Genomic DNA, 228,597 nt, shown 5'->3' with positions numbered 1-228,597 from the left:
CCCCCGAAGCGAGCGGGCTCTCGGCTTCGGCCGCCCGGTCCCCGTCGTGGCGGTGCGGCGACCGTGCGGCGTCACCGGCGCCGCCGCCCGCCCCGCCGACCCACGACAGGGCGTGCACGGCAGCGGACAGAGCGCGGCACCAGACCGACGGGCGGCCCTGTCGGCGAGGACCGGCTCGAAGCGGCGGCCCCCGGAGTCGGTCGGGAACCGGCTCAGCCGTGCCAGGACCGCCACAGTGCCGCGTACGCCCCTTCCGCCGCGACGAGCTGGTCATGGCTGCCCAGCTCGCTGATGCGGCCGTTCTCGACGACGGCGATGACGTCGGCGTCGTGGGCGGTGTGCAGACGGTGGGCGATGGCGACGACGGTACGGCCGTCGAGGACACGGGCGAGGGAGCGTTCCAGATGCCGGGCCGCACGCGGGTCGAGGAGCGAGGTCGCCTCGTCCAGGACCAGGGTGTGCGGGTCGGCGAGGACCAGCCGGGCCAGCGCGATCTGCTGGGCCTGCGCCGGGGTGAGCGTGAGCCCTCCCGAGCCGACCTCGGTGTCCAGGCCGTCGTCGAGCGCCCGGGCCCAGGAATCGGCGTCGACCGCGCCGAGCGCCGCCCACAGCTCGGCGTCCTCGGCGCGGGTGCGGGCGAGCCGCAGGTTGTCGCGCAGGGAGCCGACGAAGACGTGGTGCTCCTGGTTGACGAGGGCCACATGGGAGCGGACGTCCTCGGCGGGCATCCGGGACAGCTCGGCACCGCCGAGGGTGATCCGGCCGTCGCGGGGCGTGTAGATGCCGGCCAGGAGCCTGCCCAAGGTGGACTTGCCCGCCCCGGACGGGCCGACGAGGGCCAGCCGGGTGCCGGGCGCGACCTCCAGGGACACCTTGCGCAGCACGTCGACGCCCTCGCGGTACCCGAAGCGCACCTGTTCGGCGTGGACATGGCGTCCGTCGGGGGCCACGTCCGGGTCGCCCGCGCCCGGTTCGATGTCCCGGACGCCGACCAGCCGGGCCAGCGACACCTCGGCGATCTGCAGCTCGTCGTACCAGCGCAGGATGAGGTTCACCGGCTCGACGAGCATCTGGGCGATCAGGGCACCCGTCGTCAGCTGGCCCAGCCCGATCCAGCCCTGGAGGACGAACACACCGCCGACGATCAGGACCGCGCCGAGGACCGTGGTGTGGGTCAAGTTGATGACCGGGAAGAGAACCGAGCGCAGCCACAGGGTGTACCGCTCCCAGGCGGTCCACTCGCGGATGCGCTGGTGGGAGAGCTCGATGCGGCGCGCGCCGAGGCGGTGGGCCTCGACGGTGCGCCCGGCGTCGACGGTCTCCGCGAGGGCGGCGGCGACGGCCGCGTACCCGGCGGACTCGGAGCGGTAGGCGGAGGGCGCCCGTTTGAAGTACCAGCGGCAGCCCGCCACCAGCAGGGGCAGGGCCAGCAGGACGGCGAGCGCCAGCGGCGGAGCCGTCACGGCGAGCCCGCCGAGGAGGAGGGCCACCCAGACCACGCCGATCGCCAGCTGCGGCACAGCCTCGCGCATCGCGTTGCCGAGGCGGTCGATGTCGGTGGTGATCCGGGACAGCAGGTCACCCGTTCCGGCCCGCTCCAGGACACCCGGCGGCAGGCCGACCGATCGGACGAGGAAGTCCTCGCGCAGATCGGCCAGCATCCGCTCGCCCAGCATGGCTCCGCGCAGCCGCACCTCCCGTACGAACACCGCCTGGACGACGAGGGCGACGACGAACACCCCGGCGGTCAGCTCCAGATGCAGGTCGCGAGCCCCGTCGGAGACCCGTTCGACGAGCTCGCCCAGCAGGTAGGGGCCCGCCATCGAGGCCACGACGGCGATGGTGTTGACGGTGATGAGCAGGGCGAAGGCCCGGCGGTGGCGGCGGAACAGTTCGGCCACGTAGGCGCGGACGGTCGCGGGGGCGCCGACGGGCAGGGTGTTCGCCGTCGTCGGGGCGGCCGGGTCGTACGCCGGTGGCGCCACGCCGATCATGCGGTCTCCTCGATTTCTTCCAGTTCGTCCAGCACATCGCTGAGCGCGGTCCTGCGGTCCTGCGGCACGGTGTCCTCGCGCGGCGCGACACCGTCCTTCCTCAGCGCGCGCCCGGCGGTCTCCTCGTCCGTCTCGCGGGTGACGACGGCCCGGTATCGCGGCTCCTTGCGCACGAGTTCGCGATGCACGCCCACCGCGGCGACCTCGCCCTCGTGCACCAGGACCACGCGTTCGGCGAGGTCGAGGAGGAGTGGGGAGGAGGTGAGGACGACCGTCGTGCGGCCGGCGCGGAGGGACCGGATGCCGTCCGCGATCCTCGCCTCGGTGTGGGAGTCGACGGCGGAGGTCGGCTCGTCCAGGACCAGGACCTCCGGGTCGGTGATCAGGGAGCGGGCCAGGGCCAGCCGTTGGCGCTGGCCACCGGACAGCGACCGGCCGCGTTCGGTGATGCGTGCGTCCAGTGGGTCCTCGGCGTCCAACGAGCCCTGCGCCAAGGCCTCCAGCACGTCACCGCACTGGGCGGCGGCCAGCGCCTCCTCGGCGGTGACGTCGCCGGAGGCGGGTACGTCGAGCAGCTCGCGGAGGGTGCCGGAGAGCAGCACCGGGTCCTTGTCCTGGACGAGGACGGCCGTGCGGGCGGAGTCGAGCGGCAGTTCGTCGAGGGGGACACCGGCCAGGAGTACCGACGTGCCCTCCTCCGGGGCGTGCCCGCCGAGCCGTTCCGCGAGCCGCCCGGCGGCGTCCGGGTCGCCGCACACCACGGCGGTGAGACATCCGGCGGGGGCGAGCAGTCCGGTCGCCGGGTCGTACAGGTCCCCGGACGGCGCGGCGGCCTCACGTGACCCCTCGGTGGCGGTGGCCCGCTCCAGGGACAGCACCCTGGCGGCCCGCTTGGCGGAAGGGCGGGAGAAGGAGTACGCCATCGCGATCTCCTCGAAGTGCCTGAGGGGGTATCCCAGCAGCATCACCGCGCTGTACACGGTGACGAGTTGGCCGACGGTGATCCGGCCGTCGCGGGCGAGACCGACGCCGTACCAGACGACCGCGATCATCAGCAGCCCCGGCAGCAGGACCTGGATGGCGGAGATCAGGGCCCACATACGCGCGCTGCGGACGGCGGCGTGGCGGACTTCCTGGGAGGCGCGGCGGTAGCGGTCGAGGAAGAGGTCCTCGCCGCCGATGCCGCGCAGCACGCGCAGGCCCGCGACGGTGTCCGAGGCCAGTTCGGTGGCGCGTCCGGCCTTCTCGCGCTGTTCGTCGGCGCGTCGGGTCGCGCGGGGCAGCAGCGGCAGCACGGCGAGGGCGAGCACGGGCACGCCGATGGCGACGACGATGCCGAGCGCGGGCTGGTAGACCACCAGGGCGACACAGACCAGCACCACGGTGAGCGCCGCCGCGGTGAAGCGGGAGACGGCCTCGACGAACCAGCCGATCTTCTCGACGTCGCCGGTGGAGACGGCGACGACCTCGCCGGCCGCCACCCGGCGGGTCAGCGCCGAGCCGAGCTGCGCCGTCTTGCGGGCGAGGAGTTGCTGGACGCGGGCTGCGGCGGTGATCCAGTTGGTGACCGCCGTGCGGTGCAGGAAGGTGTCGCCGAGCGCGATGGTGAAGCCGCACAGCGCCAGCAGCGCGCCCGACAGGGCGAGTCGCGTGCCGGAGCGGGCGACCACGGCCTCGATGGCGACACCGACACAGAACGGCAGTCCGGCCACGGAGGTGAAGTGCAGCAGTCCCCACGCCAGCGCCTTGAGCTGTCCGCCGAGCTGGTTGCGGCCCAGCCACCACAGGAATCGGGGACCCGAGCGTGCGTCCGGCACGCCGGGGTCTTGGAACGGAAGGTCTTGAATCTGCATGACGTCCCTGTGGGTCGTGTCAGAGGAGGGGGGACAGGGGTGCAAAAGGGGCGATGGGGCCCGGCGACCGGCCGTGAAAGGTTCGCGTCACCGCATGGTCGGAGGCAAACGGTTTTCCGTCGCCGGGCAAAGTTTCGGCCTGCATCGTCCTTGTGACGCCCGGCGCGCGGGGGCGGTGGACGCGGAGAGCAGGCGCGCGGTGCGACGATGGAGCGCATGCGAATAGGCGGTACGAGGCGTGGGGCGGTCGGCGGTGCGAGCGGGGTCGAGGGCGTGAGGCGAGCCGGGGCGGCGATGGTGGTCTGCGGGGCGCTGGTGGTGTCGCTGGCGGCGTGCGGCGGTTCGGCCGAGACGGGCAGGGCCGGCAAGGGCGCCACGGACTCGGGTGACAGGGCGGGGCGTTCCGAGGCGCGCAAGGTCGATCCGACCCGTATCCCCGACGTGGGTGACCGCCTTCAGAAGCGGATCCCCGCCGACTCCCGTCAGGTCGTGGCCGTCTACGGAGAGGGCGTGAACGACGCCGACTCCAAGATCGTCCTGTATACCAAGAGCGGTTCCGCCTGGAAGGAGACCAGGACCTGGCTGGGCCACAACGGCAAGAAGGGTTGGACGGCCGACCATCACGAGGGTGACAAGCGCAGCCCCGTGGGGGTGTTCACGCTCAGCGACGCGGGCGGCGTCCTCGCCGATCCGGGGGCGAAGCTGCCGTACAGTCAGTCGCCGTCGTTCCAGGCGCCGCACTACTGGGCGAAGTCGCACTGGAACGACTTCGACTACGTCATCGCCATCGACTACAACCGTGTCAAGGGCACCTCGCCGATCGACCCGACGCGGCCCGAGGGTCAGTCGAAGGGCGGCAGCATCTGGCTGCACATGGACCACGGCAGCGGAACGTCGGCCTGCGTCAGCCTGTCCAAGTCGGGGATGGAGTACCTGCTGCGCACCCTCGATCCGGCCGCGCACCCGGTGATCGTGATGGGGGACAAGGCGGCGCTGAAGGCCTGAGATCCAGGAGGTCTCGGGTCCGGGATCCCAGAGGTGTCTCCGGCCACTCATGTGGCCGGGGGTGTCATTGTGCGCGGCGTCGACTGCCCGTAGAACTCCGCCCATGAGAAACCGGATCATCATGTCCATGCTCACCGGGGCGACCGTCCTGGTGAGCACTCTCCTGGGGGCCGCCCCGGCCCGATCGGCCACTGCGGGGGCCGATGCCGCGGTGGCTGCGAGGGCCGCCACCGCCGACGCCGCGGTCGACGTCCCGGCCGAGTTCGGCAGCGACTGGCACGACCCCGTCACCGCCGCCCCGCCCGTCACCAGGCCCGAGCAGACGAAGTCCTGCGCAGTGACGGTCGCCGAGGCGCAGTTCAGGGACTTCACGCCCTTCAAGGGCACCTACGCGCCCCCGGCCGAGTGCGGGAAGCGGTGGAGCAAGGTCGTCCTGCGCCTCGACGGCAAGGTCAAGGGCCGCCAGTACGACCGCCTCGGCCACCTCCACATCGGCGGCGTCGAGGTCTTCCGTACCTCCACCCCGCAGCCCTCGCCCGACGGCATCGCGTGGTCCGTCGAGAAGGACGTCACCCGCTACAGCGACACCCTGCGGGCGGCGCAGCCCGTGGAGATGCTCATCGGCAACGTCGTCGACGACACCTACACCGGCGTCCTCGACGTCAAGGTGACGCTCACGTTCTATACGGGCAGGCCCACGGAGAAGGCCGCCGCGGGAGTCCCCGACCGTGTCCTCACCCTCCAGGAGGGCAACTCCCTCACCACCCCCCGCAACAGCGAACGCGTCGTCGCCGAGGTGTACGCCACCGGCTCCGGCGGCGGCTGCGAGGAGTACTGGTATCTGACGGGGCCCGAGACGGCGCCGTACTCCTGCAAGGCGCACGACGGGCCGTACCGCGAGGTGCAGATCAAGGTCGACGGGCGACTGGCTGGGATCGCCGCGCCGTTCCCGACGGTGTGGACCGGCGGCTGGTCCAACCCCTTCCTCTGGTACGTGGTCCCCGGCCCCCGGGCCTTCGACATCCAGCCCATCCGCTACGACCTCACCCCCTTCGCCGGCCTCCTCAACGACGGGCGCCCGCACCGGGTCGAGGTCTCCGTCCTCGGCGTGCCCGAGGGGCAGAGCGGCTGGAGCACCCCCGTCAACGTGCTCGTCTGGCAGGACGAGAAGAGCACACATGTCACCGGTGCCCTGACGAAGGTGCGGGCGGGCGCCCTCGCCAACTCGTCCACGTACACACCCGGTACGGAGCACCGGCTCGACACCGAGGGGAGCCACCGGCTGACGGTCACCGGACATGTCGACACCTCGCACGGCAGGGTGACGACCACCGTGCGCCGGAGCCTCGCCAACACCTCCGTGCACACCTGGTCGGACGGCGAGAACCCCGACGCCCTCGACGCGCGGTGGAGCGACGACGAGACGGTCAGCGTCGACGGGCGCGGCCCGGCCCGAACCACCCGCACCCAGCGGTCGTACACGATGGACGGGACGACGACACTCGGCGCGGGCGACCGGCTGCGGACGGTGCTCACGCTCGGCGACCGGGCGACGGTCACCGAGACCTACGGCGGTCGGCGCACCGCGTGGTCCCGGCTCGACGACACCTACACGGGCGACGCCACGTACACGGCGTTCGTACCGCGTGACCAGCGGCATGCCGTCGGCACGACCAGGGAGCGATACCGGCTGTACGGAACGGGCGGCTGCCACGACCGTTCGCTGGTCGCGGTACAGGGAGTGCTGACGGAGGACCGAATGGCCTGCTGACACCAAATGCGTGTGATGTGACGTCTGTTCGATGATTTACCTCGCGGAAACACCACGGTCTTCCCCGTGAGCGGCGGCTCCTCGATAGTGAATCCGCGGAAATACTTTTCCGCATATCAGAAAGCCCCCTCGGAGGAGTGCCCGTGCCGCAGTCCGTACCGTCCCTGCCGCGACGCGTCGCACGCATGCTGCGTACCTCACTGTTCGCCCAAGTCGGTGTCGCGCTGGTGCTCGGCATCGTTGTCGGGAGGTTGTGGCCGGACACGGCCACGACCTTCCAGCCGCTCGGCGACGGTTTCATCCGGCTCATCAAGACCGTCATCTCGCCGCTGGTGTTCTGTGTGGTCGTCGTCGGCATCGCCAAGGCCGGCAATCTCAGGGCCTTCGGGCGGATCGGGCTCAAGGCGCTGATCTGGTTCGAGGTCGCGTCCACGGCCGCGCTGCTCATCGGTCTGATCGCCGCCAACGTCTTCGGCCCCGGCGTGGGCATGAACGTCGACCCCTCGAAGCTCGACACATCGGCGGTGGACGCCAAGACGGCGGGCGGCGAACTGCCGACGACCGCCGAGTTCATCCTGAACGCGCTGCCGCAGAGCGCGATCGGCGCGTTCGCCGAGAACGCGCTGCTCCAGGTGCTGGTGCTCGCCTGCCTCACCGGCGCGGCGCTGCTGCACCTCGGCCACACCAAGGTGCCGAAGATCCTGCCCGCCATCGAGCAGGCCCAGGAGGTCATCTTCGCGATCGTCGGCTTCGTCATGAGGCTGGCCCCGCTCGCCGTGTTCGGCGCGATGGTCCACCTCGTGGGCGAGTACGGCCTCGGTGTGATGAAGACCTACGCCAAGCTGATCATCCTCTGCTACGCCGTCGCCGCCGTCTTCCTCGTGCTGCTCGGTGTCGCGCTGAAGCTGACGACCGGGCTGAGCCTGTGGAAGTTCGTCCGCTACACCCGTGCCGAGATGCTGCTCGCGCTGGGCACGGCCTCCAGCGAGAGCGTCATGCCGCGCATGATGCAGAAGCTGCGGCAGGCGGGCGCGCGGGACGACGCGGTGGGGCTGGTGCTGCCCACCGGATACTCGTTCAACCTCGACGGCGCGTCCATCTACCTCTCCGTCGGCACGCTGTTCATCGCGCAGGCCGTGGGGGTGGACCTCAGTCTCGGCCAGCAGGTCACCGTAGTCCTCGTCCTCATGTTGACCAGCAAGGGCATGGCCGGCATCCCCGGTTCGGCCTTCCTCGCCCTGTCGGCCACCGCGGCGTCGCTCGGGGCGATCCCCGCCGGTGCCGTCGCCCTGCTCCTGGGTGTCGACCGGATCATGGACTCGATGCGCGTCGCCACCAATCTGCTCGGCAACTGCGTCGCCGTCTTCGCCGTCTCCAAGTGGGAGGGCGCGCTGGACACCGTACGGGCGAAGAAGATGCTGGACGGGGAGATCGAGTTCGTGGAGGAGGAGGCCGCGGACGAGGAGAAGGCGAGTGCGGCGTCTGCCGCTTCGGCCGTCGCCGGCACCTCAGCCTCGGTCGCCGCCGGCGCCCCGGCCGCCAAACCCGCCGCTTCCGTCGGCACCGTCGAGGCGGTCCCCGCGCAGCCGAGTGGCGAGGTCAAGGAACCCGCCTCCGGGGCCAGTTGATCGTCGTCATCGACGGCAGGGGCCCGGCGCCGCACCTCGGCGCCGGGCCCTTCCATGTGCGGCGGCCCGTCCCGACAGGGACCGTAGAGCGCAGCTCCGCGTCACCGCGCCCGTACGCCGGGGTTCAACACGCCCGCTCCGCCCCCGGCGCCCCGTCCACCAGCGTGTCGAGGAGACCGCCCAGTACCTCCCGCTGGCCGTCCGACAGTGGCGAGAGGATCTCCTCCGCGGCGGACCGGCGGGCGCGGTGCAGCTCTTCCAGGACCTTGCGGCCCTCGTCCGTGACCTCGATGCGGATGACCCGCCGGTTGGTGGGGTCGGGCGCCCGGCGGACCCGGCCGCTCGCCTCCAGCCCGTCGACCAGGGTCGTCACGGCGCGCGGCACCACTTCCAGGCGCTGGGCGAGGTCGGCCATGCGCGGGGGCGCGTCGTAGTGCGCGAGGGTCCGCAGCAGCCGGGACTGGGCAGGGGTGATGTCCAGCCCGCTCTGAAGAAGATGGTGCTTCTGGATGCGGTGCACGCGGCGGGTCAGCCGCAGCAGCTGCTCGGCGAGCAGCCCGTCGGCATCGGGGGCGGTCATGCGGGAACAATATCAGGATGATGTTCATTGTGAGCATAGGTAACAATGAGCTAGGCTCCGAAATCGTCTCCGTGTGATCCGGAGCCACCTCGCCGCACCGCACCGAATCGATGACCGGTTGAATCCATTACCGCACGTGCTTCCGAAGCCAAGAGCTGACAAGAGCCGTGCCGGTCCATGACTCACCCCGTAGGAGCCCATGCATCCCGACGACCAACCCGCCTGGACCCCCGCCCGCACCGCGCCCACAGGTGCCGGGGGAGCCGCCGACGCTCCGGCGCCGCGGCAGGTCCGCCGCATCCTGAAGCTCTTCCGCCCCTACCGCGGCCGGCTCGCCGTGGTCGGCCTCCTGGTCGGCGCCGCGTCGCTCGCCGCCGTGGCGACGCCCTTCCTGCTCAAGGAGATCCTCGACACCGCGATCCCCGAGGGTCGTCTCGGCCTGCTGAGCCTGCTCGCGCTCGGGATGATCGTCAGCGCGGTGCTCACCAGCATCTTCGGCGTGCTGCAGACGCTGATCTCCACGACCGTCGGCCAGCGTGTGATGCACGACCTGCGGACCGCCGTCTACGGCCGTCTGCAGCGCATGTCGCTCGCCTTCTTCACCCGCACCCGCACCGGCGAGGTGCAGTCCCGCATCGCCAACGACATCGGCGGCATGCAGGCGACCGTCACCTCCACGGCCACCTCCCTGGTCTCCAACCTCACCAGCGTGGTCGCCACGATCGTCGCCATGGTCGCCCTGGACTGGCGGCTCACCGTGGTCACCCTGCTCCTGCTGCCGCTGTTCGTGTGGATAAGCCGCCGGGTCGGCGACGAACGCAAGAAGATCACCACCCAGCGGCAGAAGCAGATGGCCGCGATGGCGGCGACCGTCACCGAGTCGCTCTCCGTCAGCGGCATCCTGCTCGGCCGCACGATGGGCCGTTCCGACTCGCTCACCCGGTCGTTCGCCGAGGAGTCCGAGGGGCTCGTCGACCTGGAGGTCAGGTCGAACATGGCCGGGCGCTGGCGCATGGCGATCATCACGATCGTCATGTCCGCGATGCCCGCCGTCATCTACTGGACGGCCGGCCTCGCCTTCCAGTTCGGCGGCCCGTCCGTCTCCGTCGGCACGCTGGTCGCCTTCGTCTCGCTCCAGCAGAACCTGTTCCGGCCGACCGTGAGCCTGCTGTCCACCGGCGTCCAGATCCAGGCCTCGCTCGCCCTGTTCCAGCGCATCTTCGAGTACCTCGACCTGCCCATCGACATCACCGAACCCGACGAACCGGTCCGCCTCGACCAGGTGAAGGGCGAGGTCCGCTTCGACGGCGTCGAGTTCCGCTACGACGACGGCAAGGGCGCCTCCGCCGCGATACTCACCGGCATCGACCTCATCGTCCCGGCGGGCGGCAGCCTCGCGGTCGTCGGACCCACCGGCGCGGGCAAGTCGACGCTCGGCTGCCTGGTGCCGAGGCTGTACGACGTGACCGGCGGCGCCGTCCTGATCGACGGGGTCGACGTCCGTGACCTGAGCTTCGACACCTTGGCTCGCGCCGTCGGCGTCGTCTCCCAGGAGACGTACCTCTTCCACGCCACCGTCGCGGACAATCTGCGCTTCGCCAAGCCGGACGCCACCGACGAGGAACTCCACGCGGCGGCGCGGGCGGCACAGATCCACGACCACATCACCTCCCTGCCCGACGGCTACGACACGGTCGTCGGTGAGCGCGGCCACCGGTTCTCCGGCGGGGAGAAGCAGCGCCTCGCCATCGCCCGCACCATCCTGCGCGACCCGCCCGTCCTCATCCTCGACGAGGCGACCAGCGCCCTGGACACCCGCACCGAGCACGCCGTGCAGGAGGCCATCGACGCGCTCTCCGCGAACCGCACCACCATCACCATCGCGCACCGGCTCTCCACCGTCCGAGGCGCCGACCAGATCGTGGTCCTCGACGGCGGGCACGCGGTCGAACGGGGCACTCACGACGAGCTGCTGGAGCAGAACGGGCGCTATGCCGCCCTCGTGCGCCGTGACGCCCAGCTGGAGCCCGCTCGTGCCCCGCAGGCGGAGCCGGCATCGGTCGCCGACGCCGATCCCCTCGACGCTCCGGGCCAAAAGGCTTCGCCGCTACGGCCGATGGAGTCGACAAGATGAAGATATGTCGGGTTTGAGGTGATATGCGGGATACCGTGCCCGCATGCAGATGAACACTCCGCCACCGAGCACGATTCGACTGACACGCCGGGGCCGGGCCGCCCTCATCGCGACCGGAGCGGTCGTGGCGGCCGCCGCCGTGGCGGTGCCGCTGCTGAGCGTGGGCAGCGGTGACGGCGGGGCCGAGCGGCCCACGTCCCTGGTGGTCCCGGAGGGCCGGCGAGCCGTACAGGTCTACGAGGCCGTCGACAAGGCGCTCGGTCTGCCCGTCGGATCCACGAAGAAGTCCCTGGCCAAGGCCCGGCTGTCGCTCCCCGCGGAAGCCCAGGGCAACCCGGAGGGCTACCTCTTCCCGGCGACGTACCCCTTGGCGAAGGAGACGACGCCGGAGTCGCTGCTGACGTTCATGGTCGAGACCGCGCACAAGAAGTTCAACGGCGGCCAGGTCACGGCCGGGGCGCAGCGCAACGCGATGAACGTCTACCAGGCGGTCACGATCGCCAGCATCGTGCAGGCCGAGGCCGCGACCAAGGCGGACATGGGCAAGGTGGCCCGCGTGGTGTTCAACCGGCTGGAACGCGGGATGCCGTTGCAGATGGACTCCACCCTCAACTACGCCCTGAACCGCTCCACGTTGGACACGAGCGTCGCCGACACGAAGATGGACAGCCCCTACAACTCGTACCGGCGCATGGGGCTGCCGCCCACGCCGATCGCCAACCCGGGCGAGGACGCGATGCGCGCGGCGACCAACCCGCCGCCGGGCAACTGGCTGTACTTCGTCACGGTCAAGCCGGGCGACACCCGCTTCACTGCGAGCTACGAGGAACACCTGCGCAATGTCGCCGAGTTCAACGAGCGCCGCGGCAGGCAGCCATCGTCGGCGTCCACGGGTTCGGCCGTCGGAAGCCCCTCCCCGACGTCCGGCTGAGTGGAGTGCCGGTACGGGCGGGAGGGCGCGCGCGAGAGCGCGCCGGACTCAGGCGGCGGCGGTCGGAGCGACGCTCGCCGCGGTGACCGGTGAGGTTCGGGCGGCGAGGTCCGCGGTTCCGGTGAGCGGCGCGGTGCGGGTGGCGGCCGGCGCGTCCTTCAAGAGTCGTCGGATGTCCCGGACCGCGGCGCGGCCCGCCCGGTTGGCGCCGATCGTGCTGGCCGAGGGGCCGTAGCCCACCAGGTGGACGCGGGGGTCGACGGCCGCCCGGGTGCCGTCCACGCGGATGCCGCCGCCCGGTTCACGCAGCCGCAGCGGGGCGAGGTGGTCGATGGCGGCGCGGAAGCCGGTCGCCCAGAGGATGACGTCCGCCTCGACGCGGCGCCCGTCCTCCCACTCCACGCCGTCCGGTGTGATCCGGTCGAACATCGGCAGCCGGTCCAGGACGCCGTCCGCGATGCCCTGTCGGGTCGCGTCGTTCAGCGGCAGACCCGTCACCGACACGACGCTCTTCGGCGGCAGGCCCTGCCGGACCCGCTCCTCCACCAGTGCGACGGCGGCGCGCCCGGCGCCCTCGTCGAAGGGGCCTTCGCGGAAGACGGGCGGACGCCGGGTCACCCACGTGGTCGCCGCGGCGTAGGGGGCGAGCTCCAGCAGATGCTGCGTCCCGGACGCGCCCCCGCCCACCACGATCACCCGCTGCCCCGCGAACTCCTCGGGGCCGGGGTATTGCGCGGTGTGCAGCTGACGGCCCCGGAACGCCTCCTGGCCGGGATAGCGCGGCCAGAACGGCCGGTCCCAGGTGCCGGTGGCGTTGATCAGCGCCCGCGTCGACCATGTGCCGTCCGAGGTCTCCACGAGCAGCCGGCCGCCCTCGCCCTCACGCACCGCGCGCACGTCCACGGGACGCCGTACCCGCAGGTCGAAGGTGCGCTCATAGGTCGCGAAGTACTCCCTGATCACCTCGGAGGACGGTCGCCCGGGATCGGCGCCGGTCAGCTCCATGCCCGGCAGGGCGTGCATCCCGTGGACCTTGCCGTAGGTGAGCGAGGGCCAGCGGAACTGCCAGGCGCCGCCGGGCCCGGGGGAGTGGTCCAGCACCACGAAGTCGCGCTCCGGCTCGAAACCGGTGCGCCGCAGGTGATAGGCGCCGGCCAGTCCGGCCTGACCCGCGCCTATGACGACCACCTCGACCTCGCGCATATCGTTCACGCTTCTACCAACCAGGGGTGGGCCCCGGATCTTCCCCGGCCGGTCAGGATCCCTGCGAGGGGCGGGGCGCGGTGGTCGACGGCGGGAGGCCGCCGTTGAACCGCCGGTCGGTGAAGGCGCCGAAGTCGACCTCGCGGGGGATGAGCTTCAGCCGGGTGAAGGCGTCGGCGATCGCCTGCTCGGAGGCGATGAGCGGCTCGTCCACGGCGACCGCCACCCGCGTGGCGTACGTCCGCTTCACCGCCGCCAGCGCCACGTCCTGCGGGAGGCCCGTGTCCTTCGCCCAGACCTTCGCCCACTCCTCCTCGTGCGAGTACACCCACCGGTACGCGCGCCGCAGCCGCTCCAGGTAGTCCCTGATCGCGGCGGACTTCCGCCTGTCCTTCAACGCGTCCGGCGCCGCCACCTGGAAGGTCAGCCCGTTGGTGACGCCGTCCCCGGTGGTCAGCACCCGCCCCTGCTTCGCCTTGAGCACCTGGGAGGTGTACGGGTCCCACACCGCCCACGCGTCGACCTTGCCCGAGGTGAACGCGGCGAGCGCGTCGGCCGGCTGGAGGTACTTGACGTGGACGTCGCCGAGCGACAGGCCGGCCTCCTTCAGGGAGGCGACGAGCTGATAGTGCGCCGACGACCCCTGGGCCACGGCCACGGACCTGCCCTTCAGCTGCTCGGTGTCCGTCAGCTTCGAGTCGTTCGGCACCAGAATGGCGTCGCCCCTGGAGGTGCCGTGCCATGCGGCCACGACCGTGATCTTCGAGTCGGCGCCCGCCGCGAAGACGGGCGGGGTGTTGCCGACGCCGCCGATGTCGACGGCCTTGGCGTTGACGGCCTCCAGGAGTGGCGGCCCCGAGGTGAACGTGGACCACTTGATCCTGTAGTCGAGGTCGTCGAGTTCCCCGGCGGCCCGCAGGATGGCCTCCGAACCGCCCTTCTGGTCACCGACGTTCAGCGTGAGCGAGCCCTTGCCGTCGGTACCGTCGCCGGTCGAGGTGCTGGCGGCGGAGTTCCCGCCGCAGGCCGAGAGGAGCAGGGCCAGGGGGAGGAGCAGGGCGGGGACGAGACGTCGTCGCATGGGGGATTCCGTTCGGTTGGTTCACGGGATGGGGATGTGGCGGCCCGGCGCGAGCGGGTCGGGTGCCGGGGAGGGGACCGGGGCGTGGGCGCGGTACGGGGAGTCAGGCCGCCTCGGCCGCCGTGTAGACGCCCAGGCGTTCGAGGAGTCGGGCGCGCAGCTCGGCGAAGCCAGGGTCGGTGATGTCGCGGGGCCGCTCCAGGTCGATCCGCGTCTCGTACGCGATGACGCCCTCGTCCATCACGAGGACGCGGTCGGCGAGCAGGACCGCCTCCTCGACATCGTGCGTGACGAGCAGCACGGCGCAGCCCCGCCGCTGCCACAACTCGCCCACCAGCCGCTGCGCCTTGATCCGGGTGAGCGCGTCGAGGGCACCGAACGGCTCGTCGAGCAGCAGCAGATCGGGCTCGCGGACCAACGCCCGTGCCAGGGAGGCGCGCTGCGCCTCGCCGCCGGAGAGCGTCTTGGGCCAGGCGCCGCTGCGATGGTCGAGGCCCACCTCCTTGAGCGCCCGCTCGGCGAGGGCCCGTTCGGGCTTGCCGGGCAGCCCGAGGAGGACATTGCGCCACACCCTCTTCCACGGCATCAGCCGCGGCGCCTGGAACGCGACGGCCTTGCGGCGCGGCACCAGGACGGTGCCCTCGATGTCACGGTCGAGCCCGGCGAGGATGCGCAGCAGGGTCGACTTGCCGCAGCCGCTGCGACCGAGGAGTGCGACGAACTCGCCCGGCCGGACGTCGAGTCGGAGGTTGTCGATGACGGGACGGCCGTCGAAGGAACGCGTCAGCCCTTCGACGTGCACGGCGTGCGGCGCGGGGGCGGGAGCGGTGGCGGGCGCGTGGGTGTGGGGTACGGAGGCAGGCGTGGGCGCTGGGCGGACGGGGGCGGGGTACGCGGGAGAGCCGGGGGCCGGGTCGGCCGTCTTCGGGGTCACCGGCCGGTGAACGTCGGTCGCCATTGCAGCAGCAGCCTTTCGAGGGAGCGGACGATGAAGTCGGCGAGCAGACCGAGGAAGGTGTAGACGATCAGGCAGACCACGATCACGTCGGTGCGCAGGAAGTCCCGCGCCTGCACCATGAGGAAGCCGATACCGGCGTCCGCGTTGATCTGCTCGGCGAAGACGAGGGCGAGCCAGGCGATGCCGAGGGAGTAGCGGAGCCCGGTCATGGCTCCGGGCAGCGCGCCCGGCAGGACGACGTGCCGCACGAGCCCCCAGCGCGACAGCCCCAGGGACTCACCGGCCTCGATCAGCTGGGAGTCGACGCCGCGGATACCGGCGTACACGTTCAGATAGAGCGGGAACGACACACCGAGGGTGATGATCGCCACCTTCGGGGCCTCGCCGATGCCGAACCAGATGATGAACAGCGGGATCAGACCCACGAACGGCACCGTTCGCAGCATCTGAACACTCGCGTCCACGAGGTCCTCGCCGACCCGGAACAGCCCCGAGAGCAGGGCGAGTCCGGTGCCGACGACGGCGCCGAGCACCAGCCCGGCCGCGACCCGGCGCAACGACGTACCCATGGCCGAGGGCAGCGACCCGTCGGCGATCAGATCACCCGCGACCCGCGCGATCCGCCCCGGCGAGGCGAGCACATCGGGCGTGAGCGCCCCCGTGGCGCTGAGGATCTGCCAGAGCAGAAGCAGGAGCACCGGCCCTGACGTGCGGCGCAGCCATCGGGGTACACGGGTGCGACGGGAGGAACCCGGCCGGATGGGTTCGAGGGCGAGGTCGACGTCGGGGGCGTGGACCGGGGCGGCGGGGCTGTTGCGGCCCTTGGTAAAAGCGGAGGTATCCGGAATGTCCGGCGGAGATGATCCGGGCGGGGCGTGGCTGATGCTCATGAGGGCTCCACGGGGAGGGGGGAGCGGCCGGCGGACGTGTGGCGGAAGCGGGATGCCGCCGAGTCAGGCATCGGTCGGCGCGCCCCAGAGTGGGGACGCGAGCCGGATGTCAGACGTGCGGGCGGCGAGCGACGCACGGACCGGGGAGGAAGAAAAGAGATGAGAAGGCGTCAGCAGCCGCGACAACAGGCGGCGGAGGCCACCCGCAGCAGGTCGATGTGACCGCGCGAAGTGAGCAGGGCTGAACGCGACATGCCGTCGAACGTAGCCAGCCCGTCCGCGTACGGTCAATGGCCGTCTCGCCAAGTGGACTTACCGTCTCACGGGCGGCCGGTGTCGGGAGACGGTGAGGCCGGGGAGGCGAGAGGGTGAGGCCGGTGACGGGGAGACGGTGAGGCCGGTGGAGGGGAAGCGGTGCCGTTCGGCGGGTGGTCGCTCCCGTGTCTCCGCCTCGGGGTGCGCGAGGATGGAACCATGTCCGATGCCTTCACCACCCGAGTCCTGAACGTCGCCTCCGGCTCCCGTGAGCGGGTCGTCGATCTCACCCGCGACTGCGAGGCGTTCCTCCGCGAGGCGGCCGCCGGCCGGGACGGTCTCCTCAATGTCTTCGTCCCGCACGCCACCGCCGGTATCGCCATCATCGAGACGGGCGCCGGCAGCGACGACGACCTCCTCGCCGCCCTCCACACCCTGCTGCCCGCCGACGACCGCTGGCAGCACCGCCATGGCAGCCCCGGCCACGGCCGCGACCACGTCCTCCCGGCGTTCGTCCCCCCGCACGCCACACTGCCCGTGGTCGACGGCAGCCTCCAACTGGGGACCTGGCAGTCGGTGTGCCTCGTCGATACGAACAAGGACAACCCCGACCGCCAGGTCCGGCTGAGCTTCCTCGGCTAGTGCCCCCTCACCTGGCTCGCCATGGCGGCCGGTCCTCCTATCGGCCGGAGGCCCGGTCGCAGGTGACGTCGGTGGCCGGCAGGTGGCCGGTGGCCAGATAGGTGTTGACCGTCGTGTCGACGCAGGCGCTGCCGAAGACTCCGTACACGGCGTGCTGGTCCGCGTCGCGGAGGGCGACCAGACGGGAGGACGGCCACATGCGGCGGACCGTCAGCGCGTTGGCGTGGACGGTGCGCGGGTCACCGGTCGCGTTGACCAGCAGGGCCGGCAGGTCGTCCCGGACCTTCGTCGGGCGCTCGCGCGGCGGGTCCCAGAACGCGCACGGCCCGATGTTCTGGGTGACGGGTGCGAACAACGGGTCCTGCGCGCGGGCGCGTTCGACGTCACGCCAGTACACCTCGGGGGAGCGCGGCGCGGACGCGTCCCCGCACAGGATCGCCGTCTGGGCGCTGCCGTAGGCGGACGCCGATCCGTCCAGCAGGAAGGCGAGCGTGGCCGCGAACCCCGGTGAGGGGGTGACCGGGTGGCCGTCGGCAGCGCGCCGCATGTCCCGTACGGCCTGTGCGAGATCGGCGTAGGCGGCGTCGTTGTCCTGGGAGAGGCCGCTGAAGACGACGACCGGCAGCACATGCTCGTCCACACGGTGGTCGCCGATCAGCAGCGGGGTGCGTCCGGCCGCCGCCTGGACACCGTCGACCACCGCCAGGACCTCGGCCCGGGTCCGGCCCAGCCCGTGGTCCGCGTCGCGTGCCGCCGCCCAGTCGGCCCAGCCCTCCAGGGCGCGCCTGTTGGCCCGCTCTGTGCCGCGCAGCAGCCGCGGGTTGTAGCGGTCGGGAGCGACGAGGCCGTCCAGGACGACGCGGTCGGTGCGGCCGGGGAACATCGTGGCGTACACCTGGCCCAGGTAGGTGCCGTACGAGTAGCCCAGGTACGAGATCTTGCGTTCGCCGAGCGCGGCGCGGACGACGTCCATGTCGCGGGCGGTGTTCCGGGTGGTGGCGTACGGCAGGACGTCGCCCTGGGTGGTCCGGCAGCGTTCGGCGAGGTCCTTCGCCTGGGTCACCATGCGGTCGAACCCCGAACGGTCCGTCCCCGCGCCGCGTATGAAGGAGCCGGTGGGCCAATGGCAGTCCAGTGGCGTGCTGCGGCCGACGAAGCGGGGGTCGACGCCCACCACGTCGTAGCGTTCGCCGACCTGTTTCATCGACGTGCGCACCCACGGCGGGTCGCCGATCGTCTGCCCGCCGGGTCCGCCGCCGTTGAGGAGCAGCGCGCCCACCCGACGGTCCGTGTCGGTGGCCCGGATCCGTGAAATGGCGACGGTGATCGTACGGCCGTCCGGCTCGGCGTAGTTCAGCGGGACGGTGACGTCGGCGCACCGGGCGCCGGCCTTCTGGAGTTCCTCGCCGGTCTCGTCGTCGGGCCCGAGCACACAGCTCTTCCAGTCGAGGTGCTGGCGGTGGTAGCGGGCGAGCGGGTCGGTGGGCGCACCCTCGGGTTCCGCCGCGGCGGGCGACACGGAGACGGTGAGTGCCCCGACCAGGAGGAGGGCGGCCCCCGCCGCGGCGCGCGACACGAGCCGGCGCGGAGCGCCGGTCGCCGGGGAGGAGGGGGAGGGGGAGTCGGTCATGCGGAGGTCCTTTCGGAGGGACTCTCGGAGGTCTTTTCGGAGGTCTTCTGGGAGGGACTGCCCTCGCAGAGGGACTGGTCGACGAGGTTCAGGAAGTCGGACTCGGCGCGGAGCGAGGCGGGCACCTGGTTCAGGGCGACGGCCACACTCCGGCCGCCGGGCCCGACGGCGACCAGCGCCCGATGGCCGCCGGGCACCGTCCCCGCGTGCCCCCACCACAGGCCGCCGCAGGTCAGCGGTGTCGAGATCAGCCCCAGTCCGTAGCGGGCGCCCGGCCAGAGCCGGTCGGTGTCGACCTCCACCGTCCGCCGCATCTCCGCGAGTTGGGGCGCGGGCAGCAGACGGCCGCCGAACAGGGCGGTGGCGAACCGTGTCAGGTCGCCCGGCGAGGAGACGAGGGCGCCACCGACTCCGCCGAAGGACATGTTCCAGTCGGTGCCGTCGACGCGCCGGCCGTCGCCGTCGGTGAAGTAGCTGCGGGAGTGCGGTCCTCGGAGGCGGACGTCGTCCCCCGGCCAGTGGGTGTCGCGCAGCCCGAGGGGCTCGATGACGCGTCGGGTGATCTCCGCCTCGGCGGACCGGCCGGTGACCTCACGGACGATCATTCCGAGGACGAGGTAGTTGGTGGTGGCGTAGTGCCACGTGCTCTCGGGGCGCGGCAGTTCGAGAGCACGGGCGACGAGGGCACGCGGCTCGAAGTGGCGGTAACGCAGCCGTTCGAAATGCGCCCATTCGGGGGCGTCGAGATAGTCGGGCAACCCGCTGGTGTGCCGCAGGAGTTGCCGTACGGTGATCGGGCGGCCGTCGCGCCCGTCCGCCGGGAGCACGCCGGGCAGGTAGCGCTCGGCGGGGGCGTCCAGGGAGAGGCGGCGTTCGGCGGCGAGTTGCAGGACGACCGCCGCGGTGAACGTCTTCGTCACGCTGCCGGCCCGCAGCCGGTCGGTGGCGTTCATCGGGCGTCCGGTGCGCAGGTCCGCCGTTCCGGCGGTCTCCGTCCAGCGCGCGCAGTGCTTGTCGGCGGTGGGGTCGGTCACCAGGACGGCGGCCCCGGCTATGCCGTCGTGGTCGGTGAGGTCGCGCAGCGCCTGACGGGTTCGGTCGTGTGTGCCGCAGTCGACGGCCACGCGTGGGTCAGGCGCCTGCGCGGTCGCCGTCGGGCCGGCGGCCAGGACGACGGCCGACACCAGGGCCGCGAGTCCGGCGCGCCGGACGCTCGCCGTTGGGGATAAGAAGGTTGGCATGCCACAGCACGGTAGGCACGGACCGATCCATGATCACTCCGGCAGGCATGTGTGTGCGCGTGACGCCAGCCGGAGCGGCGGTCCTGGAGCGGGCCCCCTGGACGGGGTGGCCAACTGCTGCTAAGAGCGGGCGCGTTCGCCGACACCGGGGGCACGCCCCATGTCCGCCACTCAACTCTCCGTCAAGCAGCACTCGGCCACTCAGCACTCGGCCCACTCGGCACTCCGCCGCGCCGCGCCGCGCCGCACCGCGCCGCGCTGGGCGCGGGCCGCACTGGCCGACCTCGCGGTCGGCCCCGGCCCTCGCGGCAGGCGCTCAGCGTGACCGGGTGAGCTGCTCGACCCGGTCGTGGAGGCGCTCGACGTGCTGCTCCGACTCCGGCTTCATCAGGACGCTGCGCAGGATGCGGGCCCCATCCGCATCCGCGGCGACGCCGGGGTGGCGGGCGGCGAAGGCCGCGCGGTCGGCCTTGAGGGTGCTCAGGAACACCGGATCGGGATGGTCCATGCCGTCCGCCAGGACGCGCGCGGACGCGGCGTCGACGGCGGTCAGCGTCGCCGGTTCCACGGCGGGGAAGTAGCCGACGATGTCCAGTTCGGGCCGCTGGTACAGCTCCAGGACGTCGGACGCGTCGATCAGGTCGGCCCAGCGGAGCGCGGCTCGGCGGCCGGCCGCGAGGACCTTGCCGAGACCTGTCGGCGTGGGCGGCAGGAGCTGGAAGGTCAGCCACAGGGCGGCGGCGGAGGCACCCGCGCGCGAGCACTCCAGGCTGATCTCGCCGAGATGCAGTTCGTCGGAGGTGAAGTACGTGTAGGGCGAGTCGTGCAGATAGAACCGCCCCACCTCGGGGTCGCGGAAGATGACGGCACCGCACCCGTACGGCTGGAGCCCGTGCTTGTGCGGGTCGACGACCACCGAGTCGCACTGGGCGATCGCCCGCCAGGGCTCGACCGGGAGCCCTTCGGGGCCGTCGGCTCCGGCGAGCAGGGTGAAGAAGCCGCCGTACGCGGCGTCGACATGGATGCGGACGCCGTAGCGGTCCCGCAGGGCGAGCGCGGTGTGGATCGGATCGACGGTGCCGAGGCCGGTGGTGCCCGCGGTGAGTACGACCGTTCCCACGTCCCCCGCGCGCAGCACGTCCTCCAGGGCGTCGAGATCGATCCGGCCCTGCCCGTCGGCGGGCACCGGGTGCCCCTCGATGCCGAGCACGTGGCACATGCGGCCGTGTGTGTAGTGGGCCTCGGAGCTGTAGGCGACGCCCCGGCCGGGGTGGAGTTCCCGGGCGACGAACAGGGCCTCCAGGTTGGCGATGGTGCCGCTGGTGGTGAGATGGCCGAGGTGGGTCTCGAAGCCGAACATCCCGGCGAGGCGGGCGACGGCCTCCCGCTCCATCGCGGCGGTGGCGGGGCCGCCGTCCAGGGCGTGGTTGTTCGGGTTGATCAGCATGGCGGTGAGATGGCCGACCACCGCGGCCGGGTGCGGAGGCTTGAGCATCTGCCCCGCGTAGCTCGGGTGGAAGAACGGATAGTTGTCCCTCAGCCGCACGGTGAACTCGTCGAAGACGGCGCCGAAGGTGTCGTCGTCCACGTGCAGGGACGGGTGGGGCTCGTAGGGGCCGAAGGTGCCGGCCCACTTCTGGATCGCGTCGTCGGCTCGGCCCAGCCAGTGCTTCAGGTCCACGGACGTCCCCTTTCTCGGACTCTCCCGGGCGGTGCGCCCACCCTACGATTTCATTGACTACTCAGCAATTGACTGCTCAGCAATTGAGATGTCGGTAGGTGACCCAGCAGTAAAGTTCGGGGTGGGGAAGCCCGGAGCAAGGCCAGGAGAGGACGCGCACCCATGGATGCCGAGACCCAGCGGGCGGACGAGACGGCCCGCGCCGCCAACAGCCGGCTCGTCCAGGACTTCGGGCTGCTGATCAAGGCCGCGACCCGTATGGAACAGCGGATCGACAGCGTCCTGAGGAGGGAGTGCGGCATCAGCCACACCATGTTCGAGGTCCTCATCAGGCTCTGCCGGCAGCCGGGCGAGGAGGTCTCGCAGCGGGCGCTCGCCGACGACCTCACCCTGACCAGCAGCGGCATCACCCGGCTCGTCGACCGCATGGAGACGGCGGACCTGGTCCGCCGGGTGCCGTCGCCCGAGGACCGCCGAAGCGTGCTGGTCGAGGCGACCGCGCACGGCCGCACCGTCTTCCTCCGGGCCGCCGAGGCGCACGGGCAGGTCGTCGAGCGGTACCTCGTGGCGCCGCTGGCCCCCGCCGACTACCGGCGACTGACCACCTCCCTGAACGAGATCCACACGGCACTGCGCGACGACTGACCCCGCGACGTCGGGTGGGCTCCGCCCACCTCCGCCCGGGTGACCGCGCCGGGCGGCAGACCGCACGCGGGCCCGTGCGTCGGCCGCGGGGGGGGAGAGAGACCCGGGCCCTCCTCCCGGTGCGCACGCCCTGGTGCGCGTGGGACGGCGGCCACGGAGGCGCGGGGCGCCGGGTGCGGCGGGCTCGGGCGCGCGGAGCCGACGCTCGACGGCATCGGTCGCGGGCCGGTCTACTTCCAGTCGTACGCGTAGGCCGCCACCCAGGTGATGTCGAGCTGGGCGCTGCTGCCGGGGGCGGCGCCGGGGCCCCGCAGGGCGCTCTCGTTCTGGAGCACCCACGACAGGGGCCGGTCCGGCACCTGCCGCGTGTCGTGCCCGACCAGCCTGCCGTCGACGAAGAACCGCACCTGACCGGGCGTCCACTCCGTGGAGACGGTGTGCCACTCCGTCCAGTCGTCGGCCCCCGGGAAGTAGCCCTGCTCGCCACCCCCGCACGGATGGTGGAAGGCGGTGAGGTCGTCCGTCCACTCACCCTCGGGATGGTCCATCTCGCAGCCGCCCCCGTAGTGGAGCCAGGCGGACTTGTAGCCCGGAGCGAGTGCGGTGACCTTGATGCGGGCGCTGTACTTGCCGTACTTCATCTGCATGACGGCACGCGGCACCACCGCGGCGGCGTGCACGGGACCCCCGTCGGTGGGCCGCCACATCCGGATGAACATCCGTCCGTCGCCGTTGTCCGCAGGGCCCACGCTCAGGGTGTCCTCCGGGTGGTAGACGCCGACGACCTCCCGGCCCCGTTCGCCGGCCGTGTCGGGCCAGCCCGTCGGATAGGCCCACCAGTTGTCGCGGTACGCGCCGCTCAGGCCCCCGCAGTACGCGGCGGACGTGTCGACCTCGTGCGCGCAGTCGTCGAACGACCCCAGCGGCACCCGGTCACCGTTGAAGTCCTCCGCGAGGACCTGCCAGAAGGGCCCGCAGTCGCCGCGCGGCAACGAGGTGCCCGTGGTGCGGCAGGCGTCCGCCGACACGGGCGCCCCCTCGGCCCGGGGGACGCCGAGGAGGGCGGCCAGGAGCAGGAGAACCGTCGGCGCCCACAGCGCGCGTCCACCACGACCCGGTGCCGCATGAGCCCCCATCGGGCCCCCTTCCCGTCCGGGCGGGTGTCCACCGCCGCGACGCACGGCAGGATGTGTCGCGCGAGGGGGCATCCTCGCCGGGGGACCGGTGGGACGCCACCCCCGGGACCGGACGCCTTCCGGACCGTCGTGCTCCGCGGTCGCGCGCCGTGGGGAGTGCCCGGCGCACAATGAACCCGGGAAGCAGTGCGAGCAGTCGATCTCACGGAGCCGCCCACGGCGGCTCCGGTCGTCGAGAGGTCGTGGAGAGAAGGAGCGATGGGCGAGCACGGTGTCGCCTCGGCCGCGGTGGACGCCCGGGGGGTGATCGTCGCGTGGAGCACCGGCGCCCGTGACCTGCTCGGCTACGGGCCCGAGGACGTCCTCGGCCGACCCGCCGCCGAACTGCTGACCGGCCCCCTTCCCGCCCCGGCCCGGCGCCGTCTCACCCGGCAGGCCGAATGGCGCGGCCCCCTCGACGCCCGGCACCGGGACGGACACCGCGTGGAACTGGAACTCGTCGCCCACCCCCTGACGGACGCGGCGGGGGAGGCCCGGTGGTTCGTGACGGCCACCGTGCCGGAACCCGTGGCCCGGCTGCGGGGCTGGGCGCTGGACCAGCTGCCCGTACCGATCGCCCTGTTCGACCAGGACGGGCTCGCCGTGGCCACGAACTCCGCCATGGAGGGCGTGATGGGCAGGCCGGAGAAGGACCTCCTGGGCCGCAGGGTGGGGGAGTCCGTCGACGGCAGGCGCAAGCTCCCCGGCTTCGAAGGACTCGACGCCGCCGTGCGCCGCGTCCTGCACACGGGGGAGCCGTTGCCGTACGAGGCATGGCTGCACGCGCCCGGCGAGGCCCGCGAGCATGCCTGGCTGGTGTCGCTCAGCCCCCTGAAGGACGACGCCGGCGCGGTGCGCGGCATGTGCCTGGTGGCGCTGGACAGCACCGAGCAGTTCCTGGCCCGCCGCCGCCTCACCATGGTCAACGAGTCCGGCGGCCGCATCGGCTCCACTCTGGACGTGGCGCGCACCGCGGAGGAACTCGCGGAGGTGTGCACCGACTACTTCGCCGACTTCGTCATGGTGGACCTGCTCGACTCGGTGCTGGCCGGCGAGGAGGCGCCCCTCCTGCCGGGCGCCGGCCCCCTGATCTTCCGCCGTACCGCCCAGCGGTCCGTGCTGGAGGGCTGCCCCGAGGCCGCCATCCCCGTCGGCAGCCGCCACACCTACGACGAGGACTCACCGCCGGGGCGCGCCCTGACCAGCGGCCGCGCCCTGCTGTACGAGGTCGACGACACCGTCCGGCGACTTTGGGCCGCGGAATCGCCCACGCGGGACCGCAGCATCGACACCTACGGCATCCATTCGCTGATGGCGGTGCCGCTGAGAGCCCGCGGCGTCACGCTCGGTCTGTCGCTCCTCGCCCGCCACCGCAACCCGGAGCCCTTCACCGAGGACGACCTGATGCTCGCCGAGGAGCTGGCCGCCCGCGCCGCCGTGTGCGTCGACAACGCCCGCCGCTACACCCGTGAGCACGCCATCGCCCTCGGCCTCCAGCGCAGCCTGTTGCGCCACCACGCGCCCGGTCAGGCGGCCGTGGAGATCGCCTCCCGCTACCAGCCGGCCAGCTCCCGCGCCGGGATCGGCGGCGACTGGTTCGACGTGATCCCGCTGTCCGGGGCACGTGTGGCGCTCGTCGTCGGCGACGTCGTGGGCCACGGGGTGCAGGCCTCCGCGACCATGGGCCGGCTGCGGACCGCCGTCCGCACCCTGGCCGACGTGGACCTCGCGCCGGACGAGCTGCTCACCCAGCTCGACGACATCGTCCTGCGCCTCGACACCGAGACGGCGGCGGACGGCGACGACGCCGACAGCCCCGGCGAGATCGGCGCGACCTGCCTGTACGCCGTCTACGACCCGACCACGCGGCAGTGCACCATGGCCCGGGCCGGTCACCCGCCGCCCGCCCTGGTCGCCCCGGACGGCGAGGTGGAGTTCCTCGACCTGCCGACCGGGCCGCCGCTGGGCGTGGGCGGGCTGCCGTTCGAGACGGCGGAGTTCGACCTCGTCGAGGGCAGCGTGCTCGCCCTGTACACGGACGGCCTCGTCCAGACCGCCGGCCACGACATGGACGACGGGCTCACCCTGCTGCGGGAGGCGCTCCGCGGCAAGAACCGGCCGCTGGAGGAGACCTGCGACGGCGTCCTGCGCGGCCTGCTGACGGACCGGCCCGCGGACGACGTCGCCCTGCTCCTGGCCCGCACCCACGGCCTGGCCGCCGACCAGGTCGCCGTCTGGGACGTCCCCGCGGACCCCACGTTCGTCGCCCAGGCCCGCAAGCTGGCGTGCGACCAGCTCGCCGCCTGGCACCTGCACGACCTCTCCTTCGTCACCGAACTGATCGTCAGCGAACTGGTCACCAACGCCATCCGCTACGGCGATGCTCCCGTGCAGCTGCGGCTGATCCGCGAGGCCACCCTCATCTGCGAGGTGTCCGACTCCAGCAGCACCGCCCCGCACATGCGCCGGGCCCGCGCCTTCGACGAGGGCGGCCGCGGCCTCCTCCTCGTCGCCCAGCTCAGCCGGCGCTGGGGCAGCCGCCACACCCGCACCGGCAAGACCATCTGGGCGGAACAGGCACTGCCGGACGGGACGACCGTCCCGTAGCCCGCGTCCGGTCTCACCGGTGGCCGCCCGGTGGGACGCCGTCCGGTTTCACCCGTGGCCACCCGGTGGGACGGTGGGACGACGAGGAGTTCTCCGGAGCGTTCGGCGAAGCCGGTACGACAGCCAGCGAAGGAGCCGCCGCCATGGCCGCCGTCGACATCAGCCCTGCAGCGGCTCTGCACCGCAGAGCGAAGTACCCCACCCCGACCGCCCTCCACTACGAGGGCCAGGAGTTCTCCGCCGCCCGGCTCAGCCGGACGGCGGTCGAGCTGGCCGCGGGACTCGCCGAGCAGGGGCTGCGGCGCGGCGACCGGATCGTCTACCTGGGCCTGAACAGCGCCGCCTTCTTCCACACCCTCTTCGCCGCCGCACACCTCGGCGCGGTCTTCATCCCCGTCAACTTCCGACTTGTCGACGAGGAGGTCCGCGACATCCTCGTCGACAGCGGGGCCCACACCCTGGTCGTCGAGGAGGGGCACCGCACGCTCGTCGAGTCGATCGCCGACGACATCCCGGCCCGCCGTCGCGTCCTGGTCGACACCGACCCCGCCTGCCCGGCCCCGGGGACGCCTCCAGCCGGTTGGACACCGCTGTCGCTGCTGCTCGGCCCCGGCCGCGCCGAACGGCCATCGGTGCCCCTGCACGAGGACGACCTCGGTGTGCTGATGTACACCTCGGGCACCACCGGCCGCCCCAAAGGCGTCATGCTCACCCACGGCAACATCTGGTGGAACGCGGTGAACGTCGACAGCATGGTCGACACCCGCTCCGACGACGTGAACCTGGCCGTCGCCCCCCTCTTCCACATCGGCGGACTCAACGCCCTCACCCTGCGGACCCTGCTGCGCGGCGGCACCGTCGTCGTACGCCGCGCGTTCGACCCCGCCCAGTGCCTGGAGGACCTCGTACGCCACCGGGTCACCGGTCTCTTCGCGGTGCCCGCCATGTACGCCGCCCTCTCCCGTGTGCCGGGCTTCGCCGAGGCCGATCTGAGCGCGCTGCGGTGCCCGATCGTCGCGGGCGCCCCCGTGCCGCCGCGGCTCATCCACGACTGGGCCGAGCGCGGTGTCCTCCTCCAGCAGGCGTGGGGGCTCACCGAGACGGCCCCCTTCGCCACGTATCTGCCCGCCGCACTGACCCGTGAGAAGACCGGCTCCGCCGGCGCTCCCATGCCGTACACCGAGATCCGCGTCGTCGACCCGGCCACCGGGGACGACATCGACGAGGCCGACACCCGCGGTGAGATCTGCGTGCGTGGTCCCAACGTCACGCCGGGCTACTGGAACGATCCCGAGGCGAGCGCCGCCGCCTTCGACGACGCCGGCTGGTTCCACTCCGGGGACATCGCCCACCGCGACAAGGACGGCTTCTACTACATCGTCGACCGCCTCAAGGACATGATCATCAGCGGTGGCGAGAACATCTACCCGGCCGAGGTGGAACGCGTCCTGACCGCCTGCCCCGGCGTCCTGGAGGCGGCCGCCCTCGGTGTGCCCGACCCCACCTGGGGCGAGACCGTCCTCGCCGTTCTCACCTGCGCGCCCGGCGAGCAGCCCACGCTGGAGGAGGTCCGGGCGTTCGCCGGCCGTCACCTCGCCGACTACAAGCTCCCCACCCGGCTCCTGCTCCTCGACCGACTGCCGCGCAACGCCAGCGGCAAGCTCGCCAAGGCCGAACTGCGCCGCCTGGTCGCGTCCCGGACCGCGGCGGACACCCTCTGACCTCCGTAGGGCGGGCGCCGCCGTGTCCGACCGAGAAGCCGGACACCCGGAGCTCGACATTTCTTCCCAAACCAGCGCATAGGTGACCGGAGCGCGGATACGCGTGCGGCATGGTGCGGACACTGAAACGGCTCAGAAGGCATGGCGAACACCACGCGGACCACCGCGAGGCCGATGCCATGGAGGAACGGGTGGACCGGCGGGCGCCGGACGAACGGCCGCTCGGTCCGGAGGACCGGACGGAGCGAGCGCCCGAGGAGCGGTCCGCCGGACCGGAGGAGGGCGAGCGGTCCATCGGGCCCGACGAGGACGTGGAGCGGCGGGCGCCGGACCAGCCGACGCAGGTGCTCAGGCGTTCCTGGTCGGCGGTGCTGAAGGGGACCCTGAAGGAGTTCAAGGACGACGAACTGACCGACCGGGCCGCCGCCCTGACGTACTACGGCATCCTCTCGCTCTTCCCCGCGCTGCTGGTGCTCGTCTCCCTCCTGGGCATCACCGGGCGCTCGGTGAGCCAGCAGGTGCTGGACAACATCCAGAGCCTCGCCCCGGGTGCGGCGCGGGAGATCCTCCAGGACGCGGTGCGACAGCTCCAGGGCAACGCCGGGATCGGCTCCGTCATGGCGATCGTCGGTCTGCTGCTGGCGGTGTGGTCGACCTCCGGCTACGTCGCCGCGTTCATCCGCAGCGCCAACGCCGTCTACGACATCCCCGAGGGCCGCCCCGTCTGGAAAGTGCTGCCCATCCGGGTCGCCGTGACGGTCGTCCTGCTGGTCCTCGCGGTGATCAGCGCGCTGATCGTCGTGTTCACCGGGGCGCTGGCCCGTGAGGCGGGCTCGGCGCTGGGCATGGGCGACACGGCCCTGACGGTGTGGTCGATCGCGAAGTGGCCGGTGCTCGTGGCCCTGGTCACCGTCATGATCGCGCTGCTCTACTGGGCGACCCCCAACGCCAGGGTGCGCGGTTTCCGTTGGGTGACTCCCGGCAGCTTCCTGGCGCTGCTGATCTGGATGCTCGCCTCGGCCGGGTTCGCGCTGTACGTGGCCAACTTCGGCTCGTACAACAAGACGTACGGCACCCTCGCCGGTGTGATCATCTTCCTGGTGTGGCTGTGGATCACGAATCTCGCGATCCTTCTCGGCCTGGAGTTCGACGCGGAGCTGACCCGTCAGCGGGCCGTCGCGGGAGGCCATCCGGTCGAGGAGGAGCCGTACGTCCAGCCGCGCGACACACGGAAGTGGACCGACGAGGACCGACGACGGCTCGGCACCTGACGACCTGCGGGGCGCGGTGCCGGTGGCCGCCGAACGCGTGCGCAGCGGCGCGCACCACGCCTCCGACGTGGCGGCCGGCGCCGCGCTAGTCCCGGGCTCGGCGGCCCTCCTCCGGGCGCTGCTGTGGCGCCGGGTGCTCTGACCTGTGCACGGTGGACCGGTGGAGAGTGCTCGTGAGCGCGACCCCGGTCAGGCGACCCAAGCCGAGGAGCCCGACCCCGACGGTGTCGCCGCCCCCAACGGCCCCGTCGTCTCCCGGCAGGAGTTCGACCGGATCTTCGAGGCCGTCCGTACCTGGGGGCGCTGGGACCCCGCCGACCGGGGTGCGTGGAACCGGGTGACCGAGGAGCATGTGCGGCGGGCCGCCGGGCACGTGCGGTCCGGGCTGGTCGTCCCGATGGCGTTGCCCTGGAACACCCGGCCGGGACCCGACAACCGCAAACCCGCCCTGCACCACATGACCGACCTCGGGGACGTGGAGAGCCCGGAGCCCACGACCCACAAGGACTTCCTCGCCGCCGACTACCATGGCAAGGGCGTGACCCATCTGGACGCGCTGTCCCACATCGCCTACCGGGGGCGGCTCTACGACGGCAGGGCGGCCCATGAGTCCGTCGACGCGGCCGGCGCCCGCTTCGGCACGGTGGCCGCGCTCGGCCCCCTCGTCACCACGGGTGTGCTGCTCGACCTCCCCGCCGTCCTCGGCATCCGCTGGCTGGAGCCGGGCCGAGCCGTACGCGCGAAGGACGTCCTCGCGGCGGAGAAGGCGCTCGGGGTGACGATCGGCGAGGGCGACGCGGTGCTGCTGCGTTCCGGCCAGGTACGCCGCCGCGCGGAACTCGGCGCCTGGGATCCCGACACCGCGAGCGCCGGGTTCCATGTGGACGCCGTGCCCCTGCTGGCCGAACGCGGTGTCTGTCTGCTCGGCGGTGACGGCGACAGCGACGTACGGCCCTCGCCCGTCCCCGGGGTGCACTCGCCGGTCCACGCCCTGGCCGTGACCGCGATGGGCGTGCCCCTGCTGGACAACCTCGATCTGGAGGCGCTCGCCGCCGCCGCCGCGGAGGCGGGGCGGTACACGTTCCTGCTCGTCGTGGCCCCGCTGAACGTCCCCGGTGGCACCGGCTCACCCGTCAACCCGGTCGCAGTCCTGTGATCGGCCCGGCCTTGCGGCGCCCGCGGCCTCTCCGGCCCGTCCGGCTCCGTGCGCACCTCCGGGGCCGACCGTGACTCGGGTAGCGGATGCCCGTATCCTCGTCAATGCCGGATACTTCCGAAAAGCGGGTTATCGAAGGCGCGTGTGAGGCGAGCGTGGTCAGGTCCGACGGCGAGCCGATTCTCACGGGCCGTGCGACACAAGGCACGGGACCCGCTCGTTTCCGTGAGCGTTTTCTCCAGGGCGAACCGGTCGAGACAGGGGTGCGGACCTCGATCCTGCACTCCTGGCGGCGCTCCCGGTCCCTGGGGCTGTCGCCGAACCAGTCCGAGCTGCCCTTCAACGACGACTTCGACCCCGACGGCCGTATCGTCCGCGCGGCGACGCCGGTGCTCGACCGGCTCCAGGCCCGGTTCGCCAGCAGCGCCATGAACATCTCCCTGGCCGACGGGAACGGGACGGTGCTGATGCGCCGGTTCGGCCGGGCGTCGATGGCCCGGAGCCTCCCGGCGATCCAGACCGTCCCGGGGTTCGTCTTCGCCGAGCGGTTCGCCGGCACCAACGGCATCGGCCTCGCCCTGGCGGAGCGGCGGCTCATCGGCGTCTACGGCGCCGAGCACTTCGCCGAACGCTCCCAGGGCAGCGCCTGCCGCGCCCTCCCCGTCCGGGACCCGCTGAGCGGCCGTATCGAGGGCGTCCTGTGCTTCGGCTATCCCCGCAGCGCGGAGGACCCGGCGCTGACCCCCGTGATCCGCAAGGCCGCCGCGGCCATCGAACGGCGGCTGCTGGCGCAGAGTTCCGCCCGTGAGCGTTCGCTGCTCCAGGCGTACTCGGCGGCCGAGGCCAAGGCCGACGGGGGCCTGCACCACAGCGTCCGGATGGAGGCCCTGGCCCTCGAACTCGGCCCCGGCGACCGCGCGATCCTCATGGAGAAAGCCGCCGAGCTGATCTCCCGCGCCCAGCGGGCGGCCGTCGACGTGGCCCTGCCCGACGGCCGGCGGATCACCCTCGTGAGCCGTCCCGTGACCAGCGCCTCCGGGGTCGAGGGCATGGCCATCGAGGCCGTCCTGCCCGGCCCCTCCCTGGCGCTCCCGGACATCCCGCGCCAGTTCGAGCAACTCCTCGGGCCCCTCGCCGCGCCCGCCGGCCCCCCGCCGCTGGACGGCATCCCCCTGGTCACGGCCCCCGCCGGACCCGCCGGCGACGGGACCCTCGCCCCGTCCGGTCCCGCCCCCGGCTCCCCGGAAGCCCCCGCCGTCGTGCCCCTCGACGTCGACAGCGGCCGGCACGCCCCTCCGCGCCCCGCACCCCCCGCGCGCGGGCTGCTGATGGTGGGGGAGCCGCACGTCGGGACGTACGCCCTGGCCGCGCGCCGCCGCCTGGAGCTGCTGTCGGAGGTCGGCGCCCGCATCGGCACCACACTCGATGTGCGCCGTACCGCCCAGGAACTCGCCGAGACGATCGTCCCGCGGCTGGCCGACCACGTCATCGTCGACCTGGCCGAACCGGTCCTGCGGGGCGAGGAGGCCACGGACCCCCGCGCCGACCTGCGGCGCACGGTGGTCCACGGCGTCAGCGACGAGCCGCCCTTCAAGCCCGTGGGGAAACAGGCCGAATACGGTCCGACCGCACCCCAGCTGTGCTGTCTGGACTCCGGGGAAGCGATTCTGGAGCCCGATCTGACGACCGCCGCCGACTGGCTCGCCCAGGACCCCGAGCACACCGACCGGCTGCTGCGCCACGTCCGCTCCCTCATCGCGGTGCCCCTGGTGGCACGCGGGGTCGCCCTCGGCGTCGCCACCTTCTACCGGACCCACGACTCCGTGCCCTTCGACGACGACGACCGGCGGCTGGCCCAGGAACTCGCCCACCGGGCCGCCCTGTCCCTCGACAACGCCCGGCGCTACACCCGCGAACGCACCATGGTCCTGGCTCTCCAGCGCAGCCTCCTCCCGCACGGCGTGCCCGACCAGGACGCCGTCGAGGTCGCCCACCGCTATCTGCCCGCCGAATCCGACGTCGGCGGCGACTGGTACGACGTCATCCCGCTCTCCGGCGCCCGCATCGGCCTCCTGGTCGGCGACGTCGTCGGCCACGGCATGTTCTCCGCCGCCACCATGGGCCGACTGCGCACGGCCGCCCGCAGCTTCGCCGAACTCGACTTCCCGCCGGACGAGGTCCTCACCCACCTCGACAACCTCGTGAACCGGCTGGACCGCGAGGACCCCACCTCCCACGGTGCGGGCATCATCGGCGCGACCTGCCTCTACGCCGTCTACGACCCGACCACGCAGCAGTGCAGCATGTCCCGCGCCGGCCACCCGCCGCCCGCGCTGGTCCGGCCCGACGGCACGGTCTCGTTCCCCGACCTGCCCGCCGGGCCGCCGCTCGGCCTGGGCGGCCTGCCCTTCGAGGCCGTCGAGGTCCACCTGCCCGAGGGCAGTGAACTGGTCCTCTACACCGACGGGCTCATCGAGGACCGCACCCGCGACGTCGACGTGGTCCTCGACCAGCTGAGCACCGCCCTCGCACAGGCCGAGCGCACCCCGGAGGAGACCTGCCGGGCGGTCCTCGACACCGTGGCACCGGCCCATCCGGCCGACGACATCGCCGTGGTCGTGGCCCGCACCCACGCCTTCGACCCCGGCCGCATCGCCACCTGGGAGCTGCCCGCCGATCCGGCCCGCGTCAGCGAGGTCCGTGCCTCGGCCATGCGCACGCTGGCCGAGTGGGGCCTCGACGAGGCCGCTTTCGCCGCGGAGCTGATGCTCAGCGAGCTGGTCACCAACGCCATCATCCACGGCAGCGGCCCCGTCCGGGTCCGGCTGCTGCGCGACCGCTGCCTGATCTGCGAGGTGTCCGACACCAGCAACACCGCCCCGCACCTGCGCCGGGCGGCCAGCACCGACGAGGGCGGCCGGGGTCTGTTCCTCGTCGCCCAGCTGGCGCAGAGCTGGGGCACGCGCTACACGCCGGAGGGCAAGGTCATCTGGGCCGCCTGCGACCTCGACGGCGTCTGAGTCATCGGCACCGACGGCCTCGACCGTGACCAAATGCCAGGATTAGTGTGATACGTACGGTTACTATCGCTGGCGCGAGTCATGAAGAGCTCGCCAGGCCGACCCCCGGAGCTGTCCGTGCACGACGTTCACGACACCTCTGCGCAGGAGGTCCCCGCCGACGGGACGGAACCGCTGGTCCGCATCCGCGGGCTCACCAAACGGTTCGGCGGGACCCTCGCGCTGGCCGGGGTCGACCTCGACGTCCACGCCGGAAGCGTCCTCGCCCTCCTCGGACCCAACGGAGCCGGGAAGTCCACCCTCATCAAGATCCTCGCCGGCGTCCACCAGGCCGACACCGGACGGATCACCGTCGACGGACACCCCCTCGGCGGCCACGCCGCCGCCCACCGCATGTCCTTCATCCACCAGGACCTCGGCCTGGTGGAGTGGATGACGGTCGCCGAGAACATCGCCCTGAGCACCGGGTACGCCCGCCGCGCCGGGCTGATCTCCTGGCGCCGGACCCGGGAGCGCTGCACGGAGGCCCTGCGAAGCGTCGCCGGCCATCTCGACCCCGACACCACCGTCTCCCGGCTCGCCCCCGCCGAACGCTCCCTCGTCGCCGTCGCCCGCGCCCTCGCGGCACGGGCGAGGCTCATCGTGCTCGACGAGCCGACCGCCCGTCTCCCCGCCGCCGACTGCGCCCGGCTCTTCCGCGTCCTGCACACCCTGCGCGACCGCGGCCACGGCATCCTCTACGTCAGCCACCGCCTTGACGAGGTGTACGACGTCGCCGACACCTTCGCCGTCCTGCGCGACGGCCGCCTCGTCCGCCACGGCCCCCTGGCGGGCCACGCCCCCGGCAGCCTCGTCCGCGACATCACCGGCGAGGAACCCGCCGGCCACCGCCCGGCCCCGGCTCGCGCCGACGGCCCGCCCGTCCTGCTGCTCGACGGCGTACGGACCTCCGGAGCCGGACCGGTCGACCTGGACGTGAGGGCGGGGGAGGCCGTGGGCCTGGTCGGGCTCTCCGGCGCCGGACACATGGACCTCGGCCGGGCCCTCGCGGGCGCCCGCCCCCTCCTCGGCGGACGGGCCCTGCTGGCGGGCCGCCCCTACCGCCCCCGTACGGTTCCGGAGGCGGTCGCCCTCGGGGTCGCCTTCGTGCCCGGCGACCGGCAGCGGGAGGGCTGCCTCAGCGAGCTGACCGTGCGGGAGAACCTGCTGGCCAACCCGGGCGCGGCGGGCGCGACGGCGCCCCGCTGGATCCGGCCCCGCCGGGAACGCGCCGACGCCGTCGCCCTGATCGACCGGTTCGCCGTCCGGCCCCGCGACAGCGAGTCCGGCATCGCCACCCTCTCCGGCGGCAACCAGCAGAAGGTCATGCTCGGCCGCTCGCTCCGCACGGCGCCCGGTCTGCTGATCCTGGAGGAGCCCACGGCGAGTGTCGACGTCGGCGCCAAGGCCGCCATCCACCGGCTCCTCGACGACGCGCTCACCCGGGGCCTCGCCGTCCTGCTGCTCTCCACCGACTTCGAGGAGGTCGCGGGTGTCTGCGGACGCGCCCTGGTCTTCGTCCGCGGGACCGTGACGACCGAGCTGAGCGGCCCCGCCCTCACCGTCGACGCCCTCACCCGGGCGGCCTCGGCCCTGCCCCCCTCCCGAACCGCCGCGACCCCATGACGGCCCGGCCCTCCCCGCGCCCTCCGGGCCGCCGGAACCCGCTGAGCCGACCGGGCCGCTCCCGCCGCTCGGCCCGCCGCGCCGGACACCTCGCCGGCGCGTACGGACTCCTGGTCCTGACCGGCCTGCTCTACCTGGTCTTCTCTCTCGCCCTGCCCCGCACCTTCCCCACGCTGGACACCCTCGACTCGATCCTGTCCACGCAGTCGATCCCGGCCGTCCTCGCCCTGGCCGCGATGGTCCCCATCGTCACCGGGGCGTTCGACCTCTCCATCGGCTACGGCCTCGGGCTGGCGCACGTCATGGTGCTGTACCTCATCGTCGACGCGGGCTGGCCCTGGCCGCTCGCCTGCCTCGTCGTGGTCGCAGGGGGGACGGCCGTGGGCGTCCTCAACGGCGTCATCGTCGAGTTCGGCAGGATCGACTCCTTCATCGCGACGCTGGGCACCGGCAGCATGATGTACGCCGTCACCGGCTGGCTCACCGACGGCGGCCGGATCGTCCCCGGCCCGGAAGGACTGCCGGCCGCCTTCACCGACCTCTACGACTCCACCTTCCTCGGCCTCCCGGTCCCGGCCTTCTACGTCCTCGCCCTCACGGTCGCCCTCTGGGTGGTGCTGGAGCGGCTGCCGCTCGGCCGGTACCTGTACGTCGTGGGCTCCAACCCGCGCGCCGCCGACCTCGTCGGCATCCCGGTCCGCAAGTACACCGTCTGCGCCTTCGCCACCTCGGGGCTGATCGTCGGCTGCGCGGGCGTCCTGCTCGCGGCCCAGCAGCAGCTCGGCAACCCGAGCGTCGGCCTCGACTATCTGCTGCCCGCCTTCGTCGGCGCCCTCCTCGGCGCCACCGCCATCCGGCCCGGCCGCCCCAACCCCCTGGGCACCCTGGTCGCGGTCGCCGTCCTCGCCGTCGGCCTCACCGGCATCGCCCAGTTGGGCGCCGAGTTCTGGACGGTCCCGCTCTTCCACGGCGGCACCCTGCTGCTCGCCGTCGGCCTGGCGGGCTACTCCGCGCGCCGCCGACTGCGCACCGGGGCCGCCACCACCCCCGACGCCGCGGCCGTGACGCCCGAGGACGGTGGCCCATGAACCGGACCGCCCGCAGCGGCACCGAGCCCCGCACCCCTGCGCGAGGAGCCCCCGTGCACCACCACCGCACCCCCACCCCCGGCACCCGCACGGCCCGGTCCGCCGCCGCCCTCCTGCTGGCCGTGGCCGCCGCCCTGACCGGCTGCGAACGCGGCTCGTCGAGCGACTCGGGGGACTCACCCGCCACCACGGACGGCTGTCCGGCGGTCCGCGCCAGGGCCGAGGACGCCGTCGGCAGGGCGGAGCGGACCGACGTCCCCTGGCACGGGCCGACGACCGGCCCGAGAGCGGTGACGGGCAGGACCCTCGTCTTCGTCGCGCAGACCATGACGAACCCGGGCGTCGCCGGGGCCGCCGACGGTGTACGGGAGGCCGCGCGGGTGATCGGCTGGAACGTCCGGGTGATCGACGGCGGCGGCACCCCGGCGGGCATCCAGGCGGCGATGAGCGAGGCCCTCGCCCTCAGGCCGTCCGGCATCGTCATCGGCGGCTTCGACCCCAACTCGACGTCGCAGCAGGTCGCCCGCGCGAACGCGGCGGACATCCCGCTCGTCGGCTGGCACGCGGTCGCCTCCCCCGGCCCCAGCAGGCAGCCCCCGCTCTTCACCAACGTGACCACCCGCGTCGAGGCGGTGGCCAGGATCAGCGCCCAGTGGGTCATCGCGGACTCCGACGGCAAAGCCGGGGTCGTGGTGTTCACCGACGCCTCGATCCCCTTCGCCAAGCACAAGTCCGACCTGATCAGAGACGAGCTGGCCACCTGCCGGGGCGTACGGCTGCTGTCCTACGAGAACATCCCGATCCCGGACGCGAGCAGCCGCACGCCCCGAGAGGTGTCCTCGCTGCTCTCCCGCTTCCAGGACCGCTGGACCCACTCCGTGGCCATCAACGACCTGTACTTCGCCGACGCCGCCCCGGCGTTCCGTGCCGCCGGGCGGAAGGGCTCGGGGCCGCCCCTCAACATCGGTGCGGGGGACGGCGATCCGTCCGCGTTCCAGCGCATCGACAGCCGCCGGTACCAGGCGGCCACCGTGCCCGAGCCGCTGTCCCTCCAGGGCTGGCAGATCGTCGACGAGTTCAACCGCGCCTTCTCCGGCAACCCCGCCAGCGGATATGTGGCCCCCGTGCACATCGCCACCGCCGACAACAGCGAGGGCGCCACCACCTGGAACCCGTCCGGCTACCAGGAGGCGTACCGGCAGATCTGGGGCAGGTGACAGCCCCGTCGCACGGACGCGACGTCAGTCCTCGACACGGAGGTCGAAGTGGACGCGGTCGCCGTCCAGGGTGATGTAGCCCTCGCCTCGGCGTCCCTGTAGACGCCGGTTCCGGGGGGCGTGGCCGGCGGGGCGGGTGAGCCGAGTTGGGCGTCCTTCCGTATCTCTCCAGGGATAGAGTCCTCGGGTTCGGTGATCACAAGTGCCGGGCGTGGAGAGTCAGTCGACCGGCCGGATGCGGCCGAGGCGGGGGGAACGCCGGTGGGTGGTACGGGAAGGCGGCGTGCCGGGATCGGGAGCGGGGGAACGCGGCTCACGCGGCGGGGCAGGATCGTCAGCTGGGTCGCGGGCGTGTCCGCGGTGGTCGTGCTCGGTGTCGCGGGGGTCGGCGCCTGGGTGTACAAGGACCTCGACAACAACATCACGGCCGCAGACGTCGACAACAAGCTCGGCGGGAACCGTCCGGTGAACCTCAGCCCCGGGTCGAAGAACATCATGGTCGTCGGCTCGGACAGCCGTGAGGGGAAGAACGCCAAGTACGGCCGGGACCTGACCACCATGCAGTCGGACACCCTGATGGTGCTGCACCTCCCCGCGAACCGGAAGTGGGCGACCGTGGTGTCGTTCCCCCGTGACTCGTGGGTCGAGATATCGGCGTGCGAGAAGGGCGGCGGCGGCACCTCGGGCCCGCACCGGGCCAAGATAAACGAGGCGTTCGCGATCGGCGGCTCCACCGGCGAGGTCGCCGGGGCCGCCGCCTGCTCGATCCGGACGGTCGAGGCCAACACCGGGCTGCGCATCGACCACTTCATGTCCGTCGACTTCTCGGGCTTCAAGGGGATGGTCGACGCCCTGGAGGGCATAGAGGTCTGCCCCGAGCAGGCCATCCACGACGAGAACGCCCTCCTCGACATGGAACCCGGCTGCCAGACCGTCAAGGGCGAGACCGCCCTCGGTTACGTCCGCACCCGCTACGCCGTCGGCGACGGCTCGGACATCGGGCGCATCGGGCGCCAGCAGGAGTTCATGGAGGCCCTCGCCGCCAAGGCGAAGTCCAAACTGACCAGCCCCGGCGCGCTGTACGACTTCATGCAGTCCGCCACCAAGTCCCTCACCACGGACAAGGACCTCGCGGGCATCGACCCGCTCTACGACCTGGCCTCCGAACTGAAGGGCATCCCCAGCGACCGGCTGACCTTCCTGACGGTCCCCAACTACCCGCGTGAGGCGGACGTTCCGAGCGACCGCGCCAACGTGGTCTGGCAGTACCCGTACGCGGCCGATCTGTTCACCTCCCTCGCCAAGGACCGCGAGGTCGAGAAGAAGCAGTTCCAGACCAGGGCCAAGGAGGGCCTCGTCTACGCCTCGAACGTACGGGTGCAGGTCCTCAACGGCACCGGGGTCACGGGGCGCGCCGCCGCCGTCGCCGAGAAGCTGCGCGCGGCCGGGATCACCGTCGTCGGTACGGGCAACGCCCCCGAGACCACCGCGAGGACGACGGTCGCCTACCCGCCGGATCTGGCGAAGCAGGCGAAGGTCCTCACCTCGCGCCTGCCCGACGCCCGGGCCGCCGAGGACGCGGGCGCCGCGCAGGGCGTGGTCACCCTCGTCGTCGGAACGGACCTCGACCCCGCCGCCCTGCGGTGACCCGGACGGGAAGGGGTCAGCTGCCGGTGAGGCTGATCGCCAGATCGGTGATGTTCAGCGGGAACTGACGGATCGGCGTCGCCTGGCCGGTGAGGAGTTCGACGGTGTAGAGCGTCGGGTTGCCCGCACCCGACGGGGTGAGGGAGGCGAAGGCGGCGTTGTCGACCGTCCGGCCGCCGCTCAGCGTGCTGTAGATGTCCATGCCGGCCTTCAGCTGGGCGTCGATGCCGAGGCTGCCGGTTGGGGCGAGCGTGCCGTTGTTGGCGGGGGACTGGATCACGACCTGGTCGGTGTTCGTGTTGACGTCGAACAGAGTGGTAGCGGTCGCCGCGTTGAGGTCGTTGTTCGTGTAGGCGGCGGCGGTGACACCCTTGGTCGTGCCCTCGATGGGCGGGGTGGTGAGGTTCAGGTCCTGGATGGTCGAGTGGTCGTTCAGGTTGTGCCGCAGGTTCTGGCCGTTGTCGCTGATCACCCGCAGCCGGTCGGCCGCCGGGTTGAAGTCGACGCCGAACGTGCTGCCGTTCAGCGCGTACTGGAGCTGGGACACCTTGGTGACCATGACGTCCTGGCCGGTCGTCGGGATCTTGATCGTGTAGATGCCGCCCTTGTTGCCGACGCCGTACAGCAGTCCGTCCTGCACCCGGAAGTCGATGCCGACCAGGGCCGTGTCGCCGCTGAGCCCGACGACGGCCCTGACCCAGTTGAGGATGTCGGGGCGGTCGGTCGTGAACGTGGCCATCACCGTGCCGTCGCCGGTGATCCCGAACGCCCGCAGGCTGGGCACGGCGGCGGGGGCGGCCGAGGCGGAGCCCGGAGCGCTCAGCAGAAGCGCCGTCGACGTGGCCATGACCGCTGCCGCCGCCGCGATTCTCTTTCGGATACTCGCTTTCACGGTGTGTCCCTCCCGTTTCGGTGGTGCGCCGGTGCCCGGCGCGCAGGCTGAGAGATTTCCGGACCGAATCCCGTTTTGATTCCCCCGGTGATTGCGGGACGCGGGCCGGAATCGGTCCCCATTAAGCCGACTTCACAGGGCCTCCACAAGTGGAGTCGATGGGCGAGAACGCCCTGATCCGGGAATTTTGCGCACTGTGACAAAAGCGCCGCAGGTATCCCGGCATGGGCTTTGCGCACAGTGATGAAGGGGTCCGGAACCCGTCTGTCGGCCGGTTCCTGCGGAATGGGATGCTCCTGCCATGGGGAGCCTCTTCGCCGAACTGGCCCGGCAGGCGTCGACCAACGCCCGCCGGGAGGTCGAGACGTACGCGCGTGAGATTCCGGAGTTCGCGATCCTGGACACGAACCGGCGAGCCAGGGCCGAGACGCTGGACTACGCGGTGTGGCTCCGTCGACGTACCGTCGAACTCTCCCCGGACAACGACCAGTTGAGCGACACCGACCTCGACTCCATCTCTTTCATGGGCGAGGTGCGGGCCGATGCGGGAATGTCACCCTCTTCGCGACAGCAAGTACTGCGCCTGCACACCGCGCTCATGCTGCGCGAGATCAACGAGGCGATCGAGGCGCAGCGCGGCGGCGGAGTGGAAGAACTCATGCGGATGATGAGCTGGTTCGCCCCGCAGGGGGAGCGGGGAATAAGCGCCTACCAGCAGGGTTTCGTGACGGTGATGAGACGCCGTTTGCCGTACGTCGAGCAAATCGACCTGCTGGCCCGGTCACTGCTCACCGGTGATCCCATGGCGGCCGAACTCGCCGCCGTCACGGGCACGGAACTGCCCGAATTCTGCGCGGTGACGGTGATCCGGGCCCCCGACCGCCCCGCCGACGACAGCGCCCTGGACGCCGACGTCGAGATACTGGTGAAAACCCACCACGTACTGGTCACCCGCTCCACGGAGAACGGTGAAAAGGACGGTGAACTGATCGTCCTGGTGCCGTTGTCCCGGGACCTCGCCGAGACCACTCCGGCGCACTCCGTGCCCGACCTCGTCGCCACCCCCGTACGGGATCTAGCCCGGGCCGTCGGCCGGCCCTGTGCCGTCGGCACCGCCGCCGCGCCGGTCGCCGAGCTGGCCGGTGCCCTCGACCGGGCCCGGCGGGTCAGCCGGGCGGCCCCGCTGCGCCCGGTGTCCGAGCGGCTGCGGCCCTACACCGTGGCCGACGTGTTCACCGAGGTCGCCGTCGCGGACGTGCCCTTCGTCGACGAATGGCTCCGCGCCTTGGTCGACCGGCTGGAGCCGGGCCCCGACCTCCTCGTCACCCTCGACGCGTACTACCGCCACGACATGCACCGCGGTGCCACGGCCGCCGCCCTCAACGTGCACACGCGCACCCTGGACTACCGCCTGCGCCGGGTACGGGAACTCACCGGCATCGACCCCGGCTCCACCCGGGGGGTCCGCGTCCTCAGCTCGGTCGTCACCCGGCGGCTGTCCGGGGCGTGGGACTGAGCCGCACACCCTCCGGGCAGGGAGGTCGCGGTCCGTGGGCGCCCCCGATGAGGCAGTCTGGGGCGGTGAGCAACTCCAGTGACTCCCTTTTCATCAAGATCTGCGGGCTGCGGACCGAGGAGGACGTCGACGCGGCCGTCGAGGCGGGCGCCGACGCCATCGGATTCGTCCTCACCGCCAGCCCGCGCCGCGTCGACGCGGCCACCGCCGCCCGGCTGTCCCGCCGGATCCCCGAGCACGTCCTCACCGTCGGAGTCTTCCGCGGGGAGAGCCTGGACGAGGTACGGTCCCTGGCCGCCGAGTCGGGCATCCGCGCCGTACAACTGCACGGATCGGAGGACCGCGGCTACTACGACGCGCTGGCGGCGGACAACCGCACGCTGATCCGCGCCGCCGCGTTCGGCGACTCCGTGCCGCGCTGCGGCGAGATGGGCGAGGACATGCTGCTGCTCGACGCGCCCGTACCGGGCTCCGGCATGGCCTGGGACTGGTCCCGGATGCCGGTCGCCGACCCCGGTGACAAGTGGCTCCTCGCCGGGGGCCTGACCCCCGACAACGTACGGAACGCCGTCGACACCGCCCGGCCCTGGGGCGTCGACGTGTCCAGCGGCGTCGAGCGGAGCCGAGGCGTCAAGGACCCCGCCCTGATCACCGCCTTCGTGAAGGCCGCCCGCGGCGGGCGGTGACCCTCCGGCCCCGGCTGCGGGGGCGGGCCGCCCGGCGATGCGGTGATCGGCACGTTTCGCGGGCCCCCCACGTGCAACCCGGTGGGTGTACGTGCGCAGGGCCGCGCGGTGCCGAGGCGCGCCGCGCGGACGGGACCCATCTGGAGGAGCCATGGACCACTCGCGGGTACCCGTGCTGGAGGCGCTGCAGGAGTTCCGGCGACGCGGCGACACGGTGTTCGGGCCGCCGGGACACCGGCAGGGCCGCGGTGTGGACCCGCGGGTCGCGGAGATCGTCGGCCTCGACGTCTTCCGCTCCGACGTCCTCTCCCTCAACGGGCTGGACGACCGCCGTCAGTCGCAGGGCGTCATCAGCCAGGCACAGGAACTGATGGCCGACGCCGTCGGCGCCGAGCACGCCTTCTTCTCCACCTGCGGCAGCTCCCTGTCGGTGAAGACCGCCATGCTCTCCGTGGCCGGCCCCGGCGAGAAGATGCTGCTCTCCCGCAACGCCCACAAGTCCGTCATCGCGGCCGTCGTCGTCAACGGGGTCGAACCGATCTGGGTCCACCCCAAGTTCGACACCGAACGGCACATCGCCCACCCCCCGGAGCCGGACGACGTACGCCGCCGTCTGGAGCAACACCCGGACGCCAAGGGCATGCTGCTGATCACCCCCACCGACTGGGGAACCTGCGCCGACATCCGGGGCGTGGCCCGGGTGTGCCACGAGTACGACGTCCCGCTCATCGTCGACGAGGCTTGGGGCGCCCACCTGCCGTTCCACCCCGCGCTGCCCGCCTGGGGCATGGACGCCGAGGCCGACCTGGTGGTCACCAGCGTCCACAAGATGGGCGGCGCCGTGGAGCAGAGCTCCGTGTTCCACCTCCAGTACGACCGGGTCTCGCCGGAGGCCCTCAAACAGCGCGAGGACCTGCTCGGCACCACCAGCGCCTCGTCGCTGGTGTTCGCGACGCTCGACGGCTGGCGCCGCCAGATGGTCCAGCACGGGCACGACCTCCTGGAGGCGGCGGTGCGCCGCGCCGAAAGGATCCGGGCCACCGCCGGTGAACTGCCCGGCCTGCGACCGATGGGCCAGGAGATCGTCGACGAGGGCCTCGCCGCCGAGTTCGACCCGCTGAAGCTGGTCATCGACGTACGGGAACTGGGCATCAGCGGGATGCAGGCCGCCGAGTGGCTGCGGACCCACCGCCATGTGGACGTCGGCGGGTCCGACACCTGCCGGATCAGCGCCTCCATCAACCACGCCGACGACGACGAGACCGAGAAGATCCTGCTGGACTCCCTGCGCGCCCTCGTCGAGAGCGCCGACACCATCGAACGGCAGCCACCGGTCCATCTGCCCGAGGCGTCGGCACTGGAGCTGGAGCAGGCGATGCTGCCGCGGGACGCGTTCTTCGCCGAGGTCGACCATGTGCCCGCCGAGCGGGCGGCGGGCCGCATCGCCGCCGAGATGATCAGCCCGTACCCGCCGGGCGTCCCCGTGATCGCCCCCGGCGAGGTGATCACCGACGAGGTCCTCGACTACCTGCGCAGCGGCGTCGAGCACGGCGTCCTCATCCCGGACGCGGCCGACCAGACGGTCAGGACCCTGCGGGTGGTGGCACGGCACTGACGGCCTCGCACGGGGAGACCGGACGCACGTCGGCACCGGGGCGCCGCGACCTTTGGCGGCGCGTGACCCCTTTGTCGTGTCCTTGTCTGTGAATCCGGCTACCCGTCGTTCTCCGACGGGTTGGCCTGGGGTAAGGTCCCCACCGGTTCCGGCTACCGACTGAAGGTGCGCCGGTACGGGGAGTGTCGGAGGGGCGGCATGGCGGTGGAATCCCAGACGGGTGAGGGCGGGTCCGTGGACGCGGACGACCGGCGGTTGGAGGCGTTGGATCCCCAACCGCTGCTGACCCGGGACTACGAGATGCGCCCCTCCCTCGTGTACGAGCGGCTGCGGCAACGGCACGGCGCGGTCGCGCCGGTCGATCTGCTGGGCGTCCCCGCCTGGCTGGTCCTCGGCTACAAGGAGTCCCTGGAGGTCCTCCAGGACGACGACGGCTGGCCCAAGGGACTGGAGAACTGGCGGGCCCGCTCGGAGGGCCGGGTGCCCGCCGACTGGCCGCTCGGCCCCTCCCTGGAGGTCAACCACGTACTGATCCAGGGCGGCGCCGGGTACAAGCCGCTGCGGACCGCGTGGGACACCGCGCTCCGGCCGTTCCAGGACCCGCGCCACGCCCAGGCCAAGCGGCTCAAGACGGCCGTCACCGCCTGCGCCGACGACCTGATCACCCTGGTGGGCCAGGCCGGCGGTACGGGCCTGGCGGACCTGTCCGCCCAGTTCTCCCGGCCGCTGCCGCTGATGGCGGCCAGCCACCTCCTCGGCTTCCCCGGCTCCCAGGGCGACGACGCGCTCATGGACATGTGGCGGGTGCTGGACGCCGGCCCGGACGCCGAGCCCGCCCTGGAACGCCTCCTGGCGGCCCTCGCCGACCTGGCGGCGCAGAAGCTCAAGACCCCCGGGGACGACTTCCCCTCCTACCTCCTCGCCGCGCACCCCGGCCTCACGCTCGACGAACTGGCCCGCGAGCTGTTCATGCTGCTGGGCATGACCTCCGACCACGTCGGCATCCTCATCTCCAACACCGTCGTCGAGGTCCTCTCGGGCGAGGGCAGCATCCGCGCCAGCCTGTCCGCCGGCATGGTCCGGGAGACCATGAACCGCGTGGTCATGCGCAAGCCGCCGCTGGTGAACTTCGTCCCGCGCTTCGCGGCCAAGGACACCCCGCTCGGCAACTACACCATCCGCGCGGGCGACCCGGTCTGGGTCTCCTCCGCCGCCGCGCACGCCGACCCCGTCTTCGCCGGCCACGCGGCGACGAACACCACGGTCAGCACCCGTGCGCACCTCTCCTGGGGCGCCGGCCGCCGCCAGTGCCCCGCCCGCGAGCTGGCCTCCACCGTCGCGGCGGTCGGCGTAGGCCGCCTGTTCGAGCGGTTCACCGATCTGGAGCTGGCGCTGCCCGTCGACCAACTCCCCTGGCGTTCCTCGCCGTTCATGCGCGGCCTGCGCTCACTGCCCGTCCGTTACACCCTGGCCCCGACCCCCGAGCCGTCCACGGCCGAACCCGGGGAGACGGACCTCGCGGGGGAGGCGGTGACGGACCCGGGGGCGGCCGGGTCGGTGGCACGGGACCGTTCCGCCCGGCAGCGTTCGTCGCTGTGGCGCTATCTGACGGGCCTGATCCGCACCGGTCGTTGACCGCGGTTCAGTCCTCGCCCGTGAGCAGCCGCCGCGGATTGGCGATACGGAAGGCGTACGCCGCCGCTCCCCCCAGGCCGAAGCCGGGGTGGAGCGGCGGCTCCGCGTAGGGCCGGTCGGAGCCCTGGACCACCGCGTCCACCCCGAGGGCCCGCACGACCGAGTCCACGGCGGTGGGGCCGTACGACGACGTCTCCACGAACACCCGCGCGTCCGTCCCCGCGAGCCCCGCGTCACCACGGGCGGCGAAGCGCTCCCCGTGCAACGGCGCCAGCCCGGCCAGCAGGGCGAAGCACACCCGCAGCCGGGGATGGCGGGGCCGGCCGAAGGCACGGAAGGCGAACCACGCGGCGTGCATCTGCTGCACGTACGGCACCATCGCCGGCCACCACCCCGGCCCCTCGGCGCCCGCCTTCCCCGCCGGGCCGGGATGCACGAACAGCGGGAGGTCGCGGTCCTCCAGCAGGTCGAGCAGCGGGGCGCAGCGGGCGTAACCGGCCGCGTCGGCGAGGGCGTCGGCCGGCAGCTGCAGACCGGCGAACCCACCCCGGTCGAGGTCCTCGGCGGCCCCGACCGCGTCGACGTCCCGTACACAGGCGGCGGCCCACGCCCCGAACGGCTCGGGGAGAGCGGCGGCGCCCTCGTGGTAGGCGTCGAGCAGGGGACGCGCCTGCTCCGCGGGCAGCCACTCGACGCCGAGCGGGGAGGACAGCGAGACGAGGGCCCGGCCGAGGCCGTCTGCGGCGGCGAGCTCCGCACGCCGGGCGACGTCATGGGCGGCGGGCGCCACCTCGTAAGGTGGCTCCCCGTCCAGGAACAGGGTCCAGCCGTCCATGAACGGCGGCTCCCGGCGGGACCGCAGGGCCGCCACCAGCGAGGGGGTCCACAGATGCTGGTGCACGTCGACGTTGGTCATGATGACTCCAGGAAAGCACGGCCGCCCCGTCGGCGGCCGTGGCATACGAAGGGGAATATAAGTCGACGAATCCTCATGTTCCGGACGTCCCCCGGACCGGCATCGTGTGAACGTAACGTGCCGTTCATGAAAGTCCATTGACTGTCATTCAGTCACGGACAACTGTGCATGAGCATATGCAGTCGGGTGAGGGGCACTCTTGATCAGATTCGACGCGGTGAGCAAGAAATATCCGAACGGTACGACAGCCGTCGACGAGGTCACGGTGGAGCTCGCCGAGGGCGCCATCACGATCCTCGTCGGACCCTCCGGCTGCGGCAAGACGACCACCCTCAGGATGATCAACCGCATGGTGGAACCCACGGCCGGCACCGTCAGTCTGCGCGGCCGTGACATCCGCGAGGTCGACGCGCCCGAGCTGCGCCGCGGCATCGGCTACGTGATCCAGCACGCGGGACTCTTCCCGCACCGCACGGTCCTCGACAACATCGCGACCGTGCCGCTGCTCCTCGGCTGGGGCAGGAAGAAGGCTCGGGCCCGGGCGGCCGAGCTGCTCGAACTGGTGGGGCTGCCCGCCGAGATGGCGAAGCGCTATCCCAACCAGCTCTCCGGCGGGCAGCAGCAGCGCGTCGGCGTGGCCAGGGCACTGGGCGCCGACCCGCCGGTGCTGCTCATGGACGAGCCGTTCAGCGCGGTCGACCCCATCGTGCGGGGCGAACTCCAGGCCGAGTTCGCCCGGCTGCAGAAGGAGCTCCACAAGACGATCGTGTTCGTCACCCATGACATCGACGAGGCGATCAGACTCGGCGACCGCATAGCCGTGTTCCGGGAAGGCGGCAGGCTCGCCCAGTTCGACACCCCGGAGCGGCTGCTCGCCGACCCCGCGGACGACTTCGTCGCCGGATTCGTCGGTCAGGACCGGGGCATCCGCCGGCTGTCCTTCGTCCAGGCCGGCGGACTACCGCTGCGCGACGGCCCGGTTCTGCCGGTCACCTCGCCCGTGACCGAGGCCCGCGCCCTGGACGAGCCCTGGGTGCTCGTCGTCGACGCCGCGCGCAGGCCCCTCGGCTGGACCCCGGTCGCCGACCTGCCGAGAAGCGGCACCCTCGCGGACGCCGCCCTGGTGCCGCTCGGCCACACCTTCAGCCTGGTCGGGGACTCGGCGCGGGCCGCCCTCGACTCGGCCCTGCTGTCGCCCGCACGACTCGCGGTGGGCGTGGACGCCGACGGCGCGGTCGTCGGCGTGGCCGACGCCCATGAGCTGACCGCCGGGGCGGCTCCCGCGAGCCGTACGGACGCGGCCGGGAGCCCGGTGGCCGCCAAGAGCACGGGCGGTGACCGATGAGCGACGGGGAACCGCTGGTCCGGTGGCAGTGGATAGCCGACCACGCCGCCGAACTGGCCGACTACACCGCCCTCCACCTGAGACTCGGTCTGCTGCCGGTGGTGTTCGGGCTGCTCGTCTCGGTGCCGCTGGGCATCCTCTGCCACCGCAGTCGCCGGCTCTACCCGCCGGTCCTGACCGTGGCGAACATCCTGTACTCGATTCCGTCGCTGGCCCTGTTCATGGTCTTCGTCCGCTACACGGGGTTGACCGAACAGACGGTGATGATCCCGCTGACGCTGTACACGCTGTCGGTGCTCGTGCCCAACGTCGTCGACGGCCTCGCCTCGGTCCCCGAACCGGTCCGGCTCGCCGCGACCGCCATGGGCTTCGGCACCGTCCGCCGTGTCCTCCAGGTCGAACTGCCCATCGCCGTACCCGTCGTCATCGCCGGCGTGCGCGTCGCCGCGGTCTCCTCCATCAGCCTCGTCGCCGTCGGCCAGCTCATCGGCCAGGGCGGCCTCGGCTACTACATCACCCGCGGCCTCCAGCTCGACTTCCCGACGCCGATCGTCACCGCCATCGTGCTGATCATGCTGCTGGCGCTCGCCACCGACGCGCTGCTGGTCCTCGCGCAGCGACTGCTCACCCCCTGGTCCCGGAGCAGGGTGACGACGGCATGAACGACTTCCTCAACCAGATCCGGCTCGTGGCGGACTGGCTGACCTCGTCGGCGCAGTGGCACGGCGACGAGGGCATCCCCGCACGACTCCTGGAACACCTCACCTACAGCGGTCTGTCGCTGCTGTGCGCCGCCCTGATCGGGCTGTCGGCCGGGCTGCTCGTCGGGCACACCGGGCGCGGGGCGTTCGCCGTGGCGAGTGTCGCGAACCTCGCCCGCGCGATCCCCACCTTCGGACTTGTCGTCCTCGTCGTGACGCTCGCCGGGCTCAGCACCGCGCCGGTGCTTGTCGCCCTGGTCGCGCTCGCGGTGCCGCCGATCCTCATCAACACCTTCGAGGGTGTCCGGGGCGTGGACCCGGCCACCCGGGACGCCGCGCGCGGTGTCGGCATGACCGAGTGGGAGGTCCTGGTGAAGGTGGAGGTGCCGATGGCGCTGCCGCTGATCCTGCTGGGCCTGCGGGTGGCCGCGATCCAGGTCGTGGCCACCGCGACCGTCGCCGCCTACCCGGGGCTCGGCGGCCTCGGCCGCTTCATCGTCGACGGGCTCTCCCGCAACGACTACGAGCTGGTCATCGGGGGCTCCGCGGTCGTGGTCGCCCTGGCGCTCGTCGTGCAGGCCGCGTTCACCGCGCTGGGGCGGGCAGTCGTCTCACCGGGGCTGAGGGTCTCGGCGCCGAAATCCTGAACTCCGTCGGTCTCCCGCACTCCGGCGTTCTCTCGACTCCCGCGTTCTTCCGCGCCCTTCGGGCCATGAGAAAGGAAACATCCATGCGAGGCATGTACCGAGGCGTCGCCTTCGGCCTGATCACCGCCCTGTCCCTCACCGCCTGCGGCGGCGGGGGCGGCAGCGACGACAATCCGCTGACGGGCGACAGCGGTGGCGGCGGCTCCTCCCTGGTCGTCGGCTCGGCCAACTTCCCCGAGAACCAGCTGCTCGCCGAGATCTACGCGCAGGCCCTGGAGGGCAAGGACCTCAAGGTGACCCGCAAGTTCGACATCGGGGCCCGCGAGGTCTACTACGACCAGATCGTCAAGGGCGGTATCGACGTCTTCCCGGAGTACAACGGCGCCCTGCTGTCGGTGGCCGTCGACAAGAACAGCACCGCGACCGGCACCGAGGAGATCAACGCCGAACTGAAGGCCAAACTCCCGAAGTCGGTGGAGATACTCGACTCCGCCGCGGCCGAGGACAAGGACTCGGTCACGGTGACCGCGAGCACGGCGAAGAAGTACGACCTGAAGACCCTCGCCGACCTCAAGCCCGTCGCGGGCGACCTGACCCTCGGGGCCGGTTCGGAGTTCAAGACCCGCACCCAGGGAGGAGTCGGTCTGAAGAAGGTCTACGGCGTGGAGTTCGGCAAGTTCCAGCCGCTCGACGCGGGCGCCCAGACCACCCTCGTGAAGCTCCTCAAGGACGACAAGGTGCAGGCCGCCAACCTGTACACCACCGACCCCGCCATCGTCCAGGACGAACTGGTCGTCCTGGAAGACCCGAAGAACCTCTTCTCCTCGCAGAACGTGACGCCCCTCGTCTACAAGAAGGCCGTCGACGCCAAGGCCAGGGAGGCGCTCAACGCGGTTTCCGCGAAGCTCACCACCGAGGACCTGCTGGAGATGATGAAGAAGCTCGTCAACGACAAGGAGGACGCGAGCGTCGTCGCCGAGGAGTGGCTGAAGAAGTCCGGCCTCACCGGCTGACCGCCCGGCACCCCCGCACCCTCACTCAGGGGGTGCGGGGGGTGCGGGACCCTCACTCCGGGCTGCGCAGCGCGGACCAGGTCCTGCGGTTGACGACACCGTTCGCTTTCAGTCCCACGGCGTTCTGGAACTCCTCGACGGCTGCCTCCGTCCCGCTGTCGAACTCGCCGTCCACGCCGACGCCGTACCCGCGCTTGCTCAGGATGCACTCCACCTGGAAGACCCGCTTGCCGCTGTCGCCGAGACGGGTGCGGCCGTTGCCCGAGTAGTACGTGCAGTCCGTGAGCCAGGCCGGATCACCGGAGTCGGCCGGCGGGTCGCTGGGGGTCGGTCCGGGGTCGTCCGGGGCGTCGGAGCCGTCGTCGACCGGGGTGTCCGGATCGGTGCCGGCGGCCCGGTCGTCCTCGGCGGGCGCGGAGGCGTCGGGGCGTGCCGACGTACCGTCGATGGCCGCACTGTCGTCCTTGTCCTTGCCCTTCTCCTTGCCGGACACCTCCGAGAGCGAGGAGCCGTGGCCGTCCGGAACGGGGGCGCCCTTCGACTTCGCGGACGTCGACGGGGAGACCGCGTCGTCGGGTGCGCTCTTCCCGGTCGACCAGGTGCCCGCCTCCGGGGTGGCGGCACCGGAGGAGTCCGGGCGGGTGAGGACGAAGACGCCCGCGGCCACCGCGCAGAGCGCGACACCGGCGCCGCCGACCGCCAGCGCCCGTTTGCGGCGCGTCCGGGTGGGCGCCGCCGGGTCTAACGCAGCCCGGCCGCCCGCGGGGGCGGCGGCCGCCTCCTGCGAGGGTCGGGCGGAGTCGGCCGCGGCGGGCCGGGGATCGTCGGCGGCGGGCCCGGTTGCCTCGGCGGCGGGCGCCGCTGCCTGCTCCGCCGCGTCGTCGGCGGCCGGGAAGGCGGGCGCCTGGACGAGGGGCAGCCGGCACAGCGCCTCGTACGCCTGCTGCCGGACGAGCACCATGCCGCCCAGCGGCTCGGGCCAGTCGAAGGTGCCGGACGGGCCGGTACGGGGCCCCGCCGTCCGGACCAGGTCCTGCGGTGTGGGCCGGCGACCCGGCTCCTTGGCGAGACAGGACCACAACAGCGTGGCGAGGGCCTCGTCGGACTCGGCGAGCTCCCGGATCACCTTCGCGTTGGGCTCCTCGAAGGCGACCCGGTGCATCACGTCGACCCCGGTGCCGTCGCCGAACGGGGCGGTTCCCGTCGCCGCGTAGACCAGGGTGCAGGCAAGCGAGAACACGTCGGAGGGCGTTTCGCACTCACCGGTGCGCAGGTACTCCGGTGACATGTAGGCCGGCGTGCCCACCCGGTTGCCCGTCCCGGTGATCGCGCTCGCGTCGGCGGCCTTCGCGATGCCGAAGTCGATGACGTGGGCGCGCCGGGCGGAGACCAGGACGTTGGAGGGCTTCAGGTCCCGGTGCACGATCCCCGCGTCCGAGAGGTCGGCGAGTGCCTGCCCCAGCTCCGCCAGGAGCCGCCAGACGGCGGCGGTCCGCAGCGGCCCCTCCTCGTTCACGGCGTCCGCGAGATCGACGCCGGGAAGGTACTCGGTGGCCATCCACAGCAGTTCGTCCTCGAACCCCGTGCCGCACAGTTTCGGCATGTGCGCGGTGCGGACCCGGCCGTGCACGGCCGCCTCGCGCTCGAAGCGGCGCCGGAACCGGACGTCCTCCGCGTACTCGGGCCTGATCACCTTGACGGCGACGAGCTCGGTCCCGCCGTCCGCGGGGCGCCCCAGATAGACGCGCCCCATCCCCCCGCTGCCGAGCAGCCCCAGCGACACATACGGGCCGATACGGCCCGGATCGCCGGGGCGCAGAGGAAGGGCGCCCGTCTTCCGCAGCGCCGGAGCCTCGTCTGCCGTCGAGCGCGGTGGCACCGGCCGCTGGTCTGACACAACACCCCCGAAGTCACGTTCCGCGTACGTCAGTTCGCTTACGGAAGTCGAGGCTAGCTCAGCCGGGCGTCATGTACGCGGTTTCTGTCACTTCCGTATCACTGTCGTACCCGAACCGACAGGTCCGATCCGACGTACGGTGCCCGTCAGGTCGGTGAACGGCTCGACCGCATCCGGCCGGGCCCACCGGGGGCGTCCCCGTCACCCGGTACGCGGCCGGGTCGGCGTCCCCGATGATCTCCAGGCGATAATCGCCGGGCCCCGCTCGACGGAACCACCGGAGGTCCTCTTGTCCCCGCTCCACGACTTCACCACGTGGGAACCGCTGTTGAGGGTGGTGCGGGACGGCAACGAGCGGGCGGCGGCCGGCCACCAGGTGGCCGGGCAGATCGGCCGGGGCGCCTGGAGCGTGCCCGTGCGGCGGCGCTCCCCGAAGCCGGGGCGGGCGTCCCAGATCGAGGACATGCGGGACGAGTTCGACGCGGTACGGCGGGTCCAGGACGCGCTCGCCGCCACCGGCATCGACGGGGTCTCGTTCACCGCGGCGATCGCGCCCACCGGCACCGCCGTGCTCCGGCTCCTCGGGCCGAGCCCCGCCGTGGAGTCCGGCGTCGGCAGCCCGCACCCCGGCTCGCTGCTCCTGGTCGAGGGCGCCCTCCCGGAGCCCTGGCGCCGCCTGCCCGACCCCGTCCCCGGCGCCGCCCCGGCCCCTACCGCGGACCTGGAGCCGCTGGAGCGGGAACTGCGCGAGCGGATGCCCGGGGCCATCGGTGCCACGGACGAGGAGATCGCCGCCGCCGAGAAGCGCCTCGGCGTCACCCTGCCCGACGAACTCAAGGTGCTGTACCGGGTGACGCGGGCCCGCTGGCAGGACCACGCCGAGGACGACGCGGCGGCCGAGCGGGAGTACGAGGCGGTCGGCTGCGAACTGTTCTCCCTGGACGACCTGTATGTGGCCGACGTGGCCTCCCGGCCCTCCCTGTGGCGGTTCGCCGCGAAGGAGGCGGTCGTCACCCCGCCCGGCGCCGCGGTGCAGGGACTCGTCGGCTCGCCCGGCTGGATCGCCTTCGGTGACAACGGCGGCGGCGACCGCCTCGCGGTCGACCTGACCCCCGGACCGGGCGGACACGTCGGGCAGATCGTCATCCTGAGCCATGAGGAGAACATCGGCGCCGGCCTGGTAGCCGACTCCCTCACCGACCTGGTGCTGCGCGGGCCCCGTCAGGACCGCCGCCGTCGCGCCGACGACGGGCCGCCCGTGGTGGCCCACGTCAACTTCCGCGGTGTGCCGGGCGTCGAGGCCGCCGCCCACCCCGGACTGGAGGTCCTCAGCATCGGCGTCTGGGAGGACGAGCCGCTCAGTCTCGCCCCCGTCGTCGGACTGCCCCGCCTGCGCACCCTCGCCGCCTACCCCGGCACCCTCGCCGACCCGCTGGAGATCAGCCGGCTCACCGGGCTGGAGTACCTCCAACTCTGCCCCGAGGACTGGCGCGTGCTCCTCGACGCCGGAGCGGTCCCGCGCACCCTGCTCGCCGCCTCCGTCGAGCCCCGCCACGACGCCGACCCGCTGCCCGTCGTCGACCTCGCCAACGAGATCCTCGCCCTCTGGAACCGCCCGCCGATCATCCGGACCCGCGTGGAGGGCGACCTCGGACCGATCGACCGGGACGCGATCTGAACTCCGCCGACGCCCAGTCCGCCTGCGCGTGGTGCTGTTCGCGCAGTTCCCCGCGCCCCTGAGAAGCGGCCGGGGCCGCGCCCCGTGCTTTTCAAAGCCACGCGCACCGCATACGAAACCGGCCATCCGCTCGGCGTTCGATGGCACTGTGGGACAGGGATCGGCCGTGTCCTTCGCCGAGGATTCGATCCCTTCCTCCATATCAGTCCGAAAAATACTGGCACTCAGTGACACGACTCTCATGGCACGTGGGCTACATTGCCGCGACCATGGTGTTCCTCATCGCAGGCCGAAGGGATCAGGGATGCTCCGCAAGGTACTGGTCGCCAACCGTGGCGAGATCGCGATCCGCGCGTTCCGCGCCGGGTACGAAGTGGGCGCGCGGACGGTCGCCGTCTTCCCCCACGAGGACCGCAACTCGCTGCACCGGCTCAAGGCCGACGAGGCCTACGAGATCGGTGAGCCGGGCCATCCCGTACGGGCGTATCTCTCCGTCGACGAGATCATGCGCGCGGCCCGCCGGGCCGGCGCCGACGCCGTCTACCCGGGCTACGGCTTCCTGTCCGAGAACCCGGAACTCGCGCGGGCGTGCGAGGAGGCGGGCATCACGTTCGTCGGACCGAGCGCCCACATCCTGGAGCTGACGGGCAACAAGGCCCGCGCCGTCGCCGCCGCCCGCGCGGCCGGCGTACCGGTGCTCGGGTCCTCCGAGCCCTCCACCGACGTGGACGAACTGGTGCGCGCCGCCGACGAGATCGGCTTCCCGGTGTTCGTGAAGGCGGTCGCCGGCGGCGGCGGGCGCGGCATGCGCCGCGTCGAGGAGCCCGCGGCGCTGCGCGAGGCCATCGAGGCGGCGTCCCGCGAGGCCGCGTCCGCCTTCGGCGACCCCACCGTCTTCCTGGAGAAGGCCGTCGTCGAGCCCCGTCACATCGAGGTGCAGATCCTCGCCGACGGCCACGGCAACGTCATGCACCTGTTCGAGCGAGACTGTTCGGTGCAGCGCCGCCACCAGAAGGTCATCGAGCTGGCGCCCGCCCCGAACCTCGACCCGGAGCTGCGGGAACGCATCTGCGCCGACGCCGTACGGTTCGCCCGGGAGATCGGCTACCGCAACGCGGGCACCGTCGAGTTCCTCCTCGACCGCGACGGCAACCACGTCTTCATCGAGATGAACCCCCGCATCCAGGTCGAGCACACGGTGACCGAGGAGGTCACCGACGTCGACCTCGTGCAGTCGCAGCTGCGCATCGCCGCCGGCGCGACCCTCGCCGACCTCGGGCTCTCCCAGGAGACGGTCACCCTGCGCGGCGCCGCCCTCCAGTGCCGTATCACCACCGAGGACCCCGCGAACGGCTTCCGCCCCGACACCGGCCGCATCAGCGCCTACCGCTCGCCCGGCGGCTCCGGCATCCGCCTCGACGGCGGTACGACCCACGCCGGCACGGAGATCAGCGCCCACTTCGACTCGATGCTGGTCAAGCTCACCTGCCGGGGCCGGGACTTCACCACCGCCGTCAACCGGGCGCGGCGCGCCGTCGCCGAGTTCCGCATCCGCGGCGTCGCCACGAACATCCCGTTCCTCCAGGCCGTCCTCGACGACCCGGACTTCCAGGAGGGTCGGGTCACCACGTCGTTCATCGAGCAGCGCCCGCACCTGCTCACCTCCCGTCACTCCGCCGACCGCGGCACGAAGCTCCTCACCTATCTGGCCGACGTGACGGTCAACAAGCCGCACGGCGAACGGCCCGCCCTCATCGACCCGGCCGGCAAGATCCCGGCCGTGCCCGCCACGGAACCGCCCGCCGGTTCGAAGCAGAAGCTCGTCGAACTGGGTCCGGAGGGCTTCGCCCGCTGGCTGCGCCAGTCGCCGACCATCGGCGTCACCGACACCACGTTCCGCGACGCCCACCAGTCGCTGCTGGCGACCCGCGTCCGCACCAAGGACATGCTCGCCGTCGCGCCCGCCGTGGCGCGGACCCTGCCTCAGCTGCTCTCCCTGGAGTGCTGGGGCGGCGCCACCTACGACGTCGCCCTCAGGTTCCTCGCGGAGGACCCCTGGGAGCGGCTGGCCGCCTTCCGCGAGGCCGTGCCGAACATCTGCCTCCAGATGCTGCTGCGCGGCCGCAACACCGTCGGCTACACCCCGTACCCGACGGAGGTGACCGACGCCTTCGTGGAGGAGGCCGCGCGCACCGGCATCGACATCTTCCGCATCTTCGACGCGCTCAACGACGTGAGCCAGATGCGGCCCGCCATCGACGCCGTACGGGCCACCGGGACGGCGGTCGCCGAGGTCGCCCTCTGCTACACCTCCGACCTGTCCGACCCGGCGGAGAAGCTGTACACCCTCGACTACTACCTGCGGCTCGCCGAGCAGATCGTCGAGGCCGGCGCTCATGTCCTCGCCGTCAAGGACATGGCGGGCCTGCTGCGCGCCCCGGCCGCCACCAAGCTGGTGTCCGCGTTGCGCCGCGAGTTCGACCTGCCGGTCCACATCCACACCCACGACACCGCGGGCGGACAGCTCGCCACCTACCTCGCCGCGATCCAGGCCGGCGCCGACGCCGTCGACGGGGCCGTGGCGTCCATGGCCGGGACGACCTCGCAGCCCTCCCTGTCGGCGATCGTCGCCGCCACCGACCACTCCGACCGGCCCACCGGCCTCGACCTCAGGGCCGTCGGCGACCTGGAGCCCTACTGGGAGAGCGTCCGCAAGATCTACGCCCCGTTCGAGGCGGGCCTCGCCTCACCGACCGGGCGCGTCTACGACCACGAGATCCCCGGCGGCCAGCTCTCCAACCTGCGCACCCAGGCCGTGGCCCTCGGCCTCGGCGACCGCTTCGAGGACATCGAGGCCATGTACACCGCCGCCGACCGGATCCTCGGCCACCTCGTGAAGGTCACCCCGTCGTCGAAGGTGGTCGGCGACCTCGCCCTGCACCTGGTCGGCGCCGGGGTGGCCCCGGCCGACTTCGAGGCCACCCCCGACCGGTTCGACATCCCCGACTCCGTCATCGGCTTCCTCCGCGGTGAACTCGGCACCCCGCCCGGCGGCTGGCCCGAGCCGTTCCGCACCAAGGCCCTCCAGGGCCGCGGCGAGGCCAAGCCCGTGCGGGAGCTGACCGCCGAGGACCGCGAGGGCCTGGAGAAGGACCGGCGCGCCACCCTCAACCGGCTGCTGTTCCCCGCCCCGACCCGCGAGTTCGAGACCCACCGGCAGACGTACGGCGACACCAGCGTCCTCGACAGCAAGGACTTCTTCTACGGGCTCGGCCCCGGCAAGGAGTACGCCGTCGACCTGGAACCCGGTGTGCGGCTCCTGATCGGCCTGGAGGCCGTGGGCGAGGCCGACGAGCGCGGTATGCGCACCGTGATGGCCACCCTCAACGGCCAGCTGCGGCCCATCCAGGTCCGTGACGCCGCCGCCTCCTCCGACATCCCCGCCACCGAGAAGGCCGACCGCTCCGACCCCGGCCATGTCGCCGCCCCGTTCGCGGGAGTGGTGACCCTCGCGGTCGCCGAGGGCGACGAGGTCGAGTCCGGCGCCACCGTCGCCACCATCGAGGCCATGAAGATGGAGGCCGCGATCACCGCCCCGAAGGCCGGACGGGTGTCCCGGCTCGCCATCAACCGGATCCAGCAGGTGGAGGGCGGAGACCTCCTCGTCGAGATCCGCTGAGCGGGAACGGCGCCGCCCACGTCCGCACGGGGCGGCGCCGTCAGCCACTCCGACCGCCGGTTCGTCGCCCTGGACCCGTGGGGTCACCACGCCCTGTCGGTGCGGCGGTGGCCATGAGGGAGGCGGTGAACGGGTGCCGCGGCGCCGTCAGGACCCGGTGGGTCGGGCCCTGTTCGACGATCTGCCCCTCGTCCAGGACGGCGACGCGGTGGGCGACGGCCGCCGTGTCCAGGTCGTGGGTGATCAGGACCAGGGAGAGGTCGTCATCGCCGTCGAGGAGTCCGGTGAGGACGTCGAGGATGCCCCGCCGGGTGACGGTGTCGAGCCCGGAGGTGATCCCGTCGCAGAGGAGGACGCGCGGGTGGGCCAGGAGGGCACGGGCCAGGGCGGCGCGCTGGAGTTCACCGCCGGACAGCTGGGCCGGGCGGCGGCGCACCAGCTCCGCCGGCAGGCCCAGGCGTCAGCACGGCGTGCGCCCGCCGCTGCCCGCGCGCGTTCAGCGGGAAGTCGGCCAACGCGCTCACGGCGGCGGGTTCATGCTGTTCATGGGCGCCGCGATGTCCGTCACCGCGTTCCCGGTGCTGGCCCGCATCCTCACCGACCGCGGGATCCGCCACACCTGGCTGGGCGCCGTCGCGCTGGCCTGCGCCGCGATCGACGACGTGCCACACGCCCGGCGGCCCAGGACCTTCCGGACGCCGCCGCCCCCTACCCGATCTCGACCACCCGTGCCCAGTCCGGCGGTGAGTCCGGCACGTAGTCGGGGTCGTCCTCGTCCCAGGAGTGGCCGTGCCGAGGGAACAGGCCCACCACCGTCCGGCACGCGGGCCGGCTCGACGGCCACGGTGTCTGACCGTCGGTGAGGACCACGACGACATCGGGCCGGGGCCGCGACCGCAGCGCCCGGGCGAAGCCGCTCCGCAGATCGGTGCCCCCGCCGCCCACCAGGGGGATGCCCTCCGCCCGGCACAGCGGATGGGCGATCCGGGCCGCCGCGTCACAGGGCACCACGGTGACCAGGTCCCGTCTCCCGCCTACCGCACGGGAGATCGCGGCCACCTCCAGCAGCGCACCGCCCAGTTCGGCGTCGCTGACCGACCCGGAGGTGTCGATGATCACCGAGACCCGGGGCGGGGTCCGCCGCAGACTCGGCAGCACCGCCCCCGGCACCCCCGCCGACCGCCGGGACGGCCGGCCATAGGTGTAGTCGTCGCCCCCGCCCGCGACGGCGACCGCCGCACGCACCGCCGCGCCCAGCAACTCCCGCCACGGCTGCGGCGGATGGAACGCGTCCTCCGCCCATCGCCGCCACCCCTGCGGGGCGTGGCCCGGGCGCCCCTTGATGCCCTGGGCCACCCGGAACCGGACCCCGTCCTTCTCCTGCTCGCTCAGGCCGTGCGCCCCGTCCGGGCCGAGGTCCCACTCCCGCTCCAGCCCGTCGGCGCCGCTGCCGCAGTCCAGCCAGGCCAGATCGTTCATCAGCGGCCCGAGCCGGAACAGCCGCAGGTACTCCTCCATGAGCAGCCCCTCGCGCAGCCGCAGGGTCGCCGGCTCGACGGCGCCCTCCGGCTTGACCAGCCCGTCGCCGAACGCGTCGTCGTTGATCTCGCAGTCGGCGGCGATGTTGATCCGCAGCCGGTCCCCGCGGCCGGTCAGCCCGAGCTCCCTGGCGATCCGGTCGCCGCGCCCGTGGTGGTCGCGCAGCAGATGGGACACCTCGTGCACCCAGACGCCCGCCAGTTCCTCCACCGGTGTGCGGTCCACGAAGGCCGGGGAGACGTAGCACCGCCAGTGCGGGTCGACGGCCATGGTGGGCACCTGCCGGGACACGACGGGATGCAGCGCGAACAGCGCCGTCGCCAGATAGGGCCGCGCCCTGGCCGCCTGGAGCCGGGCCGTGAACAGCTTGTCGCGGTCCAGCGCCGCGTCGAGGCGCGCCCTCGTCGTGCCGGCGCTCATCGGCGGACCTTCGTCGCCGCGGCGGCGCGGCTCGCCGCCTCGTCCGCCCGCCGGGACAGCGCGACCACTCCGGCGAGCTGCTCGATCTCCGTCGGCACGTCCCAGTCCCCCCGGCGCAGCGAGGCGAGCGTCGTCGCGGGGACGACCACCAGATCCGGGGCGCCCGTCTCCAGCGCCCGGACCAGCAGCGCCCACGCGGCGTCCCAGCGGGACTTCTCCGGGCGCGCCCGCACGGCCGCCACCACCCCGTCGAGCACCGCCTGACGCAGATCCCCCCGGTCGGGCAGCACCGCGCCCGCCGGGTCCGCGAGCAGCTCCTCGGGGTCCGGCAGGTCCATCCGGTCCAGGCTCGCCAGCAGCTCCAGTCCCGGACCGTCGCCGACGGTGCCCCTGACCAGCAGGGACAGGACGTCGCGGGAGACCCCGGAGGCCGTGGCGAAGGCGATGAGCCGCAGGGTCATCTCCCAGCTGCGTGGCGACGGCCAGGCGCCGCCCCGCCGGCTCTCGCTGTTGGGCAGCTGGTGCACCAGCTTGGGGCGGGCCGCGAGCAGCCCGCACACCGCGCGGCGGGCGTGGTCCACGGCTTCCGGGAGCCGCTCCGGGGCGAGCCGGGGCAGGGTCGCGCGCGGCCAGGTCCCGCCGAGACCCCGGACGACGACCTCGTGGTCGTGGGTCCATTGCAGGTGCACGAACCGGTTGGCGAGCGGCGGGCTCAGCTCCCAGCCGTCGGCCGCCGAGGACCGGGGGTTGGCGGCGGCCACGATCCGCACCTCGGGCGGCAGTTGGAGCGTGCCGATCCGCCGCTCCAGCACCAGCCGCAGCAGGGCGGCCTGCACGGCCGGCGGCGCGGTCGACAGCTCGTCCAGGAACAGCAGGCCCCGCCCGGCCCGCACCAGGCGCACCGCCCAGTCCGGGGGGGCCATCGGCACCCCCTGCTCGGCGGGGTCGTCGCCCACGACGGGCAGGCCCGAGAAGTCGGACGGCTCGTGCACGCTCGCGATCACCGTCGTCAACGGCAGGTCCAGCGCGGCGGCGAGCTGGGTCAGCGCCGCCGTCTTGCCGATGCCCGGCTCACCCCACAGCAGCACGGGCAGATCGGCGGCGACGGCCAGTGTCAGCGCCTCCAGCTGGGTGTCGGGCCGGGGTTCGGTGGTCGTGTCGCGCAACAGGGTCAGCAGGGCGTCGGCGACGTCGAGTTGGGAGGCGAAGGACACCTCCGCGGAGGAGGAAACAGGGGCAAAGGGTGCGTAAGTCGTCATGGGTGATCACCTGTGGTGTGTGGTGGGGCGGGCCGGGGCCCGGAGGAAGGGGGGTGCGGAAAGGTCAGTAGAAGAGCGCGTCGCGTGAGCGGCGGGCACGGGTGGGGCGGCGGCGGTCGTCCAGACGGATGCGTTCCGGGCTGGGACCCATCAGCCCCGTCCGGTACAGCCCGTAGATGATGCGCCGCCGCGCGGCCGCCTCCAGCTCGTCCCGCAGCGGGCCGTCGCGCAGCACCGCCTCGGGACCGAGCAGACCCTCGACGACGGCCAGCGCACCGGCGGTGTCCCCGTGGTCCAGCCGTTCACGCACGCCGGACAGACCGTCCGGGCGGCGGTGCGCCCGGTCGATCGCCTGGAGGCAGGGCAGGGGAGTGCCGGTCAGCGCGACGAGCAGTTCCTCCCGCCGGATCTCGTCCGGATCGTGGTCCAGCGGCGCGAGCACCCCGTCGACCAGCCCGATCCGGTGCCGTTCCCCCCGGCACTCCACGACACGCGGTTCCCCGGCGGGGTCCGCCGCCCGGGGCGGCCCGACGGGCACATGTCCGGGTACCAGCGCCGAGGCGACCAGCGGATGCAGCCGGTCGGCGTCGATCGCCCCGGAGCGCAGCAACTCCAGATCGGGCGGTACCCAGGTCGCCGCGTCGGGCAGCACCGGCAGGGGAAGGGCGGCGCCGTCCCCGTCGGACGCCACCTCGATCCGCGGGGCGGGCGATCCGGCGCCGTCCGGACCGTCGTCGAGGTGCAGGAGCAGCCGGCGCCGCGCCCCGAGCCGTACGAGGACGGGCCCGCCGGACCGGCCCTCGGCGGCCAGCACGATCCGTGCCTCGTCCGCCCACCGGCCCACGGCACAGCCGTACTCCGCTGGCACGGCCCCCGACGCCTCCCCGCCCGCCAGGACCGGGCCGTCCGCGGACGGCTGGCCGGCCCCGGAACGCGGGCGCAGCTCGGGGGCCCTGCGGGCGTCCCACAGATGCCGGTGCAGATCGAGTCGGTAGCGGCGGCTGGGCCGGGGATGCGGGTGGCGGCACGCGTCGGGCGCCGCGCGGGCCCCGGCGGATCCGTCCCACAGCGCGAGCTCGATCCGCTGGCCGGCGTCCGCCCAGGCGGGCGGGGTCCGCACCACGAGGTGCACCGGGTACGGGCCCGCGCGCCCCTCGGCGCCGTACCGGGCCAGTGTGATCGTCAGCCCCGGCCGCAGCAGCCCGTCGGGGGCGATCCTCGGCAGGTGCCAGCGCAGCAGGTCCGGAGCGAGATGCCGCAGGTCGGCCCGTAGCCGGGCGGCGACATCCTGGCCGTGGCGCAGGGCGACGGTACGCGGATGGAGGTCGAGGTCGATGCCGGCGGCGGCACAGGCCCCTGCCCAGTCGCCGACCTCGCGGCGGGCGGTGGCGGTCTCGATCATCGACGGCGGCACGGCGAACCGGCGCACGCGCGACCAGAAGGAGAGTCGGGAATCCCCGTTCGCGACATGAGTGAGCATCAGCACTCACCTTGCGCGGACGGGACCCCCATTCTGTCAACGGAATGAGTCGTCATCGCGGTGAGCATAGCCCTCACCGTCCGCACGCCGGTACAGGTTTTCGACCCGCGGTTGCCCCGGGTGGCGATCCGAGTGGTGACCTGAGTGGCCCGAGTGGTGAGGGGCATGGCGCGGGCGTACGGTCGAACAACGGACGCATGAGTGGGCCTTCCGTCCACGTTCCGCCGATCAGTGCCGAGCGACATGCCATGAGCAGCGATCCTCAGTCGACCTCCCCAGTAGAGACCACCACCCGGGAATCAGGTGGTGGAGGGAGCGCGATGGCGCTGCTGGTGATCGCCTCCTGCCAGCTGATGGTCGTCCTCGACATCACGATCGTGAACATCGCGCTGCCGGACATCCAGCGCTCCCTGGACTTCTCCACCACCAGCCTGGCCTGGGTGGTGAACGCCTACACGCTCACCTTCGGCGGTCTGCTGCTGCTCGGTGGCAGGGCCGGTGACATCCTCGGCCGACGCCGCGTCTTCATCTTCGGCGTCCTGCTGTTCGTCCTGGCCTCCCTTCTGGGGGGCCTCGCCCAGAACGCCGGTCAACTCCTCGCCGCCCGAGCCCTCCAGGGTGTCGGCGGCGCCATCGCGTCCCCCACCTCCCTCGCCCTGATCAGCACGACCTTCCGCGAAGGCCCCGAACGCAACCGGGCGTTCGGCGTGTTCGCGGCGGTCTCGGCGGGCGGCGGCGCGATCGGGCTGCTCGCGGGGGGTGTCCTCGTGGAGTGGCTCAACTGGCGGTGGGTGCTGTTCGTCAACGTGCCGATCGGCCTGCTCATCGTGCTCGCCACTCCCCGCTGGATCCGGGAGTCCGAGCGGCACCCCGGCCATTTCGACGTCACCGGCGCGCTGACCTCCACCGCGGGCATGGTGCTCCTGGTGTACGGGTTCATCCGCGCCGCCCAGGAGGGTTGGCGGGACGCGCTGACGCTGGCGTCGTTCGCGGGCGCCGTGGTCCTCCTCCTGCTGTTCGTCCTGGTGGAGAAGCGTTCCCGGCAGCCGATCACGCCGCTCCACATGTTCGCCGACCGCAACCGCGCGGGCACGTACGGCATCATGCTGTGCCTCGCCGCCGCCATCTTCGGCATGTTCTTCTTCCTGACCCTCTTCGTGCAGAACGTGCTGGACTTCAGCCCGTTGGCCACCGGGTTCGCGTTCCTGCCGGTCAGCGCGGTGATCGCGATCGGCGCCGGGCTGGCGTCGCGGTTCCTGCCCGTGTACGGGCCCAAGCCGTTCATGGTGGTGGGCGCGATCCTCGCGGCGGCCGGCCTGGGCTGGCTGACCCTGACCGACGTGCACTCCACGTACGCGGGCAGCGTCCTCGGCCCGATGCTGGTGTTCAGCCTGGGCATGGGCATGGAGTTCGTCTCCCTGACCCTGATGGCCCTGTCCGACGTCGCCACCCAGGAGACCGGCGCGGCCTCCGGGCTCCTCAACGCCACCCAGCAGGTCGGCGGTTCCCTGGGCCTGTCCATCCTCGTCACCATGTACGGCACGGCCAGCAGGAACGAGGCGGAGGACCAGATCCCCCGCTTCCTCTCCCAGGCCACCCCGCTCGAACGCCTCCAGTTCGAACGCACCGGCCAACTCCCGCCGCCCTACAGCGACGAGATCCTCACCGCCGGCGTCTCGGCCGCGTTCGTCATGGCCGCGATCTTCACGGTGATCGCCGCGCTCATAGCCGTCCTCGCCATCCAGGTCCGCCCGTCCGACCTGGAACGACTCAAGGGGGACGGGGCGGGACCGGGTGGCGCGGCGTAGGTACAACGGCAAGGTCTGCAAGGCCAGGTGGGGGACGAAGGGCAGTGCTCCGGGCACCGGGGCCGACTCCGACCATGAGCCCTGGAAGCTGATCGGCAGCGCCGGCTGACCGTTCGCGGCGCCGGAGGGCGCCCGCCGTCATGGGACGGCGGAGCCGAAGCACCACGGGCCGGGGCGAGCGGTGACACCGCTCGCCCCGGCCCGCGGCGCGGGGATCATGCCGACGCGCAGGCGGCTCCGTTGAGCGAGAACGCCGTCGGTGCCGGGTTCGTGCCGCCCCTGCCGGCCGTGAAGCCGAGGGTGGCGGAGCCCGACGCCGGGATGTTCGCGGTGTAGGGGGCCGAGGTCACGGTGACGTCGGCGCCGCTCTGCGCCACGGTGCCGCCCCACAGGTTGGTGACCCGCTGGCTGTCGGGGAACGACCAGCGCAGGGTCCAGCCGTTGACCGCCGAGGCGCCGGTGTTGCGGATGACGATCTCGCCCTGGAAACCGCCGGGCCACTCGTTCGTCACCCGGTAGCCGACGGAGCAGGACGCCGTAGTGCCGCCGGACGGTGTCGTGACGCTCACCGTGCCGGAGCGCGGCGAACGGTTCCCGGCCGCGTCACGGGCGTAGACGGCGAACACGTACGACGTCGACGGCGCCAGCCCGGTGAGGGTGGCGGACGTGCCGGTGGTGGTCGTCACCGGTGTCTCCGTCGTGCCGTTGACGCGGACCACGTCGTAGCCGGTGACACCGGTCGCGTCGGTCGCGGCGGCCCAGGCCAGCCTGGCCGACGACGAGGTCACCGACGACGCGGTCGGGGTACCTGGGGCGGTCGGGGGAGTGGTGTCGCCGCCGCCGGAGGAGGCGTAGATCGCGGCCTCCTTCGAGGTGGCGGCGATACCGTTCGCACCCTCGAAGAGTCGCCGGCCCCAACTGGTCAGCTGGTTCGGGTCGAAGTTCGTGACCAAGTCCAGATACTCGACGCCGCCGCCGTTGCCGCTCCACGACCAGCCCAGATAGCCGAGGCCGAGCTGCTGGGTGGTGGCCAGGATGGTGTCCTCGTCGGGGTTGCCGTCCGAGTGGTCGTGCCCGAACTCGCCCACCACGATGGGGAGTTTCGCGGCGACGAAGCGGCCCAGGTAGTCGGTGATCTCGGCGGCCGTGTCGAAGACGCCGTACATGTGGATCGAGAAGATCGTGTTGGCGTCCGGGTCGGCGGCGAAGACCGACGCCGCGTTGTCACGCATCGTGAACGCCCAGTCCTGGCCCCAGTTGGGGGCGTCCACCATGATCGTGTGCTGGAAGCCGGCGGCGCGCAGCTTCTGGATCGCCGCCTTGGTGTCGGCGGTCCAGCCCGCGTAGTTGTTGTTGCCGTACGGCTCGTTGCCGATGTTGACGATGACGTAGTCCTCCTGACCGGCCAGCGCGCTCTGCACACTGATCCAGTAGTCGGCGGCCCGTGACAGCGTGACGGCTCCGCTCTGCTCGCCGTAACCCGTGGTGTCGTGCACCTCCAGGACGCAGACGAGCCGGTTCTGCTTGCACCGCGCGACCACGCTCGCCACCTCCGCGGTGTCGTTGCGCGTCCACCGGTCACCGCTGGAGAGCACCACGCGCGCCGTGTTGGCGCCCTTGGCCTTGATGTGCGACAGGGAGCTGGTCTGGTTCGCGTACCAGGTGTGGGCGTGGTTCACGCCCCGCATCACGAAGTCGTTGCCGGAGCGCTCCAGCAGCCGGCCGTTCTGGATGCGGAAACCGGTGGGCGCGGCCTGCGCGGACGGGCCGGTCGCCAACAGGGGCAGCAGCAGCCCGAGGAGGGCCGCGGCCACTGTGGCCACACGGCGGACGGTCGGCGTACGGGTTCTCATCGCGGCTCCAGGTGAGGTGGGGGTGGGGAGAAGGGGGGCGTGAGGGTCGTCCGTCGGTGTGTGTGGGGGGCGGTGCGGGACGGCCGTCACCCGGCGGCGGACGGCGCCGCCGTCCGGGCGACGGCCGCTACGGGCCCCGGCCCGCATCGTTCGGCGGGGCCCACCGTCATCTGCCGGCGACGCCCCTCGCCGTGCAGGTGACGGTCGCCGACGGTGTCCCGGAGGTCGTCGAGGTGTCGGCGATGAAGCCGAACGTGGTGCGGGCGCCGGGGGCGAGCGTGCCGTTCCAGTGGGCGTTGGTGACGGTGGCCGTCCCGTCGGCCGCCGTGCTCATCGTGCCGTTCCAGACCTGGGTCAGCCGGGCCCCTCCGGCCGGTACGACGGTCGCGGTCCAACCCGGGACGGCAGAGGCGGACGTGTTGGTCACCGTCACCTCGCCCTGGTAGCCGCCCTGCCAGACGTTGACGGCACGGAAGGCCGTGGTGCACGGCCCGTCGCCCGGGTCACCGGGGTCGCCGGAGCCCGGCTCCAGCAGGGCACTCAGCGCCGGGTACCAGCGGGCGGCGATCTTGTTGTCGCCGGTCGCGTTCGGGTGCACCCCGTCATAGGTGTGGGCGGCCGTGTCGAAGCCGGTCCATTGGTCGACGACGGTCACCGGCGAGCGGCTGGTGGTCGTCGCCTGTGCCCAGGCCGGGATCCGCGCGTTGAAGTCGACGACGCGCTGCGCGCAGCCCGCGCAGGTGCTGGGGTTCATGGGGATGATCTGGGCGACGAGGATCCTCATGTCGGGGTTGGAGGCCCGCATCTGCCCGACGAGCTTGGTGTAGGCGGCGAGGATGCGGTCGGGGGAGACGCCGCTCCACACATCGTTCGTGCCGAAGTGCATGACAACGATGTCCGGAAGGGTCGCGGCGAGCCGTGCGGGCAGCAGGTTCCGGTCCGCCACGTCGGTGACGAGTTCGCCGCCGTGGCCCTCGTTGTCGCCGTCGTGGGCCTGCCCGCAGCCCTGGGGGCCGAGGGTGCCGACGAAGTCGATGTCCGTGTAGCCGGCGCTTCGCAGCCGGTTCCACAGCACGGCTCTCCAACAGCCGGGCGAGCCGGTGATGGAGTCGCCGAGCGGCATGATGCGCACCGGATCGGCGGCCGGTCCCTTCGCCGTGGCGGCTGAGGCCGGCGGCGCGAGGGGGAGGGTGAGGGGAAGGAGCAGGGCGGCCGACAGGCCGAGAAGCGGAAGGATCCGGGTGGGGGAGTGGCGGGTGCTGCGCATGGTGTTCCCTTCCCTGGTGAGATGGGAGCGCTCCCATGGGAACATGCCACTGTTGTCATTTACGCGTCAAGACGTGTGCGTTGTACGGTCCAATTCCCTTGTGATCAAAGGCAGTTGACCCTCTTAGAAAACGATCACCTCTTCGGTGCCGTGTGACGCGTTCCTTCGTTCACATTCGCATCTCCTTCAACACCCCCCACTTCGAACGGAGTTCGTGTGACCAGACCACGTGTCCCGGCATGGACGGGCGGCGCCCTGGCCGCCGTCCTGCTCGTGACCACCCCGAGCGGGTTATCCGCCGCGGCCACCCCCTCCAACCCCTCCAATCCCTCCACCTCCTCGACTCCCTCCGCCCCGGCAGCCACCCCCGCCTCCCCGGCGGTGGACGGAGCCGTCTCGCTCAAGGGCAAGCGGTTCACCCTCGTCACCGGCGACGTCGTGACCGTCGGCGCCGAACGGGGCGAGCCCCGCGTCGACATCGAGCCCGGCGAGGGCCGCGAGGGCATCGGCTTCGTCCGTCGGGGCAGCGGCGCCGACCTCCAGGTCATCCCCATGGACGTGGCGCCGCTGGTCGCCACCGGCGCCGTCGACGACCAGCTCTTCGACCTCGGCGCCCTGCACCGCTTCGGCTACGACGACGGTGCCCTCGGCGACCGGGGCCTGCCCCTCATCGTCCGCCACCGCGGCCCCCGGCTGCCCGCCGCCACCCGCGCCGATGCGCTGCCCGGGAAGACGGTGGCGCTGGAGTCGATCGACGCCACCGCCGTGACCCTGCCCGAGAACGACCGCGGCGCCCTGTGGCGGACGCTCACCACCTCCGAGGACGGCGCCGACCCCGCACTCGCGCCCGCCGTGCGGAAGGTGTGGCTGGACACCCCCGTCGAGCTCACCGGCGAAGGGAGCGCGGCCGACGAACCGGAGGCCACCCCGGACGGCGACGTCGCGGTCTCCGACCCGGTCGGGCAGATCAACGCCAAGGGCCTCAGAGCGCGCGGCCTCGACGGCCGTGGCGTCAAGGTCGCCGTGATCGACACCGGGGTGCGCGCCACCCACCCCGACCTGGAGCGGCGGGTCTCCAAGGCGGAGAACTTCATCTCCTGGGACGACGAGAAGAGCGACATCGACGGCCACGGCACCCATGTCGCCGGATCATCGCCGGGACGGGCGCCGCGTCCGACGGCCGGTACGCCGGTGTCGCGCCCGGCGCCGAGATCCTGAGCGCCCGTGTGCTGTCCGGCCCGATCGGCTCCGTCTCCCACGTCATCGACGGTATGGAGTGGGCGGCCGACGAGGGCGTCGACATCGTCAACATGTCCCTAGGCGCACGGGCGTTGAGCGACGGCACCGACCCCTGGTCGCTGGCCACCGACGCCCTGCTGGAGCGCGGTGTGCTGCCCGTGGTGGCCGCCGGCAACGACGGACCCCGCTCCTACACGGTCTCCCCGCCGGCGGCCGCCGAGGGCGCGCTGGCCGTGGGCGCGGCCGGCGGTGACGACGCCGTCGCGAGCTTCTCCAGCCGTGGCCCCCTCTTCGGCGACCACAGCGTCAAGCCCAACATCAAGGCTCCCGGTGTCGCCGTGACGGCGGCCCGCGCCAAGGACACCCCCATCGGTGACGTCGACCCGGCCGGCCCCGAGGGCCCCGTCGACGACGCCTACACCCGGCTGTCCGGTACGTCCATGGCCTCGCCCGCCGTCGCCGGTGCCGCCGCCCTCGTGATGCAGGCCCACCCCGACTGGACGCCCCGGCAGGTGGCCCTCGCCCTGGTGTCCAGCGCCCGGCCCGGTGCCGGCGAGAGCGTCTACGACCAGGGCTCCGGACTGGTCGACGCCGAACGGGCGGTGGACCAGCGGGTCACGGCCACGTCGTCCGCCCTGGACTTCGGCCGGCTGTCCTGGCCGCGCGCCGCGGAGGACACCCGGCGCAAGGTGTCCTTCACCAACGAGACCGCCGAGGACATCACCCTCGACCTCACCCTCGACGTGAAGTCCACCCGTGGGAACCTGCCCACCACTCTGCTCGCCCTGGCCGAGGACCGGGTGGCCGTCCCCGCCGGGGGCACGGCCTCCGTGGCCGTCGAGTTCCACGACAACGGCATCCGCACGGGCGGCGCCCTCTCGGCCCTGCTGACCGCCGCGTCCGGCTCCACGGCCGTACGCGTCCCGGTCGGCCTCAGTCTCGAACCCGAGAGCCACCAGCTCACCCTCAACCTCCGTGACCACCTGGGCGAGGGCGCCGACGGCATCTCCCTCGTGGACCTCCTGCCGCTCGACCGGTCCCTGGAGCCGTTCGAGGAGCCGCAACTGGCCACCCTCGGCTCGAAGATCGAGGTCCGGGTCCCCGCGGGCACCTACGCCGTCTCGGCGTTCATCGGCCGCCACGAGGACGACTCGTACTGGTTCGACAGCGACATCGTCCTCGCCGGTGAGCCCCGCGTCCGCGTCGACAAGGCGACCGAACTGACCCTGGGCGGCACTGCGGCACGCAGACTCGCCCACAAGGTCGACGACCGCGAGGCCGAGAACATCTACCGCCAGGTCGGGGTCGCCCAACGGCAGGCGAAGGCCCCGGCGGGGGAGCGCGGCCCTCTCTCCCTCCACACCGACGTGCAGTTCAGGCACCGGGCGCCCGACTGCTGGGCGGTGCCGTCCAGGACCCGCGCCAAGGGCAACCGGTACACGGCGTACTTCCGCGAGGACCTCGCCGAGGGCTATCTGTACGGAAAGGCGCCCGACGGCGCCCCCGGCGACGGCGAGTACTCCTACCCGACGGCCACCGGGCCGGTGTACCACCTCGCAGCCTTCCGCGAGGGCCGCGTCCCGGCCGACCTCACCGGACGGGTCAGGGACTCCCAGCTCGCGCGAACCAAGGCGCGCTACCACGCCGCCGAGCGGACCGGTGACTTCGACGGGCCCTTCCCACTGAAGTCGAAGCTGGCCACCGCGACCGTGAAGGGCGTTCCGGTCGGCGGACGACGTGTCAACGTCCCCTCGCCCGGCACCCGTACCGAGTTCTTCACCGCGTCCGAGGACGTCGCCTGGGCGCAGGAGCTGCGGTGGGGCTGGCAGAACGCGGACAGCTTCGACCCGCTGGAGCACCGGGCGCTGCTCACCCGGCCCGAGGTCTTCCGGCCCGGCCCCCGCACCGAGCACTGGAACCGTCCGGCGGGCGCCCCCGCACTCGCGCCCGACGGCCGCCGGCTCACCCGGACCGGGGACACCGTCACCGTGGACCTGCCGCTCGGCGGCGACTCCGACCCGAGGCACCTGTTCACCAGCGACGATCTGTACGCCACCTACTCCTACACCCTCAGCCGCGGCGGCGAGCAGCTCGGCAAGAGCCGCGACGGTGCGGAGGAGTTCCCGCGGAACACCGCCCTCGCGGCCTGGGAGGTGCCGGCGGACACCGGGACGTACACCCTCAGGGCCCACGCCGACCGCGGCCAGTGGAACGCCGTGAGCACCGAGGTCGACGGCGTGTGGACGTTCCGCTCGGGGCGGACCGCCGAAGGGACGACGGCCGCGCTGCCGCTGACCGGTGTGCGGTTCGCGCCGCCGGTCGACACGTGGTCCCGTGTCGCGGACCGCCGTACGGTCGCCGTGCCGTTCACGCTCCAGCGGACCGGTGACCAGGCACGGGGGCGGGTGCGTGCGCTGACCGTCGAGGCGTCCTTCGACGGCGGTGCGACGTGGCGGCGGGTGCCGGTGGTGAAGAACCGGGCGCTGATCGCGCATCCCTCGCTCGCCACGCTGCCCGCCGAGCATCTCGACCGCAACGGGCACGGCTCCGTCAGCCTCAGGGTCAAGGGCACCGACCGGGCGTCGACCTTCGCGATCACCGTGAAGAACGCGTACAAGCTCAAGAAGTCCTGACCCGGCCGACCGCCGGAGGGCCGCCGCACCCGAGAGCGGCCGGCTCTCCGACGGTCTCTCACCGCTTCGGCGCCCCCGCGCGCAGGGCGTCCATGACGAGATCCAACAGACGGCCGGCCCGGGCCTGCCAGTCCTCGCTCGGGCCGATCTGCCAGAGCCCCGCGATGGCGAGGAAGAAGTCGTCCGCGCTCACCCCGGGCCGGATGGTGCCGGCCTCCTCGGCCGCGCGCAGCAGCACCTCGGCGGCCGCGAGCACCGGGGCGGGGCCAGGTTTTCCGGGGCTTCCCGGGGCCCCCGCGGCCTGCCGGATCGCGTCCGCGAGCCCGACCTTGGTGAGGGCGAACCGGGCCAGATGGTCCATCCACTCCCGCAGCGCCCGGTCCGGCGGGTGGACCGCGAGCAACTCGGCCGCACTGTCGGCGACCTGCTGCATCTCATGCCGGTAGAGCTCCAGGACGAGAGCCTCGCGGTTCGGGAAGTGGCGGTAGAACGTGCCCTGCCCGACGCCCGCCTTCTTGGCTATGGCGTTCAGCGGCGCGTCCGCGCACCGGGTCAGTTCCTCCAGGGCGACCGCCAGGATGCGCTCGCGGTTCCGTCGCGCGTCGGAGCGCAGAGGCGGGTCCTTCTCCTCTGTCACGCGTCCTCCTCACCGGCCCCTGGCCGGAATCCGTCCTTGTTGATCCGGACACCTGTCCGTTAGGTTGTCCGGGTAGACGGACACCTGTCCGCTTGCTGCATCCTAGCGCTGCCGTCGCGCCGCGCGGCACTCTACCGCCCCTGTCCTCGCACACCTCTGCCTGCCGGAGCCTGCCTCGGGCGCGTTCCGGATACGCGAAAGAAGGCTGTTCATGTCCTCAGCCCCCTCCTCGACGTACAGCGCCGTCACCCTGACCGTCAACGGCGAGAAGCACACGCTGACCGTCGACCACCGCACCACCCTGCTCGACGCCCTGCGCGAGCGCCTCGACATGACCGGGACCAAGAAGGGCTGCGACCAGGGGCAGTGCGGTGCCTGCACCGTCCTCGTCGACGGGCGCCGGAACGTCTCCTGCCTCCAACTGGCCGTGGCGGCCGAGGGCCGGGAGATCACCACCATCGAAGGGGTCGCCGAGGGCGACCGGCTGCACCCGGTGCAGGAGGCGTTCCTCGAACTGGACGGCTACCAGTGCGGCTACTGCACCCCCGGCCAGATCTGCTCCGCGATCGCGGTGATCGAGGAGCACGCGGCGGGCTGGCCCAGCGCCGCCACCGACGACGTACGGCCCGAGGCCGGCCCACCACCCCTCACACCGGAGGAGATCCGGGAGCGCATGAGCGGCAACCTCTGCCGCTGCGGCGCGTACGTGTCCATCGTGGAGGCCGTGGCCCGCGCCGCCGCCGACCGCTCGGCCGCCAAGGAGGTCGCCGCGTGAGGGAGTTCGACTACCGGCGCGCCCATGACGTCCCCGGCGCCCTCGCCCTGCTCGACGCCGACCCGGAGGCTCGCTTCCTCGGCGGCGGCACCAACCTCGTCGACCTGATGAAGACCGGCGTGGAACGGCCCGCCCGGCTCGTCGACGTCCGTGACCTCCCGCTGGACCGCGTCGAGTCCACCCCCGACGGCGGGCTGCGGATCGGCGCGACCGTCACCAACAGCGACCTCGCCGCCCACCCCGAGGTCCGCCGCCGCTACCCGGCGCTGACGCAGGCCGTCCTCGCCGGCGCCTCCGGACAGCTGCGCAACATGGCCACCGTCGGCGGCAACCTGCTCCAGCGCACCCGCTGCGGCTACTTCGCCGACGTCACCAAACCGTGCAACAAGCGCGTGCCCGGCAGCGGTTGCCCCGCGATGGAGGGCGAGCACCACAACCACGCCGTCCTGGGCGCCTCCGAGCACTGCGTGGCCACCCACCCCTCCGACATGGGCGTGGCCCTGGCGGCCTTCGACGCCGTCGTGTCCTACGAGACCCCGGACGGGCCGGGCGAGCTGCCCTTCGCCGACTTCTACCTGCCGGTCGGCGACACCCCGCACCGGGAGACGGCCCTGCCGCCCGGCGCGCTGATCACCGGCGTCACCCTGCCGCCCGCGCCCGTCGCCGCCCGCTCCCGCTACCGCAAGGTACGCGAGCGCGCCTCGTACGCCTTCGCCATCGGCTCCGTCGCCGCCGCCCTCGACGTCCGTGACGGCGTCGTGCACGACGTGCGTCTGGCCTTCGGAGCCGTCGCCTCCCGGCCCTGGCGGGCCCGTACCGCCGAACGCGTCCTCATCGGCGCGACGGCCGACGCCGAGACCTTCGCCGCCGCCGCGGACGCCGAACTGGCCGCCGCCCGGCCCCTGCCCCACAACGCCTACAAGGTGACCCTGATGCGCAACCTCGTCGTGGCCGAACTGACCCGACTCACCGAGGAGGCCGCCCGATGACCACCGCCCCCGCCGCCCGCCACCGGGCCGTCGGCAGCCCGCACACCCGCGTCGAGGGCCGCGACAAGGTCACCGGAGCCGCCCGCTACGCGGCCGAGATCCCCTTCACGGGACTCGCCCACGGCTGGCTCGTGCTCTCCACCGTCGCCCGCGGCCGGATCCGCGGCCTCGACACCGCGCCCGTGCTGGCGATGCCCGGCGTCCTGGCCGTCCTGCACCACGGCAACGCCCCGCGCGTCGAGACCGACTACCCCGGCCTCATGGGCACCGAGCCGGACCCGACCACCGCCGTCTTCCAGCACGACCGGGTGCCCCACCTGGGCTGGCCGGTGGCGCTGGTCGTGGCCGAGACCTCCGAGCAGGCCAGGGAGGCCGCCGAGTCGCTCGTCGTGCACTACGACCAGGAGCCGCACGACATCGAGTTCGCCGCCGACCACCCGCGGGCGTACCCCGCGGCAGGCTTCGGTCCGGCGACCACGGAGAAGGGCGACCTGGAGGCCGAACTCGCCGCGTCCGCCGTCGTCGTGGACGCCGAGTACACCACCCCCGAGGAGCACCACAACCCGATGGAGCCCCACGCGGCGACCGCCCGCTGGGAGGACGGCCGCCTGGAGGTCGTCGACTCCAACCAGAGCACCATGTGGGTCGCCGGGGAACTCGCCAACCTCTTCTCGCTCGACCCGTCCGCCGTGCGCGTGCGCTCGGAGCACGTCGGCGGCGGCTTCGGCAGCAAGGGCGTCCGCGCCCACCAGGTGGCCGCCGTCATGGCCGCGACCGTCCTCCAACGCCCTGTTCGGGTCGCCATGACCCGCCGTCAGATGTTCTCCCTCGCCGGCTACCGCAGCCCCACCGCCCAGCGGATCAGGCTCGGCGCCGACGCGGACGGACGGCTGCGCGCCCTGGAACACCGCTGTCTGAGCCTCACCTCCACGGTGCACGAGTTCATCGAGCCGGGCAGCGGGCCGTCACGCGTGATGTACGACGCCGACGCCCACCACACCGTGAACAGCATCGTTCGCCTCGACATCGGGACCCCGACCTGGATGCGCGCGCCGGGCGAGGCGCCGGGCTCGTTCGCTTTGGAGTCCGCGTTCGACGAACTCGCCGAGAAGCTCGGCGTCGACCCGATCGAGCTGCGTCTGCGCAACGAGCCCGAGCGCGGCCCCGCGTCGGGTCTGCCCTTCGCCGGCCGCAACCTGGCCGCGTGCCTGCGTGAGGGCGCCCGCCGGTTCGGCTGGGCCGACCGTGACCCGCGCCCCGGAGTCCGCCGCGACGGACGCTGGCTGCTCGGCACCGGCACGGCGGCGGCCTCCTTCACCGCGGGCGCCGGGCCCTCCACGGCGGCCGTCACGGCCGAGGCCGACGGCACCTTCACCGTGCGGATCAACGCGGCGGACATCGGCACCGGTGCGCGCACCGCGCTCACCATGGTCGCCGCCGACGCGCTGGAGGTCACGCCGGACCGTGTCCGGGTGCGGATCGGCGACAGCGACTTCGGCCCGGCCATGATCGCCGGCGGCTCCACGGGCACCCGCTCCTGGTCCTGGGCGATCAACCTCGCCGCCGCCGAACTACGGGAACGGCTCACCCCCGGCGGCACCGTACCGCCCGAGGGCATCACCGTCCGCTCGGACACCACCGCCGCTCTCGGCGCCCTCGCGCAGAAGGAACGGCACTCCTACGGCGCCCAGTTCGCCGAGGTCGCCGTCGACCCCGCCACCGGCGAGGTCCGCGTCCGCCGTATGCTCGGCGTCTTCGCGGCCGGGCGGATCGTCAACCCGCTCACCGCGCGCAGCCAGTTCACCGGCGGCATGATCTGGGGCATCTCCATGGCCCTGCACGAGGAGGCGGTACGGGACCGGGCCACCGGCGGCCACTACGGCGCCGATCTCGCCGCCTACCACGTGGCCGCGCACGCCGACGTGCCCGCCGTCGAGGCGCACTGGGTGGAGGACCACGACCCGGACGACCCCGTCGGGATCAAGGGCATCGGGGAGGTCGGCATCGTCGGCGCCGCCGCGGCCGTCGCCAACGCGGTCTGGCACGCGACCGGTGTACGCCACCGCCACCTGCCCATCCGGCCCGACCGGGTCCTCCTCGCGGGAGCCCCGGATGCTTGACCTCGCCGCCGAGCTGCACCGCTGGGCCGAGGAGGGGCGGGACTTCGCCGTCGCCACCGTCGTCTCCGTCGGCGGCAGCGCGCCCCGGGAGCCCGGGGCCGCGCTCGCCGTCGACAGCGAGGGCACGGCCATCGGCTCGGTCTCCGGTGGGTGCGTGGAGGGCGCGGTGTACGAGCTGTGCCGGCAGGCTCTCGCGGACGGTGAGGCGGTCCTCCAGCGGTTCGGGTACAGCGACGAGGACGCCTTCGCCGTCGGGCTGACCTGCGGTGGTGTGATCGACATCCTGGTCACGCCGGTCACCCGGGCCGCCGAGGACGCCCCGGTGTTCCGGTCGGCGCTCGCGGCCGTCGCCGGGGACGGGGCGGCCGCCTTCGTGCGGGTCGCCCGGGGCCCGGCCGAACTCCTCGGCAGGGCCCTGCTCGTACGGCCCGACGGGGGGTACGAGGGCGGGCTCGGCGGCCACCCCGAGCTGGACGGGACGGCCGTGGCCGAGGCCCGGGCGATGCTGGACGCCGGGCTCACCGGCACCGTCGACCTGTCACCGGACGGATCGCACTGCCCCGGCGGGCTCACCCTCCTCGTGGAGTCGTCCGTCCCGCTGCCCCGGATGATCGTGTTCGGCGCGATCGACTTCGCCTCGGCGCTGGTCCGCGCGGGCAAGTTCCTCGGCTACCACGTGACCGTGTGCGACGCCCGTCCCGTCTTCGCCACCAGGACCCGCTTCCCGGAGGCCGACGAGATCGTCGTGGACTGGCCGCACCGCTACCTCGGGCGCACCGAGACCGACGCGCGCACCGTCCTGTGCGTGCTGACGCACGACGCCAAGTTCGACGTGCCCCTGCTGAGGACGGCGCTGCGGATGCCGGTCGCGTACGTCGGCGCGATGGGCTCCCGGCGCACGCACGCCGACCGGGAGCGCCGGTTGCGCGAAGTGGGCCTGAGCGTGCGGGAGCTCTCCCGGCTCAGGTCCCCGATCGGGCTCGATCTGGGGGCCCGTACGCCCGAGGAGACGGCCCTGTCCATCGCGGCGGAGATCGTCGCCAGCCGGCGCGGCGGCACGGGCGTACCGCTGACCGGATCGGGCACTCCCATCCACCGGGCGGCGGGGGAGCGGGGAGCCGTGGCGGCGGCCTGAGCGGTGGGAGCGGTCCGGCGCCCGCACCGCGCGGGTGCCCACGCGGGACTGAACACCTGAGTATCCGGAGCGCCGCGAATGAGTACGCGGTCAGGTGCCGGGCCGCCCCCACCGCTGGTGCACTGTCGTCATGGACACGCACACCCCGCGCCCGCGCCCCCTCCGGCACGTCACCGCCACGGCCACCGCCACCGGCTCGGCCCTCGCCGTGGTGCTGATCCCGCTGGTGGTCGGCGCGTTGGTGGCCCGGCAGCTCGGCGGTGACCCGATGGCGTCCGTCAACGCGCTCATCGCGGGCGGCGGTGAGCGGGCCAGGCTCTCCCCGGATCAGCTGCCGGTCCTGCGGACCCTGCGCACGGCGCCCCGCAGGACGGTCGGCCGGCTGACCCGTCGGCAGCTCCTGAACCGTGGCGCGCGCGATGACTCGACGACCGGTCACGTCATCTCGCGCTGAGCCGGGTTGGCCATTTTTCGATCTCCCGTACGAGTTCTGGTTCGAGTTTCAAGCAAATCTTGGGGATTTCGTGTAGAAGACAGTGAGAACTCCGGAAGACCGTTCGAAGTGAGTGCGCGCGTGAGTGAACCGACAGGCCCTGTCTGCCCCCAGTGCGGTACGCCCCGGGCGGCGGACGGCACCCCGGCCTGTTCCTGCGCAGAGCAGGCGTCCGAGGCCCACCGCGACTCCCGAACGACGCAGGCGGCGGCCGCCGAGGACTTCGACCCCGTACGGATACGGCCGTTCGTGAAGGTCGGCGACGACCCTGCCGGCGCCCACGACACGGCCGCCGCACCCGACTCCTCCGGCGCACCCGACGTCCACGACACCGTCGGCCTCCACGACCCGGCGTACGCGTCCGACATCCCCACGGAGGAGCTGCCTGCTCATGCCGAGTACCCGGGGGCGCCGGGTACCCCGGACGAGCGGCTCGCCGTCGGAACCGGCCGTCCCGAGGGCGGGCGGCGACGCCGAAGAGCGCTCGCGGTGGGGGCCGGAGCCGCCGCGGTGGCCGCCCTGGTGGCGGCCGGCCTCGTGAGCGGCCTCTTCTCGTACGACGCGCCCGAACGGGACGGCTCCCTGCCGGACGAGGTCCGGGCCCGGCTCCCGGAAGCGGCCTCCCAGGCATCCGAGGAGGACACGACCCCGACGCCCACCCCGTCGGGCACGGCCTCACCGAGCCGGTCGACGGGCACCCCGAGCGTCTCCGAGGACGCGACCCCGGACGAGAGTTCGGCCGTCCCGAGCGGCTCCGGCCGCCCGACCCGGACCCCGTCCAACAGCGGCGCCACCCGCACGTCGGGCCCCGGACCGACCGGGAGCGCCGAGCAGAACCCCGTCCTCGGCCTCGGCGACCAGGGCCCCGAAGTCACCGAACTCCAGCTCCGTCTGCGCCAGGTCGGCCTCTACAACGGGGACGCCGACGGCGAGTACGACCGGGAGGTCGAGAGCGCCGTCCGCGGCTACCAGCTCACCCGCCTCGTCCTCGACGACGAGTCGGGCGTCTACGGCACGCCGACCCGTACCGCGCTCGAGTCCGAGACCTCGGAGCCGTGATCCGCGCCGACCTGTCTCCCGCTCGCCTCCCCGCTGCCGCCGTTGCGCCGGTCAGACGCGGTCGGCCACGATCAGCAGGTACTGGAAACTGCCGTCTCGTAGGCGGTGATGAAGGTGTCCTCGATGCCGGTGACCAGATGGTCGGCCTGCTTGCGCAGCTCCCAGTAGGGCAGGGCGGCAGCCGTGAGGTCCCGCACATGGACGGGGACCAGACGGTTGCGGGCCAGCGCGCGGAAGTACGCCGAGCGGGGGTGGATGTCGCAGATGTAGTGCGCGTTGATGAGGGACACCTCCCGGGAGGCGCACCCGTAGGTGTCGTTGTAGCAGCCCGTGACGGTCACATAGCGTCCGCCGCGGCGCAGCAGCCGGGCGTGCTCGGAGAACAGCAGGTCCAGCTCGACGTACATCGTGGACTCGTTGTTCCAGGACGCGGCGAACTCCCCGGTGGGCAGCCCCGTGTCGAGCATGTCGCGGTGGTGGTAGCGGACCCGGTCGTCGATGCCGCGCCTGCGGGCCTGGTCGTTGGCGAACTCGGCCTGCTTCGCGGAGATGGTGACGCCGTCGGCGTGGCAGCCGTACCGCAGATGCGCCACCACGCTGCCGCCGCCGCGCCCGCACCCGGCGTCGAAGACACGGTCGGTCGGGGAGAGCGGACCCAGATGGTGGGCCAGCAGCTCCGCCTGGGCCTGTTCCAGGCGGTGCAGTTCGGCGGTGACACGCTCCCGGCGGCGCGCGGGGTCGGTGTCGTCGTCAAGGACCGACCAGTCGGCCTTCCCGACGCCGTAGTGATGGTGGTAGAGGTCGTCGATCCTGCCGAGTTCGAGGTTGACCGGGTTCTCCTCGGCGTTCCAGTAGTCGGCGACCCTCCGCTGGTAGGTGGAGCGGGCCGGGGAGGGGGTCGGGGGCCGGCCGGGCGTCGGGGCGGCGGGCGGGGTGACGGCGTCGATGATGGTCAACACGGGCTCCTGCGATCGGGTGTCGGCCGTACGGGGCGTTACCAGTAGTCGGGAAGGCTGTAGCGGTCGGTGTCGGTGGCGTGCCACTCATGGTTGCCGGCCACCCAAGCGGCGACCGCGCTGACGTAGCGCTCGATCGGCGGGGAGGTGGCGGTCAGCGCCGCGGACTCCTCCTCGAACGCCTCCATGATCCGGTTGTGGATCTCGACGGCCTTCAGATAGGCCGCCTTCAGTCCGCACCGCTCGTTGGCGGCGATCACCACGGGCAGCATCCGCTCCCGGCCCCGGCGCGCGGGGCGCGCGACACCCGCCCCACGCCAAGGCCGCCAGGGCACGACATGCCGCGGAGATTTCACCCGGGCCGGGCGCGGCCCGTACGGTTCCCGGGTACGCGGTCGGCCGCATGGGATCTGGAGGTGGTTCTCCGTGAGCGCTCACGACGCGCCCGGCGATCTGGCCGTACGGCACACCGGCTCTACGGTCGCCGGCGAGCGCCCGCTCTCCGGCGCCCTCACCGAGGTCACCCTCGACGACGGCCGCGTGGTGATCGTCAAGCGGGCCGACGGGCCGGACGCGGCGCGGGCGGAGGCGGCCGGACTGCGCTGGTTGGCCGAGGCGGGCGCGGTCCCCGTGCCGGCGGTCCACGGCCAGGAGGGGGACCGCCTGGTGATCGACCGGATCCGGCAGGGCTCACCCGGCGCCGCGGCGGCGACCCGCTTCGGGGAGTCCCTGGCCGCCCTGCACACCACGGGAGCGCCCGCCTTCGGCGCCGCACCCCCCGGCGGCCCGGAGCACGCCTCCATCGGGCGCGCCCCCATGCGGAACGTCCCCGGCGCCGACTGGCCCGGCTGGTACGCCGAGCACCGGGTGCTGCCGTATCTGCGGCTCGCCGTCGACGGCGGCACGATCCGCCCGGCGGAGGCCACCGTGTTCGAGGAGGTCTGCGCTCGGCTGCCCGACCTCGCGGGCCCCGCCGAGCCGCCCGCCAGGCTGCACGGCGACCTGTGGAACGGCAACGTCCTGTGGGGCGCCGACGGCCGTGCCTGGCTCATCGACCCCGCCGCGCACGGCGGCCACCGCGAGACCGACCTCGCGATGCTCGCCCTCTTCGGCTGCCCCCACCTCGGCCGGGTGCTCGACGGCTACCAGCGGGCGGCGCCCCTCGCCGCCGGCTGGCAGGACCGCGTCGGCCTCCACCAGCTCTTCCCGCTGCTGGTCCACACAGTGCTCTTCGGCCGCGGCTACGCCGAACAGGCCCTGGACGCGGCACGGGCGGCGCTCGCGCAGTGAACGCGGGCGCCGCCCGGTGCGACGTGCACGGCGAGGAGAGCGAAAGGACTCGTTTCAAGGAGGAATGGAGAAGGAAGCCCCTTCATGGCCTCGCCTTCGGCCAAGTTAGCACTCAGCCCGGAATCAGGTCGCGCAGATTTTCGAGGGTGATGATCCGGGAGTCCGGGTGCAGCCCCTCGGGGCGTTCGAGGCCGATGTACGTGACCGGCTCGTCCGGGACGGACTCGCCGTCCCAGGACTCCACGGCCGTCGTCCCGTCGGCGTCCGTCATCAGGCCGACGAGGTACCGCACCGTGAGCTGCTCCCGCTCCATGACGGCCCGCACCACGCGCGACACCGACGCCTGGTTCTCCTCGACCCGGTTGCCCGAGGAGACGCCCTTCAGATAGAGGTGCAGCCACTTCGCCCTCCACCGGCCGTCCCGCTCCCGCTTGAACGCCAACGGCAGTGCCACGCGACCCGGCCCGCGCAGCTCCGACTTCATCCGCACGGTGCGCGGTTCGAACGGACGGCCCTTCTGCTCCCCGTCCCGCAGCATGAACCCGAAGAACGACTCCTCGGCCTCGTCGAACCCCTCACCCGCGTAGATGTTCACCTGCGGAACGACGAACGTGCCGCGCACCCGGTCCAGACCCAGGTCGATGAACTCCGACGCCCCCTCCGGCGCCTCGGTGATGTCACCGGAGTGCTCGCCCCCGACCGTCTTGAGCGAGGTGTACGACAGCCAGCTGTCGGTGCTGTAGTCGGCGTTCAGGAGCAGCGCCGACAGGTCGTAGTCGGTCCGCCGCCCGCGCTCCTTCCAGTACACGAAGAAGCGCAGCAGCTCGCCCTCGACCGCCGACGCGGAGCCCCGCGGCAGTACCCCGAGCCCGGCGGTGGTCGCCCGGCCGCTGAGCGGCAGTGCCACGTCCAGGACGTCCGGGTCGACCAGCAGCCTGGCCGGCACCGGCAGGCGGCGCCGCAGCTCCGCGTCGAGGGCGGCGATCAGGCGCTGGCGGTCCCCCGCGGGCACGGCCGGCCTGGCGTCGGGGGCGACCCAGGCCCGGCCCCGGCGGTTGACGAACACCCGGCGCTCACCGGACTCCCGCTCCCGGTTGAGCAGATGCTCGCGCACCGCCAGCACGACCCGGCCCGACACCTGCGGGGCGACCTCCACGGCCGCGGCCACCACCGCGTCCCGCTCCTCCTGGCCGGCGGCGATCCGCAGCAGGTGGTCCAGGGCCCGGAACAGCTTGCCGGGCGCGGTCCGCAGCAGGCCGACGGCGCCGGGCACGTCGCCGTCACCGAGCAGTCGCTGCGCGCGGCTGTCGAGGGACAGGGCATCCTTCTCCCCGCGGGCCACGGCGAACACCTCGGCGGCGTGCGGCCACCGCGGGTACTCGTGCGGGTGGAGGCGCTCACCGAGCCGCTTGAAGGGCTCGCGGTACGCGTGCACGTCGCAGAGCTTCGCCGGACTCTCCGCGACCACGGCGTCCAGGCCCGCGAGAAGTGCCCGGCGCACCGGACGCGGCACCGCCCGGAACCGTGTCGGCTCCCGCAGCGTCACGTCACCGCCCGACAGGGCGCAGGCCAGCCGCAGCACATCGGTGACGGTGTCCAGGAGCAGGTCGGCACCGACGGCGAGACGGGCCTCGTTGACGACGGCGCGGTTCTCCCGGACCGGGATCGCCTCGGGCTGCGGACCGGTCGCGGACCGCTCCGCGAGGACCCTCAGGTCGGCGAGGTGCTCCTCGCCCAGCGGTGTGGTGCTGCCCGCGAGCGCCAGGTACAGGGCGGTGACCTCGTCGTCCAGGGCCCCGCCGAGGTGCAGGACCGTCAGCCGGTCGCCGGCCGAGGCGATCAGCTCGTCCTGCACCGCGAGCATCTCCTCGTAGGTGTGCTGGTAGCGGCCGTACGACGGCAGGCTGAGCAGGTTCAGCACCCCGTGCGCCAGCTGGGAGAGCACGCTGCCGCGCGCCTCGCGGTCACGGAGCGCCTCGGCGACGCACCGCGTCCAGAACTCCTCGGTGTCCGGCACGTTCGCGGGGAAGTCGACGAAGTACGTGTTGTGCGCGACGTGGTCGCCCACCATCTCGCGCACCGTGCGCAGCGTGCGCGTGGCGGTGTGCACCACGGCGGCCGGCGACAGCCCCGACAGGTGCGCCAGCAGGTCGGCAGAGAGCTTGAACCCCACCGACAGCAATGCGGCGTCGAACTGCCGCGCCGCGGCGGCGCCGTCCCCCGCGGACCCCTCGGGGGCGGGCAGACGATGCGTGTGCCGGAGAACCACTGATGCGAGACGGTTGGCCATTCCGGGATGATCGCAGAGGTGTACGAATCACCGCACAGGAGTTTTCTCGCCCCTCCCGCGTCCGGTTCGCGGGAGACGCCAGTGCGTCGGCGTGCCGATCCGCAGCCGGTTGCCGTCGGGGTCGCGCAGGGCGATCTCGCGCGCCCACGGGGCCTGTTCCACCGGCACGCCGAACGCGGAGGCGAGCGAGTCGACGTCGCGCACCCGCAGATAGACCAGGGTGTCGGGACGGGCGTCGCCCTCGTGCTCCGACAGGAACAGCCGTATGCCGCCGCGGGCGACCTCGACGAACGCGGGGAGCCCCGGTTCGAAGCGGTGCTCCCACTGCCGGGCGAAGCCCAGTCGCTCGTACCAGGCGACCGCGGCCGCGGCGTCCGCGACACGGAGAATGGGGATGACTTCCTCGCCTACCTCGTCCGCCTCGTCCATGCGGTCCATCGTGGCAGCCCCCACTGACAACGCGGCCGGCCTCCGCCGCCGTCAGAGCGCCGCGTGCGGCTCGCGCCTGCGGCGCGCGTGGTCAAGGAAGCCCTCCAGGGCCAGCTCGAAGGCGGCGTCCGCGCGGTGGTCGCCGACCGCGTCGAGCGCTTCGGTGAGGCGCGGCGTGGCCGTCTCGTCGGCGATCTCCCACATGGCCTCCGGTGCGGCGAGATCGAGGGCCGAACCGAGGACGACGTTCTCCAGGGCGACCAGCACCGGCATCACGTCGGCGAGGGGGAAGCCCGCGTCGAGGAGCAGCGTGACGGCACGCTCGTACTGCTCCAGGGCGCGCGGGGCCCGCACCGGGGACGTCATGAGCAGCGGGATGGCCCGGGGGTGGGCGGCGAAGGCGGCGCGGTAGGAGCGCGCCCAGGCCGCGAGGGCCTCGTCCCAGGGGCGCAGCTCCAGCGCGGACACGTCGATGCGCTCGGTGACCCGCTCGCGCAGCAGTTCCACGATGCCGTCCCGGCCGTCCACATGGTGATACACGGACCCGGTCTGCACCCCGAGCCGCCTGGCGATCTGCGGCACGCTGAAATCACCCTGCGCGTCGACGAGTTCGAGCGCTGTGGTGGTGATGCGCTCCCGGTCCAGCAGGGGTGTGCGCGGCCGTCCCATGGTGTCCGTCCTCTTCGGGGTCTTCCCAGCGGTCGTGGTGAAGGTTACATTGCCAAAACCGAAAGCCTTTAGGTTTACCGGTCCGGGTGACCCCGCCCACCCGGTGGCCTCGTCACCCGCCCACCCGGTGGCCCTGTCCCCGCAAGCAGCCAGAAGGGCTTTCCCCCATGACCGTCACCCCCTCCGCCCCCGGCGCGGACCAGGCCGAGACCGAGGCGCCCGCCACGTACTCCCTGCGCCGGGGCTCCCTCGGCACCACCGACATCGCCTTCTTCGTCGTCTCCGCCGCCGCCCCGCTCACCGTGATGGCCGGCGTCGCCCCCCTCGCGATCCTGATGGGCGGCATCGGCGCCCCCGTCGGCTATCTGCTCGCCGGACTCACGCTCGCCGTCTTCGCCATCGGCTTCACCACCATGAGCCGCCACGTCCGCAGCGCCGGCGCCTTCTACGCGTTCATCACCCGCGGCCTCGGCCGCCGGGCCGGCATCGGCGCCGCGTTCCTCGCGCTCATCGGCTACAACGGCATGGAGATCGGCGTCTACGGCCTCCTCGGCACCGCCACCCGCGACACCGCCCGCTCCCTGTTCGGCGTCGACATCCCCTGGTTGCCCGTCGCCCTCCTCGGCCTGCTGCTCATCGGCTACGGCGGCTACCGGTCCATCGACTTCGGCGCCAAGGTCCTCGGTGTCCTCCTCGTCGCCGAGACCGGCATCCTGGTCCTGCTCGCCGGCGCGGTCCTGGTCGACGGCGGCGCCGACGGCCTGTCCCTCGCGTCCTTCGCGCCCGGCAACGTCATGGTCCCCGGCATGATCGCCGTCCTGGCCTTCGCGTTCGCCGCGTTCACCGGCTTCGAGTCCACCGTGATCTATCGCCGGGAGGCCCGCGACCCGGCCCGCACCGTGCCGCGCGCCACCTATCTCGCCGTCGCGTTCCTCGGCCTGTTCTACGCGTTCGTCGTGTGGACGGTGATCCAGGCGTTCGGCGACGCGAAGGTCGTCGCCACGGCCGGCTCGAACCCCGCGGACCTGTTCTTCTCCGCCATCACGGTCCACGTCGGCTCCTGGGCGGCCGACCTGATGCACATCCTCATCGTCACCAGCGTCCTCGCCTCGCTGCTGGCCTTCCACAACGCCATCAACCGCTACGGGCTGGCCCTCGCCGAGGAGGGGATCCTCCCCAAGGCCCTGGCCCGCGTCCACCCCCGCCACCGCTCCCCGTACGTCGCCGGCGTCGCGCAGACCGTGCTCGGCGCGGCCGTCGTCCTCGCCTTCGCCGCGGCCGGCGCCGACCCGTACACGCGGCTGCTGCTGTGGGTGAACACGCCCGGCATGCTCGCCCTGATGGTGCTGCAACTGCTCGCCGCGATCGCCGTACCGCTCTACTTCCGGCGCCGCACCCACGGCGAGGGCGCTCTGCGCACGGTCGTCGCGCCCGTCGCCGCTGCGGTGCTGCTGACCGGCGCCATCGCCCTGGTCGTCACCCACCTCGACCAGTTCACCGGCGCCTCCACCACCGTCAACACCGTCCTCGCGGCGATCGTCCCGGCCGTCCTCGTCACCGGCCTCGTCCTCGGGTGGTGGCTGCGCCGGGCCAGGCCCGAGGTGTACGCGGGCTTCGCCGCCGAGCCACCGGCCGACGCCGCCGAGTGACCCCCACCCCCCACCCTCTGTCCGACCCCCCAAGGAGACGCCTCCCGATGCCCCTCGCCGACCTCGTCATCACCGGCGCCCACATCCGCACCCTCGACCCGCACCGGCCGTACGCCTCCGCCGTCGCCGTACGCGACGGGCTGATCGCCGCCGTGGGCGAGGACGCGGACGTACGGGACTGGCGCGGGCCGGACACCGAAGTGGTGGACCTCGGTGGCGGAACGCTGGTACCGGGCCTGGTGGACGGTCACAGCCACCCCGTGTGGGGCCTGGACCTGGCCACAGGCGTCGACCTCACCGCCGTTCGCGACCTCGACGGACTGCGCTCCGCGCTCGACTCCGCGCCCCGCACCGACGGCTGGGTCCTCGGCTGGGGCCTGGACCACAACGCCTTCGAGGGCCGCCCTGTCGACCGTGCCCTCGTCGAGGGCGTCCTCGGCGGCGCACCCGCCTTCCTCCGCCTCTACGACGGCCACTCCGCCCTCGTCACCGGGGCCGCGCTGCGGGCCGCCGGCATCACCGGGCCGAGGGCCTTCGCCCAGCGCTCCCACATCGCCGTCGACGCCGACGGACGACTGACCGGACACCTCGTCGAGCACGCCGCGATGGACCTCGTCACGACGGTCATGCCCCGCGCGACGTACGACGAACGCCGCACCCGGCTGATCGACCTGCTGAACGCCATGGCGGCCACCGGCCTCACCGGCGCCCACGTCATGGACCTCGGCGATCCCGTCCTGATGGACGCCGTGGCGCGGGAGACCGTCCTGCCGCTGCGGCTGCGCTTCGCGCCGTGGTGCATGCCGGGCGCCGACGCGGACGACCTCGCGGAGCTGGTCGCCCTCCAGGGCAGGGGCGGCCGGCACTGGCAGGTCGGCGGGGTGAAGTTCTTCATGGACGGCACCGTCGAGGGCGGCACGGCCTGGCTCGACCACCCCGACTGCCACGGCCAGGGCACCGACGCCTTCTGGCCCGACCCGGACGCGTACAGCGACGCCGTACGGGTCCTGCACCGCTCCGGGGTGCGGACGGCCACGCACGCGATCGGCGACGCCGCCGTACGCCATGTCCTGTCCACGGTGGAATCGCTGGGGCCCGGCGGACGGCACGCGCACCGGGTCGAGCACATCGAGTCGGTGCCCGACGACCTCGTGGCACGGTTCGCCGAGGTCGGGGTCGTCGCCTCCATGCAGCCCCCGCACACCGACTACACCCGTGCCGACCTGTCCGACGCGTGGTCGTCGCGGCTCGGCGAGGAGCGCGCCTCCCGGGCCTGGCGGCTGCGGGACCTGCGGGACGCGGGCGTGGTCGTCGCGCTCGGCTCGGACTGGCCCATCGCCCACCACGACGCCCGCGGGGTCCTGGCCACCGCCCGGGCACCGCGCGGCGCCGCCTCCTCCCGGGCCGGGCTGAGCGGGCTCCAGGCGCTGGAGGGCTGCACCAGCCACGCGGCGCTCGCGGCGGGCGAGGAGGGGGTCGCCGGACGGATCGCCGAAGGCTACCGGGCGGACCTGACGGCACTGGGCCTCGACCCCGTCGACGCCCCCGCCGACGAGGTCGCCGAAACACCGGTCCTCCTCACGGTGACGGGCGGCCACGTGGTGCACCGGGGGAGCGGGCTCTAGGCCGGACACGACCCGGCGCCACCGGGGCCGGGCGCCGGGCCGACGACCTCCACCTCCACGGTCACACCCACCGTCCTTGACGCCTCCGGTGGTGCCCCGGGGCCCGAGGGGCCCCGCCTCCGGGTTCCCGGACCACGGACACGATGTGTGCCGCCCGGACGCGGAGCGAACGCGGGGGACCAGGACACCCAACACCGTTCGGGGCGTCCTGCTGAGCATGAGTCCTGGCAACAGGACTCACTCCCGCCTCTGTAGACAGGAACGGTCTTGCCCGACCGCTCGAAGCACGTCACACTGATACCGAACGAATGGTCGGTTGGGAAGCTGGTATCGATGACGACGACAGATTCCGCCGGGGCGCCGTCCGAGGACGCGCTCCAGGAGCATTTCGACGCGACGATCGCGCGGGGCCAGCGGATCGAGCCGCGCGACTGGATGCCGGAGGGATACCGCAGGACGCTGGTCCGGCAGATCGCGCAGCACGCGCACTCGGAGATCATCGGCATGCAGCCGGAGGGCGAGTGGATCACGCGCGCGCCCTCCCTGCGCCGCAAGGCGATCCTGTTCGCGAAGGTCCAGGACGAGGCGGGCCACGGCCTGTACCTGTACTCGGCGGCCGAGACCCTCGGCGCCGACCGCGCGGACCTGACCCGCCGACTCATCGAGGGCCGCCAGAAGTACTCGTCGATCTTCAACTACCCGACGCGGAACTTCGCCGACGTCGGCGTCATCGGCTGGTTCGTGGACGGCGCCGCCATCTGCAACCAGGTCCCGCTGTGCCGCAGTTCGTACGGCCCGTACGCGCGCGCGATGGTGCGGATCTGCAAGGAGGAGTCGTTCCACCAGCGGCAGGGCTACGAGCTGCTGCTGACGATGATGCGCGGCACCGACGAGCAGCGCGCGATGGTGCAGGACGCGGTGGACCGCTGGTGGTGGCCGTCGCTGATGATGTTCGGCCCGCCCGACGACGCCTCGCCCAACTCGGCGCAGTCCATGGCCTGGAAGATCAAGCGGCACTCCAACGACGAACTGCGCCAGCGGTTCGTGGACATGACCGTCCCGCAGGCCGAGAAGCTCGGTGTCACCCTTCCCGACCCGGACCTGAAGTGGAACGAGGAGCGTGGCCATCACGACTTCGGCACCCCGGACTGGGCCGAGCTGAAGCGGGTCATCACCGGCGACGGGCCCTGCAACGACCAGCGGATGGAACGCCGCAGGACGGCCCACGAGGAAGGCGCCTGGGTGCGTGAGGCGGCCACCGCCCACGCGGCCCGGCGGAGCGAGCGAGCCCGGAAGGGGACGGCGGCATGACCGGCACGGACGACAGGGGCGCGGCGCGCGGGAACAAGGGCGACTGGCCGCTGTACGAGGTGTTCGTGCGCGGCAAGCGCGGCCTGAACCACGTCCATGTGGGCTCCCTGCACGCCGCCGACGACCAGATGGCCCTCACCCACGCCCGCGACCTCTACACCCGGCGCAACGAGGGCGTCTCCCTCTGGGTGGTGCGCTCGGAGCACATCGCCGCCTCCACCCGCGACGAGAAGGACCCCTTCTTCGAGCCCAGCGCCGACAAGGTGTACCGCCACCCGACGTTCTACGACATCCCCGACGACGTCCCGCACATCTGAGGAGCAGGGCATGAGTGACGACCACGTCTACATGACCCTCGCCGAGGGACACGACGACGACACCCGCTGGGCCTACGGCACCGGTTTCGAGGACCCCCTCCACGGCGTCGACACCGGCGTGCCCGAGGGCGTCGACGTAGAAGAACTGTCCCGCGTCTGCGTGGCGTTGGCCGACGACGCCCTGGTCGCGGCCCAGCGGCTCGCCGAGTGGACCACCCGCGCGCCCGAGCTGGAGGAGGAGGTCGCGCTCGCCAACATCGGTCTCGACCTCCTCGGCCAGGCCCGACTGCTCTACTCCCGCGCCGGTCAGGTCGACGGCACCGGCCGCGACGAGGACGCCTACGCCTACTTCAGGGACGCCGACGACTTCCGCAACGTACGCCTCGCCGAACTCCCCAACGGCGACTTCGCGTTCTCCGTCGTCCGGCTCCTCGTCCTGTCCAGCTGGCGCCTCGCGCACTTCGAACGGCTGGTGGACCACCCCGACCCCGTCCTCGCGGCGATCGCGGCCAAGGGCGTCAAGGAGCTGACCTACCACCGCCAGTACGCCGCCGACTGGTCCGTACGGCTCGGCGACGGCACCGAGGAGTCGCACCGGCGGATGCGGAAGGCGCTGGAGCGGGTCGGCCCGTACTTCGGTGAGCTGTTCACCGCGTACGACGTACGGGACGAGGTCGTCGACGTGCTGCGGCAGGTCACGGAGGCCGCAGGGCTGCCCATGCCGGTGTACCGGCCGCTGCCCGGCGCCGGCCGCGCCGGCGACCACACCGAGCATCTCGCGCCGCTGCTCGCCGAGTTGCAGAGCGTGGCCCGCGCCCACCCGGAGGCGACATGGTGACCACCCTCCTCGACGCCCGGCGGGCCCGACAGATCGCCGGGCAGGTACCCGACCCCGAGCTGCCGATGCTGACCCTCGCCGACCTCGGCGTCCTGCGGGACGTGGAGCTGACCGGCGACGGCACGGTGGTCGCGAGCCTCACCCCCACCTACTCGGGCTGCCCGGCCATGGCCGAGATGCGGGCCGACGTCGCGGCGAGGCTGCGCGCGGCCGGGTACGAGCGGGTGGAGATCCGCACGGTCCTCAGCCCGCCCTGGACCACCGACTGGATCACGGAGTCGGGCCGCCGCAAGCTGACCGAACACGGCATCGCCCCGCCGGGACCCGCCCCCCGCGGCCCGGTCCCCCTCCAGCTGTCCGCCACCCGGCGCACGGTCCCCTGCCCCCGCTGCGGCTCCAGGGACACGGGGGAGACCTCCCGCTTCGCCGCCACCTCCTGCAAATCCCTGTGGCGTTGCCACACCTGCCGCGAGCCGTTCGAGCACGTCAAGGAGATCTGAATGAAGGGCTTCACGGAAGGGCCGACGGGGGGCCTTCGCGGGGGACCGGTGGCGCAGGCCGCGGGCGACGCCGCCGTCGAGGCCGCGGGTTCGGTCGCCTCCGCCGTGCCCGGTCCGGCCGTCGGCGACGGCGTCGGCCGTGCGTCGGCCGTACGCCCGCGTGCCCGACGCCGACCCGTCTTCCACAACCTGCGCGTCGCCGAGGTCCGGCCGTTGTGCGAGGACGCGGTCGCGGTCGGGTTCGAGATCCCGGACAAGCTGGCCGAGGAGTTCACGTTCGCGCCCGGCCAGTCGCTGACGCTGCGGCGCGAGATCGACGGACGGGACGAACGCCGCTCCTACTCGATCTGCTCACCGGCGGGTTCGGCACCGCGCATCGGCGTCCGGGTCGTACCGGGCGGCCTGTTCTCCTCCTGGCTGGTGAACGACGTACGCCCCGGCGACACCGTCGAGGTCATGCCGCCCACCGGTTTCTTCACCCCGGACCTCACCGCCCCCGGCCACCATGTGCTGATCGCGGCGGGCTCCGGCATCACCCCGATGATCTCCATCGCCGAGTCGGTCCTGGCCGCCGACCCTAGCTCCACGGTGACCCTCTTCTACGGCAACCGGCGCACCGGCACCGTGATGTTCGCCGACGAACTCGCCGACCTGAAGGACCTGTACCCGGCTCGCTTCCAGCTGGCCCACGTGCTGTCCCGCGAGCCGCGCGAGGCGGAGCTGCTCTCGGGCCGCCTGGACGCCGGGCGCCTCTCGGCGCTCATCGGCTCCCTCGTCGACGTCGACACCGCCGACCACTGGTGGCTGTGCGGCCCGCACGGCATGGTCCGCGACGCCCAGCAGGTCCTCACCGGCCTCGGCGTCCCCGCCGACCGAGTCCACCAGGAACTCTTCTACGCCGACGACGAACCCGTCCGCGAGGTCCGCCACGAGGAGGCCGCCGCCGAGGGCCCCGTCAGCGAGGTCACCATCACGCTCGACGGTCGCACCACCACCGCGCCGCTGCCCCGCGACCGCACGATCCTCGACGCGGCGCAGCGCACCCGCCCCGACCTTCCCTTCGCCTGCAAGGGCGGGGTCTGCGGCACCTGCCGCGCGCTCGTCCCCGACGGCAAGGCGGACATGCGGCGCAACTACGCGCTGGAACCGGCGGAGGTGGCGGCGGGGTACGTGCTGACGTGCCAGACGTATCCGGTGTCGGAGACGCTGACGGTCGACTTCGACACGTGAGGGTCGGGTGCCGGGCGCCTGATAGCTCGGGGGTGCGTGTGGTTTTGGCGGATGCGGGTGGTGTGTGGTTTCTCGCGCAGTTCCCCGCGCCCCTGAAGGGTTGGGCCTGCGGCCCACCCTTGAAATGAAAGCACGGGGCGCAGCCCCGGACGCTTTTCAGGGGCGCGGGGAACTGCGCGACCAGCCCCCGCCCACCCGCACCCGCCAACGCATCCTCCACCCCCCACCCCGGACGCGCCCCCCCCGCCTCAACGGGACGCGATCCAGGCGAACGCCTCCCGCGCCGTGAACTCGGCCTGGCCACCCCGCACCAGCAGCCCCGCCGTCGCGAACGGTGGGGCGTCGGCCTGGGCGGGGACGTACGGGACCGCGACGCAGCGCATCCCGGCGGCGTGGGCGGCCGCCGCGCCCGGCGCCGCGTCCTCGATCACGACACAGTCGGCCGGGGCGGCGCCCAGCCGCCGGGCCGCCTCCAGGAAGACGTCCGGCGCGGGCTTGCCGCGGGCGACCTCCTCGGCCGACACCACGACCCGCGGATACGCGTCGAGGCCCGTCCCCGCGAGGATCGCCTCGATCGCCGCCCGCGACGACCCGGAGGCCACGGCCATCGGCACCCCCTCGGCCGCCAGCAGTTCCACGAACGTCCGCATCTCCGGGAACACGGGGGTGGAGACACGGGCCCGCTCCAGATAGCGGCGGTCCAGCTCGTCGACGAGTTCGGCGCGGGGCGCGGCGATGCCGTACCGCTCCTTCCACAGGCCCAGCGTCTCCCAGGTGCTGATGCCCACGTACGCCTCGTTGTCCTCCCAGGTGAAGCCGGGAGCCCCGTGCGCGGCCAGCAACTCGCGCGCGGCCTCGTAGTAGTTCGGCTCGCTGTCCACGAGCGTTCCGTCGAGATCGAAGACGACCGCCGTGTCGCCGAGAGTGCCCATGCGTCCAGGATGTCAGCGGCCGGCCGGCCGGCCCACGGCCACCGGCCGCTCCGCGCTCAGTTCCCGGCGGCCCGCCCGACCGACTCCACCAGCGGCAGCAGCCGGTACGGCACCCGCTCCCGCAGCGCGACCTCCGTACGGGTGCGCACCACGCCGGGCAGGCTGATCAGCGACTGGATCACGTCCTCCAGGTGCGCGTTGTCGCGGGCCACGACCCGGGTCAGCAGATCGCCGCCGCCCGTGATGGAGAACGCCTCGATGATCTCCGGCACGGCCGCCAGCGCGTCCCCCACGTCGTCGAGGTGCCCCTGCGTCACCTCGATGTGCACGAAGGCCAGCACCGGATGACCGAGCGCGGCGGGGGAGAGCGACGGCGCCGTCCCGGTGATCACACCGTCCCGCTCCAGCCGGTCGAGCCGCGCCTGCAACGTCCCTCGCGCGACACCGAGCACCCGGGCGTACTCCCGCACACTCGTCCGCGGCTGCTCCAGGAGCAACCGCAGGATCCGGGTGTCGAGTTCGTCCACGGCCATGATCCGTCGACCTCCCTGCGCCATTCGACGATCATGGAAACGGTATCAACGGTCGTTTCGCCCCTCCCCGTGGCGCGGCCTCGCGGCAAGCCGGACGCGCCACAGGCACGGGCGAGAAGGCCGTTCGCCCTGCGCCTGATCCGATGGCCCACCAGGGACCCATCGCACCCCTTGCCGCCTGGGCCAATGGCTCAGCCCCGGACCTCCGTGTTGAGCCATTGGGGTCAAAGGTGCTTATCTCTTGTCCTATCCACGTAGTTTCGGCGCCGCGCAGTGCCGGACGGCGACGAGGCCGGACCCGGAGCGCGGCGCCTTCGCTGTGCCCGCCGCCCGCTGAGACCCAGCACGCCGCGGACGCGGCACGCACCAGTGCGAGGGGGCGGTACACGGCCATGAAGAGGATGTTCACAGCGCCTGATCCGGGGCGTCTGCGGCTGCGGAACTCCGTCCGAGCCGTCATCGGCGTGGGCGCCGCGGTGGCCGTCTCCGAGCTGAGCGGCTTCCCGCTCCCCGCGTCGATCACGGGGGGCCTCGCCGCGCTCCTCGCCCTCTTCACCGTCACCGACGGCACGGTCCGCGCCCAGCGGATCACCACCGCCCTGCTGCCCCTGGCCGGATTCCCGGTCCTGGCGTTCGCCACCACGCTGCACGACCTCACGGCCGCCCGCGACCTGGCGTTCGTCGCCACCGTCTTCTGCGGGGTCTACGCCCGCCGTTGGGGAGCACGTGGCCAGGCGCTCGGCATCTTCGCCTTCATGAGCTTCTTCGTCACGCAGTTCCTGCACGCCGTCCCCGCGCAACTGCCCGGGCTCTACGCCGCCATGACCCTCGCCCTGCTGGTCGCCGGGGCCGTGCGCTTCGTCCTGTGGCCCATCGAACGCGGCGCCCCGCCGGTCGCGCCCCCTGCCGAGGCGCCCCGCACGGGCCTGGACCGCCCCACCACCCGGCAGGCGTTCCAGGCCGCGGCCGCCTGCGCGGTCGCGCTCGTCGTCGGCCAGGGCTTCTCCGAGGACCGCTGGTACTGGGCCGTCGGCACCGCCTGGTGGATCTTCGTCAACACGACGTCCCGGGGCGAGACCCTCGTCCGCGGTTTCCGCCGCGTGCTCGGGACCGTGATCGGCGTCGCCGTCGGCCTCCTCGTGGCCGTCCCGCTCGACGGGGCGCCCGTGGCGTCGGCCGCCCTCGTCGCCCTGTGCGTCTTCGGGATCTTCTACACGGCGGCCGTGTCGTACTCCTGGATGATGCTGGCGGTCACCCTCATGGCCAGCCTCCTCTACGGCCTGCTGGGTGTCCTGGACGCCCAACTGCTCGCGCTCCGGCTCGTCGAGACGGGGGTCGGGGCGGGCTGCGCCATGCTCGCGGTCGTCCTCGTCCTGCCGGTCACCACCCACGCCACCAACGACGCCTGGATCCTGCGGGCCCTGCACTGCGTGCACGCCGCCGCGACCGAGACGGCCGCACGGCTGGAGGGCGCCCCCGGGGCCGACCCGGCCCCGCATGCCGCCGAACTGGAGGCGCTGTTCGGGCGGGCCCGTGTCGCCCTCGCCCCGCTGGTGCATCCGCTGAACCCGTTCCACGGCCGCAAGGCGCGCGCCCGCCAGGCCCTGCGTCTCCTCGACGACTGTGTGAACGAGGTCCACGCCCTGGTGTCGGCCACCGCCGAACCGCCCGCCTCCCACGAGGCGTCCCTCGTGGCCGCCTGTTGGCGGGTGAAGGCCGCCGTGGAGGCCCTGACCGTCCACGAGACGCGGGCCCCGGCCTGGCCGCAGCACCTCACCGGCCAGGAGGCCCCGCACCAGCCGGAGCCCGGCGCCCCCCTGGTCCACCTGCACAACCTGGAGCGGACCCTGTCCGACCTGGCACTACCCCTCGGGAGGACTTCGGGTTCCCGGCTGGCCGGCTCCTGACCGGCGGCGCTCCATCGCCCCGACGGACGACGCCGACAGGCGCACTGCTGTTGGTCTAGACCTGCTGCTACCCTCACCCGCACCGAACACCACCGGGAGGGGACGGCAGTGGCAGCAGCACACGGGAAGCGGGAGCGCCGCGCGTACATCGGCTCGTTCACGACGGAGGGAGGCCCCGGCGTCCTCGTCGCCGCCGTGGACGAGGACAGCGGCGCCCTGACGCTCGTCGGAGGCGCCGTCGACGCCGTCCCCGACCCGTCCTGGCTCGCCCTCTCCGCGGACGGCGAGACGCTCTACGCGGTCCGCGAGAACGCGGACGGCGCGGTCGCCGCCTTCCTGGTGACGGACGACAAGCCCGCCCTGACCGGCCCGCCCGTCCCGGTCGGCGCCGGCCCCACCCACCTGTGCGTCCTCGACGGCCACGTCCTGACCGCCGACCACGCCGCCGGCAGCGTCACCGCCGTCCCGCTGCTCCCCGACGGCACCCTCGCCCCCACCGCCTCCGGCACGCTCCGCCACCCCCGCGTGGGCGCCCGCCCGGACCGCGAGCGGCGCCCGCATGCCCACCAGGTGGTGCCGACCCCGGCCGGCGACCGCTTCCTCTCCGTCGACCTCGGCACCGACACGGTGCGGGTCTGCGCCCTGGAGGACGGAGTGCCCGTCGTGCGCTCCGAGACCCGGCTGCGGCCGGGCTCCGGTCCGCGCCACCTCGCCCTCGCCCCCACCGGCGGCGCCTCACCGACCGCCTCGGACGGCGTGTACGTCCATGTGCTGAACGAACTCGCCCCGACCGTCACCGTGTGCTGCTGGGACGCCGCCGACGGCCCTCTGGAGCCCCTGGCGGAGGTGCCGGTGCTGCCGGCCGCCCCGGACGGCGACGCGTACCCCTCGGGCATCGTGGTGTCGCCCGACGGCCGCCATGTGTGGACGGCGACCCGAGGCACGGACGTCCTGTCCGTGCTCGCCGTCGAGGGGCCCTCCCTGCGCCTGGTCACCACCGTGCCCTGCGGCGGCCGCTGGCCCCGCGCCCTCACCTACGCGGCGGGCACGCTGTACGTCGCCAACCAGCACTCCGGGGACGTCACCTGGTTCACGGTCGACCCGGACACCGGCGTCCCGGTCCTCGCAGGCTCCGTCGAGGTGCCCGCCGCCTCGTGCGTCGTCCTGGACGCCTGACGGCGGCCCGCGCCGGGCGGGCGCGGCTCCCGGGCACGCGTACGGCCGAGGGCCCGCTCCTGCGAGAGGAGCGGGCCCTCGGCCGTACGGGTCGAGACGGACCGGGCGCGGCCGGGTCAGCGGACCGGCATGCCCTGCTGCTGCGGCGGGGCGATGCCCAGCGCCGTCGTGTACTTGCCGAGCGCCAGCTTGCCGATCGCCGGGTACGGGCCGAGCGCCTCGGCGGCCGAGCACCCCGCCTCCGCCGCGGCGTCCTGGATGAGGGCGGCGTCGATCTCCGGCCCTATCAGGTACGGCGCGAGCGCGAGCTGCTGGGAGCCGGAGGAGCGCAGCTGCTCGGCCACGGAGCTGATCGAGCCCTCCTGGTCGAGCGCGGCGGCCATCACCGGCACCGCCAGCCGCGCGGCCAGCAGCATGCCGGTGATACCGGCCGCCTGCACGGCCTCGTCGCCGCCCACGGAGGCGAGGATGATGCCGTCCGCGGCGGTGGCGACGGTGAACAGCCGGGCACGGTCGGCACGCGCCAGACCCGCTTCCGACAGCCGCACGTGCAGCGCCTCGGCGAGCAGCGGGTGCGGGCCGAGGACATCGGTCAGCTCGGCCGCGATACGGCTCTCCATGACCGCCTGGCGGACCTGGCGCAGCGTCGCGTTGTCCGGACCGGCCAGCAGGGGCACGACGACGGCGACGGGGCCGTCCGGCTCCTTGACGTCGAGACCGGCGGCGCGCGCCTGCTCGTAGCGGGCGGTGCGCTCCTCGGCGGCGCCCGTGAGCACCGACTGCAGCGTGGGGAACTCGTCGCCGCCGCCGTCGACGTAACCGATGCGGGCGTCGAGGCCGGGCAGCTCGGAGCGCGCGATGCTCACGACCTCCTCGGCGAGGCTGCGCGTGGCGGCGCTGGGCTTGCCCGGCACCGCGAGGAGCAGCGCGGGCGCGCCCTCGGGAGCCGCCAGGGGTTCCGGTCGGCGGTGCCGGCCGGGCTGGCGGGGTCGCGGCATTCGTACTGGCAGGCCGGACGCGGGCCCAGTGGGGGAGCTCATGGCGCCGCATGTTACTTGTTTCCGGGGTTCCCCTGTTCGGGGAGGGTGCAGGTGAGCGGTATCCGTCCGGATTTGTCTGATGAGTTACGGGTCGATCAGGTCGATCGATACCGCATTTATCTGCCGAGCGGTACTCTTGACGGACCACAGTGGTGCTTGTCCGACAGGCTGCTTTGGTCCGTATTTCAGGTACTACTTTTCGGCCACTGTGTACAACAGCCGATCGTCGTACGGCAATCGGAGATCGCCACTGGCCAGATCGGTCGCGATCCGTACGGCGCCGTGCAGCGGATCGCCCTCCGCGGGCACCCTCCGGGCCCGCGGCAGCCTCTGTGCCAACTCCTCCTCCAGCGGGACGAGGAGAGGGCCGCCCAGCCTGAACAGGCCGCCGGTCAGCGCCACCAGGGGTTCGCCCGACGTCGGGCAGACGGCGGCCGCGGCGTCGGCCATGTGTCGGGCCGCGGCGCGCAGGATGTCCGCCGCCACCGGGTCCTCGCCCGCGCAGGCGGCCACCTCGGGCGCGAAGGAGGCCAGCACCGCCGGACGGTCGGGCCGAGGGTAGAGCTGCCCGGGCAGTGTGTCCGGTGGGCCGAACACGCCCTCCAGGCGCCTCAGGAGTGCCTCCGAGCCGCCGCGGCGCCCGTCATGGGCCCGCAGCGCCGCCTCCAGGCCCGCCCGCCCGATCCACGCCCCGCCACCGCAGTCCCCGAGGAGATGACCCCACCCGTCGGCCCGCCGCCAGGCCCGCAGATCGGTGCCGATCGCGATCAGCCCCGTACCCGCGGCGATCACGGCACCGGGCCGCGCCCCCAGCGCGCCGGTGTACGCCGCGACCGCGTCGGCCACCAGCGCCGTCCGCCGGGCCCCCAGTTCACGCGCGAACGCGGACGGCAACTCGGCCCGCAGCCGCTCCCCGAGCGTCGCGAACCCGGCCGCCCCGACGGCGACCGCCTCGGGACGCTCCCGCCCCGCGCCCGCGAGCAACTGCCGCGCCCTGGGCAGCACCAGCTCCAGCAGATGCCCCGCGTCGATGCCCGAGGCCCCGGTGCGCACCGGCTCCCCGGAGGCGAGCGGCTCCCCGACGACGGTGCCACGGACGGCGAGTGCCACCCGCAGCCCGGACCCACCCGAGTCCACCGCGAGGACGACGGGGCCCTCCCCGCCGCCCGCCGGGGCGGACACCGGTTCCGGCCGATCCCCGGACGGCGCCCCGGTGGCCGTCATGGCAGACGCCAGTCCACGGGCGTACCGCCCTGACGGGTGAGCAGGTCGTTGGCGCGGCTGAAGGGGCGGGAGCCGAAGAAGCCGCGGTCGGCCGACATGGGGGAGGGGTGGGCGGACTCGATGGACGGCAGATCGCCCAACAGGGGGCGGAGGTTGCGGGCGTCGCGGCCCCACAGGATCGACACCAGGGGGCGCCCGCGCGCGGCCAGCGCCCGTATCGCCTGCTCGGTGACCTCCTCCCAGCCCTTCCCCCGGTGTGCCGCCGGCTTGCGCGGGGCGGTGGTGAGCGCCCTGTTGAGCAGCAGGACGCCCTGCCGCGTCCAGGGCGTCAGATCGCCGTTGGCCGGCGGCGGCAGTCCCAGGTCGTTGCCGAGCTCCCGGTAGATGTTGATCAGACTGCCCGGCAGGGGCCGTACCTCCGGGGCCACCGAGAAGGACAGGCCCACCGCGTGCCCCGGTGTCGGGTACGGGTCCTGGCCGACGATGAGGACGCGGACGTCGTCGAAGGGCTGCTGGAAGGCGCGCAGGACATTCGCGCCGGCCGGGAGGTAGGTGCGTCCCGCGGAGATCTCCGCGCGCAGGAAGTCGCCCATCCTGGCGATCTGTCCGGCCACGGGCTCCAGCGCCTTCGCCCAGCCCGATTCGACGATTTCATGCAACGGTCGTGGTGCCACGGCGTCACCCTACTGCCGCGACCGCGCCGACGATCAACCACCGGTCGGGGAGCGACCGGTGCTGAACGTTTCTATGCCGAACCGCACCCGTTCCGGGCCGACTTGGGGCCCGGTGCGCGGGCCTGGACGACGGTGCGAGAACCCTGGATCCGCTTCCCCCGTCAGTCCCGCGCCGTCAGCCGATCACCGCCGCCCGTACGCACAGCACGTCCGGCAGGTGGGACGCCAACTGGCGCCACCTGTCCCCGTCGTCCGCCGACGCGTACACCTCGCCGTTGCGGTTGCCGAAGTAGACGCCCGCCGGGTCCGCGTCGTCCGTGCACATCGCGTCGCGCAGCACCGTGCCGTAATGGTCGTCCGTCGGCAGGCCGCTGGACAGCGGTTCCCAGCTCCCGCCCGCGTCCGCCGTGCGGAACACCCGGCAGCGGTGGTCGGCGGGGACCCGGTCCGCGTCCGCGTTGATGGGGAACACGTATGCGGTGTCCCCGCGATGCGGGTGGGCCACGGCGGCGAACCCGAACGTGGAGGGCAGCCCCTCGCCGATGTCCGTCCAGTGCGCGCCGCCGTCGTCGCTGCGGTACACGCCCCAGTGGTTCTGCAGATACAGCCGGTCGGGGGTCGCCGCGTCGCGCGTGACCTTGTGCACGCACTGGCCGAACTCCGGGTCGGGGTCCGGCAGGAACACCGCGGACACCCCGGAGTTGGACGGCGACCAGCTCGCGCCGCCGTCCTCGGTGCGGAACACCCCGGCGGCGGAGACGGCGACGGTCGTGGCCCGCGGGTCGCGCCGGTCGGTGAGGATGGTGTGCAGCCCCTCGCCGCCACCGCCCGGCTGCCACTTGTCGCGGGTCGGGTGCTCCCACAGCGGCCGCACCAGCTCGAAGGTCTCGCCGCGGTCCTCCGAGCGGTACAGCGCGGCCGGCTCCGTGCCCGCGTACACCACGTCCGGTTCGGCGGCCGACGGGTGCAGCTGCCACACCCGCTCCAGGGAGGCGCCCGTGTCCTTGGGGAACTTCACGGCCGGACGGGCCGGTTCCGTCCAGGTGCGCCCGAGGTCGTCGGAGTGGAACACGGAGGGACCCCAGTGCGCGCTGTCGCCCCCGACGAGCAGACGGGGCGTGTCCCCGCGGGTGTCGATGGCGACGGCGTAGACGGCCTGCGCGTTGAAGTACGGGCTGTCGTCGAACTCCCAGGCGCCGCCTCGCCGCCGCCCGATGAACAGGCCCTTGCGCGTGCCTACGGTGAGCAGTACCTCGGCCATCCCGGCCACCTCCTGGACATCGTCGTCTCAGTCACGGGCCAGTCTGCACCCAGCCACTGACAGTCACCCCTTGAGATGCCATCACCGCAGGTCGGGCGGCATGTGGCGGGTGGGGGAGGGGTGCGATCGAGCCATGCGGTGGACGGGGTGACCCATGTCGCATGAGCAGGGGCGGGGCCGCCGCCGTATGGGAGTGCGGTCCGGCTGTCCTGTGTGCGTGAGGGAGGGTGCCTCCGATGGTGGCATTCCGTGGTCCGAAGGTGTGGCTGTGGCGCTGGCGGCGGAACCCGCTCAAACGGCGCGGTGACCGGCTGGAGTCCTGGGTCGTGCTCGTCGCCTGGGTCCTCACCGTCGGGGGCGGCCTGGTCGCGGGGCTGCTGTCCGCGGACTCCGTCGAGTCCGGTCTGGCCCGGCAGCGTGAGGAGTGGCGGCCCGTCGAGGCGCGCCTCGTGGAGGACGCGCCGGAGCCGGGCGCCGGCAGCGGCGCGGGGACCGAGAAGGTGTGGGCGAAGGTGCGCTGGGCGGCGCCGGACGGCTCCGCGCGCGAGGGGCAGGCCCGGGTCGACCCGGCCGACGTCACGGGCACGCCGGTCACTGTGTGGACGGATGTCCGGGGCCGGCTGGTGACCGAGCCCGCCGGGGAGGCGCAGGCTCGGCTGCGGGCCGGCCTGGTCGGGGGGCTGGCGGGGATCTTCGTGGCGGCCGTGCCCTTCGCGGGCGGCAGGCTCGTCCGCGGCCGTCTTGAGCAACGCAGGATGGACCAGTGGGACGAGGCGTGGGAGCGCATCGCTCCCTTGTGGGAGCGCAAGATCTGGTGAGGACGCCCCCGCTCTGAGCCGGCGCCCGCTGCCGGCACCGGGCGGCCGGACGAGGCCCGTGGGGGGAGACCCCGTCCGGCCGTGGGGAGCGGACTCACCGGTGGGTGACGAGCGGCCTCACCTGTAGGTGATGTCCGAGCCGGAGTACAGGCAGTTGGTGCTGTCGGGGCCCGTACCGACGGCCGTGTTGTTGTTGTACTTCTGGCAGGGCACGACCTTGCGGCCGCTGTCGTTCAGGATGGTGATCCTGCGCAGGGTCGCCACGTCGCCGCGGTTGACGTTGATGCCGACGAGCCGGGCGGTGGAACCCGTTCCGGTGACCTCGATGTTGTTGAGGTTCACCTTGCGGGTGTATTGCGTGGAGCAGTCGCCGCAGGAGCGGTACAGCGTCTTGAACTCGCTGACCGCGAAGTTGGAGATGTTCAGCGTGCCCGGCCCGTTGTGCTGGAACACCTTGTCCGCGGCCTTCCTGGCGCCGCCGCCGGTCACCGTGTAGGAGGAGCCGCCGCGGAAGGTCGCGGCGTCCTCGCCGACGTCCTCCCACCACACGTTCTGCAGAGTGCAGTTGCCCTCGCAGTGGATGCCGTCGGCGCCGGGAGCGCCGATGATGACGTTCTTCAGCGTCGCGCCGGCCGCGAGCTTGAAGATCGGGTCCTGGCCCTCCTCCTGGCCGTCCCCGGCCAGATCGCCGCTGCCGTAGTAGCGCTTCATGCCGCCGTCGCGGACACCGGACACGGAGATGGTGGAGGACACCGGCTGGTTGCCGGAGGCCGACGGCCAGGTCGCGGCGCTCGCCGGAGTGGCGCCGCTGGTCATGATCATGCCAAGTGAAAGGCCGAACGCGGCCATCGTCCCGGTCAGCGCGCGCGTGCGGGCGCGCGTACGTGCCGCAGAAGTCATGTCCCGATTCCTTCTGTCTCCGAGTGGATGGGGGGTTGGGGGTGTCAGAGCTTTCCGGCGCCCGCACCCGACGTCACCGAGGCGACGACGGATTGGCGGGTTCCGCGGTGTAGCGGTACGGCGGGGAGGTGAGCGTCCCCGTCCGGGAGATCTCGGTGGCGACCCCACCGAGGTCGTTGCCGCGCGGATTCGTGTAGCCGTCCACGTCACTGCTGCGGTCCGTGGTGACGGCGACCTTCGTGTCGCGGAAGACGTTGTTCTCACGAGCATGTGGGCGCCCATGCGCGAGTGGAAGTACGGCGTCGGTCTCCTCCTTGACCGCAGGCTCCCGGTGAACCCGGAGGGCGCGCCCACGCCCATGACCGTCGCGTGGGATCCGATGTCGACCTGGCCGCCGAGCGATATCAGGCCGCTGCCACGGACGACCTTCGCCGCGTCACCGGCCACGGCGCTCCTGAAGGCGTCCGGCGTCGAGACGGTGACCGACGGCGCGCCGCCACCGCCGGTGGTCCCGGCGCCGTAGCCGATCGGAGAGCTCTCCGCGGCCCCCGCGTTCTGCGGCAAGGTGATCACGGCGGCCGCCGCGAGAACGGTCGCCGCGGCCATCGAGGAGGTTCTTCGCGCGAGTGGGCGTGGTGGGGATGCGTGGGGGGACGGTACGCATGTGGGTGTGTCCCTTCAGCTAGGAACTGACGGGCCATGTACATGAATGTGGTGCTCCATGCTGACCGCCGTGGCGGGTCGAGTGGTCGAGCTGGGGGGACTCGGCACTCCGGGAGATGCTTGGTTGCAGGCAGATGGAGCCCGGACGCCCCTCTACCGCTCCGAGTGGGCGATGGGCGACCGGTTCACATTGCTGAACGGAACGTAGGGGGCAAGCGCTTTCTAGTCAACGCTTCCCGCAAAGACCATGAGGCGTCCCAGGTGGGGCGGGCGTCCCGGTCGGCGGGTTCGGGCCATGCGCTCCAGCGGCGCGCCGGGAGCGAATTCTTTCGACGCGTGGGAGCGCTTCCTGGGCGGCCATGTGCATGTCACGATGCTCGGCGGACGCTTCCTGCCGGCCCGCCGAAGGGACAATGACGTGCCCCGAACCCCCCACCGCACCGCGCGCCGACCGCTCCGAAAAGCCCTCGTCGCGCTGCTCGCCGCCCTGGTGCCGTTACTCGCGGCCACGTTCCTCACCACACCGGCGGCCTCGGCCGCGCCGCCCCCCGAGCCGTCGTCGCTCGCGCAGGCCGCCCCGGACGCGGGCGCCTCGCGGGACGCGAAGGCCGAGGCGGCGCCCCGCGCGGCGCTCACCCAGATCACCAACTTCGGGCAGAACCCGAGCAACCTCCAGATGTACCTGTACGTGCCGAACAACGTCGCCAGGAAACCGGCGATCGTCGTGGCCGTGCACTACTGCACCGGCTCGGGGCCCGCCATGTACAGCGGCACCGAGTACGCCTCGCTCGCCGACCGCTACGGCTTCATCGTGGTGTACCCGTCCGTCACCCGCAGCAGCAAGTGCTTCGACGTCGCCTCGCCGCAGGCGCTGCGCCGGGGCGGTGGCAGCGACCCCGTGGGCATCAAGTCGATGGTCGACTGGACGGTCCGCACCTACAACGCCGACACCAGCAGGATCTTCGCCACCGGCATCTCCTCCGGCGCGATGATGACCAACGTTCTGCTCGGCGTCTACCCGGACGTGTTCGCCGCGGGTGCCGCCTTCGCGGGCGTCCCGTTCGCCTGCTTCGCCACCACCAACGGCTCGGAGTGGAACAGCGAGTGCGCGGGCGGAAGGATCATCCGGTCCCCGCAGGCGTGGGGGGACCTGGTCCGCGGCGCCTACCCCGGCTACAACGGCCCCCGGCCGCGGATGCAGCTGTGGCACGGGACCCAGGACGACGTGCTGCGGTATCCGAACTTCGGGGAGGAGATCAAGCAGTGGACCAACGTGCGCGGCGTCGGCCAGACGCCGAGCGCCACCGACTCACCCCAGAACGGCTGGACCCGCACCCGATACGGCGGCACCGGTGACCGGGCCCCCGTCGAGGGCATCAGCATGCAGGGCGTCGGCCACAACGTCTACGCCCGGGGCATGGGCCAGCGCGTCCTGACCTTCTTCGGCATCACCGGCCAGTGAATCGTGCCCCAGCCCTGGGTCGGCCTCGGCGGGAGAAGGCTGACCGGCGGACCGTCACCGACCGGGGCGCCCCGCAAGGCCCCGCGCGCGGCACCGTGATCGCGACCGACGTCACCCGCGCGCGGCACCGTGATCGCGACCGACGTCACCCGCGACCACGTGCCCGCGCGGGTGCCGGTCACCGCTCGCGCCGGGTGCGGGTGTCGGTCATGCGTTCGCGCCCGGTGCCGGTCACGTGCCGCGCGGGGCGCCGGTCCGGGCCACAGGATCGCGCCGGGTGCCGACGCGTGACCGGCACCGGCACCCCGGGCCGACCGCTCCGACAGCAGCGCCGCACCCACCTCCCGGGCCCCCACGGGACGGGCCGCACCTGACCCGCCGGCCCGCCTCGCCATCGCCCACCACAGGGCGCGCACCGACCGGGTGCGCGCTCGGACCCCGCGCGCCTTGGCGTCGAGTCCCCTCACGCCCCAGCACGGAGCGCAGCCCCGGTCGCTTTCAGGGGCGCGGGGAACTGCGCGACATGCCACAACGCACCCGCAGTCGCCGACGAACCGGCAGTCGCCGACAGTCGCAGACGCACCCGCAGTCGCCCACGCACCCGCACCCCCAAGCCCTTCCAGCAGAGCCCCGTTCCCGGAGAAAGGCATCGCCCGTGCAGCCGTCCAAGCCGTCGAGCCGTGTGTCGCTCGCCCATCTCGTCGCCGCCTGCGTCCTCGCGCTGGCCCTCGTCGTGACGTCCTCCGCCGTGGTGGCGCTCGTCAGGAGCCCGCGGGGCGCCGCCGGCCCCGGCGCCGGTGAGACGGCCACGGCCGCCCGGCACTGGGTCAACACATGGTCGGCGATGCCGCAGCTCACCGAGGCGCACAACATGCCACCGGCGCCGTTCACCGGCGAGCGGGCGGTGCTCGTCGACACCACCCTGCGGCAGACCGTGCGCGTCACCACCGGCGGCGACCGCGTCCGGCTGCGCTTCTCCAACGCCTTCGGCGGCACGGCGCTGCCGCTGACGGCGGTCACCGTCGCCCTCCCCAAGGGCGGGCAGGCCGGGGTCGGCGCCATCGAGCCCGGCACCACCCGGACGGTGACGTTCGGCGGCCGGGACGCCACCACCGTGCCGATCGGCGCCCAGGTCGTCTCCGACCCGCTGGACTTCACGGTGCGGCCCGGCTCCAACCTCACCGTGACCACGTACCTGGCCGAGGGGCAGGCGTCCCTCGCCCTCACCTCGCACCCCGGCTCCCGCACCACCTCCTACCTCCAGCACGGGGACCGCACCCGCGACGAGGACCTCCCCGGCGCCACCCCCACCAACCACTGGTACCTGCTCAGCGACGTCGAGGTCCTGTCCAGGCCCGCCACCACCGCGGTCGCCGTGCTCGGCGACTCGCTGACCGACGGCCGGGGCTCCACCACCAACGGCAACAACCGCTGGCCCGACCAACTCTTCGACCGACTGCAGCAGAAGCCCGCCACCCGGGGCATCGCCGTGGTGAACCAGGCCGCCGGCGGCAACCGCGTCCTCAACGACGGCCTCGGCCCCAACGCACTCGCCCGACTGGACCGCGACATCCTGGCCCACAGCGCCGTCGAACAGCTGATCGTCTTCGAGGGCATCAACGACATCGGAACGGCCGAGGCCACCCCCGCCGCCCAGCAGCGCGTCACCGCCGACCTCATCGCCGCCTACGACCAGATCATCGTCCGCGCCCACGCCCAGGGCATCCGCGTGTACGGCGCGACCCTGCTCCCGTTCGACGGCAACACGCTCTACGACGACGCCGACGGGCACCGCGAGGACGCACGGCAGGTGGTCAACACCTGGATCCGCACCAGCGGCCGCTTCGACGCCGTCCTCGACTTCGACCGCGTCGTCCGCGACCCGCAGAACCCGAGCCGACTCCAGCCGACCCTCCACGACGGCGACTGGCTCCACCTCAACCCCGAGGGGTACCGCGCCCTCGCCGAAGCGGTCCCGGCCCGGCTGCTCCAACGGAGGTGAGGCGGACCGTACGCGACCGCAACGCCTCCAGGTTCGCCCTCACGCCGTGACCGAGCGCCTCCGCGATCACACGCTCCGTACTGCGCCCCATCCACCCCAAAAACATGGATGACGAACCGATTCGCGGGAACCCGGCTCCCCCGGAAGGGCATCACGCGTGAGGTGAGGGAGAGCCATGGCACGAGGTGGCCGGTGGGGTGATGCACAGGCTGAGCAGGGGCGCGCCGGAGGCCTCGGGCTGCTGACACGTCCGACGGCCGCCGCCACCGGGCTCGCGCTGGCCGGGCCCCGGCTCCTCGCCCGAGGAGCCGGACCCGCCGTCGGCCTGGCCGCGGGAGCGGTGGCCGGAACGGCACGGGCGGGCGTCCGGGGCGCGGACAGCGCCGCGCACGTCGCACGCGTCGCCCGCAACGCACTGCCGGGTGGTGCGCGCCCCTGGCGCTCCGGCGCGCGGGCCCATCTCGCGCTGCGGCCCGAGACACCCGAACGAGTTCACCGCGAGGGCGGCACGGAACACGCGGCCCGCAAGGTGGCCGCCGCACTGGCCGAGCGGCCGGACGTGGCGCTCGCCTACTGGGACCGGGGCCTGGCGCGTCTCGTGGTCTCCGCCGCCGAGGAGGCCCTCGGCGACACGGTCGTGGACGAGGCGGTCGCACTCGCCGCCCGGCACGGGCTGTCCCTGACCGACGAGGACGTCGAGGGATACACCCACCCCGGCGACCCGGCCGGCACCCGGGCCGCCGCGACGGCCCTCGCCGCCGACACCCTCGGCACCGGTGTCGCCCTGGCCGCCTCCTTCCTGCGGCTGCCGCGCTCACCACGCCTGGTCACGGCGGCGGCGACGCTGCTGCGCGAGAACCCCCGCTTCCGCGCCTTCCTGCGCGACCGGCTCGGCCCGTCCCGCATGGACGTGCTGCTGGCCACGGCCAACGCCGCCGTCCAGGCCGCGGGCCAGACCCCGATCGCCCTGCTGCTCGACGGGGCGCTGCGCACCTGCCAACTGGGGGACACCCTGGCCCGCGCGACCGCCTTCGACACCGTCCACGACCAGGTGTGCACCCCGCGGCGGGTCGGCCTGCCCCCGCGCCCCTCCGTACGGCCGCCCCTGCGGTCCACCCCCGCCCAGGACTACGCCTCCCACGCCTCCACCGGCAGTGTGCTGGGCGCCGCGGCGACCCTGCTCGTCAAGCACGACGGCAAGGAGGCCGCCGAAGCCGTCCTCGCGGGCTCGCCCAAGGCGGCCCGCTACGGCCCCGCCGCCTTCCACCACGTCCTCGGCGCGGCCCTCGCCCGGACCGGCGTCCTGGTCCGCGACCCCGAGCGGCTGCGGCGGCTGGAGACCGTCGACACCGTCGTCCTGCACCCCAGCGCGCTGCGGAGGCCCGGCGCGGGCGCGGACCCCTGGGCCGAGACCGTGCTCGACGCGGCCCGCCGGGCCGGGCTCGCCGTCGTCATGGTGGACGACCCGGCGCTGCGCGACTTCACGAGCCTCGCCGACCAGGTCGTGACCGGCGACCGCCCCCTGCGCGAGGTGGTGCGGGGCCTGCGCGACGAGGGCGCCACCGTCCTGACGGTCGCCCGCTTCCCCTCCACCGACCCCGAGGCGGGGGCCGAGGACACCCACGTACGGGACGACTCCACGAGCGCGGCCGACGACGCCCATGTGCCGGACGATGGCACGAGCGCGCCCCACGACGGGGCCCGAGAACGGGACGAGGACGGCGGCGCCCGGCACACCACGGCCCCCGCGCCGGACGGCTTGGACGTCCTGGACGGTCTGCTCGGCGGGGACGTGGCCGTGGCCCTCGCGGACGGGGACTCCGCCGTCGCCTGGGGCGCGGACGTCCTCGCCCTCAACGGTCTGGCCGACGTGTGGCGGCTGCTGACCGCCGTACCGGCGGCCCGTGCGGTGGGCCACCGGTCGCAGACCCTCGCCCGGTCCGGCGCCGCCCTGTCCGGGCTGCTCGTGGCCGTCGGCGAGGCAGACGGGGCGCGCCGCCGCGCTCGCCTGCCCGGACTGCGCCACGTGCCCGTCGACGTCGGCGCCGCGACGGCCCTGCTCAGCGGCGTACGCGGCGCCCTCGGCGTGGCCCTGGCCCGGGCGCCGCACCCCCAGCCGCGCACGGCCTGGCACGCGCTGCCCCCGGACGACGTCCTCGACCGGCTCGACCACGCGGCCGACGAGGAGGAGAAGGACACCACGGTCGTCGAGCAGGCGGCCGGCCGGCTGCACGAGATGGCCGACACCGTGGGCCACACGCCCGCCGGCGCGCCCGTGCGCTGGACCGTGGACCTGGCCCGGGCCGTCCGGGGCGAGCTGGACGATCCGCTCACCCCGGTGCTGGCGGTCGGCTCTGCGGCCTCCGCGATCCTCGGCTCGGTCGTGGACGCCCTCCTCGTCTTCGGCGCGCTCGATCTGAACGCCCTGGTCGGCGGTCTGCAACGGCTGCGCGCCGAACGGGCGCTGTCCGGACTGCTCGCCGACCAGCAGCAGAAGGCCCGCCTCACGCCCCGCGACCCGGAGGAGCCGACGGGCCCGCCCGCCGACGACGCGTCGGCGGAGGCCGAGACCGTGGACGCCGCCGTGCTCGAACCCGGCGACGTGATCGAACTGAAGGCGGACGACGTCGTGCCCGCCGACGCCCGGCTGCTGTGGGAGGACGGTCTGGAGGTGGACGAGTCGGCGCTCACCGGGGAGTCCCTGCCGGTGGACAAGCAGACGGCGCCGACACCCCGCGCGCCGGTCGCCGACCGGAGCTGCATGGTCTTCGAGGGCACCACCGTGGTGGCGGGCCAGGCCAGGGCCGTCGTCGTGGGAACCGGCGACCGCACCGAGGCCGCACGCGCCGTCGCCCTGGCCGCGCGCACGCCCCCGTCCGCCGGTGTCCAGGCCAAGATCCATGAACTCACCCGCAGGGCGCTGCCGTTGACCCTGGCCGGTGGCGCCGCGGTGACGGGTCTCTCGCTGCTGCGCGGCACTCCTATCAGGGAGGCGGTGAGCGGCGGCGTCGCGGTGGCGGTGGCCGCCGTCCCCGAGGGGCTGCCCCTCGTAGCCACGGTGGCACAGCTGTCGGCGGCCCGGCGGCTGAGTCGCCGCGGCGTCCTCGTGCGCACCCCGCGCACCCTGGAGGCGCTGGGCCGTATGGACACCGTCTGCTTCGACAAGACGGGCACCCTCACCGAGAACCGCCTCCACCTGGTCCGGGTCGGCGAGGCCGACGGCACGGTCCGCACCCTCAAGGACACCGCCGCCGACGACACGGCCCGCACCCTGCGTGTCGCCGCCCGCGCCTGCCCCCGCCTGAACGGCGGCTCGACCCGCCCGGTGCACGCCACCGACGAGGCGGTACTGGACGCGGCCGGCCCCGACCCGGAGTGGGAGCAGACCGAGGGCCGGCCCTTCGAGGCGGCCCGAGGCTACGCCGCGGCCGTCGGCACAGCGGCCGACGGCACCCCCGTCCTGGTGGTCAAGGGCGCCCCCGAGACGGTCCTGCCCGCCTGCCCCGACCTCCCCGATCACGCGTCCGGAACCGCGCAGTCGCTCGCCCGCGACGGTCTGCGTGTCCTCGCGGTCGCCGAACGCCCGCTGCGCACGGACGAGGAACCGTCCGCCGCCCTCGAAGAACCGCTGGACGACCTGGAGTTCACCGGCCTGCTCGCGCTCGCCGACGTCCCGCGCGAGACGTCCACCGACCTGGTGCGCGGGCTGCGCGAGGCGGGCGTACGACCGGTCATGCTGACCGGCGACCACCCGCAGACCGCCCGGGCGATCGCCGCCGAACTCGGCTGGCCCGAGGACACGACCGTCGTCACGGGCGACGAACTGGCCTCCGCCGACCGGTCCGTACGGTCGAGGATGCTGCGGGACGCGGGCGTCGTGGCGCGGGTCGCGCCCGAGCAGAAGCTCCAGGTGGTGGAGGCGCTGCGGGACGCGGGCCGGGTGGTCGGGATGGTCGGCGACGGCGCCAACGACGCCGCCGCCATCCGAGCCGCCGACATCGGCGTGGGCATCCAGGCCCGCGGCTCCGCCGCCGCCCGGAACGCGGCCGACCTGGTCCTGACCGACGAGGACCTGTCGGTGCTGATCGAGGCGGTCACCGAGGGCCGCTCCCTGTGGCACAGCGTCACCGACGCCATCGCCATCCTGATCGGCGGCAACGCGGGCGAGATCGGCTTCGGCATCCTCGGCACGCTGCTCGCCGGACGGGCCCCGCTCTCCACCCGCCAGATGCTGCTGGTGAACCTGTTCACGGACCTGTTCCCCGCGATGGCGGTGGCGGTCACCCCCAAGGAGGAGCCGGGCGCCCCGAACGGCGGCGAGACCGAGGGCGCCCCGGGCCCGGAGCCGCTGGGCACCGACCTCCTCGGCGCGCCCCTCATGCGCCAGATCCGCCACCGCGCCCTGACCACCTGCCTGGGCGCCACCCTCGCCTGGCTGGTCGGCCGCTTCACGCCGGGCACCGCGCGCCGCTCCACGACGATGGCCCTGTGCGGGGTGGTCGGCACCCAACTGGCCCAGACCCTCGCCGACCGCCGGCACAGCCCGCTGGTCCGCACCACGGCCCTGGGCTCCGCCGCGGCCCTCGTCGTGCTGGTCCAGATCCCGGGCGCCAGCCACTTCTTCGGCTGCACCCCGCTCGGCCCGCTCGCCTGGGCGGGCGTCGCCGCGGCGATCGCCCTCGCGGTGGCCGGCCAGCGGACCCTGCCCGACCTCGAGAGGACGGTCCAGCGGCTGATGCGACCCCGGCCCCCCGCCTCGGCCGCGCCGAGCCCGGCCTGAGGCCCCACCGCCGGGCGCGCCGGGCGGGCCCTAGACCGACCGGTGGTACTGCTCGGGCACGTGCACCTCGCCCCCCAGCTCCCGGGCGGCCTGCCGGGCCCAGGAGGGGTTGCGCAGCAGTTCACGGCCCAGCAGCACGGCGTCGGCCTCTCCGTTGGCGAGGATCTTCTCGGCCTGCTCGGCCTCGGTGATCAGACCCACCGCCGCGACGGGCAGCCCCGCCTCGTCCCGGACGCGGGCGGCGAACGGCACCTGGTAGCCGGGGCCGACGGGGATGCGGACACCGGAGGCGTTGCCGCCGGTGGAGACATCGAGGAGGTCCACGCCGTGGGCCTTCAGTTCGGCCGCGAGCCGGACGGTGTCGTCCGCAGTCCAGCCGCCCTCCTCCAGCCACTCGGTCGCGGAGACCCGGAAGAACAGCGGCTTGTCCTGCGGCCACACCTCCCGCACGGCGTCCACCACCTCCAGCGCGAAGCGGATCCGGTTCTCGTACGAGCCGCCGTAGGCGTCGGTACGGCGGTTGGAGTGCGGGGACAGGAACTCGTTGATCAGGTAGCCGTGGGCGCCATGGATCTCGACGATCTCGAAACCGGCCGCGAGCGCACGCCGGGCCGCCTCCGCGAACTGCCCGACGACGGCCCGGATCTGCTCGACCGTCAGCTCGTCCGGCACCGGGTGCACCTCGTCGAACGGCACCGCGCTGGGCGCCACCGGCTGCCAGCCGTACGCGTCCGCGCCGACCGGGGCGCCGCCCCGCCAGGGCCGGTCGGTGGACGCCTTGCGCCCGGCGTGCGCCAGCTGCACCGCGGGCACCGTCCCCTGCGCCCGCAGGAACCCGGTGATCCGGCGGAACGCCTCCATCTGCGTGTCGTTCCAGAGGCCGAGGTCGTACGGGGAGATCCGGCCCTCGGGGGCCACGGAGGTCGCCTCGACGATGATCAGGCCCGTCCCGCCGGTGGCGCGCGCCGCGTAGTGCGCGAAGTGCCAGTCGCCCGGGGCGCCCGTCCCGGGTCCCTCCGGCGCGGCCGAGTACTGGCACATGGGGGGCATCCACACCCGGTTGGGGATGGTCAGTTCACGCAGGCGGTAGGGCTCGAACAGCGCGCTCACGGCGGACTCCGATCGTCAGGGATGCCGACACGGGTGGGGTACGACTCGATGCCTCGTACGATAGCCATCGTAGTACGGCGGATGTCAAACTACGACGGTTCTCGTACAATGAATTCCCCAAGGCCCGACGCAAGGGAGCCGCCGTGACCACGCCCGCCGTCAGCAGTCGCGATCTCCCGCACCCGGAGCGCGCGGAGATCCGGCTGGAGTCCGTGCTGCACGCGCTCTCCGACCCCATGCGGCTGCGTATCGTGCGAGAGCTCGCCGCCGACGGCGACGAGCTCTCCTGTTCGTACTTCGACCTGCCGGTCACCAAGTCCACGACCACCCACCACTTCCGGGTGCTCCGCGAGAGCGGGGTGATCCGACAGGTCTACCGGGGCACCGCCAAGATGAACGGACTGCGCCGGGACGACCTGGACGGCCTCTTCCCGGGGCTTCTCGACGCCCTCCTGGACGCCGCCGCCCGGCAGGCGGCCCGGGTCCGGGACCTCGGCGACGGCTGAACCGGCCTCCGGGGCGAGCGGCCAGAAGGGCGGTGCGCCCGCCCTAGTCCCGCGCCCCGCCCTGTGCGGCCGTCAACAGCGACTCCCAGTCCGGGAGTTTCACCACGCCGCGGCCCAGGGAAGCGCCCAGTTCCGCCTCCGCCCGTTCGATCGCCTGCCAGCCCGACCACTCCACGGGGCGGACGCCCTCCGCCCGCAGGGCCGCCAGCGGGTCCGCCGGGACCGGTCGGCGCAGGAGCGCGGGGGCGTCCTCCAGCAGCGAGGTCACCGTCTCCTTGGCGCAGGGGCGGTTGGTGCCGATGACTCCGGTCGGGCCCCGCTTGATCCACCCGGCCACGTACTCGCCAGGTGTGGCCACGCCCTCCCGGACGACCCTGCCCGCGACATGCGGGACCGTGCCCCGCTGAGGATCGAAGGGGAGCCCGTCGAGCGCCACGCCGCGGTAGCCGACCGAGCGGAGCACCAGCTGGGCCTCGATCTCCTCGTACCGGCCGGTGCCGACGAGGCCGCCCCGGCCGTCCGGCCGTGTGCGCTCCAGCCGGACGCCGCGGACGCGGTCCCCGTCGGCGAGGAGCTCGACCGGGCGCAGGAAGAACCGCAGCCGGATGCGGTGCCGGCCGCTCGGCGCCGGCGCGGTGGCCCAGCCGCGCAGGACCTCGATGTTCCGGCGCTGCGCGGCGGGCAGGGCCGAGGGGTCGACGTAGTCCGGGTCCATCTCCAGCTCCACCGGGTTGACGGTGACCTGGGTGTCCGGGAGGGTGCCCAGCTCGCGCAGCTCCTTGGTGGTGAAGCGCGCCGCGGAGGGACCGCGGCGGCCCACCATGTGGATGCGGGACACCTGGCTGGAGGCGAGCGAGGCGAGGGCGGACTGCGGCATGTCGGTCGGGCTCAGCTCGGCCGCGCCGCGTGCCAGCATGCGGGTCACGTCCACGGCGACGTTCCCGACGCCGATGACCACCGCGGTACGGGCACCGAGGACGAAACCGTCGGCCACGGCGTCCGGGTGCGCGCTGTACCAGGACACGAACTCGGTCGCCGACCAACTGCCCCGCAGATCCTCGCCCGGGATGCCGAGCCGGCGGTCGGTGGCGGCGCCCACGCAGTACACCACCGCGTGGTACAGCTCCCGCAGCCGCGCCACCGGCACACCCCTGGGCCCCACCTGCACCCCGCCGAGGAAGCGCACCCGCTCGTCCTCCAGCACGCTGCGCAGGTTGTTCTGGAGCGACTTGATCTTCTCGTGGTCCGGCGCCACCCCGTAGCGGACCAGTCCGTAGGGGCAGGGCAGGCGGTCGAGGACGTCGACCAGGACCCCGGGATCCCGCTGGACGAGGCTCTGGGCGGTGTAGCACCCGCTCGGCCCCGAACCCACGACGGCGACATGCAGCACGGCGGACTCCTTACGCGAGGAGATCGCTGGTGCCTCCAGGATCGCACCCCGGGGGCCGCCGGGGGAGGGGGCGCTCGGCGTGGCTGCGCCGAACGATTGTGATCACTCCCTTACGTTGCGTGTGTGCTCGAAGCTTCCTTTCTCAACCTTTCTGATCGGCATGGGCGGGACGGGGCCGTCGCGGTGTGGCCCGCGTGGGAGGTGCAGGAAGGCGGGGGAGCCACCGTCTGGTTCAACGCCCGGCTGAGCTTCCCGGACGGGGCCCGGGTCGAGCTCCTCGCCGTGGTGGCCGGGGGGCGGCTGTCCCTGGAGGACGTCCGGGCCCAGCCGCCGCTGTCCCTGGACGACCTGGCGGAGCTGGCCGACTGGATCGAGGGCCCGCTCTTCGAGGCGTGCGGCGCCGTGCTGCCCGACCCGGTCGAGGACAGCGTGCCGGGCGCCCGGCACGCGGCCGCCCGCCGGGCCAGGCCCGCCTGGCCGCGGGGCGCGGAAGGGCGGCGGCTGGTGGCGGAGGAGTACCGCACCGCGCAGCGGGAGGGCCACGACCCGGTGCTCGCGGTGATGTGCGCGACCGGGCACAGCCGCCGCAAGTCGCTCCGGCTGATCGCCGGCGCCCGTGACGCCGGCCTCCTGACCCCCCGCCACGCCCGACGCTGAGCCCTTCGTGGCGAGGGCCGCGGCGGGCGGTTTCTAGGCCACGAGGTCGCGCATCCTGCTGATCTCGGTCGTCTGCTGCGCGATCACGTCGTCGGCCATCTCCTCGATCAGGATGTTGTTGCCCTGGGCCTTGACGTCCGTGGCCATCGTGATCGCCCCCTCGTGGTGAGTGATCATCAGTTTCAGGAAGAGGCGGTCGAACTCCGCCCCGTCGAGCGTGCCGAGCTTCTTCAGCTGCGCCTCGGTCGCCATGCCGGGCATCTCCCCGTGGTCGTGCGACGTGCTCTTGCTGTCGCCGTCGTTGACCTTCAGCCAGCCCTCCATGGCCTCGATCTCCGGCTTCTGGGCGGCCGAGATGCGCTCGGCGATCCGCTTCACCTGGGTCGACTTCGCACGCTTCGGCGCGAGTTCGGTCATCTCCAGGGCCTGGCCGTGGTGCACGATCATCATGCGGGCGTAGGCGAAGTCCGCGGAATTCGGCGAGTCGTCCTCGGCGCGCCGCTTCTCCGCCTCCTCGGGGGACAGGGTACGGGCCGCCTCACCGGGTTTTCCGGGCGCGATCACCGCGGGTCCGCCGGACCGGGCGGAAGCGCTGTCGGGTTCGGTGTCCGACCCCGAGTCACAGGCCGCGAGCGCGAGGAGAGCAGCCGTCAACGAGGCCGTGACCAGCGACGCGCGGGATGTGCGGCGAACGAGCACAGTGACCTCCTGGGCAGAGCAACGGGCGTACCGGTGGCGAGCGTTGACGATCGTTCCTAACACGGATTCAGGTGCCGTAGATCAAATTTGTTCGTTACAAATACATGGCCGCCTGTTGATCTGTGCATGCTGAAGACGATACTTCGGAGGTGCCTGAACCGTTCGACTGCGAACGGCTACGAGGGAGGACACAGTGACCCTGTTGAACAACCTTCGGACGCGCCGCAGACGGCTGGGGGTGGCCGCCACGGCGGCCGGACTCCTGGCCGCGCTGTTGACGGCCGGTCCGGCGGCGGCGACTCCCGACCCGGGGGACGCGCCCACCGTGCGCGAGAAGGTCTCCAAGAGCGACGCGGCCGAGGCGCGCGAGGCGATCGCCGCCGGTGAGATACCCGGCAAGGACGAGATCGTCCACTCCGCCAACATCGAGCACCTGACCAACATCCCGAAGGAGGCGCTGCCGGGCACCAACTCCGACCTCGCCTTCCAGGGGAAGTACGCGTTCGCCGGCAACTACGACGGCTTCCGCATCTTCGACATCAGCAACCCCAGGGCCCCGAAGACGGTCGCCCAGGTCCTCTGCCCGGGCTCCCAGAACGACATCTCCGTCTCCGGGAACCTGCTCTTCCTGTCCACGGACTCCTCGCGCAGCGACAGCTCCTGCAACAGCACCACGCAGCCCGCGAGCGAGAAGTCCTCGTGGGAGGGCATGAAGATCTTCGACATCAGCGACAAGACGAACCCGAAGTACGTCGCCGCCGTCGAGACCGCCTGCGGCTCGCACACCCACACGCTGCTGCCGAAGCGGAAGAACGTCTACATCTACGTCTCGTCGTACTCGCCGAACGCGGCGTTCCCCGACTGCCAGCCGCCGCACGACGGCATCTCGGTCATCAAGGTGCCGCGCTGGGCGCCCGAGAAGGCGGCCGTGGTGGGCTTCCCCGTCCTCTTCCCCGGTGAGGGCCCGGACGGCGGCGGCAACCCGGGTGGGCCCACCAACCCCGGCGTCTCCAAGACCACCGGCTGCCACGACATCACGGTGCTGCCGTCGAAGGACCTCGCGGCCGGCGCGTGCATGGGTGACGGCATCCTGTTCTCCATCGAGGACCCGGAGAACCCGAAGATCATCGACCAGGTCCAGGACAACGTGAACTTCGCGTTCTGGCACTCGGCGACCTTCAACCAGAAGGCCAACAAGGTCGTCTTCACCGATGAGTTGGGCGGCGGCGGCGCGGCCACCTGCAACGAGGCGATCGGCCCGAACCGCGGCGCCGACGGCATCTACGACATCGTCGGCAGGGGCGACCACCGCAAGCTCGTCTTCAAGAGCTACTACAAGATCCCCCGCCACCAGGCGAACACCGAGAACTGCGTCGCCCACAACGGCTCGCTGATCCCGGTCCTGGGCAAGGACATCATGGTCCAGGCCTGGTACCAGGGTGGTGTGTCCGTCTGGGACTTCACCGACTCCGCCAACCCCAAGGAGATCGCCTACTTCGAGCGCGGGCCCATCTCCACGGACACACTGGTCGGCGGCGGTGCCTGGTCGGCGTACTACTACAACGGCTACATCTACTCGAACGACATGGTCAAGGGATTCGACGTCCTGAAGATCGACGACCGGCGCACGAACCCCGCCCGCTGGGTCCACCAGCGTGAGCTGAACGTGCAGACGCAGCCGGACTACTTCGACTTCGGCTGGTAGGACGCCGGGCCGACACCGTCAGGTGGCGAAGAAACGCGACAGATCCCTGTCGTACGTCCCGCCGGTCCCCTCGGGGGCCGGCGGGACACCCGACTCCCAGTCGAGTCCGTAGCGCCGAAAGAGCTCCGCGCGCAGGGTGGTGACCGGCAGCGGCGCGTTCGGCAGCACCAGCGCGTACACGGCACCCATCAACAGGGCTCGCAGCAGCGGGTAGTCGGCCTCCGGGTCCGCGGAGCCGTGCCGGGTCACCGTGTCCCGCAGCAGCTCGCCCAGCCGCCGCTGCTCGGCGCACTGCACGAATCCCTCCGGGGCCTGGAGCAGCCCCGCCATGTGCTGACGCATCAGCACGGGCCGCTCCACGGCCAGCCGCAGGATCGCGTCGACCGCCCGCGCCATCCGCTCCCGCCCGTCGTCGCTGCGCGGCTCGCCCTCCAGCGCCTCCTCCAGCGTCCGGTGCATCAACCGGTGCACCGCCGACTGGACCAACTGGCGCTTGCCGGGGAAGTAGTACGACACCAGGCCCCGTGCCGATCCCGCGCGGTCCGCGATGTCCCCGAGCGTCGTGGCCTCGTAGCCCCGCTCGTCCACCAACTCGACGGCGGCCTGCAGCAGTCGCTCCCGGGAACGCCGACGCAACTCTTCGTTGACCGAGGCGCTGCGCGGGGACATCCTGTAACTCCTGCGTTGGCTGGCTGCCAGCCAACTATACTCAGCGCTCCCGGGCGGCGACCCTGTGTGTCCTTCCCGGCCGCTGTCCGTCCCGGGCCGCACGGGGGACGGTCCGGGACGGACGACGGGTCGCCGGCGAGGGCGACCCGGACGCCGTGACCCGCCCGACGGACCCCGTGAGCGGACGGTGTCTCAGTCCACCAGCCCCAGCACCGGGCGCAGTCCGTCCGGTCGGCTGTCCGCGGGCAGATGGTCCACGAAGTGCACCGCGCAGCCCAGGGCCGCCGCGCCGCCGTCGGCCCGCCGGTCGTCACCGACCATCAGCGTGTCCCGCGCGTCGACGCCGAGCGCCTCGCAGGCGAGCGTGAACAGCCGCGGATCCGGCTTCTGGACACCGTGCTCGTACGACAGCACATACGTGCCCACGTACGGGTCGAGACCGTGCGCGCGGAACACCGGTCGCAGATCCCAGCCGATGTTGCTCACCACGCCGACGGCCACCCCTCGCCCCCGCAGGCCGGCGAGCACCTCGGCGGCGTCCGGGTACGGGCGCCACGCGGACGGCGTCATATGGCGGTCGTACAGCGCGTCGTGGAGCGCGGGGTCGGGCAGGGACACCCGCCGCGACAGCCCCGTGTAGGCCGCCCGGTGCTGCTCTGCGCTCCGGTCCCGGACCGTCCACAGCTCACCCAGCTCGCCGGTAGGCGGCTCCACGGGGGCGGGCCCGCCGGGCAGCGCGCCGGCCCGCTCCAGCGCCTCGGCGGCCCGCACCACCTCCGGCTCGGGCAGGTGGACACCGGTGTCCGCGAGCACCGCCCGCAGCCAGGACTCGCCGGACTCGATACGGAAGAGGGTCCCGGAGAAGTCGAACAGCACGCCTTTGATCGTCATGGCGGCGATCCTTCGCGGTGGCCCCGACCCGGTCAAGTGCGCCTCGGCGCACCCCACTTCTCGTACGTCAGTACGGCCAGTGCCACGGTCAGCGCGCCCAGCAGCCAGCCGCCCACCACGTCCGACGCCCAGTGCACGCCCAGCCAGATCCTGGTCACACCCACCCCGAGGACCGACACCACGGACACCGCCAGCGCGACCCGTGTGACGACGCGCCCCGCGCCGTACAGATGGAGGAGCCACAGCAGCAGACCGCACACCACGGTGGCCGTCATGGCATGGCCCGACGGGAAGGCGGCGTAGTGGGCGGAGTCCACGGGGTCGGGCCACGCGGGCCGCTCCCGGCCGACGGCTGCCTTCAGGCCCTGCTGGACCGCCGTGCCCACCGCACAGGTGACGGCCAGCCAGATCGCGAGCCACCACTCCCGGTGCCGCCACACCAGCCAGACCGCGGCGGCCGCGCACACGAGGCGCATCGTCACCGGGTCCCACACCCAGTCCGTCAGGACGCGGAAGGTGTGGGTGATCCCGGACTCGGCGACGGCCCATCTGTGGGTGGCGTCCGCGATGCCCTGGTCCAGGGACATCAGCGGCGCCCAGGAGAGCGCGACCAGGACGAGCAGCAGGACGGTGGGCGCCGCGAGGGCCGCGGCGACGCGGACGGTGCGGGTGTGCGGCGGCCGGTGGGGCGGCGCGTCGACGGTGGGGGTGTGCATGCAGCGATCCTCGCCGACCCGTGGGGCGCCGTGCCAACGCCGGGGCGTGAGATCACTGTCACGCGCCGCGACCGGAGCACGAGCCGTGCCTCGCACGTTGTTCTTGGGTTTCCCTTTGTCGGTTCTTTGCCGGGTCACGGTTGACCGAGTGCCCGCAACCCCGGCACGAAAGCCACCAGAACCGGCAGTGCGGGCAGCAGGGCCGCGCACGCGGTCAGCCTCAGCCGGCGCACGGGTGTGAGCCGGTCCGGGGGAGCGAGCAGCCGGTGGACGCGCCGCGGCACATGGTCCTCGGGGGCCGAGCACGGCCCGAACACGCCCCGGTCCTCGTTGAGCCCGACGAGCGCGAGGGCGGTCGTCAGGCGTCCGTGGCGGCGGGAGGCGGTGTCGTCGGCGGCGAGTTCGACCAGGCGGTGCATCTCGTCGCGGAACGCGGCGAACACCGGCACCTTCGGGAAACCGCCCGCCAGCGCCGCCGAGCAGTGCAGCAGCCAGTCGTGCCGGGCCCGCGCGTGCCCCTGCTCGTGTGCGACCACCGCGTCCACCTGCCGCCCCCTCAGCCGGCGCAACGCGGCGGTGGTGATGACCAGTCGGGGCGCCGAGCCGGGCAGCCACCAGGCGTCCGGCCGCTCGCCCTCCACCACCACGAGCCGGTCCGCCCCCGGCTCCTCGCCGGGCAACAGCGGCGCCCGGCGCAGGATCTCCGCCTCCCGCTGCCGTCGTTGCCGCCGGGCCAGCGCGACCTCGCCGACCAGCATCGCCCCGGTCCACACCCCGCCGCACGCGAGCGCGACCGCGGTGACCGCCGCCCACGCACCACCGGTGCCCAGCGCGTACGCCTCGACCACGCCGTGCGGCGCCGGCGCGAACAACGGCCCGCCCACCGCCGTCCAGGCGGCCGCCGCGCTCAGCGCCATCGACAGCGCGCAGCACAGCAGGACGGCCGCCACGACGCACTGCCACACCCACAGCGCGACCACCGGCTCACGGTCCGGCCAGTCCGCCCGGGCCAGCAGTCGCGGAGCGAGGACGGCGGTCAGGGCGCCGAGCAGCAACAACGCCGCGGGGACCATCATGGGCGAAGCCTATGAGCGGGACGGGGCGCGACGACATGGGCCGGGCGGCCCAAGTGACGCAGACCACGCTGTCGATCACACGGTGAGCAGCATGGCGAACATCCCGATGCCCATCGACAGCCGGCAGGCCCGCGCCACCTCGGGCCGGTCGCCCCAGCCGGTCCCGGCCCCCGCCACGCGCCCGGTCCCGCCCCCTGCCCCGCGCCCGCTCCCGGAGACGGCCACCGGCATCAGCCGTACGCCCGCCCACAGCACATAGCCGGCGAAGTACAGCAGGAGCGTCCCGGTCAGCAACGGCGACCCGCTGCCGCCGTGGCCGCCGGGGGCGGCCGCCATCACCACCGCCATGTAGACCATGGCGACGGCACCCACCAGATGGTGCAGATGGTGCGGGCTCGTGCGGGCCGCCCACAGCGCCCGCAGCGCGGCGGCACCGAACACGACGGCGTAGGCCAGCCAGGCCCAGCGCGGGGGCGCGGCCGCCGCGGTGGGTACGGCCATCGCGGCCATGCCGAACCCCATGAGCGCCTCACCGCCCGCCGCCCGGCGCTGCTCCTCGACGGCGCTGCGCATCCGCAGCAGGCAGTACCCGCCGGTCAGCGCGCACAGCGCGACCAGCAGCCAGCCGGGCGAAGCCGGTCCGTGCACCCTGCACCTCCACGCTCGAGGCGTCGAACAGTGATGACCGTGAGGTCGACCAGTCGGTCAGGGCATGCCCCTGCCCGGTGGCGCGCAGACGAGCGCACGGGAGTATCCGGGGGAGCGCGCGGGGTGCATCGACGCGCGGGCTGCGGCTGAGCAGGGGTGCGTCGCCCCGCCGTCGGAGCGGGTGACCGCGTCCGGCGGGCCGGACGCCGTACGCTCACGGCGACGGCACGACAGCACGGATTCCACGCTTCGGAGGGCGCACCGGCATGACGGCAGGCAACGGGCGGACGGCGGCGGGGAGCGGCGCGGCTCTCGGGGACACGGTCGCCAAGGTGGTGCGTCAGTGGCAGACCGTGCATCCCGGTCTCGACACCGGCCCCATGGAGATCATCGGCCGGGTGAACCGCTGCGCCGCCCTCCTCCAGCAGGCGGAGGACGCGCCGCTGCGCCGCGCCGGGCTCACCCGCCCCGAGTTCGACGTCCTCGGCACCCTGCGCCGAACCGGCCACGAACTGACGCCCAGTGAGATCGCCCGCGAGACGTTCGCCTCCGGCGCGGCCGTCACCAAACGCGTCAAGCTGCTCAGCGAGCGCGGGCTGGTGGAGCGGCGCGGCGACGCCCGGGACCGGCGCGTCGCCCATGTCCGGCTCACGGACTCCGGCCGTGACCTCGTGGACAGCGTCCTGCCGGAGCAACTGGCCTACGAGACGCATGTGCTGTCCGGCGTCGGCACCGACGACCGCCGTGAACTGGCCGGTCTGCTGGGGGAGTTGCTGATCCAGCTGGAGGGCCGGCTGGGCCTGCCGCGCAGCTGAGGCCCCGGCGCGGGCACGGCCGACGGCGTCGGGGGCTCAGCGCTCCTCGTCCGCCAGGTGGACGCCGAACATGGCGCCCTGGGGGTCGCGCAGCACGGCGATGCGCGGGCCGTCCTGCACGGTGGTCGGCTCCATGAGGACGGTGCCCCCGGCGTCGACGGCGATCCGGGCGCTGTCGTCGACGTCCTCGACGGCGAAATAGGGCAGCCAGTGCGAGGGCACCTCGTGCGGGAACTTCTCGTCCATGGTGATCATGCCGCCGAAGTCGTCGCCGGTGATGCCCCACTGCGTGTAGTGCTCGGAGGCGTGCACGGTCCACCCGAACACGGTGGTGTAGAAGGTCTCGGCCCCCTCCGGCGCGCGGGTCAGCAGCTCCACCCAGCCGAGGGCGCCGGGCGCGTTGAACAGACCGGCACCGGGGAAGGTGCGGGCCTCCCAGAGCTGGAATGCCGCGCCGCCCGGGTCGAACGCCACCGCGAACCGCCCGATGTCGAAGACGTCCATGGGCCCGAGGACGATCGATCCGCCGGCCGCCCGCACCGACTCGACCGCGGCGTCCGCGTCGGCCACCGCGAACGACACGTTCCACGCCACCGGCTGCGATTCCTGGTACAGCGGCGCGAGGGCGGCGACGGCGGCGTCGCCCAGGTGCGCCACCGTGTACCCGCCGGCCTCCTGGCGCGGGTCGGTCTCCGGGCGCCATCCGAACAGCTCGGTGTAGAACCGTTTGGCCGCCTCCAGATCGCTGGTCCCCAGCTCGGTCCAGCAGGGCCCGCCGGTCACCGGCCTGTCGAGCTTCATGGCGCTCCTCGTGGAAGGGACGGCCCCCACCAGCACGCTATGCCCGCACCCCGGCCCCCGGCCACCGGGGACACCGGCGCCCCGGTGGAGCTGCCGGCGAGAACGGGGGCGGGGCCACGGGGCGGCCAACGGGCCGGCGTCCGGCGGGCGCGCGGAGGGCGTCGCTTGCGGCACGCGGCGGCCCGGCTCAGATGCCGGGCCGGTACCGCAGCGGATGGTCCGCGGGGATCTCCACCAGCACGATCTCCGTACCGTCCGGGTCGGCGATCCACATCTCGATCAGCCCCCACGGCTCCTTCACCGGCGGCCGCCGCACCTCCACCCCGGCCGCCACCAGCTCCTCGTGCGCCGCCGTCACGTCCGCCACCTGGAGCCACAGCTTCAGCGCGGGCGAGGGCGGGGTGTCGCAGCGCCCGGCGACCTCCAGGAAACCGCCGCCGAGGAAGTACACGACACCCCGGTGGTCACCCGTACCGAACTCGCGGTACACGGGAAGCCCCAGCTTCTCGCCGTAGAAGACACGGGAGCGCTCCGGGTCGGTGGGGCGCAGAAGGGTACGGCTGCTCAGTACATGGACCATGCCGTCGGAGCCTAGTGGGCCGAGGACTACCCTTCAGCGTGCCCGCGCCACAGCCAGATCCGTCAGGAGCGCCCATGGACACCGCCCCCGGCCTGACCTTCCGTGATGCCACCGACGCCGACGTGGACGTGCTCGTCGCGTTGATCGAGTCGGCGTACCGGGGGGACTCCAGCCGGGCCGGCTGGACCACGGAGGCGGACATCCTCGACGGGCGGCGCACCGACCCGCAGGGCGTACTGGACGTCATCAAGTCGCCCGACAGCCGGCTGCTCACCGTGGAGCGGGACGGCACGGTCGTCGCCTGCTGCCAGCTCGAACACCGCGGCGACCACGCCTACTTCGGGATGTTCGCGGTGAGCCCGGCGCTCCAGGGCGCCGGCCTCGGCAAGGCGATCATCGCCGAGGCCGAGCGGATCGCGGTCGAGACCTGGGCCGCCGGGGAGATGCACATGACCGTGATCTCCGTGCGGGACGACCTCATCGCCTGGTACGAGCGGCGCGGCTACCGCCGTACGGGACGCATGAGCCCGTTCCCGTACGGCGACGAGCGCTTCGGCATCCCGCTCCGGGACGACCTGCGCTTCGAGCTGCTGGTGAAGGAGCTGGGGCAGCCGGTCACGCCGTGAAGCGACCGGTGCGTTTGATGTCCGGGTAGTCCGTGGTCGCGCCGTCCAGCTGCAGCGCGCGGACCAGCCGCAGATGGTCCTGGGTGTTGACCACCCAGCCGATGATGCGCAGATTCGCCTTGCGGGCGTGCTCGACGACCTCCAGGGTGAGCCGCCGGATGTTCAGGACGAGGGTGGAGGCGCCCACCGCCACCGCCCGGTCCACGACGTCCAGGCCGTACCGGCTGGCGACCAGCGCGGTGCGCACGCCGGGGACGAGCCGGGCGATCTCGGCGACCGCCTCGTCGTGGAAGGAAAGCACCTCGACCCGTCCCACCAGGTCGCGCCGGTGCATGACCTCGGCGAGGGCGCGGGCCGCCGCCGTGTCCTTGATCTCGGCCTGCAGGGGCGCCCGGACGGCGTCGAGCACCTCCTCGAAGGTGGGGATCCGCTCGCCGCGTCCCGCGTCGAGGGCGCGCAGCTCGGCGAGGGTCTTGTCGGCGATGGGGCCGGTGCCGTCGGTCGTCCGGTCCACATCCGCGTCGTGCATGACGACGAGTGCGCCGTCCTTGCTCAGATGCAGATCGAGTTCGATGACGTCGAGGCCCGCGCGATCGGCGGCGACGAAGGAACGCAGGGTGTTCTCCGGTTCGACACCCATGACTCCGCGGTGACCGATGGTGAGGAAGTTCAAGGTGGACTCGCTTCCGTCGACGGCGGCTCGGGCCGCGTGACCGGGAGGGGGCGGCACGCGGCTGGGCCGCAGCGTAGTCGTCCGGCCCCGCGATGCATCCGTACGTGCACAAGCCCTTTCGAGCCATCTCAGGCCGTGTCACGTCGGAGATTCAGGACCGTTTCCTCGCGTGTCCGCGCGAACCGGGTCATCCCTGAGTGGGCGAGTCCGGCGCGCGTTGACCCCGACGACCCCTCCGGCCGGCGGCCTCGCACAAACTGTGACCTGGGACGCGTGTGGCAGGAGATTCAGCGGTTAGGTACTGAGGGTGGCGGGAGAATTTCCGGCTTGGTCAGGTGATCGACCTTGCGGGAGACGAGCTTCCCTACATACGGTGTCCGTACGAAAGGTTCTCCCGTGGAGGATGGGTCATGACGGAAATTCTTGTGCAGGTGGGTACGGAGGGCGCTGTTCCTCCGGTCGGTAGGGTGGTGGAGCACCCGGCCTGGCCCGTGCTCAAGGATGCCGTGGAGCGGATCCGGCCATGGCAGTCCAAGGACGGCTCGATCGACTTCGACGCCGAGGGTGCGCCCGGCGCCGCCGACGCCGATCAGGCCGTACGCGATGTCGTCGGCGCCGTGGAGGAGCTCTCCGCGCTGCTGCCGCACGACGCGGCGTACCACCAGGCGCTCGTCAAGGACCTGCGCCGGTGGGCCGAGGGCGGCTTCGAGGTGCCGGACTTCCTCGACTCGCTGCTGGCCTTCCAGCCGGCCGCCGACCGCCGGGACGGCCTCCAGCACCTGGTCGTCTTCCCGATGTACACGCAGAACGGCAACCCCGACCGCAACCTCGAAGCGGTCGTACTGCGCATGGTCTGGCCCGAGTGGCTGGCCGAACTGGAGCGCACCCGCTACGACAACCCGCTGTTCTGCGGCATCAAGTTCGAGGACTTCACGGCCGGCTACGACACCAACTCCGCCGTCCTCTTCCCCGAGACGATCGCCGTCCGCGAGGCGCCGGAACGATTCTCCTGGGGTGGCATCTTCTGCGACCGCGAGGCTGCCCGCTTCCGCCGGGTGACCGACGCCGCCGTCGACATCCTCGGCCTGGAGCTCCCCGAGGACATCGCCGCGATGGTCCACGACCAGAAGCGCTGCGAGGAGGCCTTCGTCCTGTGGGACATGGTCCACGACCGCACGCACAGCCATGGCGACCTGCCCTTCGACCCCTTCATGATCAAGCAGCGCCAGCCGTTCTGGATGTACGGCCTCGAGGAGCTGCGCTGCGACCTCACCGCCTTCAAGGAGGCCGTGAAGCTGGAGTCCGACGGGGTGCCGCAGGCCCGTGACGTGCAGTACGCCGTGCTGTTCGACCGGATGTTCCGCTTCCCGGTCACCGGTGAGCGCGTGCGCAACTACGACGGCCTCGGCGGCCAGCTCCTCTTCGCCTACCTGCACAAGCACGACGTCGTCCGCTGGACCGACAACAAGCTGTTCATCGACTGGCAGCGCGCCCCGCAGGTCACCAACGAGCTGTGCGCCGAGATCGAGAAGCTCTACCGCGACGGCATCGACCGCCCGAAGCTCGTCCACTGGTTCGCCGGCTACGAGCTCGTCTCCACCTACCTCGCACCCCACCCCGGCTCCCGCTGGGCCAAGGGTCCCGACGCCCTGGACCTGACGCAGCCGCCGCGCAAGCTCGTCGACGACGTGCTTCCGGACGAGTTTCCGCTCAGCATGTTCTATGAGGCGCTCGCCAAGAAGCTCAAGAACGTGATCGCCTCCACCAAGGGCATCACCGCGGCGAACGCCGAGCGGGCCGCCGCGTGAGCGCCCGATCCGCAGAGGTCACAGTGGCTGCTCAGGAGGCGAAGACCATGGGGAACGGCAACGGAGCACTCAGCGGCGCGGTGATCGCGGTGGCGGGCGCGGGCGGGCCCGCGGGCCGGGCGGCGCTGGCGCGGCTCGCCGAGGCCGGCGCGATCGTCGTCGGCTCCGACAACGACCCGGAGCGCCTCTCGGAGGCGGTGGACGCGGCCCGCTACGCGCACGGCGGCGCCACCGTCGTCGGCGACACGGTCGATCTGCTGGACCTCAAGTCGACCCGCGACTGGGCGCTGCGCGTCGAGAAGGACTTCGGCCGGGTCGACGGCCTCGTCCACCTCGTCGGCGGCTGGCGCGGCAGCGAGACCTTCACCCGGACCAGCCTCGACGACTGGGACTTCCTGGAGATGCTGCTCATCCGCACCGTGCAGCACACCTCCCTCGCCTTCCACGAGGCGCTCCAGCGCAGCGACCGCGGCCGGTACCTCCTGATCAGCGCGGCCGGCGCGAGCAAGCCCACCGCGGGCAACGCCGCCTACGCCTCCGCCAAGGCCGCCGCCGAGGCGTGGACGCTGGCCATGGCGGACTACTTCCGCAAGGCCGGGGGCCCCGAGGGGCCGACGTCCGCGGCTGCCATCCTGGTGGTCAAGGCATTGGTGCACGACGCGATGCGCGCTGACCGCCCCAACGCGAAGTTCGCGGGGTTCACCGACGTCAAGGAGCTGGCCGAGGCCATCGTCGACGTCTGGGAGAAGCCCGCCGCCGAAGTGAACGGGAACCGTCTGTGGCTCACCGAGAAGCCGTGAATCCCCCCAGGACCGACGCACGACGCCATCACGACCCGGAGGTCCGCGGCTTCGCCAGCGACAACTACGCGGGGGTCCACCCCGAGGTGCTCGCCGCCCTGGCCCTGGCCAACGGCGGGCACCAGGTCGCGTACGGCGAGGACGACTACACCGAGAACCTCCAGCGGATCATCCGCAGCCACTTCGGCGCCACCGCCGAGGCGTTCCCGGTCTTCAACGGCACCGGCGCCAACGTCGTCGCGCTCCAGGCGGTCACCGACCGCTGGGGCGCGGTGATCTGTGCCGAGAGCGCCCACATCAACGTCGACGAGGGCGGCGCCCCCGAGCGCATGGGCGGCCTGAAGCTGCTCACCGTGCCCACCCCGGACGGCAAGCTCACCCCCGAGCTGATCGACCGGCAGGCGTACGGCTGGGAGGACGAGCACCGGGCGATGCCGCAGGTCGTGTCGATCACCCAGAGCACGGAACTGGGCACGCTGTACACGCCCGACGAGATCCGCGCGATCTGCGAGCACGCCCACGCGCACGGCATGAAGGTGCACCTGGACGGCTCCCGGATAGCCAACGCGGCCGCCTCGCTGGACGTGCCGATGCGCACCTTCACCGACGCCGTCGGCGTGGACATCCTCTCCCTGGGCGGCACCAAGAACGGTGCGATGTTCGGCGAGGCCGTCGTCGTCATCAACCAGGACGCCGTCCGGCGGATGAAGCATCTGCGGAAGCTGTCCATGCAGCTCGCCTCCAAGATGCGTTTCGTCTCCGTGCAGTTGGAGGCGCTGCTCGCCAAGGACCTGTGGCTGCGCAACGCCCGCCACTCCAACGAGATGGCGCAGCGCCTCGCCGAGGGCGTCCGCGCGGTCCACGGCGTGGAGGTGCTGTATCCGGTCCAGGCCAACGGGGTCTTCGCCCGGCTGCCGCACGACGTGAGCGAGCGTCTGCAGAAGCGCTTCCGCTTCTACTTCTGGGACGAGGCCGCGGGCGTCGTCCGCTGGATGTGCTCCTTCGACACGACCGAGGACGACGTCGACCGGTTCGTGGCGGCGCTGAAGGAGGAGATGGCCCGCTGAGCGGCGCCTTCACTGACGAGACTGAGGCTGCATAGATATACGGTCACCCGAAAATGCATTGACCCTTGGGTGGCCGTATTCCTATGCTCTGCGGGCATGGAGCTGATCCAGGAAAACCCTGACCTGTCCGCCTACTTGGCCGCCGACGACGTCATCGACCACCACCACCCGGTGGTGCGGGAGACCGCCGCGCGGCTGGCCCGTCTATCAGCCGACTCGTATGAGTATGCGCGCGTGGCCTTCGAGTTCGTCCGCGACGCCATCCCGCACTCGGCGGACGCCGGTGACCCGCGCGTCACCTGGCGCGCCTCCGACGTCCTGGAGCGGGGCACCGGGATCTGCTACGCCAAGGCGCACGCGCTGACCGCCCTGCTGCGGGCCGAGGACATCCCGACGGCCCTGTGCTACCAGCGGCTGGCGCACGACGGCGGCGGCGGACACGCCGTGCACGGTCTGGTCGCCGTGCGCCTCGACGGGGGCTGGCACCGGCAGGACCCGCGCGGCAACAAACCGGGCGTGGACGCCCGCTTCTCCCTCGCCGGGGAGCGACTGGCATGGGCCCCCGACCCGGCGGCAGGGGAGTGCGACTACCCGGTCCTCCATACCGCGCCCCACCCCGCCGTCGTAGCAGCGCTCAGAGCCGCGCCCGACCGGACGCGGCTCTGGGAGACGCTCCCCGCGGCGCTGTAGGCCGGGGGGTCAGCGGGCCTCGGCCTCGCGGACCTGCTCCGGGGTCGGGGCCGTGCCGCCGAGGTGGGCCGGCATCCACCAGGTGTCGTCCGGACCCTTGGGGCGCACCGGGTAGGCGCGCTGCGCGGCCTCCAGCAACTCCTGGACACGCTCGCGCAGTTGCCGGGTGATCGCACCGGCGTACTTGTCCTTGGAGGCCTCTATGGCCTCGCCGACCCGGATGGTGATCGGGGTGTGGCTGCGCTTGAAGTTGCGCGGGTGACCCTTGGTCCACAGTCGCTGCGTGCCCCACACCGCCATCGGGATCAGCGGGACACCGGCCTCCTGAGCCAGCCGGGCGGCACCCGACTTGAAGCTCTTGAGGGTGAACGACTGCGAGATCGTGGCCTCGGGGAACACCCCGACGATCTCCCCGGAACGCAGCGAGTCCAGCGCGTGCGCGTAGGCCGCCTCGCCCTGCGTACGGTCCACCGGGATGTGCCGCATGTTGCGCATCAGCGGGCCGGAGATCTTGTGCCGGAACACCGACTCCTTGGCCATGAAGCGCACCAGCCGCTTCTGCGGCAGCGCGGCCAGGCCGTCGAAGATGAAGTCCAGATAGCTGATGTGATTGCTCACCAGTACGGCGCCGCCCGAGCGCGGGATGTTCTCCGACCCCTTGCAGTCGATCTTCAGGTCCCAGGCCTTGAACAGGGTGAGGGCGAGACCGATCGCGGGACGGTAGACAAGCTCTGCCATGGACGGAGTGGACCCTTCTCTCTGCCAGGGAAGGGGCTCCCGGCGGAAAAGTTACGCAGCCGTAGGTTTACGGCATGTCGCAGATCGTGCCCCAAGAACGCACGAGTAGCCAGCCCTGGTGCCGGTGAAGTGCGAGATTCTCGTCACGTCGGCCCACTCGGCCCCTCCCGGACCTTCTCCTGTCCTCATCCGGCGCGTACCGTCACCCGGCGGACGAGCAGATACATCTCGCAGCCCAGGCAGTACCCGAACACCGCGTTGAGGAAGGCCGCCGCGAGCGCCGCCCCCGTCGCCGCGAGCCCCAGCCACTCGGGGCCCAGTGTGAAACCGGCCAGCCCCACCAGCGCGAACACCAGCCCTACGGTCTGGGCGAACCGCGGCGGCCGGGGCGACTCGAACTCCGTCGGCGGCCCGAGCCGCGGCCGCACCACTTTGCGGAAGACCCAGCCGTACGGCGAACGACCCACCCCGCCCACCGCGCCCAGCGCGAAGGCGAACGTCTGCCAGGCCAGCGGCCAGGCGCTGCCACTGATCAGCGCGGCGGCCAGCACGACCGCCGTCACGGCCGCACCGAAGCGCGGTCCCCTCACATCGATGTCCATGCGTCAAGCATTCCGCAGGCCAATCTCTTCGGGGGGCCGGGAATCTTTGCAGTCTCATGAACGCTGAAGCACCCTGTGACCGGACTGGTGGTGTGCGTTCTGGTGCTTGCCGCGGCGAGCGCCTACGGAGTGCTGCAACGGCGGCGGAGCGGGAGAGTCGGAGTGCGTGTGCGGGACGGCGGGAAGCGGCTCGACGCCGCCGAGTTGGGGGAGGCGCTCGGCGAACGGGCCACGCTCGTCCAGTTCTCCAGCGCCTTCTGCGCGCCCTGCCGGGCCACCCGTAGGGTGCTCGCCGAGGTCACCGCGATGGTCCCGGGCGTCGTCCATGTGGAGATCGACGCCGAGCAACACCTCGACCTGGTCCGCCGGCTCGACATCCTGAAGACCCCGACCGTGTTCGTCCTCGACGCGGACGGCCGAATCGTACGGCGTGCCGCCGGGCAGCCGCGCAAGGCGGATGTGATCGCCGCGCTCGGCGAAGCCGTGTGAGGGGAGTGGCCCGTGACCTGCCTCCCGGATGACGGGACGCGCTTGACTGTACGCGTCACGTATCGTCAATCTGACGGCATGCCCCGGGAACTCCTCCTCTTCGAGCGTGTCCATGTGGACCTGGTCCGCACGGCGAGTTCGCGCTGTCCGGGCTGTTGAGCAGCCACGGACCCCGCTCGTCGACCCCACCCGAAGGACATCACCCATGACGGCCACCTCCGGCCTCGGTTCCCCCCGGCTCGCCTCCCCCGACCTCCTGCGCTCCGTGTTCCGGCGGCACGCCGCCGGAGTCGCCGTGATCACCGCCCAGGGCCTCACGGGCCCGGTCGGCTTCACCGCCACCTCCCTCACCTCGGTCTCCGCCGAGCCCCCGCTGCTCTCCTTCGGTATCGGCACCGGCGCCTCCAGCTGGCCCGCGATCGCCGAGGCGGAGTACGTGGGCGTGCACATACTCGGCGAGCACCAGCAGGAGCTGGCCGCCACCTTCGCCCGCAGCGGCGCCGACCGGTTCGGAGCGCCCACCGAATGGCGTAGCGGCCCGGAAGGGGTTCCCGTCCTCGACGACGTACTCGCCTGGCTGGTGTGCCGGGTGGTGGCCCGCGTCCCGGCGGGCGACCACCGGATCGTCCTCGCCGAGGTCGTCCTCGGCGACCCTTCCGGGGCGGGGCGGCCGCTGCTCTACCACCAGGGACGCTTCAGCGGCCTGCGCGACTGATCCGCGCGGGCGAACGGGGGCGCGAGGTTTCCCACCCGATTCCGGGCCGATTACGCAGGGTTGCCTACCTCACAGTTCAAAGCGCTTGCTTAGCGGGGATGAGATGCGGGACGGTAGGCGTCGTACTGGCGAGTAATATTCCGACCGGAGCGCAGGTCGCCCCGATCGGGATCGGCCGCTTCAGGCGCCTATGCTGCCTCCATAGCAGGCAGCCCAGAAATGACGATGCAGTAGGAGAGCCGGCGTGAGCTTGAGGATCGTTGTCACTGTGAAGTACGTGCCCGACGCCACTGGCGACCGGCACTTCGCCGATGACCTGACCGTCGACCGTGACGACGTGGACGGTCTGCTCTCCGAGCTGGACGAGTACGCCGTCGAGCAGGCGCTGCAGATCGCCGAGGACGCCGACGACGCCGAGATCACCGTGCTGACCGTGGGCCCCGAGGACGCCAAGGACGCGCTGCGCAAGGCGCTGTCGATGGGTGCGGACAAGGCGATCCACGTCGAGGACGACGACCTGCACGGCACCGACGCCATCGGCACCTCCCTGGTGCTGGCCAAGGCGATCGAGAAGGCCGGCTACGACCTGGTGATCTCCGGCATGGCCTCCACCGACGGCACCATGGGCGTCGTCCCGGCCCTGCTGGCCGAGCGTCTGGGCGTGCCGCAGGTGACCCTGCTGTCCGAGGTGTCCGTTGAGGACGGCGTGGTCAAGGGCCGCCGTGACGGCGACGCGGCCTCGGAGCAGCTGGAGGCTTCCCTGCCGGCCGTGGTCTCCGTGACCGACCAGTCGGGTGAGGCCCGTTACCCGTCGTTCAAGGGCATCATGGCGGCGAAGAAGAAGCCGGTTCAGTCCTGGGACCTGTCCGACCTCGACCTGGAGGCCGAGGAGGTCGGCCTGGAGGGCGCCTGGACGGCCGTCGACTCCGCGGCCGAGCGTCCCGCGCGCACCGCCGGCACGATCGTGAAGGACGAGGGCGAGGGCGGCAAGCAGCTCGCTGAGTTCCTCGCGGGCCAGAAGTTCATCTAAGGCCCCCGCGGCCCGGTCCGGCCCCCTGCGGCCAGGCCGAGCCCAACTCCCTTACGCCCCTCAGACTTCGTAATTCCGCTAGGAGAACCGTTCCCATGGCTGAAGTTCTCGTCTACGTCGACCACGTGGACGGTGCCGTCCGCAAGCCCACCCTGGAGCTGCTGACCCTGGCCCGCCGTGTCGGTGAGCCCGTCGCGGTCGCGCTGGGCAACGGCGCCGCCGACACCGCCGCCGCGCTCGCCGAGCACGGCGCGGTCAAGGTCCTCACGCACGACGCCGCCGAGTACGCCGACTACCTGGTCGTCCCGAAGGTCGACGCCCTCCAGGCCGCCGTCGCCGCCGTCTCCCCGGCCGCCGTGCTGGTCCCCTCCTCCGCCGAGGGCAAGGAGATCGCCGCCCGTCTCGCGCTGCGCATCGGCTCGGGCATCATCACCGACGCCGTCGACCTGGAGGCCTCCGACGAGGGTCCGGTCGCGACGCAGTCGGTGTTCGCCGCCTCCTTCACCACCAAGTCCCGTGTCTCCAAGGGCACCCCGGTCATCACGGTCAAGCCGAACTCGGCCGCTGTGGAGGCCGCCCCGGCCGCCGGCGCCGTCGAGGCGCTGGACGTCACCTTCTCCGCGCAGGCCACCGGCACCAAGGTCACCGGCCGCACCCCGCGTGAGTCGACCGGGCGTCCGGAGCTGACCGAGGCCGCGATCGTGGTCTCCGGTGGCCGCGGCGTCAACGGCGCGGAGAACTTCGCGCTGATCGAGTCCCTTGCCGACTCCCTCGGCGCGGCCGTCGGCGCCTCGCGTGCCGCGGTGGACGCCGGCTGGTACCCGCACACCAACCAGGTCGGCCAGACCGGCAAGTCCGTCTCGCCGCAGCTGTACATCGCCTCCGGCATCTCCGGCGCGATCCAGCACCGTGCCGGTATGCAGACCTCGAAGACCATCGTCGCGATCAACAAGGACGCCGAGGCCCCGATCTTCGACCTCGTCGACTACGGCGTCGTCGGCGACCTCTTCGACGTCGTCCCGCAGCTCACCGAGGAGATCAAGGCCCGCAAGGGCTGAGCCTCCCGGCGCTGAAGGCCCCCGCGACCGTACGAACGGTCGCGGGGGCCTTCGCTCATCTCAGAGTCAGTGAGGCCTGCACCGGCAGATGGTCGCTCGGATACAGCCCGTCCATGGAGAAGGTGTTCATCGCGGCCCAGTTGCAGGTCACGCCGGGCGAGGTGAGGATCCAGTCGATCCGCCGGCCGCCCGGTCTGAGTCCCCGGTAGCCGTGGTAGGTGCCGTACGCCTCGCTGCGCGAGCCCGCCGCGTCCCAGGCGTCCACGAGTCCGATGTCCAGCATCCGGTCGTACACCCGGTTGTCGTGGGCGGCCGCGTTGAAGTCACCGGTGACGACGACCGGCAGCGACCGGTCCCATCCGGCGATCGTCTTGCCGATGAGCCCGACGGACCGCTCGCGGGCGTACTGGCTGACACTGTCCAGATGGGTGTTCAGGGCGTAGAACTCCCGCCCCCCGTCGGCGAGATCGGCGAAGCGGACCCAGGTCACCATGCGCAACCAGTCAGCGCCCCAGGTATTGGACGCGATCGTGTACGGGGTGTCCGACAGCCAGAAGTGGTCGAACTCGATCGGCTCCAGTCGACGGGTGTCGTAGAAGATCGCCATGAACTCGTCCTTGCTACCGCCCCCACGACCGGTGCCGATCCAGTCGTAATGCCCGCCGAGATCCTTCTCGATCATGCGCAGCTGCTGGTAGAGGCCCTCCTGGGTGCCGATGAGGTGGGGCCGCTCGCGGCGCAGCAACGCCCGCATCACCGGGCGGCGGACCGTCCAGCGGGGCGTCTCGTCGACGACGGTCGCGAAGCGCACATTGAACGTCATGACGTTCAGGGCGCCCGCGTACTCGCCGGCGGCGGCGGGCTGCGTGGAGCCCGCCGTGGTGAGCAATGGTGCGGCGATGGCGGCCACCGCCGCGGACTTGAGTCCTTGGCGGCGTGTCACTCCGGCCTCGTTCGGCACGCGATCTCCTCCCCTTGGGAGTCAGGATGAAGCTTGCCGAATGAATACGGAAGAAGGCGGTGGGATAGCGGTGACCAGGGGGAAGCATGGGGAATCCCACGCCGGGACGGTGTTGACCCGGGTCAAGATGCCCGATTAGCTTCGTCATGCGGAGCGTTGATTCCGTAAAGCGGAATTCGGAGGTTGGAATGGGGCAGGGTCGACAGGAGAACGTGGCGACGAGTCTCGCGGGCGCAGTCAGTAAGGAGATCAGCGCCTCCCTCGCCCCCGTCGACGCGGAACTGGAGCGCCGCTACCCCGGCGACCCCGGCACCCGCCAGCCGGTGCACACCGTCTACGTCCCCGGCGACGCGTTCGCCGCCGACACCCTCCGCACCTGGGGCGACCGGGCTCTCGCCGCGCTCGACGCGCACGCCCCCGACGCCACGTCCCTCGCCGCCGTCCTCGGCCTCCCCGGCCACCTCGCCGCCCCCGTGTACGACCGTGTCCGCGCCAAGCTGGAACGCGAACCGATCGAGGACCTCCGCGTCGACTTCGAGGACGGCTACGGGCCGCGCCCCGACGCCGAGGAGGACGAGGCCGCCGCCCGCGCCGCCCGGCTGATCGCGGAGGCGTACGCGAACGGCACGGCCGCCCCGTACATGGGCATCCGCATGAAGTGCATGGAGGCACCGGTGCGCGACCGGGGCATCCGCACCCTCGACATCTTCCTCACCGGCCTGCTGGAGGCCGGCGGCCTGCCCGACGGGCTCGTCCTGACTCTGCCCAAGGTGACGTACCCCGAGCAGGTCACCGCGATGGTCCGCCTGCTGGAGGCGTTCGAGAAGGCGCGCGGTCTCGCGCCCGGCCGGATCGGCTTCGAGATCCAGATCGAAACCAGCCAGGCCATCCTCGCCGCCGACGGCACCGCCACCGTCGCCCGCATGATCGGCGCCGCCGAGGGCCGCGCCACCGGACTGCACTACGGCACCTTCGACTACAGCGCCTGCCTCGGGGTCTCCGCCGCCCACCAGGCCAGCGACCACCCCGCCGCCGACCACGCCAAGGCGATCATGCAGGTCGCCGCTGCGGGCACCGGCGTCCGCGTCTCGGACGGTTCGACGAACGTCCTCCCGGTCGGTCCGACCGAACAGGTCCACGACGCCTGGCGCCTCCACTACGGCCTCACCCGCCGCGCCCTGGCCCGCGCCTACTACCAGGGCTGGGACATGCACCCCGGCCACATCCCGACCCGCTACGCGGCCGTCTTCGCCTTCTACCGCGAGGGTTACGAACAGGCCGCCGCCCGCCTGTCCCGCTACGCCAACCGCGCCGGCGGCGACGTCATGGACGAGCCCGCCACCGCCAAGGCCCTCAGCGGCTATCTGCTGCGCGGCCTCGACTGCGGCGCCCTCGACATCGACGAGGTGTCCGGGGCGACCGGACTGACCCGCGCCGACCTGGAGGGCTTCGCCACGCCCCGCAGGGCGGACCTGACTGTTTCCGGCCATTGATTCCGGCCGGTCGTGTAGCGGTCCTGTGACAGCGGTCGCCGCTGGTCCGAGGCGTCCCCGCAGCACCGTAGGCTGTACGCCCACTCATTGACGTGTTCAGAGGAACGGGGCACTGGTGTCTTCGGGGGCGAACGAACAGGCGGACGGCGTCGGACGGCTCCTCGCCGGGCGGTACCGGATCGTGCGGCAGCTCGGACGCGGTGGGATGGGCGTCGTCTGGCGGGCCGTGGACGAGGTGCTCCACCGCGAGGTCGCCCTCAAGGAGCTACGCACCTACACGGACGCCGACGCGCCCGAACTGGCCGATCTGGGGCTGCGGATGCAGCGCGAGGCCAGGGCCGCCGCCCGTATCCGGCACCCCGGGGTCGTCGCCGTGCACGACGTCGCCGAGGTCGACGGCCGCCCGCTGATCGTGATGGAGCTGGTCGACGGTCCCTCCCTGGACGACGTCCTGCGCGACCGGGGCCTGCTCGACCCGCGCGAGGCGGCCGCCATCGGCGCCAAGGTGATGGACGCGCTGGCCGCCGCCCACCAGGTCGGCGTGCTCCACCGCGACGTGAAGCCCGGCAACATCCTTCTGGACCGTTCCGGCCGGGTCGTCCTCACCGACTTCGGCATCGCCACCATGGAGGACCCGAACGACGGCTCCGCCACGCATCTGACCCGCAGCGGCGAACTCGTCGGCTCCCTCGACTACCTGGCCCCCGAGCGTGCCCAGGGCAACGACCCCGGCCCCGCCTCCGACGTCTGGGCGCTCGGCGCCACCCTCTACGCGGCCGTCGAGGGCACCTCCCCGTTCCGCCGTACGTCCACCTGGTCGACGCTGACCGCGATCGTGGCCGAACCGCTCCCGGAGCCCCGGCGCTCCGGCCCCCTCGCGCCGGTTCTGCTCCAGCTGATGGACAAGCGCCCCGAGCACCGCCCCGACGCGTCCCGCGCACGGGAACTGCTGGAGGCGGTGGCCTCCGGCACCGCGTCCGCCCCACCGACTCCGGGCGCCACGGGCCCGACGGCACCGCGCGGACAGGAGACCGAGCGGAGCGTGCCCTCGGTGCCCCCGGGCTTCGGCCCGCCCACGGCGGGCGCTGGCGGCGGCTTCGGTCCTGCGGGTGCGGGTGGGGTTGACGGTCCCGGTGCCGGCGCCGGTTTCGGGCCGCCGCAGCCGATCCCGGGGTCCGGGACCGGGGCGTCCCCGTCGGTCGACGGCACCGGCTCCGGCGCACAGCCCCAGGTCCCCGCCTCGGGTGCCGTCACCACCGTGTCCACTCCCGGCACCCCCCGGCGCCGCAAGGGGCGCGCCCTGCTCGCCGCGGTGGCCGTCTTCGTGGTCCTCGCCGCCACCGGGGCCACGGTCGCCCTGGTGAACGGCGACGACGACTCCGGGACGGGCGCCCGGCCCGCGCCCACCGACTCGACCGGCGCCACGCCGTCCAAGGGCGCCGCCCGGGACGCGGTCGACGTCTCGGACGACTCCGAGGACAAGAAGAAGGACGACGAGAAGGCGGACCCGAGCGAGAAGCCCAAGGAGGACGACGGCAAGGAGACCGAGCCGTCCCCCTCCCCCTCGAAGGACGGCACCGGCGGCACGACGGGCGGGGGTACGGGCGGCTCGGACACCTCGGGCGGCTCCACCGGCGGCGCCACGACCGGGGGGACCACCGGAGGCGGTGCCACCGAGGAGCCGGTCTGCCACGCGATCGGCGGCGGCAGGTACAACTGCACCGTGTGGACCACCGCCAAGTCCTACGACGCCGCCGGCACCGAGGTCGGCGTCCTCAAGGCCGGCACCAACTACTTCTACTGCCAGCAGAACACGGGCCGCCGCGAGACCTCCGGCCGCTGGACCAACGTCTGGTGGGCCAAGACCGACGACGACAGCGGCAACCGCGACGTCTTCGTCAGCGTCGTCTACGTCAAGGGCGGCGACAACGACGCCGCGGTGCCCGGCCTCCCGGTCTGCTGAGGGTCCGTCGGCCGCCGTGACCGGGGATGCGGCCGTACGTACGGCTCTAGGCCCGAAGCGGTCGTCCACCTCTTCTCCGCGAACAGCTGCCGCCCCCGGGCGCACAGGGCGCGGTCGCCGCGCGCCCGGGCGCAGAACTCGTCGGGCGTCGTGCCGAACAGCTCACGCAACTCGGCCGACCCCGCGAGGAGTTCGGTGAGCAGCGGGCGCTGCCGGCCGGGGTGCGGGCGCGGGCCGGAGCCGCCGTCGCGCAGGACGCCCCACCGGTTGACGTAGATCCAGGCGGTGTCCAGGGCGTCGCCCGACTCCAGCTCGACACGGAAGTCGGCGGCGGGCAGGGCGGCCCGATGGAAGTTCCCCGTCGGCGAGTCGGCGCCCTCGCTGGTGTCGATCGCGGCGAGCTGCGCCTCGTCGAGCCAGGTGATGAACAGGTCGCGGGTCGCACCGGGGGAGCGGAACGGCGACGCGGACAGATAGCCGAGCAGGCTCACATGGGCGGAGACACCGATCCCGATGCCCGTCACCCTGGCCCTGACCATCGGGACCCGGCACTCCACACCGTGCTCCGCCATCTTGTGCACGAGCTGCGCGGGGCAGGCGTTGGAGCCGATCGAGAGCACGGGGACACGGTCCTCGAAGCGCAGCCTGTCCAGGGGCAGCATGCGGTTGCCGTCCAGGAGCGCGGACTCCTCAGGCCAGGCGCCCGGATAGCTCAGCGGGTCCTCGCGGGGCGCCACGTCAAGGCCGAGCGCCTCCAGCGTACGGGGGTCGGGGGGTGCCAAGGCTCAGTCCTCGGGCGGCAGTTCGCCCGAGCCGCGGGCGATCAGCCGGGTCGGGAGCTCGATGCGCTCCGGGGCGAGCAGGGAACCGTCCAGCTGCTGGAACAGCCGTTCGGCGGCGGTCCGGCCCATCCCGGCGGGGTCCTGGGAGATCACCGTGATGCCCGGCTGGAGCAGATCGGCCAGCTCGAAGTCGTCGAAACCGACGAGGGCGACCCGGCGGGCGTGCTCGGCGAGGACCCGTACGACCGTCACCGTCACGCGGTTGTTGCCCGCGAAGACCGCCGTCACCGGGGCCGGGCCGGACAGCATCTCCTCGGCCGCCCTGCGCACCCGCTCGGGGTCGGTGACCCCCAGGGACATCCAGGTGTCCTCGACCGGTATGCCCGCGTCCTCCATGGCCGCCCGGTAGCCGCGCAGTCGCTCGGCGGCCGTGTGGATGCGCGGCATGTCGCCGATGAACCCGATGCGGCGGTGCCCGTGCGCGATGAGGTGGGTTACACCGTCACGGGCGCCGCCGAAGCTGTCCGACAGCACGACGTCGGCGTCGATCCGCCCGGCGGGCCGGTCCACGAACACCGTGGCGACGCCCGCCCTGATCTCGGGCTCCAGATAGCGGTGGTCGTCACCGGCCGGGATGATCACCAGCCCGTCGACGCGGCGCGCGCACAGCGCCAGCGCCAACTCCTGCTCCCGGTCCGGGTCCTCGGCGCTCGAACCGTTGATGAGGAGCGAGCCGTGCGCGCGCGACACCTCTTCCACCGCCCGGCTGAGGGGGCCGTAGAACGGGTCGGCGAGGTCCTCAAGGACGAGGCCGATGCTCGCCGTGCGGCCCTTGCGCAGCACTCGCGCGCTGTCGTTGCGCCGGAAGCCGAGCGCGTCGATCGCCTCCTGCACCCGGCGCTCGGTGTCCGGGGTGACGCCCGGCTCGCCGTTCACCACCCGTGAGACGGTCTTCAGGCCCACGCCGGCCCGGGCGGCGACGTCCTTCATCGTCGGACGGTTTCCGTACCGGTTCTCCGGTCTGCGGGCGATGCTGCGGGCGGTCTCGGGCACTCTGCGCTGTCCTGTCCTGTCGTCCCCGTGCGTGGCCGGTGGTGCCGTGTCCCGCGGTCCACGCTGTCGTCGTGGCCATGGGTCCCGCGGTGCTCAGGTCCGGTCGGTTCGCACCGGTCGGTGGTCACCGTTCTCGCGGTCCTGGTCGTCGGCGTCGGGCACCGGCTGCGCTGTCCTGAGGTGGTGTCGGTGGTCATGAGTCCGCGGCCCTCGACTCTCGTCGGTGGTCACCCGAGGCGCGGTCCGCGGTGTCATGGGTGGTGCGTGTGTCGGATTTGTGCGGCTGTTGAGGATGTGCGGTCGAGCATAGAGCCTGGACAACGTTGTCACAGCCGGGGGAGACTGTCTATCGCATTCTCTGGCCGGCGCCCCCCACCAGGCGAGCGTCGTGCTGCCCGTTTTTCCGGCCGGAGATCCGGGCGCCGCAGGATCCGGGTGCCCGGGAGGAGACTCGGAGCGGGAGAACTGACACTGATGCAGACCGACCTCGTGGCCGCGCTCGACATAGGCGGCACCAAGATCGCCGGGGCGCTGGTGGACGGCCGCGGCCGGATCCTGGTGCGCGCGCAGCGCCCGACGCCCGCGCGGGAGGACGGCGACACGGTGATGCGGGCCGTCGAGGAGGTCCTCGGTGAGCTGACCGCCGCCCCGCAGTGGGGCGCGGCCACGGTCGTCGGGATCGGCAGCGCGGGTCCGGTGGACGCCTCCGCCGGCACGGTCAGCCCCGTCAACGTCCCCAGCTGGCGTGGGTTCCCGCTGGTCGACCGAGTACGGGCGGCCACGGGTGGACGGCCCGTCGAGCTGATCGGCGACGGTGTGGCCATCACCGCCGCCGAGCACTGGCAGGGCGCCGCCCGCGGCCATGACAACGCGCTGTGCATGGTGGTGTCGACAGGTGTCGGCGGCGGCCTCGTCCTCGGCGGCCGACTCCACGCCGGGCCCACCGGCAACGCCGGCCACATCGGCCACATCAGCGTCGACCTCGACGGCGACCCGTGTCCGTGCGGTGCCCGCGGCTGCGTCGAGCGGATCGCGAGCGGCCCCAACATCGCCCGCCGTGCCCTGGAGAACGGCTGGCGGCCGGGCCCCGACGGCGACACCTCCGCCGCCGCGGTCGCCGCCGCGGCCCGCGCGGGCGACCCTGTCGCCGTGGCCTCCTTCGAACGGGCCGCGCAGGCGCTCGCGGCCGGTATCGCCGCCACCGCCACGCTCGTCGAGATCGACATCGCCGTCATCGGCGGCGGCGTCGCGGGCGCAGGCGACGTCCTGTTCGCCCCGCTCCGCGCCGCCCTCAAGGACTACGCGACCCTGTCCTTCGTCCAGCACCTGACCGTCGCCCCGGCCGAGATGGGCACGGACGCGGGTCTGGTGGGAGCGGCCGCGGCGGCGCTGGCACGGGGGCGCTGAGGCGGGCCGCCGCCCCGCCGACGAACGGGCCGGGCATGGCGGGGGTACTGCCTGAGGCATGGTGAAGCGGGCGGCGTGCCAGCGGGCCAGCCAAGGGGCCGACGACCGGCGGCGGACGGGACGCCTCCTGAGCCGGCAGTTCGCGGCGGGCCGTCCGGCGACCTCCGCCGCGGGCCGGCCCGACGCGGCGGACCGGCCCGGTCACTTCGAGGGCGAACTCGCCGAGGCCGTGCTCGGCCGGGGCGCGGCGTCAAGTGTGGTTGTCGTCGCACGGTGTCGTGGCTATCGATGCTCGTTGCTGGTGGGGCAGTCGGGCCTGGGTGGCTGGGTGGCCGGCTGGCGGGCGCCGGGTGGGGGAAACGGTGGGGTGGCCGTGACTCGGTGGTGGGGTGGCGCGTTGAGCGTGGCATGAAGAAGCGCAGCATGCTCGCCATCGCCTCCCTCGCCACCGGTTTCGTCGTCGCGGCTGTCACGCCGTCGCACGGTCTCGACGCCGCGGACACCCTCGGAAAGGCCGACGGGTTGAGCAAACTGGACGTCGAGGGAACCCTCGACACGGTCGACACGACGGTCACCGACGACAGCCTGGCGGTCGGCGACGACGCCCTGGGGGGCGCCTCGGGCCAGCAGGGCAAGGTCGGCAAGAAGCGCTGACGCCCTCCGTCGGGAGCGGCGGGTTCTCCCATCCGCCTCCCACCACACGGTGGCGGGTTCCCCCTCGGTGGGAACCCGCCACCGTGTATTTCACCTCCTCATCAGCGGCTGGTTTCCGCGTCGTAGTGGAGGGCAAGCCTCAGGGGGTCAACAGAAGAGGGGGAACCGTGATCGTCTGGATCAACGGTGCGTTCGGTGCGGGGAAGACCACCACCGCACGGGAACTGATCGACCTGATCCCGAACAGCACGCTCTTCGACCCCGAGGTCATCGGCGGCGCACTGACGCACATGTTGCCGGCCAAGCGCCTCGCCGAGGTCGGCGACTTCCAGGACCTGCCGAGCTGGCGTCGGCTGGTGGTCGACACCGCCGCCGCGCTGCTCGCCGAGCTGGGCGGCACCCTCGTGGTCCCCATGACCCTGCTCCGCCAGGAGTACCGCGACGAAATCTTCGGCGGTCTCGCCGCCCGCCGCATCCCCGTACGGCATCTGCTCCTCGCACCGGCCGAAACGATCCTGCGGGAGCGAATAGCGGGGCGGGACATCCCGCCGGACCTCCCCGACGGCGAGATGCGGATGCGTCAATGGGCGTACGACCACATCGCGCCCTACCGAGCCGCCCTCGGCGGCTGGCTCACCGCCGACGCCCACCTCGTCGACACGAGCGCCCTCACCCCGTACGAGACGGCGCGACGCATCGCCGACGCCGTGCGCGACGGGAACGTACCCGTGTGCGACATCGTGCAGACCCCCGAGCCGACCGCGGAGACCGTGGCCGCCGGGGTGCTGATGTTCGACGACGACGACCGGGTCCTGCTCGTCGACCCGACCTACAAGCCCGGCTGGGAGTTCCCCGGCGGTGTCGTGGAGCCCGGCGAGGCACCGGCCCGCGCGGGCATGCGCGAGGTCGTCGAGGAGACCGGGATACGGCTCGGCCACGTACCCCGGCTGCTCGTCGTCGACTGGGAGTCCCCCTCGCCCCCCGGATACGGCGGACTGCGCCTGCTCTTCGACGGCGGCCGCCTCGACGCGGCCGGGTCCCAGCGGCCCGTGCTGCCCGGCCCCGAGCTGCGCGGCTGGCGCTTCGTCACGGAGGAGGAGGCCGCGGACCTGCTGCCGCCGGTCCGCTACGCACGCCTGCGGTGGGCCCTGCGGGCCCGGGAGCGGGGCGCCGCGTTCTATCTGGAGGCGGGCACGCCCGTGTGACGGCCGCCCCTGCCCCACTCTGCGCGGGAGGCGCGTCCGGCGCCCCCGGTGGGCGGAGGTACCACCGCCCCGGGGACGCCTCGTCCGCTCAGCTCGCCGCGTAGTTCGTCAGGAACAGCGCCTCCGTGACCGCCATGCGCTCCAGCTCGTCCGGCGACACGCTCTCGTTCACCGCGTGGATCTGCGCCTCCGGCTCGCTGAGGCCGATGAGGAGGATCTCGGCCCGCGGGTAGAGGGCGGCGAGGGTGTTGCACAGCGGGATGGAGCCGCCGTGGCCCGCGTACTGCATCTCCTGGCCCGGGTAGGCGACGGCCATGGCCGCGGCCATCGCCTCGTACGCCGGGCTGGAGGTGTCGGCGCGGAACGCCTGGCCGTGGCCGATCGGCTCGCAGCTCACCCGGGCTCCCCAGGGCGTGTGCGCCACGAGATGGGCCTCCAGCAGCTTCATCGCCTCCTGGACGTCCACGCCCGGCGGGACGCGCAGCCCGATCAGCGCGCGGGCGCTCGCCTGGATCGACGGGGTCGCCCCGACCACCGGCGGGGCGTCGATGCCGAGCACCGTGGCGGCAGGGCGCGCCCAGATCCGGTCGGCGACGGTGCCGGACCCGACCAGTTCGACACCGTCGAGCACCTTGGCGTCCTCACGGAACCGCTCGTCGTCGTACTGCAGACCGTCCCAGGCGCCGTCGCCCGCGAGCCCGTCGACGGTCGTCGTGCCGTCGGCGGCGCGCAGCGAGTCGAGGACGCGGATCAGCGCGGCCAGCGCGTCGGGCGCCGCCCCACCGAACTGCCCGGAGTGCAGGTTGCCCTCCAGGGCGTCGATCCGCACCCGCATGAGGATCATGCCGCGCAGCGACGCGGTGACCGTCGGCAGCCCGGCACGGAAGTTGCCGGCGTCGCCGATGACCACGGTGTCCGCCGCGAGCAGTTCGGGGTGTTGTTCCGCGTACTGCTGGAGCCCGCCCGTGCCCATCTCCTCCGAGCCCTCGGCGATCAGCTTGACGGTGACGGGGACGCCGCCGTTCGCCTTGAGCGCCCGCAGCGCCAGCAGATGCATGATCACCCCGCCCTTGCAGTCGGCGGCACCGCGCCCGTACCAGCGCCCGTCCCGCTCGGTCAGCTCGAACGGCGGCGAGACCCAGGCGGCCTCGTCCAGCGGCGGCTGCACGTCGTAGTGCGCGTACAGCAGGACGGTCTTCGCGCCCTCGGGCCCCGGCAGACAGCCGTACACGGACTGGGTCCCGTCGGGGGTGTCGAGCAGGGCCACGTCCTGGAAGCCCTCGGCGCGCAGCGCGTCGGCGACCCAGTTCGCGGCGCCCTCGCTCTCGCTCCTCGGGAACTGGTCGAAGTCCGCCACCGACTTGAAGGCCACCAGCTCGGTGAGCTCCTCCTTCGCCCTGGGCATCAGCGAGGCGACGGTCTCGGCGACCGGGTTCGACGACATGGGCACGCTCCTCGTGGGTGCGACGTTGGTGCTTGTGTGGGTGTGCGTGCGTACGCGCGTACCCGGTGTGTCGGTGCAGGGCGCACGCGCTGCCGATCCTCCCACAGCGACTCTCGGTGACGACCGCCGTAGGATGCGTGGGAAAGGTGCGGCAGGCGGCTGGATCGGGAGCAGTAGACCATCGTGAGCAGCGAGAACTCTTCGGCGGACGACGTGCAGCGGGTGTGGGACGTCGTCGTGGTGGGCGCGGGGCCCGCGGGGGCTTCGGCCGCCTACGCGGCGGCGGTCGCGGGACGCAGCGTCCTGTTGCTGGAGAAGGCCGAACTGCCCCGGTACAAGACCTGCGGCGGCGGCATCATCGGCCCCTCGCGGGACGCGCTGCCGCCCGGCTTCGAACTGCCCCTCAAAGACCGCGTGCACGCCGTCACCTTCTCCCTCGACGGCCGCTACTCCCGTACGCGCAAGTCCAAGCAGATGCTCTTCGGGCTCATCAACCGGCCCGAGTTCGACCAGCAACTCGTCGAGCACGCCCAGAAGGCCGGCGCCGAACTGCGGACGGGCGTCACGGTCACCCGCGTCGAGCAGCACGGCTCCGCCGTACCGGACCGCCGCACGGTCGCCGTCGTCCTCCAGGGCGGCGAGACGCTGCTGGCGCGGGCCGTGGTCGGCGCGGACGGCAGCGCCAGCCGCATAGGGGCGCACGTCGGTGTGAAGCTGGACCAGGTCGACCTCGGTCTGGAGGCGGAGATCCCCGTCCCGGAGACGGTCGCCGAGGACTGGAAGGGCCGCGTCCTCATCGACTGGGGGCCGATGCCCGGCAGTTACGGATGGGTCTTCCCCAAGGGGGACACGCTGACGGTGGGCGTGATCTCCGCGCGCGGCGAAGGCGCCGCCACCAAGCGGTACTTGGAGGACTTCATCGGACGGCTCGGTCTCGCCGGCTTCGAACCCAGTGTCTCCTCCGGGCACTTGACGCGCTGCCGCGCCGACGACTCGCCGCTCTCCCGGGGGCGGGTGCTGGTGTGCGGGGACGCGGCGGGGCTGCTGGAGCCGTGGACGCGCGAGGGCATCTCGTTCGCGCTGCGCTCGGGACGGCTCGCGGGGGAGTGGGCGGTCCGCATCGCCGAGGCGCACGACGCGGTGGACACCCGGCGGCAGGCGTTGAACTACGCGTTCGCCGTGAAGGCCGGCCTCGGCGTCGAGATGAGCGTCGGCAAGCGGCTGCTGATCGCCTTCGAGCGGCGGCCCGGCCTGTTCCACGCGGCAATCACCGGCTTCCGGCCCGCGTGGCGTGCGTTCGTCGACATCACGCGCGGCTCGACGTCGCTGGGCGAGATCGTGCGCACCCACCCGATCGCCCAGCGCGCGCTGACGGCGTTCGACCGGTAGGCGGGCTGGGGCTGGAGCTGGGGCTCAAGGCTGGGCTGGGCTGGTTGCGCCGCGTACCGGTTCGTGCCGCCTCGCGGCCGGTCACTTCTTGATGGTGATCCGGAAGACGGGGTGCTTCGGGGCGGCGGCGAGCAGTTCCTCGTCCGTGGAGTCGGCGTTGACGTCACCGAAGAAGCGGCCCACCTCCCAGCCCCACTTCTTGAGGTAGGTCCGCAGGACCACCGGCTTCTCCTCGTCGGGCAGCTCGACCGCCGTGAACTCCTGCACCCTCCGCCCCACCTGGAGCCGGCCCCCGCCCGCCGCCCGCATGTTCCGGACCCACTCGGAGTGGCCGCGCGCCGAGACGAGGTAGGGGCCGCCCTCGTACGGCAGCGGGTTCACCGGCAGTCGCCGCCACTCGCCGCTCTTGCGGCCGCGAACGGACAGTTCCGCCGTACCGAGGAGGCTGACGCCTCGCCGGGCGAGCCAGCCGATGGCGTTGTTGACGGCGCGGTCGACGGCGCTGACCTTGATGTAGTGGGTCGACGACATGGTCCCCTCCTGGGGTGCTCGGTGAGCCATTGAGAGAGCAGTGCTCTCGCTTGAGAGCAGTGTGCACGAGACGGGTGCTCCAAAGCAAGAGCACTGCTCTTGATTGTGTGCAGTGCTCTGCCTCTGTGGCACACTGCTGCACATGAGCACCGCACAAGGAGCCCGCGCCCGCGCCCGGACCGAAGTCACCGCCGCGATCAAGGACGAGGCCCGCAGACAGCTCGCCGCCGAGGGCGCCGCCAAGCTGTCGCTGCGCGCCGTCGCCCGCGAGCTGGGCATGGTCTCCTCGGCGCTCTACCGCTACTTCCCCAGCCGAGACGAGCTGCTCACCGCGTTGATCATCGACGCGTACGACTCCCTCGGTGAGGCCGCCGAGGCGGCGTACGCGAAGGTGAACGGGGAGAGTCCGGCGCGGCAGTGGGTCGCGGTGTGCGAGGCGGTGCGGGAGTGGGCGTTGGCGCGGCCGCACGAGTACGCCTTGATCTACGGCTCACCGGTCCCCGGCTACACCGCGCCCTCGACGACGGTGCCGGCCGCCGCGCGGGTCGGGCTGCTGCTGATCGGGATCGTGCGTGACGCCTACCAGGACAAGGGTGTCGCCCAGTGGAAGCTGCCCGCGGAGCTGCGGCCCGAGGCGCGGCGCATGGCGGAGGACCTCGCCCCCGATCTGCCGCCGGAGGTGGTCGTCGTGCTGATCGGGGCGTGGGCGCAGCTGTTCGGGCTGGTCAACTTCGAGGTGTTCGGGCAGTTCAACCGGGTGGTCGAGGACCGGGGGACGTTCTTCCGCCATGCGGCGGGCCAGCTCGCCCACCATGTGGGCCTCGTGTACCCGCAGTCCGGCGCGAAGGAGCGCTGAGGCGCCCCGGGTCCACTCGACGAGGCCCGGGTCCACTCGACGAGGCCCGGGTCCACTCGACGAGGCGAGGCGAGGCGAGGCGGGGGCGAGGCGAGGCGGGGCGGGCCGGGGCGGTCGGGTCGGGTCGGCGTACGTCCTGGGGAGTATGTGTGATCACCTCGCTCGGGTGACGCCGGGGGCGGGGCCCGGCGTCTAGCGTGGCCGTCATGGCGGAGCAGGGTGCGGGTGAGGGTGGGTCCCCGGGTTGGGGTGGTTTCGGGCGTCGGCACCGTTGGCACGGGGCGCCGCCGTGGTGGAACCGCCCGGACGGTGACGCGTCGCGACGCCGCTGGCCGTGGCGCTCGACCCTGGTGTTCACCGTCTTCGTGCTGGTCGGCTCGAACGCCGCCGCCGACCTGCAGGAGGGCGAGCGCGCCCTTCTGGACCCTTTCGCCCGCGTGCTGTTGCTCCTGGGCACCCTGATGCTGCTGTGGCGTTGGCGGCGGCCGGTGGTCGTCGTCTTCGGCACGGCCGCGACCGCCATGGTCTATCTGGGCGCCGGCTACCCGTACGGGCCGGTGTTCCTCACCGTCGCCGTGGGCTGCTTCAGCGCGGTCGTCACCGGGCACCGCAAGGCCGCCTGGACGGCGATGGGCGCGCTGTGGGCGGGGCACGTCCTGGTGGCGCACTGGCTGTACGCGTGGCTGCCGCCCGGCGGGGACGACGCGGCGAGCTGGGGGCAGGAGGGTGTCGTCGTGGCCTGGGGCGTGGCGATCCTCGCGCTCTCGGAGCTGGCGCGTGTGCGGCGTGAGCAGTGGGCCCGGGAGCGGGCCGAGCGGGCTCAGGCCGCCCGGCGGCGCGCGGACGAGGAACGGCTGCGGATCGCCCGCGAACTGCACGACGTCCTCGCCCACAGCATCTCCGTGATCAACGTCCAGGCGGGTGTGGGCCTCGCCCTCCTCGACTCCGACCCGGAACAGGCGCGCACCGCGCTCACCACCATCAAGGCGGCCAGCAAGGAGGCCCTCGGCGAGGTCCGCCAGGTCCTCGGCGCCCTCCGGTCGCCCGGTGAAGCGCCGCGTGACCCCGCGCCGGGGCTCGACCGGCTGCCCGAACTCGTCGCGCAGGCGGCCGACGCGGGCCTGACCGTCGACATCGAGGGCGAGCCGCCCCCGCTGCCGCCGGGCACCGACCTCGCAGCCTTCCGGATCGTCCAGGAGGCCCTCACCAACGTCGTACGGCACTCGGGTGCGCGGCACGCGCTCGTGCGCCTCGACCACGGGGGCGGTGAGCTGCGGTTGCGGATCGACGACGACGGGCCCGCGACCGGAGCCGACGCCGGGGGCGGCGGCAACGGGCTCGTCGGAATGCGGGAGCGGGCCGCCGCGCTCGGTGGGACCATCGAGGCGGGACCGCGCGCCGACGGAGGGTTCCAGGTGCTCGCCGTACTGCCCGTGCGGGCGCCCCGCGAGACCGAGGAGGAGCGGTGATCCGCGTACTGCTCGCCGACGACCAGTCGTTGGTGCGGGCCGGGTTCAGGGCGCTGCTCGACGCGCAGCCCGACATCGAGGTGGCCGGGGAGGCCGCCGACGGCGAGGAGGCGCTGCGGAAGGCGCGCGAACTGCGCCCCGACGTGGTGCTGATGGACATCCGCATGCCCGTGCTGGACGGGCTGGCCGCGACCCGGCGCATCACCGACGAGCAGGGGCTCGAAGGGGTCAGGGTCGTCATGCTGACCACCTTCGAGCTGGACGAGTACGTCTTCGAGGCGATCCGTTCCGGAGCGTCGGGCTTCCTGGTGAAGGACACCGAGCCGGAGGAACTGGTGCGCGCGGTAAGGGCGGTGGTGGAAGGCGACGCGTTGCTGTCGCCCGGTGTCACGCGCAGGCTGATCGCGGAGTTCGCGGCCCGCTCCAAGGAGCCCTCGGCCGCGGCCTCCCTCGCCCGGCTCACCGAGCGGGAGCGGGAGGTGATGGCCCTCGTCGGTATCGGCCTGACGAACGACGAGATCGCCCGGCGGCTCGTCGTCAGCCCGCTGACAGCCAAGACCCATGTGAGCCGCACCATGGTCAAGCTGGGCGCCCGCGACCGGGCCCAATTGGTGGTGCTGGCCTACGAGTCCGGGCTGGTGCGGCCGGGCTGGCTGGGCTGAGCGGACGGCTTCCACCAGGGGCGTTCGCCGGACGGGTGCGGCGGCGGGACCCACCCGTACCGTTCGGTAATGTGCTGGGGAGCCAGACCACACGACGGACGGGGGACACCGATGACGACTGCGCACGCCTTATCGGAGGGGAGCGGCCCACCCGGGCAGGGCGACAGGGTCGTCGACGTGCGGGATCTGCGGATGCGCTACCGCGGCCAGGACGTGCTGAAGGGGGTCTCCTTCGCGTGCCGGAGAGGGGAAGTCGTCGTGCTGCTGGGCCCCAACGGCGCGGGCAAGACGACGACGATCGAGGTCCTCGAAGGCTTCCGGATGCGCTCGGCGGGCGAGGTGACCGTCCTCGGCGCCGATCCGGCCCGTGGGGACGAGCGGTGGCGGGCGCGCCTCGGCATCGTGCTGCAGTCCTGGCGCGACCACGGCAAGTGGCGGGTGCGGGAACTGCTGTCCCATCTCGGCTCGTACTACGCGCCGTACTCCACCGACCTCGTTCGGCGGCCGTGGGACGTGGACGAACTCATCGCCGCCGTGGGCCTGACGGAGCACGCGGGGAAGCGGGTGGGAACGCTGTCGGGCGGACAGCGCAGACGACTCGACGTCGCCGTCGGCATCGTGGGCAGACCCGAACTGCTGTTCCTGGACGAGCCGACGGCAGGTCTGGACCCGGAAGCCAGGAACGAGTTCCACGGTCTGGTGCGCGGGCTCGCCGACGAGAACACCACGGTCCTGATGACCACGCACGACCTCGCCGAGGCGGAGAAGCTCGCCGACCGGATCCTCATCCTCGCCGGTGGCCGGATCGTGGCGGACGGCGCGGCGGCGGACCTGTCCCGGCGGGCATCGGCCGAGGCCACCGTGCGGTGGACGCGGGACGGGCTGCCCTTCGAGGAGGCGACGACGGAGCCGACCCGGTTCGTCCGCCGGTTGTTCGAGGAGCACGGGGACGCGATCGGTGGGCTGGAGGTGCGCCGGGCGAGCCTGGAGGACACCTATCTGTCGATGGTGCGGGAGTCGGAGGCGGGACTCGGGCTCGACGAGCGGGCGGCCCGCGCGTTCGAGAAGGGGGCGTCATGAGTCCGGTGTGGTACGCGGCGGGCATAGGGGTGCGGCGCGGCTGGACGGAACTCCGGCAGACCTTCACCACCGGCCAGGACGTGTTCGGGTATGTGCTCTGGACGGTACTCCTCGTCGTTCCGCTGGTCCTTGTGCGGGACGATCCGCTGAAGGGCGCCGGCATCTCGACCGGTGCGTTCATGCTGCCGAGCATGATGGGCATGACGCTCGCGTTCACGGGGATCATGACCACCGCCCAGTTGCTCGCGACCGAGCGCGAGGACGGCACGCTGCTGCGTGCCAAGGCCGTTCCCCACGGCATGGTCGGCCACCTGGTCGGCAAGATCGTCATGGTGTCCGGGACGGCTCTCGTCTCCATGGCGCTTCCTTTCGCCACGGGCGTGTTCGTGGTGGACGGCGTGGCCCGGCAGGGCGGCGGGGCCTTGTTGACTCTGGTGTGGGTGCTGCCGCTGGGTCTCCTGGCGACCCTGCCGCTGGGCGCCGTCATCGGCTCACTGGTCGACAGCCCGCGCGCCGTCGGGCTGTTGATGCTTCCCGTGCTCGGCCTCGTCGTGGTCTCGGGGGTCTACTTCCCCTTGTCGAGGCTGCCCGAGTGGCTCCAGACCGTCGGGCAGATCTTCCCCGTGTACTGGCTCGGCCTCGGACTCCGTTCCGCGTTGCTGCCCGGCGAGGCCGTCGCCGCCGAGATCGGCGCGTCCTGGCGGCACTGGGAGACGGCGGCCGTCCTGGGCGCGTGGACGGTCGCGGGGCTGCTCCTCGCACCGTCCGTCCTGCGCCGGATGGCCCGCCGCGAGTCCGGGGCCGCGATGGCGGAACGGCAGCGGAAGGCCATGCAGCGGGTCGGATAGGGGACTGCCCCGCCCGGCGGCGCCGTGGCCACGACGGTTGGCGGGCACGTGTGGCGTCGTGGCGCGACGGTGGGGGCGGGACGTCAGCCCATGACGATGCCGGAGTTGTCACGCCACAGTGCGGCGAGCGAGGGGTCGCCCGTGACGGACGGGAACGGCACGCGGTTCCAGAGGGAGAGGTAGACCTGTGACGCGGGGCCGGCGATCTCGCAGTCCGCGTCCTCGGTGTCCGTGCGGGTGGTGACTGGCGGCTCCGGGCTCAGGCGCATGGTCCAGACGACCTCCGCGTCCGTCGCCCGCACCCGCAGGACGCGGGGTTTGTCGGTGCGGACCCGGCTCCTCGGGCGGGCGTGGAAGGCGAGGAGCAGTTCGTCGATGCCGTCGACGGCGAGGGCCGCCGCGGGCCCGGTGGGTGTGCCGCCGAGCGCGGACTGCGCGTCGGCGCGGTGCACGGTCGTCTCGTGTGCCTGACGGCGGGCCCAGAAGGCCAGCGGGGACGGCGCGGGCAGGAAGCTCCAGCACGCGACGTCGGCCGGTGCGGTGCGCAGGGTGTCGACCAGCCGGCGGTGCCCCTCCTCGTACCACCACCAGCGGCTCACCGTCCAGGTCGGGCTCCGCCTCCGGTGCGCGCGGCGCGGGGTGCCCGTCGGCGACGAAGCCCGTCGCCCAGCGGTGCACGGTTCCGGTGTGCCGCAGCAGGTCCCGTACCCGCCAGTCCGGGCAGGTCGGGACCTCGGCGTCGGTGCCGGCCTCACGCGCGGCAGCCGCCAGCAGACGGCCCTCCTCGTCCAGGGTTCTCAGGTGCTCGGAAGTGTCCATGGCGAGAGTCTGCCGGATGGAGTGAGGTCCAGGCCGCCGACCGGCAGCGGCCTGCCGCTGCCCTCTGTCCCCGTGCCGTCAGGGCCGTGCCGTCAGGGTCTTGCCCGGAGTCGGTCGTTCCGTCGGGTCTGCCGTTCCGGTTCCCGGTGGGTCAGCCAGTCGGCGACGGTCTGGGCGATCGGCTGGTCCGTGTCCATCTCCACGAAGCCGAACTGGCCCGACTGATTGCACTCCAGGAACCACCAGATCCCGTCGGCGTCCTCCGCGAAGTCGAAGGCCCCGTAGGCGAGTTGCGCGTCACGGAGGTAGGCACGGACGGCGGTGGCCGTGCGCGCCGGGACCTCGACCGGTTGCCAGGGCGCGTCGGAGACGGCGTAGCGGACGTCGACCTCGTCGGGGTGGGCGTCCGGGTGGACCGGCTTGCGGGCGGCCAGCATGCGGTCGCCGACGGCGGTGAGGCGGATGTCGGCGGTCTTGGTGATCCGGCGTTGCAGCAGCGTGGGCCCGAAGGCGACCGCGGTGAAATCGGTTCCGGGCGCGACACGGCTGGTGGGGACCGTCCTGGGCGGTTCCTGCGGGTGGGTGCCGGAGACCGGCTTCACCACCAGGTCCGGGAAGCGCTCGGCGAAGTCCCGGGCTGCCTGCGGGAACGTGGTGATGAGCGTGGCCGGCACGGGCAGCCCGACCTGCTGGGCGTGCCGCAGCTGCCACGGCTTGTGGCGGGCGCGCCGGGCCGCGTCCGGGTCGTTCATCCAGCGGGCGCCCGTGGCGCGCAGCATGCCGTACAGGGCCTGTGAGGACTCCTCGGTGAGCCAGCCGGACGGCTCGGCCACCCGGCTGGCGGGAATCCCCGGCCTGCGCAGCCAGATGGACCGCAGCCCGCTCATGCCGACCAGGCGCCCCCCGGCGGACAGATGTCCGCGGAAGGCGCCGTGGACGTACTCACCGGAGAGCGCGACCCCGCCGGGCAGGTCGGCGGGGTCGAGGCGGACCACCGGTACGCCGGTCCGGTTCAGTCGGGCCACCACCAGGTCTGCCGTCACGTCCTGTTCGCACGTCAGGATCAGCACCGTCATCTGTCGTATGTCCGCGTTCAGTCGTCGAAGTGGGTCTTCGAGCCCGCCGTGGACGTGGTGGCCCCCAATTCCCGCATCAGAGCCAGGTCGTGGGCGGCGATCCGCCCATCGGGGAGCACGTTCAACTGCAGCCCGGAGTCGTAGGTGTACGGAGCGCTGAACTCCAACTGCTCAGTGGTACGAGCGTAGTTGAGTACGAACAGTCGCATCGTTTCTCCTTGGTTCGGGACCATCCGGAAAAACGGATGGTGACGCTCCGGCCGCGCTCTGTCGGGCCGGGTCGCTGTGCCTCCACGGAGTTATACGAATCGAACGACTGAATGGTTGCCTCATCTTGTCGGCAGTTTCGACCTGCACGGCGAGGCGTCAAATGGCAACGGTGCGTGGTCATTTCGGGGCTGCGTGCCCAGTGGCGAAAGCGGGGCGCGGGGAGAGCGCGGCGGGTGCCGCGGCCCTGGTGAGAGCGGTAGGAGCGGGAGCGTCACCGGATAGAGGGGGTGTTCACGACGCGCTCCGTCCGCTCTGTGCGCTCTGTGTCTCTCGGTGGCGAAGGCGTTGCTGTGCGGAGTGGGTTTTCGCCGAAGTGGACGGACGGGAAGGAACGTCGAGGGCGGGGCCGGAGCCTTGCGAGGAAGCCCGCATTCCTATTCCCGGATCGCGGGGTGGCTGGCCGTCCTATCGCTCTTTGTCTGGAACTGTGGCTGCCGGAAGCGCACCCCGGAGACGAAACGGAACTATGCGCTTGCTATTGCGATTCCGCTTTCGTCCCGTGGGTGCGGGAAGAGGCTTGTTCCGTGCCCCGTCGGCGAGAAATCGCTTGTCGTCCTCCGGCACCCAGGGCCCGGACGGCTGTTTCAGCGGCCGGTGGGCTGAAATCCGCGCAGTCGCAGACTGTTGCCGACCACGAAGACCGACGAGAAGGCCATGGCCGCGCCCGCGATCATCGGGTTGAGCAGGCCGGCGGCTGCGAGGGGCAGGGCGGCCACGTTGTAGGCGAAGGCCCAGAAGAGGTTGGAGCGGATGGTGCCCAGCGTCCTGCGGGAGAGGCGGATGGCGTCCGCCGCGACCCTCAGGTCGCCCCGCACCAGCGTGAGGTCACCCGCCTCGATCGCGGCGTCCGTACCCGTACCCATGGCCAGGCCCAGGTCCGCCTGGGCCAGTGCGGCGGCGTCGTTGACTCCGTCGCCGACCATGGCGACCGAACGCCCCTCGCCCTGCAGGCGCTTGACCACGTCGACCTTGTCCTGCGGCATCACCTCGGCGAACACGTGCTCGGGAGCGATGCCCACCTCGGCGGCGACCGCGTCGGCGACCGCCTTGTTGTCCCCGGTCAGCAGGATGGGCGTCAGACCCAGGGCACCCAGCCGCTCGATGGCCTCCGGGCTGCTCTCCTTGACGGCGTCGGCGACCTCCAGGACCGCGCGCGCCTCGCCGTCCCAGGCGACCGCGATGGCGGTACGTCCGGCTGCCTCGGCCTCGGCCCTGGCGCGTCGCAGGTCCTCCGGCAGGGACATGGCCCATTCGCCGAGCAGCTTCTCGCGGCCGACGAGGACCGCGTGGCCCTCGACGACGCCCTGGACGCCCAGTCCGGCGATGTTCGCGAAGTCCTCCGGGGTGGGCAGGGTGCCTACGCGGTCGGCGGCGCCGGAGGCCACCGCCTGTGCGATGGGGTGCTCGGAGGCGTGCTCCAGGGCGCCCGCGAGACGCAGGACCTCGTCCTCGTCGGTGCCGTCGGCGGTGTGCACGGCGAGCAGGGCCATCCTGCCGGTGGTGACGGTGCCGGTCTTGTCCAGGACGATGGTGTCGACCTTGCGCGTCGTCTCCAGGACCTCGGGCCCCTTGATGAGGATGCCGAGCTGGGCACCGCGCCCGGTGCCGACCATGAGGGCGGTCGGCGTGGCCAGGCCCAGGGCGCAGGGGCAGGCGATGATCAGGACGGCGACCGCGGCGGTGAAGGCGGCGGTCAGCCCGGCGCCGTTGCCGAGCCAGAAGCCCAGGGTGCCGAGCGCGAGGGCGATGACGACCGGCACGAAGACCGCGGAGATCCTGTCGGCCAGCCGCTGGGCCGCGGCCTTGCCGTTCTGCGCGTCCTCCACCAGCCTGGCCATGCGGGCGAGCTGGGTGTCGGCGCCGACCCGGGTGGCCTCGACCACCAGGCGGCCGCCGGCGTTGAGCGTGGCTCCGGTGACGGTGTCCCCGCTGCCGACCTCGACCGGCACCGATTCGCCGGTGAGCATGGAGGCGTCCACGGCGGAGGCGCCCTCGACGACCACACCGTCGGTGGCGATCTTCTCGCCGGGCCGTACGAGGAACCGGTCGCCGACCTTCAACTGGCCTACGGGGAGCAGTTCCTCGCGGTCGCCGCGCAGCACGGTGACTTCCTTGGCGCCCAGTTCCAGCAGCGCCTTGAGCGCCGCGCCCGCCTTCCGCTTGGAGCGGGCCTCGAAGTACCGGCCGGCCAGGATGAAGGCCGTGACACCCGCCGCGGCCTCCAGGTAGATGTTCCCGGCCCCGTCGGTGCGGGCGACGGTCAGCTCGAAGGGGTGCGTCATGCCGGGTGTGCCGGCCGTGCCGAGGAACAGCGCCCACAGCGACCACAGGAACGCGGCGGACGTGCCGACCGATATCAGGGTGTCCATGGTGGCGGCACCGTGCCGGGCATTGGTCCAGGCAGCCCTGTGGAACGGCCAGGCGGCGTACGTCACCACGGGCGCCGCCAGCGTCAGTGACAGCCACTGCCAGTACTCGAACTGGAACGCCGGGACCATGGCCATCGCGATCACCGGCACGGCCAGGACGACGGCGGCCGTCAGGCGCTGCCGCAGGGGCCGCAATTCGTCGCCCCGTTGTCGTGCGGTGCCGTCGCCGGCCTCCGGCTCGGCGGGAACGGGCTCGGGTTCGGGTTCGTGCGCCGTGTAGCCGGTGGCCTCGACCGTCGCTATCAGGTCGGGGACGGTGACGTCCTCGCGGTAGGTGACCTTGGCCTTCTCGGTGGCGTAGTTGACGGTGGCCTCGACCCCGTCCATGCGGTTGAGCTTCTTCTCGATGCGGGCGGCGCACGAGGCGCAGGTCATGCCGCCGATGGCCAGTTCGACCTCGGCGGCGCCGGGCGTGGTGGTGGTCATGTCTGCTCCTCGGAAGTCACGGACGCGATGGTGGGCGGATGGGACAGGGGCCACGAGGAGGGCGGTGCCCCGCCCGGCGCGTGGGTCAGTCGGTCACGCGGCCGGTGAAGCCGTAGCCGGCCTCGTCGACGGCCTGGGCGATCAGGGAGCCGAGTGCCTCCTCGGGCTCGCGCGCCCTGGCGTGTCATACCCCCCGGGGGTATCTGAGGCAGGTACTAGGTATACCTCCAGCCCGTATCGGTCGCAAGGGGATCTGTGGTCCTGTTTATACCCGGCGGGGGTATTGCGAGGTGCGGGGTCGGCCCTCATGGCCCGCCTGGTGTACGCCGACGCGTCCCAGATCGCCGCCCGCGAACCGCTGGTCGCGTACCGGAGCTGACCGCCGCCGACCGTGACCGGACCCGCCGGGCGCGCCCCCGGCGGGTCCGGTCACGGTGTTCCGCTCAGGCCGCAGGTGTAGGCACCCGGCGTTCGGCCACGTACCGCCGCCACGGCTGCCGTGAAGGCCGGACCGGCGGTGACGGAGGCGTTCCGGGGGCCCCGGAGGGGCGCCGCACGGCGGCCCAGGAGGGGGCGGCCCCGCAGGCGGTGAGTCGGTGGGCGACCTGTGCCGCCGGGTGGCCGCCTGGACGGAGGCGTTGCCGGGCGCCGCCTGGCGCGTGCCGGCCGTGGTCGACAGGCGGTGATCCGCGCCGCGGCGCTGTCCGTCCTGGCGCGCCGGCTCGATCCTTCTGGCGGGTCGACGTCCCTCCGCCGGGCGAGGCCGAGTGCGCCGGCCGGGAGGACGGACCGGTGGAACCTGTGGTGGGGAACCCCCGCCGATCGCCCAGGATCGACGCAAATTCGCGGCCGGCGCGGGGCCGTGGGCTTTGACGAGGGCGGAGCCCTGCTGTCCGTATACCCCCGCGCGGTATCCCACGCAAGCGGCTCCAAGCACTTGACTACATACCCCCAGGGGGTATGGTGGGCTGCCTAGAGACCTTCCACATCCCGAGGAGACGGCCATGAACACCGGACTGAGGATCACCGCGTTCGCCGCCGCGCTGGCCGCGACCTTCGGCACCGCCTACGGGGTGGGCAAGGGCGTCGAGCCCGTCGTCGCGGACAGTGCGCCCCCGCGCCACGACAGCCACAGCCGTATCTCACCGGAGCCCGACGAGGGCGGCGGTCACACCGGGCGGCACGAGACGCCGCCGGCCGGCGGCCTGCAGATCTCCGAGGGTGGCTACACCCTCGATCTGCGCACCACGGCCGTCACCGCGGGAAAGCGCGCCGACCTGCGCCTCGTCATCCGCGACGACGACGGCCGCGCCGTCACCGCGTACCAGCGCGAGCACGACAAGGAACTGCACCTCATCGTCGCCTCACGCGACCTGGTCACCTACCGCCACCTCCACCCCACCCGCGCGGCCGACGGCACCTGGAGCACCCCCGTCGACCTGCCCAGGGCGGGCGGCTACCGCGTCTTCGCCGACTTCACCCCCGCGGCGAAGGGCGCCCGGAACCTCACGCTCGGCGCCGACCTCGCCGCCTCGGGCGCCTACGAACCGCAGCGGCTGCCCGAGCCTGACACCACCGCCGAGGTCGACGGCTACGAGGTCGAACTGGACGGCGGGCTCCGCCCGGGCGCCGCCGGCGAGCTGAAGCTCACCGTCTCCCGGAACGGCCGCCCCGTCACCGACCTCCAGCCCTACCTCGGCGCCTACGGCCACCTGGTCGCCCTGCGCTCCGGTGACCTCGCCTACCTGCATGTCCACCCGAACGGCGAGCCCGGCGACGGCGAGACCGAACCCGGCCCCGGCATCTCCTTCACGGCCACCGCGCCCAGCGCCGGCACGTACCGCCTCTTCCTCGACTTCAAGCACGAGGGGACGGTCCGTACCGCCGCGTTCACCGTCCGCGCCGCAGGCCCGGCAGCTCCGGCTGCCCCGCAGGAGCCGCACGACGCGGACGGAACCCACGACACGTCCACCGGGCACGGGCACTGAGCGGGCGGGGGCGGGGCGCCTACCTGGCCGTCCCGCCCGCGAGCTCGGCCGGACCTACGCACCCGGAAGCCGTGTCGCGGCGCCCCGGCTTTGCTTGGATGGCGTCATGACCGACGCCCATGAGCGCATGATGCGGGCCAACGAGGCCAACTGGGACGCCCGGACCCCCGTCCATCTCGCCAGTCGCTTCTACGCCCTCGACGAGAACCTCGACCCCGCACGCTGGTTCGCCCCCTGGGAGTGGGAGGACCTCGGCGAACTGCACGGCCGGGACGTGCTGCACCTCCAGTGCCATCTCGGCACCGAGACCCTCGCCTTCGCGCAGCGCGGGGCGCACGCCACCGGCCTCGACTTCTCCGAGGCGTCGGTGGCCGCCGCCACCGGCATCGCGCGGAAGGCGGGCCTCGACGTCACCTTCGTACGCGCGAACGTGTACGACGCCGTCGAGGCCCTGGAAGAGCGGCAGTTCGACGTGGTGTACACGGGCAAGGGGGCCCTGTGCTATCTGCCGGACCTGGGCCGCTGGGCCGGCGTCGTGGCCCGCCTCCTGCGGCCCGGCGGGAGGCTGTACATCGCCGAGTTCCACCCGCTGCTCAACTCCCTCGGCCCGAAACCCGCCCCGGGTTCCGGCCCCGAACTCCTTTTGCGCCACGACTACTTGAACAGCGGGAGCGCCGTGCACCGTGACGCGACGTACACCTACACCGACGGCCCCGCCCTGGAGGGCGCCACCGACAGCTACGAGTGGACGCACGGCCTGGACGAGGTGGTCAACGCCCTCATCGCCGCAGGCCTCGTCATCCGGAGTCTGCGGGAGAGCGACGAACTGCCCTGGCCCCGCTGGCCCCGGATGACCCGCACCCCGTCCGGCTGGTGGCGTCTGCCCGAGCCCCGCATCCCCCTGCTGTACGGCCTCCTCGCGAGCGCGTCCCACTAGGCACGGCCTGGGTCCGCGCCCCTCGAAGACCGCGTCGGCGCGTCCGAGGCCGGCCTCAGACCACCACGACCCGTACCCCCGCCTCCTCGAACCGCCGTACGGTCTCCGGCTCGGCCGCCGCGTCCGTGACCAGGGTGTCCACCGAGTCGGCCGCGCAGATCCACGCGAACGCCCGCCGCCCCAGCTTGCTGGAGTCGGCCGCGACGACGACCCGCTCCGCGCGCTCGCACAACAGCCGGTTGACCGCGGCCTCCGCCTCGTCGTGCGCCGCCGCGCCGTGCACGACGTCGAACGCGACCACACCGAGCACCGCCACATCCAAGGTGATCTGACCGAGCACCCCGTCCGCGAGCGGCCCGACCAGCTCGTACGACTGCGCGCGGGCCACCCCGCCCGTCACCACGATCTTGAACTGGGGCCGCACGGCGAGCTCGCTCGCGATGTTCAGCGCGTTGGTGACGACGGTCAGCGCGGGCGTCCCGGACGCCAGGTCGCCGCGCACGGCCAGCGCCCGCGCGACCTCCGTGGTGGTCGTGCCGCCCGTCAGGCCCACCGCCTCACCGGGCGCGACGAGCTCCGCCACCGCCTTCGCGACGCGCTGCTTCTCGGTGGCCCGCCGGGCCGTCTTGTAGCGCAGCGGCAGCTCGTACGACACCCCGTGCACGACCGCCCCACCCCGCGTCCGGACGAGCATCTGCTGCTCGGCCAGCTGGTCGAAGTCGCGTCGGATGGTCGCCGCCGACACCGTCAGCTCGGCCGCCGCCTCCTCGACGTCGAGCCGCCCCCGCTCCACGAGCAGTTCGAGCAGCGCCTGCCAGCGGGCGTCGCGGGACATGGGGCACCCCACCTCTCCGTCCGGACGTGATCTTCGGACGACCCTAGCGCAGACGGCACCGCCCGCATGCTGGAAGATGTTCGAAATGAAGCTCTATCTTGCACGTACGAGCATGGACCTGTCGTGCGCTGGGGAGGGTGACCATATGACCCACGTCGAGGACGAACTGAACAGCCAGCCCGAGTGCTGGTCCCGCGCCGCCGCCGAGGCGGCGTCCCACGCCGGTGCCCTGCCCGCGGCGGGGGAGCGGGTGGCGCTCGTCGGCTGCGGCACGTCGTACTTCATGGCCCAGGCCGCCGCGGCACTGCGCGAACGCGCGGGGCAGGGCGAGACGGACGCCTTCGCGGCCTCCGAGTTCCCCCACGGCCGTGCCTACGACCGGGTCGTCACCCTCACCCGGTCCGGCACCACCACCGAGGTGCTCGACCTCCTGGGCGCGCTCCGGGGCCGTACCCGCACCACCGCCATCACGGCCGACCCCGACACACCGGTGATGACGGCCGCCGACGACCTCGTCGTGCTGGACTTCGCCGACGAGAGATCCGTCGTCCAGACGCGCTTCGCCACCACGGCGCTCACCTTGCTCCGCGCCCACGTGGGCCTGCCCGTCGACGGTGCCGTGACCGACGCCCGCAACGCGCTGGATGCCCCGCTGCCCGAAGGGGTCGTCGACAGTGCCCAGTTCACCTTCCTCGGCCGCGGCTGGACCGTGGGGCTGGCGCACGAGGCCGCGCTCAAGCTGCGGGAGGCGGCGCTGGCGTGGAGCGAGGGATATCCGGCGATGGAGTACCGGCACGGTCCCATCAGCGTCACCACACGGGGTACGGCGACGTGGATGTTCGGGGAGGCCCCCGAAGGGCTGGCCGAGCAGGTCCGCCGGACCGGCGGGATCTGGGTGGCCGGCCGGCTCGACCCCCTCGCCGAACTCGTCCGCGCCCAGCGCCTCGCCGTCGCCGTGGCCGCGGCCCGCGGCCTCGACCCGGACCGACCCCGCCACCTCACCCGCTCGGTGATCCTCGACCCGACCCCGTGACGAGCCCGGCCCGCGCGGCGCGTGCGGATCGTACGGCGCCCCGGGACCGTATGGCGAACGCCGGCCGCGCGGTGCGTGCGGATCGCGCGACGAACCCGCACCGACCGCGGATCCTCGACCGTCCAGATCTTCAGGAGGAGTTGTGCCCCTCACGACGACCGGTGAGCTGATCACGGGGGCCGCCGCCGCGCACACCGCCGTGGCCGCGTTCAACATCATCACCCTGGAGCACGCGGAGGCCGTCGTCGCGGGCGCCGAGTCCGTCGGCGCGCCCGTCGTCCTGCAGGTCAGCGAGAACGCCGTCAAGTTCCACGACGGGGATCTGCTCCCGCTGGCCCGCGCCGCCACCGCCGCGGCCGAGCGCGCGACCGTGCCCGTCGCGCTCCACCTCGACCACATCCAGAACGACGACCTGCTGCGCCGGGCACCCGACGCCGGCTTCAGCTCGGTGATGTACGACGCGTCGCGCCTGCCGTACGCCGAGAACCTCGCCGCCACCCGGGCCGCCGTGGACTGGGCGCACGCCCGGGGGCTGTGGATCGAGGCCGAGTTGGGGCAGGTCGGCGGCAAGAACGGGCTGCCGCCGCTGGACGCGCACGCCCCCGGCGCCCGTACCGACCCCGACGAGGCCCGAGCCTTCGTGGCCGATTCCGGAGTGGATGCCCTCGCCGTGGCCATCGGCAGCGCGCACGCCATGACCACCCGGACCGCCACCCTCGACCACACCCTCCTCAAGCGGCTCTCCGGCGCCCTCGACGTCCCCCTCGTCCTGCACGGCTCCTCCGGCGTCCCCGACGGCGAACTCCGGGCGGCCGTCACCGGCGGCATCGTCAAGGTCAACATCGGTACCGCCCTCAACGTCGCCCTGACCGGCGCGATCCGCGACTTCCTGACCGCCCGCCCCGAGGCCGTGGACCCCCGCACCTATCTGAGGGAGGGCCGTACGGCGATGACGGAGACGGTGGCCCGGCTGATCGGCGTCCTGGCCACCCGTTCGACGTGAGGCTTCGGGGCCGGGCGGTGGTGTTCGCCGTCCCGTGAGCCGGGGCGCCCGAGATGACCGATTCGCCGTCCATACGGGAAGGGGCGCGCCCCGGGCTGCCGTGTAAAGGTCCTGCTAACGGAGCCGTCCGGGCGGAGAATGTGACGGTCGTCACTGGTACTTTTCCGTCATGCGGGAGACGGAGATCAACCTCGGTGAGCCGCCCGTCGTCGCGGGCATCGGAGTCGGTGTGCACGGGGTGGCCGGGCGGACGGACGTGTTCCGGCTCCCGGAGCTCTGGCAGCTCCACCTCTACCAGTACGAGGCCGAGTTGACCGTCGACGGCTCCGTCCACACCATCCGCCCCGGCCGGGTCAGCCTCGTCCCGCCCGGCACCACGGTCCGCTATCGCTACCGGGGCCGCTCGGAACACCTGTACGCCCACCTGCGCATCGCCCCGACCGGCGCGCTCCGCACGGTCCCCGTCGTCCAGGACACCGGCCCCGAACTCCCCGCCCTGACCGACCTGTTGCTCCATGCGGTGGCCGCCGCCCCGAGCGAGCCCGAGCGCACCAGGGCGGAGATCTGGACGACCCTGTGGCGGGTCGCCCACCTCACCCCGCCCGCGGCGGCGGATCCGGGCCCGCACCCGGCGGTCATCACGGCCATCGCCCACATCGAGGCACACCTCGCGGCGTCGCTGTCCATCCCGGAGGTGGCCCAGGCGGCCGGTGTCTCCCACAACCACCTGACCCGGCTGTTCCGGGCGGAGACGGGCAGCACGGTCGTCGGCTACATCCGCCGCCGCAGACTCGAACGCGCCCACCACCTGCTGCGCGCCACGACCCTCTCCATCCCCGCCGTCGCCGCCTCCGTGGGCATCCCCGACCTCCAGGCCTTCAACAAGGCCTGCCGCCGCGAACTGGGCGCATCCCCGAGGGCCCTGCGCGGGGTCGCACCGTGACCTGCCGCCGAACACCACGGACAGGCATCCTGGCCGTCGCGCACACGGGCGCGCACCCCCGCGGTCATGGACACGGATACGCACCCTCGGCGTCACGGCCCCCGCCGCGCGCCCGCGCCGTCACGCCCCCCGCTTGACCGCCTGCAGCACCACGAACTTCGCGTCGCCGGCGACGAGTCGGCTGTTGCCGAAGATCCGCCGCAGTTTCACGTGATACCCCAGATGGCGATTGCCGACCACCCACAGCTCGCCCCCCGGCCGCAGCGCCCGCCGCGCCCCGGTGAACATCCGCCAGGCCGTCGCGTCGGTCATCGCCTGGTGGGAGTGGAACGGCGGGTTGTTGAGGACGAGATCGACGCTGCCCGGCTCGAACCCCGCCATCCCGTCCCCGACTCGGAACTCCGCCTTGCCGTCGGCGTTCGCCCGGTACGTCGCCTCCGCCGAGGCCACCGCCTGGTACGACTCGTCCACGAACACCACCTCGGCGTCCGGGTCGTCCAACGCGACCGCCGTACCGACCACGCCGTTGCCGCACCCCAGATCCACCACGCGCCCGCCACGGCCCCGGGGGAGGTGCCGGAGGAAGAACCGGGTGCCGATGTCGAGCCGGTCGGCGCAGAACACCCCCGCGTGATTGACGACGGTACGCCCGGCCAACGGCCCGATGTCGTCCGGCAGTTCATAGGTGTACGGCCACGGGTCGGCCTCGCGGGCCCGCACGACACCGGCGTCCGGCGTGCAGAAGATCAGCCGTGCCTTCTGCTCGGCGAGCGAGGTCCGGGTCGGCCCGAGGATCCGCTCGAACAGCTTGAGCGTCGAGGTGTGGATCTCCTTCACCATCCCCGTGCCGACGACGACCGTCCCCTCGTGCACGGCCGGCGCCAGCCGGTGCAGCTGGTCCTCCAGGAGGGCGAGGCTCTTGGGAACCCGGACGAGCAGCACGTCGACCCGCTCCGGAGGCGGATCCTGGGTGGTGAGCAGCCGCACGGTGTCCGGGTCGGCACCGTTGCGCGCCAGGTTCGACCGGGTGGCCTCCCGGCTCAGGAAGGAGTCGGTGATCTGGGTCGGCCGGTGCCCGGCGAGCGCCGTGGTCAGCGCACCCCAGCGGTCACCGACCACCACGACCGTCCCGTCCAGCGGTGTCCCGCCCGCCGCGAGGTGGCGCAGCAGATACGCGTCGGACGCGTCCCAGGCGCGCAGCCGGTCACGGGGGTCCTCGGGGTGGCGGGCCAGGGTGTACTCGCCCCAGGGCGCGGTCATACGGTCGCTCATCGTGTGCCCAGGCTAACCGAGCCGCAGCTCGGGCCGGGTCCCCACCGGGTGCGTGATGATGGAGGCATGGACGCCGAGCTGTTCCCCCGCAGCCGTACGGAGATCGCGCCGGGCGCGGTCCACGTCCCCGACTGGCTGGACATGGAGCGGCAGCGGCGGCTCCTGGCGGCCTGCCGCGACTGGGCCCGCCCGCCCGCCGGGCTCCGCACGGTCCGCACTCCCGGCGGCGGCACGATGACCGCCCGCCAGGTCTGCCTCGGCCACCACTGGTATCCGTACGGCTACGCCCGCACGGTGGTCGACGGGGACGGCGCCCCCGTGAAGCCCTTCCCGTCCTGGCTGGACGCCCTGGCCCGACGCGCGGTCGCGGACGCCGCCGGGACCACCCCGAAGAAGGACCCCGGCCCCGCGGTGGCCCCCGGCACGGCGGCCGACCCCCGCGTGCCGGAGAACTTGTACGACGTCGCCCTGATCAACTTCTACGACGGGGACGCCCGCATGGGCATGCACCGCGACAGCGACGAGAAGTCGGACGCGCCGGTGGTGTCGCTGAGCCTCGGCGACACCTGCGTGTTCCGCTTCGGCAACCCGCGCTCGCGGGCCCGGCCGTACACGGACGTGGAGCTGCGCAGCGGTGACCTCTTCGTGTTCGGCGGGCCGTCCCGGCAGGCGTACCACGGGGTGCCCCGGGTGTACGCGGGGACGGCGCCGCCCGCGTTGGGCCTGGCCGGGCGGCTGAACATCACTCTGCGGGTGAGCGGCTTCGGCGGTGGCTGAGGCCGACTCCGCGGCATCCGACCCGGTACGGATCATGGGAGACTCGCCCTCATGGACGGCAAGGCGGCCCCCAAGGCGGCGGGCGAAGGGACAGGGACGACGACACGCACCCGGCTGGACCGGGGGAGGGGTGCGCTCGGTCCGGCGCTCGAACTCGTGCACACCGGGCGGGCTCCGACGCGGGCCGTGCTCACCTCCGAGCTGGGCGTCACGCGGGCCACGGCGGGTGCCGTGGCCGCCGAGCTGGAGGCGCTGGGGCTGATCCGGGTCGACGCGCACCCCGGCGCGGCCGCCGGTTCCCAGGGCCGCCCCTCGCACCGTCTGGAGGTCGCCGAGGAGGGTCCCGTCGCGCTCGCCGCCCAGGTGCACGCCGACGGGTGGCGGGCCGCGCTGGTGGGGCTCGGCGGGCGGATCGTGGCGACCGCCCCCGGCTGCGAGACCGTCGACGCGGACCCGGCGAAGGTGCTCGGGTCGGTGGTCGAGGCGGGCGCCGGCCTGCTCCGCGAGACGGGCCGGCGATGCGTGGGCGCGGGACTCGCCGTGCCGTCCGCCGTGGCCGAACCGGCGGGTCTGGCCCTGAACCCCCTGCACCTGGCCTGGCCGGCGGGTGCCCCGGTCCGCGAGATCTTCTCCGAACGGGTACGGGCGGCCGGTATCCCGGGCCCGGCCTTCGCGGCCAACGACGTGAACCTCGCCGCGCTCGCCGAACACCGGCACGGCGCCGGCCGGGGCGCCCGCCACCTTCTCTGCGTGGCCACCGGCCACCGGGGCGTCGGCGGCGCGCTGGTCCTCGACGGCCGCCTGCACACCGGCAGTTCGGGGCTCGCCCTCGAAGTCGGCCATCTCACCGTCAACCCCGAAGGGCGCCCCTGCCACTGCGGCAGCCGCGGCTGCCTCGACGTGGAGGCCGACCCACTGGCCTTCCTCACCGCGGCCGGCCGTGACCCCGGACCCGTGATCTCCCTGCTGCAACAGGCCAACGACCTGATCCGCACGGAGTACGCCGACCCGGCCGTGCGGACCGCCACCGAGTCCCTCATCGACCGCCTCGGCCTGGGCCTCGCCGGCCTCGTCAACATCCTCAACCCCGACCGGATCATCCTCGGGGGCCTGCACCGCACACTCCTGGACACCGACCCCGACCGGCTGCGCGGCGTGGTCGCCGACCGCAGCCTCTGGGCCCGCCAGAGCGCAGTGGTCCCCATCCTCCCCTGCACCCTCGACCACAACAGCCTGGTCGGCGCCGCCGAACTGGCCTGGCAACCCGTACTGGACGACCCGCTGGCCGCCCTGACCTGACGGGCCCCGTACTCCACGGGAGGTACTCCCACGGCCGCTGCCCGTACGACGACCCGCACCCCCTCGCGGCGAGAAGCTCGACTCATCGACACAAGGCGCGTCCCAAGGAGATGAGTTCGAGATGCACACCCTCGCGCACGGGAACGGCCCCGCCCCCTGGCTGCTCCTCTTCCCCCTGATCTGGGCGGCGGTCGTCGTCGGAGCCGTCACCCTCCTGCGCCGCACCGTCCGGCGCGGGCACCGGGCCCCGTGGTGGCCGTCGGCGGCCGGCTTCGCCCCGCACGGCGACAGCCGTCCCACCGGCGACTCACCGATCGCGTTGCTCGGCCGCCGCTTCGCCTCCGGCGAGATGGACGAGGACGAGTACTGGCGCCGACTGTCCGTCCTGGACCAGCAGTTCGGACGGTCGGGCAAGGGCGGATGAGCCACCGACCGGTGCCCCCGCCGGGCCACCGGTCGGCGCACGGACCAGCCGTACGGCGAAGGTGGTCACCGCCCGGTCAGCCTGCGACGGCCGACCGGGCGGGAGCGTGTTCGGGCCTGCGCCCGCGCGCGGCGGGCCGGAACCCGGTTTCGCACGGCTGCAACTGCGGTTGGGGCTGCCCGACGTCGTAGGGCGAGATCTTCGGCACCGCCGCCGAGGACGCCGGCAGCGTGAACCACACGACCTTCCCCGTCCGGCCGTGCGGACGGACACCCCAGCTCTCGCTGACCGCGGCGACCATCGCGAGCCCGCGCCCACTGGTGGCGAACGGCTCCGCGTCCTGGACGATCGGGAGGCGGGGGTCGTTGTCCTGCACCGAGACCGTGAGCCGGCCGAGGAGCAACTCCATCTCCACGGTGCACGACTTGTCCGGCTCCGCGTGCCGGTGGACGTTGGACAGCAACTCGGTCACACCGAGCGCGGCCCGCTCTATCAACGGATCCAGATGCCAGTAGCGCAATTGCGCAGATACGATTCTGCGGACCTGGCCGATCCGCGACGGCAGGGCTTGGAGCTCCACCGTGCAGTGCCTGCTTTGCTGGCTGATCACGGCTGCGACTCCCCGATGTGAGTCCGGAAGATCGGAGTACGGATCCAGCGAGGTGGCTGGGCGAAAAACGCCGCCTGCTGTGGGGCGGCCGCCTGTGACTGCCGCCTGGTGGACGGCCGCCGCGGCTGCCGTCTGCTCATGGGGTGGCTGCGTACAGATCGCCGCCCGCTGTCGTGGCCGGCGGGCTGGTTCGCAGCGTTATCGCCGGTAAACCCAGAGTTACTGAGACCAGCGTGACCCAGGGGGTCGGGTCCCGCAACTCGCGGTCCGTCAGCCGCCGCGCCCCGCCGCCTTGCGCACCGCCTCGATGAACCGGCGCGCCGAGGGCGGGCCGGGCTTTCCCGGAGCGGGGTCGTGCTCGTTCAGGGTGAGCGTGTAGCGGGTGCCGTTGACATCGGCCAACGCGCGGTCCTCGTTGGCGAACCAGGGCTTCGAGGCGCGCACCGCCTGCACCGGGGCGCTGTCGATCTCGCTGCCGTAACTGGTCAGCAACTGCAGCCGGCCGTCCTCGATCCTGACCTGGCCCGCCCGGGTGAGCTGCCGCAGCCGCTTCCCGATCCGCACGCCCGTGGCCGTGAACTCCGGCTCCGCCATGTGCCCCGCCCCCTAGTGCGCTCTCGCCTGTCCGCCGTCGTGTCGGCTCTCCGCCGTCGTGTCGGCTCTCCGCCGTCGTGTCGGCTCTCCGCCGTCGTGTCGGCTGTCCGCCGTAGTGATCCGTACCGGACCGTGATCCAGTGTGCCCGAGGGGCGCGCTTCCCCGTGCCACCCCCTCGGGGGGACCGACCCGGCCCGTGCGGTGAAGTCTGCACGTCCCCGCCGTCGAGCACCAGTGCGCACGGTTGGTCGGGGGCGGGGTTCCGGCGCACGCGCGGCATGCGCCCCCCATGCGCCCCGCGCATTGCCGCCACAGGACTGTCTTTGGGTTGCTCAAAGGCATGTTTATGCAGGTGAGAAGCGTGCGGAAGGTGTTTATCATCGGGACGTCCGACGCGCGACCCGTCGTCGGCGCACCCTGTGAGGAGCACGCCGTGAGCACCCCCCAGACCACTCGCCCTGGCGCGACCCTCGACGTCGACCACAGCGACCCCGAGTACCGGACCTGGCTCAAAGAGGCGGTCCGCCGGGTCCAGGCCGACGCCAACCGCTCCGCCGACACCCATCTGCTGCGCTTTCCCCTGCCCGAGAAGTGGGGGATCGACCTGTATCTCAAGGACGAGTCGACCCACCCGACGGGCAGCCTCAAGCACCGCCTGGCCCGATCCCTCTTCCTCTACGGCCTGTGCAACGGCTGGATCCGGCCGGGCCGCCCCGTCATCGAGGCGTCCAGCGGCTCCACCGCCGTCTCGGAGGCGTACTTCGCCAAGCTGATCGGCGTCCCCTTCATCGCCGTCATGCCGCGCACGACCAGCGCCGAGAAGATCCGCCTCATCGAGTTCCACGGCGGTCGCTGCCACTTCGTGGACGACTCACGGAAGATGTACGAGGAGTCGGCCCGCCTCGCGGTGGAGACCGGCGGCCACTACATGGACCAGTTCACCTACGCCGAGCGGGCCACGGACTGGCGAGGCAACAACAACATCGCCGAATCCGTCTTCCGCCAGCTGGAGTTGGAGCGCTTCCCCGAGCCCACCTGGATCGTCGCCACCGCCGGCACCGGCGGCACCTCCGCGACCATCGCGCGCTACGTCCACTACATGCAGTACGACACCCGCATCTGTGTCGCCGACCCCGAGAACTCCTGTTTCTTCGAGGGCTGGAGCACCGGCGACCCGGACGTCACCTGCGACTGTGGTTCCCGTATCGAGGGCATCGGCCGCCCCCGCATGGAGCCCAGCTTCGTCCCCGGCGCCATCGACCGCATGATGAAGGTCCCCGACGCGGCCAGTGTCGCCGCCGTACGGGCCCTGGAGCAGGCCATCGGCCGCAAGGCGGGCGGCTCCACCGGAACGGGCCTGTGGAGCGCCCTCAAGATCATCGCCGAGATGGTGGCGGAGGGGCGCCGGGGGAGCGTCGTCACGCTTCTGTGCGACCCCGGCGACCGCTACCTCGACAAGTACTACTCCGACACGTGGCTGAGGGAACAGGGCCTGGACATCGCCCCGTACGCGGCGGCCATCGATTCGCTTCTGGCGACGGGGGTGTGGGCGGCGCCTCCGCGGTGAAGCGGGCGACCGCGCGAGCCGCGCGGTCGCCCCGCGTTCCCCGAGGACGCCGGGAGCGGGGCCCGCGTCCTCGTCAGAGGTCGCTGTCCTCGTCCTCGCCGGCCACCACCAGCCGCCGCAGGTGCTCGGAGATCTCCGCCCGCGCCTGCGCGGGCAACCCCGCGTCCGTCACCAGCGTGTCCACCTGGTCGAGCGCGGCGAACGAACTCAGGCCCACCGTCCCCCACTTGGTGTGGTCGGCCACGACGACGACCCGCCGCGCCGACTGCACGAGCCGGCGGTTGGTCTCGGCCTCCGCCAGGTTCGGCGTGGACAGGCCCGCCTCGACCGATATCCCGTGCACCCCGAGGAACAGCACGTCGAAGTGGAGCGCCGCGATCGCCTGATCGGCCACCGGCCCCACGAGCGAGTCGGACGGCGTCCGCACCCCACCGGTCAGCACGACGGTCGCCGCCCCCTGCCGCGGACCCGTCGTCCGCTGCGCGGCATGGAAGACGTCCGCGACCCGTACCGAGTTCGTGACCACCGTCAGATCCGGCACGTCCACGAGCCGGTGCGCCAGCGCGTAGGTCGTCGTACCGCCCGACAGGGCGATCGCCGAACCCGGCGCCACCAGCTCGGCGGCGGCCCGCGCGATGTCCTCCTTGGCGCTCAGCTCCAGCCCGGACTTCGCCTCGAAACCCGGCTCGTGCGTACTCGCCTCGGCCACCGGGACCGCGCCGCCGTGCACCTTCTCCACGGCGCCCTGACGGGCCAGCGCGTCCAGGTCGCGACGGACCGTCATATCCGAGACGCCCAGTTTGCGCGTCAACTCGTTGACCCGGACCCCGCCCCTGCGGCGCACCTCGTCGAGGATCAGGGCACGCCGCTGCTCCGCGAGGAGGTTCTGATTCTCACTCACGCTCGCTCCGGTCCTTTCGCCCCATCACGCCCGACACGCTCCCATACCCCCTCCGAAGCGGACATTCACCCGCCCCCGGTCCCGAGGACGTCCCATATTCGCACGCCACACCACGGGTCGCGCCACCACCCGCACGCGCACGAACAGCCCGTATCGCGTTGCCGCGCCCGTCACTATCACACGGATCGGGGAGATTCGGTGCCCACAGGTGTACGAGGACCGCTTTGCGGCGATCATCTGTACCTGCACAGGACACATGCCTTGCGGCGCATCACGGGGGAAGCGGACCAGTGGATCGTGCGACGGAGCACGCCGAGTACGGAGAACGCCCCGGACGGTCCGAGACGGGCGGGCGCGAGGGCACCGGCCGCACAGGCACCGACGACGGCACCGCCCTCGAACTGCTCGTCCACGGCGTCGGCGGCACCACCCCCGAACGCATGCTGGACGACCCGCGCACCGTCCGCGTCACCGGCGACGACACGGCGGCCGTCTTCCGCCGCATCGACGACGCCGACGCCGAGGCCCGCCCCGCCGACCAGCGCGGCGGACCCGTGCCCGAGGCCTACGTCTGGTGCAACCTCACCTCCGGCAACGGCTCCCGCGCCCTGTGGCTGTTGCTGCTGCCTTTCATGGTCGTCAACCTCGCCCACTGGATGCGCCCCACCGCCCGCCGCAGACGGCGGACCATCCGTCTGCACGGCCTCCTGGTCCGCCTCACCGGTCTGACCCTGACCGTGCTGCTCGTGGCCGCAGCCTGCGAAGTCGCCCTCGACCTGACCGCCTGGCAGTGCGCGGGCACCCGCGCCTGCGCCGAGGCACACACCTGGCTCGGTTTCCTCTCCCCGGACCTCTCCCACCACGGCTGGTGGAGCAGCCCCGGCCGCCGCCTCGCCCTGGCCGCCGTGGTGCCCACCGCCCTGACCGTGCTCCTGTGGTACCTGTCCCACCGCACCTGGAGCGCGTACGAGTCGCAGCGCCCCATGGACCGGGCCGAGGTCCGCCCCGCCGAGGACGACGACGAACCGGTCGCGCTCGGCCGCCCCGGCTTCTGGTACGGGCGCCGCCTCGTGGCCCGGCTGCGCGCCGCCCACACGGCGGCCGGGTTCCTGACGGTCGCGGCGGCCGTCGGGACGTCCGCCGCCCGTGAGGACCGCCGCCCGGGCGGCCCCGCCGTCCTGGAACTCCTGGGGTGGGTGTTCAACGCGATGCTCGTGGCGCTCGCCGTGGTCGTGGTGTGGGTGGTGTGCCGCAGGGGCCGCTCCGAGAAGCGCCTCGACCGCGACCTCGACGAGCACCTCGTGCGCGGCCTGCCCACGGCCTCGATCGCGGTGCTCGTCCTCGCCCTGGTGTACGCGGGCTGGTCCCGCCCCGGCTGGAGCTCGGCGGGCCGACTGCCGGGGGACCTGACCTTCGGCGGGATCACCCTGGTCCAGGGCCTCCTCGTCCTGGCCCTCGGTGTGGTCGCCCGCGTCCTGTACCGCTCCCGCCCCGACCCGCGGACCGCGCTGTACGGCCTCGGCGGCCCCGCCGTCGCGATGCTGGCCTGCGCCCTCGGCGGTGTCATGTCCGCCGGTGTCGCCCAGCGCGTCGCCGACTGGCTCGGCGGCACCGACGACGCCCTCCCCGGTCCGCCGATCCTCCTCACCTGGCAGGCCGCCGTCATCCCGCCCCTGCTCCTGGTGGTGGTGGCCCTGCTCGTCTGGCTGGCCCGCCGCACCTGGTTGCTGCGGCGCGAGGAGACGGCGGCGGTGGAGGAGGAGTACGGCCTGACCGAGGCCGTAAGGCCGCGGGCGAGCGGCCCGGACGAGGAACCCGAACCCCGCGACGCCGCCCGGACCCTGCGCATCGCCCGTACCCGCGCCATGGCCGCCCTCACCGACCGCGCGCCCCGCGTCGTCGGCATCATCTCGACCGTGACGCTCCTGCTCGGCGCCGGAGCGCTGGCCGGCGCGTTCGCCACGGGGGAGACACCGGCGCGGGCGGCACGGGACTCGTACGCCTTCGTGGCGGGCGCGGCCCAGACCGCGCAGGCGCTCGGGTCCTGGTTGATCGGCGTCGGCTTCCTGCTCTTCGTCACCTGGGGCCGTCGCGCCTACAAGGACGCCTCCGCGCGCCGCACCATCGGCATCCTCTGGGACGTCGGCACCTTCTGGCCGCGTGCCGCGCACCCCTTCGCGCCGCCCTGCTACGCCGAGCGCGCCGTGCCCGACCTCACCTGGCGGATGGCCACCTGGACGCGGACCACGGGCGGACGGCTGGTCATCTCCGGACACTCCCAGGGCAGCGTCCTCGCGGCGGCCGCCGCCTGGCAGCTGACCCCGGCGGTCCGGAGCCGGGTCGCGCTGCTGACGTACGGCTCACCGCTGGAGCGGCTGTACGGACGGTGGTTCCCGGCCCACTTCGGCCCGGCGTCCCTCGCCTCCCTGCACCGCGAGGTCGACTGCTGGCGCAATCTGTACCGGCTCACCGACCCCATAGGCGGCCCCGTGCGGCTGCCGGGCCGGTGCGGGCCGGAGGTCGACGCCGAGCCGTTCAAGGACCCCCTCGCCTACGGCCGCACCGCCGGCCATCCGCTCCCCGCCCCGATCCTCGGCCACTCCGACTACCAGGCGGACCCGGCCTTCGCCGCCGAGCGGCAGCGGCTGCTGGCCCGCATCGGCCCCGGGGTGCCGGGCCCCCGCGACTGCTAGGCCGTGTCCTTCGGATCACGACAACACGGCTCAGAAACCGCCCTTGCGGCACTCGGTGGTCCCGCGGTGGAGGTGGTGGTGAGGTGGTAGCGGCCGCCGCCGGCGTCACGATCGCCCTGGTCGTGGTGGTACTGGAACCTGAAGAGGTAGGTGCCGGGGTCGACCGTGACGCCCGGCTTCAGCGTCACCACCTAGTCCAGCTCGCCGCTGCGCGACGCGGAGGCCACCGACACCTCGTCCCCGAGGTTGCTCCATGTGCCGGTGCTGGCCGCGCCCCCTGTCTGCGCGATCTTGACTGAAGAGGACGCCGCCCCAGGCGTGTGCGTCGCAACAGATGGCTCTCCCAGGGGGCATTCGCGGGGGAACGACGGGAACCCGCCCCCCATGACGAACTCACATGACGAAGCGAAGACGTCCCACACGCCGGAGTCCCAGCCGAGCGTCCACCCGGGTTCCGACGAACCGCAGACGATCACGGCGCCGACCCCGCCCGTCGCGTGGACCGGTGACGCTCCGGACCCGGCCGACCTGGCCGACGAGGAGGAGGCATCGGAACGCCCCCGCACTGCCGAAGAACCGAAGGCGAAGCCCGACAGCGACTGAGCCCGCGCCGGGGAGCGGCAGTGCGGGCAGCCGCGACTCATCGGGCTACCGACTGTCATCGACCTCGTACTGCTCGTATCCCTGGTCAGGAACCGCCGCGCTCGCGGGGGATCCGCTGGCCGGCCTCGATCGCCACCGGCAGCCGGTTCCCGGCCGGGGGCAGCGGGCAGGTGGCCAGGTCCGTGTAGGCGCACGGCAGGTTCGCGGCGCGGTTGAAGTCCAGGACGACTGTGCCGTCGGCGGCGGGCGGCTCCAGGGACAGGGCCCTGTTGGCCGCGTAGGTGGTGACGCCTGAGGTCGCGTCGGTGAACAGCACCATCAGCCGGCCGTCACCGGGGCCGGCGAACGCCGTCAGGGACAGCCGCTGCCCGTCCAGCTCGAACTCGACTTCGCCCGGTGCGTCGTACACATGCTCAAGGCCCTCGACGGCGGAGCCCACGGTGGTCGGCCGTGGTGTGGCGAAGGGGAGGTAGCGGCCCGTCACGACCCAGCGCGGGTCAGGGGCGTAGGCAGGCGTTCCGGTGAAGGCGGTGCGCAACGGTGCGTCCGGGTGCCGGGGGCGCACGATGTCGTTGCCACCGCGCTTGGCGACCTCGATGACGGCGCCTCCCCAGACGGCGTCGACGCCGCCGCGCTCGGGAAGCACGCCGAAGCGGTGTTCACCCCGCACCGGTGTTCCGTCGACGACCAGTTCCTCGCCGTCTTCGAGGTCCACGACGACCCCCTCGGGGCCGGTGCGCCACGACCCGGGCGCGTCGGGGAAGCGCTGGGGCCGGTCGTCGAGCCAGTGCAGGCCGGTGACGGCCAGGAACCCGTGCGGAGCGGAGAGCCGGGCTTCCTGGGCGCGATACCACTCCAGCCAGCTCTCGGTGAAGGCATGGAGGTCCGTTGCGGTGACCTCGGTGGTCATGGGGAGTCTCCTTCGTGCGGGGCCGCAGGGTGCGGTCGGCCTGTCGGCCTGTCGGTTCGCCGGTCTGTCGGTTCGCCGGTCTGTCGGTCTGTCGGTCTGTCGTGCTGTCGGAGCCGCTCAGTGGGCCAGCTCACCCAGGAGTCGCCAGGTGCGTCGGCGGTCGGTCTCTCCCGCGATCTCGGTGCTCGAGAACACGACCTCGGTGGCGCCGGCGTCGCGGTACCGCCGTATCCCGGCCTCGACGGTCTTCTCGTCGCCGATCAGGGCCAGGTCGGCGGCCCGCCGGCCGCCGGAGAGTTCGATGACCCGCGCGTAGGACGGGATCTGTTCGTAGAACGCGAGGTTCTCCGTGGCCTTGGCCCGTACCGCGTCGACGTCGTCGGTTACCACGCCGGGCACCAGGGCCACGACCCTGGGCGCGGGGCGGCCGACCGCCGCGGCCGCGGCGGTCAGGGCGGGAACGATGTGTTCCGCCAGGGCGCGCGGTCCCGCCAGATAGGGCAGGATCCCGTCCGCCAGCTCGCCGCTGACCCGCAGCGCCTGGAGTCCCATCGCCGCGACGAGCAGGGGGACACCGCTCTGGGCACCCGGTACCCGCGCGGGGGTCGGGGTGGTCGCGGTGAGCAGCTCGCCGTGGAAGTCGGCCGTACCGGTCTCGGTCAACTGCCGCAGGGCGGTGAGGAATTCACGTAACCGGGCGAGGGGGCGTGTGAAGGGCAGGCCGAAGCCGGTCTCGGTCAGCAGTTTCGTGCCCAGGGCCAGGCCGAGGTGGTAGCGGCCGTGGGTCGCGGCCTGGGCGGTCTGGGCCTGGCTGGAGACCAGCAGCGGGTGGCGACCGAAGACGGGGATCGCGGAGGTGCCCACCTGTAGTCCGGGCACTTCGCGACCGACGATCGCCGCCAGCTGGGGCGAGTCCGCGCCGAAGGTCTGCCCGAACCAGGCCGACGCGAGACCGAAGTCGGCTGGCTCCTGGGCCAGTTGTACCGTGGCGTCGACCTGGTTCGGCGCGTCGGACGCGTTGAGAGCTACTCCCACAGTCATGTCAGTCAGAACGGGCGCGGTCCGAACCCGCATTCCGGTCCGGGTGTGACAGCTTCTTGTCAGTCATGTGTACAGGGTCCGCCCCTGTGGTCCCGCTCGGGCCGCTCTCCCGTGAGCAGGAACGTGGTCACCGCCCGGTCGCCGCACGCGTTGCCTGGTCCCGCCGGTGTGGACATCAGGATGTTGGACGGGCCGTCGTCGGTGATCCGGGTCGGCTTCTCGGCGGGCCGGTCCTTCCAGAAGCAGCGGCACGCCCCGGGGTGGTCGTCTCCCGTGGCACACGGTCCAGTTCGGCGGCCAGGGCCAGGAACAGCGGCCGTACGTCCTCCGGTCGCCCGGCGAGCCGCAGGCCCTCCGGCGCCCGGGCCGGGTCGGCGGCCCAGGCGGCGAAGTACCGGGAACCGGTCCTCCGCACCTCACGGCAGCTCGGGGAGGTCCTCCGCGTACAGCAGCGTCAGGTCGTCGGTGCTGGGTTCGTCGACCTGGGCGACCCGGCTCGCGTGACGCTCCACCATCGCCTCGAAGGTCTGCCGCGCGGTACGGCCGTTGCCGAAGGCGGGGCCCTTGGGGATCGCCGTGAAGTATTTCAGCAGGGCCTCGCCCGTGCCCGGCGCCAGCCGGTACTCGTGCTCCTCGGCCTGCTGCCCGACGATCCGCAGGAGCTCCGCGGGCTCGTAGTCGTCGAAGGTGATCGTGCGGGAGAAGCGGGACGCCACACCGGGGTTGACGGTGAGGAAGCGCTCCATCTCGGCCGTGTAGCCGGCGACGATCACCACGACCGCGTCCCGGTGGTCCTCCATCAGCTTCACCAGCGTGTCGATGGCCTCCTTGCCGAAGTCCCGCCCGGAGTCCTCGGGGGACAGCGCGTACGCCTCGTCGATGAACAGCACCCCGCCGCGGGCCCGTTCGAAGGCCTCCTGAGTGCGGATGGCGGTGGACCCGATGTGCTCGCCGACCAGGTCCACACGGGACACCTCGACGAGATGGCCCTTGTCCAGGACACCGAGGGACGCCAGGATCTCGCCGTAGAGACGGGCGACCGTGGTCTTTCCGGTGCCGGGGGAGCCGGTGAAGACGAGGTGCCGTTTGACGGAGGCGGCCTTCAGACCGGCCTGTTGGCGGCGGCGGCCCACCTCGATCATGTCCGTGAGGGCCCGCACCTCGCGCTTGACGCTGTCCAGGCCGACCAGCGCGTCCAGTTCACCGAGCACGGCCTTCGACGTCCGGGCCGGCTGCTCGGGCTCCGCGGCGGGCGCGGTGACCGCCGGCGGCTGCGGTTCGACGGTGCGCTGGAGGGGGATGGAGCCCAGCAGGCCGGGGGAGCGGGGCGCGCTCTGTGTCGCCGTCTGGTGCGCGACCGGCGGCCGCACGCCGCCGCTCTCGTCGCTGGCGCAGTCCTCGACCACGGGCCCGCCGCCGGAGGAGCCGGGGCCGCCCTCCGCGAACTCGTAACCGCCGCGCGCGCAGCGCTCCGTACGGCATTTCCGCAGGGTCGCGCGGCAGCCGTCGATGATGTGGAAGCCGTAGCCCCCGCTGCCGGTGACCCGGCAGTTGAGGAAGCTGCCGCGGCCCTCGGCCGAGACGTAGAAGCCCGCCTCGGCGGGCGAGGTGACCGTGCAGCGCTCGATGGTGGGGTCCGCGCCCTTGGTGACGATCACTCCGGTCTGCGTGCCGTCCAGGGTGCAGCCGTTGAGGGTGCCGCCGCTGCCGTGGTCGCGGAACCAGGCGCCCGTCGCCGCGTCCCGGATCCGGCAGTCGTCGAGCTGCGCGGTCGCGCCGTCGCTCACCGACACCGCCGTGTTCCGCACCTGCGACAGATCGCTGTCGACGACGTCCGCGCGCGACCCCCGGTCCAGGACGAAGAGGGCGTCCGGCACGTCGTGGACCCGGCAGGACTCCAGGACCGCCGTGGCGCCGTCGCTGACCCAGACGGCCGGATAGTCACCCGTGCTGTCGAAGATCTCGCACTGGTTGGCGTCCACGCGGGTGCCCGGGTCCCACACCGACAGTCCGTTGCGCCCGAACTGGCGCACCGTGGTGCGGGTCAGGGTGAGCACGGAGCGGGAACGCAGATCCACCGCGTTCTCCGGGATGTCGTGGATGCGGCAGTCCGCCAGGGTGAGCACGGCGTCCGTGTCGAGCGTGACGCCGTCCGCGGTCGTCCGGTGCACGTCGCAGTCGGTGAGATGGGCCGTGGCCCGCCCGGTGATCTGGACTCCGCTGCCACGGACCTCGTAGATCTCGCAACCGACGGCCTCCAGCGCGGAGTTCTCGCCGGTCGCCGCCAGGCCCGAGCCGGAGGCGTGGTGCACCCGGCACCGGTCGAGTCGCGGATGGCCGCCGCCGCGCACCGCGACACCGGCCTGTCCTGCCGCGACGACCTCGCACTCCTCGAACACCCCGCCGCCGCCGTCGACGACGGCGATACCGATCCCGGCGGGGTTGTCGACCGTGCACCGCCGCACCGTGGGGCGGGCTGTGCCGCGCACCTCGATGCCGACCGCGGAGCGCGTCACGATCCTGAGGTCCATCAGCTCGGGCGTGCCGTCCTCGACGAGCAGCGCCGGCGCCGCCGCGTCCTGGCCCTCCACGTGCAGGTCCTGCACCACGGCCGAGGCGGACACCGTGAGCGGCACACCGTCCACGGGCGCGATGCGGACAGAGCCAGGCGATCCCTCGGGGCCGCGCAGCGTGACCCCGCGCTGCACGACGAGGTTCTCCCGGTACGTGCCGGGAGCGACGATGAGCACATCGCCGTCGCTCGCGGCCTCCAGGGCCGCGGCGAGCGATGTGTACTCACCTGTGCGGCGCCGCCACCGCGATGTACCGGTGTGCGTCACCTGGACCGTGCCCTGTGCCATGGCGTTGCTGTGCCCCCACCTCGTGGAACGCGGGTCGATGCCGAACAGTTCGGCTGGTCGGTCCACCGTAGCGTGCGCGGGCGGGGCGAGTTGACCGGAGTGGGAAGGCCGTCAGCTGCCCGTGCCCGTCCTGCCCCAGTCCGGCCCCGCCTTGTCCCATGCCTGGTCCCAACGGACGTACCGGTGGCGGATCATGCGCCAGACGATCAGCCGTCGGCAGCCCTCGATGAAGCCCGCGGCCAGGACGGTCGCACCGAATCCGGCCAGGACCGCGTGGGTCGTCGCGGTCGCGCTGTCGAGCGGCCGGCCGACGGTGCGACCCTGGGCGTCCGTCCACAGCGCGAAGCGGTCCCCGGGCCGCGGGTCCTTGAGGCCCGACAGGACCGTGCCGTGCCGGTCGGTGCCGTCGGGGCCGGTCCAGTCGGCGACCACACGGCTGTGCCGGTCGCGGGAGGTCGACGTCTCGGGGTCGGGGTCGAACGGGGAGCCGGCGACCCGCTTGACGACGGTGGCCGTCACCAGGTGCCGGGCCGCTCGCTGCTCCCGCACGGACTGCTGCAGGGAGGTCTGGGTGGCCGTCCCGACGACGGCGCCGACGAGGGGGGCGGCGACGAGGATCAGCGTGAGGGCCGCGAACGCCAGCCACGCCTCGACGAGATCGGTCGTCCGGCGCAGGGGATTGTGGCGCCAGCGCCACAGCCCGCCCAATGCCCCCAACCCGCCGATTGCCCGCACTGTCCCACGCCCCCTTCCGCGTCCGTGATAACCCCCTGCGGGGACGCCCACGCGCGGTACCGGTGAAGAGAGAGCGAAATCACCTCTCCGACCGGCCTTCTCATGAACTTCTCACAAAGGCCCAACGGCCGGGCCCGGTGGCTGTGTTCCCGACCACCGACCGAAACGGGATGTTGAATTTTCAAGGTGGATGGTACTCCCATGCGTACGCGGGGATCTCCACGACCCGAACACCCCTTGAACGCAAGGCTATTCGAGCACGCGCACCGGATCGCCGATCCGAACCGTGCCGCCGGATTCCGGTACGAGGTTCTGCCCGAAGACCAGCTTGTCCCCGAACCGCCGGTGCCGCGCGAGGGTCCGCAGCGGTTCCCGGCCCCGCTGGGCGGTGTCCTGGTCGGTGGTGGTCACCACGCACCGCCCGCACATCTTGGCGACCCGGAAGGTGACCTCGCCGATGGCGACGCGCCGCCAGCCGTCCTCGGCCCACCCTTCCGTGCCGTCCACCACGACGTTCGGCCGGAAGCGGCTCATGGGCAGCGGGCCCTCCTCCGGATGGTCGCCGTGGGCGATCAGGGAGTTGAGCGCGTCGAGCGAGCCGAGGGTGGTGAGCAGCAGCGGGTAGCCGTCGGCGAAGCTGACCGTCTCGCCGGGGCGGGCGAACTCGGGGTCGACGGGGCGGCGGGTCGCGGGGTCGTCCAGGTGGACCAGGCGCACGGGGACGCCCAGGTAGTCGCTGAACCAGGCGTGCGCGGCAGCGTCGGCGGGGACAGCCTCCACCTTGTCCTGCCAGATCTCCACCGTGACCGTCGGGGCCGGCCCGGGTACGGCGACGGTGAGCGGCTCACGGCCGGGCGCGGACAGCACGACGCCGCCGCCGGGCTCCAGCCCGGCGGCGGCCAACGCCATGCGCGGATACGGACGTTGTGTGATGACCTTGCCCAAGTTGTCGACCAGCACCCAGCGACGGTCACCCGCCAGACCCCAGGGCTCCACGACGGCCTCCTCGGGGGCGAAGCCCCGGGCCGCCTTCAGCGGGTGGACGTGGATCGAGTGCAGTGACGGATTCCCCATGGGGCCATCCTGCCAAACGGCGGTGACCACCCCACGCGGAATGTTTCAGTCGGCTCAGTACTCGCGGTTCAGTACCCGCGGTACTGCTGGCCGTTGTACGGATCCTGCTGGTACGGCGGCGTGGGCGCCGGGCGCGGGGCGGCGGGGCGCATGGCCTCGTAGCCCGTGCCGGGGCCCATGGGGCGCTGCTGCTGCGGCGGCTGCGCGCCGGGGTAGCCACGCGGGCCCCCGGCCTGCTGCGGGATGTACGCGGTCGGCGCCTGCTGCAGCGGCGACGGCTGCTGGGCCTGCGGATAACCGTAGGCGGGCGAGGGCTGTGAGGGGCCCGCCGGCAGCGCGGGGAGCGCCGACGGGAGGGCGGGCAGATTGCTGCCCGGCGTGTCGTACGCGGCCGGGACTCGGATCGGCGCGATCTGAGGGGTTCCCCGCTCGGCGACGAGAGAGTCGTAGATCGGGGTGTCCGCGAAGGACGAGGCGGAGTAGTAACCGCCGCCGTAGGTGGAGCGGGGGGAGGTCATGGCACATAAGTTAAGCCCACGATGTGCTGGTTGGGGAGACCGATAAGAGGGTTGTTTTCCGTGTCCGCAGTGACGCTGGATCCCCAATGCGAGCGAACTCGGCGAAAAAGGGCAGCGAAAAGGGCTGTGATCGTGTAAAGGCCGAGTTCCGGGCGGGTTACCAGCGGTTGGCCACTGATCTTTCGGTACGGCTTCTGGGGGTTCGGGCGCCGGGGGAATAGGTTTGGCGCCGACAGACGGGCCGGACGGTTCGGACGGACTGCGTGGGACGCGGCCTGGCGATGACCCTTACGGGTGACCTTCTGATGGGGGCGGACATGACAATGCCGAAAGGATCGAACGTCGCGGTGCCGACGGCCGCGCTACGCGTGGAACTGGGCTGGCGCTCCGGACCCGGTGTGCCGGACGCCGACGCGTCGGCGCTGCTGCTGACCGGGGGGAAGGTCCGCTCGGACGCGGACTTCGTCTTCTACAACCAGCCCGCGCACGCCTCCGGCGCCGTCCGGCACGAGGGCAAACGGGACATCGGCGGACAGGTGACCGACTCCCTGCACGTCGACCTCACGCGTGTGGAGCCCGCCGTCGAGACCGTGGTGCTGGCGGCGTCCGCCGACGGAGGAACGTTTGGGCAGGTGCCCGGTCTGTACATCCGCGTGCTCGACGAGCGGGCGGGCACCGAGGTCGCACGCTTCGACAGTACGGACGCCGGCGTCGAGACGGCCTTCGTGCTCGGCGAGTTCTACCGCCGACAGGGCGCCTGGAAGTTCCGTGCCGTCGGCCAGGGCTACAGCAGCGGCCTCGAAGGACTGGCCACCGACTTCGGCATCACCGTGGACGAACCCCAGCACGCCACCGCCCCGCAGGCGCCCGTGTCCCCGCAGGCCCCGCTGTCCCCTCCCACGCTCGTCTCCCCGCCCGTCACCGTGCCGCCGCCGGTGACGACCGCGCCGCCCGCACCCCCGGCCCCGCCCACCGCGCCGCCGGCTCCCGTGCGCCTCACCAAGGTCACGCTCACCAAGGAGGCCCCGGCGGTCTCCCTGACCAAGCAGGGCGGCACCTCCGGCGCCATGCGCGTCAACCTCAACTGGGAGGTGCGCAAACAGTTCACCGGCTGGGGCAGCAAGCTGGGCCGGGCCGTCGCCATGCACGCCGACCTCGACCTCGACCTCTGCGCCCTGTTCGAACTGTCCGACGGCAGCAAGGGCGTCGTCCAGGCGCTCGGCAACGCCTTCGGGTCGCTGCACCGCCCGCCGTTCATCCATCTCGACGGCGACGACCGCACCGGGGCCGTGTCGAGCGGCGAGAACCTCACCATCAACCTCGACCAGAAGAACGCCTTCCGGCGCATCCTCATCTTCGTGACCATCTACGAGGGCGCCCGCTCCTTCGCCGACCTCCACGCGACGGTCACGCTCCAGCCCCAGCACGGGGCGCCCGTCGACTTCTCCCTCGACGAGTGCACCGTCCCCTCCACCGTCTGCGCGCTCGCCCTCATCACCAACCAGGGCGGCGACCTCATCGTCCAGCGCGAGGCCCGCTACCTCGTCCCCGAGCGCGGCGTCAGTCCCCAGCGCACGGTCGACTACGCCTATGGGTGGGGCATGAACTGGACACCCGGCAGGAAGTAGCCGCCCCCCGCGCGGGCAGCCGCCGCTCGGGGCGGCCGGCTAGCCCTCCTCGGGGAGCGCCTCCGGGCGGGCGTAGGTGCGGCCCTTCCAGGCCGCGCCGCGCCCCCGGTAGTGCCGCACGGCGGAGTCGACGGTCATCAGGAGGTAGAGGGCAGCGGTGAACGGCAGCAGGGGAGCGAGCCACAGCGGCTGCCGGTAGTGGCGCAGCATCGGCAGGTACGTCGCCGCCATCAGGGCCCAGGCGAGCCCGCCGGCCCACGCCGCCTGCACGTCGCCCGCCGCGAGCCCCAGCAGGAACGCGACGGGAGGCACCCCGTAGACCAGCAGCAGGCCGAGGACCGTGCCCGCGAGCAGCAGGGGGTTGTGGCGCAGCTGCGCGTAGGCGCTGCGGGAGACCATCCGCCACAGGTCGCCCAGCCGCGGATAGGGGCGCACGCTGTCCACCCGTTCCGCGAGACCCAGCCAGATGTGGCCGCCGCTGCCCTTGACCGCCCGGGCGAGGGCCACGTCGTCGATGACGGCCTGCCGGATCGCCTCCGGGATCCGGGCCCGCTCGGCGGCCTCCGTCCGCAGCAGTACACAGCCACCCGCGGCGGCCGCCGTGCGCGATGCCCACACACCGATCCGGCGGAACGGGTACAGCTGGGCGAAGAAGTAGACGAAGGCGGGGACCACGAGCCGCTCCCAGGCGCTCTCCGCCCGCAGCCGCGCCATCTGCGACACCAGGTCGAAGCCGCCGGTGCGCGCCGCCGCCACCAGCACGCGCAGGCTGTCCGGCCGGTGCGCGATGTCCGCGTCCGTCAGCAGCAGATACTCGGGAGCACGCGCGCGTGCCAGCCCGATCCCGTGCCGTACGGCCCACAGCTTGCCCGTCCAGCCCGCGGGCGGCTCCCCGGGCGAGGTGATCGTGAGCGGCAGGCCGCCGTGGCGCAGAGACAGCGCGCGGGCGAGCTCGCCGGTGCCGTCGGTGCTGCCGTCGTCGACCAGGAAGACCTCGGCGCGGCCGGGGTAGTCCTGGGCCAGCAGCGACGGCAGGCTCTCCGGCAGGACGGCGGCCTCGTCGCGCGCGGGGACGACGACACAGACGTACGGCCAGTCGTCCGGGTCCCGGCGGGGTGGTAGTCGTACATCCGTGCGCCAGAAGAAGCCCTGGCCGAGCAGCAGCCACAGCCAGGCGGCGAGTGATCCGGCGGCGGTCCACGCGATGGCGCTCACGTCGGCAGTCTGCCCCACGCCGACGGCCCCGCCGGGGCAATCGTCTATCGTGGCCGGGTGAAGATCGCGCTCATGGACTCCGGTATCGGTCTGCTCCCCGCCGCCGCCGCGGTGCGGCGACTGCGCCCCGACGCGCATCTCGTGATCTCGTCCGACCCCGACGGCATGCCCTGGGGTCCGCGGACCCCGGAGGACCTGACGCGACGCGCCCTCGCGGTCGCCGAGGCGGCGGCCGCGCACCGGCCGGACGCCCTGATCGTCGGCTGCAACACGGCGTCCGTGCACGCCCTGCCCGCCCTGCGCGCCCTCCTCGAACCGGAGCTGCCGGTCATCGGCACGGTCCCGGCGATCAAGCCGGCCGCGGCCGGCGGTGGCCCCTTCACCATCTGGGCGACGCCCGCCACCACCGGCAGCCCCTACCAGCGCGGACTGATCGAGGAGTTCGCCGACGGCGTGCCGGTCAGCGAGGTGCCCTGCTGGGGGCTCGCCGAGGCCGTCGAGCACGCCGACGACGCGGCCGTCGACGCCGCGATCGCCGCGGCCGCCGCCCTCACCCCCGACGACGTGACGACCGTCGTCCTGGGCTGCACCCACTACGAACTGGTCGCCGAGCGCATCCGCGCGGCCGTCCAGAAGCCCGGACGGCCGCCCCTCGTCCTGCACGGCTCCGCCGGCGCGGTGGCCGCCCAGGCGCTGCGCCGGATCGGCGAGCTCCCGGCCCCCGACGCCGAGTGGACCGAGGCCGGCCTGACGGTCCTCCTCAGCGGACGCGAGGGCGCGCTGCCGGCTCCTGCCCTGGCCTACGAGGAGGGCAGGCTCCTCCAGGCGGTCGGGGCCACGCTCGCGGCCCAGCCCGAGCAGTAACGTTCCGCGACCAGGTGCCTGCACAGCGGAACCTGAGTACGCTCAGACTCATGAGGGACCACTCCCACGGCGTGCCGGGCAGCTCCGAAGCCCTCACCTCCGAGGTCTGGACCGGCCGTGCGACCAATCGCGCCCAGTGGCTGCTGGCGCTGGGCGGCGCCGCCTTCATGGCGCTGGGCATCGAACTCGCGGTCGATTCCGCGTGGACGTCCGGTACGGCCCCGCTCGTCATGTCGGTCGTCGGCTGCATCGCGGCCGGGCTGCTCGTCCTGTTCGGGACGCTCGCGTTCGTGCACGTCTCCGTGAGGGTCGACGGGGAATGCCTGGAGGTGCGCTGCGGCCACATCGGCGTACCGCGTCGCCGCATCCCTCTCTCCCAGGTCACCGACGTGGATTTCGCCCCCTGTGTCACCCCTCACCAGTGGGGCGGCTGGGGCTACCGCTGGCGCCCCGAGAAGGGCACCGCCGTCGTCGTACGCAGAGGCGAGGCCGTGGTGCTGCGCCTCCAGGACGGACACACGTTCACCATCACCGTCGACCACGCCGAGACGGCCGTACGTGTCATACGGGCCCGGCTCAGGCCCAAGGCGCCGGACGCCACACGCTGACGCCGTCAGGGGCGCCGGGGTCTTCGGGCGTCGGGGTGTCTTCGGAGGCGTCGGGGCCGTTCGTCAGCGGCATCCCTCGTGGTCCCGCGTGGGGTCATCCGCCGCCCGCGTCACGGCCCGGTACGCCGACGCCGCCCTCCTCGTCCGCGAGGGGCCGGGCCGTCGCCATTCCCGCGAGCAGGCCCGCGCCCGCCGTCACCGTCGTGAAGCTCAGCGCGTTGCCGAGCGTGGCTATCGCGGCCAGCGCGGTGAGCGCCGCGCCCGCGGTCAGCGCGACCGGCGTGACCCGTGGGGACCGCCACAGCACGTAGAGGACCCAGCAGAACACCGCGGCCAGCAGGGCGACGCCGATGAGTCCCTGCTCGGCCGCCAGCTGGAGCGGCGCCGAGTGCGGCTTGTCGTCGGACGGCAGGGCCTGGGCGACCGTGGGGCTGAGCTCGCCGAAGCGGCCGGGGCCGGCACCCAGCAGCGGTTCGGCGCGGGCCATGCCGAGCGCGTCGTGCCACAGCAGGACGCGGTGCGGGGTGAGCTGGCCCTCCAGGGAGTCGGTCAGCCCCGAGGGCAGCGCCTTCTCCGCCGTCGCCCAGGTCGTCGCCGTCACCAGGGCGGTGACGAATGCGAGCCCCGCGAGCCCCGGGCCCCGCGGCATCCGGGCCGCGGCGAGCGAGCAGAGCAGCACCCCCGCGCACGCGACGACACCGGTGGTCGAGCCGAGCACACCCGCCGTCACCACGACGCCCACGGCCAGCAGCCGCAGCCCGAACCGCAGGCCCGGCGCACGGGCCGCCCAGGCCGCGCAGCAGGCGGCGCCCGCCGACAGGACCAGCAGCGCGGCCGTCGCGCCCGTGTGCCCGAGCGGTGAGACGAACGGTGAACTCACCGTGGAGTGCGGAGCGGCGACCGCCAGACCGAGACCGGCGAGCGCCCCCGCGCCCGGCGCCACGACCGGCAGCAGGGCACCGCAGATCCGCCCCGCCGCATAGCCGGCCGACACCGCGAGCACCGCCAGCAGCACACCCTCGGGGCGGCCGCCCCGTGCCGCCGCCGTGACCAGCGACCAGGCCGCGCACGCCCCGAGCAGGATCACGCCCGTGACATCGGAAACGTTCCGTCTGTCGGACGCGGCCGACGCTCCGGCCGCAGGCTCCGTCCCTATGGACCCCAAAACGCCCCCCGACTGTGCCGGGCCCCGACCGCTCAACCGTGTTCGGCCGCACGTCAGAGGCTCGGGCACACCGTAACGGGTGAGGTGCCCAAGTGTGGACGAGTTGCGCAGGAACGATGCTGCGGATGTGCGGCGCACCCTCGCCCGGGCCGCACCGGGACCGGACGGACCGCGCTGTGAGCGCCCCCGACAGGCGCCGTACACTCCCCAAGTGACCGTCACCGCGACTCCCGTAGACGAGCCGGAACAGCTCGAACCCCAGGCCGCGCCCGTTTCCCGCGCGTCCCGCTGGGCCCGTCGGCTCCTCCCGGCCGCCGTCGCGGCGCTCTCCGGAGTGCTGCTCTACGTCAGCTTCCCGCCCCGGACCCTGTGGTGGCTGGCCCTGCCGGCGTTCGCGGGCTTCGGCTGGGTGCTGCGCGGGCGGAGCTGGAAGGCGGGACTCGGCCTCGGTTACCTCTTCGGCCTCGGCTTCCTGCTGCCGCTGCTCGTCTGGACCGGTGTGGAGGTCGGCCCCGGACCGTGGCTCGCGCTGGTCGCCATCGAAGCGGTGTTCGTGGCACTCGTCGGCGCGGGCACCGCCGTCGTCTCCAAGCTCCCCGGCTCGCCCCTGTGGGCCGCCGCCCTCTGGGTCGCCGGCGAGGCAGCACGCGCGCGTGCCCCCTTCAACGGCTTCCCCTGGGGCAAGATCGCCTTCGGTCAGGCGGACGGCGTCTTCCTGCCGCTCGCGGCGCTGGGCGGCACCCCGGTCCTCGGCTTCGCGGTCGTCCTGTGCGGCTACGCGCTGTTCGAGATCGTCCGGCTGATCGTCGAGGCCCGGCGCACCGGTGCCGCGCTGCGCCGGGGCACCGCCGCCGTCGCGGCGCTGAGCGTGGCCGTGCCCGTGGCCGGCGCCCTCGCCTCGCGCGGGCTCGTCAGCGACAGGGCCGAGGCCGGCACGGCGACCGTCGCGGTCATCCAGGGCAACGTTCCGCGGCTCGGGCTCGACTTCAACGCCCAGCGCCGGGCCGTCCTCGACTACCACGCCAAGGAGACCGAGCGTCTCGCCGCCGAGGTCCAGGCCGGCAAGGTCGAACGGCCGGACTTCGTGCTCTGGCCGGAGAACTCCTCCGACATCGACCCCTTCGCCAACGACGACGCCCGCGCGGTCATCGAGCACGCGGCCACCGCCATCGGCGCGCCCATCTCCGTCGGCGGTGTCGTCGAACGCGACGGCAAGCTCTACAACGAGCAGATCCTCTGGGACCCGGAGAAGGGCCCCACCGACACCTACGACAAACGGCAGATCCAGCCCTTCGGCGAATATCTGCCCCTCAGGTCGCTCATCGGCGCCATCAACGACCAGTGGACGTCCATGGTCCGCCAGGACTTCAGCCGGGGCACCGAGCCCGGTGTGTTCACCATGGACGGCGCCCGGGTCGGTCTCGTCACCTGCTACGAGGCGGCCTTCGACTGGGCGGTGCGCTCCGAGGTCACCGACGGCGCACAGCTGATCTCCGTGCCCAGCAACAACGCCACCTTCGACCGCAGCGAGATGACCTACCAGCAGCTCGCCATGTCCCGGGTCCGCGCGGTCGAGCACAGCCGCACCGTCACCGTGCCGGTGACCAGCGGCGTCAGCGCGATCATCATGCCCGACGGGAGGATCACGCAGCGGACCGGGATGTTCGTCGCCGACTCCCTGGTCCAGAAGGTGCCGCTGCGCTCCTCCGAGACACCCGCCACCAAGGCCGGCATCCTGCCCGAGACGCTGCTGGTGCTGGTCGCGGCCGGTGGGCTCGGCTGGGCGATCGGGGCCGGTGTGCGCGGGAGGCGCGCCGGTGGCGTGTAGCCGTACGCCGCGCGTGCGCGTCCGGGAAGCGTCGGGGTGAGGGAACCGGCCCGTTAGGGTCGGCTCCATGGCTACCCCTGAATTCATCCGCACGCTCCGCCTCTCGGCCGGTCATCAGCTCCTCTGGCTCCCCGGGGTCACCGCCGTCGTCTTCGACGACGAGGGCAGAGTGCTGCTGAACCGCCGGTCCGACAACGGCAAGTGGTCGCTCATCGGCGGCATCCCGGATCCCGGGGAGCAGCCCGCCGCCTGTGCCGTGCGCGAGGTCCAGGAGGAGACGGCGATCAGGTGCGTGGCCGAGCGGATCGTCCTCGTCCAGGCCCTCGACCCGGTGCGGTACGACAACGGGGACGTCTGCCAGTACATGGACACCACGTTCCGGTGCCGTGCCGTCGGGGGAGAGGCACGGGTCAACGACGACGAGTCGCTGGAGGTCGGCTGGTACTCCCTGGACGCCCTGCCCGACCTGAGCGAGTTCGCGCTGTCCCGGATCAAGCAGGCCATGTCCGACGCGCCCACATGGTTCGACCCCATCGTCTAGCGGCGGCCTCCCTCCCCCCGACACTCGGCGCACGGGTGCTCGTCGGTCCGGTGTGCCGCCAATTCCCCTTGCGCGCAGGCCGGTTGTGGGCGACCGGGACGGCGGGGCCGGGCGTGGCCGGCCCGGGTCGGGCGTGTACGTTGGCACGTGATCCGTTACTGACCACGACGGCGCCGGGACCGGCGAAGGGGAAAACGAGCACATGGCACGCGTTGCCGTCATCACCGCGCCGAACATCGGGTACCGCAACACGGGCATGGTGACCGTCGACCTGGCGTTCGAGTCCCTCCGGCGGCGGATGGCCGCCCCCGTCGACGCCACCTGGTACACCCTGCACCCACCGGAGACGGTCGAACTGCGGGAGTGCGCGCGCGGCACCGAGTTCCCTTTCCGCTTCCGGCCGTTGGCCGAGCACCTCGACGAGCTGCGCGACCATGACGCGGTCGTCCTCTGGGGCGACTTCCTGCACACGCGGCACTATCTGGCGCAGGACGCGACGAACCGCCTCATGGACTTCGGCATGGCCGAGGACCGGGACGCGGCCCGGCACCTGCTGAACCGCACGCTGCTGCTGGCGGACCAGCCGGACGAACTCCTCTCACGGACCCTCAGCTACGGCGGGACGATCCTGCACAACACGCAGTCCGACTACGAGGACAAGGAGTACGGCCCGCTGTTCTCACGGCTGGTGACGCGCAGTCACCGGATCTGGACGCGTGAGCCGCTCTCCGCGGCCAAGGTCGCCCGCTTCCGCGGGGACCGCGCCACCGAGTACTTCGGCTCGGACGCGGCCCTGCTGTCCCGTCCCGGCGACCTGGACCACCTCCCGGCCACGGCCTGGTCCCAGGACCTGCCGGAGGGCGGCGCGATCGGCGTGTTCCTCGGCGCGCGCACCGAGATCCCGGCCTGGCTGCCGGACTTCTGCGCGTCCCTCGCGGACCGCCTCGGCGCCCCGCTCGAATGGCTGCCCTGGTTCGACCGGGACGTCCCGGCCCGCGCCGCCCACATCGCGCGGCGGCCCGGCGACCACACCCTCGGAGACCTGCTGCACGTCCTGCCCCGGTACCGGCTGGTCGTCACCGACACCTACCACCTGGCGGTCAACGCCTGGGGCGCCGGCACCCCGGTCCTGTGCGTGGGCGCTCCCGAGCCGGTGCCGACGACCCACGACGACTATCTGACGCTGAGCGACGTGAAGAAGCATGTGTTCCACATGGCCTACGACGCGGCGGACTTCTATCTGACCACCCTTCCCGACACCCGCGAGGGCCACGAGCGGCGCCTCGACCGACTCGTCCACCTCGTGGAGGGCGGCGGCGCCGACGCCGTGGCGGCGCGGATACGCGAGCACGCCGACCAGTCGGCGACCGCCTTCACCGAGACGCTCACCTCGCTGCTCGACAGCTGAGGGGGCGCCCGGTCGACGGGCCGGCGCGCCGCCACCGGTTCAGCCGGCGCACCGACTGCCGGATGACCAACTGCGTTTCCCCGGCACCACATGGTCGTCGCCGGCGGGGGAGCGCCCGCAACGCCGCGTGAGTCGGGGCCTTGGGCCGCCGGCCCGTCAACCGCCGCCGCACACCGGCAGGGTGGGGCGGATGTCGCCGCTCAGGTCTTCCAACTCCCGCAGCCGGGTTTCCAGTTCGCCTGGGGCGACCAGGAAACGCAGCACCGCCTGGTGGAACGCGTCGCGCAGGGCCGGGGGCATGGTGTCCGAGGCGTCCCAGCACAGCCGCCGCTCCGCGCCGCGCAGGATCGAACCGATCCGCCGCCTCGGCGCGTCCTGGGGGCCGTCCGGCGCGGCGGCCCTCCGGTGGGCGGTGAAATCCGGCAGCCGGGTGTCGGGGTCGGCCAGGAACCGGATCAGCTTCTTCGCCTCGTCCGTCGCGTTCAGCAGGGCCGCGAGGTCCCCGGAGACCTCCCAGTGGTCGGCGCCCTCCCGCGCGCCGGGAATCACCTCGGCGGAGTGCACGAAGTCACCCGCCAGCGGCTTCCAGTGGCTGTCGCGGAACGAACCCAGATGCTCCAGGTTCCGTCGGGAGCAGTCCCGGGCGAAGTTGTCCTGGAGCAGGCGGTCGACGCGGGACCGGTCGCCCGCGCCCACCATGTCGCCCCAGGTCCGCCACGCCTTCCGCACCCTGGGATCCGTCCACGGGAGGCGGCCGTTCGCCCACCCCGCGTACACCTCCGGGCCGGCCTGCTGGAGCAGGATGTCCTCCACCCAGTCGGTGCCGGGCCAGCCCGAGGTGGCCCCGGACTCCATGCCCACGCACCAGCGGCCGGGGTCACCGGCGGCCCGCCCGATCCCGTCCCCCGACAGATCGCCCCCGTGCCACACCATGCTCTTCAGACCCGTCTTCACCGGCAGCCAGTACGTGCGCGCCCGGCCGTCCCCGCCCGCCACCTTCGGCACCCAGACCCCGCCGTAGTCACCCACCTCGAACAGGCCGTCCAGCGGCTCCAGTCTGCCCTCGGCCGCGTACGCCGTCAGCTCGCCAGGGCCCGGCAACAGCGCCACGTCGGGTTGGGTACCGGCCGCCAGATCCGCCGCCAGCACCTGACTCAGGGCGGAACTGCCCTGGTACACGACGTCGATGCGGTGCTCCTCCTCGAACGGCCGCACCGCCCGCTCGAACTGCTCCCGCTCGGCGCCGCTCCAGTTGGCCAGCACCGTGACCGACCCCGTCCAGCCCCCTGTCAGCCGCACCACCACGACCACCGCCGCGAGCAGCACCAGACACACGCCGACGGCGACGAGCGTCCGGGTCCGCGGGCGGCTCATCGCGGCCCCCTGAACCGGTACTCCGAGATGCGCGGCCCCAGCCCCGACACCGTCAACACCATCAGTACGACCCCTCCGACGAGAACCCAGCCGGACAGCGACGCCCAGAAGGCCGCGTCCGCCATGTAGTGCTCCACGTTCGCCCCGGCCTCGGGGATCTCGTCCGCCGACCGGACCCCGCGCAGCTCGGCGAGCGAGTCGGCCATCGCCCGCCGCGCCCGTACCGTGACCCAGCCGAGGACCGCCAGCCAGCCCGCCCACAGCACCGTGGCGGCGAGCAGCCACGGCTGCACGGCCATGCGGAAGCGGCGCCGCGCGAACCACTGCGCCTCCACCAGCGCCCCGCACAGCGCGAGGCCCAGCACCGCCACCGTGCCCCAGCCCAGCCACAGCGGCCACGGGAACGACGCCTGGTCACGGGCGACCGCCAGCCGCCGGTCCCGCAGTTCGTCGAGGCGCTCGACGATGTCGTCCCGGCCCCGCTCCGCGTAGTGCAGGAACGCCGCGCGCAGCGACGCGTCCTCCTCCTGCCCTGCCTGCTCCACCCACGCCGAGTACACCGTGATCAACCCGGTGATCGTCTTCAGGGTGTGACGGTCCACCGGGCCGGCCACGTTCTCCGACGCCGCGACGGCGATGCTCTGGTGGGCCACCGATATCTGGGTGTGGAAGTCGCCCGTCGCGTCCGGCGCCGGCCCGCTCCCGTCGACGGCCGCGTGCGCCCGCTGCACGGCGTTCCTCGCGGTGTCCACGGCGAGGATCCCCGGGGCGCTCGACGACGCCAGCGGCACGGTGTCGTCGTGCACGCCCCGGTAGGCGCCGAACAGCACCAGGGTGGAGACCACCGCGAGGGACAGCAGCACCCAGAGCCTGCGCACCAGATCACGCCCGGTGGTGTTCACGCCCGCTCCCGCAGGTCCTGACCGCACAGCGGGCAGAAGCGCGCCGTCGCCGGTGTCCGCTCCTGGCACGAGGGGCACCGCACGGTGGCCGCGACCGGGTCGGCGAGGAACACGTCGTCGGTGGAGACCGCGTCGGGCCCGTACGTGCTGTGGCTGCTCGCGGTGATCAGATGCTCGAAGTCCACGGCCGCCACACCGGGACGGAGCCGGACCCGGCCCGCCTCGGCGTCGAGGACCTCCACCAGCCGCTCCAGCCGGTCGAGGGCCTGCTCGGCGCCGATGGCGTGGGCCAGTTGCACGGCCCGCCCCAGGTGGTGCAGCGCCGCGTCGCGCCGCCCGCCGCGGTGGGCGTCCGTCGCCGCGGCGACGGCCTCGCCGAGCCGCTGGTGGCGCTCGAAGTGCTCGACCTGGAGGTCGCTCCGCCCGGACAGCGCCACGTCGTCGGTCCAGTGCACCACGCACGGCAGGGGCGGCGTCACCTCCACGCCCCGGCCGCCGGGCACGTCGAGGGCGACGACCGCGAGCTGCAGGTCCTCGCCCGGGGGCATGCCGGTGGGGTCCGCGGACAGGCACAGCTGGTACCGGCGGACCTCGTCGCCCCACGCGCGCGTGACGAACCGCAGGGCCCCGTCGCCGTCCGTGCCCACCGGGTCCAGCTCCACCTCGGTCGGGAAGACCTGCTTGAGGGAGCGCACCTGGGCCCCGGCCGTCGGGGTCACCGCGATCACCACCTCCGGGATGCTCTTCGCGAGCAGACGGCGCGTCAGCCGCTCGTACTCCTCGGGCAGGGACGCCTCCTCCCGCACCGACGACGCCGTGCCGTGCAGCCGGCTGGTGATCCGCAGCAGTTCCCGGCCGTCCCAGCCGTCGCCGATGCCCCAGGCGTCGCACACGAACCGTCCCGCGCACGCGTCCAGGACCTCCGACAGCGGCATCAGCTCGTCGTGCTGGTTCTTGCCGTCGGTCAGCAGCAGGACATGGCCGATGGGGGCGTCCGCGTCGATCAGCAGTCTGCGGGACAGGTCCAGCCAACTGCCGATGCAGGTGCCGCCCCCGGCCACCAGGTTCAGCACGGCCCGCTCCGCCCGCGCGCGGTGCCGGGCGTCGGCCCGCGCCATGGTCGCCGTCGTCGGATAGACCAGGTCCGCGGACTGGGTGCCCCTGACCACCGCGAAGGGCGTGCCGTCCGGCAGCAGCCGCAGCGCCGCCACGGCCGCCTGATGCGCCGCGCGCAGCTTCTCCTGCGGGTACGCCATCGAACTGGAGCAGTCCACGGCCAGCACCTGCGCCAGCATCGGGCCCGCGCCGCCGCCGCTCTGCGTGCCGTCGGCCTCGACGGTCAGGATGGCGTGCATCTGCGGTTCCCGCGCCTCGCGGGACAGGTACTTCCACTGGCTGAGGTCGAGGCCCACCGACGTGGTCCCCGCGGCCCCGCCGCCCGTTGTTCCCTCGTTCCTCGCGTGCTCGTTCACGGATGCCCCTGTGTCCACGGTGTCCGTGCTCCTCGCCCTCGTCCGCGGGCCTCGGCCCGCCCGGCCCGTTCACGGCCCGCCGGCGTCCCGGCCGCGGGCCCCCGCACCTTCACGCCGTCCGCCGCCGGCCCCGCAGCAGCTCCCGCAGGCGGACCGGCTCCGGGAGCACCGCGTACGCCCGGTCGAGCAGCTCACCGCGCTCGACGGCGCTGCCCGCCTGGTCCGCGAGTCTCCTCAGCGAACCGGACAGCCGGGTGCTCAACGCCCCGCGGGTGTCCAGCGGCCCGAACACCTCACCGGCCGGGAAGCGCGGCCCCCACCCGCCGGGCGGGCGGCAGGCCAACGCGTTCTCGCGGACCTCCGTGACCAGCCGGTCCCAGGCCGCGCCGCCCACGAGGTGCTGCGCCGGGCCCGCCAGCCGCGCCAGCCGCCGGTCAGCGTCGGCCAACTCGTCCACCGTCGGCCCCGATCCGGCCAGCCGGCCGGTGAGCACCCGGATCGCGGCGACGCGCGCGGCGTCGTAGTGCCGTGAGGTCGTCGGCACCTCGTCCAGCACCGCGACCGCCCGCGCCCGGTCCCCGCGCCGCAGATGGAGCCGGGCGAGCCCGAAGGCAGCGCTGCCCTGCGTCCGGTCCCGCCGCCGGACGGCCTCGTAGTACGCCTCCGTCCGGTCCTCGGCGGCCGAGCGGTACTCCGCGCAGAACCCCAGCGCCAGCTTGGGCGCCGACTCCCCGGGCAGCGCGGCGTAGGCGGCCGCGAACTCGGCCTCCGCCCGCTGCACCTGACCACGCGTCAGCCACAGCAACCCCTGGTGCCAGAAGCCCCGCCAGTCGTACGCGCCGCTCCGCTCGCGGGCCCGGTCGAGCCACCGCCCGGCCCGGTCCGTGTCCCCGTCGGCGAGGTAGGCGCGGCACAGCCACCACGCCGTCTCGACGGTGCCGAGCGCCGGGTCCCGTTCGGCGCGCTCCGCGATGCGCTCGGGGCTGCCGGAGACGAGACCGCCGAGCAGGACGGCCGCGGGGTCCCCCGGATCGGGGATCGGCACCGGCAGCGCCCGCGCGGTGTCCTTGGGGTCCGGTGCCGCGACGGGCAGTTCCGGTGTGTCCGGCCCGGAGCGGCTGGTCCAGTGGTCCAGCGCCGGCACCGTGCCGAGGGCCGCGCCGAACACCGCCGCCGTCGGCTCGAACCGGGTGGAACGCTCCGGGTACGGCGGGTGCCCGCTGAGCGCCTGGTGCTCGCGCAGCACCTCCCACAGCTGACGGGACATCTCCGCGGCGGACGTGAAGCGCGCCGCCGGCTCCGCATGGGTGGCCCGTCTGATCAGCGCGTCGAAGGAGCGGGCGGCGAGCCCCGCGGCGGGTTCGGCGCGCGCGGCCAGGGTCTCCAGGGTCCGGCCGACGGTGAAGAGGTCGGTGTCGATGTGGAAGCCCCGCTGGTCGCGTTCCTTCTTCGGCGGCGCGTATACCGAGGTGTAGACGAGCGTGGAGGACCTGTCGTCGGTCCGCCGGATCGCCCCGAGGTCGATGACCTTGATGTCGCGCCCGTAGTGGATGACGTTCTCGGGCTTCATGTCGCAGTACAGCAGGCCCTGACGGTGCAGGTACTCCAGCGCCCCGAGGATCTTGCAGCCGTAGGTGATCACATGGCCGATGCCGAAGGAGCCGCCGAAGAGGGCCGCGAGTTCCGCGTCGGAGGCGCGCCGGATCCAGTCGAGCGACCGGCCCCCGACGTACTCCATGACGATGTACCCGGTGGGTTCCGTCTCGCCGGGCTCCTGGTGCCGCACGTACGTCACGATGCGCACGATGTCCCGGTGGTGGAGCGTGGTCAGGGAGCGGCGCTCCTCGACGGCCGACCGCCGGGCGACCGCGTCCCCGGTGTTGATCAGCCCCTTGAGGACGACATGGAGGTCCGGCACCCGGGTGTCCTCCGCCAGATAGACCCAGCCGAGGCCGCCCACCGCGAGGAAGCCGAGCACCCGGTAGTGGTCGCCGACCCGGTCCCCGGGGCGCAGCTTCGGTTCGAAGGAGTACGCGCGGCCGCACTGGGGGCAGTAGCCGTGGGCCAGGGCGGGGCCGCCGGGGAAGGCGACGCCGATGGTCCCGGCGCAGTTGTCGAAGCCGCAGCGCCGGCCGCCGGTGGGCGGGGCGGCGACGGTGGCCGCGGCCTCCGACGGATCGGGGGAGGGGACCTCGGGGAGGATCACCAGCCCGTCGTTGTCGAGGATCTCGGCGGCCGGCCGGACGGACCGCGGGGCCTGCTTCCCGGAAGCGGAAGCGGATACAGACGGGGACGGGGACCCGGCCGGGGATGGGGATCCGGGCGCGCGTCGGGGGGCGGGCCGTGCCGGGGTCGTCCGGGCCTGGTCGGGGGGCCGTCGGTGGCAGGTGTCGCAGAAGCCGGTCACCATGATGCGGCCATTGCCCGGGCAGTCGGGTCTCGGGCACGGCACGGGTAAGGACGTCATGTCGCGGAGGCACCTCCGTGTCCCCGTCTGCGCGGGGCCCGGCGGTCGACACGGCGGGTGTACGCCTCGACGGCGGCCTCGGCGGCCTTGACGTCGCACGGCCTGGCCCGCAGCAGTTCGTGCGCGCGCAGACGAAGAGCGTCCAAGGTCAGGTCCTCCTCGTTGCCTCGTACGGAGTTCAGATGCAGGTCGTGGTAGCCGCGGAGCCTGCCGTCCAGTTCGTCCCGCCGGTCGCGCAGCGCGTCGAGGGCGCGGACGGTCCTGGCCAGCCGTGCGGCCACCCGCTGGGCGAGCCGCTCGTAGCGGGCCAGCTCCGGGTGCGGGCCGCCGTCGTCGGCCGCTTCCTGCCCGAGCCTGAGGGCGGCGAGGGCGGCGTGCGCCCGTACCAGGTCGGCGTCGGCGGGGCGCACCTCGTCGGCCCGTACGGCCCCGAGGCCCTCGTGGAGGGCGCGGGCGAGCGGACCGGTGATCTCCTCCAGCCGTGCGACGAGACGGGCGCGGCGTTCCCGTTCGGGTTCGAGGACCAGTTCGCTGCGGGCGCGGTGGTAGACGGTGCCGGCGTCACGGAAGACCAGCAGGAGGCGGCTGCCCTTGGCGCGCAGGGTCTTCAGCAGTTCCAGCAGCGCGGGCGGATCGGCGGCCTCGTCGACGCCGACGACGACCAGGGTGAGGGTGACGTCCGCGGCCCTGATCCGCTCCCGCACCGGGTCCGCGGGATGCTGCCACAGCCCCATGCGCTCGGCGATCCGCTCCCCGATCTCCGCGGCGGTCAGTCCGGCCGCGTCCACGGCCAGGTCGTGGCCGCCGGCCGACGGGACGGTGCCTGGCGGGTCGAGGGAGGCCCGGCCGACGGACGCAGCGGTGCGCAACTCCCGGTCGGCGAGCGTGATCGCGCGGCGCAGCGTGGCGGCCCGTACCGCGTCCCCGACCGGGACCAGGCTGATCTTCACCTGCTGTCCGTCGTCCTGGAGCCAGTCGGCGAGGCGCTGGGCGAACGGCTCGTCGAGCAGTGCTTCCGCCGTGTCCTGCCGGGTCGTCCTGAGCCCGTCGTCGACGGCCGCCTTGCCGCGGGTCCACCGCCGGACCTGGGGGAGGTGCCGGACGATGGTCTCGGCCGGGCTCATGAAGGAGAACAGGTTGCCGTGCTGGTCGGAGATGCCGCTGAGGACCATGCCGATGACCTTGCCGGTGAGGGTGTCCATCACTCCCGAGCCACTGCATCCTGGGCTGGCCAGTTCACCGGGGCTCGTGGGGCTCAGCTGGACCTGCCCGTCCCGTCCGCAGCCGCCGACGATGGTGGCCCGGAACCAGATGCCGCCGTTGTGGTCGTACGGGAAGCCGTACATCTGGACCGCGCGGTTCGGCGCGGAGAGCCGGTGCAGCAGGGTCGGCTCCGTCAGGGGCCTCGGCTGTTCGAGGCGGAGCAGCGCCACGTCGCCGATGGGGTCGCCGTCCGCGTCCCGCGTGTTGGGGACGTACGCGTCCTCGTCGACCCACGCGGCGACCGAGGGCACGGTGAGACCGGGCGCCGCACCGACGAACTCCGCGGCGAACCGGGCCTCCCGGTCCTCCACCACATGGGCGCAGGTGAGCACCCGGTCGGGGCTCAGCAGAATTCCGGCGCCCGCGATCCTTCCGTCGGCCCGGCGGATGCGCACAGCCCAGCCGGGCGTCTCGAGTGACGAACCATCAACGACTCCCCCGTCGTCCGCCATAACACAACTATACGAGCGACGCGTCCCCGCGCATACTGGGACGACAGGGATCAACGGGCGTGCGGGGGGTGCGAGTTGACCGATGGACCGGGATTCGTGGGATTGACCGAGGTGATCCGCCAGATCAGGGGGGAACTGGAGCGGGCCCAGGACGAGGCGCAGGGCCGGTCCCTCGGATTCAGCGTCGACAAGGTGAGCCTCCAGTTCACCGTGCAGGTCCACCAGTCCGGATCGGGCCGCGGCGGTGTGCGCATCGGGGTGGTGACGGCCGAACTGGGAGGCTCCGTCGACCGCCAGACGACCCATCAGGTGCAGGTCGAACTGACACCGCAGACACGGTCGGGTGGCCGCGTCTCCGTCGGCCGCGGGGAGCGGCCGGGGCCGACTCCCACGCCGTAGCCGACCGAAGGGCGCCGCCCCGGTGCGGGCGGCGCCCGACGTCTCAGGTTCGGCGGAAAGGGGTCCACACAGGTCGTGAGCGGACGCCGCCGCGAGCGGTGACCCCGCCGCCGGTACCGCGTGACCGTGCTCCGGTACGGCGTGGCCATGCTGAAGTCAGGGGAGCGTGCTCTCCGTGGTGATCAGCTCGATGGCCGCCCTCGGGCCACCGGTCGCGAGGGCGGTCCGCTGCCGGTCAGCCCCGGTGCCGCCCTGGAGGAGCCGGTGCACGAGGCTCGTCACCTCACGGGTGTCGCCGGACGCGTCCAGCGCCGGTCCGACATGGCGCAGGAGCCGGCACAGCACGTCACCGGCCCGGTGGCGCCGGCCGTCGGGGCCGATCAGGGTGTCGCTCAGGCCATGGCGGGCGGCGTGCCACATGGCAGCCTCCAGCAGCTCCGGCGGGCAGTCGGGCGGGGGAGCGCCGGCGGCCGCCTCGGCGCGGGCGGTCTCCACCAGGGCCCGGACGATCCCGGCGAACATCACCGCGTCGTCCGCGCGCAGCTGCACGTCGGGGCAGCGCACCTCGACGGTCGGGTAGCGCTCCGAGAGACGGGCCTGCCAGTACACCTGGCCGGTGTCGCAGATCAGACCGCTCTCCACCAGCTGGTTGAGCCGCCGGTCGTAGTCGGCCGCGTCCCGGAAGGCGGGCGGCATACCGCTCACCGGCCAGCGGCTGAAGACGACCGTGCGCCAGCTGGCGAACCCGGTGTCGTGGCCGTCCCACAGCGGGGAGTTCGCCGACATCGCGGTCAGGGTGGGCAGCCAGACGCGAACCCGGTTCAGCACCTCGACGCCGACCTCGCGGCCGGGGACGCCCACATGCACATGCATGCCGTTGACCAGCTGTTCCTCCACCAGCTGCGGTGCCTGCGCCAGCATCGCCCGGTAGCGGGTCTGGTCGGTGACGGCCATGGATCGCGCGTCGCGCAGCGGGGGTGTCGCGGCCGCGGCGATACGGCAGCCGTGCTCCTCGGCGGCGGCGCCCACGGCGTGCCGCAGCCGCAACAGGTGACCGCCGATCTCGTCCAGGGTGTGGCACACGGGGGTGGTCACCTCGACCTGCGACTGGAGCAGCTCGTAGTGCACCTCGTGCTCCTCCGCCAGGTGCGCCAGACACGCCGACAGGCGGACCTTCTCGGCGTAGGGGACCGGTAGGCCCGTGACAGGGTCGACCAGCATGTACTCCTCTTCCAGGCCGATCGTCGTCATCAGTCGCCCTCTGCTCGGCTCGCTGCCGTGACCGGCACGCGAGGAACCCTGGCCGACACCCGTCCCGCGGGTTGATCACCTCAACTCAGGCGCTTGCTTCTGGGACGATCCGAGTGCCCAGCCGCTTCACCGCAAACCCGACACATGTGTGCCCGGCGGCGCCCCGCACCATGCCGCGCCGGAACACCCGGAACGCCCGGAGGAACCGTTTTGCGTCACGGTCGTGAGGGCCGCCGCGGACGGGACGGCGCCGCCTTCACCATGAGGTGCGAGCGGCTCCGTCGACCGGGCGAAGTCCCAGGTCAACCACGCCAGACGTCCTCCAATCGCCGCCGCTCCCTCCACCATTAGAGACCGCTGCGGCCTCCCCGGCCACTCCGGACACGGGGGCGCCCTCGACGACCCCCGCCACGCCGGATACGCCGGGCCTTCAGCCGTCCTTGCCCATGGCCTGGCGGACCGCGTCCTTCGTACGGTCCATGAGGGCGGCGACCGGGCCGAGGGTCAGGTTCGCCGCAGGGGACTCGATGCCGGGGTGGGGACGGGTGGGCGCCATCGCCTCGGCGGCCTTGACCGCCTTGGCCATGGCGGCCAGCCGGCCGGGGTCGGTGGCCCGGCGGAGGTGCGGGAACTCGTAGCGTTCCTCGGCCCGGGCGTGCTCCTGCACGTCCGTACGCAGCCGCATCAGCTGAGGCAGGAACTTCGGGTCGTCGGTGTCCAGGTCGTCCAGATCCGCCAGGGTCTCCTTGGCGGCCCGTTCCTCGGCGAGCCGGTCGTCGACGACGTGCCCGCCGCCGGCCAGCGCGCTGCGGGCGAAGGGGTGGACGACCTCCTCCTCGGCGGTCTCGTGCACGGCCAGCAGCCGCACGAGCCGGCGGAAGGCATCACGGCGCTCGTCGCCGGTGTTCGCCTCGACCTCGTCGAAGAGATTGCGGATGTCGCCGTGCTGCCGCATCAGCAGCGCCACCACGTCGGTGTCCGGCGCCCGGTCGTCACCGGCGTGCGGGGTGTGGAGCTCGGTCATCTCGCCCTCCCTCACTTCTCGCGCTGGGCGGGGTCGGGGTGCTCGCCCTCGGTCTGCACGCGGTACTCGCGGCCGAACATCGATCCGTGCTGCGCGATGACCTGATCGCTGGGCGGTGCCTCACCGCCGTGGATCCGCTCCTGCATCGACTCGAACCGCTCGTGCGCGTCACGCACATAGCCGGCGCCGAGGGTGGTCAGATCCATCTGCGTGTCCAGCAGTTCCCGCAGATAGCCCTTGTTCGGCTCGAACGTGAGCACGTTCGGCAGCCGCGGTGCCAGCACCGAGGCGGGGTCGCGGCCGTCGTGCCGGCGCATCAGGTCGCAGGCGATGTGCAGGTGCTCCAGCTCCATGTTCAGGTGCAGCTCCCAGACGGCCTTCACCTTGGGGTCGCTCTCCTGCTCCATGAAGGAGTAGTAGAGGTAGCACTCGTTGTACTCGTGGTTGACCAGCTGCTCCCACCACGTCTCGCCCGGGTCGACGAGGGACTCGTAGTGCGTGACGTGCTCCTCCTCGATGAGCCCGATCTCCTGGTACAGCCGGCGGGCGATCGGCTCCATGTACTGCGGGCCGACGTTCATGTAGAAGTTCATGGTCTGCTGTTCCGCCGACATGATCGTCAGCGCGTGCAGCTTCGACAGCGGGTCCGTCTCGTCCTTCGCGTACGGGTCGCGCACGTTGTCGTACGGATCGCGGTGGTGGAACCTGGTCGGCCGCCCCGGCATGACCTCCGTGAGCCCGTCGACGATCGACTCCGCCTTGCGGTGCTCGATCATCTCGTAGAGGTTGGCGTACCTGTACAGATGGTCGAAGTCCTCCAGCACACCGAACTCGTACGCCTGCTTCAGATACGGATCCGGTTCCATCCGCGCGACCCACGCCGTCAGGTCCACCGCGACCTGCTCGTAGGCGATGGTCGTCTCCAGCACGGACGCCACGCCGGGCAGCAGCCAGTTGACGACCTTCTGCTGCTGGGCCTCGATGTAGCGGGTCCGGGCGAGCTGCCGTTTGACCTCGGGGTCGACGGTGTTGCGGGCGAGATGGTGGCTGAAGAGGATCGCCTCCACCTCGATGCCGTTCATCGTGATGATGCGGCACCGGGTGTAGGGATCGCACCGGTCGGGGTCGATCGGCTCCACGTTCAGCTCACTCCAGTCGCGGAGCTGGCGGTCCAGCGGGATGCCCCGCTCTTCCAGGGGATTGAAGGTCATGGGGAACTCCTCGGGATGGCCGAGCGGACGAGGTACCCCTGCTGCGGCCATACATGTCGCGCCGCGGGGATTCCGGCCGGTTCCGGCCACCCCCTTCGCCGGTCCCGGTCAGCACTTCGAAATGACCCGATTAAGGGCATTTGCGTGGGTACTCGGGCTTCGATCGGGGACACGGATTGATCGTGGCCCCCCCAGGAGGAGGCGAGCAATGACCGACCAGACCCACACCACCCTGGAGTCGCATCCGGACATCGTCGAGATGCGGGAACGCCATGCCCGTGCCGAGCGTGCGGCCTCGACGCAGCAGGGGCAGGCCGTCGAGGCGCTGGCCCTCGTCACGGGGCTGTACCTGGCCGCGTCGCCCTGGATCGCGGGATTCAACGACCTCGGTACCCTGGCCATCAACAACCTGATCACCGGTATCGCGTACGCGCTCCTGCTCAGCGGCTTCGGCCGCGCCTACGAGCGCACTCACGCCAGGGCGTGGGCGGCGGCGCTGATCGGAGCCTGGACCATCGTCGCTCCGTGGGTCGTCGCGGGAGACGTCGACACCACGCGGACCGTCGTGAACAACATCATCGTCGGCGCCGTCGCGCTGCTGCTGGCACTGGCCGCCGGAGCCGCGGCGAGCGAGACCGACCGGACCGGCCGGAGCGGCCGGAGCGGCCGAACCGACATGGGCGCCCGCGGCGGAGGCCGCATGGGCGGAACAGCCCGCTGATTTCGACCCTCGCCCCCTCCTGCAGTCAGGTCGGGGCGGGGCGTCGACGGCGAGGCACATGACGGTGGGAGCCCTGCTCGGAGCCGGAGCAGGGCAGGCCCGCGTGGTCGGAGACCGCGGCAGGGCGGCCCGTACGGTCGAAGGCCCGTTGGCGGAGGCCCTCGAAGTTCAGCCTCGGAGACCCTCGCCCCGCCCCTGCCGTGAGCCTCGGTAGGCCGCCCGGCGTGACGTTGACAGGGCGCGGCCGGGGGTGAAGGCGCGGGCGTCGCGGAGGTACGGGTCAAAGCCGAGGGCCTCCTCCTGCTCCACGGGCAGCGGGGTACGCACCGTCAGGACGGCGAACGGCCGCCACGGGCGGTCGGACGAGTGGGCGGCCGGTGCCCGGCCGACCCGCGGGCGCGAAAGGCGGCGCGGTTCGCGGGCGGCGCACAGGATGAAGACGAGCGGTGCCTCGGCCAGGGCGTCGCGCAGGCTCGCCGGATCGCCGTGCACCCGCGCCCGCCGTCCCGGGCGCGGGAAGGCCGCGAGGACGCGGGAGCGGCCGGCGACCCGGTAGGCGACCAGAGTGGAGTACGGCCCGCCCAGAGCGTTGGCGCGTGGCAGGGGGAGGTGGCGGGTGAGCCGGCCCCGGCCGCTGCTCGTGAGGAGCAGATCGAGGGGTCGGTCCGGTCCGTCCGCCCGGGCGACGCGCACGGCGAGCCCCAGCCCGTCGGGCAGCCGCCGTGGCAGACCGCCCGCTCGGGAGAGGCGCACCGTGGCCTCGTACAGCCCGACCCTGTCCAGCCAGGGGACGCCCCAGGGTTCACCCCCGTCGGTCACGACCTCCAGCTCCGCCGCGCACGTCAGTCCGCGTGGGTGCAGTGCGGGAGCGCCGCGCAGCCGGGCCAGCAGTCGGAATCCGGCTTCGACGGCGACGGTGGCCCGCCGGAGCGCTGCGAGCCGTCGCGGGTGCGATGCCTGCCGGGGCGGGTGCGACCCCGGTCGGGGCCGAGGCGCCTGCTGAGGCCGGTGTGAGGCGGGCCGCTCGGTCATGGTCGGCGGGTCCCCTGCGGGGCCTGCCGGAAACCACGGGTCGAATCCTTGACCCCGGGTCCGCCCTCCCCGATGCTGTGTTGCGGAACATGCGTTGTGTACCGCCATAAGCAACATCAGTCTGAGGTCTCGTACCAGCCGAGGAGTGGCCATGGCTCACCAGGTCCGTGCTGTCGTCGCGCGGGGGAAGGGTGCCCCCGTCAGCCTGGAAACGATCGTCGTGCCCGACCCCGGACCGGGTGAGGCGCTGGTCAAGATCGAGGCGTGCGGGGTCTGCCACACCGATCTCCACTATCGCGAGGGCGGCATCAACGACGACTTCCCCTTCCTGCTGGGCCACGAGGCCGCCGGTGTCGTGGAGGCGGTGGGGGAGGGGGTCACCGACGTGGCCCCCGGTGACTTCGTCATCCTCAACTGGCGTGCCGTGTGCGGGCAGTGCCGGGCCTGTCGGCGCGGCCGGCCGTGGTACTGCTTCGCCACGCACAACGCCGAGCAGAAGATGACCCTGACCGACGGCACGGAGCTGTCCCCGGCGCTGGGCATCGGCGCCTTCGCGGAGAAGACGCTGGTGGCGGCGGGGCAGTGCACCAAGGTGGACCGCGCCGCGTCCGCGGCGGCCGCCGGTCTGCTCGGCTGCGGTGTGATGGCCGGTATCGGCGCGGCCATCAACACCGGCGACGTCGGACGGGGTGACAGCGTCGCCGTGATCGGCTGCGGCGGGGTCGGCGCCGCCGCTGTCGTCGGGTCGAACCTGGCGGGCGCGGCGAAGATCATCGCGGTGGACATCGACGACCGCAAGCTCCGAACCGCCGAGAAGCTGGGCGCGACCCACACCGTCAACTCCCGCGACACCGACGCCGTCGAGGCGATCCGTGAGCTGACCGGCGGCTTCGGCGCCGACGTCGTCATCGAGGCGGTGGGCCGCCCCGAGACGTACCGGCAGGCCTTCTACGCCCGCGACCTCGCCGGCACGGTCGTCCTCGTCGGCGTGCCGACCCCGGAGATGAAGCTGGAGCTGCCCCTGCTCGATGTCTTCGGCCGCGGCGGTTCGCTGAAGTCGTCCTGGTACGGCGACTGCCTGCCGTCCCGTGACTTCCCCATGCTCATCGACCTCTACCTCCAGGGCCGACTCGACCTCGACGCCTTCGTCACCGAGACCATCGCCCTGGACGACGTCGAGAAGGCCTTCGAGCGGATGCACCACGGTGACGTGCTGCGCTCGGTGGTGGTCCTGTGACGGCCGGCGCCCGAATCGAACACCTCGTCACCTCGGGCACGTTCAGTCTGGACGGCGGCAGCTGGGACGTCGACAACAACGTGTGGATCGTCGGCGACGACCACGAGGTCGTCGTCATCGACGCCGCCCACGACGCCGACGCCATCGCCGAGGCCGTCGGCGACCGCAGGCTGACCGCCATCGTCTGCACCCACGCCCACAACGACCACATCGACGCCGCGCCCGCCCTCGCCGAGCGCACCGGCGCCCCGATCCTGCTCCATCCGGACGACCTGCCGCTGTGGAAGCAGACCCACCCGGAGCGCGCGCCCGACGAGGAACTCGCCGACAGTCAGGTGCTGACGGTGGCGGGAGTCGAGCTGACCGTGCTGCACACGCCCGGCCACGCCCCCGGCGCGGTCTGCCTGTACGCGCCGGACCTGACGGCACTCTTCAGCGGCGACACCCTGTTCGCGGGCGGACCGGGCGCGACGGGCAGGTCGTACAGCGACTTCCCCACCATCGTCGACTCCATCCGTGACCGGCTGCTGACCCTGCCGGGCGACACCGTCGTCCACACCGGTCACGGGGGGACGACCACGATCGCCACGGAGGCCCCGCACCTTCAGGAATGGCTGGACCGCGGTTTCTGACCGGGTCCCCCGAGGCTTCCCGCGCGGCGCCCGTATCGCCTGTTTTCGCAGGTGGTGCGGGCGTTTCGAGCTGTCTTGAGGACGGCCCGCCGACCCGTCCGAAGCGGGCCTTTCGACGCCTTGACAAGGGTTCAGGGCGACCCCAGACTGATGTTGCGCTTACCGCAATCCGTTTCGCTATACGCACCGAGGTGTCATGATGATTCCCGCGTGCCGTCTCGCGGATCTCCCGCGAGGCGAGGCCATCCGGCTCGACATCGACCCGCCGGTCTCGGTGTTCCACACCGACGACGGCGAGGTCTTCGCCATCGACGACACCTGCACCCACCAGGACGCCTCGCTCGCCGACGGCTGGCTGGAGGGCTGCGAGGTGGAATGCCCGCTGCACGCCTCGAAGTTCGACCTGCGCACCGGAGCGGTCGACGCTCCGCCGGCCAAGCTGCCGGTGCGGACGCACGAGGTCGTCGTCGAGCACGGCATGATCTTTGTGAAGGTGTCCACGGACGCCCCCAACCTGCCGCCCTGCGTGGCCGCCCGGCTCGCCGGTGGTCCCGCGTGAGGACGGTGGCCGTCGTGGGCGCCTCGCTCGCCGGACTCTCGGCGGCGCGCTCGCTGCGGAAGCAGGGCTACGACGGGCGGCTCGTCGTCATCGGCGACGAACTCCACCGCCCGTACGACCGGCCCCCGCTCTCCAAGGAGTTCCTCTCCGGTGTGCTCGGCGAGAGCGACCTCGCGCTGGAGACGGACGGCGAGGACCTGCGGGCCGAGTGGCTGCTCGGCACCCGTGCCGTGGGACTCGACGCCCGTGAGCGGACCGTCCGGCTCGCCGGCGGCGGTGCGGTGCGGGCCGACGGCATCGTCATCGCCACCGGCGCCGCCGCCCGGCGACTGCCCGGCTCCGAGGGCCTCGCCGGGGTGCACGTCCTGCGCACCCTGGACGACGCCCGCGCCCTGCGGCACGAACTGGCCGGTGGCGGACGGCTGGTCGTGATCGGCGGCGGCTTCATCGGTGCCGAGGTCGCCTCCACCGCCTTCGCGCTCGGCCTGGACGTGACGGTCGTCGAGGCGGCGCCGACACCGCTCGCCGGGCCGCTCGGCGAGGAGATGGGCCGTATCGTCTCCGCCCTCCATGCCGACCACGGCGTACGGCTGTTGTGCGGAGTCGGCGTCAAGGGGCTGAGCGGTGAGGCCAGGGTCGACGCCGTCCTGCTGGAGGACGGCCGTACGATTCCCGCCGACATCGTCGTCGTCGGCGTGGGCGCCCGCCCGTGCGTCGAGTGGCTGGAGGGGTCCGGTATCGCGCTCGACAACGGCGTGACGTGCGGGGCCGACGGCCGCACCAGCCTCGCCGGCGTCGTCGCCGTCGGGGACTGCGCCTCCTGGTACGACCCGCGCGCCGGACACCACCGCCGCGTCGAACACTGGACCGGCGCACAGGAGCGGCCCGCCGCCGCCGTCGCCACCCTGCTGGCGGGCGGCGCCGTGGAACCGGGCGTACCCCGGCCGCCGTACTTCTGGTCCGACCAGTACGGGGTGAAGATCCAGTTCGCCGGTCACGCGGCCGGCGCCGACAGCGTGACCATCGAGCAGGGCGCCGCCGACGACCGCGACGTCCTCGCCGTCTACCGGCGCGCCGGACACCCGGTCGCCGTGCTCGGGATGAACCAGCCCCGGCTGTTCACCCGCTGGCGCAAGCAACTCGCCGCCACGCCTTGACACCGCAGCCGTACCACCCCAAGCTGCGGTTCCTCATGGCGCGCAGCGTTGCTCCACACACAACGCCGTCCGGAGTCGCTCTCTTCCCGGCGCGTGACAGTCCGATCCACGACGTTTCCCGAGGAGTGCACCGTGACCTCGACCAGCCTGCCGGACAGCCTGATCGCCACCCTCCCCGGCTCCTCCTACACGGATCCGCAGATCTTCGCCCTGGAGCAGGAGCGCATATTCGAGACCATGTGGTTCTGCGTGGCGCGCGCCTCCGAACTGGCCAAGCCCGGCGCCTTCCGCACCGTCGACGTGGGCCGCGAGAGCATCCTCGTCACCCGCGCCCGGGACAACTCGATCCGCGCCTACTTCAATGTCTGCCGGCACCGTGGCGCCAAGCTATGCACGGAGGAGACCGGCGAGGTCAAGCGGGCCTTCCAGTGCCCGTACCACGCCTGGACGTACGACCTGAACGGCAAGCTCGTCGCGGCGCCCAACCTCACCAAGATGCCCGACGTCGGCCGCACCGAGTACGGCCTGGTCAGCGTGGCCGTGCGCGAATGGCTCGGCTACGTCTGGGTGTGCCTGGCGGAGAATCCGCCGTCCTTCGAGGAGGACGTGATCGGCGCGGTCGTGGAGCGGCTCGGCGACGTCGAGTCCATCGAGCGCTACGACGTCGACAACCTCTCCGTCGGCAAGCGGATCGTCTACGACGTCAAGGCCAACTGGAAGCTCATCATCGAGAACTTCATGGAGTGCTACCACTGCGCCACGATCCACCCGGAACTCACCGAGGTGCTCCCCGAGTTCGCGGACGGCTACGCGGCCCAGTACTACGTCGGCCACGGCGCGGAGTTCGGCGAGGAGGTGCGGGGCTTCACCGTCGACGGCTCCGAGGGGCTGGACCGCATCCCCGGCGTCTCGGACGACCAGGACCGCCGCTACTACGCGATCACCGTCAAGCCGCAGGTCTTCATCAACCTCGTCCCCGACCATGTGATCTTCCACCGGATGTACCCGGTGGCCGTCGACCGCACGATCGTCGAGTGCGACTGGCTCTACCTCCCGCACGTCGTGGAGAGCGGCAAGGACGTCAGCCGGTCCGTGGAACTCTTCGACCGGGTCAACCGGCAGGACTTCGAGGCGTGCGAACGCACACAGCCGGGCATGAGCTCCCGGATGTACGCCAAGGGCGGCGTGCTGGTGCCCAGCGAGCACCACATCGGCGCCTTCCACGACTGGGTCACCGAACGGCTGGGCGGCCGGTCGTAGCGTCCGGAGGTCAGCCCAGGTAACCCATCCGGTGGCTGATCTCCTCGGCGCCCTTGATCAGCACCGGGGCCAGCTCCCGCATCCGCTCCTCGGTGAACCGGTACGAGGGTCCCGAGGCGGTGACCGCGGCGATGACCTGTCCCTCCCGGTCGAGGACCGGGGCGGCCATGGCGTGCAGGCCGATCTCCAGCTCCTCCTGGGTCCAGGCGTAGCCGGCCTCCCGCACCTCCGCCAGATGCTTCTCCAGCCTGGTCCTGGAGGTGATGGTGTGCGGCGTGACCTTCTTCAGGCCCGCCTCGGCCAGCAGCGCGGCGCGCTCCTGGGCGGGCAGGTACGCCAGGAGCACCTTGCCGCTCGACGTGGCGTGCAGCGGGGTCAGCTGGCCGACCCAGTTGTGCGCGGTCACCGCCCCGGGGCCGCGCACCTGGTAGAGGTTGATCGCGTAGTGCTCCTGGAGCACCGCGATGTTGACGGTCTCGCCGATCTCCTCCGCGAGCCGCTCGCAGACCGGGCGGCCCTGCTGGGTGATGTCGATACGGGCCGTGACCGCGCCGGCCAGGCGGACGATGCCGAAGCCGAGCCGGTACTTGCCGCGCTCGCCCGACTGCTCCACCAGGCCGCGAGCCTCCAGGGCGCCGAGCAGACGGAACGCGGTGGACTTGTGAACGTCGATCTCGGCGGCCACCTCACTGACGCCCGCCTCCCCGCGCTGGGCCAGGATCTCCAGGACGCTGATGGCGCGGTCGACCGACTGCACTCCACCGGACTGTGAATTCGAGGTTTCGGTGTCTTGCCTGTGGTTGCTCACAGCGAAACTATACGCGCAGTAAACAACACGATTGCAAGTAACAGGCGCGAAACTCACCCAGACAAGTTGCGTCGCTCGCAACCTGGTGCGTATTGCGATACCGGTCTAGCATGCCTCGCGTACCGATGGCGCGAGCGAGACGAGGCACCATGGCTCCCCTGCACTACGACTTCGTCATCGTCGGCGGCGGTTCGGCCGGCAGCGCACTGGCGAACAGACTCTCCGCGGACCCGGCCAACCGTGTGCTGGTCCTGGAGGCCGGCCGGTCCGACTACCCGTGGGACGTCTTCATCCACATGCCCGCGGCGCTGACCTATCCGATCGGCAGCCGGTTCTACGACTGGAAGTACGAGTCCGAACCCGAGCCCCACATGGGCGGCCGGCGCGTCTACCACGCGCGCGGCAAGGTGCTCGGTGGCTCCAGCAGCATCAACGGCATGATCTTCCAGCGCGGCAACCCCATGGACTACGAGCGTTGGGCGGCGGACCCGGGCATGGAGAGCTGGGACTACGCGCACTGCCTGCCGTACTTCCGGCGCATGGAGAACTGTCTCGCAGCCGACCCGGACGACGAGTTCCGCGGCCACGACGGCCCCCTCGTCCTCGAACGCGGCCCGGCGACCAACCCGCTGTTCAGCGCCTTCCTCAAGGCCACCGAGGAGGCGGGCCACGCCCCGACGGACGACGTCAACGGCTTCCGGCAGGAGGGCTTCGCCAAGTTCGACCGCAACGTCCACCGCGGCCGCCGGCTCTCCGCCTCCAAGGCGTACCTCAAGCCCGCCAGGAAGCGTCCCAACCTCACGGTCACCACCCGCGCCCTCGTCACCCGCGTCCTCTTCGAGGGCAAGAAGGCCGTCGGCGTCGAGTACCAGCGCGGCAGGGGCGCCCCGAAGCAGGTCCGCGCCAAGGAAGTCATCCTGTGCGGCGGCGCCATCAACTCCCCGCAGCTGCTCCAGCTCTCCGGCGTCGGCAACGCCGAGGAACTGAGCGCCCTCGGCATCGACGTCGTCCACGACCTCCCCGGCGTCGGCGAGAACATGCAGGACCACCTGGAGGTCTACATCCAGTACGCCTGCAAACAGCCCGTCTCCATGCAGCCGTACCTCGCGAAGTGGCGCGCCCCCTTCATCGGGCTCCAGTGGCTGTTCCGCAAGGGACCCGCCGCCACCAACCACTTCGAGGCCGGCGGCTTCTGCCGCAGCAACGACGACGTGGACTACCCCAACCTCATGTTCCACTTCCTGCCGATCGCGGTCCGCTACGACGGCTCCGTACCGGCCGGCGGCCACGGCTACCAGGTGCACGTCGGGCCCATGTACTCCGACGCCATCGGCTCCGTGAAGATCAAGAGCAAGGACCCGCGCGAACACCCCGCGCTGCGCTTCAACTACCTCTCCACCGAGCAGGACCGCCGCGAATGGGTCGAGGCGGTCCGCGTGGCCCGCAACCTCCTCAACCAGCCCGCGCTCGCCCCCTACAACGGCGGGGAGATCTCACCCGGACCGTCCGTCGAGACCGACGAGGAGATCCTCGCCTGGGTCGCCAAGGACGGCGAGACCGCCCTGCACCCGTCCTGCACCTGCAAGATGGGCACCGACGAGATGTCCGTCGTCGACCCCACCAGCATGCGGGTGCACGGCGTCGAGGGCCTGCGCGTCGTGGACGCCTCCGCCATGCCGTACGTCACCAACGGCAACATCTACGCGCCCGTGATGATGATCGCGGAGAAGGCCGCCGACCTGATCCTCGGCAAGGAGCCGCTGCCTCCCTCCAAGGCCGCCTACTACCGCCACCGCGATGCCCAGAAGTCGGCGGGGTAGAGGTTGACCGCCCCGGGACTCAGTGCGCTGCTGCGCCGCGTCCGCTACGAGGTGCTGCCCGCCAGGGCGACCGAGGAGAAGGTCCTCGCCCATGTGCCGCGCGACGTCGTCGTCACCGTCACGGCGTCCCCCGTCAAGGGCCTGGAGCCGACCCTCGACCTCACCGCGCGGCTCGCCGCCCACGGCTACCGCGTCGTCCCGCACGTGCCCGCGCGGCTGCTGCGGGACGACGCGCACCTGAAGGAGACCGTCGACCGGCTCCGCGAGTGGGGCGTCGACGACGTGTTCGTGCCGGCCGGCGACGCCGATCCGCCGGCCGGGACGTACCACGGGGCGCTGCCGGTGCTGCGCCGCCTCGGCGAGCTGGGGCGGCCCTTCGCCGAGGTCGGCGTCACCGGCTACCCCGAGAGCCATCCGCTGATCCACGACGACATCACCGTCCAGGCCATGTGGGACAAGCGCGAGCACGCCACGTACATCGTGAGCAACCTCTGCTTCGACCCGCGGGTGCTCGGGCGGTGGATCGCCCGGGTGCGGGGCAGGGGCGTCGCGCTGCCCGTGTACGTGGGTGTCGCCGGCCCCGTGCAGCGGGCGAAGCTGCTGGCCATGGCGACGAAGATCGGGGTGGGGGAGTCGACGCGGTTCCTCGCGAAGCACCCCCTGTGGTTCCTGCGCTTCGCCGCGCCCGGTGGCTACTCGCCCGAGGCCCTGCTGACCCGGTCCCAGGGCGCCCTCAGCGCGCCCTCGGCGGGGGTGGCGGGGCTGCATCTGTTCACGTTCAACCAGATCGCCGAGACGGAGGCCTGGCGCCGCACCCTGCTGGACCGCCTCGACGGCTGACGGACCCGCGTGGGCCGTATACGAAGAGGGGCGGGGCCAAAGATCCAGCCCCGCCCGCCGTCGTGCCCGCTCTCAGCGGAAGACCACCGTGCGGTTGCCGTCCACCATCACCCGGCTCTCGCTGTGCCACTTCACCGCGTGCGCGAGGACCTGCGCCTCCACGTCGCGGCCGACGGTGACGAGGTCCTTGGGGCCGAGGGAGTGGTCGACGCGGACCACGTCCTGCTCGATGATCTGGCCCTCGTCCAGGTCGGGGGTCACATAGTGGGCCGTCGCGCCGACCAGCTTGACCCCGCGGTCGTAGGCCTGGTCGTAGGGGCGTGCGCCCTTGAAGCTGGGCAGGAAGGAGTGGTGGATGTTGATCGCGCGGCCCTCCAACTGCTTGCACAGGTCGTCGGAGAGGATCTGCATGTAGCGGGCCAGCACCACCAGGTCGATGTCGAGGTCGCGCACCAGCTCCAGCAGCCGCGCCTCCGCCTCGGCCTTGGTGTCCCGCGTGACCGGGACGTGGTGGAAGGGGATGCCGTAGGTCTCCGCGAGCCCCTCGAAGTCCCGGTGGTTGGAGACGATCGCCGGGATCTCGATGTTGAGGGCGCCGGAGCGGCTGCGGAAGAGCAGGTCGTTCAGGCAGTGGCCGAACCGGGACACCATGATGAGGGTCCGGGTCGGGGTGGACGCCTCGCTGAGGGCCCAGGAGATGCGATACGCCTCGGCAACGGGACCGAACCGGTAACGCAACGTTTTCAGCTCCGCGTCCGGGTCGGAGACATCGAAGTGGACCCTCATGAAGAAGCGGCCCTGGAGCCGGTCGTCGAACTGCTGGCTCTCCAGGATGTTCCCGGAGTTCCTCACGAGGAAGCCGCTCACCGCGTGGACCAGCCCCGCGCTGTCGGGACACGAGAGGGTGAGGACGTACTCACGGCCAGGGTGCGGTCGAGGGGACATGACAGCCTCCGTCGGTGCGTATTGCACAACAAGGTGAGCGATACGCAACATGGTCGGCCTGGCGTCGCTCCCGGTCAAGGGTGGACGCGCAAGTGTCCACATGGCTGAATCGTCATCCGTCAACCTCTTGACGTAGGTCTTGGCGCCCGACAGGGTGTTCCACCACAAGCAATTGGATGCATGATGCGCAACGCATTTCAGCTGAAGGGCTTGGCGAGTGGCAGACCTGTATGTGGCGGGGACGTGGCGGGACCCGGTGGCCGGAGGGCGACGGGAGATCCGCTGCCCCGCTGACGGCTCGCTCGCCGCGACCGTCTCGGAAGGCACCCGACCCGACACCGAGGCCGCGATCGCGGCGGCCCGTGCCGCCTTCGACGAGGGACCGTGGCCGCACACCCCCGAGCGGGAGCGCGGCGCACTGCTGCTGCGCACGGCCGGCGTCATCGAGCGCGACGCGAAGGAGTTCGCCCGCGCCGAGTCGCTGGACACCGGAAAGCGGCTGGTGGAGAGCGAGTGCGACATCGCCGACGTCGTCTCCTGCCTCCGCTACTACGGCGGTCTCGGCGGCACCGACGCCGGCCGGGTGATCGACACCGGACGCGACGACGCCGTCAGCCGCGTGGTGTACGAGCCGATCGGCGTCTGCGGACTCATCACCCCCTGGAACTACCCCCTCCTGCAAGCCAGTTGGAAGGTCGCCCCGGCGCTCCTCGCCGGCAACACCGTCGTCCTGAAGCCCAGCGAGCTGACCCCCTCCACCTCGATCCTGCTGATGCGGGCGCTGGCGGAGGCCGGGCTCCCGGCCGGGGCCGCCAACCTCGTCCTCGGCACCGGCCCCGAGGTGGGCGCCCCGCTCTCCGAGGACCCGAGGGTCGACATGGTCTCCTTCACCGGGGGCCTGGACACCGGCAGACGGATCATGGCCACCGCCGCCGCGACCGTGAAGAAGGTGGCCCTCGAACTCGGCGGCAAGAACCCCAACGTGATCTTCGCCGACGCCGACTTCGAGACGGCGGTGGACTTCGCGCTCACCGCCGTCTTCCTGCACTCGGGGCAGGTCTGCTCGGCCGGCGCCCGGCTGATCGTCGAGGACGGCCTGCACGACCGCCTCGTCGACGAGATCGTCCGCCGGGCCCGGCTCATCCGGCTCGGCGGGCCCTTCGACGCCGAGGCCGACACCGGCGCGCTGATCTCCGCCCAGCACCGGGAGAAGGTCGAGGCGTACGTCGCGGCGGGCCTCGCCGAGGGCGCCGTCCTGCGCTGCGGCGGCGAACGCCCCACCGACCCGGCGCTCGCGCACGGCTGGTTCTACCCGCCGACCGTGCTCGACGAGTGCCGCCAGGACATGCGCGTGGTGCACGAGGAGTCCTTCGGGCCCGTGCTCACGGTGGAGCGCTTCACCGACGAGGACGACGCCGTACGCATCGCCAACGACACCGAGTACGGACTCGCCGGAGCCGTCTGGACGCAGGACGCGGGCAAGGCCCAGCGGGTCGCCCGCAGGCTGCGCCACGGCACGGTGTGGATCAACGACTACCACCCCTATGTGCCGCAAGCGGAATGGGGTGGCTTCGGGCAGTCGGGCGTGGGCCGGGAGCTGGGACCGACCGGCCTGAACGAGTACCGAGAGCCCAAGCACATCTGGCAGAACATCCAACCCCGGCCGCAGCACTGGTTCCGCGGCTGAACGCCGAAAAGAGGTCGATCGTGACCCCAACGCAGACCGAGGTGCCGCAGCGGCGCGGTACACCTCAGGACTCGGACGGTACGCCGGTCATATCCGTGCGCCGGCTGTGGAAGGTGTTCGGGCCGAAGGCGGAACGGGTGCCCGAGTCGGAGGAGCTGTGCGGCCTCACCCGCCGTGAGCTCATGGACCGCACGGGATGCACCGCGGCCGTGCGCGACGTGAACTTCGACGTCCGCAAGGGCGAGGTCTTCGTCGTGATGGGCCTGTCCGGCTCCGGCAAGTCCACCCTGGTGCGATGTCTCACCCGCCTGATCGAACCCACCTCCGGGGAGCTCGTATTCGAGGGCGAGGACATCCGCGAGGCGGACGCCAGGCGCCTGCGGGACCTCAGACGGAGCAAGTTCTCCATGGTCTTCCAGCACTTCGGGCTGCTGCCGCACCGCCGGGTCGTCGACAACGTGGCGTTCGGCCTGGAGATCCGCGGCATGAGCAAGGCGGAGCGGACCAGGCGGGCCCTGGAGGTCGTCGAACTGGTCGGCCTCTCCGGCTACGAGAACTCCTACCCCGACCAGCTCTCCGGCGGTATGCAGCAGCGCGTCGGCCTCGCCCGGGCGCTCGCCGGCGACCCGGACGTCCTCTTCTTCGACGAGCCGTTCTCGGCGCTCGACCCGCTGATCCGCCGCGACATGCAGAACGAGGTCATCCGGCTGCACCACGAGGTCGGCAAGACGATGGTCTTCATCACCCACGACCTCTCCGAGGCGCTCAAACTCGGCGACCGCATCCTCATCATGCGCGACGGCAAGATGGTCCAGTGCGGCACCGGCGACGAGCTGGTGGGCGCCCCCGCCGACGACTACGTCCGCGAGTTCGTCAAGGACGTCCCGCGCGGCGATGTGCTCACCCTGCGGTGGATCATGCGGCCGGTCGCCGACGGCGACGCCCTGGACGGCCCCGAGCTAGGCCCGGACGTCGTGGTCCGCGAGGCCACCCGCGCGGTGCTGGCGGCCGACAAGCCGGTCAGGGTCGTCGAGAACGGTGAACTGCTCGGCATCGTCGGCGACGAGGAGATCCTCGCGGTGGTCGCCGGGCAGGAAGGCGGCATGTGATGACCGTCGCCGTGGAGAAGCCGGAACAACCACAGAAGCCCGAACCTCCGCTGAAGACCGATGCCGTCCCCCCGGCCGCCGCGTCCGGTGCCCGCACACGGAAGATCGGGCGCGGCACCGTCGTCGCGGCGATCGTCGTCGTCTGGCTGGTGCTCTTCGCCCTGCTGCGCGGCAGGCAGACCCTCACCCTCGCCGCCGCCGACCTCACGGATCTGCACCGCTGGATCAACGACCTCAACGACTCCATCGGCGCCAACCGCAACTCCAACCCGATCTTCCTCTACTTCTTCAATGAGATCCGGCTGGTCATCGACACCCTGGTGACCTTCGTCCAGGAGCTGATCTCCCAGCCCTCCGCCGGCCGTCCCCTCCCGCAGATCGGCTGGCTCGGCGTCGTCGGCGTCGTCGGCTACGTCTCCTGGGCCGTGGGCAACTGGCGGGTGGCGCTGCTGGCCGTGGCCGGCTTCACCTTCTTCGGGCTGCAGGGGCTGTGGCAGGAGAGCATGGACACCCTGGCGCTCACCGTCTCCGCGGTCCTCGTGGCGCTGCTGTTCGCGATCCCGCTCGGCGTGTGGGCGGGGCTCTCCGACCGGTTCAACCGGATCGTGACGCCCTTCCTGGACTTCATGCAGACGATGCCGACCTTCGTCTACCTGGCCCCGCTGACGCTGTTCTTCCTCATCGGCGGCGCCTCGGCCACCATCGCCACCGTCATCTACGCGGCGCCGCCCGCCATCCGGATCACCGCGCACGCCATCCGGTCCGTCCCCGAGACCACCGTCGAGGCGGCCGACTCGCTCGGCGCGACCCGGCGGCAGGCACTGCTGAAGGTGCTGCTGCCGATGTCCAAGCGGACCGTGGTGATGGGCGTCAACCAGTCGATCATGGCCGCCCTGGCCATGGTGACGATCGCCGCCCTGATCGACGCGCCCGGTCTCGGCAAGACCGTCATGCAGGCACTGGAGTCGCTCGACGTGGGCACGGCCTTCAACGCGGGCCTCGCCATCGTCGTCATGGCGATCGTCCTCGACCGGGTGACCACCGCGGCGAGTGCGCGTCAGGAGGCGGCCCGGCACGCGAGCGGCCGGTTCGCGGCCTGGCGGCGGCCGCTGCTGGCCGCGGGCGGTGCGGTCGCGGCCGTCCTCGTCTACATGTCCCACACCTATGTGTGGGCGGCGGAGTTCCCCGGCGAGGGCGGGGCCGGCAGTTCCATCGCCAAGGCGGCCGACACCACGACGACCTGGGTGCAGGACAGCCTCTCCGGTCTCACCAACGCCTTCCGGGACGCCATCACCAACGGTCTGCTCAACCCGTTCCAGTCGCTGCTCACCGACTCGCCGTGGTGGCTCGTCGCCGCCGTGCTGATCGCGCTCGGCGGGGTGCTCGGCGGATGGCGGGCCGGTGCCGTCGCCGCCGTCTGCGTGGGGCTGCTGGTCGGGACGGGCCTGTGGTCGGACGCGATGACGACGCTGGCCTCCACCCTCGTGGCGACCGTGCTGGTCATGGTGCTCGGCATGGCCTTCGGGGTGTGGATGGGGCGCAGCCTCCTGGTGGACCGGGTGCTGCGGCCGACTCTCGACGCGGCGCAGGTGATGCCGCCGTTCGTCTATCTCGTGCCGTTCCTCGCGCTGTTCGGGGCGACCCGCTTCACGGCCATCGTCGCCGCGATCGTCTACGCGGCACCCGTCGCCATCAAGATCATCGCGGATGGGGTGCGGGCCGTACCGGAGGCCACCGTCGAGGCGGCCACCTCCGCCGGGTGCAACACCTGGCAGATCATCACCAAGGTCCAACTGCCGATGTCACGCAGTGCCCTGACGCTCGCGACCAACCAGGGCCTGATCTACGTGCTGTCGATGGTTGTTGTGGGCGGCCTGGTAGGAGCGGGCGCCCTCGGCTACGACGTCGTGGCCGGATTCTCCCAGGGCCAGCTGTACGGGAAGGGCCTGGCGGCCGGGTTCGCCATCGTCCTCCTCGGAGTCATGTTCGACCGGATCACTCAGGCCGCGGCGCGACGCGTAAGCGCATAAGGAGCACTGACCATGGCAACACAAGTACGACAGTGGAGAGCCGGCGTGGCCGGAGCGGCCGTCCTCGGTCTCGCCCTGACCGCCTGCGGCGGCGCGAAGGTCGGTGAGGAGTCGGGGGGCTCGGGCGGTTCGGGCGGCGCCGGGAAGTGCGGCACCTTCAATCTCGCCGTGAACCCGTGGGTGGGCTACGAGGCCAACGCGGCGGTCGTCGCGTACGTCGCGGAGCACGACCTCGGCTGCAAGGTCACCAAGAAGGACCTGAAGGAGGAGATCGCCTGGCAGGGCTTCGGGACGGGTGAGGTCGACGCCGTCATCGAGAACTGGGGCCACGACGATCTCAAGAAGAAGTACATCACCGACCAGAAGACCGCCGTCGAGGCGGGCGCGACCGGGAACAAGGGCCTGATCGGCTGGTACGTGCCGCCGTGGCTCGCCAAGGAGCACCCCGACATCACCGACTGGAAGAACCTCGACAAGTACGCCGACAAGTTCAAGACCTCCGAGTCCGGCGGCAAGGGCCAGCTCCTCGACGGCGACCCGTCGTTCGTCACCAACGACGAGGCCCTGGTGAAGAACCTGAAGCTGGACTTCAAGGTGGTGTACGCGGGCAGCGAGACCGCGCTCATCCAGGCCTTCCGCAAGGCGGAGAAGGACAAGGAATGGGTGATCGGCTACTTCTACGAGCCGCAGTGGTTCATGGCCGAGGTGCCCCTGGTCAAGGTGAAGCTGCCGGAGTACAAGACCGGCTGTGACGCCGACGCGGAGAAGGTCGCCTGCGACTACCCCGTCTACGAGCTGGACAAGATCGTCAGCACGAAGTTCGCCAAGTCGGACAGCCCGGCGTACAACCTGGTCAAGAACTTCACCTGGACGAACGAGGACCAGAACACCGTGGCGAAGTACATCGCCGTGGACAAGATGGCGCCGGAGGCGGCGGCGAAGAAGTGGGTCGAGGCCAACCGGGGCAAGGTCGAGGCCTGGATCAAGTAGCGAGGTCGGAAGGCCGGTCGGACGAGCCCGGCGGGCGGCGTACACAGGTGCGCCGCCCGCCGGGCTTCGCCGTTCCCGAGGCCTTTCCGAAGGCCGTTTTCCGACGTCACGGACCCCTTGACACCCCCTCCTCGCGACAGGCACATTGAGTTGCGCAACCTGAACCATGTTGCGCAGACAGCAACTGAACCGGCTGGACTCGTTTTCAATCGGAGGTGCGGCGATGGCGGGACCCCGAGTGGTCATCATCGGAGCGGGCGTCGTTGGCGCGGCACTCGCGGACGAGATCTCCGCGCGCGGCTGGACCGAAGTGACCGTGGTCGACCAGGGGCCGCTCCCCGCCACCGGGGGCTCCACGTCACACGCCCCGGGGCTGGTCTTCCAGACGAACTCCTCCAAGACCATGACGGAGCTGGCCCGCTACACCGTCGAGAAGTTCTGCTCCCTCGACGTCGACGGCAAGCCCTGCTTCCTCCAGGTCGGCGGCCTCGAAGTGGCCACCACTCCCGAACGCCTGACAGAACTGCACCGCCGTCACGGCTGGATCACCGCCTGGGGCATCGAGGCCCGGCTGCTGACCGCCGAGGAGTGCGTCGAACAGCACCCCCTCGTCGACCCCGACCGGGTCCTCGGCGGTCTCCTCGTCCCGACGGACGGCCTCGCCAAGGCCGTCCTCGCCGTCGAGGCGCAGATCCGCCGGGCCACCGAGCGCGGCGTACGCTTCCTCGCCCGCCACGAGGTCCTGGACATCCTCCGGACCGACGGCCAGGTGACGGGCGTGCGCACCGACCAGGGCGACCTGGAGGCCGACATCGTGGTGTGCTGCGCCGGCATCTGGGGCCCGCGCATCGCCCGCATGGCCGGCATGAACCTCCCGCTCACCCCGCTCGCCCACCAGCTCGCCTGGACCGGCCCGATCCCCGCGCTCGCCGGCCAGACCGAGGAGGCGGTCCGCCCGATCCTGCGGCACCAGGACGCCGACCTCTACTACCGCGACCGGTTCGACGGCATCGGCATCGGCTACTACGGCCACCGCCCGATGCCGATCTCCGCCGACGACATCCGCTCCTTCGACGACGCGCAGCCGATGCCCTCGGTCCTGAAGTTCACCGAGGACGACTTCGCCGACGCCTGGACCGAGACCCAGTCGCTGCTCCCGGCGACGAAGGAGGCGAAGGTCGAGGAGGGCATCAACGGCCTGTTCTCCTTCACCACCGACAACTTCCCGCTCCTCGGCGAGTCCCCCGACCTCAAGGGGTTCTGGGTCGCCGAGGCCGTGTGGGTCACCCACTCCGCGGGCGTCGGCCGGGCCATGGCCGAGTGGCTCGTCGACGGCCACTGCTCGTCGTTCGACCTGCACGAGTGCGACGTCAACCGCTTCGAGCCGCACCAGCTCGCCCCCGAGTACGTCCTGGCCCGCGACTGCCGGAACTTCGTCGAGGTCTACGACATCCTCCACCCCCTCCAGCCCTCGGGAGAGCCCCGCCCGATCCGCAGGAGCCCCTTCCACGCCCGCCAGGAGGAGCACGGCGCGTTCTTCCTGGAGGCGAACGGCTGGGAGCGCCCTCAGTGGTACGAGGCGAACGCGTCCCTCGTCGAGGGCCGCGGCATCCCCGCCCCGAACGACTGGGCCGCGCGGTTCTGGTCGCCCATCGTCGGCGCGGAGGCGCAGGTCACCCGCGAGACGGTCGCGATGTACGACATGACGGCCCTCAAGCGCCTGGAGGTCACCGGACCCGGCGCCGCCGACTTCCTGGAGCGGCTGACCACCAGCAAGGTCGCCAAGTCCGTCGGTTCCGTGACGTACACCCTGCTCCTCGACCACGACGGCGGCATCCGCAGCGACATCACCGTGGCCCGCCTCGGCCGCGACCTCTTCCAGGTCGGCGCCAACGGCAACCTCGACCTCGACTGGTTCGGCCGGCACCTCCCCGCCGACGGCACGGTCCAGGTCCGCGACATCACCCCCGGCACCTGCTGCGTCGGCCTGTGGGGCCCGCTGGCCCGCAAGGTCCTCCAGACGCTGACCGACGAGGACTTCACCAACGACGGCCTCAAGTACTTCCGCGCCAAGCGCGCCCACATCGGCTCGGTGCCCGTGACCGCCATGCGCCTGTCGTACGTCGGCGAACTCGGCTGGGAGCTGTACACCACCGCCGACCTCGGCCAGAAGCTGTGGGACACCCTCTGGGCGGCGGCCCGGCCGCTCGGCGGCATCATCGCCGGCCGCGGCGCCTTCAACAGCCTGCGCCTGGAGAAGGGCTACCGCTCCTTCGGCACCGACATGACGTACGAGCACGACCCCTACGAGGCCGGCGTCGGCTTCGCCGTCAAGCTCGACAAGGGCGACTTCATCGGGAAGGCGGCGTTGGAGCGCCGCAAGGAGGACGTGCGGCGCAGGCTGACCTGCCTCACCATCGACGACCCCCGCTCGGTCGTCATGGGCAAGGAGCCCGTGTACGACGGCGACCGTGCCGTCGGGTACGTCACCAGCGCCGCGTACGGCTACACCATCGGCAAGGGCATCGCCTACGCCTGGCTGCCGACGGAGGTGGCGGTGCCCGGGACGACCGTGCACATCGGGTACTTCGACCAGCGTGTGGAGGCCGTCGTGGCCGAGGAGCCGCTGTTCGACCCGTCGATGTCCCGTCTGCGTGGATGAGGGGTCACCGTGACCGCACAGACACTTGACGGGAAGGCGACCGCCGCCGCCGTCCGCCGTGAACTCGCCGAACGCGTGGCCAAGCTGACCGCCGGCGGCGGGCCCCCGCCGGGGCTCGGCACGGTCCTCGTCGGCGACGACCCCGGCAGCCGCGCCTACGTCGCCGGCAAGCACCGGGACTGCGCCGAGGTGGGGATCGCCTCCCTCCGCCGGGAACTGCCCGCCGACGCCACCCAGCGGCAGGTCGAGGACGTCATCGACGAACTCAACGCCGACCCCGCCTGCACCGGCTACATCGTCCAGCTCCCGCTGCCCCGCCACCTCGACGCGGGCGCCGTCCTGGAACGCATGGACCCGGCCAAGGACGCCGACGGACTCCACCCCGTGAACCTCGGCCGGCTCGCCCTCGGCGGGACGGCACCGCTGCCCTGCACGCCGCGCGGCATCGTCGAACTGCTCCGCCGGTACGACGTCCCGATCGCCGGCGCCCGGGTCTGCGTCGTCGGACGCGGCGTCACCGTCGGACGCCCCCTCGGCCTCCTCCTCACCCGCCGGTCGGAGAACGCCACCGTCACCCTCTGCCACACCGGGACGAAGGGCCTGGCCTGGCATGTGCGCGAGGCGGAGATCGTCGTCGCCGCGGCCGGCTCGCCCGGACTGATCACCAAGGACATGCTGCGCCCCGGCGCGACCGTCCTGGACGTCGGTATCACCCGCACCGACCACGCACTGGTCGGCGATGTGCACCCGGACGCCGCCGAGGTGGCCGGCCGGCTCGCGCCGATGCCCGGCGGCGTCGGCCCCATGACACGGGCGATGCTCCTCGCCAATGTGGTCGAGGCCGCCGAGAGGAACGCGAACCCCGTATGAACCTGTCCCTTCCCGTGGACGGAGCCGTCCGATGAGCCCCCGTACCCCCGGCGCCGAACTCCCCGAGCACCCCGACTGGCTGTGGCGCACACCGGAACCGAAGCGGTCCTACGACGTGATCGTCGTCGGCGGCGGCGGACACGGTCTCGCCACCGCCCACTACCTCGCGAAGAACCACGGCATCACCAACGTGGCCGTGCTGGAGAAGGGCTGGCTCGCGGGCGGCAACATGGCCCGCAACACCACGATCATCCGCTCCAACTACCTGTGGGACGAGAGCGCCGGCATCTACGAGCACGCCCTCAAGCTCTGGGAAGGGCTGGCGGACGAACTCGACTACCCGATCCTCTTCTCCCAGCGCGGGGTGCTGAACCTCGCCCACAGCCTCCAGGACGTCCGCGACAGCGTGCGCCGGGTGGAGGCGAACCGCCTCAACGGCGTCGACGCCGAGTGGCTGGACGCGGACGGGGTGAAGGACGTCTGCCCGATCGTCAACACCTCGCCCGACGTGCGCTATCCGGTCCTCGGCGGCACCTACCAGCCCCGCGCCGGCATCGCCAAGCATGACCACGTGGCGTGGGGTCTGGCCCGCTCCGCGGACGCGGCCGGCATCGACATCATCCAGAACTGCGAGGTCACCGGCCTCGACGTGGTCGGCAACCGCGTGGTCGGCGTCCGGACCAACCTGGGCCCCATCGCGGCCGGCAAGGTCGCCCTCTGCTCGGCCGGCCACACCTCGGTCCTGGCGGCCATGGCGGGCATCGAACTGCCCCTCCAGAGCCACCCCTTGCAGGCACTCGTCTCCGAGCTGCTGGAACCCGTCCACCCGACGGTCGTGATGTCCAACGCGGTCCATGTGTACGTCAGCCAGGCCCACAAGGGCGAGTTGGTGATGGGCGCGGGCATCGACTCCTACAACGCGTACACGCAGCGCGGCGCCTTCCACATCATCGAGGAACAGATGTCGGCGGCCCTGGAACTCTTCCCGGTCTTCGCCCGCGCCCACGTCCTGCGCACCTGGGGCGGCATCGTCGACGTCAGCCCCGACGCCTCGCCGATCATCGGCCTCACTCCGGTCGACAACCTCTACCTCAACTGCGGCTGGGGTACGGGCGGTTTCAAGGCCACCCCCGGTGTGGGCTGGGTCTACGCCCACACCATCGCCCACGACACCCCCCACCCCCTCAACGCCCCCTTCTCGCTCGACCGTTTCACCACCGGCGCGCTCGTCGACGAGCACGGCGCGGCCGCGGTGGCCCACTAGGACCGCTGGACCACTTGGGAGCCGAACCATGCTGCTCATCCCCTGCCCGTGGTGCGGGCCCCGCGACGAGGCCGAGTTCCACTACGGAGGTCAGGCCCACGTCCCCTACCCCGAGGACCCGTCGGCCCTCACCGACGAGGAGTGGGCGCGCTACCTCTTCTTCCGCGACAACCCCAAGGGCCCCTTCGCCGAACGCTGGAGCCACGCGGCGGGCTGCCGCCGCTGGTTCAACGCCGTCCGCGACACCTCGACCAACGAGATCCTGACGGTGTACCGGGCGGGTGAGGAACGCCCGGCACCTGTTGAGCCAAGGCCGGCATTCTCAGCCCGTCCGGCGTTCGAGGACGAGGCCCTTTCAGGGCCGACGGGGGTCCAGGGGGCAGAGCCCCCTTGCGGGGTCGAAGGGGCGGAGCCCCTTCAGGATGGGACGGGTAGGGGCGGCGGGGGCGAGACGACCCAGCCGTTCCGCCACGCGACCCGCGGCCGAATCGACCGCGACACCCCCCTCACCTTCACCTTCGACGGCACCGAATACCGCGGCTTCCGAGGCGACACCCTCGCCTCCGCGCTCCTCGCCAACGGCGTGATCCAGGCGGGCACCAGCATCAAGCTCGGCCGCCCCCGCGGCATCTTCTCCGCCGGCGTCGAGGAGCCCAACGCGGTCGTCCAGATCGAGGAGCCCTTCCCCGAGCCCATGCTCCCCGCCACCGCCGTCGAGCTGTACGACGGCCTCGTCGCGAGCAGCCTCCCCGGCCAGGGCCGCCTCGCCACCGCCCCCGACCCCGCCCGCTACGACGCCGTCCACGCCCACTGCGACCTGCTGATCGTCGGCGCGGGCCCGGCCGGTCTCGCGGCAGCGGCGGCGGCCGCCGGCAGCGGCGCCCGTGTCATCCTCGCCGACGACCGGCCCGAGCCCGGCGGCAGCCTCCTGGACACCGGCGAACACCTCGACTGGGTCGACACGGTCACCGCCCGCCTCGGCACCTCCCCCGAGGTGCGCGTCCTGCGCCGTACCACCGTCTTCGGCTACTACGACGACAACCACCTGCTCGCCGTGGAGCGCCGCACCAACCACCTCGGCGCGGCCGCCCCCGAGAACGTCTCCCGCGAGCGGGTCTGGCGGATCCGCGCCCGCCGGGTCGTCCTCGCCACCGGCGCCCACGAACGCTCCCTGGCCTTCGCGGACAACGACCGCCCCGGTGTGATGCTTGCCGCCTCGGCCCGCGCCCACCTGCACCGGCACGGTGTCCTGCCCGGCAGGCGCGCGGTCGTCCTCACCACCAACGACAGCGCCTACGCCGCCGCCCTGGACCTCGCCGCGGCCGGCGTGGACGTCGCTGCGATCGCCGACACCCGCCCGGAGACGGGGGAGTGGGCCGAGCGCGCCCGCGAGGCCGGCATCGAGGTGCTGACCGGCCACGCCGTCATCGGCACCGAAGGCGACCCCCGGCTCACCGCCGTGACCGTCGCCCCGTACGGGGAGACCGAGGGCGGACGTAAGTTCGCCGCCGACCTGCTGCTGGTCTCCGGCGGCTGGAACCCGGTGGCGCACCTGTTCAGCCAGGCGGGCGGCAGGCTCCGCCACGACGAGGCCCTCGGCACCTTCGTCCCCGACACCTGCCGCCAGGCCGTCGAGGTCGCGGGCGGCGCGAGCGGCACACCGGACCTGGCCGGGGCCCTCGCCCAGGGTGCCGCCGCCGGTGCCCGCGCGATCGAGGCCGAGGGCTACACGGCCGAGACGCCCCGCCTCCCGCAGGTGCCCGCACAGCCCCGTCCGACACCGCCCCAGCACCTGTTCACCGTCCCCGGCCGCGTCGGCGCCCCCCGCTTCGTCGACCTGCAACGCGACGTCACCGTGGACGACCTGGCCCGCGCGACCGGCGCCGGCATGCGCTCCGTCGAGCACACCAAGCGGTACACCACCGCCGGCACCGCCAACGACCAGGGCAAGACGTCCGGCGTCCTCGCCAGCGGTGTCGTCGCCGAACTGCTCGGCGTGGACATCTCCGCGCTCGGCACGACCACCTTCCGCCCGCCGTACACCCCGGTGTCCTTCGCCGCCCTCGCGGGCCGCGACCGGGGCGCCCTGCACGACCCGGTCCGTACGACGGCCCTGCACGAGTGGCATGTCGCCCACGGCGCCCTCTTCGAGAACGTCGGCCAGTGGAAGCGCCCCTGGTACTACCCGCGGGGCGGCGAGGACATGGAGACCGCCGTGCTGCGCGAGTGCCGGGCGGCCCGCGAGGGCGTCGCCTTCATGGACGCCTCCACCCTCGGCAAGATCGACGTCCAGGGCCCGGACGCCGCCGTCTTCCTCGACCGGCTCTACACCAACATGATGAGCACCCTGAAGGTCGGCATGATCCGCTACGGCGTGATGTGCCGCCTGGACGGCATGGTCTTCGACGACGGCACGGTCATCCGTCTCGCCCAGGACCGCTTCCTGGTCACCACGACCACGGGCAACGCGGCCACCGTCCTCGACTGGATGGAGGAGTGGCTCCAGACCGAGTGGCCCGAACTGCGCGTCCACTGCACCTCGGTGACCGAGCAGTGGGCCACCGTCGCCCTGGTCGGCCCCCGCTCCCGCGACGTCCTCGGCTCCCTCGCACCGGACCTGGCCGTCGCCAACGACGACTTCCCGTTCATGGCGTGGCGGGAGACGACCGTCGCCGGGATCGAGGCCCGCGTCTGCCGGATCAGCTTCTCCGGCGAACTGGCCTACGAGATCAATGTGTCACCGTGGGAGGCCCTCGCCCTCTGGGAGGCGCTGTACGTGGCCGGCGCCCCGCACGGCATCACCCCCTACGGCACCGAGACCATGCACGTGCTGCGCGCCGAGAAGGGCTACCCCATCATCGGCCAGGACACCGACGGCACGGTCACCCCCCAGGACCTCGGCATGGGCTGGGCGGTCTCCAAGAAGAAGCCCGACTTCATCGGCAAACGCTCCCACGCCCGCGCCGACACCGCCCGCCCCGACCGCAAGCACCTCGTCGGCCTGCTGCCCGAGGACCCCGGCACCTTCCTCCCGGAGGGCACCCACCTGGTCGCCGACAGCGTGCTCCCCGCGCCGCCCGTCCCGATGCTCGGCCATGTCACCTCCAGTTACCGCAGTGCCGCCCTCGGCCGGACCTTCGCGCTCGCCCTGATCAAGGGCGGCCGGAACCGGATCGGCGAGCGGTTGTACGCCCCCGTCGGCGACCGGCTGGTCCCGGTGACCGTCGCAAGCCCCGTCCTCTTCGACCCCGAGGGAGCCCGCCGCGATGGCTGACACCGTCCTCACCTCCGCGCCCCGCAGCCCCCTGGGCGGGGCAGCCGCCCGGCTGGCGGCCGCCACCCGCACCTCCGCCGGCGCGGTCCGGCTGGCCGAACTCCCCTTCCTCACCCAGGTGAACGTGCGCCTCGACGCCAAGGGCCCGGCGGCCGACGCCGTGGGGCTCGCCCTGGACCTGGCCCTGCCCCTCGAACCCAACACCGTCGTCCGCTCCGGCGAGTTGACGGCACTGTGGCTCGGCCCCGACGAATGGCTCCTGGTCGCCCCGCCCGGCCGGGAGCGGGACCTGGAGACCCGGATCCGGGACGCGGCCGGCGACGAACCGGTCTCCGTCACCGATGTCTCCGCCCAGCGCACCACGCTCCTCGTCGCGGGCCCCCGCGCCCGCGACGTCCTGGCCCACGGCTGCCCGCTGGACCTGCATCCGCGGGCCTTCGGTCCGGGCCGCTGCGCCCAGACGACCCTCGGCCGCACCCAGGTCGTCGTGGTCGCCCGCGACGAACCCCGGGCCGGTTTCTGGGTCCTGGTCCGGTCGTCCTTCGCCGGCCATCTCGCCAACTGGCTGCTGGACGCGGCGACCGAGTACGTGTGAGTGCGGCGGGCGGCGTGGCGGACGGTCAGATCCAGGTGTCGAGCCACATCCTGTCCCGCCAGCCCTCGTACGGAATGGTCTGGCCCGAGTACAGCGGGAAGAAGTAGATGAAGTTCCAGGCGATGAGCAGCACCAGGGCGCCGGCGGCGATCGCGCCCGCCGAGCGGCGGTTGTCGTCCGCGCCCGGTGGCCCGAGCAGCGCGCCCACCGTCATCGCGACGGCCAGGCACAGGAACGGCACGAACACCACGGCGTAGAAGGAGAAAACGGTCCGGTCCTGGTACAGGAACCACGGCAGATAGCCGGCGCCCACACCGCACAGCACCGCGCCCGCCCGCCAGTCGCGGCGCAGCGCCCACCGGAACAGCAGATAGCCGAGCGCGCAGCACGCCGCCCACCACAGCAGCGGGGTGCCGAGGGCGAGGACCGTCTGGGAGCAGTCGACGGCCGTGGCGCAGCCGTCCTGCCCGGGCCGCGGCGACTGGTAGTGGAACAGCACCGGACGGCCGAGGACCAGCCAACTCCACGGGCTCGACTCGTACTTGTGCGCCGTGTGCAGGCCCACGTTGAACTCGTAGACGCCGTACTCGTAGTGCCACAGGCTGCGCAGCGGCGCCGGGATCCACGACCAGATTCCGCCCCGGTCGTCCGCCCAGTGCCGTCCATAGCCCTTGTCGGACAGGAACCAGCCGGTCCAGGTGAGCACGTACGTGACCACGGCCACGGGGACGACGGACAGCAGCGACCAGCCGAGGTCCTTGCGGAGCACCGCACGGTAGGGGTGGCGGGCCCCCGCGACACGGCGGGCGGCGACGTCCCACAGCACGGTCAGGGCCAGGAAGAACACCAGGACGTACAGGCCGTTCCACTTGGTGGACGCGGCCAGGCCCAGACAGACCCCGGCCGCGAGGCGCCAGGGCCGCGGCCCGGTCCCGGTGCGTTCGGCGGCGTCCACGTCCGGCGTCGTGCGGCCGTCGTCGTCGACCGGCAGGGCGGCCGCGAGGCGGGCCCGGGCACGGTCCCGGTCGACGAGGAGGCAGCCGAAGGCCGCGAGCACGAAGAACATCACGATGATGTCGAGGAGCGCGGAGCGGCTCATCACATAGTGCAGGCCGTCCATCGCCAGGAACGCGCCGGCCAGACATCCCAGCAGCGTCGAACGGAACAGCCGGCGTCCTATTCGGCACAGCATCGGCACCGACAGCGTGCCGAGGACGGCCGTCATGAAGCGCCAGCCGAAGGGGTTGAGCCCGAACATGAACTCCCCGACGGCGATGACCCACTTACCCATGGGCGGATGCGCGACGAAGGTACCCGGGTCGGTCAGCGAGATCACCTGAGGGTCCGCCAGGATCTGCGGGTCGGCGATCTTCCGGTCCGGCCAGGTGCCCTCGTACCCGAGCCGGAGCATGGACCAGGCGTCCTTGGCGTAGTACGTCTCGTCGAAGATCACGGCGTGCGGCCGGCCGAGGTCCCAGAAGCGGATGGCGCCCGCCAACGCTGCGACGAGCAACGGGCCGAGCCAGCCCATCGCGTGCGCGACCCTGTGCGCCGCGACCGCCCCGAGTCCGAGGCGCTCCCACGGCCGGGTCCCCGGCTCGGGGAACGCCGGGACCAGCCGTTCCCGCACATCGGCCGCCGGACGCCCGACATACCCGAAGCGGCGCAACCGCCCCCGCCAGCCCCCGTCCTCCACCGACACACCACTGCCGTCCACAACCTGGCCACACGTCGTGTCGCTACTCGTCACCGGGTGACCTTAGTACGTCCTCACCCGCGACAGGACCCGCCACCTCGCCGGGCCTCGCGCCCGACCCGACCCCTATGCGCGGGGCGTCCTGGGGCAGGGGGCTCCCCGCCGCCGCTCGGGGTCAGGTGCCGAGGGTGGGGTAGAGCGGGTGCTTGGCGGTGAGGGCCTTGACCCGTGCCTTGAGGGCCTCGGTGTCG

Annotated in this window: 184 protein-coding genes and 10 pseudogenes; 111 read left to right on the top strand and 83 right to left on the bottom strand. The window is 72.6% G+C overall.

The annotated features are described in order from the left end of the window. Nucleotides 1-212: 212 nt before the first annotated feature. Nucleotides 213-1,994, bottom strand: a complete 1,782-nt coding sequence (locus tag ACZ4Z3_RS16425; RefSeq protein WP_468501630.1) for an ABC transporter ATP-binding protein — start codon at nt 1,992-1,994, stop codon at nt 213-215. After that, nucleotides 1,991-3,847, bottom strand: coding sequence for an ABC transporter transmembrane domain-containing protein (locus tag ACZ4Z3_RS16420; RefSeq protein WP_468501629.1), 1,857 nt, complete (start codon nt 3,845-3,847; stop codon nt 1,991-1,993). Before ACZ4Z3_RS16420 ends, ACZ4Z3_RS16425 begins: the two co-directional genes overlap by 4 nt. Before the next feature lie 294 nt (nt 3,848-4,141). Here ACZ4Z3_RS16420 and ACZ4Z3_RS16415 point away from each other — a divergent pair, with 294 nt between their 5' ends. The 3 genes from ACZ4Z3_RS16415 (at nt 4,142) to ACZ4Z3_RS16405 (ending at nt 8,251) form a co-directional block, all read left to right on the top strand. Beyond that, nucleotides 4,142-4,852: a hypothetical protein gene (locus ACZ4Z3_RS16415; protein ID WP_468501928.1), complete on the top strand. Its 711-nt coding sequence runs from the start codon at nt 4,142-4,144 to the stop codon at nt 4,850-4,852. Nucleotides 4,853-4,955: 103 nt separating this feature from the next. Then, complete coding sequence (locus ACZ4Z3_RS16410; RefSeq protein WP_468501628.1) at nt 4,956-6,623, top strand: peptide-N4-asparagine amidase; 1,668 nt, start codon at nt 4,956-4,958, stop codon at nt 6,621-6,623. A 143-nt stretch (nt 6,624-6,766) separates the two neighbouring features. After that, a complete protein-coding gene (locus ACZ4Z3_RS16405) occupies nt 6,767-8,251 on the top strand; it encodes a cation:dicarboxylate symporter family transporter (RefSeq protein WP_468501627.1) in 1,485 nt (494 codons plus the stop codon). A gap of 124 nt (nt 8,252-8,375) precedes the next feature. Here ACZ4Z3_RS16405 and ACZ4Z3_RS16400 read toward each other — a convergent pair whose 3' ends face one another. Beyond that, the gene (locus ACZ4Z3_RS16400) at nt 8,376-8,831 is read right to left on the bottom strand and encodes a MarR family winged helix-turn-helix transcriptional regulator (RefSeq protein ID WP_468501626.1); all 456 of its coding nucleotides are present in this window, start codon (nt 8,829-8,831) and stop codon (nt 8,376-8,378) included. 199 nt (nt 8,832-9,030) lie between these two features. Between ACZ4Z3_RS16400 and ACZ4Z3_RS16395 the strand changes: the two genes are divergently transcribed. Beyond that, the gene (locus ACZ4Z3_RS16395) at nt 9,031-10,965 is read left to right on the top strand and encodes an ABC transporter ATP-binding protein (RefSeq protein ID WP_468501625.1); all 1,935 of its coding nucleotides are present in this window, start codon (nt 9,031-9,033) and stop codon (nt 10,963-10,965) included. Between the two features lie 43 nt (nt 10,966-11,008). Further along, nucleotides 11,009-11,896: an endolytic transglycosylase MltG gene (mltG, locus tag ACZ4Z3_RS16390; RefSeq protein WP_468501624.1), complete on the top strand. Its 888-nt coding sequence runs from the start codon at nt 11,009-11,011 to the stop codon at nt 11,894-11,896. Between the two features lie 48 nt (nt 11,897-11,944). Here the strand turns inward: mltG and ACZ4Z3_RS16385 are convergent, their stop codons facing one another. The 5 genes from ACZ4Z3_RS16385 to ACZ4Z3_RS16365 all read right to left on the bottom strand — a co-directional run bounded on the left by ACZ4Z3_RS16385 (nt 11,945) and on the right by ACZ4Z3_RS16365 (nt 16,282). Next, nucleotides 11,945-13,108 carry an NAD(P)-binding domain-containing protein gene (locus ACZ4Z3_RS16385; protein ID WP_468501623.1) on the bottom strand — a complete coding sequence of 388 codons (1,164 nt, stop codon included), beginning with the start codon at nt 13,106-13,108 and terminating at the stop codon, nt 11,945-11,947. Nucleotides 13,109-13,151: 43 nt separating this feature from the next. Further along, nucleotides 13,152-14,180, bottom strand: coding sequence for an ABC transporter substrate-binding protein (locus ACZ4Z3_RS16380; protein WP_468501622.1), 1,029 nt, complete (start codon nt 14,178-14,180; stop codon nt 13,152-13,154). A 103-nt stretch (nt 14,181-14,283) separates the two neighbouring features. Continuing rightward, nucleotides 14,284-15,138 carry an ABC transporter ATP-binding protein gene (locus ACZ4Z3_RS16375; protein ID WP_468501621.1) on the bottom strand — a complete coding sequence of 285 codons (855 nt, stop codon included), beginning with the start codon at nt 15,136-15,138 and terminating at the stop codon, nt 14,284-14,286. After that, a complete protein-coding gene (locus ACZ4Z3_RS16370; protein WP_468501620.1) occupies nt 15,111-16,028 on the bottom strand; it encodes an ABC transporter permease in 918 nt (305 codons plus the stop codon). Before ACZ4Z3_RS16370 ends, ACZ4Z3_RS16375 begins: the two co-directional genes overlap by 28 nt. 170 nt (nt 16,029-16,198) lie before the next feature. Then, entirely contained in the window at nt 16,199-16,282 is an 84-nt protein-coding gene (locus ACZ4Z3_RS16365) for a putative leader peptide (protein WP_317992269.1), read from the bottom strand. 220 nt (nt 16,283-16,502) lie between these two features. Here ACZ4Z3_RS16365 and ACZ4Z3_RS16360 point away from each other — a divergent pair, with 220 nt between their 5' ends. Then, nucleotides 16,503-16,925: a secondary thiamine-phosphate synthase enzyme YjbQ gene (locus ACZ4Z3_RS16360; protein ID WP_468501619.1), complete on the top strand. Its 423-nt coding sequence runs from the start codon at nt 16,503-16,505 to the stop codon at nt 16,923-16,925. 37 nt (nt 16,926-16,962) lie between these two features. On the opposite strand, the gene ACZ4Z3_RS16355 is transcribed toward ACZ4Z3_RS16360, so the two are convergent. Further along, nucleotides 16,963-18,555, bottom strand: coding sequence for an alpha/beta fold hydrolase (locus ACZ4Z3_RS16355; protein ID WP_468501618.1), 1,593 nt, complete (start codon nt 18,553-18,555; stop codon nt 16,963-16,965). Next, nucleotides 18,552-19,796 carry a serine hydrolase domain-containing protein gene (locus ACZ4Z3_RS16350; RefSeq protein WP_468501617.1) on the bottom strand — a complete coding sequence of 415 codons (1,245 nt, stop codon included), beginning with the start codon at nt 19,794-19,796 and terminating at the stop codon, nt 18,552-18,554. The genes ACZ4Z3_RS16355 and ACZ4Z3_RS16350 overlap by 4 nt, the downstream gene beginning before the upstream one ends. A 160-nt stretch (nt 19,797-19,956) precedes the next feature. On the opposite strand from ACZ4Z3_RS16350, the gene ACZ4Z3_RS16345 reads away from it, so the two are divergent. After that, nucleotides 19,957-20,121: a hypothetical protein gene (locus ACZ4Z3_RS16345; RefSeq protein ID WP_468501616.1), complete on the top strand. Its 165-nt coding sequence runs from the start codon at nt 19,957-19,959 to the stop codon at nt 20,119-20,121. Here ACZ4Z3_RS16345 and ACZ4Z3_RS16340 read toward each other — a convergent pair. Beyond that, nucleotides 20,113-21,477 (bottom strand): pyridoxal phosphate-dependent decarboxylase family protein, encoded by a 1,365-nt coding sequence (locus tag ACZ4Z3_RS16340; RefSeq protein WP_468501615.1) that lies wholly within the window; start codon nt 21,475-21,477, stop codon nt 20,113-20,115. The genes ACZ4Z3_RS16345 and ACZ4Z3_RS16340 overlap by 9 nt on opposite strands. Before the next feature lie 162 nt (nt 21,478-21,639). On the opposite strand from ACZ4Z3_RS16340, the gene ACZ4Z3_RS16335 reads away from it, so the two are divergent. After that, complete coding sequence (locus ACZ4Z3_RS16335; protein WP_468501614.1) at nt 21,640-22,122, top strand: MarR family winged helix-turn-helix transcriptional regulator; 483 nt, start codon at nt 21,640-21,642, stop codon at nt 22,120-22,122. Nucleotides 22,123-22,352: 230 nt separating this feature from the next. Here ACZ4Z3_RS16335 and ACZ4Z3_RS16330 read toward each other — a convergent pair whose 3' ends face one another. Next, the gene (locus ACZ4Z3_RS16330; RefSeq protein WP_468501613.1) at nt 22,353-23,258 is read right to left on the bottom strand and encodes a glycoside hydrolase family 16 protein; all 906 of its coding nucleotides are present in this window, start codon (nt 23,256-23,258) and stop codon (nt 22,353-22,355) included. A gap of 258 nt (nt 23,259-23,516) precedes the next feature. Between ACZ4Z3_RS16330 and ACZ4Z3_RS16325 the strand changes: the two genes are divergently transcribed. The 9 genes from ACZ4Z3_RS16325 to ACZ4Z3_RS16285 all read left to right on the top strand — a co-directional run bounded on the left by ACZ4Z3_RS16325 (nt 23,517) and on the right by ACZ4Z3_RS16285 (nt 38,689). Then, the gene (locus tag ACZ4Z3_RS16325) at nt 23,517-25,904 is read left to right on the top strand and encodes a SpoIIE family protein phosphatase (protein WP_468501612.1); all 2,388 of its coding nucleotides are present in this window, start codon (nt 23,517-23,519) and stop codon (nt 25,902-25,904) included. Nucleotides 25,905-26,047: 143 nt separating this feature from the next. Beyond that, on the top strand, nt 26,048-27,625 hold the full coding sequence (locus ACZ4Z3_RS16320) for an AMP-binding protein (protein ID WP_468501611.1): 1,578 nt from the start codon (nt 26,048-26,050) through the stop codon (nt 27,623-27,625). A gap of 110 nt (nt 27,626-27,735) precedes the next feature. Next, nucleotides 27,736-28,896 (top strand): YihY/virulence factor BrkB family protein, encoded by a 1,161-nt coding sequence (locus ACZ4Z3_RS16315; protein ID WP_468501610.1) that lies wholly within the window; start codon nt 27,736-27,738, stop codon nt 28,894-28,896. A gap of 274 nt (nt 28,897-29,170) precedes the next feature. Further along, nucleotides 29,171-30,052 (top strand): cyclase family protein, encoded by an 882-nt coding sequence (locus tag ACZ4Z3_RS16310; protein ID WP_468501927.1) that lies wholly within the window; start codon nt 29,171-29,173, stop codon nt 30,050-30,052. Nucleotides 30,053-30,207: 155 nt separating this feature from the next. Continuing rightward, nucleotides 30,208-33,072, top strand: a complete 2,865-nt coding sequence (locus ACZ4Z3_RS16305; protein ID WP_468501609.1) for a SpoIIE family protein phosphatase — start codon at nt 30,208-30,210, stop codon at nt 33,070-33,072. An 81-nt stretch (nt 33,073-33,153) separates the two neighbouring features. Further along, nucleotides 33,154-34,737 (top strand): sugar ABC transporter ATP-binding protein, encoded by a 1,584-nt coding sequence (locus tag ACZ4Z3_RS16300; protein WP_468501608.1) that lies wholly within the window; start codon nt 33,154-33,156, stop codon nt 34,735-34,737. Continuing rightward, on the top strand, nt 34,734-35,825 hold the full coding sequence (locus tag ACZ4Z3_RS16295) for an ABC transporter permease (protein ID WP_468501607.1): 1,092 nt from the start codon (nt 34,734-34,736) through the stop codon (nt 35,823-35,825). The genes ACZ4Z3_RS16300 and ACZ4Z3_RS16295 overlap by 4 nt, the downstream gene beginning before the upstream one ends. Continuing rightward, nucleotides 35,822-37,042 carry a substrate-binding domain-containing protein gene (locus ACZ4Z3_RS16290; RefSeq protein WP_468501606.1) on the top strand — a complete coding sequence of 407 codons (1,221 nt, stop codon included), beginning with the start codon at nt 35,822-35,824 and terminating at the stop codon, nt 37,040-37,042. The genes ACZ4Z3_RS16295 and ACZ4Z3_RS16290 overlap by 4 nt, the downstream gene beginning before the upstream one ends. A gap of 261 nt (nt 37,043-37,303) precedes the next feature. Next, the gene (locus tag ACZ4Z3_RS16285; protein ID WP_468501605.1) at nt 37,304-38,689 is read left to right on the top strand and encodes an LCP family protein; all 1,386 of its coding nucleotides are present in this window, start codon (nt 37,304-37,306) and stop codon (nt 38,687-38,689) included. 16 nt (nt 38,690-38,705) lie between these two features. Here ACZ4Z3_RS16285 and ACZ4Z3_RS16280 read toward each other — a convergent pair whose 3' ends face one another. Continuing rightward, complete coding sequence (locus tag ACZ4Z3_RS16280) at nt 38,706-39,536, bottom strand: DUF4394 domain-containing protein (RefSeq protein WP_468501604.1); 831 nt, start codon at nt 39,534-39,536, stop codon at nt 38,706-38,708. Between the two features lie 346 nt (nt 39,537-39,882). On the opposite strand from ACZ4Z3_RS16280, the gene ACZ4Z3_RS16275 reads away from it, so the two are divergent. From ACZ4Z3_RS16275 to ACZ4Z3_RS16260, 4 genes are all read left to right on the top strand, one after another. After that, nucleotides 39,883-41,097 carry a PucR family transcriptional regulator gene (locus tag ACZ4Z3_RS16275; protein ID WP_468501603.1) on the top strand — a complete coding sequence of 405 codons (1,215 nt, stop codon included), beginning with the start codon at nt 39,883-39,885 and terminating at the stop codon, nt 41,095-41,097. A gap of 47 nt (nt 41,098-41,144) precedes the next feature. Continuing rightward, the gene (locus tag ACZ4Z3_RS16270) at nt 41,145-41,783 is read left to right on the top strand and encodes a phosphoribosylanthranilate isomerase (protein ID WP_468501602.1); all 639 of its coding nucleotides are present in this window, start codon (nt 41,145-41,147) and stop codon (nt 41,781-41,783) included. Between the two features lie 151 nt (nt 41,784-41,934). Then, the gene (locus ACZ4Z3_RS16265; RefSeq protein WP_468501601.1) at nt 41,935-43,398 is read left to right on the top strand and encodes an aminotransferase class I/II-fold pyridoxal phosphate-dependent enzyme; all 1,464 of its coding nucleotides are present in this window, start codon (nt 41,935-41,937) and stop codon (nt 43,396-43,398) included. A gap of 198 nt (nt 43,399-43,596) precedes the next feature. Further along, a complete protein-coding gene (locus tag ACZ4Z3_RS16260; protein ID WP_468501600.1) occupies nt 43,597-45,033 on the top strand; it encodes a cytochrome P450 in 1,437 nt (478 codons plus the stop codon). Nucleotides 45,034-45,040: 7 nt separating this feature from the next. Here ACZ4Z3_RS16260 and ACZ4Z3_RS16255 read toward each other — a convergent pair whose 3' ends face one another. Next, on the bottom strand, nt 45,041-45,949 hold the full coding sequence (locus ACZ4Z3_RS16255; RefSeq protein WP_468501599.1) for an amidohydrolase family protein: 909 nt from the start codon (nt 45,947-45,949) through the stop codon (nt 45,041-45,043). A 199-nt stretch (nt 45,950-46,148) separates the two neighbouring features. Here ACZ4Z3_RS16255 and ACZ4Z3_RS16250 point away from each other — a divergent pair, with 199 nt between their 5' ends. From ACZ4Z3_RS16250 to ACZ4Z3_RS16235, 4 genes are all read left to right on the top strand, one after another. Further along, a complete protein-coding gene (locus tag ACZ4Z3_RS16250; RefSeq protein ID WP_468501598.1) occupies nt 46,149-47,294 on the top strand; it encodes an ABC transporter ATP-binding protein in 1,146 nt (381 codons plus the stop codon). Next, entirely contained in the window at nt 47,291-47,956 is a 666-nt protein-coding gene (locus ACZ4Z3_RS16245; RefSeq protein WP_468501597.1) for an ABC transporter permease, read from the top strand. The genes ACZ4Z3_RS16250 and ACZ4Z3_RS16245 overlap by 4 nt, the downstream gene beginning before the upstream one ends. Next, nucleotides 47,953-48,642 carry an ABC transporter permease gene (locus tag ACZ4Z3_RS16240; protein ID WP_468501596.1) on the top strand — a complete coding sequence of 230 codons (690 nt, stop codon included), beginning with the start codon at nt 47,953-47,955 and terminating at the stop codon, nt 48,640-48,642. Before ACZ4Z3_RS16245 ends, ACZ4Z3_RS16240 begins: the two co-directional genes overlap by 4 nt. 92 nt (nt 48,643-48,734) lie before the next feature. Continuing rightward, entirely contained in the window at nt 48,735-49,655 is a 921-nt protein-coding gene (locus ACZ4Z3_RS16235; protein WP_468501926.1) for an ABC transporter substrate-binding protein, read from the top strand. Nucleotides 49,656-49,707: 52 nt separating this feature from the next. Here the strand turns inward: ACZ4Z3_RS16235 and ACZ4Z3_RS16230 are convergent, their stop codons facing one another. Beyond that, nucleotides 49,708-51,534: a protein kinase domain-containing protein gene (locus tag ACZ4Z3_RS16230; protein WP_468501595.1), complete on the bottom strand. Its 1,827-nt coding sequence runs from the start codon at nt 51,532-51,534 to the stop codon at nt 49,708-49,710. Nucleotides 51,535-51,841: 307 nt separating this feature from the next. Between ACZ4Z3_RS16230 and ACZ4Z3_RS16225 the strand changes: the two genes are divergently transcribed. After that, a complete protein-coding gene (locus tag ACZ4Z3_RS16225; RefSeq protein ID WP_468501594.1) occupies nt 51,842-53,230 on the top strand; it encodes an SMI1/KNR4 family protein in 1,389 nt (462 codons plus the stop codon). Between the two features lie 304 nt (nt 53,231-53,534). Then, entirely contained in the window at nt 53,535-56,909 is a 3,375-nt protein-coding gene (locus ACZ4Z3_RS16220) for a pyruvate carboxylase (protein ID WP_468501593.1), read from the top strand. A gap of 40 nt (nt 56,910-56,949) precedes the next feature. Here the strand turns inward: ACZ4Z3_RS16220 and ACZ4Z3_RS16215 are convergent. Further along, nucleotides 56,950-57,369 (bottom strand): annotated as a pseudogene (locus tag ACZ4Z3_RS16215) (ATP-binding cassette domain-containing protein); the annotation flags it as partial. Between the two features lie 70 nt (nt 57,370-57,439). Between ACZ4Z3_RS16215 and ACZ4Z3_RS16210 the strand changes: the two are divergent. After that, nucleotides 57,440-57,574: pseudogene (locus ACZ4Z3_RS16210) on the top strand (cation:proton antiporter); the annotation flags it as partial. A 43-nt stretch (nt 57,575-57,617) separates the two neighbouring features. On the opposite strand, the gene ACZ4Z3_RS16205 reads toward ACZ4Z3_RS16210, so the two are convergent. The 3 genes from ACZ4Z3_RS16205 to ACZ4Z3_RS16195 all read right to left on the bottom strand — a co-directional run bounded on the left by ACZ4Z3_RS16205 (nt 57,618) and on the right by ACZ4Z3_RS16195 (nt 61,607). After that, nucleotides 57,618-58,868: a vWA domain-containing protein gene (locus tag ACZ4Z3_RS16205; protein WP_468501592.1), complete on the bottom strand. Its 1,251-nt coding sequence runs from the start codon at nt 58,866-58,868 to the stop codon at nt 57,618-57,620. Next, on the bottom strand, nt 58,865-60,127 hold the full coding sequence (locus ACZ4Z3_RS16200) for an AAA family ATPase (protein WP_468501591.1): 1,263 nt from the start codon (nt 60,125-60,127) through the stop codon (nt 58,865-58,867). Before ACZ4Z3_RS16200 ends, ACZ4Z3_RS16205 begins: the two co-directional genes overlap by 4 nt. A gap of 64 nt (nt 60,128-60,191) precedes the next feature. Continuing rightward, the gene (locus ACZ4Z3_RS16195) at nt 60,192-61,607 is read right to left on the bottom strand and encodes a hypothetical protein (RefSeq protein ID WP_468501590.1); all 1,416 of its coding nucleotides are present in this window, start codon (nt 61,605-61,607) and stop codon (nt 60,192-60,194) included. Between the two features lie 320 nt (nt 61,608-61,927). On the opposite strand from ACZ4Z3_RS16195, the gene ACZ4Z3_RS16190 reads away from it, so the two are divergent. Next, entirely contained in the window at nt 61,928-63,415 is a 1,488-nt protein-coding gene (locus tag ACZ4Z3_RS16190; protein WP_468501589.1) for an MFS transporter, read from the top strand. Further along, complete coding sequence (locus tag ACZ4Z3_RS16185) at nt 63,402-63,524, top strand: hypothetical protein (protein WP_468501588.1); 123 nt, start codon at nt 63,402-63,404, stop codon at nt 63,522-63,524. The genes ACZ4Z3_RS16190 and ACZ4Z3_RS16185 overlap by 14 nt, the downstream gene beginning before the upstream one ends. A 106-nt stretch (nt 63,525-63,630) precedes the next feature. Here the strand turns inward: ACZ4Z3_RS16185 and ACZ4Z3_RS16180 are convergent, their stop codons facing one another. Together ACZ4Z3_RS16180 and ACZ4Z3_RS16175 are read right to left on the bottom strand one after the other, a co-directional pair. Then, a complete protein-coding gene (locus tag ACZ4Z3_RS16180) occupies nt 63,631-65,268 on the bottom strand; it encodes a cellulase family glycosylhydrolase (protein WP_468501587.1) in 1,638 nt (545 codons plus the stop codon). A gap of 166 nt (nt 65,269-65,434) precedes the next feature. Then, the gene (locus ACZ4Z3_RS16175) at nt 65,435-66,535 is read right to left on the bottom strand and encodes a GDSL-type esterase/lipase family protein (RefSeq protein ID WP_468501586.1); all 1,101 of its coding nucleotides are present in this window, start codon (nt 66,533-66,535) and stop codon (nt 65,435-65,437) included. A 552-nt stretch (nt 66,536-67,087) separates the two neighbouring features. On the opposite strand from ACZ4Z3_RS16175, the pseudogene ACZ4Z3_RS16170 reads away from it, so the two are divergent. Then, nucleotides 67,088-70,407: pseudogene (locus ACZ4Z3_RS16170) on the top strand (S8 family serine peptidase). A 58-nt stretch (nt 70,408-70,465) separates the two neighbouring features. Here ACZ4Z3_RS16170 and ACZ4Z3_RS16165 read toward each other — a convergent pair. Then, nucleotides 70,466-71,044, bottom strand: a complete 579-nt coding sequence (locus ACZ4Z3_RS16165; RefSeq protein ID WP_468501585.1) for a TetR/AcrR family transcriptional regulator — start codon at nt 71,042-71,044, stop codon at nt 70,466-70,468. A gap of 211 nt (nt 71,045-71,255) precedes the next feature. On the opposite strand from ACZ4Z3_RS16165, the gene ACZ4Z3_RS16160 reads away from it, so the two are divergent. The 6 genes from ACZ4Z3_RS16160 to ACZ4Z3_RS16135 all read left to right on the top strand — a co-directional run bounded on the left by ACZ4Z3_RS16160 (nt 71,256) and on the right by ACZ4Z3_RS16135 (nt 77,615). Continuing rightward, on the top strand, nt 71,256-71,819 hold the full coding sequence (locus tag ACZ4Z3_RS16160; RefSeq protein WP_468501584.1) for a 2Fe-2S iron-sulfur cluster-binding protein: 564 nt from the start codon (nt 71,256-71,258) through the stop codon (nt 71,817-71,819). Continuing rightward, on the top strand, nt 71,816-72,808 hold the full coding sequence (locus ACZ4Z3_RS16155) for an FAD binding domain-containing protein (RefSeq protein WP_468501583.1): 993 nt from the start codon (nt 71,816-71,818) through the stop codon (nt 72,806-72,808). Before ACZ4Z3_RS16160 ends, ACZ4Z3_RS16155 begins: the two co-directional genes overlap by 4 nt. Further along, complete coding sequence (locus tag ACZ4Z3_RS16150) at nt 72,805-74,928, top strand: xanthine dehydrogenase family protein molybdopterin-binding subunit (RefSeq protein ID WP_468501582.1); 2,124 nt, start codon at nt 72,805-72,807, stop codon at nt 74,926-74,928. Before ACZ4Z3_RS16155 ends, ACZ4Z3_RS16150 begins: the two co-directional genes overlap by 4 nt. After that, a complete protein-coding gene (locus ACZ4Z3_RS16145) occupies nt 74,921-76,063 on the top strand; it encodes an XdhC family protein (protein ID WP_468501581.1) in 1,143 nt (380 codons plus the stop codon). The genes ACZ4Z3_RS16150 and ACZ4Z3_RS16145 overlap by 8 nt, the downstream gene beginning before the upstream one ends. Nucleotides 76,064-76,193: 130 nt before the next feature. After that, entirely contained in the window at nt 76,194-76,517 is a 324-nt protein-coding gene (locus ACZ4Z3_RS16140; protein ID WP_468501580.1) for a hypothetical protein, read from the top strand. A gap of 120 nt (nt 76,518-76,637) precedes the next feature. After that, entirely contained in the window at nt 76,638-77,615 is a 978-nt protein-coding gene (locus tag ACZ4Z3_RS16135; protein ID WP_468501579.1) for a peptidoglycan-binding domain-containing protein, read from the top strand. A gap of 51 nt (nt 77,616-77,666) precedes the next feature. On the opposite strand, the pseudogene ACZ4Z3_RS16130 reads toward ACZ4Z3_RS16135, so the two are convergent. Further along, nucleotides 77,667-78,562, bottom strand: a pseudogene (locus tag ACZ4Z3_RS16130) (geranyl diphosphate 2-C-methyltransferase). A 47-nt stretch (nt 78,563-78,609) separates the two neighbouring features. Further along, nucleotides 78,610-78,840, bottom strand: a pseudogene (locus ACZ4Z3_RS16125) (family 2 encapsulin nanocompartment cargo protein terpene cyclase); the annotation flags it as partial. A 157-nt stretch (nt 78,841-78,997) separates the two neighbouring features. On the opposite strand from ACZ4Z3_RS16125, the gene ACZ4Z3_RS16120 reads away from it, so the two are divergent. Then, the gene (locus ACZ4Z3_RS16120) at nt 78,998-79,861 is read left to right on the top strand and encodes a fructosamine kinase family protein (protein WP_468501578.1); all 864 of its coding nucleotides are present in this window, start codon (nt 78,998-79,000) and stop codon (nt 79,859-79,861) included. Between the two features lie 112 nt (nt 79,862-79,973). Here ACZ4Z3_RS16120 and ACZ4Z3_RS16115 read toward each other — a convergent pair whose 3' ends face one another. From ACZ4Z3_RS16115 to ACZ4Z3_RS16105, 3 genes are read right to left on the bottom strand one after another with little or no spacing between them, the layout of a single operon-like run. Next, nucleotides 79,974-82,151 (bottom strand): TerD family protein, encoded by a 2,178-nt coding sequence (locus tag ACZ4Z3_RS16115; protein WP_468501577.1) that lies wholly within the window; start codon nt 82,149-82,151, stop codon nt 79,974-79,976. Between the two features lie 27 nt (nt 82,152-82,178). After that, nucleotides 82,179-82,580, bottom strand: a complete 402-nt coding sequence (locus tag ACZ4Z3_RS16110) for a glyoxalase superfamily protein (protein ID WP_468501576.1) — start codon at nt 82,578-82,580, stop codon at nt 82,179-82,181. A gap of 51 nt (nt 82,581-82,631) precedes the next feature. Next, nucleotides 82,632-83,249, bottom strand: a complete 618-nt coding sequence (locus tag ACZ4Z3_RS16105) for a TetR/AcrR family transcriptional regulator C-terminal domain-containing protein (protein ID WP_468501575.1) — start codon at nt 83,247-83,249, stop codon at nt 82,632-82,634. Between the two features lie 167 nt (nt 83,250-83,416). Between ACZ4Z3_RS16105 and ACZ4Z3_RS16100 the strand changes: the two genes are divergently transcribed. The 8 genes and pseudogenes from ACZ4Z3_RS16100 to paaE all read left to right on the top strand — a co-directional run bounded on the left by ACZ4Z3_RS16100 (nt 83,417) and on the right by paaE (nt 90,719). Then, the gene (locus tag ACZ4Z3_RS16100) at nt 83,417-84,898 is read left to right on the top strand and encodes an APC family permease (protein WP_468501574.1); all 1,482 of its coding nucleotides are present in this window, start codon (nt 83,417-83,419) and stop codon (nt 84,896-84,898) included. A 47-nt stretch (nt 84,899-84,945) separates the two neighbouring features. After that, nucleotides 84,946-86,523 carry an amidohydrolase gene (locus tag ACZ4Z3_RS16095; protein WP_468501573.1) on the top strand — a complete coding sequence of 526 codons (1,578 nt, stop codon included), beginning with the start codon at nt 84,946-84,948 and terminating at the stop codon, nt 86,521-86,523. Nucleotides 86,524-86,619: 96 nt separating this feature from the next. Continuing rightward, nucleotides 86,620-86,778: pseudogene (locus ACZ4Z3_RS16090) on the top strand (transposase); the annotation flags it as partial. 78 nt (nt 86,779-86,856) lie between these two features. Beyond that, the gene (gene paaA / locus ACZ4Z3_RS16085; RefSeq protein ID WP_468501572.1) at nt 86,857-87,834 is read left to right on the top strand and encodes a 1,2-phenylacetyl-CoA epoxidase subunit PaaA; all 978 of its coding nucleotides are present in this window, start codon (nt 86,857-86,859) and stop codon (nt 87,832-87,834) included. Continuing rightward, complete coding sequence (paaB, locus tag ACZ4Z3_RS16080; protein ID WP_055513771.1) at nt 87,831-88,151, top strand: 1,2-phenylacetyl-CoA epoxidase subunit PaaB; 321 nt, start codon at nt 87,831-87,833, stop codon at nt 88,149-88,151. The genes paaA and paaB overlap by 4 nt, the downstream gene beginning before the upstream one ends. Before the next feature lie 10 nt (nt 88,152-88,161). Continuing rightward, complete coding sequence (paaC, locus tag ACZ4Z3_RS16075; RefSeq protein ID WP_468501571.1) at nt 88,162-88,989, top strand: 1,2-phenylacetyl-CoA epoxidase subunit PaaC; 828 nt, start codon at nt 88,162-88,164, stop codon at nt 88,987-88,989. Next, nucleotides 88,983-89,489 carry a 1,2-phenylacetyl-CoA epoxidase subunit PaaD gene (gene paaD, locus ACZ4Z3_RS16070; RefSeq protein ID WP_468501570.1) on the top strand — a complete coding sequence of 169 codons (507 nt, stop codon included), beginning with the start codon at nt 88,983-88,985 and terminating at the stop codon, nt 89,487-89,489. The genes paaC and paaD overlap by 7 nt, the downstream gene beginning before the upstream one ends. Beyond that, nucleotides 89,490-90,719 carry a 1,2-phenylacetyl-CoA epoxidase subunit PaaE gene (gene paaE, locus ACZ4Z3_RS16065; protein WP_468501569.1) on the top strand — a complete coding sequence of 410 codons (1,230 nt, stop codon included), beginning with the start codon at nt 89,490-89,492 and terminating at the stop codon, nt 90,717-90,719. A gap of 248 nt (nt 90,720-90,967) precedes the next feature. On the opposite strand, the gene ACZ4Z3_RS16060 is transcribed toward paaE, so the two are convergent. Beyond that, nucleotides 90,968-91,651 (bottom strand): HAD family hydrolase, encoded by a 684-nt coding sequence (locus ACZ4Z3_RS16060; RefSeq protein WP_468501568.1) that lies wholly within the window; start codon nt 91,649-91,651, stop codon nt 90,968-90,970. Between the two features lie 56 nt (nt 91,652-91,707). Then, nucleotides 91,708-92,184, bottom strand: a complete 477-nt coding sequence (locus ACZ4Z3_RS16055; RefSeq protein ID WP_055523826.1) for an Lrp/AsnC family transcriptional regulator — start codon at nt 92,182-92,184, stop codon at nt 91,708-91,710. Nucleotides 92,185-92,585: 401 nt separating this feature from the next. Between ACZ4Z3_RS16055 and ACZ4Z3_RS16050 the strand changes: the two genes are divergently transcribed. Together ACZ4Z3_RS16050 and ACZ4Z3_RS16045 are read left to right on the top strand one after the other, a co-directional pair. After that, the gene (locus tag ACZ4Z3_RS16050) at nt 92,586-94,091 is read left to right on the top strand and encodes an FUSC family protein (protein ID WP_468501567.1); all 1,506 of its coding nucleotides are present in this window, start codon (nt 92,586-92,588) and stop codon (nt 94,089-94,091) included. Between the two features lie 108 nt (nt 94,092-94,199). Then, nucleotides 94,200-95,267, top strand: coding sequence for a lactonase family protein (locus ACZ4Z3_RS16045; protein WP_468501566.1), 1,068 nt, complete (start codon nt 94,200-94,202; stop codon nt 95,265-95,267). A 116-nt stretch (nt 95,268-95,383) separates the two neighbouring features. On the opposite strand, the gene ACZ4Z3_RS16040 is transcribed toward ACZ4Z3_RS16045, so the two are convergent. The 4 genes from ACZ4Z3_RS16040 to ACZ4Z3_RS16025 all read right to left on the bottom strand — a co-directional run bounded on the left by ACZ4Z3_RS16040 (nt 95,384) and on the right by ACZ4Z3_RS16025 (nt 99,466). Further along, nucleotides 95,384-96,307 (bottom strand): sirohydrochlorin chelatase, encoded by a 924-nt coding sequence (locus tag ACZ4Z3_RS16040; RefSeq protein WP_468501565.1) that lies wholly within the window; start codon nt 96,305-96,307, stop codon nt 95,384-95,386. Nucleotides 96,308-96,499: 192 nt separating this feature from the next. After that, entirely contained in the window at nt 96,500-97,531 is a 1,032-nt protein-coding gene (locus ACZ4Z3_RS16035) for an N-acetylglucosamine kinase (RefSeq protein WP_468501564.1), read from the bottom strand. Next, nucleotides 97,528-98,205: a uracil-DNA glycosylase gene (locus ACZ4Z3_RS16030; RefSeq protein ID WP_468501563.1), complete on the bottom strand. Its 678-nt coding sequence runs from the start codon at nt 98,203-98,205 to the stop codon at nt 97,528-97,530. Before ACZ4Z3_RS16030 ends, ACZ4Z3_RS16035 begins: the two co-directional genes overlap by 4 nt. A 175-nt stretch (nt 98,206-98,380) precedes the next feature. Continuing rightward, entirely contained in the window at nt 98,381-99,466 is a 1,086-nt protein-coding gene (locus tag ACZ4Z3_RS16025; protein WP_468501562.1) for a WD40/YVTN/BNR-like repeat-containing protein, read from the bottom strand. A gap of 236 nt (nt 99,467-99,702) precedes the next feature. On the opposite strand from ACZ4Z3_RS16025, the gene ACZ4Z3_RS16020 reads away from it, so the two are divergent. Further along, the gene (locus ACZ4Z3_RS16020; protein ID WP_468501561.1) at nt 99,703-100,284 is read left to right on the top strand and encodes an Rv1733c family protein; all 582 of its coding nucleotides are present in this window, start codon (nt 99,703-99,705) and stop codon (nt 100,282-100,284) included. A gap of 117 nt (nt 100,285-100,401) precedes the next feature. Here the strand turns inward: ACZ4Z3_RS16020 and ACZ4Z3_RS16015 are convergent, their stop codons facing one another. Further along, nucleotides 100,402-101,184, bottom strand: coding sequence for a pectate lyase (locus tag ACZ4Z3_RS16015; RefSeq protein WP_468501560.1), 783 nt, complete (start codon nt 101,182-101,184; stop codon nt 100,402-100,404). Nucleotides 101,185-101,228: 44 nt separating this feature from the next. Next, a pseudogene (locus ACZ4Z3_RS16010) lies at nt 101,229-101,790 on the bottom strand (hypothetical protein). 475 nt (nt 101,791-102,265) lie between these two features. Between ACZ4Z3_RS16010 and ACZ4Z3_RS16005 the strand changes: the two are divergent. The 3 genes and pseudogenes from ACZ4Z3_RS16005 to ACZ4Z3_RS15995 all read left to right on the top strand — a co-directional run. After that, nucleotides 102,266-103,297: pseudogene (locus ACZ4Z3_RS16005) on the top strand (extracellular catalytic domain type 1 short-chain-length polyhydroxyalkanoate depolymerase); the annotation flags it as partial. A gap of 667 nt (nt 103,298-103,964) precedes the next feature. Then, complete coding sequence (locus ACZ4Z3_RS16000) at nt 103,965-105,311, top strand: SGNH/GDSL hydrolase family protein (RefSeq protein WP_468501559.1); 1,347 nt, start codon at nt 103,965-103,967, stop codon at nt 105,309-105,311. Between the two features lie 175 nt (nt 105,312-105,486). Next, entirely contained in the window at nt 105,487-110,091 is a 4,605-nt protein-coding gene (locus ACZ4Z3_RS15995; protein ID WP_468501558.1) for an HAD-IC family P-type ATPase, read from the top strand. A 30-nt stretch (nt 110,092-110,121) separates the two neighbouring features. Here ACZ4Z3_RS15995 and ACZ4Z3_RS15990 read toward each other — a convergent pair whose 3' ends face one another. Beyond that, a complete protein-coding gene (locus tag ACZ4Z3_RS15990; protein ID WP_468501557.1) occupies nt 110,122-111,201 on the bottom strand; it encodes an NADH:flavin oxidoreductase/NADH oxidase in 1,080 nt (359 codons plus the stop codon). Nucleotides 111,202-111,344: 143 nt separating this feature from the next. Between ACZ4Z3_RS15990 and ACZ4Z3_RS15985 the strand changes: the two genes are divergently transcribed. Continuing rightward, a complete protein-coding gene (locus tag ACZ4Z3_RS15985; RefSeq protein ID WP_468501556.1) occupies nt 111,345-111,707 on the top strand; it encodes an ArsR/SmtB family transcription factor in 363 nt (120 codons plus the stop codon). A gap of 43 nt (nt 111,708-111,750) precedes the next feature. On the opposite strand, the gene ACZ4Z3_RS15980 is transcribed toward ACZ4Z3_RS15985, so the two are convergent. Next, nucleotides 111,751-113,097 (bottom strand): FAD-dependent oxidoreductase, encoded by a 1,347-nt coding sequence (locus tag ACZ4Z3_RS15980; protein ID WP_468501555.1) that lies wholly within the window; start codon nt 113,095-113,097, stop codon nt 111,751-111,753. A gap of 123 nt (nt 113,098-113,220) precedes the next feature. Here ACZ4Z3_RS15980 and ACZ4Z3_RS15975 point away from each other — a divergent pair, with 123 nt between their 5' ends. Beyond that, complete coding sequence (locus ACZ4Z3_RS15975) at nt 113,221-113,754, top strand: DUF6214 family protein (protein WP_468501554.1); 534 nt, start codon at nt 113,221-113,223, stop codon at nt 113,752-113,754. Nucleotides 113,755-113,787: 33 nt separating this feature from the next. Here the strand turns inward: ACZ4Z3_RS15975 and ACZ4Z3_RS15970 are convergent, their stop codons facing one another. After that, nucleotides 113,788-114,453, bottom strand: a complete 666-nt coding sequence (locus ACZ4Z3_RS15970) for a DUF305 domain-containing protein (RefSeq protein WP_468501553.1) — start codon at nt 114,451-114,453, stop codon at nt 113,788-113,790. Between the two features lie 193 nt (nt 114,454-114,646). On the opposite strand from ACZ4Z3_RS15970, the gene ACZ4Z3_RS15965 reads away from it, so the two are divergent. Next, nucleotides 114,647-116,158: an LVIVD repeat-containing protein gene (locus ACZ4Z3_RS15965; protein WP_468501552.1), complete on the top strand. Its 1,512-nt coding sequence runs from the start codon at nt 114,647-114,649 to the stop codon at nt 116,156-116,158. An 18-nt stretch (nt 116,159-116,176) separates the two neighbouring features. On the opposite strand, the gene ACZ4Z3_RS15960 is transcribed toward ACZ4Z3_RS15965, so the two are convergent. The 5 genes from ACZ4Z3_RS15960 to ACZ4Z3_RS15940 all read right to left on the bottom strand — a co-directional run bounded on the left by ACZ4Z3_RS15960 (nt 116,177) and on the right by ACZ4Z3_RS15940 (nt 120,158). Further along, nucleotides 116,177-116,827 carry a TetR/AcrR family transcriptional regulator gene (locus ACZ4Z3_RS15960; RefSeq protein ID WP_468501551.1) on the bottom strand — a complete coding sequence of 217 codons (651 nt, stop codon included), beginning with the start codon at nt 116,825-116,827 and terminating at the stop codon, nt 116,177-116,179. Nucleotides 116,828-117,019: 192 nt separating this feature from the next. After that, on the bottom strand, nt 117,020-117,718 hold the full coding sequence (locus tag ACZ4Z3_RS15955) for an HAD family hydrolase (RefSeq protein ID WP_468501550.1): 699 nt from the start codon (nt 117,716-117,718) through the stop codon (nt 117,020-117,022). A 32-nt stretch (nt 117,719-117,750) separates the two neighbouring features. Then, nucleotides 117,751-118,434 (bottom strand): phosphatase PAP2 family protein, encoded by a 684-nt coding sequence (locus ACZ4Z3_RS15950; RefSeq protein WP_468501549.1) that lies wholly within the window; start codon nt 118,432-118,434, stop codon nt 117,751-117,753. A 134-nt stretch (nt 118,435-118,568) separates the two neighbouring features. Next, nucleotides 118,569-119,510 carry a M56 family metallopeptidase gene (locus ACZ4Z3_RS15945; protein WP_468501548.1) on the bottom strand — a complete coding sequence of 314 codons (942 nt, stop codon included), beginning with the start codon at nt 119,508-119,510 and terminating at the stop codon, nt 118,569-118,571. 75 nt (nt 119,511-119,585) lie between these two features. Next, the gene (locus ACZ4Z3_RS15940) at nt 119,586-120,158 is read right to left on the bottom strand and encodes a DUF5134 domain-containing protein (RefSeq protein ID WP_468501547.1); all 573 of its coding nucleotides are present in this window, start codon (nt 120,156-120,158) and stop codon (nt 119,586-119,588) included. Between the two features lie 266 nt (nt 120,159-120,424). On the opposite strand from ACZ4Z3_RS15940, the gene ACZ4Z3_RS15935 reads away from it, so the two are divergent. Then, on the top strand, nt 120,425-120,973 hold the full coding sequence (locus tag ACZ4Z3_RS15935; protein ID WP_468501546.1) for a MarR family winged helix-turn-helix transcriptional regulator: 549 nt from the start codon (nt 120,425-120,427) through the stop codon (nt 120,971-120,973). 36 nt (nt 120,974-121,009) lie between these two features. Here ACZ4Z3_RS15935 and ACZ4Z3_RS15930 read toward each other — a convergent pair whose 3' ends face one another. Together ACZ4Z3_RS15930 and ACZ4Z3_RS15925 are read right to left on the bottom strand one after the other, a co-directional pair. Then, the gene (locus ACZ4Z3_RS15930) at nt 121,010-121,774 is read right to left on the bottom strand and encodes a VOC family protein (protein ID WP_468501545.1); all 765 of its coding nucleotides are present in this window, start codon (nt 121,772-121,774) and stop codon (nt 121,010-121,012) included. Nucleotides 121,775-121,961: 187 nt separating this feature from the next. Next, a complete protein-coding gene (locus tag ACZ4Z3_RS15925) occupies nt 121,962-122,354 on the bottom strand; it encodes a VOC family protein (RefSeq protein WP_055541605.1) in 393 nt (130 codons plus the stop codon). A gap of 74 nt (nt 122,355-122,428) precedes the next feature. Between ACZ4Z3_RS15925 and ACZ4Z3_RS15920 the strand changes: the two genes are divergently transcribed. Continuing rightward, a complete protein-coding gene (locus tag ACZ4Z3_RS15920; RefSeq protein WP_468501544.1) occupies nt 122,429-122,980 on the top strand; it encodes a GNAT family N-acetyltransferase in 552 nt (183 codons plus the stop codon). Here ACZ4Z3_RS15920 and ACZ4Z3_RS15915 read toward each other — a convergent pair. Further along, nucleotides 122,970-123,653, bottom strand: coding sequence for a glycerophosphodiester phosphodiesterase (locus ACZ4Z3_RS15915; RefSeq protein WP_123544799.1), 684 nt, complete (start codon nt 123,651-123,653; stop codon nt 122,970-122,972). The two genes, ACZ4Z3_RS15920 and ACZ4Z3_RS15915, sit on opposite strands and share 11 nt — an antisense overlap. 410 nt (nt 123,654-124,063) lie before the next feature. Here ACZ4Z3_RS15915 and ACZ4Z3_RS15910 point away from each other — a divergent pair, with 410 nt between their 5' ends. The 4 genes from ACZ4Z3_RS15910 to ACZ4Z3_RS15895 all read left to right on the top strand — a co-directional run bounded on the left by ACZ4Z3_RS15910 (nt 124,064) and on the right by ACZ4Z3_RS15895 (nt 128,018). Beyond that, entirely contained in the window at nt 124,064-125,461 is a 1,398-nt protein-coding gene (locus ACZ4Z3_RS15910; RefSeq protein WP_468501543.1) for a DUF6421 family protein, read from the top strand. A gap of 47 nt (nt 125,462-125,508) precedes the next feature. Continuing rightward, on the top strand, nt 125,509-126,261 hold the full coding sequence (locus tag ACZ4Z3_RS15905; RefSeq protein WP_468501542.1) for an SDR family NAD(P)-dependent oxidoreductase: 753 nt from the start codon (nt 125,509-125,511) through the stop codon (nt 126,259-126,261). Next, nucleotides 126,258-127,328 (top strand): threonine aldolase family protein, encoded by a 1,071-nt coding sequence (locus ACZ4Z3_RS15900; protein ID WP_468501541.1) that lies wholly within the window; start codon nt 126,258-126,260, stop codon nt 127,326-127,328. The genes ACZ4Z3_RS15905 and ACZ4Z3_RS15900 overlap by 4 nt, the downstream gene beginning before the upstream one ends. A gap of 96 nt (nt 127,329-127,424) precedes the next feature. Next, a complete protein-coding gene (locus ACZ4Z3_RS15895; RefSeq protein WP_468501540.1) occupies nt 127,425-128,018 on the top strand; it encodes a transglutaminase-like domain-containing protein in 594 nt (197 codons plus the stop codon). 9 nt (nt 128,019-128,027) lie between these two features. Here the strand turns inward: ACZ4Z3_RS15895 and ACZ4Z3_RS15890 are convergent, their stop codons facing one another. Together ACZ4Z3_RS15890 and ACZ4Z3_RS15885 are read right to left on the bottom strand one after the other, a co-directional pair. Beyond that, nucleotides 128,028-128,756, bottom strand: a complete 729-nt coding sequence (locus ACZ4Z3_RS15890; RefSeq protein ID WP_055541347.1) for a lysophospholipid acyltransferase family protein — start codon at nt 128,754-128,756, stop codon at nt 128,028-128,030. Between the two features lie 185 nt (nt 128,757-128,941). Beyond that, on the bottom strand, nt 128,942-129,358 hold the full coding sequence (locus ACZ4Z3_RS15885; RefSeq protein ID WP_468501539.1) for a DUF4395 domain-containing protein: 417 nt from the start codon (nt 129,356-129,358) through the stop codon (nt 128,942-128,944). Nucleotides 129,359-129,433: 75 nt separating this feature from the next. Here ACZ4Z3_RS15885 and ACZ4Z3_RS15880 point away from each other — a divergent pair, with 75 nt between their 5' ends. The 4 genes from ACZ4Z3_RS15880 to ACZ4Z3_RS15865 all read left to right on the top strand — a co-directional run bounded on the left by ACZ4Z3_RS15880 (nt 129,434) and on the right by ACZ4Z3_RS15865 (nt 132,650). Continuing rightward, a complete protein-coding gene (locus ACZ4Z3_RS15880; protein ID WP_468501538.1) occupies nt 129,434-129,847 on the top strand; it encodes a TlpA family protein disulfide reductase in 414 nt (137 codons plus the stop codon). Between the two features lie 205 nt (nt 129,848-130,052). Further along, nucleotides 130,053-130,562, top strand: coding sequence for a flavin reductase family protein (locus tag ACZ4Z3_RS15875; protein ID WP_468501537.1), 510 nt, complete (start codon nt 130,053-130,055; stop codon nt 130,560-130,562). Nucleotides 130,563-130,806: 244 nt separating this feature from the next. Beyond that, nucleotides 130,807-131,592, top strand: a complete 786-nt coding sequence (locus ACZ4Z3_RS15870; protein WP_099969189.1) for an electron transfer flavoprotein subunit beta/FixA family protein — start codon at nt 130,807-130,809, stop codon at nt 131,590-131,592. A gap of 95 nt (nt 131,593-131,687) precedes the next feature. Then, nucleotides 131,688-132,650, top strand: coding sequence for an electron transfer flavoprotein subunit alpha/FixB family protein (locus ACZ4Z3_RS15865; RefSeq protein WP_468501536.1), 963 nt, complete (start codon nt 131,688-131,690; stop codon nt 132,648-132,650). 55 nt (nt 132,651-132,705) lie between these two features. Here the strand turns inward: ACZ4Z3_RS15865 and ACZ4Z3_RS15860 are convergent, their stop codons facing one another. Further along, nucleotides 132,706-133,611, bottom strand: a complete 906-nt coding sequence (locus ACZ4Z3_RS15860) for an endonuclease/exonuclease/phosphatase family protein (RefSeq protein ID WP_468501535.1) — start codon at nt 133,609-133,611, stop codon at nt 132,706-132,708. Between the two features lie 188 nt (nt 133,612-133,799). Here ACZ4Z3_RS15860 and ACZ4Z3_RS15855 point away from each other — a divergent pair, with 188 nt between their 5' ends. Together ACZ4Z3_RS15855 and ACZ4Z3_RS15850 are read left to right on the top strand one after the other, a co-directional pair. After that, nucleotides 133,800-135,104, top strand: coding sequence for a DUF6986 family protein (locus ACZ4Z3_RS15855; RefSeq protein ID WP_468501534.1), 1,305 nt, complete (start codon nt 133,800-133,802; stop codon nt 135,102-135,104). 115 nt (nt 135,105-135,219) lie between these two features. After that, nucleotides 135,220-137,067 (top strand): serine/threonine-protein kinase, encoded by a 1,848-nt coding sequence (locus tag ACZ4Z3_RS15850; RefSeq protein WP_468501533.1) that lies wholly within the window; start codon nt 135,220-135,222, stop codon nt 137,065-137,067. On the opposite strand, the gene ACZ4Z3_RS15845 is transcribed toward ACZ4Z3_RS15850, so the two are convergent. Next, nucleotides 137,013-137,849, bottom strand: coding sequence for a hypothetical protein (locus tag ACZ4Z3_RS15845; protein WP_468501532.1), 837 nt, complete (start codon nt 137,847-137,849; stop codon nt 137,013-137,015). The two genes, ACZ4Z3_RS15850 and ACZ4Z3_RS15845, sit on opposite strands and share 55 nt — an antisense overlap. Before the next feature lie 3 nt (nt 137,850-137,852). Beyond that, nucleotides 137,853-138,902: a LacI family DNA-binding transcriptional regulator gene (locus ACZ4Z3_RS15840; protein ID WP_468501531.1), complete on the bottom strand. Its 1,050-nt coding sequence runs from the start codon at nt 138,900-138,902 to the stop codon at nt 137,853-137,855. Nucleotides 138,903-139,376: 474 nt separating this feature from the next. Between ACZ4Z3_RS15840 and ACZ4Z3_RS15835 the strand changes: the two genes are divergently transcribed. The 3 genes from ACZ4Z3_RS15835 to ACZ4Z3_RS15825 all read left to right on the top strand — a co-directional run bounded on the left by ACZ4Z3_RS15835 (nt 139,377) and on the right by ACZ4Z3_RS15825 (nt 142,168). Then, nucleotides 139,377-140,309, top strand: a complete 933-nt coding sequence (locus ACZ4Z3_RS15835) for an ROK family protein (RefSeq protein ID WP_468501530.1) — start codon at nt 139,377-139,379, stop codon at nt 140,307-140,309. 408 nt (nt 140,310-140,717) lie between these two features. Further along, complete coding sequence (locus ACZ4Z3_RS15830) at nt 140,718-140,963, top strand: hypothetical protein (protein ID WP_468501529.1); 246 nt, start codon at nt 140,718-140,720, stop codon at nt 140,961-140,963. A 167-nt stretch (nt 140,964-141,130) separates the two neighbouring features. Next, complete coding sequence (locus ACZ4Z3_RS15825; protein ID WP_468501528.1) at nt 141,131-142,168, top strand: NUDIX hydrolase; 1,038 nt, start codon at nt 141,131-141,133, stop codon at nt 142,166-142,168. An 88-nt stretch (nt 142,169-142,256) separates the two neighbouring features. Here the strand turns inward: ACZ4Z3_RS15825 and ACZ4Z3_RS15820 are convergent, their stop codons facing one another. Further along, nucleotides 142,257-143,612 (bottom strand): M20/M25/M40 family metallo-hydrolase, encoded by a 1,356-nt coding sequence (locus tag ACZ4Z3_RS15820; protein WP_468501527.1) that lies wholly within the window; start codon nt 143,610-143,612, stop codon nt 142,257-142,259. A gap of 183 nt (nt 143,613-143,795) precedes the next feature. Between ACZ4Z3_RS15820 and ACZ4Z3_RS15815 the strand changes: the two genes are divergently transcribed. Continuing rightward, nucleotides 143,796-145,001 carry a geranylgeranyl reductase family protein gene (locus ACZ4Z3_RS15815; RefSeq protein WP_107466398.1) on the top strand — a complete coding sequence of 402 codons (1,206 nt, stop codon included), beginning with the start codon at nt 143,796-143,798 and terminating at the stop codon, nt 144,999-145,001. 81 nt (nt 145,002-145,082) lie between these two features. Here ACZ4Z3_RS15815 and ACZ4Z3_RS15810 read toward each other — a convergent pair whose 3' ends face one another. Next, nucleotides 145,083-145,532 (bottom strand): nitroreductase family deazaflavin-dependent oxidoreductase, encoded by a 450-nt coding sequence (locus tag ACZ4Z3_RS15810; RefSeq protein ID WP_404165038.1) that lies wholly within the window; start codon nt 145,530-145,532, stop codon nt 145,083-145,085. Nucleotides 145,533-145,674: 142 nt separating this feature from the next. Here ACZ4Z3_RS15810 and ACZ4Z3_RS15805 point away from each other — a divergent pair, with 142 nt between their 5' ends. The 5 genes from ACZ4Z3_RS15805 to ACZ4Z3_RS15785 all read left to right on the top strand — a co-directional run bounded on the left by ACZ4Z3_RS15805 (nt 145,675) and on the right by ACZ4Z3_RS15785 (nt 150,447). Further along, on the top strand, nt 145,675-146,388 hold the full coding sequence (locus ACZ4Z3_RS15805) for a TetR/AcrR family transcriptional regulator (protein WP_468501526.1): 714 nt from the start codon (nt 145,675-145,677) through the stop codon (nt 146,386-146,388). 197 nt (nt 146,389-146,585) lie between these two features. Further along, nucleotides 146,586-147,857 carry a sensor histidine kinase gene (locus ACZ4Z3_RS15800; RefSeq protein WP_468501525.1) on the top strand — a complete coding sequence of 424 codons (1,272 nt, stop codon included), beginning with the start codon at nt 146,586-146,588 and terminating at the stop codon, nt 147,855-147,857. Further along, complete coding sequence (locus ACZ4Z3_RS15795; RefSeq protein WP_468501524.1) at nt 147,854-148,519, top strand: response regulator; 666 nt, start codon at nt 147,854-147,856, stop codon at nt 148,517-148,519. Before ACZ4Z3_RS15800 ends, ACZ4Z3_RS15795 begins: the two co-directional genes overlap by 4 nt. A gap of 111 nt (nt 148,520-148,630) precedes the next feature. Then, on the top strand, nt 148,631-149,599 hold the full coding sequence (locus ACZ4Z3_RS15790) for an ABC transporter ATP-binding protein (RefSeq protein ID WP_468501523.1): 969 nt from the start codon (nt 148,631-148,633) through the stop codon (nt 149,597-149,599). Beyond that, nucleotides 149,596-150,447, top strand: coding sequence for an ABC transporter permease (locus ACZ4Z3_RS15785; protein WP_468501522.1), 852 nt, complete (start codon nt 149,596-149,598; stop codon nt 150,445-150,447). Before ACZ4Z3_RS15790 ends, ACZ4Z3_RS15785 begins: the two co-directional genes overlap by 4 nt. An 83-nt stretch (nt 150,448-150,530) precedes the next feature. Here ACZ4Z3_RS15785 and ACZ4Z3_RS15780 read toward each other — a convergent pair. From ACZ4Z3_RS15780 to ACZ4Z3_RS15765, 4 genes and pseudogenes are all read right to left on the bottom strand, one after another. Then, a pseudogene (locus ACZ4Z3_RS15780) lies at nt 150,531-151,266 on the bottom strand (maleylpyruvate isomerase family mycothiol-dependent enzyme). A gap of 92 nt (nt 151,267-151,358) precedes the next feature. Beyond that, a complete protein-coding gene (tgmB, locus tag ACZ4Z3_RS15775; protein WP_468501521.1) occupies nt 151,359-152,342 on the bottom strand; it encodes an ATP-grasp ribosomal peptide maturase in 984 nt (327 codons plus the stop codon). A 17-nt stretch (nt 152,343-152,359) separates the two neighbouring features. Beyond that, nucleotides 152,360-152,551, bottom strand: coding sequence for a putative ATP-grasp-modified RiPP (gene tgmA, locus ACZ4Z3_RS15770; RefSeq protein WP_055517641.1), 192 nt, complete (start codon nt 152,549-152,551; stop codon nt 152,360-152,362). Nucleotides 152,552-153,196: 645 nt separating this feature from the next. After that, a complete protein-coding gene (locus tag ACZ4Z3_RS15765) occupies nt 153,197-155,467 on the bottom strand; it encodes a heavy metal translocating P-type ATPase (RefSeq protein WP_468501520.1) in 2,271 nt (756 codons plus the stop codon). Between the two features lie 1,004 nt (nt 155,468-156,471). Between ACZ4Z3_RS15765 and ACZ4Z3_RS15760 the strand changes: the two genes are divergently transcribed. Together ACZ4Z3_RS15760 and ACZ4Z3_RS15755 are read left to right on the top strand one after the other, a co-directional pair. Then, the gene (locus ACZ4Z3_RS15760; RefSeq protein ID WP_468501519.1) at nt 156,472-157,455 is read left to right on the top strand and encodes a hypothetical protein; all 984 of its coding nucleotides are present in this window, start codon (nt 156,472-156,474) and stop codon (nt 157,453-157,455) included. A gap of 106 nt (nt 157,456-157,561) precedes the next feature. Continuing rightward, on the top strand, nt 157,562-158,392 hold the full coding sequence (locus ACZ4Z3_RS15755) for a class I SAM-dependent methyltransferase (RefSeq protein ID WP_468501518.1): 831 nt from the start codon (nt 157,562-157,564) through the stop codon (nt 158,390-158,392). A gap of 55 nt (nt 158,393-158,447) precedes the next feature. Here the strand turns inward: ACZ4Z3_RS15755 and ACZ4Z3_RS15750 are convergent, their stop codons facing one another. Then, nucleotides 158,448-159,227: a DeoR/GlpR family DNA-binding transcription regulator gene (locus ACZ4Z3_RS15750; RefSeq protein ID WP_468501517.1), complete on the bottom strand. Its 780-nt coding sequence runs from the start codon at nt 159,225-159,227 to the stop codon at nt 158,448-158,450. 145 nt (nt 159,228-159,372) lie between these two features. Between ACZ4Z3_RS15750 and ACZ4Z3_RS15745 the strand changes: the two genes are divergently transcribed. The 3 genes from ACZ4Z3_RS15745 (at nt 159,373) to ACZ4Z3_RS15735 (ending at nt 162,206) form a co-directional block, all read left to right on the top strand. Continuing rightward, nucleotides 159,373-160,260, top strand: a complete 888-nt coding sequence (locus ACZ4Z3_RS15745; protein ID WP_468501516.1) for an SIS domain-containing protein — start codon at nt 159,373-159,375, stop codon at nt 160,258-160,260. Between the two features lie 142 nt (nt 160,261-160,402). Then, complete coding sequence (locus ACZ4Z3_RS15740; RefSeq protein WP_468501515.1) at nt 160,403-161,263, top strand: class II fructose-bisphosphate aldolase; 861 nt, start codon at nt 160,403-160,405, stop codon at nt 161,261-161,263. Between the two features lie 169 nt (nt 161,264-161,432). Next, the gene (locus ACZ4Z3_RS15735) at nt 161,433-162,206 is read left to right on the top strand and encodes a helix-turn-helix domain-containing protein (protein WP_468501514.1); all 774 of its coding nucleotides are present in this window, start codon (nt 161,433-161,435) and stop codon (nt 162,204-162,206) included. Between the two features lie 120 nt (nt 162,207-162,326). Here the strand turns inward: ACZ4Z3_RS15735 and ACZ4Z3_RS15730 are convergent, their stop codons facing one another. Then, on the bottom strand, nt 162,327-163,478 hold the full coding sequence (locus ACZ4Z3_RS15730; RefSeq protein WP_468501513.1) for a methyltransferase: 1,152 nt from the start codon (nt 163,476-163,478) through the stop codon (nt 162,327-162,329). 66 nt (nt 163,479-163,544) lie between these two features. On the opposite strand from ACZ4Z3_RS15730, the gene ACZ4Z3_RS15725 reads away from it, so the two are divergent. The 3 genes from ACZ4Z3_RS15725 to ACZ4Z3_RS15715 all read left to right on the top strand — a co-directional run bounded on the left by ACZ4Z3_RS15725 (nt 163,545) and on the right by ACZ4Z3_RS15715 (nt 165,978). Then, a complete protein-coding gene (locus tag ACZ4Z3_RS15725; RefSeq protein WP_468501512.1) occupies nt 163,545-164,255 on the top strand; it encodes an alpha-ketoglutarate-dependent dioxygenase AlkB family protein in 711 nt (236 codons plus the stop codon). Between the two features lie 51 nt (nt 164,256-164,306). Continuing rightward, a complete protein-coding gene (locus tag ACZ4Z3_RS15720; protein WP_468501511.1) occupies nt 164,307-165,554 on the top strand; it encodes an ROK family protein in 1,248 nt (415 codons plus the stop codon). 121 nt (nt 165,555-165,675) lie between these two features. Beyond that, on the top strand, nt 165,676-165,978 hold the full coding sequence (locus ACZ4Z3_RS15715) for an SHOCT domain-containing protein (RefSeq protein WP_468501510.1): 303 nt from the start codon (nt 165,676-165,678) through the stop codon (nt 165,976-165,978). A 76-nt stretch (nt 165,979-166,054) separates the two neighbouring features. Here the strand turns inward: ACZ4Z3_RS15715 and ACZ4Z3_RS15710 are convergent, their stop codons facing one another. After that, nucleotides 166,055-166,588, bottom strand: coding sequence for an ATP-binding protein (locus tag ACZ4Z3_RS15710; protein ID WP_468501509.1), 534 nt, complete (start codon nt 166,586-166,588; stop codon nt 166,055-166,057). 270 nt (nt 166,589-166,858) lie between these two features. Next, entirely contained in the window at nt 166,859-167,182 is a 324-nt protein-coding gene (locus ACZ4Z3_RS15705; RefSeq protein ID WP_055517608.1) for a hypothetical protein, read from the bottom strand. Between the two features lie 434 nt (nt 167,183-167,616). Here ACZ4Z3_RS15705 and cds1 point away from each other — a divergent pair, with 434 nt between their 5' ends. Continuing rightward, nucleotides 167,617-168,750 (top strand): L-cysteine desulfhydrase Cds1, encoded by a 1,134-nt coding sequence (cds1, locus tag ACZ4Z3_RS15700; protein ID WP_468501508.1) that lies wholly within the window; start codon nt 167,617-167,619, stop codon nt 168,748-168,750. Nucleotides 168,751-168,823: 73 nt separating this feature from the next. On the opposite strand, the gene ACZ4Z3_RS15695 is transcribed toward cds1, so the two are convergent. Continuing rightward, on the bottom strand, nt 168,824-169,651 hold the full coding sequence (locus ACZ4Z3_RS15695; protein WP_468501507.1) for a DeoR/GlpR family DNA-binding transcription regulator: 828 nt from the start codon (nt 169,649-169,651) through the stop codon (nt 168,824-168,826). A 290-nt stretch (nt 169,652-169,941) separates the two neighbouring features. On the opposite strand from ACZ4Z3_RS15695, the gene ACZ4Z3_RS15690 reads away from it, so the two are divergent. Further along, the gene (locus tag ACZ4Z3_RS15690; RefSeq protein ID WP_468501506.1) at nt 169,942-172,344 is read left to right on the top strand and encodes a hypothetical protein; all 2,403 of its coding nucleotides are present in this window, start codon (nt 169,942-169,944) and stop codon (nt 172,342-172,344) included. 384 nt (nt 172,345-172,728) lie between these two features. Then, nucleotides 172,729-172,947, top strand: coding sequence for a hypothetical protein (locus ACZ4Z3_RS15685; protein WP_468501505.1), 219 nt, complete (start codon nt 172,729-172,731; stop codon nt 172,945-172,947). An 85-nt stretch (nt 172,948-173,032) separates the two neighbouring features. Here ACZ4Z3_RS15685 and ACZ4Z3_RS15680 read toward each other — a convergent pair whose 3' ends face one another. From ACZ4Z3_RS15680 to ACZ4Z3_RS15650, 7 genes and pseudogenes are all read right to left on the bottom strand, one after another. Further along, entirely contained in the window at nt 173,033-173,857 is an 825-nt protein-coding gene (locus tag ACZ4Z3_RS15680) for a DUF1684 domain-containing protein (protein WP_468501504.1), read from the bottom strand. Between the two features lie 117 nt (nt 173,858-173,974). After that, complete coding sequence (locus tag ACZ4Z3_RS15675) at nt 173,975-174,898, bottom strand: LLM class F420-dependent oxidoreductase (protein WP_468501503.1); 924 nt, start codon at nt 174,896-174,898, stop codon at nt 173,975-173,977. Between the two features lie 59 nt (nt 174,899-174,957). Next, nucleotides 174,958-175,314: pseudogene (locus ACZ4Z3_RS15670) on the bottom strand (alpha/beta hydrolase); the annotation flags it as partial. Continuing rightward, a complete protein-coding gene (locus ACZ4Z3_RS15665) occupies nt 175,315-177,759 on the bottom strand; it encodes a right-handed parallel beta-helix repeat-containing protein (RefSeq protein WP_468501502.1) in 2,445 nt (814 codons plus the stop codon). A 111-nt stretch (nt 177,760-177,870) separates the two neighbouring features. After that, nucleotides 177,871-178,476: an Rv1733c family protein gene (locus tag ACZ4Z3_RS15660; RefSeq protein WP_468501501.1), complete on the bottom strand. Its 606-nt coding sequence runs from the start codon at nt 178,474-178,476 to the stop codon at nt 177,871-177,873. A gap of 267 nt (nt 178,477-178,743) precedes the next feature. Further along, nucleotides 178,744-179,568 (bottom strand): MOSC domain-containing protein, encoded by an 825-nt coding sequence (locus ACZ4Z3_RS15655; protein WP_468501500.1) that lies wholly within the window; start codon nt 179,566-179,568, stop codon nt 178,744-178,746. Nucleotides 179,569-179,636: 68 nt separating this feature from the next. Beyond that, nucleotides 179,637-180,086, bottom strand: coding sequence for a DUF6643 family protein (locus tag ACZ4Z3_RS15650; protein WP_249828878.1), 450 nt, complete (start codon nt 180,084-180,086; stop codon nt 179,637-179,639). Nucleotides 180,087-180,403: 317 nt separating this feature from the next. Here ACZ4Z3_RS15650 and ACZ4Z3_RS15645 point away from each other — a divergent pair, with 317 nt between their 5' ends. Next, complete coding sequence (locus ACZ4Z3_RS15645; RefSeq protein ID WP_468501499.1) at nt 180,404-181,714, top strand: TerD family protein; 1,311 nt, start codon at nt 180,404-180,406, stop codon at nt 181,712-181,714. Between the two features lie 39 nt (nt 181,715-181,753). Here ACZ4Z3_RS15645 and ACZ4Z3_RS15640 read toward each other — a convergent pair whose 3' ends face one another. Continuing rightward, the gene (locus ACZ4Z3_RS15640; protein ID WP_468501498.1) at nt 181,754-182,929 is read right to left on the bottom strand and encodes a glycosyltransferase; all 1,176 of its coding nucleotides are present in this window, start codon (nt 182,927-182,929) and stop codon (nt 181,754-181,756) included. Between the two features lie 57 nt (nt 182,930-182,986). Between ACZ4Z3_RS15640 and ACZ4Z3_RS15635 the strand changes: the two genes are divergently transcribed. Both ACZ4Z3_RS15635 and ACZ4Z3_RS15630 read left to right on the top strand, forming a co-directional pair. After that, entirely contained in the window at nt 182,987-183,793 is an 807-nt protein-coding gene (locus ACZ4Z3_RS15635) for a glutamate racemase (RefSeq protein ID WP_468501497.1), read from the top strand. A gap of 50 nt (nt 183,794-183,843) precedes the next feature. Continuing rightward, nucleotides 183,844-184,401, top strand: a complete 558-nt coding sequence (locus ACZ4Z3_RS15630) for a hypothetical protein (RefSeq protein WP_468501496.1) — start codon at nt 183,844-183,846, stop codon at nt 184,399-184,401. A gap of 94 nt (nt 184,402-184,495) precedes the next feature. Here ACZ4Z3_RS15630 and ACZ4Z3_RS15625 read toward each other — a convergent pair whose 3' ends face one another. After that, a complete protein-coding gene (locus ACZ4Z3_RS15625) occupies nt 184,496-185,488 on the bottom strand; it encodes an O-antigen ligase family protein (RefSeq protein WP_468501495.1) in 993 nt (330 codons plus the stop codon). 289 nt (nt 185,489-185,777) lie between these two features. On the opposite strand from ACZ4Z3_RS15625, the gene lnt reads away from it, so the two are divergent. The 3 genes from lnt (at nt 185,778) to ACZ4Z3_RS15610 (ending at nt 189,343) form a co-directional block, all read left to right on the top strand. Beyond that, nucleotides 185,778-187,394: an apolipoprotein N-acyltransferase gene (gene lnt / locus ACZ4Z3_RS15620; RefSeq protein ID WP_468501494.1), complete on the top strand. Its 1,617-nt coding sequence runs from the start codon at nt 185,778-185,780 to the stop codon at nt 187,392-187,394. A 67-nt stretch (nt 187,395-187,461) separates the two neighbouring features. Then, on the top strand, nt 187,462-187,935 hold the full coding sequence (locus ACZ4Z3_RS15615) for an NUDIX hydrolase (RefSeq protein WP_468501493.1): 474 nt from the start codon (nt 187,462-187,464) through the stop codon (nt 187,933-187,935). Nucleotides 187,936-188,137: 202 nt separating this feature from the next. Further along, nucleotides 188,138-189,343, top strand: coding sequence for a hypothetical protein (locus tag ACZ4Z3_RS15610; RefSeq protein ID WP_468501492.1), 1,206 nt, complete (start codon nt 188,138-188,140; stop codon nt 189,341-189,343). 156 nt (nt 189,344-189,499) lie between these two features. Here the strand turns inward: ACZ4Z3_RS15610 and ACZ4Z3_RS15605 are convergent, their stop codons facing one another. The 5 genes from ACZ4Z3_RS15605 to ACZ4Z3_RS15585 all read right to left on the bottom strand — a co-directional run bounded on the left by ACZ4Z3_RS15605 (nt 189,500) and on the right by ACZ4Z3_RS15585 (nt 197,273). Further along, nucleotides 189,500-190,717, bottom strand: coding sequence for an ABC transporter substrate-binding protein (locus ACZ4Z3_RS15605; protein WP_468501491.1), 1,218 nt, complete (start codon nt 190,715-190,717; stop codon nt 189,500-189,502). Then, nucleotides 190,714-191,619, bottom strand: coding sequence for a hypothetical protein (locus ACZ4Z3_RS15600; protein WP_468501490.1), 906 nt, complete (start codon nt 191,617-191,619; stop codon nt 190,714-190,716). Before ACZ4Z3_RS15600 ends, ACZ4Z3_RS15605 begins: the two co-directional genes overlap by 4 nt. After that, nucleotides 191,616-193,109, bottom strand: coding sequence for a VWA domain-containing protein (locus ACZ4Z3_RS15595; RefSeq protein ID WP_468501489.1), 1,494 nt, complete (start codon nt 193,107-193,109; stop codon nt 191,616-191,618). The genes ACZ4Z3_RS15600 and ACZ4Z3_RS15595 overlap by 4 nt, the downstream gene beginning before the upstream one ends. Nucleotides 193,110-193,200: 91 nt before the next feature. After that, nucleotides 193,201-195,297, bottom strand: a complete 2,097-nt coding sequence (locus ACZ4Z3_RS15590) for a tetratricopeptide repeat protein (protein WP_468501488.1) — start codon at nt 195,295-195,297, stop codon at nt 193,201-193,203. Between the two features lie 257 nt (nt 195,298-195,554). Next, nucleotides 195,555-197,273 carry a trypsin-like serine peptidase gene (locus ACZ4Z3_RS15585; protein WP_468501487.1) on the bottom strand — a complete coding sequence of 573 codons (1,719 nt, stop codon included), beginning with the start codon at nt 197,271-197,273 and terminating at the stop codon, nt 195,555-195,557. Nucleotides 197,274-197,369: 96 nt separating this feature from the next. Here ACZ4Z3_RS15585 and ACZ4Z3_RS15580 point away from each other — a divergent pair, with 96 nt between their 5' ends. Further along, nucleotides 197,370-197,672 carry a trypco2 family protein gene (locus ACZ4Z3_RS15580; RefSeq protein WP_468501486.1) on the top strand — a complete coding sequence of 101 codons (303 nt, stop codon included), beginning with the start codon at nt 197,370-197,372 and terminating at the stop codon, nt 197,670-197,672. A 156-nt stretch (nt 197,673-197,828) separates the two neighbouring features. On the opposite strand, the gene ACZ4Z3_RS15575 is transcribed toward ACZ4Z3_RS15580, so the two are convergent. From ACZ4Z3_RS15575 to ACZ4Z3_RS15565, 3 genes are all read right to left on the bottom strand, one after another. Then, nucleotides 197,829-198,923 carry a carboxylate-amine ligase gene (locus ACZ4Z3_RS15575; RefSeq protein WP_468501485.1) on the bottom strand — a complete coding sequence of 365 codons (1,095 nt, stop codon included), beginning with the start codon at nt 198,921-198,923 and terminating at the stop codon, nt 197,829-197,831. Nucleotides 198,924-199,353: 430 nt separating this feature from the next. Further along, nucleotides 199,354-199,947 (bottom strand): hemerythrin domain-containing protein, encoded by a 594-nt coding sequence (locus ACZ4Z3_RS15570; RefSeq protein WP_468501484.1) that lies wholly within the window; start codon nt 199,945-199,947, stop codon nt 199,354-199,356. An 11-nt stretch (nt 199,948-199,958) separates the two neighbouring features. After that, entirely contained in the window at nt 199,959-201,158 is a 1,200-nt protein-coding gene (locus ACZ4Z3_RS15565) for a hypothetical protein (RefSeq protein WP_468501483.1), read from the bottom strand. Nucleotides 201,159-201,366: 208 nt separating this feature from the next. On the opposite strand from ACZ4Z3_RS15565, the gene ACZ4Z3_RS15560 reads away from it, so the two are divergent. Continuing rightward, nucleotides 201,367-201,879, top strand: coding sequence for an SPW repeat protein (locus tag ACZ4Z3_RS15560; RefSeq protein WP_468501482.1), 513 nt, complete (start codon nt 201,367-201,369; stop codon nt 201,877-201,879). A 168-nt stretch (nt 201,880-202,047) separates the two neighbouring features. Here ACZ4Z3_RS15560 and ACZ4Z3_RS15555 read toward each other — a convergent pair whose 3' ends face one another. Continuing rightward, nucleotides 202,048-202,911, bottom strand: a complete 864-nt coding sequence (locus ACZ4Z3_RS15555; protein ID WP_468501481.1) for a phosphodiesterase — start codon at nt 202,909-202,911, stop codon at nt 202,048-202,050. Between the two features lie 151 nt (nt 202,912-203,062). Here ACZ4Z3_RS15555 and ACZ4Z3_RS15550 point away from each other — a divergent pair, with 151 nt between their 5' ends. The 5 genes from ACZ4Z3_RS15550 (at nt 203,063) to ACZ4Z3_RS15530 (ending at nt 207,756) form a co-directional block, all read left to right on the top strand. Then, complete coding sequence (locus ACZ4Z3_RS15550; RefSeq protein WP_468501480.1) at nt 203,063-204,148, top strand: S-(hydroxymethyl)mycothiol dehydrogenase; 1,086 nt, start codon at nt 203,063-203,065, stop codon at nt 204,146-204,148. Then, a complete protein-coding gene (locus ACZ4Z3_RS15545; RefSeq protein WP_468501479.1) occupies nt 204,145-204,780 on the top strand; it encodes an MBL fold metallo-hydrolase in 636 nt (211 codons plus the stop codon). The genes ACZ4Z3_RS15550 and ACZ4Z3_RS15545 overlap by 4 nt, the downstream gene beginning before the upstream one ends. A gap of 196 nt (nt 204,781-204,976) precedes the next feature. Continuing rightward, nucleotides 204,977-205,339, top strand: coding sequence for a bifunctional 3-phenylpropionate/cinnamic acid dioxygenase ferredoxin subunit (locus tag ACZ4Z3_RS15540; RefSeq protein WP_468501478.1), 363 nt, complete (start codon nt 204,977-204,979; stop codon nt 205,337-205,339). Continuing rightward, nucleotides 205,336-206,496 carry an NAD(P)/FAD-dependent oxidoreductase gene (locus ACZ4Z3_RS15535; RefSeq protein ID WP_468501477.1) on the top strand — a complete coding sequence of 387 codons (1,161 nt, stop codon included), beginning with the start codon at nt 205,336-205,338 and terminating at the stop codon, nt 206,494-206,496. The genes ACZ4Z3_RS15540 and ACZ4Z3_RS15535 overlap by 4 nt, the downstream gene beginning before the upstream one ends. Before the next feature lie 132 nt (nt 206,497-206,628). Further along, nucleotides 206,629-207,756: an aromatic ring-hydroxylating oxygenase subunit alpha gene (locus ACZ4Z3_RS15530; RefSeq protein WP_468501476.1), complete on the top strand. Its 1,128-nt coding sequence runs from the start codon at nt 206,629-206,631 to the stop codon at nt 207,754-207,756. Nucleotides 207,757-207,766: 10 nt separating this feature from the next. Here ACZ4Z3_RS15530 and ACZ4Z3_RS15525 read toward each other — a convergent pair whose 3' ends face one another. After that, nucleotides 207,767-208,513 carry an IclR family transcriptional regulator gene (locus ACZ4Z3_RS15525; RefSeq protein ID WP_099969249.1) on the bottom strand — a complete coding sequence of 249 codons (747 nt, stop codon included), beginning with the start codon at nt 208,511-208,513 and terminating at the stop codon, nt 207,767-207,769. Between the two features lie 200 nt (nt 208,514-208,713). On the opposite strand from ACZ4Z3_RS15525, the gene betA reads away from it, so the two are divergent. Further along, nucleotides 208,714-210,384, top strand: coding sequence for a choline dehydrogenase (betA, locus tag ACZ4Z3_RS15520; protein WP_468501475.1), 1,671 nt, complete (start codon nt 208,714-208,716; stop codon nt 210,382-210,384). Between the two features lie 3 nt (nt 210,385-210,387). Further along, nucleotides 210,388-211,224, top strand: a complete 837-nt coding sequence (locus ACZ4Z3_RS15515; RefSeq protein WP_468501474.1) for a methylenetetrahydrofolate reductase — start codon at nt 210,388-210,390, stop codon at nt 211,222-211,224. Between the two features lie 72 nt (nt 211,225-211,296). Here the strand turns inward: ACZ4Z3_RS15515 and purU are convergent, their stop codons facing one another. Then, nucleotides 211,297-212,169, bottom strand: a complete 873-nt coding sequence (gene purU / locus ACZ4Z3_RS15510; protein ID WP_468501473.1) for a formyltetrahydrofolate deformylase — start codon at nt 212,167-212,169, stop codon at nt 211,297-211,299. A 217-nt stretch (nt 212,170-212,386) separates the two neighbouring features. On the opposite strand from purU, the gene ACZ4Z3_RS15505 reads away from it, so the two are divergent. The 9 genes from ACZ4Z3_RS15505 to ACZ4Z3_RS15465 all read left to right on the top strand — a co-directional run bounded on the left by ACZ4Z3_RS15505 (nt 212,387) and on the right by ACZ4Z3_RS15465 (nt 226,650). Further along, on the top strand, nt 212,387-213,856 hold the full coding sequence (locus ACZ4Z3_RS15505; protein WP_468501472.1) for an aldehyde dehydrogenase family protein: 1,470 nt from the start codon (nt 212,387-212,389) through the stop codon (nt 213,854-213,856). Nucleotides 213,857-213,876: 20 nt separating this feature from the next. Continuing rightward, entirely contained in the window at nt 213,877-214,965 is a 1,089-nt protein-coding gene (locus ACZ4Z3_RS15500) for a quaternary amine ABC transporter ATP-binding protein (protein ID WP_468501471.1), read from the top strand. Continuing rightward, nucleotides 214,965-216,995: an ABC transporter permease gene (locus tag ACZ4Z3_RS15495; protein WP_468501470.1), complete on the top strand. Its 2,031-nt coding sequence runs from the start codon at nt 214,965-214,967 to the stop codon at nt 216,993-216,995. Before ACZ4Z3_RS15500 ends, ACZ4Z3_RS15495 begins: the two co-directional genes overlap by 1 nt. A gap of 12 nt (nt 216,996-217,007) precedes the next feature. Next, nucleotides 217,008-217,985 (top strand): ABC transporter substrate-binding protein, encoded by a 978-nt coding sequence (locus tag ACZ4Z3_RS15490; protein ID WP_468501469.1) that lies wholly within the window; start codon nt 217,008-217,010, stop codon nt 217,983-217,985. A 223-nt stretch (nt 217,986-218,208) separates the two neighbouring features. Beyond that, nucleotides 218,209-220,647, top strand: a complete 2,439-nt coding sequence (locus tag ACZ4Z3_RS15485; RefSeq protein WP_468501468.1) for a GcvT family protein — start codon at nt 218,209-218,211, stop codon at nt 220,645-220,647. A 9-nt stretch (nt 220,648-220,656) separates the two neighbouring features. Then, a complete protein-coding gene (locus ACZ4Z3_RS15480; RefSeq protein ID WP_468501467.1) occupies nt 220,657-221,517 on the top strand; it encodes a bifunctional methylenetetrahydrofolate dehydrogenase/methenyltetrahydrofolate cyclohydrolase in 861 nt (286 codons plus the stop codon). Between the two features lie 31 nt (nt 221,518-221,548). Beyond that, complete coding sequence (locus ACZ4Z3_RS15475; RefSeq protein WP_359696949.1) at nt 221,549-222,781, top strand: sarcosine oxidase subunit beta family protein; 1,233 nt, start codon at nt 221,549-221,551, stop codon at nt 222,779-222,781. 28 nt (nt 222,782-222,809) lie between these two features. After that, nucleotides 222,810-226,055 carry a sarcosine oxidase subunit delta family protein gene (locus ACZ4Z3_RS15470; RefSeq protein ID WP_468501466.1) on the top strand — a complete coding sequence of 1,082 codons (3,246 nt, stop codon included), beginning with the start codon at nt 222,810-222,812 and terminating at the stop codon, nt 226,053-226,055. Then, on the top strand, nt 226,048-226,650 hold the full coding sequence (locus tag ACZ4Z3_RS15465; protein WP_468501465.1) for a sarcosine oxidase subunit gamma: 603 nt from the start codon (nt 226,048-226,050) through the stop codon (nt 226,648-226,650). Before ACZ4Z3_RS15470 ends, ACZ4Z3_RS15465 begins: the two co-directional genes overlap by 8 nt. 25 nt (nt 226,651-226,675) lie before the next feature. Here ACZ4Z3_RS15465 and ACZ4Z3_RS15460 read toward each other — a convergent pair whose 3' ends face one another. Next, on the bottom strand, nt 226,676-228,367 hold the full coding sequence (locus tag ACZ4Z3_RS15460; RefSeq protein WP_468501925.1) for a dolichyl-phosphate-mannose--protein mannosyltransferase: 1,692 nt from the start codon (nt 228,365-228,367) through the stop codon (nt 226,676-226,678). Nucleotides 228,368-228,597: the final 230 nt, after the last annotated feature.

This window comes from Streptomyces sp. NPDC030296 (assembly GCF_055572815.1).
Note: the sequence above shows the minus strand (reverse complement) of the source record. Positions and strands in the feature narration are given on the sequence as shown.

Bases quoted from the DNA above. Each gene is read 5' to 3' on its own strand.
- betA (WP_468501475.1), top strand. From the start codon at position 208,714: ATGGCTCCCCTGCACTACGACTTCGTCATCGTCGGCGGCGGTTCGGCC.
- ACZ4Z3_RS16105 (WP_468501575.1), bottom strand. From the start codon at position 83,249: ATGGGACGGCCGCGCACACCCCTGCTGGACCGGGAGCGCATCACCACC.
- ACZ4Z3_RS16025 (WP_468501562.1), bottom strand. From the start codon at position 99,466: ATGGCCGAGGTACTGCTCACCGTAGGCACGCGCAAGGGCCTGTTCATC.
- ACZ4Z3_RS16150 (WP_468501582.1), top strand. From the start codon at position 72,805: ATGACCACCGCCCCCGCCGCCCGCCACCGGGCCGTCGGCAGCCCGCAC.
- ACZ4Z3_RS16040 (WP_468501565.1), bottom strand. From the start codon at position 96,307: ATGAGCTCCCCCACTGGGCCCGCGTCCGGCCTGCCAGTACGAATGCCG.
- ACZ4Z3_RS15930 (WP_468501545.1), bottom strand. From the start codon at position 121,774: ATGAAGCTCGACAGGCCGGTGACCGGCGGGCCCTGCTGGACCGAGCTG.
- ACZ4Z3_RS16115 (WP_468501577.1), bottom strand. From the start codon at position 82,151: ATGGCCAACCGTCTCGCATCAGTGGTTCTCCGGCACACGCATCGTCTG.
- paaE (WP_468501569.1), top strand. From the start codon at position 89,490: ATGAAGGGCTTCACGGAAGGGCCGACGGGGGGCCTTCGCGGGGGACCG.
- ACZ4Z3_RS15820 (WP_468501527.1), bottom strand. From the start codon at position 143,612: ATGTCGTCGAACCCGGTCGCCGAGACCGTCGCCTCGCTGATGCCCAGG.
- ACZ4Z3_RS16145 (WP_468501581.1), top strand. From the start codon at position 74,921: ATGCTTGACCTCGCCGCCGAGCTGCACCGCTGGGCCGAGGAGGGGCGG.
- ACZ4Z3_RS16420 (WP_468501629.1), bottom strand. From the start codon at position 3,847: ATGCAGATTCAAGACCTTCCGTTCCAAGACCCCGGCGTGCCGGACGCA.
- ACZ4Z3_RS15830 (WP_468501529.1), top strand. From the start codon at position 140,718: ATGAAGAAGCGCAGCATGCTCGCCATCGCCTCCCTCGCCACCGGTTTC.
- paaC (WP_468501571.1), top strand. From the start codon at position 88,162: ATGAGTGACGACCACGTCTACATGACCCTCGCCGAGGGACACGACGAC.
- ACZ4Z3_RS15885 (WP_468501539.1), bottom strand. From the start codon at position 129,358: ATGGACATCGATGTGAGGGGACCGCGCTTCGGTGCGGCCGTGACGGCG.
- ACZ4Z3_RS15615 (WP_468501493.1), top strand. From the start codon at position 187,462: ATGGCTACCCCTGAATTCATCCGCACGCTCCGCCTCTCGGCCGGTCAT.
- ACZ4Z3_RS15935 (WP_468501546.1), top strand. From the start codon at position 120,425: ATGACGGCAGGCAACGGGCGGACGGCGGCGGGGAGCGGCGCGGCTCTC.
- ACZ4Z3_RS16275 (WP_468501603.1), top strand. From the start codon at position 39,883: ATGGGGAGCCTCTTCGCCGAACTGGCCCGGCAGGCGTCGACCAACGCC.
- ACZ4Z3_RS16020 (WP_468501561.1), top strand. From the start codon at position 99,703: ATGGTGGCATTCCGTGGTCCGAAGGTGTGGCTGTGGCGCTGGCGGCGG.
- ACZ4Z3_RS15790 (WP_468501523.1), top strand. From the start codon at position 148,631: ATGACGACTGCGCACGCCTTATCGGAGGGGAGCGGCCCACCCGGGCAG.
- ACZ4Z3_RS15855 (WP_468501534.1), top strand. From the start codon at position 133,800: ATGGGGCAGGGTCGACAGGAGAACGTGGCGACGAGTCTCGCGGGCGCA.
- ACZ4Z3_RS16200 (WP_468501591.1), bottom strand. From the start codon at position 60,127: ATGACGACTTACGCACCCTTTGCCCCTGTTTCCTCCTCCGCGGAGGTG.
- tgmB (WP_468501521.1), bottom strand. From the start codon at position 152,342: ATGACGGTGCTGATCCTGACGTGCGAACAGGACGTGACGGCAGACCTG.
- ACZ4Z3_RS16320 (WP_468501611.1), top strand. From the start codon at position 26,048: ATGGCCGCCGTCGACATCAGCCCTGCAGCGGCTCTGCACCGCAGAGCG.
- ACZ4Z3_RS16395 (WP_468501625.1), top strand. From the start codon at position 9,031: ATGCATCCCGACGACCAACCCGCCTGGACCCCCGCCCGCACCGCGCCC.
- ACZ4Z3_RS15680 (WP_468501504.1), bottom strand. From the start codon at position 173,857: ATGACCACCGAGGTCACCGCAACGGACCTCCATGCCTTCACCGAGAGC.
- ACZ4Z3_RS15610 (WP_468501492.1), top strand. From the start codon at position 188,138: ATGGCACGCGTTGCCGTCATCACCGCGCCGAACATCGGGTACCGCAAC.
- ACZ4Z3_RS15475 (WP_359696949.1), top strand. From the start codon at position 221,549: ATGAGCCCCCGTACCCCCGGCGCCGAACTCCCCGAGCACCCCGACTGG.
- ACZ4Z3_RS15750 (WP_468501517.1), bottom strand. From the start codon at position 159,227: ATGTCCCGCGACGCCCGCTGGCAGGCGCTGCTCGAACTGCTCGTGGAG.
- ACZ4Z3_RS16375 (WP_468501621.1), bottom strand. From the start codon at position 15,138: ATGGCGACCGACGTTCACCGGCCGGTGACCCCGAAGACGGCCGACCCG.
- ACZ4Z3_RS15835 (WP_468501530.1), top strand. From the start codon at position 139,377: ATGCAGACCGACCTCGTGGCCGCGCTCGACATAGGCGGCACCAAGATC.
- ACZ4Z3_RS15945 (WP_468501548.1), bottom strand. From the start codon at position 119,510: ATGATGGTCCCCGCGGCGTTGTTGCTGCTCGGCGCCCTGACCGCCGTC.
- tgmA (WP_055517641.1), bottom strand. From the start codon at position 152,551: ATGCGACTGTTCGTACTCAACTACGCTCGTACCACTGAGCAGTTGGAG.
- ACZ4Z3_RS16050 (WP_468501567.1), top strand. From the start codon at position 92,586: ATGTTCACAGCGCCTGATCCGGGGCGTCTGCGGCTGCGGAACTCCGTC.
- ACZ4Z3_RS15550 (WP_468501480.1), top strand. From the start codon at position 203,063: ATGGCTCACCAGGTCCGTGCTGTCGTCGCGCGGGGGAAGGGTGCCCCC.
- ACZ4Z3_RS15655 (WP_468501500.1), bottom strand. From the start codon at position 179,568: ATGGGGAATCCGTCACTGCACTCGATCCACGTCCACCCGCTGAAGGCG.
- ACZ4Z3_RS15735 (WP_468501514.1), top strand. From the start codon at position 161,433: ATGCGGGAGACGGAGATCAACCTCGGTGAGCCGCCCGTCGTCGCGGGC.
- ACZ4Z3_RS16100 (WP_468501574.1), top strand. From the start codon at position 83,417: ATGACCGTCACCCCCTCCGCCCCCGGCGCGGACCAGGCCGAGACCGAG.
- ACZ4Z3_RS15760 (WP_468501519.1), top strand. From the start codon at position 156,472: ATGAACACCGGACTGAGGATCACCGCGTTCGCCGCCGCGCTGGCCGCG.
- ACZ4Z3_RS15725 (WP_468501512.1), top strand. From the start codon at position 163,545: ATGGACGCCGAGCTGTTCCCCCGCAGCCGTACGGAGATCGCGCCGGGC.
- ACZ4Z3_RS16380 (WP_468501622.1), bottom strand. From the start codon at position 14,180: ATGCGACGACGTCTCGTCCCCGCCCTGCTCCTCCCCCTGGCCCTGCTC.
- ACZ4Z3_RS16370 (WP_468501620.1), bottom strand. From the start codon at position 16,028: ATGAGCATCAGCCACGCCCCGCCCGGATCATCTCCGCCGGACATTCCG.
- ACZ4Z3_RS16365 (WP_317992269.1), bottom strand. From the start codon at position 16,282: ATGTCGCGTTCAGCCCTGCTCACTTCGCGCGGTCACATCGACCTGCTG.
- ACZ4Z3_RS16205 (WP_468501592.1), bottom strand. From the start codon at position 58,868: ATGAGCGCCGGCACGACGAGGGCGCGCCTCGACGCGGCGCTGGACCGC.
- ACZ4Z3_RS15490 (WP_468501469.1), top strand. From the start codon at position 217,008: ATGGCAACACAAGTACGACAGTGGAGAGCCGGCGTGGCCGGAGCGGCC.
- ACZ4Z3_RS15865 (WP_468501536.1), top strand. From the start codon at position 131,688: ATGGCTGAAGTTCTCGTCTACGTCGACCACGTGGACGGTGCCGTCCGC.
- ACZ4Z3_RS15910 (WP_468501543.1), top strand. From the start codon at position 124,064: ATGACGGAAATTCTTGTGCAGGTGGGTACGGAGGGCGCTGTTCCTCCG.
- ACZ4Z3_RS15495 (WP_468501470.1), top strand. From the start codon at position 214,965: ATGACCGTCGCCGTGGAGAAGCCGGAACAACCACAGAAGCCCGAACCT.
- ACZ4Z3_RS16355 (WP_468501618.1), bottom strand. From the start codon at position 18,555: ATGACCGACTCCCCCTCCCCCTCCTCCCCGGCGACCGGCGCTCCGCGC.
- ACZ4Z3_RS15605 (WP_468501491.1), bottom strand. From the start codon at position 190,717: ATGAGCCGCCCGCGGACCCGGACGCTCGTCGCCGTCGGCGTGTGTCTG.
- ACZ4Z3_RS15705 (WP_055517608.1), bottom strand. From the start codon at position 167,182: ATGGCGGAGCCGGAGTTCACGGCCACGGGCGTGCGGATCGGGAAGCGG.
- ACZ4Z3_RS16180 (WP_468501587.1), bottom strand. From the start codon at position 65,268: ATGAGAACCCGTACGCCGACCGTCCGCCGTGTGGCCACAGTGGCCGCG.
- ACZ4Z3_RS15675 (WP_468501503.1), bottom strand. From the start codon at position 174,898: ATGACTGTGGGAGTAGCTCTCAACGCGTCCGACGCGCCGAACCAGGTC.
- ACZ4Z3_RS15650 (WP_249828878.1), bottom strand. From the start codon at position 180,086: ATGACCTCCCCCCGCTCCACCTACGGCGGCGGTTACTACTCCGCCTCG.
- ACZ4Z3_RS16035 (WP_468501564.1), bottom strand. From the start codon at position 97,531: ATGACGGCCACCGGGGCGCCGTCCGGGGATCGGCCGGAACCGGTGTCC.
- ACZ4Z3_RS16335 (WP_468501614.1), top strand. From the start codon at position 21,640: ATGGATGCCGAGACCCAGCGGGCGGACGAGACGGCCCGCGCCGCCAAC.
- ACZ4Z3_RS15685 (WP_468501505.1), top strand. From the start codon at position 172,729: ATGACGAACTCACATGACGAAGCGAAGACGTCCCACACGCCGGAGTCC.
- ACZ4Z3_RS15920 (WP_468501544.1), top strand. From the start codon at position 122,429: ATGGACACCGCCCCCGGCCTGACCTTCCGTGATGCCACCGACGCCGAC.
- ACZ4Z3_RS16175 (WP_468501586.1), bottom strand. From the start codon at position 66,535: ATGCGCAGCACCCGCCACTCCCCCACCCGGATCCTTCCGCTTCTCGGC.
- ACZ4Z3_RS15745 (WP_468501516.1), top strand. From the start codon at position 159,373: ATGACCCACGTCGAGGACGAACTGAACAGCCAGCCCGAGTGCTGGTCC.
- ACZ4Z3_RS15570 (WP_468501484.1), bottom strand. From the start codon at position 199,947: ATGACCGAGCTCCACACCCCGCACGCCGGTGACGACCGGGCGCCGGAC.
- ACZ4Z3_RS15540 (WP_468501478.1), top strand. From the start codon at position 204,977: ATGATGATTCCCGCGTGCCGTCTCGCGGATCTCCCGCGAGGCGAGGCC.
- ACZ4Z3_RS15720 (WP_468501511.1), top strand. From the start codon at position 164,307: ATGGACGGCAAGGCGGCCCCCAAGGCGGCGGGCGAAGGGACAGGGACG.
- ACZ4Z3_RS16220 (WP_468501593.1), top strand. From the start codon at position 53,535: ATGCTCCGCAAGGTACTGGTCGCCAACCGTGGCGAGATCGCGATCCGC.
- ACZ4Z3_RS16110 (WP_468501576.1), bottom strand. From the start codon at position 82,580: ATGGACGAGGCGGACGAGGTAGGCGAGGAAGTCATCCCCATTCTCCGT.
- ACZ4Z3_RS16295 (WP_468501607.1), top strand. From the start codon at position 34,734: ATGACGGCCCGGCCCTCCCCGCGCCCTCCGGGCCGCCGGAACCCGCTG.
- ACZ4Z3_RS15730 (WP_468501513.1), bottom strand. From the start codon at position 163,478: ATGAGCGACCGTATGACCGCGCCCTGGGGCGAGTACACCCTGGCCCGC.
- ACZ4Z3_RS15575 (WP_468501485.1), bottom strand. From the start codon at position 198,923: ATGACGACGATCGGCCTGGAAGAGGAGTACATGCTGGTCGACCCTGTC.
- ACZ4Z3_RS15890 (WP_055541347.1), bottom strand. From the start codon at position 128,756: ATGGCAGAGCTTGTCTACCGTCCCGCGATCGGTCTCGCCCTCACCCTG.
- ACZ4Z3_RS16360 (WP_468501619.1), top strand. From the start codon at position 16,503: ATGTCCGATGCCTTCACCACCCGAGTCCTGAACGTCGCCTCCGGCTCC.
- ACZ4Z3_RS15465 (WP_468501465.1), top strand. From the start codon at position 226,048: ATGGCTGACACCGTCCTCACCTCCGCGCCCCGCAGCCCCCTGGGCGGG.
- ACZ4Z3_RS16290 (WP_468501606.1), top strand. From the start codon at position 35,822: ATGAACCGGACCGCCCGCAGCGGCACCGAGCCCCGCACCCCTGCGCGA.
- ACZ4Z3_RS15485 (WP_468501468.1), top strand. From the start codon at position 218,209: ATGGCGGGACCCCGAGTGGTCATCATCGGAGCGGGCGTCGTTGGCGCG.
- ACZ4Z3_RS16350 (WP_468501617.1), bottom strand. From the start codon at position 19,796: ATGCCAACCTTCTTATCCCCAACGGCGAGCGTCCGGCGCGCCGGACTC.
- ACZ4Z3_RS15755 (WP_468501518.1), top strand. From the start codon at position 157,562: ATGACCGACGCCCATGAGCGCATGATGCGGGCCAACGAGGCCAACTGG.
- ACZ4Z3_RS16325 (WP_468501612.1), top strand. From the start codon at position 23,517: ATGGGCGAGCACGGTGTCGCCTCGGCCGCGGTGGACGCCCGGGGGGTG.
- ACZ4Z3_RS16055 (WP_055523826.1), bottom strand. From the start codon at position 92,184: ATGGCCGTGGACGAACTCGACACCCGGATCCTGCGGTTGCTCCTGGAG.
- ACZ4Z3_RS16415 (WP_468501928.1), top strand. From the start codon at position 4,142: ATGGTGGTCTGCGGGGCGCTGGTGGTGTCGCTGGCGGCGTGCGGCGGT.
- ACZ4Z3_RS16330 (WP_468501613.1), bottom strand. From the start codon at position 23,258: ATGGGGGCTCATGCGGCACCGGGTCGTGGTGGACGCGCGCTGTGGGCG.
- ACZ4Z3_RS16095 (WP_468501573.1), top strand. From the start codon at position 84,946: ATGCCCCTCGCCGACCTCGTCATCACCGGCGCCCACATCCGCACCCTC.
- ACZ4Z3_RS15955 (WP_468501550.1), bottom strand. From the start codon at position 117,718: ATGACGATCAAAGGCGTGCTGTTCGACTTCTCCGGGACCCTCTTCCGT.
- ACZ4Z3_RS16140 (WP_468501580.1), top strand. From the start codon at position 76,194: ATGGACACGCACACCCCGCGCCCGCGCCCCCTCCGGCACGTCACCGCC.
- ACZ4Z3_RS15565 (WP_468501483.1), bottom strand. From the start codon at position 201,158: ATGACCTTCAATCCCCTGGAAGAGCGGGGCATCCCGCTGGACCGCCAG.
- ACZ4Z3_RS16400 (WP_468501626.1), bottom strand. From the start codon at position 8,831: ATGACCGCCCCCGATGCCGACGGGCTGCTCGCCGAGCAGCTGCTGCGG.
- ACZ4Z3_RS15805 (WP_468501526.1), top strand. From the start codon at position 145,675: ATGAGCACCGCACAAGGAGCCCGCGCCCGCGCCCGGACCGAAGTCACC.
- purU (WP_468501473.1), bottom strand. From the start codon at position 212,169: ATGTCCCCTCGACCGCACCCTGGCCGTGAGTACGTCCTCACCCTCTCG.
- paaB (WP_055513771.1), top strand. From the start codon at position 87,831: ATGACCGGCACGGACGACAGGGGCGCGGCGCGCGGGAACAAGGGCGAC.
- ACZ4Z3_RS16260 (WP_468501600.1), top strand. From the start codon at position 43,597: ATGGCGGTGGAATCCCAGACGGGTGAGGGCGGGTCCGTGGACGCGGAC.
- paaA (WP_468501572.1), top strand. From the start codon at position 86,857: ATGACGACGACAGATTCCGCCGGGGCGCCGTCCGAGGACGCGCTCCAG.
- paaD (WP_468501570.1), top strand. From the start codon at position 88,983: ATGGTGACCACCCTCCTCGACGCCCGGCGGGCCCGACAGATCGCCGGG.
- ACZ4Z3_RS15765 (WP_468501520.1), bottom strand. From the start codon at position 155,467: ATGACCACCACCACGCCCGGCGCCGCCGAGGTCGAACTGGCCATCGGC.
- ACZ4Z3_RS16190 (WP_468501589.1), top strand. From the start codon at position 61,928: ATGGCGCTGCTGGTGATCGCCTCCTGCCAGCTGATGGTCGTCCTCGAC.
- ACZ4Z3_RS16265 (WP_468501601.1), top strand. From the start codon at position 41,935: ATGGACCACTCGCGGGTACCCGTGCTGGAGGCGCTGCAGGAGTTCCGG.
- ACZ4Z3_RS16195 (WP_468501590.1), bottom strand. From the start codon at position 61,607: ATGCTCACTCATGTCGCGAACGGGGATTCCCGACTCTCCTTCTGGTCG.
- ACZ4Z3_RS15585 (WP_468501487.1), bottom strand. From the start codon at position 197,273: ATGGCGGACGACGGGGGAGTCGTTGATGGTTCGTCACTCGAGACGCCC.
- ACZ4Z3_RS15875 (WP_468501537.1), top strand. From the start codon at position 130,053: ATGACGGCCACCTCCGGCCTCGGTTCCCCCCGGCTCGCCTCCCCCGAC.
- ACZ4Z3_RS15560 (WP_468501482.1), top strand. From the start codon at position 201,367: ATGACCGACCAGACCCACACCACCCTGGAGTCGCATCCGGACATCGTC.
- ACZ4Z3_RS15950 (WP_468501549.1), bottom strand. From the start codon at position 118,434: ATGCACACCCCCACCGTCGACGCGCCGCCCCACCGGCCGCCGCACACC.
- ACZ4Z3_RS16300 (WP_468501608.1), top strand. From the start codon at position 33,154: ATGAAGAGCTCGCCAGGCCGACCCCCGGAGCTGTCCGTGCACGACGTT.
- ACZ4Z3_RS15470 (WP_468501466.1), top strand. From the start codon at position 222,810: ATGCTGCTCATCCCCTGCCCGTGGTGCGGGCCCCGCGACGAGGCCGAG.
- ACZ4Z3_RS16270 (WP_468501602.1), top strand. From the start codon at position 41,145: ATGAGGCAGTCTGGGGCGGTGAGCAACTCCAGTGACTCCCTTTTCATC.
- ACZ4Z3_RS15995 (WP_468501558.1), top strand. From the start codon at position 105,487: ATGGCACGAGGTGGCCGGTGGGGTGATGCACAGGCTGAGCAGGGGCGC.
- ACZ4Z3_RS16410 (WP_468501628.1), top strand. From the start codon at position 4,956: ATGAGAAACCGGATCATCATGTCCATGCTCACCGGGGCGACCGTCCTG.
- ACZ4Z3_RS16240 (WP_468501596.1), top strand. From the start codon at position 47,953: ATGAACGACTTCCTCAACCAGATCCGGCTCGTGGCGGACTGGCTGACC.
- ACZ4Z3_RS16255 (WP_468501599.1), bottom strand. From the start codon at position 45,949: ATGACCAACGTCGACGTGCACCAGCATCTGTGGACCCCCTCGCTGGTG.
- ACZ4Z3_RS15960 (WP_468501551.1), bottom strand. From the start codon at position 116,827: ATGTCCCCGCGCAGCGCCTCGGTCAACGAAGAGTTGCGTCGGCGTTCC.
- ACZ4Z3_RS15665 (WP_468501502.1), bottom strand. From the start codon at position 177,759: ATGGCACAGGGCACGGTCCAGGTGACGCACACCGGTACATCGCGGTGG.
- ACZ4Z3_RS15925 (WP_055541605.1), bottom strand. From the start codon at position 122,354: ATGGTCCATGTACTGAGCAGCCGTACCCTTCTGCGCCCCACCGACCCG.
- ACZ4Z3_RS15785 (WP_468501522.1), top strand. From the start codon at position 149,596: ATGAGTCCGGTGTGGTACGCGGCGGGCATAGGGGTGCGGCGCGGCTGG.
- ACZ4Z3_RS16280 (WP_468501604.1), bottom strand. From the start codon at position 39,536: ATGGCCACGTCGACGGCGCTTCTGCTGAGCGCTCCGGGCTCCGCCTCG.
- ACZ4Z3_RS16345 (WP_468501616.1), top strand. From the start codon at position 19,957: ATGTCCGCCACTCAACTCTCCGTCAAGCAGCACTCGGCCACTCAGCAC.
- ACZ4Z3_RS16015 (WP_468501560.1), bottom strand. From the start codon at position 101,184: ATGACTTCTGCGGCACGTACGCGCGCCCGCACGCGCGCGCTGACCGGG.
- ACZ4Z3_RS15810 (WP_404165038.1), bottom strand. From the start codon at position 145,532: ATGTCGTCGACCCACTACATCAAGGTCAGCGCCGTCGACCGCGCCGTC.
- ACZ4Z3_RS15645 (WP_468501499.1), top strand. From the start codon at position 180,404: ATGACAATGCCGAAAGGATCGAACGTCGCGGTGCCGACGGCCGCGCTA.
- ACZ4Z3_RS16160 (WP_468501584.1), top strand. From the start codon at position 71,256: ATGTCCTCAGCCCCCTCCTCGACGTACAGCGCCGTCACCCTGACCGTC.
- ACZ4Z3_RS16245 (WP_468501597.1), top strand. From the start codon at position 47,291: ATGAGCGACGGGGAACCGCTGGTCCGGTGGCAGTGGATAGCCGACCAC.
- ACZ4Z3_RS15715 (WP_468501510.1), top strand. From the start codon at position 165,676: ATGCACACCCTCGCGCACGGGAACGGCCCCGCCCCCTGGCTGCTCCTC.
- ACZ4Z3_RS16425 (WP_468501630.1), bottom strand. From the start codon at position 1,994: ATGATCGGCGTGGCGCCACCGGCGTACGACCCGGCCGCCCCGACGACG.
- ACZ4Z3_RS15895 (WP_468501540.1), top strand. From the start codon at position 127,425: ATGGAGCTGATCCAGGAAAACCCTGACCTGTCCGCCTACTTGGCCGCC.
- ACZ4Z3_RS16235 (WP_468501926.1), top strand. From the start codon at position 48,735: ATGTACCGAGGCGTCGCCTTCGGCCTGATCACCGCCCTGTCCCTCACC.
- ACZ4Z3_RS16060 (WP_468501568.1), bottom strand. From the start codon at position 91,651: ATGGGCACTCTCGGCGACACGGCGGTCGTCTTCGATCTCGACGGAACG.
- ACZ4Z3_RS16315 (WP_468501610.1), top strand. From the start codon at position 27,736: ATGGTGCGGACACTGAAACGGCTCAGAAGGCATGGCGAACACCACGCG.
- ACZ4Z3_RS15630 (WP_468501496.1), top strand. From the start codon at position 183,844: ATGAGGGACCACTCCCACGGCGTGCCGGGCAGCTCCGAAGCCCTCACC.
- ACZ4Z3_RS15555 (WP_468501481.1), bottom strand. From the start codon at position 202,911: ATGACCGAGCGGCCCGCCTCACACCGGCCTCAGCAGGCGCCTCGGCCC.
- mltG (WP_468501624.1), top strand. From the start codon at position 11,009: ATGCAGATGAACACTCCGCCACCGAGCACGATTCGACTGACACGCCGG.
- ACZ4Z3_RS15905 (WP_468501542.1), top strand. From the start codon at position 125,509: ATGGGGAACGGCAACGGAGCACTCAGCGGCGCGGTGATCGCGGTGGCG.